Raw genomic sequence first — 230,686 nt, 5'->3', positions numbered from 1 at the left:
GGGTGCTACCCGGCAGCCGGTAGTTGCTGGCGGCCTGGGCCGCCGCGCGAATGGCCACCATTTCGGCATGGGCGCTGGGGTCGCTGTCGACGATCGGCCGGTTGAACCCCTGGCCGATCACCTGGCCATGCTGCACCAGCACCGCCCCCACCGGCACCTCGCCCATGGCTGCACCCTCGGCAGCCAGGCCCAGGGCCAGGCGCATGAATTCCTGATCGCGGCTGCGGTCGATGATCTGCGGACGCATCAAACCACCGCGATCGCGGCCATCAGGCCGGTTTCCATGTGGTCGATGACGTGGCAGTGAAACATCCACGTACCGGGGTTATCCGCGACCAGCGCCACCTGGGCTCGCTCGTTCTTGCCCAACAGGTAGGTGTCGGTAAAGTAAGGCTCGGCGATCTGGCGGCGATTGGAGCCGATCACCTTGAAGCTCATGCCATGCAGGTGAATCGGGTGCTGGTACTGGGTCATGTTCTTCAGCTCGAAGATGTAGCTGTTGCCCTTCTTCAGCGTGGCGATCGGCCTGTCGGCGCAAGTCTTGTCGGTAATGTCCCACGCCTGGCCGTTGATCTGCCACATGCTCGACGGTTTGTCCGGGTCGCTGGTGACCGAGACGCTCGCCGCCCATTCGAAATTGAAGTTGAGCTTTTCGGCATTCTCCAGGTCCGGCTCGGCGATGGGGTTCGCCGGCAAGGCCTTGGGCCACTCGCCTGGCGCTTCGCCGCTGGCCACCGAGCGCAGCGTGCCCAGGCGCACAAAACCGTCGCGCAGGGAAATTTCTTCACCCACCTCAGGAATGCGAATGGCCAGACAGATGCGCATGCCAGGCCCAAGCCAGTATTCATCATCGAGTGGCCGTGGGGTCACGGGGTTGCCGTCGAGGGCATAGATTTTCGCCTCGCAGTTGCCTTTGAGGTTGAGACGGTACGTCCAGGTGTTGTCCAGGTTCAGCAGGCGCACGCGCACCACCTGACCGGCCGGCAGTTCGGTTACCGAGTCGGCCTGGCCGTTGATTGTGATCAGCCGCCCGGCGGTGCCGTTACGCGCAGCCTCGCGGGGGATGCTGAACGGCAGCCACGCGCCCTGCTCGTCCACGTGCCAGTTCTTCAGGCTCAGGGTGCGCTCGTGCTTGAACCCGGTGGGTTCGCGCTCCTCGACGATCAGCGGGCCGACCAGCCCACGCCCAAGCTCCTCGGAGCTGCTGACATGGGGGTGATACCAGTAGCTGCCTGCATCCGGCACGCGAAACTTGTAGTCGAAGTACTCGCCTGGCTTTACCGGCAACTGCGAGACGTAAGGCACGCCGTCCATTTCCAGCGGCAGGCGAATGCCATGCCAGTGGATGGTGGTTTCCACCGGCAGGTGGTTGATGAAGCGCACCCGCAACCAGGTACCCTGACGCACACGCAGCTCGGTGCCCGGCGCCGAGGGGCCAAAGGCCCAGGCCTCGGTCTTGAAGCCCGGCACCAACTCGACGTCCAGGGGCGCGGCAATCAGCTCGTAGTCATGCCCGGCATTGTCGTCTTCTACCTTGCCCAGCCAGTAACGCGCCGCGCCACCGGCGCCCAGGCCAACCACAACCAGGCCGGTGAGGCCCTTGAGCATTTGTCGACGGGTGAAAGACATCGGTGCGGGTACCTCGTGTTCTGCGCAATCAAGCTGCCAGCACGGCTGGCGGTGAAGGCGAATACGATACACCTGCAATTGAGAAATATTAAGTAAAGAGTGCGCTGCCTGCGCGCCCTGCACAGCGATATCTAACACCAGCATCGTGCCGAACTGCCCATCCTGCGTGCTCCCTCATCGACCGCAGGAGAGGCTCATGACTACGCCTGAACAGCAGCACGCCGATCAACAGCAATTGAGAGCTCTCGCCGAACCGTTGGTCGGCGCATGCCCTGACATGCGTCAGATGGCGAGAGAAACGGCACAGACCATCCTGAACAAATATGACCAGGGCACGCTCGACCCCGACCACGTCTATTTCAACCGTTTCACCCGAGCCGTGAGCGCCGCGACGTACAGCGGCTGGGCACACTACGAGCGCCCGACCCAGTCGCTGACCTTGCCGCAACTGGTCATGCAACGTTTCGACGTGAATGATCAGGACAGCGCCGACTTGCTGAGTGATTACACGGGTTTTTACAAGGACGGCCCCAACAATGATGTGTTTGATGCCTCCAACGAGATCCCAATCGCACCTGGGAAGGTACTTGAAGACTTCTGGGCCATCGACTTCAGCAACGTATTTCAACAGCGCCTGGAGGCGTTCTGGAGCCAACACGCCGATGATTTCAGGGTGCTGGCCAAAACAAATTTCATGGCCAAGGTGATGGAGGTTTGCGCCGACAATCCAGGCAGCGAGCTGGCAAAAAGCAGCTTGCGGGCGGCTGCCGCACTGGGCGGGGAAATCACCTGGCCAGTAACGCTCGAGCAGCTGCGCCGCTCCAGCCCTCTACATGAAGGCTACGCATTGCGCACCTTGGACATCGGTGGCTATGTCGCCAGCGATATCCTGCGCATCGTGATGGCCGATGGCGCAGAGCTTGTCTACATGCCGGGTGAAGTAGAAGCCCTGCAGTTATTTGCCAACCGCGACGAACTCTATTGGTGGGTACTCAATCAAACCAACGAGCGAGCGAATCGCGCACGCTTCATGAGCCACTTCGCGATGTCATGCCACGCGGAACACGGCAGCAATGTAGGCCTCAACCACCAGATCGACCTCATGTTCTATCACTGGGGCCGCGACAATGGGCAGTACCTCAACCAACTTGATCAGAAGATACAGGGCGATGCTTTTGCCCACATGCGGGACGCGACACGCCAACGCATGCAAGACGATGCGCACTTCGCCCTACGTTCGAACAGTGATCTGCGTAAACAACTGTGGATTGGTTACCTGAAAGCATTCGGGCAAGTCTTCGGCCCCATGGCCGCTGTGGATTGGCCCGTTGCACTGGCCGTGGTAGGCGCAGGGCTGGCAGACACTGGCTTGAACATCGACCAGGCAGTCACTGGCCACACCACCGCCCAGCGCAAGGCCGGCGTGCTGGGTGCTGTGTTCGCCGCCATCGATACGCTGTTCAACGCAACGCTGCTTGCCGGTGTCGAAGGCACGGTGGGTGAGGAATTTGCCGAGACAGGCTCTGCCAGTGAAGCAGCAGAGGTCGAGCCCGGCGAAGCACCGACCGAAAGCGAACCCCAAACGCCGTTAAGCAGCAGCGAGCTGGAAGCGCGCTTGCCCGAGGCTTTCCGGTCCAAACCACAAGATCAATTGCTAACGTCTTTCGAATCCAATGAAATCCTCAGCGGCGAGCCCGGCAGCGGCGCGCTCGAAGGGGTCTACACCCAGCAAGGCCAGTTCTATGTTTTGATTGACGACCTGCCCTACCAGGTTCGATATGTTGGGGAGTCGGCGAGTTGGGTGGTCGTCGATCCTGAATCGCCCTTCTCGTTCTCTCGCCACGTGCCTTTGCAACGCACGGCCGAGGGCACCTGGAAACCCATAGCACGCACCGGGCTCAAAGGCGGAAAACCGCCGAAATTGGTGCAGAAACTACTCGGCTTGACGCCCACCCGGCCCGCCGTGCAGCCCCTTGAATTAACACCGTACGAAGTGCCAACCGCTCGACGCGCAATCTTCAGCAAATACGATATTTCCTCAGAAAACAGGGTCATTACCGGTGACCACTTCACTTTTGATCAAGAAGCCAATCAAGTCTACGAAGAATACGGAGCAATCCGTGACCGGTTGGCCGCCGACGCTGAGGCATTCATCCGCTCCAGCACCTTGCCAGAACGCCCCCGCATTCCGGACCTTCCCAGCCAGGCCAGCCCTAAACAGATCATTCGAAGCATTTATGAAAACAGCGAGGGACTGGTCATTGGCGAGCCACATTCCGCATTGGGCAGTAAACGCTTTCTGATCGACAATATGGCCGAGCTGAAGAAGCAGAATGTAAAAGTGCTGTACATGGAGCACTACACCACCGATTTCCAACAGGCTGATCTGGATGAATTCAACCGAACCGGCACACTGTCAGCAGAGCTGAAACGCTATATAAAGGCCCAAGATTTCGGGCATGTCACAGATCGCGCGGGCCAATATACCTTTGAAAATGTCATGCTCAAGGCTCAACAGCATGGCATACGCATTCAGGCCATCGATTGCCTGGCCAGTTATGCGCAGGCGTGGGCCAGAGCACCTGCGGCAACGGTACGCCAACAGATGATGAATTTTTTCGCGCACCTGATCATCGACGCAGACCAGCTGGTACGTGGCAAAAGCAGATGGATAGCATTAGTGGGCAACACCCACGCCAATACCTATGAAGGCGTGCCCGGCCTGGGTGAAATGCAAAAAGCCATTGGCCTGCGCGTGGTGGATGTCGATTTCGGTCAACCTGGAGGCATTGGTGCTGACCCTGGGTTTCCCTATATTCACAAGGACGCCTCGACCAGCCGAATAAAGAGTGACCTGTTGCTGCGCGCCCCACTGACAGTCGCCGAAGCGCGTACCAGCAGCCTGGACGAACTCTTGCAATCCGCTATTTCAGAAGATCAACTTGAGCAACGCCTGACGGCAACCGGCGACTTCATGTTCATCACAAAGGGCAATAAACCTACCCTGGTGCACCGCAGCCGTTCCGGCCAGCTGGTGTTTACACCCATTCTGCAGGACAACCATTTCTTCTATATCGATAACAGCCGCTGGCCTTGGGCGCATCAGTACCGCACACCAGAGCTGAAGCGATTGAGGGACGTGCTTGAACGTAATGGCATGCATTACAAGCCGGCCAATTAAGCATAAAAAAAGGGTGAAACCTCACGGTCTCACCCTTTTTTACCAATCGACCGTGCCGATTATTCCCACTCAATTATCAATTATCATTTTTAATCATTAAAATTCAATGAGATAAAAACTCATCACTTCACCAAAACCATGAAAAATACCATTACTGAATCATATGGATGGCTTAGATTCTGCACAGGAATCGTGTCCAAACGCTCTGTTTATCTGCCTCAACAGGATAGCCAGCTCGGAGTGATGCCCGTCGCGAATAACCTCATCTAAGAGTTGAAGTGAATAGATTGGATCGGCTCGAAAATTCTGAGCCACAACCTCATCATGCTCACGGTCTTTCATTCCAAATAACCATTATCTAATTAAACCGAGCAGCTAATTCATCAGAAGTTAGGTCAGCAGCTCTTTTAGATAAAGAGTGCTGGCATTGAATACTTCACGCTTGTAAGGCTTATCTGGCAGCGTTTTCCCAATCTTCTCAATTTTAGGTACAGTTGGTTTTTTTTGCAAAAGGGCCGGTTTTCCACCATAAAGAACCACAAAACGCTCTTGCAACGAAAATTTATGCCCATAAAAATCTTCCAACAAACCCAATGCATAACGAACAAACTGCCGCGTACTCTTGAATTGACCGCAGTACCCAACCGGATTACCCGACTTCAAATCTATGTAGAGCGCAGTTAACTCCCTTTCCTTTGCGATCAGTACAACACAATCACAAGCCCGGTGATGGTCATGCCCATTGCCAGCCGTCAACAGTGGCGACATTAGTGCGTTCCTCCCGCGCCCTTTATCAGGATTAAAACTGAACCATTCCCCATTCGGAGCCAGTAGTTTCACTAGTTTTAACTTAGCGAGGGCGTCGTCCTCTTTAATCAATATGTTCGTGTGTTGATCACCACGGTATGTACAGCATGAAAGCGATAATCGTAACGCCTCAAGCTCCGCAACTAAAGGCATCAGAGGTCACCCCCATACAAAATTTCACCTTGTATGGCATTCATGACCTCAATAGTGTCATCAAAAGTTTCTACCTCAATTCCGCGATCAGGGTAGATATTAGCCAGCTTCAGCGTCCTTACTTTACCGCGCCGACCAGCACCAGTTGAGGGCTTTGCTATTGTTGCCGTCATGTAAAGTCGAACAACTGCCGGATCAAGAAGTTCCTCATCTACATACTTGTATTGCTGCTGAACAGATCTCGTATGTTCTGTTCTTTGATGCAGCATGATCAGTGTATTTAACTCTTTGACCAAGTAGTCGCTGTGAGTCGTAATGAATACTTTGATACCTGCGTTGACCATACGCGCCACAAGCCGAGCAAAAGCTCGCTGATTCTTGGGATGAAGATTCAGTTCCGGCTCATCAATGATAAAAATATCACCGGAGCGCGCTCGGCATCGCAAGTAGAAACCAACATCCAGCAGGGCGCGAATACAACTCGACGCCTCATTCATCGTAAAGCGCTGTTTACCTGCACCTTTCGCCTGATAGACAAGCTCTTGTTTTACAACCTTATAACTGCCACCGATGATGGCGTCGAAAGCGACTAATAATTCAGGATTATCCGCTGCCAGCTCCCCGGTTCTCTTGTCAATATCCTCAAGCTGTCTGACAAAATCAACGTTATCTTCAACTGGCCACGCATAATCAGTCTCAATTTCTTGAAGTATCTTAAAAGGATTTCTTCTGAGTTCTTTTGAATCAATCTGATTTATGGCCTTAAGCATACGAGTGCGAGCCATATCTAGCTCTTTACGGAAAATTGCTGCTCCCGTTCTTTCGGCACTGGATATGTGAACTCTAGGCAAATGCTGCGCGAAGACAATCTCAGCAATAGCGTCTACGATGAAATCGGTTAGCCCTCCGAAAGGGCGCATGATAACTTCTTCATCCGCCACCAACACTTCAAGCATAACGCTATCGGATTCTTTGGTTAAGGTGGCAAGAACTTTCCCCCCCGTGCCAGCCTTCACGGTTCGTTGAAACGCCTTACTTGAAATATCAGTTTCAAGGCAAGCACTTGGTATGAATACTGTTTTTTCAAATATCTCAGCTTGGGTAGCGAACGCTCTCGGCAATCCGCCGACATAAATTTTACCCATTCTTTTCAAGTAGTCGTCGATCTTTCCATCGAACATCGCCCCAAGATCGATACGATATTGATTAGAATCTTTTAAAAGGGTGTCAATTTCGTCTTCTATAACTACACGAAGTATTTGCCTCCAACTGCGCAAAAAACCATACACTGCATAAGTTGCGTAAGTTTTACCCGTGTTATTTTCTCCGCATATAAGCGTGAGATTAGCTAGCTCCAGGTCAACCTGATCTAGTAAGCCGAGATTTTCAAATTGAAAGTGCATCAGCGCTACGCTCCGTTTTATCATTGATCCTTCGCAATCAGTGCGCGAGTTTTGCGTGTAGCGTTAACCGAACACACATGCATAATTATTTGCAGGATTAGCACTCATCTAAACGGGCCGACTGAAACAGGATCCCCAAGCCATAACATCGCCCCTCGTTCCACACCCGAAAAGTGGTTTAATCAAACGCCATTTTAACCAGCAAATAGCAAAAAAAACACCAAAACAGAACCACTCGCGTGGCTATTTACGCGCGAAAACAACTTGGCTCATTTTGGCTCTGATTTCTGACTGCATAACGCTGAACTCAATCATCAGATTCTCCACGTCTATGGATGTGCGCCTTCCCCTCGGCGCGGCAACAACCACAATTTTAGCAGTCCAGCTACCCGCCCGAGATTTCCATTCAGCTTCACAAGCACGCATACCGCTTCAAGGTCAGCCCGAGACCATATCTGCCGATTCAGCCCTACCGCTCTCAGAAATGCAGAGCAGGACAACCCCTTGGACGATCCGCTTCTCCCTTTGGTGCTTTGTCCTCTTTTATCCCAAACTCCAAGCGCGATTGGTGAGACGCGGCAGCGACCGTCAGCCTCGCAGAGCAGGATGCCATCGAGCCGCAGGCGAGTAAGGGGCGGTGGTGGAGGCCTTAGCTGCGTAGCAGCGTAGGCCTACAACACACATCTTGCCTGCTACCTCTCTGCGATTCTATGCGACTGGAGCAGAATCGCCAGTAAAATATGGCGTAATCGCGTACATTCGCGCTAATTCGCATACACTCGCGTAGCATCGCATTAATCAATTCTTCTAATCGCATAGAATCGCATACATTCGCATAAAAACGCGTTTCCGACTGAGTTCATGAGCATCAAGGACGGACTGACACCAAAAGGAGGGGGCTTTGAGAGGCCATCAGCTAGGCCAGCCAAATCTAAGTCTTGTAAATTGCTCGACCCGGGTGAGAACATAGCCTCCGTTTACGCGCTTTTTTCGAAACTCGATCATCAAGAAACAACGGAGTAATCATGGCACGAAAAACCCTCGCAGAGCGCCGTTCTGATGCCCTTTCGGAGCTTGAAATGGCGAAAGCCAGATTGGCAAAACTCGACAATGAGGCAGCCGAAAGAATCGGAAGAATTGCAATAAAGTCAGGATTGGTTAATCTTGAGCTTACGGACGATCAAGTCCGAGAAGAATTCGACAAAATCGTGGAAAGGATTAGCAAGGGGAATTGATCATGAAGACAGCTCACCGCATCAGCGCATTGGCCAATCAACTCAACGAACTGCAAGCCTGCCTCGGTCGAGCCAGTGGACGGCCTAGCAAGAGCGTTATGGAAGCCCAGCGCATAGCGGCCGAGCTGGCTTCTTCACTCGAAGATTGGCACCTTGAAACGCTACACATCCCTGAACCGGAGCGTGACCTTTATCGCGCACAGAATCCCTATTACGCTGCCCACTGACGCCGCGCACCGCCTTATCAAAAGCTCACTTCGGTGGGCTTTTTTTGTCCGCAAAACGTATCAAACCGGACAGCCGAGCCCCTTTCACGCGTCAAGAAAAACGCGATCAAAATCATAGCGTTGAGAAACAATCTCGTGAAGATTGACGGACAGTTTACGGACATAAATCATTGAATTCTATGCGGATACAAGATTATCCGCATATTTAAAACCGCTCCATATCGGTCAATAATCAAACCTCGGACGATGACAAAATGAGGTATTCGGTATGGAAATGGAATCGCAAAAAACGTCGGCTTATGCCGCCCGAAAACTCGGTCGAGGCGCGGCGCTCGCTCTAGCAATGGCGAGCGCAGGCCTTGGTGTAAGTCTCTACATGGCACCGGCTCCGGCCTATGCCATCTACTGCTCGAACTGCTCTACGTTCTATCAGCAGATGTACGAATACGCCGAAGCGGTGAATACGCAACTGAACACCGCGCAGCAGTTGCAGACGCAGATCCAGCAGTACGACAACATGATTAAGCAGGGCATGTCACTGCCCAGCCGCATGTTCAACACCATCACTGGCGACCTCCAGCGCGTGGCCAGCGTCTACAACTCGGCGCAGTCGCTCGGCCGCAACATCAGCAATCTGGACGAACAGTTTCGCCAGCAGTTCAAGGGCTATGACAGCTATCTGAACTCGATTGGCCAAGGGCAAAACAACATGCCGCAGCGCTATCGGGACTGGGCACAATCCGGCTTCGATAACGCCCGCACGGCCATGCAGGCCGCTGGCGTGAATACCAGCACATTCGAGGATGAGAACGCGATGCTGGACCAGTTGGTAAGCCGTTCACAGTCGGCCGTTGGTCGCCAGCAGGCCATTCAAGCAGGGAACGAGATTGCGGCGCAGAACGTGCAGCAGCTCCAGAAGCTGCGCGATCTGGTGGCCACACAGATCACCCTGCAAGGCAACTACATGGCGCAGCAAAACGAACGACAGTCCGTTAGCGATGCCTCCGAACAGCAATTCCGCAGCCGTGAAAATACACGCGGCCCGTCTGAGGGGTTCTAACCATGATGATTTCTAAGGCGCTGATTGCCGCCCTCTGTCTCGTCTCGGCCCTTGGTGGGTCGGCACTGACGGCCGTGGTCGTCACGAACGCCGCCGCGCCGGAATGCGCAGCGGTCGGCAATGGCCATCAGGATGACCAATTCCGCAGCCGCCCAAACACTCGCGGCCCGTCTGAGGGGTTCTGACTATGCGACGTTCAACCGTTTACGCACTTGTCGGCGCGGTGCTCTTGCTATCCGCAACTAGTGCGATGGCTGCCGGGGTCGATTTGGCGCAGAGCAACACGTCTATGAACAGCCTTCTGCGGCTGATTCAGAACGCTTCAAACCAATGGGCACCGCGCCTGCATGATTACGCCTTGTGGCTCTTGGGATGCCTTGCCGTCATCCAGTTAGTTTGGACTTTTGCTCCTTTGGTCATGCGCGGGGCTGAACTGGGCGACATCCTCCATGAACTGGTGAAATTCATCCTCGTGATAGGGTTCTTCTATGCGATGCTCGATCACGCGACCGAGTGGGGCGGGGCCATCGTCAACAGCTTCCGGCAGGCCGGGGCGCACGCGGCAGGGTTGGGTAGTGCGGAGCTGATGCCGGGGGATATGTTCTCAACTGCTGTGGACTTTTCACGGCAGGTGCTGACGGCCGGTGTTTCGATGTTCAGCCCAATCACATCGGTTGTGGTGGCCGTATCTGCATTGATCGTCCTGATGTGTTTTACGTTTATAGCGGCTCTGGTGTTCGTGACGCTGGTAGAGGCCTACGTCATCATCAATGCCGCCGTCCTGTTTATGGGTTTCGGTGGCTCTCAATGGACACGCGAATATGCACTGGCTCCCATTCGCTATGCCGTTGCGGTAGGTGCCAAGCTGTTTGTCCTGACTCTGATTGTGGGTCTGATCATGCAGGTTTCCGCAGAATGGTCGGCAGCCTACACCAACGACGAAGCGTCGTTGATGACCTTGGTCGGCCTGTCTTTGGTGTGCGCCTACCTGACCAAAACCATCCCTGAACTGATCGGCGGCATGATTAGCGGCACGTCGATGGGCGGCGGCTCTGCAATTGGGGGCATGGCCGCAGCCGGTGCAGCCGGTGCGGCGGCCGCAGTCGCTACTGTTGCAACAGCAGGGGCAGCAGCCCCGGCCGCAGGAGCACTAGGGGCCGCAGGAACTGGCGGAGGCGCTGCCAGTGCCGCGGGTGGTGGACTGGCCTCCGCACTGAACGCCAGCATGGCAGGCGGCAGTACCGCAGGGGGCATCGGTGGTGCGACGGGCGTCAGCAGCGCTGGAATTGGCGCAAGCACAGGAGGGGGCACCGGTGCGGCCGCAAAGGCCGCAGGTTCTCGCGTCGGGGGTGGTGCCGCGTCAGGATCGGCGAATCCAGTGTCGGCGGCCGCTTCGCCAGCTAGCCAAAAAGCAGGCAGCGGCTTGAAACAAGCCGCCAAACAGGCCGGAAGAGCGGCCAAGGGCGGTGACGACGATACGGATCAGCAGGCCGTCGCTCAGCAACGGCAGATGACACCAAAAGAAGGGACCGGCGGCAACGGCAAGGTTGTTGCGCAGGGCGCCGAGGTGGCCACACGGGCGCTTGGCGTGCTGGGCGCTATCAGCGTACCCGGTATGGAAAGCTCCCACGGGCTTTCGCTCGGGGGCACCGGGTCTCCCCCTCCCGTCCCCGGCGGCGACAGTCCAACGCCTGATGACGGCGCAGAGCCGACTACACAAGCGGAATCCAACATTATTCGTCCGACATCGGACACAGCTAGGACCGGAAATGTCGGCGCGCTCAATGTGCCCGGCATGGATTCTGGCGTTAACTCTCAATCGGAGGCGTAATCATGATGAACGATGTATTTTTTGGCCTGATGATGCTCGGCGGCTTTTTTGTTCTCGGTATTGGTATGTGGGCGCTTGGCCAATGGCTCCGACGCAAAGGCTTTGGCCCGCAGCTCGATGCACTGGATAAGCAGTACACGGCACTACAGCATCGGGTGAACCGATTGGCTCTGCCTGCCGCTGCGCATTTCTACGGCGGCATGGGTATGCTTAATCGCATGCCACTTTTCGGCAGCAAGAATCAGGTGGTATTGGTAGAGCGTGTGAGAATGGCCATCCTTCAGATGGAAGAGGAAGAACGGCAGCGACGCAGGGTCATCAATCGCTGACGCGCACAGCCAGTTCCATCACCCACAACCCCGCCTGAGTGCGGGGTTTTGTTTTCCTGCCGCAGCATCTCCGTCTATTACACACCGCAAAAACGGCCTGTATCGCTCTGTGAGAAGTTTTCACACATGACAGTCACAACAACATTCCGACACTGAAAAAACGCCGCCACGGCCCATACAGCAGGGATTTTGGACGCTTTCGCAGGCCGTAAGAGGCCTTATGTCGATTTTGGCCCTGCCCTTCCCTTTTTGGTGCCTGATCGTCTTTTTGCCGGTTTCAACGGCTCGACCAGGTGCTGCGACCGGTGGGTAATCCACGGAACTAGCCGCGTCGGCGACGGCAGGCCCGCCCTACTTTTTTGGTGCCCAACGGCCGTAGGCCGACCAAGAGCAGCAAGCTAGGAGCTGCGCCATCAAGGCGCGGCACTTAGCGCGCATGCTGGAGATTCTTAGAGAATCTTAGATGGAATTTGCGAACGGCCCGCAAACGCCCGCCGTTGCTGGGTTTTCAGAAACCGGCCGGGCGCCGTTAAACAGGGGGTGGGGTGCCGTTAAACAGGGGGGGAGCGGCGTTACGGTCGGATGCCTTGGGTCGCCCGTTTCTCCTTTGCCCTTAGCGTACTCGTCCAGCCTCCAACCCACGGCAGCAAGCTCGGCCAGCGCCTTGGGGCGGAGCGAACGCCTTTCATGAGGGAGGGGAGCTGCCGCGAAGCGGTGGGAACCCCGCAAGGGGCCACGCTTTTGGATCGTGGCGCGATTTCGCACGAATAGGAGTTCCGAACTAACGGATGGGGGCCATCGACTTATGCACAGGCAAAAGGGTTTTAAACAGTTTTATATATAGTTTTAAAAGATTTAGCGTAAAAAGAAGGAAATTTAATCTTTTAATTCAATGGATTACGCGCGATGCCGGTTCCTAATAGACGGATACCGGTTCCTAATAGACGGCGAAACGGTTCCTAATAGACGGTTTCAGGTTCCTAATAGACACTCTATCCACAGCGTGGCGGGTTGTTCCCACTTTGTCCGCCAACTGTCCGTCAATCAAAATGAAAAAAGCCCGCAACGGGGCTCTTTTGCGATCTCACTCACCGTCTATTAGGAACCGCCCAGCGGTTCCGACGAGGAATTGCGGTGCCTCATGACCAGTAGAGGGCCATCCTTCCCCGCTTCTTCGCACAAGGCATATTCAGGCAGGTCATCGGCTTTGATGATCCCGCGAAGGAAGAAACAGAATTTTTTGAACGAGCCACCGCTTCCACTGCGTTCGTAAAGGGTCTTGAAAGCCCATTTAGCGCTATCCCTGCCTGCGGCACGGCGAGCCAGTCGGTAGATAAAGCGTCCTATGCCCGGCTCGATCAGAAAGTAGTCCCGGTGTACTGTAAGTACCTCCGGCCGCTTGCCCTCGGTGACTTCTCGATAAATCCACTCCGGGGCTTCAATCTCGACAGAACTTATCTTCTTGGTGTCCGTGCGTGACAGAACACGATAGCGCGCGATCAGCCCCTCGGCTTCGGTTGTCCGGAACTTGCCGCTTTCGCGCACTGTCTTGATGGTAGTACCCCGCAACCGATCTAGCGCGGCTTCCACTCCCTTAACCTGACTACTACCGTTACCACGTCGGGCAAATCTGAGGATGTCGCTAACATGCAGCCGAAACACTCTCCCCGGCTTGCCACCCTTTCCTTCTCGATAGCGGTTCATAGCTTCGGTCAAGTGAGACACCATCATCAGCACAATGTCGTAGTCCCAAATGGAGGCCATTCCGTGCGCTCCTGCGGACACTTCCACGTATCCATCCGGCAGGTCGTAGCGGATCAGTTCTCCGGCTCGCTTGTCCTTCTTGGATAAACGGAACACGGCCACATCCATGACGCTGCGATTGTCGCGGCCGCCCACGTCATAAAGGCTGGGCGCAAAAAAATCTGGCTGAGCGTCGCCTTGTGGAGGCTTGCGGACAAGTGACAACGCTTTGTCCCGCTCTTTTGCCCTTTCCATCTGTTCATGCACGGTCGAGACGTTAGACGGTCTACCGCGTTCAGCAGCCGGAGTTCGGTCACTGTTCCGCTTCCTGATATTTTCAAGGCGTTCCAGTAGCCCGCCAGAGTCGCCTATTACCGCGCCTATGGGCTTAAGACCGCTGTTTCGGCTACTCATGCACGGCCCAACCGGAGCTGTATTAAGCCCAGTACAAGCGGTCTACTCGTAAATGTCGCCTGCAAGTTGGCCGCCACAATTCAGGCCCCCATTCCGGGACGAGGGGCCGGGCTGGAATGTTTGCACGCATCAATCCATGCCTCGACCTCCGCCAAATCCCACACGACCTTGCGGCTACTGAGCGCAATGCGCTGAGGAAATTTCCCCTGCTTTTCAAAGTTGTAGATCGTGCGCTCGCACAGCGGAATCATCTCCAGCAGCTGCTTTTTGCTAATGAGAACTTTACTTGCTCTCCTTAATTCTTTTTCCACACCGAATACCTCGTTTTGTCATCATCCGAGGTTTAATTATTGCTACACAATTCCGGAAAACTCCAGCATCTACGATCATATTTTTTCAATTAAATCAATCACTTAGTGTCCGTAAATTCAACGTTTGACGGACAATCTTGATAACGCAAACCGCTGTTTTAATTAGGTTTGCAATAGGCACTTAAACCCAATTTATCGCGTCCGGAAATTCATCGTTTTTCGGACAAAAAAAAGCCCACCGAAGTGGGCATTTCGCTACAGAATGCAGGTCTCTAGGCTCCGAATCAGTCCTTGAGGCGGGTCTTCCTGATTGTCCACTCGTCGATCATGTCGGCCCAATCTTGGAGCATCGCCCGGCGCTGATCGCGGTACTCGGCCTTGTTGTAGATGGCACGAACGCCCTTCTGTTCGTGCGCAAGGCACTTCTCGATCCAGTCGGTGTTATAGCCCGCCTCATGCAACAGCGTGCTGGCTGTGCGCCGCAAGTCGTGCGGTCCAAACTTGCCAAGTGACTGCCCTTCCTTCTGGGCCAGCCGATAGGTAAGGGTAAGCACCTGATTGAGCGTTGCGCTGCTCATCGGCAAGTCTGAGTCATAACGTGATGGCAGAATGTATTCCGAACCGCCGGCGAAGGTCTTCAGCGCGATGAAAATATCCAGCGCCTGCCTCGACAGGAACACCAAATGGGGATTGCGACGCTTCATCCGCTCCTTGGGGATTGTCCAGAGCGCGTCGGTGAAATTGATTTCGTTCCACGTTGCGTTGGTCAGTTCGCTTTTGCGAACCATCGTTAGCAACAGCAGCTTGGCAGCCGCTCGAATTGAAGGTGTGGTGCCGATACGCTCCATGTACTGGTACATCAAGCCAATTTCCTCGGGCGTCAGTGCTCGATCTCGCGGCTCAAACTTGGCGATAGTTGACGGGCGCACCAAATCGGCCGGGTTCTCAACCTTCTGTCCGCGTTCGATAGCCCAGCGGAAGACCTGCATCATAATTTCGCGGCAAAGCACGGCCGTTGATGGCCTGCCTTGTTCCACGATGGCATCAGTCAGCGCCCGCAAGTCCTCGTGGGTAATTTCTATCAGTTTCCTGTTGCTGAATTTCGGCTTTAGCTCTCGCTCGTATGTTCCACGGCGCATGTCGCGGGTGGAATCTGCCATTTGATAGCCGCGCAACCACTTCTCGGCCCACGCGCCGAATGTCTCAGCATCCTTGACGCGGGCTTTGTCCCGCGCTTTCTCCTTGGCTGGAGATTTCCCTGCGGCGATCATCTTCTTGGCTTCGCCCAGCCGTTCGCGAGCTTCCGCTAGCGTGATCCCTCCGACACCATAGCGGCCGAAGGTGATGGTCTCTTGCCTGCCGTGGATCGAGTAGTTGTAGCGGAACGAAATCGAACCCGCAGGGGTGATGGCCACGTAGAGGCCGTCACGGTCATTCACTTTGTACAGCTTGTCCTTTGGCTTGAGGTTGCGCAGCTTGGTATCAGTCAGCATGGTCGGGTTGGGTTTCCTCTCAAAAATACCATGCTCAAAAAGCCCCACAAATCCTCAAAAAACTTCTTTAAGGACAATGCGTTACCTAAATTCGATACCATGAACACCCCATCAGAGGCGGCATGGTATCGAGTGCCGAACATGGCATCAGGTTCAAATCGTACCATCTACCATGCCATAGAAACGGTGTGCTTGGCGATGCGAAAATTTGCCAGACAGTGCTACGCCAAGAACGAAAAAAGCCCGCAATTACGCGGGCTTAGGGGTGTTTTAATGCTTCTTGGTGCCAGTCTGTGCCGGACGCGGGATCACTCCCACTCGATGGTGGCAGGCGGCTTGCTCGACACGTCGTAGGTAACGCGCGAGATGCCGTCGATTTCGTTGATGATGCGGCCGCTGACGGTTTCCAGCAGCTCGTACGGCAGGTGTGCCCAGCGCGCGGTCATGAAGTCCACGGTCTCGACGGCACGCAGGGCCACGACCCAGGCGTAGCGACGGCCGTCGCCAACGACGCCAACCGACTTGACCGGCTGGAACACCACGAATGCCTGGCTGGTCTTGTGGTACCAGTCGGCCTTGCGCAGCTCTTCGATGAAGATGTGGTCGGCGCGACGCAGGATGTCGGCGTATTCCTTCTTCACTTCACCCAGGATACGCACGCCCAGGCCCGGGCCTGGGAACGGGTGGCGGTAGACCATGTCGTACGGCAGGCCCAGCTCCAGGCCGATCTTGCGCACTTCGTCCTTGAACAATTCACGCAGCGGCTCGACCAGCTTGAGGTTCATTTCCTCTGGCAGGCCACCGACGTTGTGGTGCGACTTGATCACGTGGGCCTTGCCGCTCTTGGCGCCAGCCGACTCGATCACGTCCGGGTAGATGGTGCCCTGGGCGAGGAACTGGATGTTCTCCAGCTTGCTGGCTTCGGCATCGAACACGTCGATGAAGGTGCGGCCGATGATCTTGCGCTTCTTCTCCGGGTCGGCTTCGCCTTCCAGGTTGTCGAGGAACTGCTTTTCAGCGTCGGCGCGGATCACCTTGACGCCCATGTTCTCCTTGAACATGGCCATTACCTGGTCGCCTTCGTGCAGGCGCAGCAGGCCGTTGTCGACGAATACGCAGGTCAGCTGGTCGCCGATGGCGCGGTGCAGCAGTGCGGCAACCACGGAGCTGTCAACGCCGCCGGACAGGCCCAGCAGGACGTTGGCCGAACCGACTTGCTCACGCACCTGGGCGATGGCGTCTTCGACGATGTTGGATGGGGTCCACAGGGCTTCACAGCCGCAGATGTCCTGGACGAAGCGGGACAGGATGCGACCACCTTGCTTGGTGTGGGTCACTTCCGGGTGGAACTGCACGCCGTAGTAGCCGCGCGAGTCGTCGAACATGCCGGCGATCGGGCAGCTTGGGGTGCTGGCCAGCACGTGGAAGTTGCCCGGCATCTGGGTGACCTTGTCGCCGTGGCTCATCCACACGTCCAGGCCCAGCACGCCGTCATCGTCCACGTGGTCTTCGATGCCGTCGAGCAGGCGGCTCTTGCCAACCACGTCAACGCGGGCATAACCGAACTCGCGCAGGTCGGAACCTTCAACCTTGCCGCCCATCTGCTCGGCCATGGTCTGCATGCCGTAGCAGATGCCCAGCACCGGCACGTTCAGGTCGAACACCGCCTGCGGGGCGCGTGGGCTGTTGGCTTCGTGGACCGACTCGGGGCCGCCAGCGAGGATGATGCCGCGCGGGTTGAATTCGCGGATCGCTTCGTCGTCCATGTCGAACGGGTGCAGTTCGCAGTACACGCCGATTTCACGCACGCGGCGGGCGATCAGCTGGGTGTACTGGGAACCGAAATCGAGGATCAGGATACGGTGAGCGTGAATGTCGAGGGCCATGACTCAATCTCGTCAGTGGAAATCGGAAACGACGCGGGGCTGTTCGTGACAGCCCCGTTCGGTTATTGCTTGAAGCCTTAGCCTACGCGGTAGTTAGGGGCTTCTTTGGTGATCTGCACGTCATGCACGTGGGACTCGGCCATGCCGGCACCGGTGATACGCACGAATTCCGGCTTGGTGCGCATCTCTTCGATGGTTGCGCTGCCGGTGTAGCCCATGGACGAACGCAAGCCGCCCATCAGCTGGTGGATGATCGCAGCCAGGGCGCCCTTGTAAGGAACGCGACCTTCGATGCCTTCCGGTACCAGCTTCTCGGCGCCGGCCGAGGAGTCCTGGAAGTACCGGTCGGACGAGCCCTGCGCCTGTGCCATGGCACCCAGCGAGCCCATGCCACGGTAGGCCTTGTAGGAACGCCCCTGGAACAGCTCGACTTCACCCGGTGCTTCTTCGGTACCGGCGAACATCGAACCCATCATCACGCAAGAGGCGCCGGCAACGATGGCCTTGGACAGGTCACCCGAGAAACGGATGCCGCCGTCGGCGATCAGTGGCACGCCAGTGCCTTCCAGTGCAGCGGCGACGTTGGCGATGGCGCTGATCTGCGGCACGCCGACACCGGCAACGATACGGGTGGTGCAGATCGAGCCTGGGCCGATACCGACCTTGACGGCGTCGGCGCCGGCTTCAGCCAGGGCCTTGGCCGCGGCGCCGGTGGCGATGTTGCCGCCGATCACCTGCACGTGCGGGTAGGTTTCTTTCACCCAGCGAACGCGGTCGATAACACCTTTGGAGTGACCATGAGCGGTGTCGACCACAACCACGTCAACGCCGGCGGCAACCAGGGCGGCAACGCGCTCGCCGGTGTCCTTGCCGGTGCCGACCGCAGCGCCGACGCGCAGGCGGCCCTGGTCGTCCTTGCTGGCCAGCGGGTAGGCCTTGGCCTTTTCGATGTCCTTGACGGTCATCATGCCCTTGAGGTTGAACTTGTCGTCGACGATCAGGACTTTTTCCAGGCGGTGCTTGTGCAGCAGCTCGCGGACTTCGTTCTTGTCGGCGCCTTCACGGACAGTGACCAGACGCTCTTTCGGCGTCATCACGTCGCGGACCTTGGCGTCCAGACGGGTTTCGAAGCGCACGTCACGGGAAGTGACGATGCCGACCAGGTCGCCGTTCGCCAGTACCGGAACGCCGGAGATGTTGTTCAGGCGGGTCAGGTCGAACAGGTCACGCACGGTGGCGTCAGCCTCGATGGTGATCGGGTCCTTGACCACGCCAGCCTCGAACTTCTTGACCTTGCGTACTTCGCCGGCCTGCTGTTCGATGGTCATGTTCTTGTGGATGATGCCGATGCCGCCTTCCTGGGCCATGGCGATGGCCAGGCGCGCTTCGGTCACGGTATCCATGGCAGCGGAAACCAGCGGAATGTTCAGCTCGATGCCACGAGTCAAACGGGTCTTGAGACTGACTTCATTGGGCAGTACCTCGGAGTAGCCAGGTACAAGGAGGATATCGTCGAAGGTCAGGGCTTCTTGGCTGATACGCAGCATCGCGGGGGCTCCCGGGCGGGAAAAATGGAAGCGCGCCATTATACTCATCCACGGCGCGCCGCTCAATGCAAAATAAGGGCCTTCGGTCAGCCTTGTGGCAGTTTTACCTGCACCACCGCCACTGGCTGGTCGAGCCAGTCGGCGAAGCTGTCGAGAAAGGCCTGGGTAAACCCGGCCTCGCCCCAGTTGTTGAAGATGAACCCCAGGTTGGAAAAGGCACATGGCTGCAGGTAAATGAAGCCATTGATGTCGTCTTCATGGCCGCACAGCGGACAGGTGAAGTTGTCGCTCACCGCCGGCATCCACTCTTCCAGGCTCTCGAACAGCGGCTCGCCCACCTCGCGCCGGCACTCCGGGCAGCCGGCCTCCTCGAGGAAGCCCTCGGTCGGGGTATAGATGCAGCGCTTGAGCATCACTTCCAGGCCATTGACCTGTTCGCCGAACGGCAGTTTATCCGGGTGCAGGGCGACCTTGCGCGCGCCCTCGGCCAGGGCATGGCCCATGCGGTTGCCGGTGCGCCCGCAGGTGGTCAGTTGTTCTTCGACGATCTTCTCGCGCACCAGCCAGCGCAGGATGGCCCGGGAACGGGCTTCATGCGAGGGGACGGTGGATAGCTTGGGGACGATGATGCTCTGGGTGTTCATGAAAGAAGCGGCCTGCGGACTGCGGTAATCCTGCAATTCTACCGCTCAGCCGCTCAGGTAGCGACCGATCAGCGCCAGGCCGCTGGCCAGCACCAGCCAGGTGACCAGGCGCACGAAGGCTTCGCGGGACAGTTTCAGGGTCAGCCGGCGCCCGGCCCAGAGGCCGATGAACATCACCGGCAGTAGGCAGGCGGCGAGCAGCAACAGGCTGGTGTCGGCGTAGACGCCGGCAATCAGGAACAGCGACAGGCGCACGAGAGTGCTGCAGCTGATCAACGCGCTCTGGGTTGCACGTACCTGCTCCTTCACATCGAGGCGTGCGTTGAGGTAGATCGCATAAAGAAAACCGCCACTGCCGAACAAAGCGCCAAACAGCCCGCCAATCGTCCCCATCGGCACCGCCCAGAGGCCTGCCAATCTGGCCGGCCGCACTTTCACTGCCAATCCATAGATTGCATAGGCGGTGACGAACAGGCCCATCAGCAGCAACAGCAGGTCGGACTTCAGGTGCAGCAGGAACACCACGCCCAGGGTGCAGCCCACGGCCATGCACGGCAACAGGCGCAGCAGCTCGCCGCGCACTACGTCGCGACGTGACGGCAGCAGGTTGCCGAAGGCGGCGACGAAGTCCAGCAGCACCAGCAAGGGGATGATGCGTGACAAGGGCATGAAGTGGATCAGTACTGGGCCAGCCACCAGCGCGGTGCCGAAGCCGGCGATGCCGAAGACGACGTAGGCAGCGCCGACACCAAGCAAAAGGGGCAGCCAGTCAAGGCCGGAAAAAGACAGCTGGGCGAGCATGGCAACCGTTCCTGGGAAGACAGGCAAAGGTTAGCCAGCCGTAAGCCATGCCGACTAATATACCTTTAGCGCCATACCCATCTCGAAAAGGCATGACATGACGTCGATCCGCCAGTTGCGTTACTTCGTGGAAATCGCCGAATGCGGCAGCTTCAGCGGTGCCGCCGAGCGGCTGTACATCGCCCAGTCGGCGCTGAGCCGACAGATCAAGGAGCTGGAACTGCAACTGGGCACCCCCCTGTTCGAGCGCACCGCACGCCTGCCGCGCCTGACGCTGGCCGGCCAGGCTTTCCTGGAACGTGCACGGCGCTTGCTGGCCGACCTGGCGCAGGCTGAGCAGGTGACTCGCGACATTGGCGAAGGGCTGCAAGGCAGCCTGCGCCTGAACCACTCCAGCACGGTACCGCTGACCGGACCGTTGCTGGCCCGGTTGGGCGATTACCTGCGGGGTAACCCAGGGATTGCGCTGGAGATTGCCCAGCAATCGTCAGAGGCGCAGCTGGAGGATATCGCCGCCGGGCGGCTGGATATCGGCCTGTTGCGCCTGCCGGTGTTGCGCCAGCATGAAAGCGTGGTGCTGCATCAATTGTTCAGCGAGCCATTGTTGCTGGCGGTTGCCGCTGGACATCCACTGGCTGACGCTGCTCAGGTGAAGCTTGAGCAGTTGCGTGAAGAGCGCTTTACTTCGATTCCACACCGGGACCGTGGCGGGCTGAGTTACCTGTCGGCCTCGTTGTGCATGGCGGCGGGCTTTTTCCCTCGGGCGGCGCAGGTGCTGTCGCGCAAGACCACGCAGTTGCAGTTGATCCAGGCCGGATTCGGGGTGGCGCTGTTGCCGGCGTGCATGAGGGAAATTGCCCCGGCGTCGATCCGCTTCGTGGCACTGGAGGGGACATGCGAAAGCACCGTGGCACTGGCCTGCCGGCGCGATGCAGGGCAGAGGGTGCACCAGTTCGTGGCGGCGATGCAGGGTTGATGGCCCCGCCAACGGCAACCCAGCCCACGGTTACTGCGCTGGGCTGAGCCTTCACGCGGTCATTGTGGGAGCGATAACCCTGGCTACAGAGCCGGGACAGACAACCGGGGCCGATGTCCTTTATGATGCCCGCCATGATCAGAGACCCCTTCGAACGACTCGGCCTGGACCGCGAGGTCCTCACCGTCAGCCAGCTCAACGGCCGCGCCCGCGTGCTGCTGGAAGACGTGTTCCGCAGCGTCTGGGTGGAAGGCGAGATATCCAACCTCGCCCGCCCGGCCTCCGGCCACATGTACTTCACCCTAAAGGACAGCGGCGCCCAGGTGCGCTGCGCGCTGTTCCGCCAAAACGCCACCCGGGTCCGCCAGGCCCTGCGTGACGGCCTGGCGGTGCGCGTGCGCGGCAAGGTCTCGCTGTTCGAGGGGCGTGGCGACTATCAGCTGATCCTCGACACGGTCGAGCCTGCCGGTGATGGCGCCCTGCGCCTGGCCTTCGAGGCACTGAAGGAAAAGCTTGGTGCCGAAGGGCTGTTCAGCGCCGAACGCAAGAAGCCGCTGCCGGCCCATCCGCAACGCATCGGCATCATCACCTCCCCCACCGGCGCAGTGATTCGCGACATCATCAGCGTGTTCGGCCGCCGTGCCCCACAGGTTGAACTGAATCTGATTCCCACTGCCGTGCAGGGCCGCGAAGCGATCAACCAGATCGTGCGCGCCTTGCAGCAGGCCGACCGGCTGGGCTTCGACGCGCTGATCCTGGCCCGCGGTGGTGGCTCGCTGGAAGACCTCTGGTGCTTCAACGAAGAAGCCGTTGCGCGTGCCATGGCCGCCTGTGTGACGCCGATCGTCAGCGCCGTGGGCCACGAGACCGATGTATCGATCAGCGACTTCGTCGCCGACGTGCGCGCCCCTACACCCTCGGCGGCGGCCGAACTGCTGGCCCCCGACAACAGCGGCCTGCAGCAGCGCCTGGACGGCCTGCAACGGCGCCTGCTGCTGCGCATGCAGAACCGCCTGACCCACGACCGCTTGCGCCTGGAGTCACTGACCCGACGCCTGCGCCACCCCGGCGAGCGGCTGCGCCAGCAGGCGCAACGCCTGGACGACCTGGACATGCGCCTGCGCCGCGCGTTCATGCTCAACCTCAATCAGCGCCGCGAACGCCTGGCGCGCCTGGATACACGCCTGGCGGCTCAGCACCCGGGGCGCACGCTGAAACTGCTGGAGCAACGCTTGAACAGCCTCTCCGAGCGCCTGCCACGGGCCATGCGCGAAGTGCTCAAGGACCGCCGCCAGCGCTTCCAGGCACAACTGCAGACACTGCAAGTGGTCAGCCCGCTGGCGACCCTGGCGCGTGGCTATAGCATCCTCCTCGACGAGCATGGCCAGGCCATCCGCAGCGCCGAGCAGACCCGCAATGGCCAGCGCCTGACTGCCCGCCTGAACCAGGGCGAGCTGCAGGTACGCGTCGAAGACAATCACCTGACCCCGGTCACCCTCTCTTTACTGGACTGACACATGCCCCGCCTGTTTGCGCCCCTGTTCGCCCTCTCTCTCATGCTGCTGGCCGCAGGCGCCCAGGCCAGCTACATCACCCGCACCCTGAACAAACCTGTGCCGGGTGGTGTGGCGGTGGTCGACCTTGGCCCGGCGGCAACGGCGCCGAGCGCGCGCTTCGATGGCAAGCCGGTGCTGGTGGTCAAGGAACAGGACAGCTGGCTGGCCATCGTCGGCATCCCGCTGACCCAGAAGCCTGGCACCGCCATGCTGACCCAGGGCGGCCGCAGCCTGCCCTTCAGTGTCGGCAGCAAGCAGTACCCTGAACAGCACATCACCTTGAAGAACACCCGCCAGGTCAACCCGACCCCGGACGACCTCAAGCGCATCGACCGCGAGCTGGCCGAGCAGATCCAGGCGTATCGCAGCTTCAGCCCGGTATTGCCAAGCAACCTGATCCTCGACAAACCCGTCAACGGGCCGCTGTCGAGCAAGTTCGGGGTGCGTCGCTTTTTCAATGGCGAGGAGCGCAACCCGCACGCAGGGCTGGACTTCGCCGTGCCGGCCGGCACCCCGATCAAGACCCCGGCCAACGGCAAGGTGATCCTGGTGGGTGATTACTTCTTCAACGGCCGCACGGTGTTCGTCGACCATGGCCAGGGCTTTATCAGCATGTTCTGCCACATGTCGAAGATCGACGTGCAGGTCGGCCAGCAACTGCGCCGCGGCGATGTGGTCGGGCGCGTGGGCTCGACCGGGCGGGCGACCGGGCCGCACATGCACTGGAATGTCAGCCTGAATGATGCTCGGGTGGATCCGGCGATCTTCATTGGCGCGTTCCAACCCTGAGATCGGCAGCGCCTGCTTCGCGGGTAAACCCGCTCCTACAGGGATCGCGAAACCCTGTGGGAGCGGGTTTACCCGCGAAGAGGCCAGCACAGTCGACATCACTTCCACTCTGTTGCGCCATCGAAATATACCGCGCAACAATTCAAAGACCTGAATTAATTTTCAGCGATAAAATCTCGCCACTCAGCTTTTTTTGAGCATTCCTCTCAATTTTTTCCGAACACTTGCCATCCCCCACCTCACTGGTTAGGGTTGAGGGCATGAAAACCTTCAGCACCCTCATTTTGCTCCGACAACATCGCAGCCTCTGCCTGGTCAGCGCCCGACTACCAGGCTGATTCGCGTCGCCTCGCCTCTTCATCTCGTTATTGCCCGGCAGGCCCGATCTCGGCCGCACACAAAAGGATTGCTTCCATGACCATGCTCAAAGACCCATCGAAGAAATACCGCGCCTTCCCGACCATCGACCTGCCTGACCGTACCTGGCCGTCGAAGACCATCACCGCCGCGCCGATCTGGTGCAGCTCCGACCTGCGTGATGGCAACCAGTCGCTGATCGAGCCGATGGATTCGGAGAAGAAGCTGCGTTTCTGGAAGACCTTGGTGCAGGTTGGCGTGAAGGAAATCGAAGCCTCGTTCCCATCGGCCTCGCAGACCGACTTCGACTTCGTGCGCACCTTGATCGAAGACGGCCACATCCCGGATGACACCACCATCCAGGTGCTCACCCAGGCCCGTGAAGACCTCATCGCCCGCACCTTCGAGTCGCTGCGCGGCGCGAAGAAGGCCATCGTTCACCTGTACAACGCCACCAGCCCATCGTTCCGCCGCATCGTCTTCAATCAGGACAAGCAAGGCGTGAAGGACATCGCGGTGAACGCGGCCAAGCTGTTCGTCAAATATGCCGCCCAGCAGCCGGAAACCCAGTGGACCTTCCAGTACTCGCCAGAAACCTTCAGCGCCACCGAGATGGAGTTCGCCAAGGAAGTCTGTGACGCGGTCATCGAGGTGTGGAACCCGACCCCCGAGCACAAGGTCATCCTCAACCTGCCTGCCACCGTGGAAGTGTCCACGCCGAACATCTACGCCGACCAGATCGAGTGGTTCTGCCGCAACGTCAGCCGTCGCGACAGCGTGATCATAAGCCTGCACTGCCACAACGACCGTGGCACCGGCATCGCGGCCACCGAGCTGGGCCTGATGGCTGGCGCCGACCGCGCCGAAGGCTGCCTGTTCGGCAACGGCGAGCGCACCGGCAACGTCGACCTGGTGACCCTCGCCTTGAACCTCTACACCCAAGGCATCGACCCGCTGCTGGACTTCTCCGACATCGACGGCGTGCGCAAGGTGGTTGAAGAGTGCAACCAGTTGCCGGTGCACCCACGTCACCCGTACGTCGGCGACCTGGTCCACACCGCCTTCTCCGGCTCGCACCAGGACGCCATCCGCAAAGGCTTCGCCAAGCAGCAGGAAGGCGAGCGGTGGGAAGTGCCGTACCTGCCGATCGACCCGGCCGACATCGGCCGCAGCTACGAGGCGGTAATCCGCGTCAACAGCCAGTCGGGCAAAGGCGGCATCACCTACCTGCTCGAGCAGGAATACGGCATCAGCCTGCCACGCCGCATGCAGATCGAATTCAGCCAGGTGGTACAGGGTGAAACCGACCGCCTGGGCCTGGAAATGACCGCCCAGCAGATCTACAGCCTGCTGCACAAGGAATACCTCCAGGCCAACGCCCCGTATGCGCTGGTCAGCCACCGCCTGCAGGAAGAAAACGGCCACAGCGCCGTGGAAGTGGAAGTCGCCGGTGAAGGCGAAACCACCCTGCACTGGCGCGGCAAGGGCAACGGCGCCCTGGAAGCTCTGGTAGCCGGCCTGCCGGTATCGGTCGAGATCATGGACTACAACGAGCACGCCATCGGTGCCGGCACCAATGCCAAGGCGGCAGCCTACATCGAGTTGCGCGTGGCAGGCAGTCGCCCAGTGCACGGCGTGGGTATCGACGAGAACATCACCACGGCCAGCTTCAAGGCACTGTTCAGCGCGCTGAACCGCTCGCTGAGCCAGCAGGAAGCCAAAGCGGCTTAAGCATCACCGCGATGAATGAAAAGCCCGCATCCTTGGATGCGGGCTTTTTTGTTTTTCTGTGCCGGCCCTTTCGCGGGTGAACCCGCTCCCACAGGGACCACACAGCTTTTGAATACTGTGCAGTACCTGTGGGAGCGGGTTTACCCGCGAAAGGGCCGGCACAGGCAATATACAAATCCAAGGCAAAAAAAAGGGCGCCGACCAAGCGCCCCATAAGCCGTACAGCACACAACAGATTCAGTTGGCGTCCAGCAGCGCTATCGCCTCGGCACTGCACGCCTCGATCCGCGCCCAGTCGCCGTTCTTGATCCAGCTGCTGTCGAGCATCCAGGTACCGCCCACGCACATCACATTAGCCAGGGCCATGTAGTTACGCACGTTGGCCGGGTTGACGCCGCCAGTGGGGCAGAAGCGGATATCGCCGAACGGGCCGGCAAAAGCCTTGATCGCTGCCACGCCGCCGCTGATTTCCGCCGGGAACAGCTTGAAGCGGCGGTAGCCCAAGGCGTAGCCCATCATGATTTCGGACGGCGTGCTGATCCCCGGCAGCAGCGGGATCTCGCTGTCCACGCCCGCTTCCAGGATGTCCTGGGTGATGCCCGGCGTGACGACGAACTGCGCGCCAGCAGCCTCGACCGCAGCGAACATGCTGCGATCGAGCACGGTACCGGCACCGACGCACAGCTCCGGGCGCTGCTCACGCAGTACCTGGATGGCCTTCAGGCCATGCTGCGAGCGCAGGGTCACTTCCAAGGTGCGGATTCCGCCAGCAGCCAGGGCATCGGCCAGCGGCAGAATGTCTTGCTCACGGGCGATGGTGATTACCGGCAGGATGCGCGCCTTTTTGCAGATGGCATCGATCCGGGCGGCTTTATCCGCCATCGAAAGCTTTGGCTGTGGGCGTTCAAGGGTGGTCATGACAGTGGATCCTTGGCTCATGGGCACCAGTAGATGTCCAGGGGGTCGTGAAGAAAGGCGCGAATCGGCATTTCGGAAAGGTCGTTGCCCGCCAGCGCGGCGCGCAGGGTAGCGAGTTTGCCCGGGCCTTGCACGGACAGCGCGATGAACGCCGCACTGGCCAGGACAGAGCGGGTCAGCGACAGGCGCTGGTGCGGCACGCTCGGAGCCAGCATCGGCAGGCAACGACGCTTGCTGTCAGGGTCCAGGCCTTCAGCGAGGTTGGGGCTATTGGGGAACAGCGAGGCGGTATGGCCATCGTCGCCCATGCCCAGCACCAGTACGTCGATGGCGGGTAGCTCTGCCAAGGCCTGATCCGCGCTGGCTGCTGCCGCGTCGAGGTTTTCGGCCTGCTGATAGAGCCCGACGAAACGCGCCTTGGCCGCAGCGCCCTTGAGCAGATGGCGAGCCAGCAAGCCGGCGTTGCTGTCGGCGTGTTCCACTGGCACCCAGCGCTCGTCGGCCAGGCTGACGGTGACCTTGGCCCAGTCCAGCTGCTCGCTGGCCAGCTGTTCGAGAAACGGCACCGGGCTGCGGCCGCCGGACAGCACGACGCAGGCCTGGCCCTTGCTGGCAATGGCTGCGCGCAGGCGCTCGGCCACGTCGTGGGCCAAGGTTGCGGCCAGTGCCTGGGCATCTGCCAGATCGTGCACCTGCACGGTCGCTGGCAGCTTCAGTTCAGATATCGCCATACCACGCCCTCCCATCACGGGTGATCAATGCAATCGAGCTCATCGGCCCCCAGGAGCCCGCTGCGTAAGGCTTGGGCGCATCGCCCGCGTTACGCCAGCCGGCGATCAACTGGTCACACCACTTCCAGGCGTACTCGATCTCGTCCTTGCGCACGAACAGGTTCTGGTTGCCGCGCATCACTTCCAGCAGCAAGCGCTCGTAGGCATCCGGAATCCGCGTACTGCGCCAAGTGTCGGAAAAATTCAGCTGCAACGGGCCACTGCGCAGTTGCATGCCCTTGTCCAGGCCCTGCTCTTTGGTCATCACCCGCAAGGATATGCCTTCGTCCGGTTGCAGGCGGATGATCAGCTTGTTACCGACCTGCAAACGCTGCTCCGGGGCGAAGATGTAGTGCGGCGTTTCCTTGAAGTGGATGACGATCTGCGACAGTTTCTGCGGCATGCGTTTACCGGTACGCAGGTAGAACGGCACGCCCGACCAGCGCCAGTTGCGAATGTCGGCGCGCAGGGCAACGAAGGTTTCGGTGTCGCTCTGGGCGTTGGAATTGTCTTCTTCCAGGTAGCCAGGCACTGGCTTGCCGTCGCTGTAACCGGCGATGTACTGGCCACGCACCACGCTGGTGCTCAAAGCCTCACCGGTGATCGGCGCCAGCGCCTTGAGCACCTTTACCTTCTCGTCACGGATGCTGTCGGCCGACAGCTCGCTGGGCGGGTCCATGGCGATCAGGCAAAGCAGTTGCAGCAGGTGGTTCTGAATCATGTCGCGCAGCTGGCCGGCCTTGTCGAAGTAGCCCCAGCGGCCCTCGATGCCGACCTTCTCTGCCACGGTGATTTCCACGTGGGAGATGGAATTCTGGTTCCACTGGGTTTCGAACAGGCTGTTGGCAAAACGCAGGGCGATCAGGTTTTGCACCGTTTCCTTGCCCAGGTAGTGGTCGATGCGATAAACCCGGCTTTCCGGGAAGAAGCGCGCCACGGCATCGTTGACCCGCCGCGACGACTCCAGGTCATGGCCGATGGGTTTTTCCAGCACCACCCGGGTGCGCGCCGCCAGGCCAGCCTTGTCGAGGTTTTCGCAGATGGCACCGTAAACAGCCGCGGCCGTGGCAAAGTAGGCGATCAGCGGCTGCTCACCCGTCAGCTGCCCGGCCAACGCCACATAGCCCTCGGGCTGCAGGAAGTCCAGGTGCTGGTAGCGCAGGCGGCCAAGAAAACGCCCCAGCGCGGCAGGCTCGATATCGGCCTCGGCCACATGCCGGCGCAAGTGCGCTTCGATGGTGTTCAGGTGATCCTCGGCGCTGCCGGCCTCGCGGGCCAACGCCAGCAGGCGGGTGTCCGCGTGCAGGAGGTTGGCACGGTCGAGCTGGTAGAGCGCAGGAAACAGCTTGCGCAATGCCAGGTCGCCCAAGGCGCCAAACAGGGCAAAAGTGCAAGGTTCAACACTGATCGCAGCCATGATGTTGGTTCTTTCCTAAAGTTGGACTAGGAATACCGCTTTCACACACGGTTTTCAAGGGATAATGTAGTAAAAACCATAACATTACACACAAGCGTTACAGACAAGTGGTACGCCAATCACACCGACAGTACGATAGACGACCGTGCAAAAAGCCTGCTGCTCCCACAGCCGGCTGTCTTCCCGACCCAAGGACACACCCATGGACCGCGTGCGAAACCTCCTGGAACAGATCCAGGGCCGCCTCGACGAGCTGAACAAGGCCGAACGCAAAGTCGCCGAAGTCATCCTGCTCAACCCGCAACAAGCCACACGCTTCAGCATCGCCGCGCTGGCCCAGGCAGCCAAGGTCAGCGAACCGACCGTCAACCGCTTCTGCCGCTCGTTCGGCGTCAGCGGTTACCCAGAGCTCAAGCTGCAGCTGGCGCAGAGCCTGGCCAGCGGCGCGGCTTACGTGAGCCGTGCGGTGGAAGCCGACGACGACCCGGCAGCCTACACCCAGAAGATCTTTGGCAGCGCCATCGCCTCGCTCGACAGCGCCTGCCAGCAACTGGACCCGCAACAGGTCAGCCGCGCCGTGGACATGATGATCCAGGCCCGGCAGATCCACTTCTTCGGCCTCGGCGCCTCGGCCCCGGTAGCCCTCGATGCCCAGCACAAGTTCTTCCGCTTCAACCTCGCGGTATCGGCCCATGCCGACGTGCTGATGCAACGCATGCTGGCCTCGGTGGCACACACTGGCGACCTGTTCGTGATCATCTCTTACACCGGGCGCACCCGCGAACTGGTCGAAGTGGCGCGCCTGGCCCGGGAAAACGGCGCTTCGGTACTCGGCCTGACCGCCGCCGGTTCGCCGTTGGCCCAGGCTTGCAGCCTGAGCCTGCACATCCCGCTGCCGGAGGACACCGACATCTACATGCCGATGACCTCGCGAATCATCCAGCTGACCGTGCTCGACGTGCTGGCCACCGGCATGACCCTGCGCCGCGGCGTGGACTTCCAGCCGCACCTGCGCAAGATCAAGGAAAGCCTCAACGCCAGCCGCTACCCGATCGAAGACGACGAACTCAACTGAGCCGGTGTGCCTGCAACCGCAGGTGCGCACGCTGCCCCGGCGCCAGGCTCAGGCCCTCGCCACTGCCGCTGGCCGCCTCGACACAGACGAAGCCCTGGCACTCACGGCCGCTGACGCCCATCAGCGGCCGATTGCCCGGGTGCCAGACCACGGTGTCATCGCTGTCGCCGGTGTCGATGCACAGTTCCCGCTCCCAGGCCGGGTCCTGCAACTGCACGCGTGGCGTGCCTGGGTAGACTTTCTGGCACCCCCCCTTGAGCTTGAGTGCGCCCTCCTCACGACAGGCCTGGCGGTTCAGGCGGTCGTAACCTTCGATATCCTCGAGCCCAGACAGCGCTATCTCGGACACGTCACTGATACGCCAATAGGCCAGCAGCGCATGGCTCAGCTGGCACGGCTCGCTGTCCTGATGCTCGGTGCTCAGGCTCAGTTCCATGCGGTTGCCAAGCCTGGCGTGCAGGTCTACCTGCCAGTCGCACAGGTCCAGCCGCCACTTCAGGCTTACGCCCTCCTCGTCTTCACGGCTATCCACCAGCTTCCAGTCCAGCAAGCGTGCCCAGCCATGGGCCGGCCACAGATCTTCGCTAGGGTGGCGCCCATACCAGGGCCAGCAAACCGGCACACCACCACGAATGGCGCCCACTTGCGGCCATTGCTCGGCGCACCACAGCCACGGCCGCTCACCGGCTGGCTGGAAGTGCAGCAGTTGTGCACCCTGGCGGCTGAACACCGCCTGGCAACGGGGATGATCGATGATCAGCACATCGCGCTGCTGGTAACGCTCCCACTCGAACGTCGGCCGGGGCCGCTGCGAGGAAAAGAAGCGATGTAGCGGATGTTCGGGCATGGTTCCAAGCTCTTGTTGTTTGAGATAGCGCTATCTCGGCTTATTCCCGACAACCACTGCAAGCCAGTGGGTGCCGGGAGCCGAATTTGGATTGGCGTAAATTTACAACAAGTAGGCTTAGAAAGACGACTGAATCTTCAAACCTGCGACCAGCGCGTTGTCCACTTCGTCCACTGCGCCCGGGCTCTTGATGTACTGCAGGTTGGGCCGCACGGTCAGCCAGTTGGTGACGTGGAAGCCGTAGTAGAGCTCGGCGTTGTACTCGGTGCGCTGCAGCGGCACGAAGCCCAGGTTGTCGTAGTCATCGATACCACTTTGCGCATTGAGCAGCTCGGCGCGTTTCTTCACGTCGTCATTCACATGAATACGCGCCACGCCAAAGCCGATGTCGTCCTTGGGACGAGCGTCGAAGGCGCCTTTGTAGACCAGGCCGACCTGCTGGTAGTTGTCGACCACGTTGGTGGCCTTGTCGTGCACGGTGAAGTTGGCGAACAGGCTCAGGCCGCGATTGATGTCACCGCCGTGGGCAGTCACCTGCTGCTGCGCCACTACCCACCAGCCGTGCTTGCTCGAGTGCGACTTGAAGTCCTGCCCGGTGACCGCCTGCGGGTTGCCGTTGACGTCTTCGAACACGTCATCGGCCTTGGCCGTGCTGTAGTAGTAACCCAGGCGGTATTCGCCCGGCAGGTCATTGACCTTGGGCGACCAGACCATTTCCACCGGCAGGATCGCGCCCTTGGTGCCGCTGCCGCTGAGCTTGAAGCCGTTGCCGGTCTCCAGGTTCGACGGGTTCTGCTCGAAGGCACCGACCTGGACGAAGAATTCCGGGGTGATGTTGTACTTGACCCGCAGCGCCCATTGGCTGACCGGCCAGTTGTACCAGATGCCGCCGACCCAGTTGCCCACCTGCGAGCCGCAGAAGGCCAGGTTCTGGAAGTCGCAGGGGAAACTGTTGAAGTCCTCGCCCTCACCGAAGCGGCCGACTTTCACGTCCAGCGCGCCGTCGAAATACTTCTGCTTGACCCACATCTGCGTCAGGCGCCAGGTCTGGCCGCGGCCCCACACTTCCTGCACCGAACTGAACTGCCCGGCGCGCGGGTCACTGATGCGGTCATTGGACAGGTTGCGGCCACTGCGCTCGGTGATCGCCAGCTTGAACTCGGCATCGTGCCAGCCAAGGATCTTTTGCAGGTCCAGGTGCGCGCCGAGGGCGAACTGGTCACTGTAGCGCGCGGTCTTGTCGTCGTTGTAGCCGCCATGCAGGTTGCCAGCCACCTCGCCAACGTAGTCGAGGGTGAGGTCGTAGCCCTTGTCCAGCAGCGCGGTGCGGGTGCCGCCCCAATCACCGGTCATCCATTTCGATTCGCTGGAAAATGCCTCGGCAGCCTGCACGCCACTGCTGCCGACCACAGCGAGCAGGGCCAGTGAACCCAAGGTCCTGATGCGATTGCGCTGTTCCATCCCTTTGCGTCCTCTTTTTTCTTATTGATGGTGTAGACGAGTTAGCGGCCTTTGAAGTGAGCCACGTTGTCCTTTACGGCGGTGTTGCTGCTGGCCAGGTGCAAACGTTCACCGCTGCCGGCGTCGAACAGCAGCACCCGGGCCGGGTCGAACTGCAGGTTCAGGCTGTCGCCCACACGGCAGGCAATGTCCGGCGCCAGGCGACAGCAGACCTTGGTCTGGTTGAGCGTGACGAACACCAACAGGTCTGGCCCAGTGGGCTCGGTCACCTGCACTTCGGCGCGGATACCCGGCAGGCTGTTGCCCTCGCTTGCACCCAGGGCGATCTGTTCGGGACGGATGCCGAGCATGATCTGGCGACCATCAAGGTCATCGCTGGCCGGCCCCAACGGCAGTTCGCAGCGCGCCTGGCCACTGTCGAGCACCGCCAGCAGGCGCCCTTCCTGCTTGCTCAGGCGCACTGGAATGAAATTCATCGGCGGCGAACCGATGAAGCTGGCGACGAACTGGTTGGCCGGGTCGCTGTAGATCTGCTGCGGCGTGCCGAATTGCTGGATGATGCCGTCCTTCATCACCGCCACCTTGTCGCCCAGGGTCATGGCCTCGATCTGATCGTGGGTGACATACACCGTGGTGGTTTTCAGGCGCTGGTGCATCAGTTTCATTTCAGTGCGCATCTCGACCCGCAGCTTCGCGTCGAGGTTGGACAGCGGCTCGTCGAACAGGTAGATCTTCGGCCGCCGCGCCAGCGCCCGGCCCATGGCCACACGTTGCTGCTGGCCACCGGAAAGCTGTGCCGGCTTGCGCGCGAGCAGGTGCTCGATCTGCAGCAGCTTGGCCACCCGCGCCACCTCTTCGTCGATGGCTGCCTGGGGCATCTTGCGGATCTTCAGGCCAAATTCGATGTTCTCGCGCACGCTCATGGTCGGGTACAGCGCATAGGACTGGAACACCATGGCGATGTCGCGATCCTTGGGGCTCATGCCGCTGACGTCCTGATCATCGATGAGGATCGCGCCGCCGGTGATGTGCTCAAGGCCGGCGATGCAGTTCATCAGGGTCGACTTGCCGCAGCCCGAAGGGCCGACCAGGATCAGGAACTCGCCATCCTTGATCGACAGCTGAATATCCTTGAGGGTGTCCGGCAAGCCGCTGCCGTAGGTCTTGTTCACATTGCGAAGTTCGAGCGTTGCCATGACTTACCCCTTGACCGCGCCAGCCGTGAGCCCGCGGACGAAATATTTGCCTGCCACCACGTAGACCAGCAGGGTTGGCAGGCCGGCGATCATCGCCGCTGCCATGTCGACGTTGTATTCCTTGGCCCCGGTGCTGGTGTTGACCAGGTTGTTCAAGGCCACGGTGATCGGTTGCGAGTCGCCGCTGGAGAACACCACGCCAAACAGGAAGTCGTTCCAGATCTGGGTGAACTGCCAGATCAGGCAGACCATGATGATCGGCGTCGACATCGGCAGGATGATGCGGCGGAAGATGGTGAAGAAACCGGCGCCATCCAGGCGCGCGGCCTTCACCAGAGCATCGGGAATGCTCACGTAGAAATTGCGGAAGAACAGCGTGGTGAATGCCAGGCCGTAGACCACGTGCACCAGCACCAGGCCGGTGGTGGTGCTGGCCAGCCCCAGCTTGCCGAGGGTGAACGACGCCGGCAGCAACACGGTCTGGAATGGCAGGAAGCAACCGAACAGCAACAGGCCGAAGAACAGCTGCGAGCCGCGGAAACGCCACATCGACAGCACATAGCCGTTCAGTGCGCCGAGGGTGGTTGAGATCAGCACCGCCGGCACGGTGATCATGATCGAGTTCCAGAAGTAACCACTGACCGTGCCCCAGGCCTTGACCCAGCCGATGCCGGTGACCACGGTGGGCCAGCTGAGCAGGTTGCCGGTGCTGATGTCTTCCGGGGACTTGAAGCTGGTCAGCAGCATCACCACCAGCGGCACCAGGTACAGCAGCACGGCAAGCAGCAGCACGGCATGGATGGCGATGCGGCTCAGGGTCAGCGCCGGCCTGTCGGCAGGAGCCTGTGATGAACTATGCATGGCGCTTGCTCCGCAGTTCCGAGTACAGGTACGGCACGAGGATCGCCAGGATCGCCCCGAGCATGAGGATGGCGCTGGCCGAGCCCATGCCCATCTGGCCGCGGCTGAAGGTGAAGGAGTACATGAACATGGCTGGCAGGTCGGACGAATAACCCGGCCCACCGGCAGTCATCGCCGCCACCAGGTCGAAGCTCTTGATGGCGATGTGCGCAAGGATCATCAACGAGCTGAAGAACACCGGGCGCAGGCTGGGCAGCACCACGGTCCAGTAAATGCGCGGCAGGCTGGCACCGTCGATCTGCGCGGCGCGGATGATCGACTGGTCGACCCCGCGCAGTCCGGCGAGGAACATCGCCATGATGAAGCCCGATGCCTGCCACACGGCGGCGATCACCAGGCAGTACACAACCCGGTCAGGGTCGATCAGCCAGTCCAGGCGAAAGCCCTCCCAACCCCAGTCGCGCAGCAGCTTGTCCAGGCCCATGCCGGGGTTGAGCAGCCATTTCCAGGCGGTACCGGTGACGATCATCGACAGCGCCATGGGGTACAGGTAGATGGTGCGGATGAAGCCTTCGCGGCGGATGCGCTGGTCCAGCAGTACTGCCAGCAGCACACCGATGACCAGGCTGATGGCGATGAACAGGCCGCCGAACAGCATCAGGTTCTTGCTCGCCACCCACCAGCGGTCGTTGTCGAACAGCCGGGCGTATTGCGCCAGGCCCGCCCACTTGTAGGTCGGCAGGAAGGTCGAGGTGGTGAAGGACAGGACGAAGGTCCACAGGATGTAACCGTAGAAGCCCACCAGGACGATGAACATGCTCGGTGCCAGTACCAGTTTCGGTAGCCAGCGCTGCAGCGCGTCCAGGGGAGAGGCCCGCAGTTGGGCGGTTGCTGTTGTCATGGGTCACCTTTCAGGCGCTGCAACACTCTGTAGGGGCGGCCTTGCCGGGGCGCCGGACCGGTCGGAAAGGGCTGCGCAGCAGCCCCAATTCGGTGCGCTCGATCTGCCAGGTAGGTGGTGGACTTGAGTCCTTGGGGCTGCTGCGCAGCCCTTTCCGACCGGTCCGGCGCCCCGGCAAGGCCGCTCCTACAACGGGGATCGCTCGACCTTTACTGCGCAGCCTTGATCGCCGCCGCCAGCTTCTTCGCCGCATCGGCCGGGTCGGCCTTGGGGTCGTTGATGTAGTTGGTCACCACATCGAAGAATGCGCCCTGCACGGCCAGCGTGGTGGCCATGTTGTGCGCCATGCTCGGCTGCAGGCCGCCGGTCTTGGCGTCGGCGAGGAAGTCCTTGGCGGAGGTCTGGGCGCAGGCGTCGAAGCCGTACTTGCTCATGTCGGCGAGCATGTCGTTACGCACCGGGATCGAGCCCTTGTTGATGCTGAAGACCTTCTGGAAGTCCTGGCCCAGGACCTTGCGGGCGATGTCCTGCTGGCCAGCAGCAGTGCCCTTGTCGTTCTGCTTGAATACCACCAGCGAGTCGATGTTGTAGAGGAAGGCCTTTTCGGTGCCAGGGAACGGCACGCACTGGTAATCCTTGCCGGCGGTCTTCTTGGCCAGGGTCCATTCGCTCTTGGCCCAGTCGCCCATGATCTGCATGCCGGCCTTGCCGTTGATGACCTTGGCCGCCTCCAGGTTCCAGTCCTGGCCCTTGCCATCAGGGTCCATGTAGGTAGCGACCTTCTTCAGTTCGCTGAGCGCCTTGACCATCTCGGGGCCGGTGAGCGCCGCTTCGTCCAGATCGACCATGGCCTTCTTGTAGCCCTCTGGCCCCATCACGGCCAGCACCACGCTTTCGAACACGGTGCTGTCCTGCCAAGGCTGGCCGCCGTGGGCGAGCGGGATGAAACCGGCACCCTTGAGCTTGTCGGCGGCGGCATAGAATTCGTCGAGGGTAGTCGGCGCCTTGTCGATGCCGGCCTTCTTGAATACCTCAGGGTTGATCCACAGCCAGTTGATGCGGTGGATATTGACCGGCACAGCGACATAGTTACCGTCAAACTTCACGGTGTCGGCGACCTTTTTGTCGAGCAGCGCGTCCCACTTTTCTTCCTTGGCAACGTCCTTGAGCACGTCTTCATCGAGCAGGCCGGTGGCAGCCCAGTCCTGGATGTCCGGCCCCTTGATCTGCGCGACGCCAGGCGGATTGCCGGCTACTGCGCGGCTCTTGAGCACGGTCATGGCCGTGGCACCACCGCCACCTGCAACCGCGCCGTCCTTCCAGGTGAAGCCATCTTTCTCGACTTGGGCCTTGAGTACATCCACAGCGGCTTTTTCACCACCGGAGGTCCACCAGTGCACCACTTCGACGCTGCCTTTGGATTCGGCGGCGAACGCACTGAGTGGCAGGAACGAGGCGAGGGAGATCGCGGCGGCGAGGCGGAGGGTCGAATTCATCGGAGTACCTTTCTTGTTGTTATGCGGGGCAAGTCGGTCGCTTGCATTGCATGAAGTCTAATCAGCGCGCCCGCCTCGTCAGGTAACGAAGCGATGCGCGAATGTCATCGTTTGGTTACATAACGCGAAATGGCCGTCGCCAGGCTGGGTGCCAATGGCAAGCCCGGCAGCAGCACCGCCTGATAAGCGTGATACAGGTCCGGCTTGCCCGGCCAGAGGGTGCCGGCAGGGTGGTTGTACGCGTCGAGTTCGTGGTGCCAGCTGCCGCCGGCACGGTCTATGAAATGGTTGTCGATGAACCCCCAGAAACATTGATACCACTGCTCGTAACGGGCTTCACCGGTTCTGCGCAACAGCGCGGCGGCTGCGGCGCACGCCTCGGCATGCACCCAGTGCAGGCGCTGCCTGACGACCGGGCGGTTGTCCCAGTCCAACGTGTAGACGAAGCCAGGCTCACCATCGACGCTCCAGCCGTGGCGACAGGCGCTGTCGAACAAGCCATGGGCGCAGGCTAGCAGCCATTCGGGTGCGGGCAGCCCGGCAAGCTGGAGGCTGGCCTCCAGGTGCAGCAGCAGGCGCGCCCATTCCAGCGCGTGCCCGGGCGTTGTGCCATAAGGGCGGAAGTGGTCGGCGGGATGCTCCAGGTTGTAGTGCGGCACTGGCTGCCAGAATGCGTCGAAATGCTCGATGACCCGATAGCCGTTGGCGGCGGCATGGGTGTGGATGATGCGCTCGGCAATGCGCAACGCCCTTTGCAGCCACAGCGTGTTGCCGGTGGCATCGGCCAGGGCCAGGAACGCCTCGGTGGCGTGCATGTTGCTGTTGGCGCCACGGTAGGCTTCAGGCATCTGCCAGGCGCGCGAGAAGGTTTCACGCAGGGCGCCCTCCTGCTCGCACCAGAAGTGGCCTTCGATGACTCGCACAGCGTCCGCCAGCAACTGCGCGGCACCGGCCGTGCCGGCCACTTTGGCGGAACTGGCAGCCAGCGCGACGAAAGCATGCAGGTAAGCGGCCTTGCCACTGTCTTGGCGGCCTTCGGGGTGCGCGAACCAGCCATCGTAGGTGGCATCGTGCAACACCCCGCGCAAGGCCGCGACACCATGCTCGGCGTAAGCCAGGCACCCTGGCATACCCTGGATGTGCGCGACAGCGAAGCAATGTGTCATGCGCGCGGTGCTCATGGTTTCGGCGGCGGCATCAGGCGCCAGGTTGCCAGAGGCTTCGAGGTTGCCGAAGCCGCCTGGCAACTTCGACGCCTTGGCGAAGGCCAGCAGGCGCCGCCCTTCGGCCATGAGCCAGGCAGCATGGACAGGCGAGTCCAGCCAACTGCCAAAGGGGAGGTCGTTATGCTTCATGGGCCAGCGCGTTCCTTGCCAGTCGTCTGCGAAGTCTAGCCAGCCGTCCTGGTCGGCATGTCACGAAGGACAGCTGTTGTGTCACCAGTCTGTGACACGCCTCAATCCATGCCTCTGGGCAGGTACAGCGTCACCCGCAAACCGCCTTCGCGCAGGTTGAGCAGACTCACCTCGCCGCCATGGCTATGGGCAATGTTGCGCGCGATACCCAGGCCCAGACCGTAGCCCTGCTGCTTCCCGGCCAGGCGAAAATGCGGCTCGAACACTTGCTCCATCTGCTGCTGGGGCACGCCGGGCCCTTGGTCATCCACCTGCAAGACGAAGCCCTCGGCACTGTCGATGATACGCAGGCGCGCCCGCTCGCCATACTTGATGGCATTGTCGATCAGGTTGCCGATACAGCGGCGCAGGGCCAGCGGTTTGCCCGGGTACGGCGCCATGGCTCGCCCTTCGACGGTGATACGGCCGTCACCCAGATACGGCTCTACGAGAATCTCCAGCACCTGGTTGAGGTCGATCGGCTCGATGTTCTCGTGGATGTCGGTGTCCTTCACGCACTGCAGCGCCCCCTTGACCAGCAGCTCCAGCTCATCCAAGTCGTGGCTGAACTTGGCCTGCAGGCGTTCGTCCTCGAGCAGCTCCACGCGCAGGCGCAAGCGCGTGATCGGTGTGCGCAGGTCGTGGGAAATCGCGCTGAACAACTGGGAACGCTCGGTCAGGTAACGGCTGATGCGCTCACGCATGCTGTTGAACGCCCGCCCCACTTCCACCACCTCGCTGCCGCCGCCTTCGGCCACCGGTGCCACATCGGCGCCCAGTGACAGTTCACGGGCGGCACGCGCCAGCCGCTTGAGCGGCCAGCTCTGCCAGTGCACCAGCAAGCCGATGAACAGCAGCAGCAAAGCGGTGGTCAGCACGATGAAACCGATCTGCTGGCGTGGCAGGCGTTCGGCCTCAAGGCTGGTATAGGGCTCGGGCAGCAAGGATGCGATGTAAAGCCATTCGCCTTGGTCAAGACGGATCTGGGTCACCAGCACTGGCGGGTTGAGGGGCTCTAGGGTCAGCGAGTAATGCGCCCACGAACGCGGCAGCTCATCAAGCTTCAGGCCACTGTTGAAGATGCGCAGGTCATCGGGGGCGACGAACTCGACGCAGACCTCCATCTGCTCGCCCAGGCGCTCGTGCAGTACCTGCTGGAACACGTCGATCACCGCCTGCTTGCGCGGGGTGATGGCTAACACCGGCATGTCCAGCGGCTTGTCGTTGAGCGACACGAAGAAGCGCGTGCCACCCATGCTGCGCAACTGGTCGAGTACCATCGGCCGATAGGCCACCGGCAGCGAGCGGAAGTAGCTGACGCTGGCGCTCATGGAATGGGCCAGGCTCCCGGCACTGGCACGCAGGCCCTGCAATTGGCTGGCGCGCAACTGGGCGACCCAGATGAGGCTCGACAGGCCCTGAGCCAGCAGTACCACCAGCAAGGTCAGCAGCAGCATGCGCCCCAGCAGCGAGCGCGGCAGCAGGCGCCAGCGCCGCTCAGGAAGCGCAGCAGACATGGGCAGCCAGCAGGTAACCACTGCCACGCACGGTGCGGATCAGCCGCGGCGGCTTGTCGGTGTCGCGCAGGCGCTGGCGCAGGCGGCTGACCGCCATGTCGACAATACGGTCCAGCGGCATCGGCTCGCGGCCGCGGGTGGCGTTGCCGATGGTGTCGCGGTCGAGAATCTGCTGCGGGTGATCGAGAAACAGTTTGAGCAGGGCAAAGTCGGCACCGGACAGAATCACCTCTTCGCCATCGCGATGGAACAGGCGGTGGCTGATGGTATCCAGGCGCCAGTCATCGAAGGCCAGCACGGAGCTGGCTGGCGCGGCCTGGCCGAACTCGCTGCGGCGCAACAGGGCCTTGATGCGCGCCTGTAATTCACGCGGGCTGAATGGCTTGCCCAGGTAGTCGTCGGCGCCCAGCTCCAGGCCGATGACGCGGTCGGCCTCGTCGGAGCTGGCCGTCAGCATGATGATCGGCACCCGCGACTGGCGAGGATGCTGGCGCACCCAGCGGCACAGGCTGAAACCGTCTTCGTCGGGCAGCATGACGTCGAGGATCACCAGGTCGCAGGGGGTGCTTTCCAGGGCCCGGCGAAAGCCCTGACCATCGGCCTCGGCAAGGACCTGGAAGCCGGCGCGGCTCAGGTAGGTTTGCAGCAGTTCACGAATTTCCTGATCGTCGTCGACCATCAGGATGGATTTTCCGGCAGTGCTCAAGGTATCCCGCCCTCTTGTTAATCACAGGTCTTCATCGCCTGCTCTCGGGTATTGCAGTCGGGGGCCGCAGCGCAGCCCTATCGCGACACAAGGCCGCTCCTACAGGGATCGCGCCATTCTGTAGGAGCGGCCATGTGTCGCGAAAGGGGCGCAGAGCGGCCCCCGTCAGTGATCCAATGATTGCTGTAATGCCACTCCGGCCCCCAGCAGTCCAGAGAATTCCGCTGTCACCAGCCACACCGGTACCCCGGCGAAGTAGCCACTCATGCAGCCCTTGTCGGCAAAACTCTGGGCAAAGCCACTGCGCAGGAACAGTTCGGCAAAGCGCGGGATCACCCCGCCGACAATATAAACCCCGCCGCGCGCGCCCAAGGTAAGCACATTGTTACCAGCCACGCGCCCGAGGAATCGGCAGAACTGCTCGACCACCGCCAGCGCCCGTGGCTCGCCACCCAGCGCCGCATCAGTGACCTGCGCCGGGGATGTGTGTCGCGGCGTGTCGCCATCCAGCGCACACATAGCCTGGTACAGGCGTACCAGGCCTCCGCCACTGAGTACCGTCTCGGCACTGACGTGGCCGATCTGGCTGTGCATCTGCTGATGGATCGCTGCTTCGCGGGCGTTACCCACCGGCAGGTCGACATGCCCGCCTTCACCTGGCAACGCCTGCCAGTGCTGCTCGCCCAGGCGCAACAGGCTGCCGACGCCCAGGCCGGTGCCCGGGCCGATCACCAGCGCGGGCCGCGCAGGGTCCGCCTTGCCTGGGCAGACCTCGCGGTACTCACCAGGTTGCAGGCGGGTCATGCCCAGGGCCTGGGCAGAAAAGTCGTTGATCAGCAGCAGCCGCTCGACCTGCAAGGCCTGGCAAAACGCCTTGTGACTGAGCCGCCAGTGGTTGTTGGTGAAGCGGAATTCATCACCATCGACTGGCCCCGCCACCGCCAGGCATACCGCCGCCAGGCCACCACGGGCAATACCCTGACCCTGCAGGTAGGCCTCGATGGCTTGCTCCGGGCTGGTGTAGTCCGCCGTAGCGAAAACCTTCACCTGGTACAGCTGGTTGTCACGCCACAACGCAAAACGGGCATTGGTGCCACCGATGTCGCCAACCAGCAGGTCCTTCATTTGAGGTTCTCCAGGGCCGAGGTGAAGGCGCTCGCACCCTGCTCTGCCGGGCTGAACGCCATACGCATGAAGCCGAACAGCTCACGGCCGCAGCCCAGGTCGTTGCCCTGGGGCGCGGGCGGCAGGTCACGGCTGGCCAGCTCTTCTGCCGACACCATGACCCGCAGCGTGCCTTCGACGCCATCGACCCGCACGATATCACCATCACGCACGCGTGCCAGCGGGCCACCATCGAACGCTTCGGGGCAGACGTGGATGGCCGCCGGGATCTTGCCAGAGGCGCCCGACATTCGCCCGTCGGTCACCAGTGCGACCTTGTAGCCGCGGTCCTGCAACACACCGAGGAACGGCGTCAACTTGTGCAGCTCGGGCATGCCATTGCAACGCGGGCCCTGGAAGCGCACCACGGCAACGAAATCGCGCTCCAGCTCACCGGCCTTGAAAGCATCGGCCAGCGACTGCTGGTCTTGGAACACCCGCGCCGGCGCCTCGACCACCTGGTGCTCAGGGGCTACCGCAGAAACCTTCATCACGCCACGGCCCAGGTTGCCTTCCATCACCCGCAGGCCGCCTTCGGCCGAGAATGGCCGCGCCACCGGGCGCAGGATGCTCTCATCCAGGCTCTGCCTTGGCCCTTCGCGCCATACCAGTTTGCCGTCGTCGAGGAACGGCTCCTGGGTGTAGCGGCGCAGGCCGTGCCCGGCCACGGTGTTGACGTCTTCATGCAGCAGGCCGGCATCGAGCAGTTCACGGATCAGGAAGGCCATGCCGCCAGCGGCCTGGAAATGGTTGATGTCGGCCTTGCCGTTGGGGTAGACGTGGGACAGGGTCGGCACCACCTCGGACAGGTCGGCCATGTCCTGCCAGGTCAGCTGGATGCCGGCTGCCTGGGCGATCGCCGGGATGTGCAGGGTGTGGTTGGTCGAGCCGCCGGTGGCGTGCAGGGCCACGATGGAGTTGACCAGCGCCTTCTCGTCGACGATCTCGCCCAGCGGCATGAAGCTGCCGCTGGCCTTGGTCATGCGCGTGACCTGCTGCGCCGCCTCGGCGGTAAGGGCATCGCGCAGCGGGGTGTACGGATTGACGAACGAGGCGCCGGGCAGGTGCAGGCCCATGACTTCCATCACCAACTGGTTGGTGTTGGCAGTGCCGTAGAAGGTACAGGTGCCAGGGCTGTGGTAGGAGTTCATTTCCGATTCAAGCAGTTCCTCGCGCGTGGCCTTGCCCTCGGCATAGCGCTGGCGCACGTCGGCTTTCTGCTTGTTGGAAATGCCGGAAACCATCGGCCCGCCCGGGACGAAAATGGTCGGCAGGTGACCGAAGCGCAGCGCACCCATCATCAGGCCGGGGACGATCTTGTCGCAGATGCCGAGCATCAACGCGGCGTCGAACATGTTGTGCGACAGCGCGACCGCAGTGGACATGGCGATCACTTCGCGGCTGGCGATGGCCAGCTCCATGCCCGGCTCGCCCTGTGTCACACCATCGCACATGGCTGGCACCCCCCCGGCGAACTGGCCGACCGAACCGACCTCGCGCAAGGCCTGCTTGATCTGGTCAGGGAAATGCAAGTACGGCTGGTGCGCCGAGAGCATGTCGTTGTAGGCCGAAACGATGGCGACGTTGGCCGCGTTCATCAGCCGCAGGGTCTGCTTGTCCTCGGCGCCACAACCGGCCACACCGTGGGCGAAGTTGGCGCATTGCAGGCTGGCACGCATGGGGCCGTCACTGGCCGCGCCACGAATCAGCTGCAGGTAGCGCTCGCGGGTGGCACGGCTACGTTCGATCAGCCGCTGGGTGACCTCAAGGATGCGCGGGTGCATGTACTGGACTCCAGGCTAATTGTAAGGGCGGTTTACCGGGCATTTCCCCTCCAAACGATTGCGGCCTAGGCTCAAGGTAGAGGGGCTCGCAACATCGGGGAGGCACTGCGCCCAACCACTCGTTGTATGTTTAAACAAAATACTGCCATCAAAAAGGCTTGTTTTCTATCGGCCAGTGAATAATCTTGTAATTCCAACAACAAAACCGTTTCAGTGAAGCGTCTTTGTGCCACAGCTTTCACTCGGACCGCCAGAGGTACTGCCATGACCCTACGTATCGCCATCAATGGATTCGGCCGCATCGGGCGCAATGTCCTGCGCGCACTGTATACCCAAGGCTACCGCCAGGACCTGCAGGTCGTCGCCATCAATGATCTGGGTGACAGCGCGATGAACGCCCACCTTCTCAAATATGACAGCGTGCACGGCACGTTCGATGCCGTGGTCGAAGCCGACCATGAGAGCCTGACGGTCAATGGTGACCGTATCGCGGTCAGCGCCATCCGCAACCCGGCCGAGCTGCCCTGGAAGGCCGAAGCGATCGATGTGGTGTTCGAATGCACCGGGCTGTTTACCGACCGCGCCAAGGCCGCCGCGCACCTGGCTGCCGGGGCCTCCAAGGTGATCGTCTCAGCGCCGGGCAAGGGTGTCGATGCCACCGTGGTGTACGGGGTCAACCACGATATTTTGCGGGCTTCGCACCAGGTCATTTCCAACGCTTCGTGCACCACCAACTGCCTGGCGCCGATCGCCCAGGTGCTGCACCGCGAGTTCGGCATCGAACAGGGGCTGATGACCACGATCCACGCCTACACCAACGACCAGGTGCTGACCGACGTCTACCACAGCGACCCGTACCGCGCCCGCTCGGCCACCCAGTCGATGATTCCAAGCAAGACTGGCGCCGCCGAGGCCGTGGGCCTGGTGCTGCCGGAGCTGGCCGGCAAGCTCACCGGTATGGCCGTGCGGGTACCGGTGATCAACGTCTCACTGGTCGACCTTACCGTCAACCTCAAGCGCGAGGCCAGCGCCGAGCAGGTCAACCAGTTGTTCCTCGAAGCCAGCCGGCACTCCAAGGTGCTCGGCTACAACGCCCTGCCGCTGGTGTCGTGCGACTTCAACCACAACCCGTTGTCGTCGATCTTCGATGCCAACCATACCCGCGCCAACGGGCGGATGCTCAAGGTGCTGGCCTGGTATGACAACGAGTGGGGGTTCTCCAACCGCATGCTGGACAACTGCCTGGCATTGGCCAGCGCTCGCTGAACCTGGCGGGTTTATGCGGCCTTTGTGGCAGCGGCCTTGTGTCGCGAAAGGGCCGCAAAGCGGCCCCCGGGCATGAGCGCTGTTGCACATTTCAGGGGGCTGCTTTGCAGCCCTTTCGCGACACAAGGCCGCTCCTGCACGGGACCGCACAAGGCTGAAGAACTCACAATCTTTACCTTTCCCTAACAATTCCAAGCTTGACCTGACGGCAAGATGATAAGCATTATCATTCAACTTTCGTCGGCTAGGTCCCCCCGTGAGTCAGTCCCGGTTCAACTCCGTCTTCCTCGTTCAGCGCCTTTCCCTGCTGCGCACCCTGCAACGCATGGTGGGCAACCCCAGCACGGCCGAGGACCTGTTGCAGGAAACCTACCTGCGGGTGTCCCGTGCCTTGGGCGAGCGGCCCATCGAACACCTCGAACCCTTCGTGTTCCAGACCGCCCGCAACCTCGCCCTGGATCACCTGCGTACACGCCGGGTGCAGGCGCGCATGCTGGTCGACGATGTACCCGACGAGGTGCTGCACAATGTCGCCTCCCCGCTCGGCAGCAGCGAGGACGCCGCCCACGCCGAACAACTGCTCAAGCACCTGAGCGTCAGCCTCAATCAGTTGACCGAGCGCCAGCAGCGCATTTTCATCCTCAGCCGACTGCACGGCGCCAGCTACCTGGAAATTGCCGAGCAACTGCAGGTCTCGGCCAGCACCGTACAGAAGGAACTGAAACTGATCATGGCGATCTGCATGGGCGTGGCCGACCGCCTCAAATGAGCCGACCGCCGGCGTGCCGAATGCGTCGTGGCCCTTGCCATGCTTTGCCCGAGCCTTGATCATTCGCAAAAATACCTGCAAGGACCCACTGTGACCGACAGCCCCGTCACTCGCCCGCCAGCCACCGGGCCCGACGCCCGCGCCCGTGCGCTGGACGAGGCGTTGGACTGGCTCGTGCGCCTGCAGTGCGCCAGCGAGGCAGACACCCTCGCCTTCGAGCAATGGCTCAGCGCATCCCCTGAAAACGCCGAGGCCTACGTTGAGGCCGAAGCCTTGTGGAACGGCACCCCGCTACGCCAGGCGGCCATGCACATGCACCAGCATCAGCGCCGCTCGCTGCGCGGCCGCCTGCGTGCGCACTGGAAGCCACTGGCTACCGCCGCCGTGCTGCTGGTCGGGCTGTTCACGTTCGGCAACCTGCCGGTGCGCCTGCAGGCAGACCACCTGACCGTGGTCGGTGAGCGCCAGCGCCTGGAGCTGGATGGCGGCGCCAAGATTCTGCTCAACACCAATTCCGCCTTCGCCAGCGACCTGCAGGGCGGCCGCCAGGTTGCGCGCCTGCTGCAAGGCGAGGCGTATTTCCAGGTACCCGGTGGCGCCCAGCTACCGCTGGAGGTGCAGGCCGGGCCAGTGCGCGCGCAGGTACGCGACACCGATTTCGCCGTACGCTACCTCAACGGCGAGGCACAGGTGCGCGTACAGCGAGGCGACGTCGACCTGCAGGGGGCCCGCGACCAACGCATTCGCCTCAGTGCCGGCGACAGCATCAGTGTTGGCCCACAGGGCTTTGGCCAGCGCCAGCGCCCGGACATGCACAAGGACCTGGCCTGGGTCGACGGCCGCCTGGTGTTCGAGAACTGCCCGTTGAGCCAGGTACTGGCGGAAGTACGGCGCTATTACCCCGGCTGGATCATCAACCGCAACGGCCGCCTCGACGACATGGCCGTGACCGGCAACTACCGCCTGGATCAGCCGCTGGAAACCCTGCGCGCCCTGGCCCACATCACCTCGGCGCAGCTGCACGAGTTCCCTGCCGTGGTGATCATCAACTGACCTGAAATTTTTTTTACGCGATCGCGCAACCCCGCCCGTCTCGTTATAGCCAATGCAACTGATTCTTGTTTGAAAACAAGAACGGTCATCACCTATAACAGTTCGCGCGTCTGGGAGCGCTTTCGATGTCCACAGGTCCAACTCGCTCGTCCACCCTTCCCCGCCGTACCGGTCAGCTGTCCCTGCTGACGCTGGCCCTGCTCGCCAGCGGTGCCTGCAGCCTACCGGCGCTGGCCGCCGAACCGGCCCAGGCCAGCAGCCCGCGCATGGGTGACTACCGCTTCAGCATTGCGCAACAGCCGCTGGTCGAGGCAATCAATGCCTTCAGCAAGGTTACCGGCTGGCAGGTCGGTTTCAGCGCCGAACTGGCCGACGGCGTGGCATCGCCTGGCGTGCAAGGTTCGCTGCCACCTGAAGCTGCGCTCAAGCGCCTGCTCCAGGGCACCGGCCTGGTCTTGCGCAAGATCAGCAACGGCAACGTGGTGCTCGAGCGCCAGTCGGCGGGTAATGCCATTGCCCTGCAGCAGATGACCGTCAGCGCCACCCGTAGCGCCCAGGACGTGAGCCAGGTACCGAGCACCGTGACCGTGCAGACCCGCGAGCAGCTGGACCGGCGGAACGTCAACAATATCCAGGAACTGGTCCGTTACGAACCGGGTGTGTCGGTGGGTGGCACCGGCCAGCGCAGTGGCCTGAACGGCTACAACATCCGCGGCATCGACGGCGAGCGCGTCCTTACCCAAGTCGATGGCGTGTCGATCCCCGACAGCTTCTTCTATGGCCCCTACGCCCAGACCCAGCGCAACTACGTCGACCCTGAAATCGTCAAACGCGTGGAAATCCTCCGCGGCCCGGCCTCGGTGCTGTACGGCAGCAACGCCATCGGCGGTGCGGTGAGCTACTTCACCCTGGACCCGGACGACATCATCAAGCCCGGCAAAGACGCCGGTGCGCGCCTGAAGACCGGCTACAGCTCGGCCGATGACAGCTGGCTGACCTCGGCTACCGTGGCGGGCCGCACGGGCGATTTCGACGGCCTGCTGCACTTGAGCCAGCGCAATGGCCATGAGACCGAATCCTACGGCAGCCACGGCGGCACGGGCCTTGCGCGCACCGAGGCCAACCCGGAAGACGTGCGGACCACCAACGTGCTGGCCAAACTGGGCTGGAACTACGCCGACGATGCTCGCCTGGGTTTAACCTACGAGCGCTACAAGGACGACCGCGACCAGGACATCCTCAGTGCTGTCGGCGGGCCGTTCACCAACGGCGCCGGCATGGGCATGTACAAAAGCCGCAATGGCAATGACACCATCACCCGCGAGCGTTTTGGCATCAACCACGAGTTCGGCCTTGATTCGCGGGTAGCCGACCACGTCAAGTGGAGCCTGAACTACCAGATCGCCAAGACCGACCAGCACACCGAGGAAGTCTACTTCCCGTTCAACCGCACCGTGCTGCGCACCCGCGATACCACTTACAAAGACCGCCAGTGGGTGTTCGACGCCCAGTTGGACAAGGCCTTCAGCATCGGCGCCACCGATCACCTGCTGACCTACGGCACTACCCTCAAGCACGAGAAGGTCACCGGTTCGCGCAGCGGCACCGGCACCTGCCTGACGGTCGGTGGCACCTGCCGCAGCATCGGCCAGGTCAGCACCAGCGATGCCCAGGCGCTGATCAGTGACTTCCCGGACCCGACCGTGAATACCTACAGCCTGTTCGTGCAGGATGAGATCCGCTGGAACAACTGGACCTTCATGCCCGGCGCCCGCTACGACTACACGCGCATGGAGCCGAAGTTCACCGAGGAGTTCCTGCGCGGCATCCAGGGTTCGGGTACCGCACCTAGCAGCCTCGACGACTCGGACAAGAAGTGGCACCGCGTTTCGCCCAAGTTCGGCCTGACCTACGCCTTCAATGACAACTACACCTGGTACGGCCAGTACGCCGAGGGCTTCCGCACGCCGACGGCCAAATCGATGTACGGGCGCTTTGACAACCCCACCCTGGGTTACAGCGTGCAGGGCAACCCCGGGCTCGAGCCGGAAAAGAGCAAGAGCTACGAAACCGGCCTGCGCGGCAACTTCGACGCCGGCAACTTCGACGTGGCGGTGTTCTATAACAAGTACCGCGACTTCATCGACGAAGATGCCGTGCAGTCGGCCAACCTGGAAACCACGTTCCAGGCCAACAACATCAAGCATGCCACCATCAAGGGCGCCGAGATCAAGGGCCGCCTGTACCTTGACCACTTCGGTGCACCGCAGGGCCTGTACACCCAGGGGTCGATCGCCTACGCCTATGGTCGCAATGACGACAACGGCCAGCCGCTGAACAGCGTCAACCCGCTGACCGGCGTGTTCGGCCTGGGTTACGAGCAGCCGAACTATGGCGGCCTGCTGAGCTGGACCCTGGTCAAGCGCAAGACCCGCGTCGACGACACCACCTTCTTCGCACCGGACGGCCAGAGCTCGCAGTTCCGCACACCTGGCTATGGTGTGCTGGACCTGAGCGGCTTCTACAAACTGACCGACGACGTCACCGTCAACGCCGGGCTGTACAACCTGACCGACAAGAAATACTGGCAGTGGGACTCGGTGCGCGGCTACGACGGCCAGGGTGAAGCTGGCGTGACCCAACCGGCCAACCTCGACCGCCTGACCATGCCGGGGCGCAACTTCGCCATCAATGTGGTGTGGGATATCTGATGTAGGGCTTGAGAGGTTTTGCGCCCATGAGATCGGGCGCCGCCCACGCGTCGCATCGCGGATAAATCCGCTCCTACAGTTGTTCCCTCACAGGCATGGCCACGTTGCAACAACTGTAGGAGCGGATTTATCCGCGATGCGACGCGTGGGCGGCGCTCGATCTCTATCGCGCTGCAAAAACATCAAAAAACCCTGTTTTTTTACTGTTCCCGCACCGCTGTTTCGTCTTGTCACTAGACGCCCTCATTTTCCAAGGACACCCCCATGACCGATCGCCCAGCCCTGCGCTCGCAACGCCTGAACCAGGTCACCCACGCTCCGCACAGCGAGCTCGATGCCCTGGTCAAATCCCACGCGCCATTCGACAGCCGCGAAAGTTTCGCCCGCTTCGTCGTCGCCCAGTACCTGTTTCAGGCCGAACTGCAGGCCCTGTACAACGACCCGCAACTGATCGCCATCGTCCCCGACCTGGCCGAGCGCTGCCGCGCCGCACAAGCCCGCCTGGACCTCGCCGACCTCGGCACTGAAGTACCGTCTGCCGTGCCTGGCGCGCTGCAGAACCCGAGCCTGGGTGAGGCAATGGGCTGGATCTTCGTCTCGGAAGGCTCCAAACTTGGCGCTGCGTTTCTGATCAAGCGTGCCGTGGCCCTGGAATTGTCAGACAGTTTCGGTGCCCGTCATCTCGGCGAGCCGGCCGGTGGCCGTGCCGAAGGCTGGAAGCAGTTCACCCGCATCCTCGATGGCCTGGCGCTGTCGCCCGAGGAAGACGCCGCCGCCGAGCGCGGAGCGGTTGCCGCCTTCGAGCGCTTCACTGAACTGCTCAAGCATGCCTACGCCGCGGATGCCGCGCTGGCCTGATACGCATCAACCGGCCACCTTTCCGGTGGCCGGACGTTTTTTGCAGTGAGACCATGACCCGACCCGCCCGCTCGAAACTGTCCCGCCTGCTGTATGGCATCCTGGCTTACGTAAGCCTGGGGATAGGCCTGGTCGCCATCGTCATCCCCGGCCTGCCGACCACCGAGTTCATCCTGCTGGCGGCCTGGGCCGCCACGCGCAGCTCACCGCGCCTGTCCGCCTGGCTGGAAAACCATCGCTTGTTCGGGCCGATCCTGTACAACTGGCGCAACGGCAAGGTGATCCAGCGCCGCGCCAAAGTCAGCGCCACCATCAGCATGTTGCTGTGCGCCGCCCTGATGCTGATTTTCCTCGAACACCACTGGCCAGTGTTCCTGGCGATTGCCGGCATGACCCTGGGCAACCTGTGGATCTGGTCGCGCCCTGAACAACCCTGCCCCGCTGCCTCACAGGCTCAGCAGCCCTGAATACAGCAGGTAGGCAGCCAGTGCCGCGCCAGCCAGCACTGCCGCGAAAATCAGCTTCTCCCAGGTGGTGAACAGCGTCTGCCCTTGTTCGTGCTTGGCCCGGGCGAACAGGATGACCCCGGGGGCGTAGAGCAAGGCCGACAGCAGCAAGTACTTGAGGCCACCTGCGTACAACAACCACACCGCATAGACCAGCGCCAGTACCGCCACCAGCAGGTCCTTGCGCCGCAACCCCGGCTGCCCTTGGTAACTCTCCCCGCGCCACGCCAGCAGCACCGCATAAGCCGCCGACCACAGGTACGGCACCAGAATCATCGACGATGCCAGGTAGATCAGGCTGGTATAGGTGCCTGCCGAAACCAGCGTGATCAGCAGGAAGCCCTGGATCATGCAGTTGGTCAGCCACAAGGCATTGGCCGGCACGTGGTTGGCGTTTTCCTTGGCCAGAAAGCGCGGCATGGTCTTGTCACGTGCCGTGGCGAAAAGAATCTCTGCACACAGCAGTGCCCATGACAGCAAGGCACCGAGCAGCGACACCGCCAGGCCGATGCTGATCAGCAAGGCGCCCCAAGGGCCGACGATATGCTCCAGCACCGAGGCCAGCGACGGGTTCTGCAACCCGGCCAGCTCCGGCTGGGTCATCACCCCCAACGACAGCACGTTGACCAGCACCAACAGTGCCAGTACGCCAAGAAAGCCGATCACCGTGGCCTTGCCCACGTCGGAACGGCGCTGCGCCCGCCCGGAGTACACACTGGCGCCCTCGATACCGATGAACACGAACACCGTGACCAGCATCATGTTGCGCACCTGGTCCAGCACATTGCCGAACTGCGGGTTGCTCAGGCCCCAGATATCGCGGGTGAAGATATCGGCGCGGAAGGCAAAAGCGGCGATGACGACGAAGATCAGCAGCGGCACCACCTTGGCAACAGTGGTCACCTGGTTGATGAACGCCGCTTCCTTGATGCCACGTAGTACCAGAAAGTGCACCGCCCACAGCAGCATCGAGGCGCAGCCGATGGCAATTGGCGTGTTGCCTTCGCCAAATACCGGGAAGTAGAAGCCGAGGGTACTGAACAGCAGCACGAAGTAGCCGACGTTGCCCAGCCACGCACTGATCCAGTAGCCCCAGGCCGAAGAGAAGCCCATATAGTCGCCGAAGCCGGCCTTGGCGTAGGCGTACACCCCCGAATCCAGTTCAGGCTTGCGGTTGGCCAGGGTCTGGAACACGAAGGCCAATGCCAGCATGCCCACTGCGGTGATCGCCCAACCGATCAGTACCGCGCCAACGTCCGCACGGGCGGCCATGTTCTGCGGCAGCGAGAAGATCCCACCACCAATCATCGAACCGACCACCAGCGCGATCAGTGCGCCCAGACGCAGCTTTTGTCCCGGTTCGCTCATGGGGCTCCCTTTTTTCCATGCTGTCATGCGTTTGAAACAGCCATGGGCGCCATAAAAATGCTGTTACTTATATGGCTAAACCCATTGAACCTATAGCATTAATAACCACATTGTCTATCGCCGTGCCTCTGTAAAAACTAGCAGCTGCCCAGCAACTAGAAAAGAATCTGATAAAACTCGAAATTCTTGTGAAAAATTTGCGAAAGCGGCAAAAGCGGCTAGTTTCAGACATCGCAGGCCAAACGGGGCGTTTGCTCTAGAAGGACATGGAGATGCCAGTGCACAGGGCCTGCAGCTGAGCAGTCGGCACTCTCCAGGAGTCGCGCGTAGGAAATTTCCTACCATCGCGTTGCCATGAACTGATCCAAGTCAGGTCATGGTTCAGGCGTCGGATTTAATCTGTCGTCAACTTTCTCCTGGCAGGAGTTGTTAAATGTCTGATTCATCCGGAAAACTAAAACTCGGCGCGTTAGTTGCACTCGTGGTCGGCTCGATGATTGGCGGCGGGATTTTCTCCCTGCCGCAAAACATGGCCGCCAGTGCCGGCGTTGGCGCGGTACTGATTGGCTGGGCGATCACGGCAGTGGGCATGCTGACCCTGGCCTTCGTGTTCCAGACCCTGGCCAACCGCAAGCCTGACCTGGATGGCGGTGTATACGCCTATGCCAAGGCCGGCTTCGGCGACTACATGGGCTTCTCCTCGGCCTGGGGCTACTGGATCAGCGCATGGCTGGGTAACGTCGGCTACTTCGTGCTGCTGTTCAGCACCCTCGGCTACTTCTTCCCGATCTTCGGCGAGGGCAACACCCCGGCAGCGATCATCGGTGCCTCGATTCTGCTCTGGGCGGTGCACTTCCTGGTGCTGCGTGGCATCAAGGAAGCGGCGTTCATCAACCTGGTCACCACCGTGGCCAAGGTCGTACCGCTGGTGCTGTTCGCACTGATCTGCCTGTTCGCCTTCAAGCTCGACATTTTCACCGCCGACATCTGGGCGGTGGGCACACCTGACCTGGGCAGCGTGATGAACCAGGTGCGCAACATGATGCTGGTCACCGTATGGGTGTTCATCGGTATCGAAGGCGCGAGCATCTTCTCGTCACGGGCGGAAAAACGCTCCGACGTAGGCAAGGCCACGGTCATCGGCTTCGTCACCGTGCTGCTGTTCCTGGTACTGGTCAACGTGCTGTCGCTGGGCATCATGACCCAACCGGAACTGGCCAAGCTGCAGAACCCGTCGATGGCTGCCGTGCTCGAGCACGTGGTCGGCCACTGGGGTGCGGTGCTGATCAGCGTCGGCCTGATCATCTCGCTGCTCGGCGCCCTGCTGTCGTGGGTGCTGCTGTGCGCCGAGATCATGTTCGCCGCCGCCAAGGACCACACCATGCCGGAGTTCCTGCGCCGCGAGAACGCCAACCAGGTGCCGGCCAACGCCCTGTGGCTGACCAACGCCATGGTGCAGATCTTCCTGGTCATCACCCTGTTCTCCAGCAGTACCTACCTGTCGCTGATCTACCTCGCCACCTCGATGATCCTGGTGCCCTACCTGTGGTCGGCGGCTTATGCCTTCCTGCTGGCACTGCGCAGCGAAACCTACGAACAGGCCCTGGCCGAGCGGAAGAAAGACCTGTTCATCGGTGCCATCGCGCTGATCTACGCCATCTGGCTGCTGTACGCCGGCGGCGTGAAATACCTGCTGCTCTCGGCCCTGCTCTATGCCCCTGGCGCGATCCTGTTCGCCAAGGCCAAGCGCGAAGTGGGCCAACCTATCTTCACCAACGTGGAAAAACTGATCTTCGCAGCCGTGGTCATTGGCGCCTTGGTAGCAGCCTTTGGCCTGTATGACGGCTTCCTGACCCTTTGACCCACGTCTTCGTTCAATTGGAGGAATGAAACCATGTCCGCTGAAAAACAGAAGTACGGTGTCCACTCCGAAGCCGGCAAACTGCGCAAAGTGATGGTTTGCTCTCCGGGCCTGGCGCACAAGCGCCTGACGCCGAGCAACTGTGACGAGCTGCTGTTCGACGATGTGATCTGGGTCGACCAGGCCAAGCGCGACCATTTCGACTTCGTCACCAAGATGCGCGAGCGCGGCGTGGATGTGCTGGAGATGCACAATCTGCTGACCGACATCGTGCAGGACAAGGAAGCACTCAAGTGGATCCTCGACCGCAAGATCACCGATGACACCGTCGGTGTCGGCCTGAACAACGAAGTGCGCAGCTGGCTCGAAGGCCTCGAACCACGCCACCTGGCCGAGTTCCTGATCGGTGGTGTGGCTGGCCAGGACCTGCCACAGAGCGAAGGCGCCGATGTGGTCAAGATGTACAACGACTACCTGGGCCACTCCAGCTTCATCCTGCCACCGCTGCCCAACACCCAGTTCACCCGCGACACTACTTGCTGGATCTACGGTGGCGTGACGCTGAACCCGATGTACTGGCCGGCGCGCCGTCAGGAAACCCTGCTGACCACCGCCATCTACAAGTTCCACAAAGAGTTCACCAACGCCGACTTCGAAGTCTGGTACGGCGACCCGGACAAGGAACACGGCCAGTCCACCCTCGAAGGCGGTGACGTGATGCCGATTGGCAAAGGCATCGTGCTGATCGGCATGGGCGAGCGCACCTCGCGCCAGGCCATTGGCCAGCTGGCACGCAACCTGTTCGCCAAGGGCGCAGCGAAGGAAGTCATCGTTGCCGGCCTGCCAAAATCCCGCGCTGCCATGCACCTGGACACTGTGTTCAGCTTCTGCGACCGCGACCTGGTCACGGTCTTCCCGGAAGTGGTCAACGAGATCGTGCCGTTCATCATCCGCCCGGACGAGAAAAAGCCTTACGGCATGGACGTACGCCGCATCAACAAGTCGTTCATCGAGGTGGTCGGCGAGCAACTGGGCGTCAAGCTGCGCGTGGTCGAAACCGGCGGCAACAGCTTCGCCGCCGAACGCGAGCAGTGGGATGACGGCAACAACGTGGTGGCCATCGAGCCAGGCGTGGTCATCGGCTACGACCGCAACACCTACACCAATACCCTGCTGCGCAAGGCCGGCGTCGAGGTCATCACCATCAGCGCCGGCGAACTGGGCCGGGGCCGGGGCGGCGGCCACTGCATGACCTGCCCGATCGTGCGCGACCCAATCGACTACTAACGACCATACACCCGGCCGCGCCCACAAAGCAGCGGCCGGGACCCTCACCGAATTCAAGGAGATACAGTCATGGCGTTCAACATTCACAACCGCAACCTGCTCAGCCTCGAACACCACACCACTCGCGAGCTGAAGTACCTGCTCGACCTGTCGCGCGACCTCAAGCGCGCCAAGTACACCGGCACCGAGCAGCAGCACCTGAAGGGCAACAACATCGCCCTGATCTTCGAAAAGACCTCGACCCGCACCCGCTGCGCCTTCGAAGTCGCCGCCTATGACCAGGGCGCCAACGTCACCTACATCGACCCCAACTCCTCGCAGATCGGCCACAAGGAGAGCATGAAGGACACCGCCCGCGTGCTCGGGCGCATGTACGACGCCATCGAGTACCGCGGCTTCAAGCAGGAAATCGTCGAAGAGCTGGCCAAGTTCGCCGGCGTGCCCGTGTTCAACGGCCTGACCGATGAATACCACCCGACGCAGATGATCGCCGACGTGCTGACCATGCGTGAGCACAGCGACAAGCCGCTGCACGATATCAGCTACGCCTACCTGGGCGACGCCCGCAACAACATGGGCAACTCGCTGCTGCTGATCGGCGCCAAGCTTGGCATGGACGTGCGCATCGCTGCGCCCAAGGCGCTGTGGCCACATGACGACCTGGTCGAGCGTTGCCACAAGTACGCCGAAGAAAGCGGTGCGCGCATCACCCTGACTGAAGACCCCAAGGCCGCGGTCAAAGGCGTCGACTTCATCCACACCGACGTCTGGGTCTCGATGGGCGAGCCGATCGAGGCCTGGGGTGAGCGCATCAAGCAGCTCAAGCCTTACCAGGTGAACAAGGAGCTGATGAAAGCCAGCGGCAACCCACGCACCAAGTTCATGCACTGCCTGCCGGCCTTCCACAACTCCGAAACCAAAGTCGGCAAGCAGATTGCCGAGCAGTATCCGGACCTGGCCAACGGCATCGAAGTGACCGATGACGTGTTCGAGTCGCCGGCGTGTATTGCCTTCGAGCAGGCGGAAAACCGCATGCACACCATCAAGGCGATCCTGGTTTCGACCCTGGCTGACCTGTAAGGCTGACTCGTCAGGCCGGGCAACCCGCCCCCCTGTGGGAGCGGGTTTACCCGCGAAAGCGTCAGCCCAGGTATTACCGCTGGGGCTGCTGACGCATTCGCGGGTGAACCCGCTCCCACAGGGGCGGTGTCCCGCCCCGAGCAGCGTTCATTTCTTTCGCTTAAAGGACATTCCCCATGCGTATCGTTGTTGCATTGGGCGGCAACGCCCTGCTGCGCCGTGGCGAGCCCATGACCGCTGACAACCAGCGCGCCAATATCCGCACGGCCACCGAACAGATCGCCAAGATTCATCCCGGCAACGAACTGGTCATCGCCCACGGCAACGGCCCGCAAGTTGGCCTGCTGGCCCTGCAAGGGCTGTCATACAAGCCCGACGAGGCTTACCCCCTGGACGTGCTCGGTGCCGAAACCGAAGGCATGATCGGTTACATGATCGAACAGGAACTGGGCAACCTGCTGGACTTCGAAGTGCCGTTCGCCACCCTGCTCACCCAGGTGGAAGTGGACGCCAACGACCCTGCCTTCAAGGACCCGAGCAAGTTCATCGGCCCGGTCTACAGCAAGGAAGAGGCCGAGCGCCTGGCCAAGGAAAAAGGCTGGGTGGTCAAGGCCGACGGCGACAAGTACCGGCGTGTGGTCGCCAGCCCGAAACCCAAGCGCATCTTTGAAATCCGCCCGATCACATGGCTGCTGGAAAAGAAAAGCATCGTCATCTGCGCCGGCGGTGGTGGCATCCCCACCATGTACGATGAAAACCGCAAACTCAAAGGCATCGAGGCGGTAATCGACAAGGACCTGTGCTCGGCGCTGCTGGCCGAACAGCTGAAAGCCGACCTTCTGGTAATCGCCACGGACGTCGATGGCGCCTACATTGACTGGGGCAAGCCAACGCAAAAAGCCATTGCCCAGGCCCACCCCGATGAGCTCGAACGCCTCGGCTTCGCGGCCGGCTCCATGGGGCCGAAGGTACAGGCGGCCTGCGACTTTGCCCGGCACACTGGCAAAGTGGCGGTGATCAGCTCGCTGGAGAACATCGAGGGCATTGTCAAAGGCATCGCCGGCACCCGCGTAAGTACCGAAAAGCCTGGTATCAGCTACCGTTGATTGCAGTGGGCGGGCTTACGGGCCCGCCATTTTCATCTTTCGGAGGAGTTTGCCATGGCCCAGTTCCACCCCGGTCACGTGCACATCGAGCGCACTGCGCTCAACAGTGCCGACCACAGCTACGACCTCAACATCGAGTACGAAGCGTTTTCAGACCCCAAGGAAGGCAGAGGCATCCAGTTCCGCATGCATGGCAGCATCGAGGGCAAGACCGTCGATGAAAATTTCTTCCTGGCCAAAGACCAGGTGCTGCCGAGTTTCCTCAGTGTGGCTTCGCGCAAAGCCCAATCCTATCTCGCGCCGCACCAGAAGTTCGAAACGCTGGGTTCGCCGCATAAGCTATACGATGCCATGTTCGAAGACATTCGCCAGAAGCTGGATGTGAAATCAGGCGACCCGATCAAGCCTGAACATCTGGAGTGATTCGAGAACCTGGGGCTGCTTCGCAGCCCTTTCCGACCGGTCCGGCGCCCCGGCAAGGCCGCTCCTACAAACGATCGCGCTCCCCTGTAGGAGCGGCCTTGCCGGGGCGCCGGACCGGTCGGAAAGGGCCGCAAAGCGGCCCCGACGATGTTAAGGCATACTACCGCCCTCCCAGGCCACCACTTTCACCGTTCCCATGCGCATCCACGTCAGCTTCATCGACCGCGTCGGCATCACCCAGGAAGTCCTCGCCCTGCTCGGTGCCCGCAACCTCAACCTGGACGCCGTGGAAATGGTCCCGCCCAACGTCTACATCGATGCCCCGACCCTCAGCCCGGCGGTACTCGAAGAACTCCACGACGCCCTGTTCGAAGTGCGTGGCGTGCAGTCGGTGGACGTGGTCGACATCCTCCCCGGCCAGCGCCGCCACCTGCAGCTCGACGCCCTGCTGGCGGCCATGAGCGACCCGGTGCTAGCAGTCGACAGCGCCGGCAAGGTGCTGCTGGCAAACCCGGCGCTGATCGCCCTGTGCGGCCGCGAATCCGCAGGGCGCACGGTGGGCGAACTGTTCAATGACCCCGACCTGCTGCAGGCCTTGCTGGACAACAACTTCCACCTGCCGATGCGCGAGATGCAGCTCAACGGCCAGAGCCTGCTGCTGGACGCTTCACCCATCACCAACGCCGGCGGCCTGCTGACGCTGTATGCGCCGAACCGCATGGGCGAGCGCCTGTCCGCCCTGCACCACGACCACGCTGAAGGTTTCGATGCGTTGCTCGGCGAATCACCGGCGATCCGCACCCTCAAGGCCCGCGCCCTGCGTGTGGCGGCCCTCGATGCGCCGCTGCTGGTGCACGGCGAAACCGGCACCGGCAAGGAACTGGTGGCCCGCGCCTGCCATGCCATCAGCAGCCGCCATACCGCGCCGTTCCTCGCCCTCAACTGCGCCGCACTGCCCGAAAGCCTGGCCGAGAGCGAGCTGTTCGGCTATGCACCCGGTGCCTTCACCGGCGCCCAGCGCGGTGGCAAGCCGGGGCTGATGGAGCTGGCCAACCAGGGCACTGTGTTTCTCGATGAGATCGGCGAAATGTCGCCGTACCTGCAGGCCAAGCTGCTGCGTTTTCTCAGCGACGGCAGCTTCCGCCGAGTCGGTGGCGATCGCGAGGTGAAAGTGGATGTGCGCATCATCAGCGCCACCCACCGTGACCTGGAACGCATGGTCGCCGAAGGCACCTTCCGTGAAGACCTGTTCTACCGCCTCAACGTGCTCAACCTGCAAGTGCCGCCGCTGCGTGACCGAGGCCAGGACATCCTCATGCTGGCGCACTACTTCATGCAGCAGGCCTGCACGCAGATCCAGCGGCCACCCTGCAGGCTCACACCGGCTACCCACTCGGCGTTGCTTGCCAACCCTTGGCCAGGCAACGTGCGCCAGCTGCAGAACGTGATTTTCCGTGCGGCAGCCATCTGCGAGGGCAACCTGGTGGATATCGGTGACCTGGATATCGCTGGCACCTCCGTGGCCCGCGGGCAGGATGGCGAAGTAGCCAGCCTGGAACAGGCGGTAGGCGAGTTTGAGCGCGAACTGCTGCAGCGCCTGTATGCCAGCTACCCCTCCACCCGGCAGCTGGCGGGGCGCCTGCAGACCTCTCACACGGCGATTGCACAACGCCTGCGCAAGTACGGCATTCCTGGCAAATTCTGACCTTTTCTCAGCTACATAACAGATTTTTCCTACAAGTTCGGTCATTACTTCATCAGACCGGTGAGTAAAATGGCTTTCTTCCTCGTTTACAAGAAGAATGCCTCCCATGCTGGAACTCGACTTCTACGGCACGCTGGTTGCCGCCTCCCTGGTCCTGCTGCTGGGGCATGGCCTGGTGAAACGCGTCGCCATCCTGCGTACCTACAACATTCCTGAGCCAGTGGCCGGCGGCCTGGTCGTTGCGCTGATATTGCTGGGCTTGCGCAGTTTCGACCTGAAAGTTCAATTCGACAGCTCTTTGCAGGCACCGTTGATGCTGGCCTTCTTTGCCACCATCGGCCTGAACGCGGACTTCGCCAGCCTGAAAAAAGGTGGCCGCGTGGTGGGTATATTCCTGCTCGCAGTCACCGGGCTGTTACTGGTGCAGAACGCCATGGGCATCGGCCTGGCCACAGCGCTGGGGCTGGACCCGCTGATGGGCCTGCTGACCGGTTCCATCACCTTGTCCGGCGGCCATGGCACCGGCGCGGCCTGGGGGAGCACTTTCAGCGAAAAGTACGGCCTTGCCTCGGCCTCGGAACTCGCCCTGGCCTCCGCCACCTTTGGCCTGGTGCTCGGCGGCCTGATCGGTGGGCCGGTTGCCCGCCTGCTGATCAAGCGCGTGCAGGCGCCCGGCGTCGAACATGCGATGTCGCGCCTGCCCAAGGGGTTCGAAGAACCGCAAAAGGAGCGCCTGATCACACCGTTTTCATTCATCGAAACCCTGGCGCTGATCTCGGTCAGCCTGCTCGGTGGCACACTCCTCAATGCCCAGCTACAAGGCACGGTGTTCGAACTACCCACCTTCGTCTGCGTCCTGTTCGTGGGTGTGTTGCTACGCAACGGGCTCTCAGCGCTGGGCCTGTACCAGGTGTTCGAACGGGAGGTATCGGTACTGGGCAATGTCAGCCTGTCACTGTTCCTGGCAATCGCGCTGATGTCGCTCAAGCTGTGGGACCTCGCTGCTCTGGCCCTGCCATTCCTGATCATCCTGGCCGCGCAGACATTGCTGATGGCGCTGTTCGCGGTCTTTGTGACGTTCCGGGTCATGGGTAGCAATTACGACGCGGCAGTACTGGCTGCAGGGCACTGCGGGTTCGGTCTGGGCGCCACGCCGACCGCCATCGCCAACATGCAAGCGGTAACCCACCGCTTCGGGCCTTCGCAAATGGCGTTTCTGGTGGTACCGATGGTGGGCGCGTTCTTCATCGACATCATCAATGTGATCGTGATCAAGCTGTACCTGGCACTGCCCATGTTCACTGTGGGTTAAGCCTTCACCCTACGATGTATTGATTTCAATACACCGTATTGAAATCAATACATCGCTTCCCCCCCGCGCTGAGCAAGGGTTTGATCCCCAAACCCTTTTCCCGCCCGCCTCGACTGTAGCGATTTCGCTACAGCTGAACGAAAAAACCGTTGAGAAAAATATACAACTCATTGTTTTATAACGTTTTTTTACGTATGGCCGCATTATTGCAAAGGGAATCCCAACCCCAAGAGCGCGGACGCACCGCGCCCAACGCCCTGCTTCCCGAGGATTCCCCATGAGCGAGTTGCGTTTCACTGAAGATCACGAATGGCTGCGCGTCGAAGCCGATGGCAGCGTCACCGTGGGCATCACCGCCTACGCCCAGAACGCCCTTGGCGATGTGGTCTATGTGCAACTGCCTGAGCTGCAGGCGTACGACAAAGGCGCCGAAGCCTCCACCGTCGAATCGGTGAAAGCCGCCAGCGGCGTGTACATGCCCCTGACCGGTGAAGTGGTCGCCGTCAACGACGGCCTCAACGACAGCCCAGAGCGGGTCAACGAAGACCCGCTGGGCGAAGGCTGGTTCTTCCGCTTCATCCCTGCCGACATGAGCGAAGTCACCGCCCTGCTCGACCAGGACGCCTATGACCGCCTGATCAAAGCCAACGACGACGCCTGAGGAATTCGACCATGACCATCAACCTCGGCACCGCCAACGAATTCATCGCCCGTCACATCGGCCCCCGCGCCGCCGACGAGCAAGCCATGCTCGCCACCCTGGGCTTCGACTCGCTGGACGCCATGACCGCTGCGGTCATCCCTGACAGCATCAAAGGCACCAGCGTGCTTGGCTCGGAAGATGGCCAGAGCGAAGCCTATGCCCTTGCTGCACTCAAGGCCATCGCCAGCAAGAACGCTCTGTTCAAGAGCTTCATCGGCCAGGGCTACTACAACACCCACACTCCGGCGCCGATCCTGCGCAACCTGCTGGAAAACCCGGCCTGGTACACCGCCTACACCCCGTACCAGCCAGAAATTTCCCAGGGTCGCCTGGAAGCGCTGCTGAACTTCCAGACCCTGATCAGCGACCTCACCGGCCTGCCCATCGCCAACGCATCCTTGCTCGACGAAGCCACAGCCGCTGCCGAAGCCATGACCTTCTGCAAGCGCCTGTCGAAGAACAAGGCCAGCCACGCCTTCTTCGCCTCCGTGCACTGCCACCCGCAAACCCTCGACGTGCTGCGCACCCGTGCCGAACCGCTGGGCATCGAGATCGTGGTGGGCGACGAGCGTGAACTGGGCGATGTCAGCGCCTTCTTCGGCGCCCTGCTGCAGTACCCGGCCAGCAATGGCGAAGTGTTCGACTACCGTGAAGTCGTCGCGCGCTTCCACGCAGCCAACGCCCTGGTCGCCGTTGCCGCCGACCTGCTGGCCCTGACCCTGCTGACCCCGCCGGGCGAGTTCGACGCCGATGTGGCCATCGGCAGCGCCCAGCGCTTCGGCGTGCCACTGGGCTTTGGTGGCCCGCACGCGGCCTATTTCGCTACCCGCGATGCCTTCAAGCGCGACATGCCGGGCCGCCTGGTCGGCGTGTCGATCGACCGCTTCGGCAAGACCGCCCTGCGCCTGGCCATGCAGACCCGCGAACAGCACATTCGCCGCGAGAAGGCCACCAGCAACATCTGCACCGCCCAGGTGCTGCTGGCCAACATCGCCAGCATGTTCGCCGTGTACCACGGCCCGGCAGGCCTCAAGCGCATTGCCGAACGCACCCACGCGCTGACCGCGATTCTGGCTGCCGGCCTGAAAACCCTGGGGCTCGAAGTGGTTGGCGAAACCGCCTTCGACACCCTGACCCTGGCCACCGGCGGCGCCACTGCAAGCCTGCATGACAAGGCCCGCACCCTGCGCATCAACCTGCGCCAGATCGACGCCGCTCACCTGGGCATGTCGCTCGACGAAACCAGCACCCAGGCCGACGTCGAAGCCCTCTGGCAACTGCTCGGCGCTGGCCAGGCCCAGCCTGACTTCGCTGCCCTGGCCGCCAGCACCGGCTCGCGCCTGCCAGCCGCCCTGCTGCGCCAGTCGGCCATCCTCGAACACCCGGTGTTCAACCGCTACCACAGCGAAACCGAGCTGATGCGCTACCTGCGCCGCCTGGCCGACAAGGACCTGGCGCTGGACCGCAGCATGATTCCGCTGGGCTCGTGCACCATGAAGCTCAACGCTGCCAGCGAAATGATCCCGGTGACCTGGGCCGAGTTCGGCAACCTGCACCCGTTCGCTCCGGCCGAACAAAGCCAGGGCTACCTGCAGATGACCACCGAGCTGGAGGCCATGCTCTGCGCCGCCACCGGCTACGACGCCGTGTCGCTGCAACCCAACGCCGGCTCCCAGGGTGAATACGCAGGCCTCTTGGCCATTCGTGCCTACCACCGCAGCCGTGGCGAAGGCCACCGCGACATCTGCCTGATCCCGTCTTCGGCCCACGGCACCAACCCGGCGACCGCACACATGGCCGGCATGCGCGTGGTGGTCACTGCGTGCGACGCCCGCGGCAACGTCGATGTCGAGGACCTGCGCGCCAAGGCCATCGAACACCGCGAGCGCCTGGCCGCGATCATGATCACCTACCCGTCGACCCACGGCGTGTTCGAGGAAGCGATCGGCGAGATCTGCGCGATCATCCATGACAACGGCGGCCAGGTGTACATCGATGGCGCCAACATGAATGCCATGGTCGGTCTCTGTGCACCGGGCAAGTTCGGTGGCGACGTGTCGCACCTGAACCTGCACAAGACATTCTGCATCCCGCATGGCGGTGGCGGCCCGGGCGTCGGCCCGATCGGCGTCAAGTCGCACCTGGCGCCGTTCCTGCCGGGCCATGCTGCGCTCGAAAACACCGAGGGCGCGGTGTGCGCCGCACCGTTCGGCAGCGCCAGCATTCTGCCGATCACCTGGATGTACATTCGCATGATGGGTGGCGCCGGCCTCAAGCGTGCTTCGCAGATGGCAATCCTCAACGCCAACTACATCGCCCGCCGCCTGGAAGAGCACTATCCTGTCCTGTACACCGGTGGCAATGGCCTGGTCGCCCACGAATGCATCCTCGACCTGCGCCCGCTCAAGGACACCAGCGGCATCAGCGTCGATGACGTGGCCAAGCGCCTGATCGACTTCGGTTTCCATGCGCCGACCATGTCGTTCCCGGTGGCCGGCACGCTGATGATCGAACCGACCGAAAGCGAGTCAAAGGAAGAACTGGACCGCTTCTGCGACGCGATGATCCAGATCCGCGAAGAGATTCGCGCGGTGGAGAACGGCAGCCTGGACAAGGACGACAACCCGCTGAAGAACGCCCCGCACACTGCGGCCGAGCTGGTTGGCGAATGGGCCCATGGCTATAGCCGCGAGCAGGCGGTGTACCCGCTGCCGAGCCTGGTGGAGAGCAAGTACTGGCCGCCGGTCGGCCGGGTCGACAACGTGTTCGGCGACCGCAACCTGGTGTGCGCCTGCCCGTCGATCGAGAGCTATCAGGACGCCTGATAGCCCCAGGATTGACACATAACCTGTGGGAGCGGGTTTACCCGCGAATGCGACAGTGGCTTCACCTCCGCCTTCGCGGGTGAACCCGCTCCCACAGGGACAAGTGTCCGCCCAAACAACCTGGTAGGAGGTCACCATGTCACTGAGCGTCTTCGACCTGTTCAAGATCGGCATCGGCCCCTCCAGCTCCCACACAGTCGGCCCGATGCGCGCCGCCGCGCGCTTCGCCGAAGGGCTGCGCCGCGATGGCCTGCTGGCCAGCACCGTTTGCGTCAAGGCCGAGCTGTACGGCTCGCTCGGCGCCACCGGAAAAGGCCACGGCAGCGACAAGGCGGTATTGCTCGGCCTGGAAGGCGAGCACCCTGATACCGTCGATACCGAATCCATTCCCGCCCGCCTGCAGGCCATCCGCACTAGCGGCCAGCTCAGCCTGCTCGGTGAGCAGACCATTGCCTTCAACGAAAAGCAGCACCTGGCGATGATCCGCAAGCCCTTGGCCTATCACCCCAACGGCATGATCTTTCGTGCGTTCGATGCAGCCGGATTGCAAATCCGCAGCAGGGAATACTACTCGGTGGGTGGCGGTTTCGTGGTGGACGAGGACGCCGCCGGCCAGGACCGCATCGTCGAGGACAGCACCGTGCTGACCTACCCGTTCAAAACCGCCAAGGAACTGCTCGGCCACTGCACCGCGCAGCACCTGCCGGTCAGCCAGGTGATGCTGGCCAACGAGGCCGCCTGGCGCCCGGAAAGCGAAACACGCAGCGGGTTGCTGCACATCTGGCAGGTGATGCAAGACTGCGTCGAAGCCGGCTACCGGCACGAAGGCATCCTGCCCGGCGGGCTCAAGGTCAAGCGCCGCGCCCCGGCGCTGTACCGTCAACTCAGCCGCCATCCGGAGGCCAGCCTGCGCGACGCACTGTCGGTGCTCGACTGGGTCAACCTCTACGCCCTGGCAGTAAACGAGGAAAACGCCTACGGCGGGCGCGTGGTCACCGCGCCCACCAATGGCGCGGCGGGCATCGTTCCGGCGGTGTTGCATTACTACATGCGCTTCGTCCCGGGTGCCAGCGAAGACGGGGTGGTGCGTTTTCTGCTCACCGCTGCCGCCATCGGCATCCTGTACAAGGAAAACGCCTCGATTTCCGGGGCTGAAGTCGGCTGCCAGGGCGAGGTCGGCGTGGCCTGCTCGATGGCCGCGGGGGCGCTTTGCGAAGTGATGGGCGGCACCCCGCAGCAAGTGGAAAACGCCGCTGAAATCGGCATGGAACACAACCTCGGCCTGACCTGCGACCCGATTGGTGGCCTGGTTCAGGTGCCCTGCATCGAACGCAACGCCATGGGCTCGGTGAAAGCCATCAACGCCGTACGCATGGCGTTGCGCGGTGACGGGCAACACTACGTGTCGCTCGACAAGGTGATCCGCACCATGCGCCAGACCGGCGCCGACATGAAAAGTAAATACAAGGAGACCGCCCGCGGCGGTCTGGCCGTCAACATCATCGAATGTTGACCCGATAACAAACCAAGGAGTCATCGATGTCCGAAACACTGCAAAAGACCCCGCTGCACGCCCTGCACCTTGAACTGGGCGCGCGCATGGTGCCGTTCGCCGGCTTCGACATGCCGGTGCAGTACCCGCTGGGCGTGCTCAAGGAGCACCTGCACACCCGCGAACAGGCTGGCCTGTTCGACGTCTCGCACATGGGCCAGATCGTCCTGCGTGGCGCCGATGCAGCCAAGGCCCTGGAGTCCCTGGTGCCCGTGGACATCATCGACCTGCCAGTCGGCATGCAGCGTTACGCCATGTTCACCAACGAGCAAGGCGGCATCCTCGACGACCTGATGGTCGCCAACCTCGGTGACGACACCCTGTTCCTGGTGGTCAACGCGGCCTGCAAGGACCAGGACCTGGCCCACCTGCAGGCACACATCGGCAGCCGTTGTGAAGTGCAGCCCTTGTTCGAGGCACGTGCCCTGCTCGCCCTGCAAGGCCCGGCTGCAGTCAAGGTGCTGGAGCGCCTGGCACCAGAAGTGGCAAGCATGACTTTCATGCAGTTCCGCCCGGTCAAACTGCTGGGTGAAGACTGCTTCGTCAGCCGCTCGGGCTATACCGGCGAAGACGGCTATGAGATCTCGGTGCCGACTGGCGCAGCCGAAGCCCTGGCCCGTCGCCTGCTTGCCGAGCCTGAGGTGCAGCCTATCGGCCTGGGTGCGCGCGACTCCTTGCGCCTGGAAGCCGGCCTGTGCCTGTATGGCCACGACATGGACACCAGCACCACGCCAATCGAAGCCAGCCTGCTCTGGGCAGTGTCCAAGGTTCGTCGCGCCGACGGTAGCCGCGCCGGTGGCTTCCCGGGCGCCGAGGCGGTATTCGCTCAACAGCAACAAGGTGTAGCGCGCAAACGAGTGGGTTTGTTGCCGCAAGAGCGTACCCCCGTGCGCGAAGGTGCGGATATTGTTGATGCGTTCGATAAAACTGTTGGCAAAGTGTGCAGTGGCGGTTTCGGCCCGACACTCGGCGCCCCTGTTGCAATGGGCTATGTCGATATCGAACACAGTGCACTCGACACTGCACTGTTTGCCTTGGTGCGTGGCAAGAAGGTTGCCTTGAAAGTCAGCAAAATGCCTTTCGTTCCACAGCGTTACTATCGTGGTTGAAGGTAGGGTCTGAGGTTTGCGGGCAGGTTGCAGATATTCGATTTCGAACCTGCCCAATAACTTTTGAACATGGCGCCAGGCCAGGCACCATGCCGTTTCCGACAAATCTGTCGGTTCTCGGCAAAACGCCAATTTTCCATACGACCAAGGGCTTGTTTTTTTCTCGGGAGTTGGCGTAGAGTCACTGCACTGTGTTTGCATGGGTCGCAACAGTTCGTGACCTGGGCCAGTAGCCGAAATTTGCTACAACCCGTTCGACGTCTCTTACTTTCCTGCAACCCAGCCCAGTACTCTTTCACACTTATATAACGTGAAAGAAACTGTCATCAAAATTCAAGCTTCATAGGAAATAAGACAATGGCTGAGCGTCAGAACGGTACCGTCAAGTGGTTCAATGACGAAAAAGGTTACGGTTTCATCACCCCAGAAAGCGGTCCGGATCTGTTCGTACACTTCCGTGCCATCGAAGGTAACGGCTTCAAGAGCCTGAAAGAAGGCCAGAAGGTCACCTTCGAAGCAGTCCAAGGCCAAAAAGGCATGCAGGCTGACAAAGTCCAGCCTGTCTAAGCACAAGCCCGACTCCCCAAAGCCCCTGCCATGTGCAGGGGCTTTTTTTTGCACGTAGAATAGCGGCTTCGCCATTCGGAGCTGTTCTGCATGCCCAAGCCTCTGCTCTCCCCCCAGGGTGATTTCCCACCAGTCGGCCTGGGCCGACGCCTGGCGGCGATGTTCTACGACTTCCTGTTGTGTACCGCACTGCTGATCGTCACCGCAGGGGCCTACAAGATGATCCAGATGGCGATCATCGGCGAAGCCCGCATGCGTGAACTGACCGAGGCCGGGGCGCTGGATGGCGACCCGCTGCTCTCGACCATTCTGCTGTTCGCCCTGTTCGGCTTCTTTGCCAAATTCTGGACCCATGGCGGCCAGACCCTTGGCATGCAGGTGTGGGGCGTGCGCGTGCAGAACGCTGATGGCAGCGCGATCAGCCTGTGGCAGGCACTGTTGCGTTTCGTGGTGTCGATTGCCTCCTGGCTGTGCCTGGGGCTTGGGTTCTTCTGGTCGCTGATCGACAAACGCCAACGCGGCTGGCATGACATCTATTCGGAAACCCAGCTGGTGCGGGTGCCCAAGCAGAAAAAGTAGGCACAAAAAAGCCGACCCCGGGGTCGGCTTTTTCTTTTGCGTCAGCTCATCATCCAGCCCGGCGCAACAACCAAAGGCCGGCCACGGCACAGATACCCGCCGGGATCACCACCGCCAGCAGCGGCGGGAACCCGAACACCTGGCTCGACGGGCCCAGCAGGTCCTGGCCAATGCGGAACACGAAGCCCACCAGCACACCGGTGAACACGCGCTGGCCAAGGGTTACCGAACGCAGGGGGCCGAAGATGAAGGAAATCGCCATCAGTACCAGGGCGGCGGTCACCATCGGCTGCAGCACCTTGGTCCAGAACGCCAGCCAGTAGCGCGCGTTGTTCAGGCCCTGGTCGGACAGGTAGTGGATGTAGTCCCACAGCCCGGTGATCGACAGCGACTCGGGGGCCATGATCACCGTATTGAGCAGTTGCGGTGTCAGCGAAACGTCCCAGAGCTCGCTCGGCGCCGTCACCACTTCGGTATGGTCACCGCGGAAGTGAGTGGTGCTGATATCGCTGAGTGTCCAGTGGTCATCGGTGTACTGGGCGCGACGGGCAAAGCTCGAAGTCTGGATCTTGCGCTCGTTGTCGAAGCGGTAGCGAGTCACGCCCAGCAGCAAGCCATTGGGCTGCACGGAGTTGATGTGCACGAACTCCTCGCCCTGGCGGTGCCACATGCCATGCTTGGAGCTTTGCGCTTCACCACCACCCTGGGCCAGCGAACGGTCGGCCTGGGCCTTGTTCTCGGTGACCGGGGCGACGTATTCACCAATCAGCAGGCCGACCACCATCAGCACCAGCATCGGTTTCATCACCGCCCAGACGATGCGGCCGATGGAGACACCGGCGGCACGCATGATGGTCAGCTCACTGTTGCTGGCCAGGCTGCCGAGACCGATCAGGCAGCCGATCAGCGCCGCCATCGGCAGCATTTCGTACAGGCGCCGAGGCGCAGTCAGCAGGACGAAATTACCCGCATCCAGCAAGGTGTAGGTGTCGCTCAGTTCGCCCATCTCGTCGATGAAGGCGAACAGCGAGGCCAGGCCGAGAATGATCCCCAGCACGGCCAGAATGGCCAGCAGCACGCTCTGGCCGATATAGCGGTCGAGCTTAGCCATGGGCCACCTCCGCACGACGGGCAGCCATTTTCAGGCGCAGCGGTTCCCAGTACATCAGGGCCAGGCCGATCAGCAGGAACAGGCCGTGCACCCACCAGATGCCCAGGCCAATCGGCAACTTGCCCTTCTCAAGGGCGCCGCGTACGGAAATCAGCATTGTCAGGTAAGCCATGTACAGAAGAATCGCCGGCAGCAGCTTGAGGAAGCGGCCCTGGCGTGGATTGACCCTGGCCAGCGGCACCGCCATCAAGGTCACGATGAACACCAGGATCGGCAGCGACAGGCGCCATTGCAACTCGGCACGCTCGCGCAGGTCGGTCTTGCTGAACAGCTCAAGGGTCGGGATCGCTTCGCGATCGGTCACTTCCTCGGCGACTTCCGGCTTTGGCAGCAATACACCGTAGGTGTCGTACTTGATGGCACGGTAGTCCGCCTGGCCCGGGTTACCGTCGTAGCGGTAGCCGTTCTCCAGCACCAGATAGCGATTGCCATCGGCCTGTATTTCCTGATGGCCTTTCTCGGCGACCAGTACCGAAGGAGCACGGTCCTTGGTCTTGTCCTGATTGAAGCGCTTCTCGGAAATGAACACCCCGGCCAGCTTGACGCGGTCGTCGGACAGCTGCTCGGTGTAGGTGACCCGTGAACCGTCGCGCAAAGTCTGGAAGCGGCCCGGCACCAAGGTGTCGAACTCCGTCATGGCATCCTGTTGGGCAATGATCTTCTGCACCTGAGCTACGCCCAAGGGTGACAGGCTCAGGCTCAGCCAGGCGACCAGCAATGCGACCAGCGCAGCTGGCGCCATGGTCAGCCCCAGCAGACGCTGCTGGCTCATGCCGGTCGCCGAAAGGACGGTCATTTCGCTTTCCAGGTACAGCCGGCCATATGCCAGGAGAATCCCGAGGAACAGACCTAGCGGCAGAATCAGCTGCAGGAAACCTGGCATGCGGAAACCCATGATCAGGAACAGCACGCCCGGATCGAGGATGCCCTGGGCCGCCTGGGCCAGGTATTTGATGAAACGCCCGCTCATGATGATTACCAACAGCACGGCGCTGACGGCGCTCAAGGTCACCAGGACCTCGCGGGACAGATAACGAAAGACGATCAAACCAGACACTCCTGGGTTGTCAGGGGCGGACTGCCAAACATTGGCCTGTGACAGCCAGGACCAAAGCTGGTTCGCCAAAGGCGAACCTCCATATAAAGTGCGCGCATTATCCTGTGATTGGTGGCGCCTGTCACTTGGCTGCGCATGAAGGCCCACATCGGGCTTGTCAGCACGCTTGCCAGAGGCTCAAACTGGCAGCTTTTCCACTGGTGCGCGACATCGCGGCCAGGCCCGTCCAGAGCGCGAAAACGCATAGCGCCAACTGCATAGATCATTCGGGGACCCTGACATGGAACTGGTTGTAAAAAGCGTAGCTGCTGCATCCGTAAAAACCGCCACACTGGTCGTGGCGGTCGGTGAAGGGCGCAAGCTCGGTACTGTCGCCAAGGCCATCGACCAAGCCTGCGAAGGCGCTATCAGTGCGGTGCTCAAGCGCGGCGACCTGGCCGGAAAACCAGGCCAGACCCTGTTGCTGCAGAGCCTGACGGGCCTGAAGGCCGAGCGCGTGCTGCTGGTCGGCAGCGGCAAGGACGAAGCCCTCGGTGACCGCGCATGGCGCAAACTGGTCGCCAGCGTGGCCGGCGTGCTCAAGGGCCTGAACGGCAGCGATGCCGTGCTGGCACTGGACGATATCGCCGTCAGCAACCGCGACGCTCATTACGGCAAGTACCGCCTGCTGGCCGAGACCTTGCTCGACGGCGAATACGTGTTCGACCGTTTCAAGAGCCAGAAGGCCGAGCCGCGCGCCCTGAAGAAAGTCACCCTGCTGGCCGACAAGGCCGGCCTGGCCGAGGTCGAACGCGCCGTCAAGCACGCCAGCGCCATCGCCACCGGCATGGCCTTCACCCGCGACCTCGGCAACCTGCCGCCCAACCTGTGCCACCCGAGCTACCTGGCCGAGCAGGCCAAGGACATGGGCAAGGCCCACAAGGGCCTGAAGGTCGAAGTCCTGGATGAGAAGAAGATCAAGGACCTGGGCATGGGCGCGTTCTATGCCGTGGGCCAGGGCAGCGACCAGCCACCGCGCCTGATCGTGCTCAACTACCAGGGGGGCAAGAAGGCCGACAAGCCGTTCGTACTGGTGGGCAAGGGCATCACCTTCGATACCGGCGGCATCAGCCTCAAGCCAGGCGCTGGCATGGATGAAATGAAATACGACATGTGCGGCGCCGCCAGCGTGTTCGGCACCCTGCGTGCGGTCCTCGAGCTGCAACTGCCAATCAACCTGGTATGCCTGCTGGCTTGCGCCGAGAACATGCCGAGCGGCGGTGCCACACGCCCAGGAGACATCGTCACCACCCTGAGTGGCCAGACCGTCGAAATCCTCAACACCGACGCCGAAGGCCGCCTGGTGCTGTGCGACACCCTGACCTACGCCGAGCGCTTCAAGCCGCAGGCGGTGATCGACATCGCCACCCTGACCGGCGCCTGCATCGTCGCCCTGGGCAGCCACACTTCAGGCCTGATGGGCAACAATGACGAACTGGTCGGCCAACTGCTCGACGCCGGCAAGCGCGCCGACGACCGCGCCTGGCAGCTGCCGCTGTTCGACGAGTACCAGGAGCAACTGGACAGCCCGTTCGCCGACATGGGCAACATCGGCGGGCCGAAAGCCGGCACCATCACCGCAGGCTGCTTCCTGTCGCGTTTCGCCAAGGCTTACAACTGGGCGCACATGGACATCGCCGGCACGGCCTGGATCAGCGGCGGCAAGGACAAGGGCGCCACCGGTCGCCCGGTCCCGCTGCTGACCCAGTACCTGCTGGACCGCGCTGGCGCCTGATGCCGTGAGGCCTGTGGCGCCCCGGGCGCCGCAGGCTGGCAGAGCACACCATGAGCAAAGTCGATTTCTATATCCTGCCCACCGACTCGCTGTCAGCGCGGCTGGATTTCGCCTGCAAGCTGTGTGAGAAGGCCTGGCGCCTCGGCCACCGGGTCTACCTGCACTGCCAGGACGCCGAGCAGCGCAACGAGCTGGATCAACGCCTGTGGCGCTTCAAGGGCGAAGCCTTCGTGCCCCATGACCTGGCGGAAGAGCACGCGCACGCCTCAGTGGCCCTGGGCCTGGCGGACGATGCCGGCGAGCACCGTGACCTGCTGATCAACCTGGGTGCCGATGTACCGGGCTTCGTTGGCCAGTTCGAGCGGGTTGCCGAGATCGTTGTCGAGGCGCCCGGCATTCGCCAATCGGCCCGCGAGCGGTTCCGTTTCTACCGCGAACAGGGCTATGCTCTGCAAGACCACCGCTTACAGCGACTTTAACGACGATGGACAAGCCTTCCGCCCTACCCGATTCCTCCCATCTGCTGGACGACCTGGAGTCGATTCGCCAGTTGCTCGGCGATGCCGACCTGCAGCCGCCGCTGCTGACCGAAACGGTCGAGCAGATTCCGCTGTTGCTCGACGTGCCTGCAGGCAACGCGGCGCCGGCACCTGATGCCGAGCCCGCAGCAACTGAGCCCGAGGATGATCCGCAAACCCGCCGCCAGGACACCCTGCTGCACCTGGAGAGCGAGTTGCGCGCCGCGGCGCAGATGATCATGCAAGACGTGATCAACGACTTTACCCCGCATATCGAGAACGAAATCAAGCGCCGCCTGGATGCGCGGATCGAGCGCCTGATCAAACGTTCCGAGTAAGCCTGAAAATCGGCGGCGTCTGCTTCGCGGGCAAGCCCGCTCCCACAGGATCACCACCATTCTGAAGACTGTGCTGCACCTGTGGGAGCGGGCTTGCCCGCGAAGCAGGCGCCACTGTTCCGACAGTTGTCAGCAGCTTGTCGCCTGCGGCCCCCAGCTTGGTTATACTTCCCGGCTTTCCCGAATAAATGCACAGGGTCCCGCCGCGCATGGATAAGACCTACCAGCCGCACGCCATCGAAACTTCCTGGTACAACACCTGGGAGTCCGAGAACTATTTCGCTCCACAAGGTGCAGGTGAGTCCTACACCATCATGATCCCGCCACCGAACGTGACCGGCAGCCTGCACATGGGCCACGGCTTCAACAACGCGATCATGGACGCCCTGATCCGTTTCCGCCGCATGCAAGGCCGCGACACCCTGTGGCAGCCAGGTACCGACCACGCCGGTATCGCCACGCAGATGCTGGTCGAGCGCCAGCTCGAGGCCAAGGGCCAGAACCGTCACGACCTGGGCCGTGAAGCGTTCCTGGAAAAGGTCTGGGAATGGAAGGATCAATCCGGTGGCAACATCAGCCGCCAGATCCGTCGCCTGGGCTCGTCGGTAGACTGGAGCCGCGAGCGCTTCACCATGGACGACGGCCTGTCCGAGGCGGTCAAGGAAGCCTTCGTGCGCCTGCACGAGGATGGCCTGATCTACCGCGGCAAGCGCCTGGTCAACTGGGACACCAAACTGCACACGGCCATCTCCGACCTCGAAGTGGAAAACCACGACGAGAAGGGCCACCTGTGGAACCTGCGCTACCCGCTGGCCGACGGCGCCAAGACCGCCGAGGGCAAGGGCTACCTGGTGGTTGCCACCACCCGCCCGGAAACCCTGCTGGGTGACGCCGCCGTTGCCGTCAACCCGACCGACGAGCGCTACCAGGCACTGATCGGCAAGTTCGTCGAGCTGCCGTTGGTCGGCCGTCGCATCCCGATCATCGCCGACGACTACTGCGATCCGGAATTCGGCACTGGCTGTGTGAAGATCACCCCGGCCCACGACTTCAACGACTACGAAGTCGGCAAGCGCCACAACCTGCCGCTACTGAACATCTTCGACAAGAATGCGCTGGTGCTGTCTGCCGCCCAGGCCTTCAACCTCGACGGCAGTGTCAACGAGCAGTTCGACACCAGCCTGCCCGCCCAGTACGCCGGCCTCGACCGCTTTGTCGCGCGCAAGCAGATCGTCGCCGACCTGGACGCCCAGGGCCTGCTGGTCAGCATCGACGACCACGCCCTGAAGGTGCCGAAGGGCGACCGCTCTGGCACCGTCATCGAGCCGTGGCTGACCGATCAGTGGTACGTCTCTACCAAGCCGCTGGCAGAACCCGCCATCGAAGCCGTGGAAGATGGCCGCATCCAGTTCGTGCCCAAGCAGTACGAGAACATGTACTTCTCCTGGATGCGTGACATCCAGGACTGGTGCATCAGCCGCCAGCTGTGGTGGGGCCACCGCATCCCGGCCTGGTACGACGAGGCTGGCCAGGTCTATGTCGGCCGCAATGAAGAAGAAGTGCGCGCCAAGCACAACCTCGGCAGCGATGTGAACCTGCGCCAGGACGACGACGTGCTCGACACCTGGTTCAGCTCGGGCCTGTGGACCTTCTCCACCCTGGGCTGGCCGGAGCAGACCGAGTTCCTCAAGAAGTTCCACTCCACCGATGTGCTGGTGACCGGCTTCGACATCATCTTCTTCTGGGTTGCGCGCATGATCATGCTGACCATGCACCTGATCAAGAACGAAGACGGCACCCCGCAGGTACCGTTCAAGACCGTTTACGTGCACGGCCTGGTGCGCGATGGCCAGGGCCAGAAAATGTCCAAGTCCAAGGGCAACGTCCTGGACCCGCTGGACATCGTCGACGGTATCACCCTCGATGCCCTGCTGGAAAAACGCACCAGCGGCATGATGCAGCCCAAGCTTGCCGAGAAAATCGCCAAGCAGACCAAGGCCGAGTTCCCTGAAGGTATCGCCAGCTACGGCACCGACGCCCTGCGCTTCACCTTCTGCTCGCTGGCCTCCACCGGCCGCGACATCAAGTTCGACATGGGCCGCGTCGAAGGCTACCGCAACTTCTGCAACAAGATCTGGAACGCCGCCCGCTACGTGCTGGACAAGGGCGAGGACTGCGGCCAGAACGGCGAAGCCTACGAGCTGTCGCTGGCCGACCGCTGGATCATCTCGCAGCTGCAGCGCACCGAAGCCGAAGTGACCCGCCAGCTCGAGCAGTTCCGTTTCGACCTGGCCAGCCAGGCGCTGTACGAGTTCATCTGGAACCAGTACTGCGACTGGTACCTGGAGCTCTCCAAGCCTGTGCTGTGGGACGAGAACGCCCCGGTCGAGCGCGCCCGTGGCACCCGTCGCACCCTGGTGCGCGTGCTGGAAGTGGCGCTGCGCCTGGCACACCCGTTCATGCCGTTCATCACCGAAGAAATCTGGCAGCGCATCGCGCCGCTGGCCGGCATCGAAGGCAAGACCATCATGCTGCAGCCATGGCCAGTGGCCAATGAAAGCCGCATCGATGCCGCCGCCGAAGGTGATATCGAGTGGCTGAAAGAGCTGATGGTCGGCCTGCGCAACATCCGCGCCGAGATGAACATCGGCCCGGGCAAGCCACTGCCGCTGTTCCTGAAGAACGCCAACGCCGACGACCAGCGTCGCCTGCAGGAAAACGAAGCCCTGCTGAAGAAGCTGGCCAAGGTCGAATCGTTCACGGTGCTCGGCGACGCCGACGAAGCACCGCTGTCGGCTACCGCCCTGGTTGGCGACTTGCAGGTACTGGTGCCAATGGCCGGCCTGATCGACAAGGACGCCGAACTGGCTCGCCTGAACAAGGAAATCCAGCGTCTGCAGGGTGAAGTCCAGCGCGTGGGTGGCAAGTTGTCCAACGCTGCCTTCGTCGACAAGGCACCGCCTGCGGTGATCGAGAAGGAGCGCGCCAAGCTGGCCGAGTCCGAGCAGGCCCTGGCCAACTTCACCGAGCAGCATGCGCGGATTGCAGCGCTGTAATTTCTAGAGAGACCGATGGGGCCGCTGTGCGGCCCTTTCGCGACACAAGGCCGCTCCTACAGGGACGGTGCCGGTTTTAGAGGCGCCGCTATCCTGTAGGAGCGGCCTTGTGTCGCGAAAGGGCTGCTAAGCAGCACCACGGCTGCAACACCGGATCCGACCATGACCGACAAACCCACCCTGCACCCGCGCAACCGCCACCAGGGCCGCTACGACTTCCCCAGCCTGATCAAGGCCCACCCTGACCTGGCCCGCTTCACCCTCACCAACCCCCACGGCAAACCCAGCATCGACTTCGCCAACCCAGAAGCCGTGCGGGTGTTCAACCGCGCGTTGCTCAAGGCGCAATACGGCATCCAGCACTGGGATATCCCTGCCGATTACCTGTGCCCACCGATCCCAGGCCGCGCCGACTACATCCACGTGGCCGCCGACCTGTTGGCCGAGGACAATGCCGGCGAGGTGCCCAGGGGCGCCCAGGTTCGGGCACTGGACATTGGCGTAGGCGCCAACTGCATTTATCCGTTGCTCGGTCATAGCGATTACCGGTGGCGCTTCCTCGGCTCTGACATCGACCCGGTTGCACTGGCCTCGGCCAAGGCCATCGTCCAGGCCAACGGTTTGAGCAAGGGCATCAGCCTGCGCCAGCAAGCCAACCGCAAGCACATCCTCAGCGGCCTGCTGCAAGAAGATGAACGCTTCGACCTGACCCTCTGCAACCCGCCCTTCCATGCCTCACGCGAGGAAGCCACCCGTGGCAGCCAGCGCAAGTGGAAGAACCTCGGCAAGCAAGACCCCAAACGCAAGCTGCCAGTGCTCAACTTTGGCGGGCAGAACAACGAACTTTGGTGTGAAGGCGGCGAGATCCGCTTCGTCACCCAACTGGTCGACGAAAGCGCGCAATACGCACGGCAAGTGCTGTGGTTCACCAGCCTGGTGTCCAAGGCCAGCAACCTGCCCGGCATCGAGGCGGCGCTGAAGAAGGCCGGCGCCAAGGCCGTGCGCATCGCCGAGATGGGCCAGGGCCAGAAGCAGAGCCGCATGGTCGCCTGGAGCTTCCAGGACACCGCGGCTCGCCAGGCCTGGCACGCCCAGCGTAAATCGCAGGCATGAAAAAACCGCGCCCCGGCAAGCCGGGCGCGGTTTCGTCAATGCGTCAACGAATTACTTGTTGACTGCGTCGGTCAGGCCCTTGGCCGGAACGAACTTGACGACTTTCTTGGCAGCGATTTCGATGGCAGCGCCAGTCGAAGGGTTGCGGCCGGTACGGGCAGGACGCTCGGAGACTTTCAGCTTGCCGATGCCTGGCAGGGTGATTTCAGCGCCGTTTTCCAGTTGGTCGGCAACGATCTGGCCCAGTTGCTCCAGCGCGTTGCGAGCGGTGGTTTTTGGCGCGTCGATGGCTTCAGCGATGTCGGCAATCAGTTGGTCTTTGGTCAATGCCATGGTGGTGTTCCTTCCCTATCTAATTCAGTGGTTATGCAGCGTTCTACGACGTTATCGGGCCAGCCCCTGAGAACTGGAGGGCCGCGCCAATCGCGCATGTAGATGCGTAAATCGACGTTTGGTTCGACACGGCATGAACACGCTGCCAGCAATGCGCCACACAGGGTGCGCAAGACCGCGCAAAGCTACCACAGGAATGGATAAATATCCGCTACCCGCTTCGATTTAGTGCAGGTTTTTCGGGGGTTCTAGCCGAAAACCCACAAATTTGAACAAAAAACGAACAACCGGCATTTCTGCCAACATCCGGCCACTGCAGCGCCTGTTGTCTGGGGTAAACTGGACGACTTTTGCAGCGCGGCTTGCGGCCGCCCCAGACTCACCGAGAATTCCATGCCAATCCGTCATTGCATCGTTCACCTGATCGACAAGAAGCCCGATGGCAGCCCCGCCGTGCTCCATGCACGGGATACCGAGCTGGGCGCATCGGACGCCATCGAAAACCTCCTGGCCGACCTCAACGACAGCTACAACGCCAAGCAAGGCAAGGCCTGGGGCTTCTTCCACGGCGAGTCCGGTGCCTACCCGCTCAGTGGCTGGCTGAAGCAGTATCTGGAAGACGAGAAAGACTTCGCCGGGTTCAGCCGGGTGGCGGTCGAGCACCTGCAAAAGCTGATGGAAGAGTCCAACCTCTCGACTGGCGGCCACATCCTGTTCGCGCACTACCAGCAAGGCATGACCGACTACCTGGCCATCGCCCTGCTGCACCACAGCGAAGGCGTGGCAGTGAACGCCGAACTGGACGTGACGCCGTCGCGCCACCTCGACCTCGGCCAGCTGCACCTGGCAGCGCGCATCAACCTGTCGGAGTGGAAGAACAACCAGAACTCCAAGCAGTACATCTCGTTCATCAAGGGCAAGAACGGCAAGAAGGTGTCGGACTACTTCCGCGACTTCATCGGCTGCCAGGAAGGCGTCGACGGCCCGGGCGAGACACGCACCCTGCTCAAGGCCTTCAGTGACTTCGTCGAAAGCGAGGACCTGCCGGAAGAAGCCGCCCGCGAGAAGACCCAGACCCTGGTGGAGTACGCCACCACTCAGACCAAGCTCGGTGAACCGGTAACCCTGGAAGAGCTTTCGAGCCTGATCGACGAGGACCGCCCAAAGGCCTTCTACGACCATATCCGTAACAAGGACTACGGCCTGTCGCCGGAAATCCCTGCGGACAAACGCACCCTCAACCAGTTCCGCCGCTTCACCGGGCGTGCCGAAGGCCTGTCGATCAGCTTCGAGGCGCACCTGCTGGGTGATAAGGTGGAGTATGACGAAGCCGCCGGCACCCTGATCATCAAAGGCCTGCCGACCACGCTGGTGGATCAGCTCAAGCGCCGCAAGGACTGATCAGACGGCCACATAGGAGGCGACCAGCGCCTCCTTGGCCGACTTGCGCAACTTCTTCACAAGCCGTTCCTGGCGCAGCGCTTCGCCCTTGTCCGGCCACTGCTCCACATAGACCAGCGCCTGGGCCGGGCTGGTCTTGAAATAGCGGGCGCCCTGGCCTTTCTGGTGGGCAGCGAAACGCCGCTGCGGGTCGTCGCTGATACCGCAGTACAGCGAGCCATTGGCAGCCCTTACCAGATACACGTACCAAGGTTTGCACAGCGGGGTTTGGGCGACTTCGTTGACGATGCTCATGGCCGACAGCTTAACCGCTCAACTCGCTTGCTGGAACGCTCGCAGGCCTTTGAAAGCCTGCTGGCGCACCTTGTTCTGCAGCATTGGCGACCAGCCCAGCAACAGCCCTGGCGTTCCCAGTGCCTGACGTGACCAGCGCCACAGGTCGAAGCTGTCGTCATGCTGGCAGATCAGCCCGTCGCGCATGACGAAGCGCGCCTGGATATCGTTGACCACGGTGCGGCCAGTCTGGCTGAACAGGTAGGTGGCAACCCAGTGGGCACAGCCGCTGCGCTGGTCGGCTTGGACCTGGTCGAACGTCAGCGAAAAATCCTTGGCACGGGTGGTGAGCATGCGCCACATGTCGCCGGCATCGCGGCCGCGCAGGGTGCCGAATACCGGGTCGCTGAAGACGATGTCGTCGCTGTAGCAGGCCACCATGGCCTCGGCGTCCAGGCGCTGAAAGGCCTGATAGAAGCGGGTGATCAGGTCACGGTTGGCGTCGCTCATGGGGGCTGGTCCGTCCTGGGAATGGGAAGTTGCACGATAATCTGCCCCGCCTGCATACGCCAGTACCGGCCTCTTCGTGGGCAAGACCGCTCCCACGGTCGTCGCGATCCCTGTGGGAGCGGGCTTGCCCGCGAAGAGGCCTGTAAGGCCACCCTCAATGTCAGAGCTTTTCGCTGGTCACCTGCACATGCATAGCCCGCCCAGCACCCAGCCCAAACACGATCGCCCCGACGCCAAGCACAGCGAAAATCCAGCCCACCGCCGCCCAGCCCCCGGTCACGTCATGCACCAGGCCGACCGCAAACGGGCCCATGGACGCCAGGGTATAACCCACACCCTGGGCCATGCTCGACAGGTTCGCCGCCACATGGGCATCCTTCGAGCGCAGCACGATCAGTGTCAACGCCAGGGCAAAGGTACCGCCCTGCCCCAGCCCCAACAGCACCGCCCAGCCCCACAGCCCGTCGACAGGTGCATACAGGCAACCGAACAGGCCCGCCAAGGTCACCAGCATCACGATCACGATGGCCAGGCGCTGGTCCTTGCCGCGGGTGGCAAGCCAGGGGGCACTCAGCGAGCTGACCAGCTGCACGATCACCGACCCGGACAGCACCAGGCCGGCCTCGGTCGGGCTCAGGCCACGGCCGATGAGAATCGACGGCAACCAGCCAAAGACGATGTACGCCAGTGACGACTGCAACCCCATGTACAGCGTTACCTGCCACGCCAGCGGATCACGCCAAAGCCCGCGCACCCGGTAGGCGACCTTGTGCATGCCGTGGCCCTGGCGCGCTTGCGGCAACCAGATGAGCATGGCCAGCAGCGCCGGTATCATCCAGAAGCCCAGGCCAAGGGCCCAGTTGTCATCGAAATGCTGGGTCAGCGGCACGGTGGCCCCGGCCGCCATGGCCGCCCCCAGGCACAGGGCCATGGTATAGACGCCGGTCAGGGTACCCGCATGCTGCGGGAAGTCGCGCTTGACGATACCCGGCAACAGCACGCCGATGATGCCGATGCTGGCCCCGGCCATCACGCTGCCGATGAATACGCCGGCAGCCCCCAGGGCGCTGCGCACCACGATACCCAACGCCAGGGTAAGCAAGATGCCAAGGATCACCCGCTCGCTGCCAAAGCGGCGCGCCAGGACCGGCGCCAGCGGTGCGAACAGCCCCAGGCAGAGCACCGGCAAGGTGGTCAGCAGGCCAGCCTCGGAGGCATTCAGGCCGAGCCCCGCAGCGACCTGGCCAAGCACAGGCGCCATGCTCGACAACGCCGGGCGCAGGTTCAACGCCACCAGCACAAGGCCCAGCAGCAACAGCCAAGGCCGCCGCAGAGCCGGCGGTTGTTGTTGCACCTGGGCATCGTCGGCTTCGGCGTCGATCAGCAGTTCTTCCAGGTCTCGCTCGCGGGCAGGCGCGTCTCGGGTCATTGGTTCAGCCATGGCCTTCTCGTCTTCAGGATTCGATGAGGGTCCGGCTCAGGGCCTTGGCCCGCTCCGGATCGCGTTGTTCGATGGCGTCGAGGATCTGCCCGTGCAGGTCGAAAGTCGCCTGGCTGCGCGGCACGGTCGCCATGTTGTGTTGCAGCGCGGCGGCCACCACACCGGAAAAGTAACGGTACAGCTCGCTCAGAGCCGGGTTGTGCGCGGCGTCGATCAACCGCTGGTGGAACACCAGGTCGCAACTGACATAGGCATCGACATCACCGTGAAAGTGCTCGGCACTGCCGGTCAGTGCCGCACGCAAGCCTTGCAGGTCTTCGTCGGTACGGCGCAATGCCGCAAGGCCGATCGCCTCGGTTTCGAGGATGTGCCGAGTCTCGCGGGCCTGCTCCAGGGTGCAGCGCGACATCGCCTGCACGGCCTGCAGCGGGTCCTGGCATGTACGCAAGTAACTGCCGTCACCCTGGCGGATTTCCACCAGGCCACTGAATGCGAGCACACGCATGGCCTCGCGCACAGTGTTGCGGCTAATGCCCAACTCCAGTGCCAGCACCGGCTCGGTCGGTAGCCGCTGCCCGACTTGCCAGTCGCCTTGCACAATCCGCTCACGCATGCGCTCCACGGCCAACTCGACCAATGAACGCTTGGTCAATTCACTGTTCATTTCATTCAACCAATCATCCGATGAATTGCCCGAGCATAATGGAACGCGTTCCGGACATCAATTCAACTGGCATTGCTACCAGTTGCCAGTTCAATGCCTTGTTGCAACGCTTGGCTCCACTCCATCAAGGCCCCGTTCATGCTCACTTCCAACGTGCTGCGGTTGGTTGCACGGGTTGCAGCCATACTGCTGCTCGGCCTGTCTTCCAAAGGCTGCGACCAGAGACCACCGCCAACGCAACCCAAGACACTGATCATCGGCATAGTTGCAGCACTATGAAAAACTGGGCGGCGACACAAACCTGCAGAAGCACCTGTTTTACGGCAAGGCCTATGCGGGCGGTATTACCGGCCGGGCCAGCGAGCAGGCCACTGTCAGCACTGAACCAACCGAGCATTCCGCAGGACAATCCTGGGCCCAACAACTTGTATGGCTACGCGGCGCAAATGTCGGTGGCCTCGACTGTGCTCAGGCACATGGGGCTCGACCTGCTGCCGGAATGGAAACTGGATGGCACGCCGCTGCTGGGCACCACCGGCGTACGGAAAGCACGGGCTATTGAAGGTGACGCCAAGCTGTTGTGGAACAGCGACTCACAAGGCACTGTGATCATTCACAAAAATGACCAGATAGTCGCAAACGTCCCGGCTTACCTGCAGCAATGGACTAATCCACAGGGCATGCGCCAGGCCAGCGACTATGTGCTCGAGCTTGATGACACACCGATAGCCGTGCGAACCCGGCCGGTCAGCAAGCCATTCATCATCGAGCAAAGCCGCTAGTGATATACGCGGCATGGTCTGCAGGAGCGAGCTCGCCCGCCCCTGCGGTACGCCATGCTCAGTTCAGCGCATCGATCAACGCCTGGTTCATCTCTGGCGTGCCAATGGTAATACGCAGGAACTGGGCAATCCGCTCCTGTTTGAAGTGACGCACGATCACCCCTTGCTCACGCAGACGCGCCGCCAGCTGCGCGGCATCCTGTTGCGGATGGCGGGCGAAGATGAAGTTGGCCGCCGATGGCAGCACTTCGAAGCCCTTCGCCACCAGTTGCTCGACCAGCGCTTCACGGCTGTCGATTACCTTGCGGCAGGTTTCCTCGAAGTAGGCCTGATCTTCGAACGCCGCCGCTGCACCCACGATGGCCATACGGTCCAACGGATAGGAGTTGAAGCTGTTCTTGATCCGCTCCAGCGCTTCGATCAGGTCCGGGTGGCCGACAGCCAGACCAACCCGCAGCCCGGCCAGCGAGCGCGATTTCGACAGGGTCTGGGTCACCAGCAGGTTGTCGTAGCGGTCCACCAGGCTGATAGCCGTCTCACCACCGAAGTCGATGTAGGCTTCATCCACCACCACGACCGAATCACGGTTGGCCTGCAGCAACTGCTCTATCGCTTGCAGCGGCAGCAGGCAGCCGGTTGGCGCGTTAGGGTTGGGGAAGATGATCCCGGCGTTGGCCCTGGCGTAGTCGGCGATGCGGATCTGGAACTGCTCGTCCAGTGCCACCTGCTCGAATGGAATGCCGTACAGGCCGCAGTAGACCGGATAGAAGCTGTAGCTGACATCCGGGAACAGCAGCGGACCACGGTCGTGCTGGAACAAGCCGTGGAATATGTGTGCCAGCACCTCGTCCGAGCCGTTGCCGACGAATACCTGAGCCGGGGTGACATTGTAGTACTCGGCCACCGCCTGCTTGAGCCGGTCACTGTTCGGGTCCGGATAAAGGCGCAGGTTGTCGTTCAGTTCCGCGCGCATGGCCTCCAGCGCCTTGGGCGACGGGCCATACGGGTTCTCGTTGGTGTTCAGCTTCACCAGGCGGGCCATTTTGGGCTGCTCGCCCGGCACGTAAGGTACCAACGCCTTGACGAAGGGGCTCCAGAATCGACTCATGCTCAGTTCCCCTTGTCTTGGGTCAGGATACGGTATTCAGCGCTACGGGCGTGGGCGGTCAGCGACTCGCCACGGGCCAGGACCGAGGCAGTATGGCCGAGCTCGGACGCGCCTTGCTCGGAGCAGAAGATGATCGACGAGCGCTTCTGGAAGTCATACACCCCCAGCGGCGACGAGAAACGCGCGGTACCGGAAGTCGGCAGCACGTGGTTGGGGCCGGCGCAGTAGTCGCCCAGCGCTTCGCTGGTGTGGCGGCCCATGAAGATCGCGCCGGCGTGGCGGATCTGCGGCAACCAGGCTTGCGGGTCGGCGACCGACAGCTCCAGGTGCTCAGGGGCAATGCGGTTCGCCACCTCGATGGCCTGCTGCATGTCACGCACCTGGATCAGCGCACCACGGCCATTGATCGATTTCTCGATGATCTCGGCACGCTCCATGGTCGGCAGCAGCTTGTCGATGCTCGCGGCCACGCGGTCGAGGAACGCAGCATCCGGGCTGATCAGGATGGCCTGGGCGTCTTCATCGTGCTCGGCCTGGGAGAACAGGTCCATGGCGATCCAGTCCGGGTCAGTCTGGCCGTCGCACACCACGAGGATTTCCGAAGGGCCAGCGATCATGTCGATGCCGACCTGGCCGAACACGTGGCGCTTGGCGGTGGCCACGTAGATATTGCCCGGGCCGACAATCTTGTCCACCTGCGGCACACTTTCAGTGCCATAAGCCAGGGCCGCAACGGCCTGGGCACCACCAACAGTGAACACCCGGTCGACACCGGCAATGCAGGCGGCGGCCAGCACCAGTTCATTGACCTCGCCACGTGGGGTCGGCACCACCATCACCACTTCGGTAACGCCAGCGACCTTGGCCGGAATGGCGTTCATCAGCACCGACGACGGGTACGACGCCTTGCCACCCGGCACGTACAGGCCGGCCCGGTCCAGCGGGGTGACTTTCTGGCCGAGCACGGTGCCGTCAGCTTCGGTGTACTGCCAGGAGTCCTGCTTCTGCCGCTCGTGGTACAGGCGCACGCGATTGGCGGCGTTCTCCAGCGCTTCACGCTGGGCGTCGGTGATGCGAGTCAGGGCCAGCTCCAGGCGCTCGCGGCCGAGGATCAAGTCGTCGATGGACGTGGTGTCAACGCCATCGAAACGCTGGGTGAATTCCACCAGCGCGGCATCACCGCGCTCACGCACGGCCTTGATGATGTCGAGCACGCGCTGGTTGACCGCGTCATCGGACACACTTTCCCAGCTCAGCAGATGATCCAGATGTCGGGCGAAATCCGGATCAGCAGCGTTGAGACGGGCAATTGCAGTGGACACGGTCATGGCGAGGGCCTCGATTATTAGCGAATGCTCAGGCGCCCTAGGCTACCAGTCCATCCGCGCGGGCACCCGAGAAAAGTGGCTATGACGCGGATAGACGGGCGCGACAGCGAAGGCCGCGCGCAGGAGGTAGAGAGTCTTAGCCGCGGTGTCGCGATTCGACTGCTTTGCGCAGCGTGTCGATCAGGCTTTGGATGCGGGCGTGCTGCATCTTCATGGAGGCCTTGTTGACCACCAGGCGCGAACTGATCGTGGCGATCAGTTCCTGGGGCTCCAGGCCGTTGGCACGCAGGGTATTACCGGTGTCGACCACGTCGATGATCTTGTCGGCGAGGTTGATCAGGGGCGCCAGCTCCATCGAACCATACAGCTTGATGATGTCGACCTGGCGGCCTTGTTCGGCGTAATAACGCTTGGCCACGTTGACGAACTTGGTGGCGACGCGCAGGCGACCCTTGGGCTCGGGCGCACCAACCACACCAGCGGTCATCAGCTTGCAGCGGGCAATCTGCAGGTCCAGCGGTTCATACAGACCCTGGCCGCCGTACTCCATCAGCACGTCCTTGCCAGCCACACCGAGGTCGGCAGCACCATGCTCGACATAGGTCGGCACGTCGGTGGCACGCACGATCAGCAGGCGCACGTCGTCCTGCGTGGTGGGGATGATCAGCTTGCGGCTCTTGTCCGGGTTCTCGGTCGGCACGATGCCGGCCTCGGCCAGCAATGGCAGGGTATCGTCGAGAATACGGCCTTTGGAAAGCGCGATGGTCAACATTGGAACGTCGGTCCTTAAGCGGCTACTGCCGGCCGGGCTATTATCGCCCGACCGCATTCAATTCGAATGGCACGTCCCTGTGCCAGCGGGCGACTAGCCCGGTACGCGGCGGATTTTCGCGCCGAGCATCTGCAGTTTTTCCTCGATGCACTCGTAACCACGGTCGATGTGGTAGATGCGGTCGATCAGGGTGTCGCCTTCGGCGACCAGCGCCGACAGCACCAGGCTGGCGGATGCACGCAGGTCGGTGGCCATGACCGGAGCCCCTTTGAGGGCCGGTACGCCAGTGACGATCGCGGTGTTGCCTTCGACCTGGATCTGCGCGCCCATGCGGTGCATTTCGTACACATGCATGAAGCGGTTTTCGAAGATCGTCTCGATGACTGCGCCAGTGCCTTCGGCGATGGCGTTCAGCGAGATGAACTGCGCCTGCATGTCGGTCGGGAACGCCGGATACGGGGCGGTGCGCAGGTTGACGGCTTTCGGCCGCTTGCCGTGCATGTCCAGTTCGATCCAGTCCTCACCGGTAGTGAGGTCGGCGCCCGCTTCCTTCAGTTTTTCCAGAACCGCCTCGAGGATGGTCGGATCGGTGTCCTTGACCTTGACGCGACCGCCGGTCACGGCAGCGGCGACCAGGTAGGTACCCGTCTCGATACGGTCAGGCATTACACGGTAGCTGGCCGAGTGCAGGCGCTCGACGCCATCGATGGTGATGGTATCGGTACCGGCGCCCTGGACCTTGCCGCCCATGGCGTTGATGAAGTTGGCCAGGTCGACCACTTCAGGCTCGCGCGCAGCGTTCTGCAGCACGCTGCGGCCTTTGGCCAGGGCAGCGGCCATCATGATGTTCTCGGTACCGGTCACGCTGACGGTGTCGAAGAAGAAGTGCGCGCCGCGCAGGCCGCCCTCAGGCGCCTTGGCCTTGATGTAGCCGCCTTCGACCTCGATATGCGCGCCCATGGCCTCGAGGCCACGGATGTGCAGGTCGACCGGGCGCGAACCGATTGCGCAGCCACCTGGCAGTGCCACTTCGGCTTCACCGAAGCGCGCGACCATAGGGCCGAGCACCAGGATCGAGGCGCGCATGGTCTTGACCAGCTCGTAAGGGGCTACCAGGGTCTTGATGGTGCGCGGATCGATTTCCACCGCCAGCTTTTCGTCGATCACAGGCTCGATGCCCATGCGCCCGAACAGCTCGATCATGGTGGTGATGTCGTGCAGGTGCGGCAGGTTGCCCACGGTGACCGGGCCATCGGCCAGCAAGGTCGCCGCCAGGATCGGCAGAGCCGCGTTCTTCGCGCCGGAAATACGGATCTCGCCGTCAAGACGAGCGCCGCCAGTAATAATCAGTTTGTCCATTGGTGTCTCGCCGCCAAGTTGGCTCAGGTGCGCTCAGCCCAGGCTGCGCTGCTGAAAAATTTCATGGTTACCGCATGGATGCTGCCATTGGCAATCCACGGATTCAGGTGAGCATAGATCGCCTGCTGACGTTTGACCGGGCTCAGGCCAGCCAACTCGTCGCTGATCACGTTCAACTGGAAGTTGCAGCCTTCGCCTTCAACTTCGACCCGGGATCCCGGCAATTTCTCTTCAAGGAAGCTCTTAACTTCTACGGCCTGCATGCTCAACCTCAATCGGCGCCCGATGCGCACGGGTCGGCCATCATACAAAAAAGCCCCTCGCCTGCGAAGCCCAACGAAGGGGCTCGCGACCGAGGGGCCTCTCGTCACTGCCAAGCCATCAGCTTGCCAGCACCTCGTCGAGGTCATAAACCCCGGCAATCTCCCGCATGTCGTCGGGCATGCCGCGCACCTCGAAAGCCTTGCCGGCTGCCTGGGCATCACGGATGAACGCCAGCAGCAGCGACAGGCCGACACTGGTGGAGCGCCCCACAGCCGAACAGTCCAGCACCAGGCGCGCCTCACGGCAGGCGCCGATCAGCGCCTTGCCCTGCGTGCGCAGGGCCGGCCCGCTGCGGTAATCCAGTTCGCCGGCCAGGCACAGCACGCCCGGCTCGGCCATGGTTACAGCGGCTTCGCTCATTTGACGGTCTTCTCTGGCGAGTTGTCGGCAGCTTCCTTGGCCTTGGCCACTTCGCCGGCCCAGCCGTCAATGGTCTTGTCCAGGTCATTGCCGTTGCGCTGCATGGCGTCGGCGAACTGGTCGCGGAACAGCTTGCCAACGTTGATGCCGTTGACGATGACGTTACGCACCTTCCACTCGCCACCCAGGTTTTCCAGGGTGTACTGCACCGGGTACACGGCACCGTTGTTGCCGGTGACCTTCATGCCGACACTGGCGCGCTTGCCGTCATCAGCCTTGGCCGGGTCGACGGTGATGCCCTGGTTGTTGTACTCGAGCAGCGCATTGCCATAGAACTGCATCAGGCTGCGCTTGAAGTTTTCCTGGAAGCGCTGCATCTGCGCAGGGGTCGCCTTGCGCGAGTACTTGACGGTCATGATGCTCTTGGAAATACCGTCGGCGTCCACCACCGGGCCAAGGATGCGGTTGAGCGCATCGTAGAAGGCGTTGGGGTTGGCCTTGTACTGCTCCTTGTTGGCCTTGAGATCGCCAAGCAGTTCGGTGGTGGTGCTCTGCACCACGTCGTGCGGCGACTGCGCGGCCAAGGCCATCAGAGGGAAGGCCGCCAGCAACACCAGCAGGCCACGTCGCAGGATCGAAATCATGGAAACTCCTTAATTAGCCGGTTGCGCTTCTTTTGGTTCCTTGCCAACGGAGTTGAGCAGGAACTTGCCAATCAGATCTTCCAGCACCAGCGCCGACTGCGTGTCATGGATGGTGGCACCATCCTTGAGCACATCTTCTTCGCCGCCCACGCTGATACCGATGTACTTCTCGCCAAGCAAGCCGGCGGTCAGGATCGAAGCAGTGGAGTCGGTCGGCAGGTTGTTGACCGCCTTGTCCAATTGCAGCGTCACCCGGCCGGTGTAGGAATCACGGTCCAGATCGATGGCGGTGACCTTGCCGATCGTTACACCGGCCATGGTCACTTTAGCTCTGACCGTCAAACCGGCGATATTGTCGAAGTACGCATAAACTTTATAGGTATCGCTGCTCGGGCTGGCCGACAGCCCGCTGACACGCAGGGCCAGCAGCAGCAGTGCCAGGATCCCGGCCAGGAGGAACAGGCCGACACCGATTTCCAGGGTGCGGTTTTGCATCAGAAATCTCCAAACATCAAGGCGGTCAGAATAAAGTCCAGACCCAGTACTGCCAACGAGGCATAGACCACGGTCTTGGTGGTGGCGCGGCTGATCCCCTCTGAGGTGGGTTCGCAGTCGTACCCTTGGAATACGGCAATCCAGGTCGTGACGAAGGCAAATACCAGGCTCTTGATCAGCCCGTTGAGCACGTCGTCGGTAAAGGAAACGCTGTTCTGCATGTTGCCCCAGAACGAACCTTCGTAAACGCCCAGCCAGTCAACTGCGACCCACGAACCCCCCCAGATACCGACCACGCTGAAGATCAGCGCCAGCAGCGGCAGCGAGATGAAACCGGCCCACAGGCGTGGCGCGACGATGTACTTGAGCGGGTCGACGCCGATCATTTCCAGGCTCGACAACTGCTCGGTGGACTTCATGTTGCCGATTTCGGCGGTAAGCGCAGAACCGGCGCGGCCGGCGAACAACAGCGCGGTGACCACCGGACCGAGCTCACGCAGCAGGGTCAGGGCGACCATTTGCCCGACCGCCTGCTCGGAGCCGTACTTGGTCAGGATGCTGTAGCCCTGCAGGGCCAGCACCATGCCGATGAAAACGCCGGAAACGACGATGATCGCCAGCGACAGCACGCCCACCGAGTACAATTGCTTGGTCAGCAACTGGAAACCGCCGCCAATGCCGCCGCGACCGATCAGTGCATGGAACAGGAACAGGCACGAACGCCCGAGCACCGCCACCACGTCGATCGCCGAGCGCCCCAGCAGGCGGATACGTTCGAGTAAGGATTTTCTGCGCATCACCGCGCCCCCAGCAGATCGGCGCGGTAGTCAGGCGCGGGAAAGTGGAATGGCACCGGGCCGTCCGGGTCGCCTTTCATGAACTGGCGAATGCGCGGGTTGTCCGACCCCATCAGCTCGTCTGGCGTACCCTGGCCCAACACCTGGCCGTCACCGACCACATAGAGGTAGTCGGCGATACTGGCGGTTTCGGCCAGGTCGTGGGAAACCACGATACTGGTGATACCCAGGGCATCGTTGAGCAGGCGGATCAGCCGCACGAGCACGCCCATGGCAATTGGGTCCTGGCCGACGAACGGTTCATCGTACATGAGGATCTGCGGATCCAGGGCAATCGCCCGAGCCAGCGCCACCCGACGCTTCATGCCGCCGGACAGCTCGTCAGGCATCAGGTCGATGGCACCGCGCAGGCCAACGGCCTGCAGTTTCATCAAGACGATGTCCCGGATCATTTCGTCTGAAAGCTGGGTATGCACGCGCAAAGGAAATGCCACGTTCTCGAACACGTCGAGATCGGTAAACAGCGCACCGCTCTGGAACAACACGCCCATGTGCTTGCGTGCGTCGAACAGGTCGCTGCGCGACAGGCTCGGCAGGTTTTGCCCCGCCACCCACACTTCACCGCTCGACGGCCGTAGCTGCGCGCCCATAAGGCGTAGCAGCGTGGTCTTGCCGCAACCCGACGGCCCCATGATCCCGGTTACCTTGCCGCGCGGGATACGGATGTCGACATTGCTGAAAATGCTGCGCGAACCGCGCTTGAAGGTGACTCCCTTCAACTCGACCGCGTAGGCGCTATCCACACTCATCTAGACTCCTTGCTAGTGCAGCCTCGCACTAATGGACGCCGGCCTTCATCGTGAAGGCACACGCACCCTTGGCAGGCCGAATAGCGGCGAACTATAGCACCGCTGACCGTGCGCCCCCAAGGGTGTGGAACAGGTCGTTCAGGGCAACGACAGGGTTTCATGACAATTGTTCAGGCAAACCAATGGATGAGGCTTTCCTCCATTGCAGCTATAATCGCCGCCTTTTAATCAGGCATTGCTTTTCGACATGAGCCAATCCAGCGAGCTTATCCAATCCGCCCAACGCACCTTGCGCCTTGAGCTGGAGGCCGTACAGGGCCTGACAGCCAGCATCGACGCGAATTTCGTCAAGGCCTGCGAGCTGATCCTCGCCAGCACAGGGCGGGTGGTGGTGGTCGGCATGGGCAAGTCTGGGCATATCGGCAACAAGATCGCCGCCACCCTGGCCAGCACCGGCACCCCGGCATTTTTCGTGCACCCGGCCGAAGCCAGCCACGGCGACATGGGCATGATCACCCGGGATGATGTGATCCTGGCGCTGTCAAACTCCGGCAGCACAGCCGAAATCGTTACTTTGCTGCCATTGATCAAGCGCCTTGGTATCCAGCTGATCAGCCTGACCGGCAACCCGGACTCGCCACTGGCCCAGGCCGCCGAGGTCAACCTCGACGCACGCGTTGCCCAGGAAGCCTGCCCGCTGAATCTGGCGCCGACCTCCTCCACCACTGCCGCGCTGGTGCTGGGCGACGCGCTCGCCATCGCACTGCTCGAGGCGCGCGGTTTCACCGCAGAAGACTTCGCCTTCTCGCACCCCGGCGGTGCACTGGGCCGCCGCCTGCTGCTCAAGGTCGAGAACGTCATGCATGCCGGCGACGAGCTACCACAGGTTCAGCGCGGTACACTGCTCAAGGATGCCCTGCTCGAAATGTCGCGCAAGGGCCTGGGCATGACCGTGGTCCTGGAGCAGGACGGCACCCTCGCCGGTATCTTCACCGATGGCGACCTGCGCCGTAGCCTGGACCGCAACATCGATGTTCACACCACCCTGATCGACCAGGTGATGACCGTACACGGCAGGACCGCTCGCGCCGAGATGCTCGCCGCCGAAGCGCTGAAAATCATGGAAGACCACAAGATCAGCGCCCTGGTGGTTGTGGACAAGGACGACCGGCCGACCGGCGCCCTGAACATGCACGACCTGCTGCGCGCTGGCGTGATGTAAAGGAGAACGAACAGATGACTCTAGATCTCATGCAACGCGGCAAGGCGATCAAGCTCGCCGTTTTCGACGTAGACGGCGTACTCACCGATGGCCGCCTGTACTTCCTCGAAGATGGCAGCGAATTCAAGACCTTCAACACCCTCGATGGCCAGGGCATCAAAATGCTCATGACCTCGGGCGTGACCACGGCAATCATCAGTGGGCGCAAGACTCCAGTGGTAGAGCGCCGGGCGAAAAACCTCGGCATTCCTCATCTTTATCAGGGCCGCGAGGACAAATTGACAGTGCTCGACGGCCTGCTCGCCGAACTGGGCCTAAGCTATGAACAAGTCGCCTACCTGGGCGACGACCTGCCTGACCTGCCGGTGATTCGCCGGGTAGGCCTGGGCATTGCCGTCGCCAACGCCGCACCGTTCGTCCGCCAGCACGCCCACGGAGTAACCCAGGCTCGCGGCGGCGAAGGCGCTGCACGCGAATTCTGCGAACTGATCATGCAGGCCCAGGGTACCCTGGACGCTGCCAACGCCAACTACCTTTAAGGCTGCCCATGTTCAGCAAGAAAGCCCGCAATTTTGCGCTGCTGGCGGTGATCGCCGCCCTGCTGGTAGCAGTCGGCTACTGGAATGTCAGCCCCGAGAGCTTCCTCGAAAAGCCGGCGGCCCAAGTTGATGAAAGCGCCATCGACTATTACGCGATCAACGCGCACAGCGTGCAGTTCCTGCCCGACGGCAAGCTGCAGTACGAAATGACTGCCGACAAGGTCGAGCATCTCAGGGCCAGCGAAGTCACCCTCCTGACCACGCCCGACCTGCACATGTACCGGGGCACCGAGTACCCTTGGCATGTGCAGAGCGAACGCGCCGAAGTCAACCCGGATGGCACCGAGGTCGAACTGATCGACAACGTCCGCGTGCAACGCACCGACGAAAAGCAGCGTGAACTCGTCGTTACCAGCTCACGCATGACCGTATTCCCGCAGAAGCAATATGCGCAGACCGAGCAAGCCGTTAGAATCGACGGCGCCGGTGGCACAACTACGGGCAAAGGAATGAAAGCGTATTTGAAAGAAGGCAAGATTGACTTGCTCTCTAACGTAAGAGGACAGTATGAGGCTCGTTAAAACCCTCCCCCTTTTGCTCAGCCTGAGCGCAGCACTGGGAAGCGCGAGCGCCTTCGCCCTGCCGACCGACCGTGACCAGCCTATTCGCATCCAGGCCGACAACGCGCACCTGGACGACAAGCAAGGCGTGGCCACCTACACCGGCGATGTGATCATCACCCAGGGCTCGATGATGATCAAAGGCAACACCGTGACCATGACCCGTGCCGCCAACGGCGACATCGACGTGGTGACTTCGGTGGGCAACCTGGCCTACTTCGAGCAGCAGCAGAGCACGGCCAAGCCTGACAAGATGAAAGGCTGGGCCGTGACCATCCAGTACCAGGCCCAGAAAGACACGGTGATTCTCACCGATCGCGCCAAGGTCGAGAACGAAGGCAACACCACCGAAGGCGAGAAGATCGTCTACAACACCAAGACCCAGGTTGCGACCGCCGGTCGTGGTGGCAACGTGACTCAGCCACGTCAGCGCATCGACATGGTGATCCAGCCGAAGAAGAAGGCCGAGTAAATGGCAACCCTCAAAGCCCAGCACCTGGCCAAGAGCTACAAGGGGCGGCAAGTCGTGCGCGATGTCAGCCTGTCGATCGACAGCGGGCAGATCGTCGGCCTGCTCGGCCCCAATGGCGCCGGCAAGACCACCTGCTTCTACATGATCGTAGGCCTGGTCCAGGCCGACCAGGGGCGCGTGCTGATCGATAACCTCGATGTCAGCCACCAGCCCATGCACGGGCGCGCCCGCGCCGGTATCGGCTACCTGCCGCAGGAAGCCTCGATCTTCCGCAAGCTGTCGGTGGCCGACAACATCATGGCCATTCTCGAGACCCGCAAGGACATCGACCGCGAAGGCCGGCGCAAAGAACTGGAAAGCCTGCTGCAGGAATTCCACATCAGCCACATCCGCGACAACCTCGGCATGAGCCTTTCCGGTGGTGAACGCCGCCGGGTCGAAATTGCCCGCGCCCTGGCCACTGCACCGAAGTTCATCCTGCTGGACGAACCGTTTGCCGGTGTCGACCCGATCTCCGTGGGCGACATCAAGCAGATCATCCATCACCTCAAGGCCAAGGGCATCGGTGTACTGATCACCGACCACAACGTCCGTGAAACCTTGGATATCTGCGAAACCGCCTACATCGTGAACGATGGTCAGCTGATCGCCGAAGGTGACGCCGAGACCATCCTGGCCAATGACCTGGTCAAGGAAGTCTACCTGGGCCACGAGTTCCGACTCTGACCCCGGGATCTGCCTGGAGCGCTGGCAATAACGCCCTGTCGGGGCTTAAGTTGTTACAGCGCTCTAGGCAAACGCTACAATTTGAGGCATAAAACTTGCTTGAATTTGGCGCTCCGGCGCCCTCGTGTAGTGGATGGCGCATGCGCGCCGGCGAACAAGGTATTAAGCCCCAGCCATGAAACCATCGCTCGTCCTAAAAATGGGCCAGCAACTGACGATGACTCCTCAGTTGCAACAGGCCATCCGCCTACTTCAGCTCTCCACCCTGGACCTCCAGCAGGAAATCCAGGAAGCGCTGGAGTCCAATCCGATGCTCGAACGTCAGGAAGACGGCGACGACTTCGACAATAGCGACCCGATGGCGGACAACGCCGAGAACAAGCCGGCCGCCGAAGTCCAGGACAACAGCTTCCAGGAAAGCACCAGCAGTGCCGAAACCCTGGAAGACGGTGAGTGGAACGAGCGAATCCCCAACGAGCTGCCAGTCGACACCGCCTGGGAAGACATCTACCAGACCAGCGCCAGCAGCCTGCCGAGCAACGATGACGACGAGTGGGACTTCACCACCCGCACATCGGCCGGCGAAAGCCTGCAGAGCCACCTGCTGTGGCAGCTGAACCTGGCACCGATGTCCGATACCGACCGCCTGATCGCCGTCACCCTGATCGACAGCATCAACGGCCAGGGCTACCTGGAAGACACCCTCGAAGAAATCTGTGCAGGCTTCGACCCGGAGCTGGACATCGAGCTCGACGAGGTCGAGGCAGTGCTGCACCGAATTCAACAGTTCGAGCCAGCCGGCGTCGGCGCACGCACCCTGGGCGAGTGCCTGCTGCTGCAACTGCGCCAGCTGCCTGCCAGCACCCCGTGGATCAGCGAAGCCCAGCGCCTGGTCACCGACTTCATCGACCTGCTCGGCAGCCGCGACTACAGCCAGCTGATGCGCCGCATGAAGCTCAAGGAAGATGAGTTGCGCCAGGTGATCGAGCTGGTGCAAAGCCTCAACCCGCGGCCAGGTTCGCAGATCGAGTCGAGCGAGCCGGAATACGTTGTACCTGATGTGATCGTGCGCAAGGACAGCGACCGCTGGCTGGTCGAGCTGAACCAGGAAGCGATCCCGCGCCTGCGGGTCAACCCGCAGTACGCAGGCTTCGTCCGCCGCGCCGATACCAGCGCCGACAACACCTTCATGCGCAATCAGCTGCAAGAGGCACGCTGGTTCATCAAGAGCCTGCAAAGCCGCAACGAAACGCTGATGAAGGTCGCCACGCAGATTGTCGAGCACCAGCGCGGCTTCCTCGACCACGGCGACGAAGCGATGAAGCCATTGGTTTTGCATGACATCGCCGAAGCTGTGGGCATGCATGAGTCGACCATTTCGCGTGTGACCACGCAGAAATACATGCACACCCCACGTGGCATCTATGAACTGAAATACTTTTTCTCCAGCCACGTCAGCACTGCCGAAGGCGGAGAATGCTCGTCTACAGCGATCCGCGCGATCATCAAGAAACTGGTTGCGGCGGAAAATCAGAAAAAGCCATTGAGTGACAGCAAGATCGCTGGTTTACTGGAGGCACAAGGCATCCAGGTAGCCCGTCGCACCGTCGCCAAGTACCGCGAGTCTCTCGGCATCGCACCGTCGAGCGAGCGCAAGCGACTGATGTAGCCCCTGGATGTGCCACAGCGTTTGTGGGGCAGGTGCAAGACCTGCCTCTTTATGCACGGGCAACAAAGGAGAAGCTGTATGCAAGTCAATATCAGTGGACAGCATGTAGAAGTCACCCAGCCACTGCGCGATTATGTGCTCGAAAAGCTCGCTCGCGTGGAAAGTCACTTCGACAAGATCACCAACGTGCAGGTCATCATGAAAGTCGAGAAACTGCAGCAGAAGGTCGAGGCGACCCTGCAGATTCCAGGCGGCGAAGTGGTTGCCAACGCGGAACACGAAGACATGTATGCAGCGATCGACGCCTTGGCCGACAAGCTCGACCGCCAACTGAAAAAACACAAGGAAAAACAGCAAAGCTTGCTGCAAGGTGCAGCCGCCCGCTGATCCCTCTCATCCATGATCCGACTTGAAACCATCCTGACCCCCGGCCGTTCCCTGGTGAACGTGCCGGGCGTCAGCAGTAAAAAACGCGCGCTGGAAACGATCGCCACTGCGGTCCACCGCGAAGTCCCCGAGCTTGATGAGCAAGATCTCTTCGAGAAGCTGATCGCCCGCGAAAAACTGGGCTCCACTGGATTTGGCAATGGCATCGCAATCCCGCATTGCCGCCTCAAGGGTTGCGAGAGCCCGGTAAGTGCCCTGCTCCACCTCGCCGCCCCCATTGATTTCGACGCCATCGACGGCGCGCCAGTGGACTTGCTGTTCGTCCTGCTGGTGCCAGAAGCCGCCACCGATGCGCACCTCGAACTGCTCCGCCAGATCGCCAGCATGCTCGATCGCAAGGAAGTCCGTGATCGCCTGCGTGCAGCCAGCAGCAGCGAAGCTTTGTATCAAGTCGTCCTGGACGTACAGAACGGGAGCTGAACATGCGCCTGATCATCGTTAGCGGCCGGTCCGGCTCCGGCAAGAGCACCGCCCTCGATGTACTGGAAGACAACGGCTATTACGTCATCGACAACCTGCCAGCCGGGCTGCTGCCGCAGCTGGCGGAAAACGCGTTGATCAATACCGAGCTCTTGCAACCCAAGGTGGCAGTGAGCATCGATGCACGCAACCTGCCTAGCCACCTGTCACGCTTCCCCGAACTGCTCGAAGAAGCCCGCGCACGCCACATCAAGTGTGACGTGCTGTACCTCGACGCCGACGAGGACACGCTGCTCAAGCGCTTCTCGGAAACGCGCCGACGGCACCCGTTAACCAACGCCGACCGCTCGTTGGCCGAGGCCATACGCGTGGAAAGCGAACTGCTGGGGCCGATTGCTGATCTTGCCGACCTGAAGATCGACACCACCCGCCTCAACCTGTATCAGTTGCGCGATACGATCAAGTTGCGCCTGCTCAACCAGCCCGAACCAGGCACCGCATTCCTGGTCGAATCGTTCGGCTTCAAGCGCGGCATGCCTGTCGACGCCGACCTGGTGTTCGATGTTCGCTGCCTGCCGAATCCCTATTGGAAGCCTGAGCTGCGGGAGCATTCCGGCCTGGAGCAACCGGTCATCGATTACCTGGCTGCACAGCCGGACGTCGAGGAAATGTTTAACGACATTTCCAGCTACTTGCTCAAATGGCTGCCGCGCTTTGCTGCCAGCAACCGCGCCTATGTCACCATCGCCATTGGCTGCACGGGTGGGCACCACCGCTCGGTCTACATCACCGAACGCTTGGGCCAACTGCTGCAGCAATCCCTGAAAAACGTCCAGGTTCGCCATCGCGACCTCTAGCCCACAGGATCCACCGCACGATGCCCGCCCGCGAAATCACCATCATCAACAAGCTGGGCCTGCATGCCCGGGCGGCAGCCAAGTTCGTCGGCGTGGCCGGCAAGTACCCTTGCCAGGTCCGCGTAGGTCGTGCGCCCGACAAACTGGTGGACGGCAAGAGCATCATGGCGGTGATGATGTTGGCTGCGGGCAAAGGCACCCAGGTGCACCTGCTGACCGAGGGTGAGCAGGATAACGACGCCCTGGAAGCCCTGGTAGCACTGATCAACAACTACTTCGACGAAGGCGAGTAAGTCACCTGGTGCTTACCGCGGTACTTTCAATGCCTGTAAGATCGAGCGCCGCCCGCGCGGCGCATCGCGGATAAATCCGCTCCTACATTTGTTGCAACGTGCCGAACCTGTTGCGCCATAGTTGCCAGCCCTTGCGCATGACTTGAGCCTCGCAAACCGGCTGACAACCATGGCCTGTCAGGCATGGCTACGTTGCAACACATGTAGGAGCGGATTTATCCGCGATGCGCCGCGCGGGCGGCGCTCGATCTCACAGGCGCAAAAAAATATCCCGGTGAACATCAAGACATTGCCGTATCCATCACCATCATCAGGCAGAAGCCGATGCACAGCCCCAGGCTGGCCAAGCGGTGATGCCCATTGCTGCGCGACTCGGGAATGATCTCCTGGGTCACCACCAGCAACATCGCCCCTGCCGCACAGGCCAGGCCCACCGGCAACAGCAACGCTGCCATGTTCACCAGCCAGGCACAGATTACTGCAGCCAGCGGCTCGACCAGGCCAGAGGCGGCGCCAATCAGAAACGCCTGGAAGCGCGGCATCCCCGCCCCTGCCAGCACCAGTGCTATCACCAACCCCTCAGGTACATCCTGCAAGGCAATACCCATCGCCAGGCTGTCGGCATCGGCCATGCCGCCTCCGGCAGACACCCCGATGGCCATGCCCTCGGGTATGTTATGGGCAATGATGGCGATCACGAACAACCAGATCCGCGCGGCGATCACTGGTTGATTCTCGGTGCCAACCAACGCCTCCGGCGAAGCACCGCAGACCTTGAGATCGACCAGGAACAGGCACAGAGCACCGAGCATCAGGCCGAAGCTGATCAGGCCTCCGGCGCCCCAGGGGCTAAAACCAATGGCCTGGGCAGCCTCCAGCCCGGGGATAATCAGTGAGAACGCCGTGGCCGCCAGCATCACCCCAGCTCCAAAGCCCAGCAAGGTATCGGCCAAAGCCACCGGCATGTTGCGAATCACCAGCACCGGTACTGCGCCCAATGCCGTACCCAGCGCGCACAGTGCGCCACCTTCCAGGGCACGCAGCATGCGCGGCTCCAGGTCCAGCCAGGCAATGCCACGGGCCAGCAGCAACGCGGTGCCGGCCAGTAACAGCAAAGTTCCCAACGCCAACCGGAACAGGCGCACACTGCTGACAGACATCACCTCGGAGCGCATACCGGGCCGACTCACTTCAAGGCTTCGTGATAGCGGCGATCCACTTCCGCCCAGTCAATCACGTTGTAAAAGGCACCAATGTATTCCGGGCGACGGTTCTGGTATTTCAGGTAATAAGCATGCTCCCAGACGTCCAGGCCAAGAATCGGCGTATTCCCGTGCATCAGCGGGCTGTCCTGGTTGCCGCTGCTTTCCACCACCAGTTGTTTTTGCGGGGTAACACTGAGCCAGGCCCAGCCGCTGCCGAAGCGAGTCAGCGCGGCCTTGGTGAAGGCGTCCTTGAACACCTCGAAACCACCCAGCTCGGCATTGATGGCCTTGGCCAGCTGACCGCGTGGCAAGCCACCGCCCTGGGGTGACATGACTGTCCAGAACAGGCTGTGGTTGGCATGGCCACCACCGTGATTGGTAACCGCACCGCGCAGGTTTTCGGGCAGTTGCTTGACCGCCCCGACCAGCTTCTCGACTGGCCATTCGGCCCACTCGGTGCCCTCAATGGCCGTGTTCAGGCCATTGACGTAGGTCTGGTGGTGCTTGGTGTGGTGGATTTCCATGGTTTGCGCATCGATGTGCGGTTCCAGTGCATCGTAGGCGTAAGTCAGTGCAGGCAAGGTATGCGGCATATCAATGGATTCCGTAGGCATGTGTACTGGGCGCCACGTCTGGCTGGCCAGCAAGTTCGCTGACCCCGGCGCCGTGGCGGTTGAGCAGGCGCTCGGTACGTGGGTACTGGCCGTACTCGGCGATGAAACTCAGCAGTTCGGTGTAGGTGCGCCCGCTGTGGCGCAGCGCTGCGTCACGCAGCGTCTGTGGCAAACGTGCTTCCTGGCTGGCCTGAAGCAATCGCTGATGAGCGGCACACAGGTAGTCGGCGCTCTCATGCGGCTGGTTCAGACGCAGGTGCAGGTCGGCCAGGTTGTGATGGGCGATGACCAGCGCAGCCACCGCTTCATCGACGTCATGCCAGCGCTCGAACAGCACCTGGGCCAAGGCCAGGGCTTGCAGATAGTGTTCCCGGGCATCGACCAGCTCGCCCTGCTCGAACAGGCGGTTGGCCGCCTCGGTTGTGCGTTTCCAGTGCTGCATGACGTTGCTCCCTCTGGGCGCTACGGCTTGTCAGATGCCGCCGGCAGTGAGTTTTTCCGGATTCAGCAGCACCTCGAGCTGATCACGTGACAGGTCGGTGTGCTCCAGTGCCACATCGATGATCGGGCGTCCCTGCTGGTAAGCGGTCTTGGCGATTTCAGCGGCCTTGAGGTAGCCGATGATCGGGTTCAGCGCGGTGACCAGGATCGGGTTGCGGGCCAAGGCTTCCTTGAGCTTGCCTTCGTTGACCTTGAAGCTGGCAATGGCCTTGTCGGCCAGCAGGCGGCTGACATTGGCCATCAGCTCGATGCTCTCCAGCAGGTTGCGGGCGATCACCGGCAGCATCACGTTCAGTTCGAAGTTGCCCGACTGGCCGGCCACCGCGATGGTGGCGTCGTTGCCGATCACCTGGGCGGCGACCATGGCGGTGGCTTCCGGAATCACCGGGTTGACCTTGCCCGGCATGATCGACGACCCCGGTTGCAGGCCCTGCAGCTCGATTTCGCCCAGGCCGGCCAAGGGGCCCGAGTTCATCCAGCGCAGGTCGTTGGCAATCTTCATCAGCGCCACGGCGGTGGTCTTGAGCTGACCAGACAGTGCCACGGCAGTGTCCTGGGAACCGATCAGGGCGAACAGGTTATGGCCAGGGGTAAACTCGACCTTGGTAAGGCCGCTCAACTGGCGCGCGAAACCCGCAGCGAACTGGGGATGGGCGTTGATCCCGGTACCTACGGCGGTTCCACCCTGGGCCAGCGCCTGCAGGCTCGGCAGGGTTGCCTGGATATGCGCCTTGGCGCCGTTGACCTGCGCGGCCCAGCCATCGAGCACCTGGCTCATGCGTACCGGCATGGCATCCATCAGGTGGGTGCGGCCGGTTTTCACATGGTGATGCACCTGCGCCGACTTGGCCTCGATCACCTGCACCAGATGGCTCAGCGCCGGTAACAGTTGCTCATGCAGGGCCAGGGCGGCACTCACGTGGATGGTGGTCGGGATGATGTCGTTGCTGCTCTGGCCACAGTTGACGTGGTCGTTGGCATTGACCGGCTCGCCAAGGATGCGGCTGGCCAGGGTGGCGATCACTTCGTTGGCGTTCATGTTCGAACTGGTGCCAGAACCGGTCTGGAACACATCCACCGGGAAATGCTCGATGAAATCTTCGGCCAACAGCTGCTCGACTGCCTTGACGATCGCCTGGCCCTGCCCTGCCGACAGTTGCTCCAGTTCGATGTTGGCCTTCGCCGCAGCGGCCTTGGCCAGCAACAGGGCGCGGATGAACTGGACCGGCATGCGCTGACCGCTGATCGGGAAGTTGTCGACCGCGCGCTGGGTCTGGGCGCCATACAGGGCCTTGGCCGGCACCTGCAGCTCGCCCATGCTGTCACGCTCGATACGGGTATCACTCATCTTCAAATCCTTGCATCAGTTCATCGGGAGAAATCGACGGCAGCAGCCGGCAGTTGGCCAGCTGCAAGGCATAAGGCTGCCAGCGCTGGTTCTGCTCGCGGCGATCGAGGTTGCGCAGGTCGAGCAGTGGGCGCCAGGCCTGATCCAGGCACAGGCAGCGCCAGTGCCACGGCAACATGCGGTCGCAGGCGGTATCCAGCAGCAGGCGGAAGGAAGTCAGCGCCACAGTCCATGGCGAGGTTTCAGTGCAGCACACCAGGTAACGGCCTTCGGCCAGGTAGTGCTCGATCAGACGCGGCTCTTCGGGCTCGAGGGCGCAGCGAATGCGCCGGCTGAGCCAGCGCCAGTTTTCCAGGTAGGGAAGTTCGCGGAGGACGGGTTTCATGAACATCATCGCCGGGTTACTGGATAATGATATTCATTATTAAGTGATAAACAGAATCACTTCAAGTGTTCAACGATGAAAGAAAAACCCGGCGCGATGGCCGGGTTTCAATGTCACGGAGCAATTTTGGCGGCTATCAACTGCCAGCGACAGTCATCCGCTCGATCAGAACCGAGCCCGTGTGGATATTGCTTCGGGTCTCAAGATCACTGCCAATCGCGACAATTTGCTGGAACATATCCTTCATGTTGCCGGCAATGGTCACTTCCTGCACTGCATGCTGGATCTCGCCATTCTCGACCCAGAAGCCCGCCGCACCGCGCGAGTAATCGCCGGTCACCATGTTCAGGCCATGGCCCATCAACTCGGTTACCAGCAGACCACGGCCCATGCGCCGGATCAGCGCCGCCTGGTCTTCGACGCCATGGGTGACATACAAGTTGTGCACACCGCCAGCGTTGGCGGTGCTCGGCAGGCCCAGCTTGCGCCCGGAATAGGTGCCCAGCAGGTATGACACCAGCTCGCCTTTGTCGACGAACGGCTTGGCGTAGGTCGCCAGGCCGTCACCGTCGAATGCAGCGCTGCCCAGTGCTCGCGGAATGTGCGGGCGCTCGTCGAGGGTCAACCAGGACGGGAACAGACGCTGGCCGATGGCACCGTCGAGGAACGACGATTTACGGTACAGGTTGCCCCCCGAGATAGCCGACAGGAAGCTGCCGAACAGGCCACCGGCCAGCTCGGCGGAGAACAGTACTGGCACTTCGCAGGTCGGTACCGGCCGCGCACCCAGTCGGCTGGCGGCACGCTGCGCGGCGCGCACGCCAATGCTGCGCGGGTCGGCCAGCAGGTTGCCCTGGCGGTTCACGTCATACCAGTAGTCACGCTGCATCTGGCCATCGCCTTCGGCGATCATCACGCAGCTCAGGCTATGCCGGGTCGAGGCGTAGCCACCGATGAAGCCGTGGCTGTTACCGTACACGCGGCAACCTTGGTGAGTATTCAGGGTGGTGCCATCGGCATTGAGGATGCGCTTGTCGGCGTCGAACGCCGCCGCCTCACAGGCCAGCGCCATCTCGATGGCTTTCTCCGGCTCGATGTCCCAGTCGTGATACAGGTCGAGGTCGGGGATCTCGCGGGCCATCAGCGCGGCGTCAGCCAGGCCCGAGCATTCGTCCTCGGACGTGTGCTTGGCAATCGCCAAAGCGGCGGCCACGGTTTCGCGGATAGCCTCAGGGCCACTGGCCGAGGTACTGGCCGAACCCTTGCGCTGGCCGACATAGAGGGTGATGCCAAAGCCTTGGTCGCGGTTGAACTCGACCGTCTCGACCTCGCGCTGACGCACCGTGGTGGACAGGCCCTGCTCCAGCGATACCGCCACTTCGCAGGCACTGGCGCCTTGCTTGCGGGCTTCTGCAATGATCGCTTCGACCTGCTCCTGCAACGCTGGCAGGTCCTTGGGGCCTACGCTCTGGACTGCACTCATGGTTTTCTCCACTCAAATTCTGCGTACGGCGAGGGTCATTCTACGACCGGGCCGGACAAGCGGCCCCCGACTGGTTATCATGGCGGCGATTTCTAGCGGACTGCCACCATGGTTGATTCATACGACGACGCCTTCGACGGCGAAAAAAGCAAAACCCAGATCAAGCGCGAGCTGCATGCGCTGGTCGAACTTGGCGAGCGCCTGACCACGGTCAAGGCCGACACCCTGGCGCGCCTGCCGCTCACCGACGAGCTGCGCAAGGCCCTGGCCGACGCCAGCAAGCACACCGCCCATGGCGCACGCAAACGCCACATGTCGTTCGTCGGCAAGCTGATGCGCGACCAGGACCTGGACGCCATCCACGCCGTGCTTGAGCAGATCGACAGCTCCAGCCGCCAGTACAACGAGCGCTTCCACAACCTGGAGCGCTGGCGCGACCGCCTGATCGACGGTAACGACGAAGACCTCGAGCGTTTCGTCAACGAATACCCCGAGACCGATCGCCAGCAGCTGCGCTCGCTGATCCGTCATGCCCAGCACGAAAAGGCGCGGAACAAACCACCTGCCGCTGCGCGCAAGGTGTTCAAGTACATCCGCGACCTCGACGAGATGCAGCGCGGCCTGCGCTGAAGCCTGGCGCGGTGCTCTTGTAGGAGCGCCCTTGCGTCGCGATTGGGCTGCGTAGCAGCCCCAGCTATTTCTGCAGGATCGCTGAAACCCTGGGGCCGCTTGGCGGCCCCTTCGCGACACGAGGCCGCTCCTACAGGCAGCGCGCATCATCAAGCGCCAGTACCGCCCACGGTAATCGCGTCCAGCTTCAAGGTCGGCTGCCCAACGCCTACCGGCACCGATTGCCCATCCTTGCCGCACGTTCCCACACCACTGTCCAGCGCCAGGTCGTTACCGACCATCGACACCCGGCTCATTGCCTCAGGCCCGTTGCCGATCAAGGTCGCGCCTTTGACGGGGGCCGTGATCTTGCCGTCTTCGATCAAGTAGGCTTCGCTGGTCGAAAACACGAACTTGCCACTGGTGATATCGACCTGGCCACCGCCGAGGTTGGCGCAATAGATGCCCTTCTTCACCGAGGCGATGATTTCTTGTGGGTCGCTTTCGCCGGCAAGCATGTAGGTGTTGGTCATGCGCGGCATCGGCAGGTGCGCATAAGACTCGCGACGACCATTGCCGGTAACCGCCATGCCCATCAGGCGCGCATTGAGCTTGTCCTGCATGTAGCCCTTGAGGATGCCGTTCTCGATCAGCGTGGTGCATTCGGTCGGCGTACCTTCGTCATCGACACTCAACGAGCCGCGGCGACCTTCAAGGGTACCGTCATCGACGATGGTGCACAGGCTGGAGGCAACCTTCTGGCCGATCCGGCCACTGAACGCCGAGCTGCCCTTGCGGTTGAAGTCGCCTTCCAGGCCATGGCCCACCGCTTCGTGCAGCAACACACCCGACCAGCCGGAACCCAGCACCACCGGTAAAGTGCCGGCCGGAGCGGGGATAGCTTCGAGGTTGACCAGCGCCTGGCGCAACGCTTCGCGGGCATAGCCCATGACGCGTTCTTCAGTGAAGAAGCGGTAGTCGGTACGCCCGCCACCGCCCTGCCCGCCGCGCTCGCGACGGCCATTGTGTTCGACGATGACGCTGACGTTGAAACGCACCAGCGGGCGCACATCGGCGGCCAGGCTACCGTCGGCGGCGGCAATCAGGATGCGCTCCCAGACCCCGGCCATGCTTACGCTGACCTGCTGGATACGTGGGTCGAGGGCACGGGTGGCTGCATCGACACGCTTGAGCAGCTCGACCTTCTCGGCACGGCTGAGCACGTCCAGCGGGTTGTCCGGCGCGTACAGCGCCGTCACGTCCTGGCTGCGGAAGGCCTGCACCGTGCCGTTCTGGCCGGCGCGGGAAATCGAGCGGGCCGCACGGGCCGCCGAGGTCAGCGCCTCGAGGTTGATCGCATTGCTGTAGGCGAAGCCCGTCTTCTCGCCGGACTGGGCACGCACACCCACGCCCTGGTCAAGGTTGAAGCTGCCCTCTTTGACGATGCCGTCCTCCAGCGCCCAGGTTTCCGAAATCTGGCCCTGGAAATACAGGTCGGCGGCGTCGATGCCAGGGCCGGCCAGTTCGCCCAGCACGCTCTGCAGGCTGTCGAGGGTGAGTCCGCCCGGGGCCAGGAGCTGCTCGCTGACGGTGGATAACATCTGGCTCATAGTCACTCCGAGGTGTGCGCAGGCCGCAAGGCGTCCTGCGAGAAAAAGCGCCGGTGCGTGGTGACCGGCATGCGCGCCCGGATGGACGCCTGTTCATCAATGTCGCGCTCGGCAAGCAATACCGCTTCGCCTTGCGCCTGTTCAGCGACGATCCGCCCCCAAGGGTCGATGATCGCCGCATGCCCGTGGGTTTCCCGCGGGCCTGGATGTGTTCCGCCCTGAGCCGCTGCCAGTACGTAGCACTGGGTCTCGATGGCCCGGGCACGGATCAGCACTTCCCAATGCGCTGCTCCTGTGACCGCAGTAAAGGCGGCCGGTGCCGTGATCAGTTCCGCGCCTGCGCTGCGCAAGGCGCTGTACAGCTCGGGGAAGCGCAGGTCGTAACACACGCTGAGCCCCAGGCGCCCCACTGGCGTATCGGCCACCACCACCTGGGCACCATGGGCATAGTCATCAGACTCGCGATAGCGGCCACGGTTGTCGGCCACATCCACGTCGAACAGATGCAGCTTGTCGTAGCGCGCTACCACTTCGCCGTGTTCGTCGACGAGCAGCGAACAGGCATGCGCCTTGGCTTCAGGCTGGCCTTGCGGTGGCAAGGGCAAGGTACCGGCAACCATCCATAACCTGAGGTCGCGTGCAGTACGTTTCAACCATGGCAGGATCGGGCCGTCGCCCAAGGCTTCGGCGCGGCCGATGGCGGCGGCATCCTTGCGCCCCATTGCCGCGAAGTTTTCCGGCAACACCGCCAGCCGCGCACCGCCCAAGGCCGCCTGTTCGAGCAGGGCGCCGGCACGGTGCAGGTTGGCCAGCACATCGTCCTGGCTGACCATCTGGATGACCGCTGCCTTCATGGGCACTCCCGAAGTTACTTATCGAATGGTTTCACAAAGGTGATTTTAGGCTCTTTCACCGGCCCCTCGACGCGATAGTGGACGCTGGCGAAACGCGACACCCGGTCACCAATCAACCGGTCGACCAGGAACAGCGCACCACCGACCGCTGGCGCACCGACGATCAGCGCAGCCAGTGGCAGGTTGTTGGTGACCGGCAGGGTCACCTGGAGGTTGGCAGCGACCCGATCGCGCACCAGGTCCAGGGTGCCGTCGAGTTCGAAGTTGCTCGACGGCCCGGTCACTGTGATCGGCTCGCGGGTTACGTATACGCCATTGCTGGCCACCAGCAGGCCCTTGACCCGGTCGTAGGCCAGCCCCTTGTCGAACAGGTCGGAGAAGTCCAGGCGCAGGCGCCGGCCGATCGAGTTGAAGTTGAGCAGGCCAAATACACGCAGGGCCTGGGCGCCACCCTCCACTTCGACAAACTGGCCGCTGCGCAAGGCAGCATCCATGCTGCCAGAGAAGTGCTTGAGGCCGACCCAGGCGGGCGAACCAGGCCAACGGCCGTCGACATCCAGGCGGAAATCGCGACTGGTCACCGTCGGGGCGAAGCCCCAGGCCTTGAGCACATCGGCGAGGTTCTTGCCATCGAGCCGGCCTTTGTACCAACTGCTGGTAGCCCCGGTTTCGCCTTCCCAACCGCCACTGCCATCGACATGCAGGCCTTTGAAATCGAGGTCGATGTCCTGTGCTGCCACACCCCGTGCGGTCGGGCGAAGTTTCAGCGCGGCGTTTCCGAACAGCTCGTCGCCGCGGTACAGCTTGTCAATGCTCAGGTCCAGGGCCGGCACCTTGCGCGGGTCGAAGGAGGCCAACGGATCGGGACCTTCTTCCGATTGTGTTTCAGCCGGGTCGGCAGGCGGCAGGCGCAGGGTCTGCAGGCGCACCGTCATTGGCGCAGCCTTGGCATCGGGCACGCGTGCGTTGCCGATGACTTCCCTGCTGTCCAGGCGCAGATCCCAGGCCGAGCCGCCACGGGCCAGGCGCACCACGGCCTGGTTCAGGGCCATGCCGAAGGCTTTCAGCTGGCCGATGCTCAAGTCGACACTCTGCAGGTTCTGCCGGGCATTGCCACCGGGGTCGTCACCGGCAAAACGTGCGGCCTGCTCCTGCCAAGGCCCCAGGTCCAGGCTTTCCAGCCGCCCTTTCACCCGCAACCCCTGGCCCGCTGGCAATTGTGCCTGGCCAGGGCCGAGCAGCAACTCGCCGCGGCCCTGGCCCAGCTTGTCGGCCGGCGCGGCGTAGGCGAAACGGGCCAAATCAGCGTAAGACGCATCAAAACGCCGCTCAGGCCCTTGCAGGCTCATGCTGAAACGGCTGTCACGGGTTTCCCCCGCCGCCTTGCCGAATGGCGCCGGCAGGTCGATGGCCAGGCCCTTGAGCGTAGAGCTGACATTCAAGCTGTTATCGCGGCTGCCCAGATTGACCTGCAACTGGTACGGGATATCGCCAACGGCGGGCAAGGTCTGCTTGAACTGCAGCCAGTCGGTCAGGGACTTCAGCGAAGCCTGGCCGCTGGCATTGATGCGCGTCTGCATCTGCCCCGGCTGGCCGTCGGCGCTGATCTGCGCAGTGACCGGTTTGCCGAACACCTGCAGGCTGATGTTCTTGCCGCTCAGCCCCTTGTCGAGATCGAAGCTGAAGTCGCCCTTCAGGCGCGTCAGGTCCAGGCTAGGCGGAGCTATCTTCAGGTGTGCATCGGCAGTGGCGAAGTCCACCAGCACTTTCGGCTGCTCGCCGTGGGCCAGGGGGACGTCGAGCTTTAATTTGCCCTTGAGGGGCCCCTCGCCGTCCCAGCCGGCAAAGATCTCGCCAGTGCCGATCGGTGCTTCCTTGAGAATTTTCAGACCATCGCCAAGGCTGCCGTCGAAATCACCGTCCAGGTACAGGTGACTGTGCTGGCCGTTGTCGACATGGGGAATGTTCACACTGACGTCGCTGACCTTGGTGTCGAGCAGCAGGCCCGTGCGTGCCTTGATGCGTACGCCGCTGTCCTCGATCAGTACATCGCCATCCACTTGCTGCACTTGCGGCCAGCCTGGCTGGAAGTCCAGCGCGGCATCGTGAACCTTGAAGAACAGGCTGATGCTGCGAGCCTCCGGCGTGGCGTTGTGGTTCAACGAGCCCTGGTACTGGAAGTAGCCCTGGTCGACGTTACCTTTGACGATAGCGCTGCGCAGCCACTCGTCGAGTGCCGGGCTCAGCACTTCGGGCAGGTACTTGGCGGTGTAGCGGCCATCGCCTTCGGTCAGGCCGACGCGTAGGTCCATGTAGCTTTCGGCGCCTTCGTCGAACAGCAGGCGAATCAGGAAATCGCCAGCAATCTTGCCTTCTTCGCCCAGCACCTTGAGGTAGGGGGCGATGAGGGTGAAGCCGTGTTGGTCGAGCGTCCAGGTCAGCCGCGCATTGGCCTTCTGGTACTGCCAGGGTTTGGCGAAGATCGGATACAGATGCAGCATGAACGCGTCCGTATCCAGGCGCAATTCGCCATGCCCGAGGTCGCCACTGATACTGCCACTCACATTGCCGGCCGCCGGTGCGCCGTGATAGGCGTCGAAACCGACCTTCTCCAGGTTGGCGGCGAACTGCAGTCGCTGGTCGCCCTCGGCTTTTGGCCGTGCTTCCAGGCGAACGTTGCGCAGCGCCCCGGTGACCTTCAGCGCATCGACCACGGTCATGAGCTTGTCCGGCAAGGGGGCCAGTGCGTTGATCACTGGGGTCAACGGGGTGAGGTCAAGGCGGTCGGCCTGAACTTGCCAGGTTTCACCCGCCGGGTCATCACCCTGGCGCTGCTTCACTTGCAGGTGCGATTCCCAGCGTGCCTTGCCGATGCTCGCGGCGAGTGAGTCCACCACCACATCGAAGCCCTCATCGCGGCGCTGGAACCACGCAGCCAGGGCGAGATTATCCAAAGCCGCAGCCTTGCGCTCAGCGTAGGCTCCTCGCAATTGTGGGGCATTGAGGCGGACTACCGCCTGCTGCAACTGGCCTTTGCGCCAGTCGACCCAGAATTCACCACCGGCCTTCAGCGCTTCAGCCCGCCACTGGCCCAGCACCCGAGGCGGCAACCATCGCGCCCAGTCGCTTTGTGGCAGGCTCAGGTAGGCCTCGACTTCACCGTCGCGCCAGTCCTTGGCGGTTGCCCGACTGCGCAGGCTGACCGCCAGCGGCTGGCCGTCGGGCAAGGTCGCATGCAGGTCCAGGGCCTGACGCGATGCACCCGCCTGCAAACCGACGCTGACATAGGTGAGGGTCAGCGGGTCACGCTGCCAGGGCTGCAGGGTTACCTGGCTGTCGAACACATCGATGCGGCCCAATTGGCGCAGACGCTGCAACACTTCGGCGGGGTCCAGCGGCGCATCGTCCTTTTTCGGCAGCCCTTCAAGGGCCCAGCCACCCTGCTCGTCTTCCCGCAAAATCAGCTGCAGGCCGCTGAGCTCGATGCGCGCCAGGCGAACTTCACGGGCGGTCAAGCTGGCCCAGAGGTCGGGCACCACCTTGACCTCATCCAGGCGCAAGGCCGATGCGCCTTCACCCAGTTGCAGGTCGCGTACGCGCAATAACGGCGCCAAGCCACTCCAACGTCCTTCCAGGGCCCCAACATGCACAGGCAGGCCCAGTGCCTGTTCAGCTTTGCTTTCGACGTCGGCACGGTATTCGGCCACCAGTGGCACCAGTTCGCGGCCAAGGCTGACGTACAACGCCACCAGCACAGCGAGCAAGGCGCAGATGCCCAGCCCCCAGCGGGTCAAGGCAACAAGAACGCGGTTCAGACGTCCCATGGCCATGGCCCTCCAGGTCGTTTATCCATGATGGCCCGACGTGCCGAATTTGCCAGCCAGTACCTTCTTGGGTGGGTATCAGAATGCCTCAGAGCAGCACCACATCATATTGTTCCTGCGAATACATCGACTCGACCTGGAAGCGAATGGTTCGGCCAATGAAGGCCTCCAGTTCGGCAACGTTGCCGGACTCCTCGTCCAGCAGGCGATCGACCACTTTCTGGTTGGCCAGCACACGGTAACCTTCAGCTTGGTAGGCACGGGCCTCGCGGAGGATTTCGCGGAAGATCTCGTAACAGATGGTTTCCGGGGTTTTCAGCTTGCCGCGGCCCTGGCAGGCGACGCAGGGTTCGCAGAGCACTTGTTCAAGGCTTTCACGGGTGCGTTTGCGGGTCATCTGCACCAGGCCCAGCTCAGTGATGCCAATGATGTTGGTCTTGGCGTGATCGCGTTCCAGCTGCTTTTCCAGGGTCCGCAGCACCTGGCGCTGGTGTTCTTCGTCTTCCATGTCGATGAAGTCGATGATGATGATCCCGCCGATGTTGCGAAGGCGCAGCTGCCGGGCGATTGCCGTGGCGGCTTCGAGGTTGGTCTTGAAGATGGTTTCTTCGAGGTTGCGGTGGCCGACAAATGCCCCCGTGTTGACGTCGATGGTGGTCATCGCCTCGGCCGGGTCGACCACCAGGTAGCCACCGGACTTGAGCGGCACCTTGCGCTCCAGGGCGCGCTGGATTTCGTCCTCGACCCCATAAAGGTCGAAAATTGGCCTCTCCCCAGGGTAGTGCTCCAGGCGATCGGCGATTTCCGGCATCAGTTCGGCGACAAACTGCGTGGTTTTCTGGAAGGTTTCCCGCGAGTCGATGCGGATCTTCTCGATCTTCGGGTTGACCAGGTCGCGCAGCGTACGCAGGGCCAGGCCAAGGTCTTCATAAATGACTGTCGGCGCGCCGCAGGTCTGGATCTGGCTGCCGATCTGCTCCCACAGGCGTCGCAGGTAGCGGATGTCCTGGAGGATTTCTTCGGCCCGCGCGCCCTCGGCAGCGGTACGCAGAATGAAGCCACCGGCGTCCTTGATGTTCTCGCTGTCCATGCAGTCGCTGACCACCTGCTTGAGGCGTTCGCGTTCGGCTTCGTCTTCGATCTTCAGCGAGATGCCGACATGGCTGCTGCGTGGCATGTACACCAGGTAACGGGAGGGAATCGACAGCTGCGTGGTAAGGCGTGCGCCCTTGGTTCCGATCGGGTCCTTGGTCACCTGCACCACCAGGGCCTGGCCCTCATGCACCAGTGCGGTGATGTTCTCCACTGCCGAGCCTTCGCGCTGGGAGATTTCCGACGCATGGATGAACGCCGCGCGCTCCAGGCCGATGTCGACAAACGCCGCCTGCATGCCCGGCAGCACTCGCACCACCTTGCCCTTGTAGATATTGCCGACGATGCCGCGGCGTTGGGTGCGCTCCACATGCACTTCCTGCAGCACCCCGTTTTCCACCACCGCCACACGCGACTCCATCGGCGTGATGTTGATCAGGATCTCTTCACTCATGGCAGGCTCTCGTCAAAGGTCTTCGGTAATGATGGATCGCGCGTGTCAGGCTGGCTACCGCTGGTTTGTTACCTCAGGCAAAAGCGCCGGTACCTGCCAGCAGGCGATACCGAACCGGGTGAGCAGGGTGGCCGTTTCGCACAATGGCAGGCCGACCACGGCCGAGTAACTGCCTTCGAGGCCGGTGACGAACACCGCACCCAGGCCCTGAATGGCGTAGCCGCCCGCCTTGTCCAGGGGTTCGCCACTGGCCCAATAGCGCTCGGCTTCTGCGGCATCGACAGGACGAAAATGCACGGTGCTACTGACACACAGGCTTTCACAACGCTGGCCATCGCTCAAAGCCACGGCCGTCAGCACCTGGTGCGCGCGCCCGGCCAGGTCCGCCAGCATGGTCAGTGCATGTTCACGGTTTTCTGGCTTGCCGAGAATACGACCATCGAGCACCACCGCCGTATCGGCGCCAAGCGCCACGGCAGGGCCTTGAAGCGTGGCCAGGCCGGCTTCGGCCTTGGCCCGGGCCAGGCGCTCGACGTAGGCTTCGGCGCTTTCACCCGCTAACGGGGTTTCATCGATGGGCGCACTGACAACCGTGAACGGCACGCCGATCTGGGCGAGCAGTTCACGCCGGCGTGGCGAGCCGGAGGCGAGGTAGAGGGGTTTCATTCAGACATCTCCCTGTCAGTGATGGCAGCGCCGTCAGTTGATATGCAAACGTCGGCGCAGGTCGCGCAGGGCGAAACTGATCCATGGCCAGAGCAAGGCACTGATCACGGCTGACCAGACCAGCGCCAGGGTTGGCAGGCGATTGCCAGTGAGCGCGCTGAGCCACAGCTGGATCAGCTGGGCGATACCGAAGATCACCAGGATCACCAAGCTCTGCTGCCACAGCGGGAACATGCGCAGGCGCTGCTGTAGCGACAGCACAAGGAACGTGATCAGGGTCAGGATGAATGCGTTCTGCCCCAGCAAGGTGCCGTACAGCACATCCTCGGCCAGGCCAAGTACGAAGGCGGTGGTCATGCCCACCTTGCTGGGCACGTTCAAGGTCCAGAACGACACCAGCATTGCCAGCCACATGGGCCGGAACACTTCGAGGAACTGCGGCATGGGAGAAACGCTGAGCAGCAGGCCAATGGCAAACGTCAGCCAGATGACCCAACCGTGATTACGGCGCGACTTGGCCATCATTGCCTCCGTGAATGGGCAGGTGCCGCAGGCGCGGCGGCTGGGCTGGCAGGGGTTGCAGCCGGGGCCGCAGGTGCCTGACCCGCAGCTGCCGGAGCAGCCGGCTGCGCCGGGGTCGGGGCCGCGGCCGGGTGCTCGGCATTGGCAGCGGGTTGGCCAGTACCTTTGCGATCGGCTTCTTCCTGGGCAATCGCTGCGTCGGTGGCGCGCTGTTCCGGGCTTCGACGGTCACTGAACACCAGCAGCATGTAACGGCTGCGGTTGAGCGCGGCAGTAGGTATGGCGCGGACGATGGCGAACGGCTGGCCAGAATCGTGGATCACTTCATTGACCGTGGCCACCGGGTAACCGGCAGGGAAGCGTTGACCCATGCCGGAACTCACCAGCAGGTCGCCTTCCTTGATGTCGGCGGTGTCGGCGACGTGGCGCAGTTCAAGGCGTTCCGGGTTGCCGGTGCCGCTGGCGATGGCACGCAGGCCATTGCGGTTGACCTGCACCGGAATGCTGTGGGTCGTGTCGGTCAGCAGCAGGACGCGCGAGGTATACGGCATCAGCTCGACCACCTGCCCCATCAGGCCGCGGGCATCGAGCACCGGCTGGCCGAGGAACACGCCATCACGCTCGCCCTTGTTGATCAGGATGCGGTGGGTGAAAGGGTTGGGGTCGACACCGATCAGCTCGGCCACCTCGACCTTTTCGTTGACCAGCGCCGAGGAATTGAGCAGCTCGCGCAGGCGCACGTTCTGCTCGGTCAGGGCCGCCAGCTTCTGCAGGCGCCCCTGCAGCAGCAGGGCTTCGGTCTTGAGTTTTTCGTTTTCGGCGATCAGCTCGGTGCGGCTGCCGAACTGGCCGGCCACGCCCTGCCACATGCGCTGCGGCAGGTCGGTGATCCAGTACGATTCCATGAGCACCAGGCCCATCTGGCTACGCACCGGCTTGAGCACGTCGAAACGCGCGTCGACAACCATCAACGCGACCGACAGCACCACCAGTACCAGCAGGCGAACGCCCAGCGAAGGGCCCTTGGAGAAAAGCGGTTTAATGGGCCGTTCCTCGTGGACGACTCAGGAAGTCATTGGACATGGGACAACGCACCAGCCTGGTTGCGGGTTGACGGAAACGACGCCCGAATGGACGCCAGCCCTGCGCATACAGGTAGCACTGCGCGTGCTACCTGTAAACCGGGCGCTCTATCGCTGCGGGGATCACTCGCTGGAGAGCAGGTCCATCGCGTGCTTGTCCATCATCTCCAGGGCGCGACCGCCGCCACGGGCGACGCAGGTCAGCGGGTCTTCGGCGACGATCACCGGCAGGCCGGTTTCCTGGGCCAGCAGCTTGTCGAGGTCACGCAGCAATGCGCCACCACCGGTCAGCACCAGGCCGCGCTCGGCGATGTCGGAGGCCAGCTCCGGCGGCGACTGCTCCAGGGCGCTCTTGACCGCCTGGACGATGGTGGCCAGGGATTCCTGCAGGGCTTCCAGGACTTCGTTGGAGTTCAGGGTGAAGGCGCGAGGCACGCCCTCGGCCAGGTTACGGCCGCGCACGTCGACTTCGCGTACTTCGCCACCCGGGTAGGCGGTGCCGATTTCCTGTTTGATGCGCTCGGCGGTGGATTCGCCGATCAGGCTGCCGTAGTTGCGGCGCACGTAGGTGACGATGGCTTCGTCGAAGCGGTCGCCGCCAACACGAACGGACTCGGCATACACCACACCGTTCAGCGAGATCAGTGCGATTTCGGTGGTACCACCACCGATATCGACAACCATCGAGCCACGGGCTTCTTCGACCGGCAGGCCGGCGCCGATGGCAGCGGCCATTGGCTCTTCGATCAGGAACACTTCGCGGGCACCGGCGCCCAGGGCCGACTCGCGAATGGCGCGGCGCTCTACCTGGGTCGACTTGCACGGCACGCAGATCAGCACGCGAGGGCTGGGCTGCAGGAAGCTGTTTTCGTGAACCTTGTTGATGAAGTACTGCAACATTTTTTCACAAACGCTGAAGTCGGCGATGACGCCGTCCTTCATCGGACGAATGGCAGCAATGTTACCTGGCGTACGGCCCAGCATGCGCTTGGCTTCGGTACCGACGGCGACGACGCTTTTCTGGTTGCCGTGGGTACGGATGGCAACAACCGAGGGCTCATTCAGGACGATACCGCGCTCACGCACGTAAATAAGGGTGTTGGCAGTCCCCAGGTCGATGGAAAGATCGCTGGAAAACATGCCACGCAGTTTCTTGAACATGGGAAAGTGACCCTGGGGAAAGCGTGGGTAAAAAAGTGCGGCAAACTCTAACAATGGCAGGGATTTTGGGCAAGGAGCCAATATGTTAAATTGGCTGTTTTTCCGAGCACGCCAGCAGATGATCGCGGCCGTTAGACCGCCAAAATGCTGACATGTTCCTCACCGCGGACCCTATTCCGTTCTTTGTTTCCCCTGGAGATCACCATGGCGCTTGAACGCAGCGACGTGGAAAAGATCGCCCATCTGGCCCGCCTGGGCCTGAATGACGGCGAACTGCCACGCATTACTGACGCCCTGAACAGCATTCTCGGCCTGGTCGACCAGATGCAAGCGGTCGATACCAACGGCATCGAGCCCCTGGCCCACCCCCTGGAGGCCAGCCAGCGCCTGCGTCCCGACCAGGTCACCGAAAGCAACCAGCGCGAGGCTTACCAGGCCATCGCACCATCGACCGAAAGCGGTCTGTACCTGGTTCCGAAAGTCATCGAGTAAGGGATAGAGCCTGCCATGCATGAATTGACCCTGGCCGAGATCGCTCGCGGACTCGCCGACAAGTCGTTTTCCTCCGAAGAGCTGACCGGCGCCTTGCTGGCGCGCGTCAAGCAGATCGACCCACAGATCAACAGCTTCATCAGCGTCACCGAAGCGCTGGCCCTGGGCCAGGCGCGTGCCGCCGACGCCCGTCGCGCCGCTGGCGAGACCGGTGCGCTGCTGGGTGCGCCGATCGCCCACAAGGACCTGTTCTGCACCCTCGGCGTACGCACCAGCTGCGGCTCCAAGATGCTCGACAACTTCAAGGCGCCGTATGACGCCACCGTGGTCGCCAAGCTGGCCGAAGCCGGCATGGTCACCCTGGGCAAGACCAACATGGACGAATTCGCCATGGGTTCGGCCAACGAATCCAGCCACTACGGCGCGGTGAAGAACCCGTGGAACCTCGAGCACGTCCCAGGCGGCTCGTCCGGTGGTTCGGCCGCGGCCGTTGCCGCGCGCCTGCTGCCGGCCACCACCGGCACCGACACCGGCGGCTCGATCCGCCAGCCGGCGGCACTGACCAACCTCACCGGCCTCAAGCCGACGTACGGTCGCGTGTCGCGCTGGGGCATGATCGCCTACGCCTCCAGCCTCGACCAGGGTGGCCCGCTGGCGCGTACCGCCGAAGACTGCGCCCTGCTGCTGCAAGGCATGGCCGGCTTCGACGCCAAGGACTCCACCAGCATCGATGAGCCGGTTCCGGACTACAGCGCCGGCCTCAATGGCTCCCTGCAGGGCCTGCGCATCGGCCTGCCGAAGGAGTACTTCGGTGCCGGCCTCGACCCGCGCATCGCCGAACTGGTCCAGGCCAGCGTCAAGGAACTGGAAAAGCTCGGCGCGGTGGTCAAGGAAATCAGCCTGCCGAACATGCAGCACGCCATTCCGGCGTACTACGTGATCGCCCCGGCCGAAGCCTCGTCCAACCTGTCGCGTTTCGACGGCGTGCGCTTCGGCTACCGCTGCGAAGCGCCGAAAGACCTGACCGACCTGTACAAGCGCTCCCGTGGCGAAGGCTTCGGCGCAGAAGTGCAGCGCCGCATCATGGTCGGCACCTACGCCCTGTCGGCCGGCTACTATGATGCCTACTACGTCAAGGCGCAGCAGATTCGCCGCCTGATCAAGAACGACTTCATGGCCGCCTTCAACGATGTCGACCTGATTCTCGGCCCGACCACGCCGAACCCGGCCTGGAAACTTGGCGCTAAGAGCAGCGACCCGGTCGCCGCCTACCTGGAAGACGTCTACACCATCACCGCCAACCTGGCGGGCCTGCCGGGCCTGTCGATGCCAGCCGGCTTCGTCGATGGCCTGCCGGTCGGCGTGCAGCTGCTGGCCCCGTATTTCCAGGAAGGCCGCCTGCTCAACGTCGCGCACCGTTACCAGCAAGTCACCGACTGGCACACCCGCGCCCCTAACGGCTTCTGAGGAATTCACACATGCAATGGGAAGTTGTGATCGGGCTGGAGATTCATACCCAGCTGGCCACCCAGTCGAAGATCTTCTCCGGCAGCGCCACCACCTTCGGCTCCGAGCCGAACACCCAGGCCAGCCTGGTTGACCTGGGGATGCCCGGCGTCCTGCCGGTGCTGAACCAGGAAGCCGTGCGCATGGCCTGCATGTTCGGCCTGGCAATCGATGCCGAGATCGGCAAGCGCAACGTGTTCGCGCGCAAGAACTACTTCTACCCCGACCTGCCCAAGGGTTACCAGATCAGCCAGATGGACCTGCCGATCGTCGGCAAGGGCCACCTGGACATCGCCCTCGAAGACGGCACCATCAAGCGCATTGGCGTCACCCGCGCGCACCTGGAAGAAGATGCTGGCAAGAGCCTGCACGAAGACTTCAGCGGCTCCACCGGCATCGACCTGAACCGTGCCGGCACGCCACTGCTGGAAATCGTCTCCGAGCCGGACATGCGCAGCGCCAAGGAAGCCGTGGCGTACGTCAAGGCGATCCACGCACTGGTGCGCTACCTGGGTATCTGTGACGGCAACATGGCCGAAGGCTCGCTGCGCTGCGACTGCAACGTGTCGATCCGCCCGAAAGGCCAGGCCGAGTTCGGCACCCGCTGCGAGATCAAGAACGTCAACTCGTTCCGTTTCATCGAGCGCGCGATCAACAGCGAAATCCAGCGCCAGATCGACCTGATCGAGGACGGCGGCAAGGTGGTGCAGGAAACTCGCCTGTACGACCCGAACAAGGACGAGACCCGCTCCATGCGCAGCAAGGAGGAAGCCAACGACTACCGTTACTTCCCCGACCCGGACCTGCTGCCGGTGGTGATCGAGGACAGCTTCCTCGAAACCGTCCGCGCCGGCCTGCCGGAGCTGCCGCCACAGAAAGTCGAGCGCTTCCAGAGCCAGTACGGTCTGTCGGCCTACGACGCCAACGTGCTGGCTTCCAGCCGCGAGCAGGCGGACTACTTCGAAGAAGTGGTCAAGATCGGTGGCGACGCCAAACTGGCCGCCAACTGGGTAATGGTCGAGCTGGGCAGCCTGCTGAACAAGCTGGGCATCGAGATCGACCAGGCGCCGGTCAGCGCCGCGCACCTGGGCGGCATGCTGCTGCGCATTCGCGACAACACCATCAGCGGCAAGATCGCCAAGACCGTGTTCGAGGCCATGGCCGCCGGTGAAGGCGATGCCGACAGCATCATCTCCAGCCGCGGCCTCAAGCAGGTCACCGACACCGGTGCGATCGACAAGATGCTCGACGAGATGCTCGCCGCCAATGCCGAGCAGGTCGAACAGTACCGCGCCGCCGACGAGGCCAAGCGCGGCAAGATGTTCGGCTTCTTCGTTGGCCAGGCGATGAAGGCCTCCAAAGGCAAGGCCAACCCGGGGCAGGTGAACCAATTGCTCAAGGCCAAGCTCGAAGGGTGAGCTGAAAACGCGGCGAGGGCTTTGCCCTCGATCGCGGATGAATCCGCTCCTACAAGGCATCGCGACACGCGTGTAGGAGCGGATTCATCCGCGATGGGCCGCACAGCGGCCCCACTAGCAGCACCGGAGCATCCGAATTGCTAAAACGATCCCTGACCACCCTCGCCCTCTTCTCTGCCTTGGCCGGCTGCGCCAGCCATGACATCGACCCCCGCGGTTACAATGAAACCGGAACCGCGTCCTACTACGGCTCACGCCACCACGGCAAACGCACCGCCAGCGGCGAACCGTTCAACCAGCACGGCCTCACCGCCGCCCACCGCAGCCTGCCTTTTGGCAGCCGGGTGCTGGTCACCAACCTGGCAAACGACCGCAGCGTGGTAGTGCGCATCAACGACCGAGGCCCGCATACCCGCGGCCGGCTGATCGACCTGTCACGTGCCGCAGCAGAAAAAATCGGCATGCTCCGTAGCGGAACGGCGCGCGTCCGGGTACAAGGTCTGAGCGACTGAGCTGACACCCGTCCTGACTGGAGCCCCACCATTTTCGACCTCGCCACCCTCCCAACCTTCAGCCTGCTGCAAATGGGCGTCGCCCTGCTGCTGCTGATCGCCGGCGCCGAACTGCTGGTGCGCGCGGCGCTGCGCCTGGCCGGGCGGCTGCGCGTACGGCCATTGATCATCGGTCTGAGCCTGGTGGCCTTCGGCAGTACTGCACCGCAGCTGACCGTGAGCCTGCAGGCCGCCTACCAGGGTGCGCCCGACGTGGCCGTGGGCAGCGTAATCGGTAGCAACATCTTCAATGTGCTGGTCATCCTCGGCCTGGCGGCACTGATCATCCCGTTGCGGGTTTCACGCCAGCTGGTGCGCCTGGACATCCCGCTGATGATTGCCGCCAGCGGCCTGGTCTATGCGCTCTGTGCCAACGGCCACCTGGGCCGGGCCGAAGGGTTGCTGCTGTTGCTTGCCCTGGCGGGCTACCTGGCCATGTTGTGGCATCAATCGCGCAACTATGCCCGCACCTATCCGGCGCCGGATGCCGGGGCGGCCAGTGCCGGGCGCTTCTGGTCCGGGACGCTGCTGCAGGTGCTGTTCGGCCTCGGCCTGCTGAGCCTGGCTGGGCACCTGCTGCTGGAAGCAGCCATCGAAGTGGCGACCGACCTGGGCCTGTCCGAACGGGTCATCGGCCTGACCGTGGTCGCGGTGTGTACATCCCTGCCTGAGCTTGCCGCCGCGCTGATCGCCGCCATTCGAGGTGAGCGGGAGATTGCAGTCGGCACAGTGGTTGGCAGCAACCTGTTCAACCTGCTCGCAGTACTCGGCCTGACCGCGCTGATTACCCCCGAGCCACTGACCATCTCACCCAATGCACTGGCCTTCGACTTGCCAGTGATGCTTGGCGTCGCCGCGCTGAGCTTGCCGGTGTTCTATTCCGGTTATCGCATCACCCGCGCCGAGGGGCTGATGTTCCTCTGCCTGTACCTGGTCTACGCCCTGCATGTGGCGGCCTTTACCATGGGCATGCCACTGGCTGGCCGCCTGGAGCGGTTGATGCTGTTCTACGTTCTGCCGGTGCTGGGTGTGGTGTTGCTCTATACCACTGTGCGTGCCTGGCGGCGGCAGCATTGATGGAGTGATACCCGCAGGTGCATGCCTTGGGCCTTGTGTCGCCTGTGAGACCGAGCGCCGCCCGCGCGGCGCATCGCGGATGAATCCGCTCCCACATCTGTTGCAACGTGGCCATGCCTGTGAGGCCATGGTTGTCAGCCTGCTTGCAAGACTCAAGACATGCGCCAAGGCGGGCAACCATGGCGTAACAGGTTCGGTACGTTGCAACAGATGTAGGAGCGGATTCATCCGCGATGCGCCGCGCGGGCGGCGCTCGATCTCACAGGCAATACAAATCTAACGACGAACCTGGCGAGATTTCTTAAGTTTGAAGGCCACCCACAACACCGCAATCCACCCCGGAATCAGCATCACCGAGATGCGAATCGGCGGAGTCAGGTACATCACCACCAGAATCAGCACGATGAACGCAAGGCACAGGTAGTTGGTCAGCGGGTGCCCCCAGCTCTGGTAGAACGGGGTAATCCCCGCCGCCAGTTTGGCCTTGCGGAACTTAAGATGGGTGATGCTGATACTGGCCCAGTTGATCACCAACGCCGACACCGCCAGGGCCATCAGCAGGCCGAACGCTTCACCGGGCATCAGGTAGTTGATCAGCACGCACATGCCGGTCGCAAAGGCCGAAACGCCCAACGCCGTCAGTGGCACGCCGCTGCGGCTGACCTTGAGCAACTGACGCGGTGCATCACCTTGGCTGGCCAGGCCGAACAGCATGCGGCTGTTGGCGTACACGCAGCTGTTGTACACCGACAGCGCCGCGGTCAGCACCACGATGTTGAGGATGGTCGCCACCAGGTCGCTGTCCAGTTCGTGGAAGATCATCACGAACGGGCTGCCGCCCTGCACCACTTTCTGCCAGGGGTACAGCGACAGCAGCACGGCCAGGGCGCCGATGTAGAAGATCAGGATGCGGTAGACCACCTGGTTGGTCGCCTTGGGGATGCTCTGGCGCGGATTGTCGGCTTCGGCAGCGGTGATACCGACCAGCTCCAGGCCACCGAACGAGAACATGATCACCGCCAGCGCCATCACCAGCCCGGTCACGCCATTGGGGAAGAACCCGCCGTATTGCCACAGGTTCGCCACGCTGGCATCCGGGCCACCGTGACCGCTGGCCAGCAGCCAGGCACCGAAGCCGATCATGCTGACGATTGCCACCACCTTGACCAGGGCGAACCAGAACTCCATCTCGCCGTAGACTCTCACCTGGGTCAGGTTGATCAGGTTGATCGCCACGAAGAAGATCGCCGCGGTGGCCCAGGTCGGAAACTCTGGCCACCAGTACTGCACATAGATACCCACGGCGGTGAGTTCGGCCATGCCGACCAGCACGTACACCACCCAGTAGTTCCAGCCCGAGACGAACCCGGCGAACTCGCTCCAGTATTGGTGGGCGAAGTGGCTGAAGCTGCCGGCGACCGGTTCCTCGACCACCATCTCACCCAATTGGCGCATGATGAAGAAGGCCATCAGGCCGGCGATGGCGTAGCCCAGCAAAACGGAGGGGCCGGCCAGCTGGATGGTCTGGGCAATGCCCAGAAACAGCCCGGTGCCAACGGCACCACCCAGCGCGATCAGCTGGATATGGCGATTCTTCAGCCCGCGCTTCAACTGCTCGGGCGTGCTCTGGTCTTGCATGAAGTGTCCTTTGGCTCAGTGAGGCAGTGTTGTTGCTGTTGTTTTGCAGTCAAGGATCTAGATCCATCCGCCCCACTGCAAGATGAAAATACCAATATTGGTGGTGATCGCAGCCATTAGCGTGGTGATCACGATGATCGACGCCGCCAATTCATGGTTGCCGTTGGCTGCACGAGCCATGACATAACTGGCTGCCGCCGTCGGGCTGCCGATGTACAGGAACAGGATACCCAGTTCGGCACCACGGAAGCCGCACAGCCAGGCACCCAGCGTGCCGATCAGCGGCAGCCAGACCATCTTCACCAGGCTGGCATCGACGGCCAGCTTGCCGCTGTCGCGCAGCGCCGCCAGTGACAGGGTGCCGCCAATGCAGATCAGCGCCAGCGGCAGGGTCATCTGCGCCAGGTAGTCGCCCGAGGTCAGCAGCCAGTTGGGCAGCGGTACCTGGCCGTAGGCCATCGGCGTGGCCACCAGCACGCTGATGATCAGCGGGTTGCTGAAGATGCTCTTGCAAATGCTCCAGGGGTCGGACTTCAGGTCCGGGCTGTACACCGCCAGCACCACCGACGACAGCGAGTTGTACATGAGGATCACCAGGCCGGCGAGCACCGCCCCCAGGGAAATGCCGTAATCGCCATAGAGGCTGGCGGCCAGGGCCAGGCCGATCACACCGTTGTTGCCGCGAAACGCACCCTGGGTGTAGATGCCCCGGTCGGCCAACGGGCTTCGCCAGATGGCCATGCCCCAGGAGACTGCGAAGCCGACCAGGGTGGCGGCAACGAAGTAGAGGATGACCTTGGGCTGCACCGCCGTGGCCAGGTCGGCATGGTAGATGCCGAGGAACAGCAACGCGGGCATGCAGACGTTGAACACCAACTGCGAGGCGACGCGGTTGAAATTGTCGTCGATCAGGTGGATGCGTTTGAGCAGCACGCCCATGAACAGCATGGCGAAGACGGGCGCCGTGATGTTCAGCGTCTGGATGAGAAGGGCGAGCATGCGCAAGCGGTCCTGATGGGGGTTGCCGTTAGGCGGCTAATGATACGCCAACGCGTCAGGAAATGCGGGGATCGTGGTGGACTACAAAGAACTTTCTAACTGTGCCGGCCTCTTCGCGGGCAAACCCGCTCCCACAGGTTCTGAGCTGCTCACAAGGGCAGCACATCACCTGTGGGAGCGGGTTTACCCGCGAAGAAGCCCACGCTGAGTCAGCGGCGAACGGGGCGCTTCTGCAATTTGCGCTGCAAGGTCCGGCGGTGCATGCCCAGCGCCCGCGCGGTGGCGGAGATATTGCCCTCGTGCTCGTTCAGCACACGCTGGATGTGTTCCCACTGCAGGCGGTCCACCGACATCGGGTTTTCCGGCACCAGGGAGTCCAGGTCGGCATGCTCCGAGAGCAGCGCCGCCAGCACGTCGTCGGCGTCAGCCGGCTTGCACAGGTAGTTGCAGGCGCCACGCTTGACCGCCTCGACGGCGGTCGCGATGCTCGAGTAACCGGTCAGGATCACCACGCGCATCTCTGGGTCCAGCTCCAGCAGCTTGGGCAGCAGCACCAGGCCCGAGTCGCCTTCCATCTTCAGGTCGAGCGTGGCGTAGTCCGGCAGGTCCTGCTGGGCCAGGAGCAGGCCTTCCTCGGCGGAACCGGCAGTGCTCACGCGGAAACCGCGGCGGCTCATGGCGCGGGCCATGACCCGGGTAAAGGTGGCGTCATCGTCCACCAGCAGCAGGTGCGGCAGCTCTTCGCCTTCGACCTGGTTTTCTTCGCTCATCATTCATCTCCTCGCTTGCCATGGGGCAGGCGCAATTCGGTCAGGGTGCCACCCTGTTCATGACTATAGAGTTTCACCGAACCGCCCGCACGGGTCACGCTGGCTTTGCTCAAGAACAGGCCCAGGCCGAAGCCTTTGCCTTTGGTAGTAATGAAGGGTTTGCCAATCGCTTCGGCGATGGCCGGCGGCACCCCAGGGCCATGGTCGCGGATACTGATCAGAATATCCTGGGCGTCCCAGTCAAGGGTCACCTGCAGGTCATCGGGGCAGGCATCGGCTGCATTGTTCAGCAGGTTCAGCAGCGCCTGGGTCAGGTCCGGTGGCGGCGTCAGGCGCGGCACCTGGCCGTCACGCAGGCGCTGGAAGCGATAGCTGGCCTCCGGGCGCATCAGGTGCCAGCGGTTCAGCGCCTCGTCGAGCCAGGCGGTAACGTCCTGTTCGACCACTGCCAGGCGGCGGTTGGCCTCAGCGGCGCGCACCAGTTGCTGCAGGGTTTCCTTGCACAGCTTGACCTGGTCCTGAAGGATCTGCAGGTCTTCCTGCAAAAGCGGGTCGGTGTGGTCCTGGCGCATTTCGTTAAGCAGCACGCTCATGGTCGCCAAGGGTGTGCCCAGTTCGTGAGCCGCACCAGCAGCCTGAGTGGCGACGGCCAGCAGCTGCTCATCACGCAGGCTTTCTTCGCGGCGCTCGGAGCGCAGCTGCTCCTGGCGGCGAAGCTCTTCGGCCATGCGCGCGGCGAAGAAGGTGATCACTGCAGCGGCCAGGGCGATACTCAGCCACATGCCGTAGACCTGCATCTTGTCCCGTGCCATCGGCAGCCCTTCGAGCGGGTAGAACTGCACCAGCAACAAGCTGTAGGCGGTCAGGGCGATCCCCGAGAGGATCAGCGAATACAGCCACGGCAAGGTCACCGCGGCGATTGCCAGCGGCACCAGGTAATAGGAAACGAACGGGTTGGTCGAGCCACCCGAGTAGTACAACAAGGCGCTGTGAATCAGCAGGTCGCAAGCCAGCTGCAAGGCATATTCAGTCTCGGTGACCGGCAGCGACAGGCGCAGGCGCAGGGCGGTGAAGGCGCAAAGCAGCGACGACAAAGCCAAGGTCGCGGCCAACGACAGCCACGGCAGCGGCAGCAGGTCGGTCCAATAGGCGACGCCCACGGAGCCTGCCTGGGCGGCCAGGACCAGAACGCGAATGACGGTCAGGCGCCAGAGGTTCTGGCGTGTTGCGGACAACGGTTGTGCGGCGGCGAGCATGCGCTCTCCCGATGAGTGCTCCAGGAAAATCGGCTGGAGTATACCGAAGCCAGGCCCCCCGCTGCAGCGATGCGGCAAAGCGCCACACTTTGTCACACGTTCATAGTGGCACTTTTGAACCCACTACACTGCTCCGGGTCTGATGGGCCATGCGTGGAATGGATGGCCAGACCCCACGCCCACTATTGCCAAGGAGTAACACATGCACATCTCACGTCGCGGCGCGGCCCTGATCCTGTCTTGCGGCCTGCTTGCCAGCCTGCCGGCACTGGCGGCCGACGAGCCGCGCTACAACCAGGTATCGCTGCGCGCCGAAGTCAGCAAGGAAGTGGCACGCGACCTGATGGTCGTGACCCTCTACAGCGAAGCGCAGAATACCGACCCGGGCAAGCTCGCCAAGCAGATCACCGAAACCATGAACAAGGCCGTGCAGCAGGCACGCCAGGTCAAGGACGTGAAGATCAGCCAAGGCAGCCGCAACAGCTACCCGGTGTACGACAGCAAGGGCCAGAAGATCACCGGCTGGCGCGAACGCGCCGAGCTGCGCCTGGAAGGTGCCGACTTCCCCGCCCTGTCCCAGCTCACCGCCGACCTGCTGCAGGACCTGAAAATGGGCGGCATGGACTTCTCCATTGCCCCGGCCACGCGCAAGGCCAGCGAGGATGAGCTGCTCAAGGATGCGGTAACTGCGTTCAAGGCCCGTGCGCAACTGGCCACCGAGGCACTGGGGGGCAAGGGCTATAAAGTGGTCAGCCTGAACCTGAACAGCTCCGGGTACCCGCGCCCTTACCTGCGCAGCGCGCCAATGGCGATGAAAGCCATGGCGGCCGATGAGGCGGCACCGGCGCCGGATATCGAGGCGGGTACCAGTGAAGTCAGCATGAATGCTGATGGCCTGATCGAAGTGCAGATGCCCTAAAGATCGCTGGGGGCGCTTTTCGCCCCTTTCGCGACACAAGGCCCCTCCTACAGGAATACGCGGTCCCTTGTAGGAGCGGCCTTGTGTCGCGAAAGGGCTGCAACGCAGCCTTATCTACCAAAATCAGATATTTCCTACGCACTATAGAGGTGCATCCCACACACTCTCCTGCCCCGAAACATCCAGCAAAAAGCCATCATTTCACCTGCGCAAACGTTCAACTTCGCCGAAAGTTATACTAATGCGACATCCATGTACGCTCGTACTACTTTTCTGACGCCAACTATCCTTATGCCTGTTGCATTGGGAATAGCCCCTGCATAAGTATCCTCAGGTCGGCTCACGAGGCCACCTCGAACCAAAAATGACAACAATGAGGCCACCATGCTCAAACACGCAGTCATTCCGTTCCTGCTAGGTGCAGGTTTGCTCGCTGGCGCTCCGCTGGCCCACGCCGCGTCCAACCTGGTGTTCTGCTCCGAGGGCAGCCCGGCCGGCTTCGACCCGGGGCAATACACCACCGGAACCGACTTCGACGCCTCGGCCGAGACCGTGTTCAACCGCCTGACCCAGTTCGAGCGCGGGGGCACCGCGGTCATCCCCGGCCTGGCAACCAAATGGGACGTGGCCGATGACGGCAAGGCCTACACCTTCCACCTGCGCGAAGGGGTCAAGTTCCACACCACCGACTACTTCAAGCCGACCCGCGAATTCGACGCCGACGACGTGCTGTTCACCTTCAACCGCATGCTCGACAAGAACCACCCCTTCCGTAAGGCCTACCCCACCGAATTCCCCTACTTCACCGACATGGGCATGGACAAGAACATCGCCAAGGTGGAGAAGCTTGACGATCACACCGTGAAGTTCACCCTGAATGAAGTGGACGCCGCATTCATCCAGAACCTGGCCATGAGCTTCGCCTCCATCCAGTCCGCCGAATACGCCGACCAGTTGCTCAAGGACGGCAAGGCCGCCGACATCAACCAGAAGCCGATCGGTACCGGTCCGTTCGTGTTCAGCAAGTACCAGAAAGACGCGCAGATCCGCTTCAAGGGCAACAAGGACTACTGGAAGCCTGAGGACGTGAAGATCGACAACCTGATCTTCGCCATCACCACCGACGCCTCGGTGCGCATGCAGAAGCTGAAGAAGAACGAGTGCCAGGTCACCCTGTTCCCGCGGCCGGCCGACATCGAGCCGCTGAAGGCCGACAAGAACCTGCAGATGCCGCAGCAGGCCGGCTTCAACCTCGGCTACATCGCCTACAACGTGATGGACAAGATCAAGGGCAGCAACGAGCCCAACCCGATGGCCCAGCTGAAGGTCCGCGAAGCGCTGGACATGGCCGTGGACAAGAAGAAGATCATCGAATCGGTCTACCAGGGCGCCGGCCAGCTGGCGGTCAACGCCATGCCGCCCACCCAGTGGTCCTACGACACCACCATCAAGGATGCCAAGTACGACCCCGAAAAGGCCAAGCAACTGCTCAAGGAAGCCGGCATCAAGGAAGGCACCGAGATCACCCTCTGGGCCATGCCCGTGCAGCGCCCGTACAACCCCAACGCCAAGCTGATGGCCGAGATGCTGCAGTCCGACTGGGCCAAGATCGGCATCAAGGCCAAGATCGTCAGCTATGAATGGGGCGAGTACATCAAACGTTCCAAAGCCGGCGAACAGGGCGCCATGCTGATCGGCTGGAGCGGCGACAACGGTGACCCGGACAACTGGCTCGGCACCCTCTACGGCTGCGACGCCATCGATGGCAACAACTTCTCCAAGTGGTGCTACAAGCCCTACGACGACCTGATCAAGCAGGCCAAGGCCACCTCCGACCAGGCCAAGCGCACCGAGCTGTACCAGAAGGCCCAGCACATCCTCAAGGAACAGGTGCCGATCACCCCGATCGCCCATTCCACGGTGTACCAGCCGATGAGTGCCAAGGTGAAGGACTTCAAGATCAGCCCGTTTGCATTGAACGCCTTCTATGGCGTCAGCGTAGACAAGTAGGCCAGGTCCCGGCACTCGCCAATCGGCGGCGGGTGCCGCCTCACCACTAGCAAGCCTCTCGAGCCCACTCCGACGCTACCCGCGACGGAGTCGGCAAACTGTTGCCGCCATTCGTACCGCGAGGCGGCGTAAACAGCCGGAAAAGGAACCGCCATGCGCCACGTCACCGCCCTTTCGACCCTGCTCGCCCTCGGCCTGCTGAGCCAGGCCCCTGCCCTCCAGGCCAAGAACCTGGTGTTCTGCTCCGAAGGCAGCCCGGCCGGTTTCGACACCGCCCAGTACACCAGCGCCACCGACAACGACGCCGCCGAGCCGATCTACAACCGCCTGGTGGAGTTCGAACGCGGCGGCACGGCGGTGCACCCGGCGCTGGCAACGAAATGGGAGGTCTCCGACGATGGCCTGCGCTACACCTTCCACCTGCGCCCGGGGGTAAAGTTCCACACCAACAAGGCCTTCACGCCGAGCCGTGATTTCAACGCCGACGACGTGCTCTTCACGTTCAACCGCATGCTCGACAAGCACCAGCCATTCCGAAAGGCCTACCCCACCGAATTCCCGTACTTCGTCAGCATGGGCCTGGACAAAAACATCGCCCAGGTCGAGAAGTCCGGCCCGCTGACGGTGGTGTTCACCCTGAACAAGGTCGATGCCGCATTCATCCAGAACCTGGCGATGAGCTTTGCCTCGATACTGTCTGCTGAATACGCCGAGCAACTGCTGGCCAGCGGTCGCCCCAGCGACATCAACCAGCAACCGATCGGCACCGGGCCGTTTGTGTTCCAGCGGTATCAGAAGGACTCGCAGATCCGCTTCAAGGGCAACAAGGATTACTGGGCCCCGGAAGAAGTGAAAATCGACAACCTGGTGTTCTCGATCAACACCGACCCCTCGGTACGCATCCAGAAGCTGCGCCGCAACGAATGCCAGGTCACCTTGCACCCGCGCCCGGCCGACCTGCCGGCGCTCAAGGCCGATGGCAAGCTGCAGGTCATGCAGCAGCCCGGTTTCAACCTCGGCTACATCGCCTACAACACCCATCACCCACCGTTCGACCGCCTGGACGTGCGCCAGGCCATGGACATGGCAGTGAACAAGCAGGCCATCCTCCAGGCGGTATATCAGGACTCCGGCCAGCTGGCGGTCAATGCCATGCCGCCGACCCAGTGGTCCTATGACAACAGCCTCAAGGACGCCCCATTCGACCCGGAAAAGGCCAAGCAGCTGCTCCAGCAAGCCGGGGTCAAGCCGGGCACCGAGATCACCCTGTGGGCCATGCCCGTGCAGCGCCCCTACAACCCCAATGCCAAGCTGATGGCTGAAATGCTCCAGGCCGACTGGAACAAACTCGGCTTCAAAGTGCGCATCGTCAGCTACGAATGGGGCGAATACCTCAAGCGCATGAAAAACGGCGAGCACGACATCGCCCTGATCGGCTGGACCGGCGACAACGGCGACCCGGACAACTGGCTTGGCACCCTCTACAACTGCGACGCCATCGGCAGCAACAACTACTCGCTGTGGTGCGACCCGCAATACGACAGCCTGGTCAAGCAGGCCAAACAGGTCACCGACCGCGAACAGCGAACAGCGCTGTACCAGCAGGCCCAGCAGCGCCTGAAGCAACAGGTGCCGATCACGCCGGTGGCGCACTCCACGGTCAACCAGCCGCTGAGCATCAAGGTGGCCGACTTCAAGGTAAGCCCGTTCGGGCGCAATGATTTTTCCGGTGTGAGTGTTGATTAAGCGATAGCCAATGCCGGCCTCATCGCCGGCAAGCCAGCTTCCACAGGATCACCTGAGGTCTCGGCATCTGCGCCGTACCTGCGGGAGCCGGCTTGCCGGCGATGAGGCCCGGACAGCCAACACAACGCCCCCCATTTTTGCCCGGCGACCCCGGGCAACCCTGGCAACACCGCAGCAAGCAACCCGGCCCACAAGGCCAGGTGATAACTAAAAGAACAGAAAGGGAGCTTTAACCTTGAGACTATTCACCTTGACCGCTTTGGCCTTATCCATCGGCACCTTTTGCGCCGAGGCCCAGGCCGATACCCAGAGCCAGGACTACGTCCCGTTCAGCCTGAAATCCAGCAGTGAACAGGACGAAGCCAAGGGCTTCATCGACGGCCAGAGCCTGTCCGGCAGCACCCGCAACTGGTACGCCCGCGAACGCGCCACGCGCGCGCCACTGTGGAAGTACTACAAGAGCGATGGCAGCCGCCACGACACCCACAGCCGCGACAACTGGGTGCAAGGCAGCATCCTCAACTACAGCTCAGGCTTTACCCAAGGCACTGTCGGCTTTGCCGTCGAGGCCGCCGGCTACAACGCCATCGCCCTGGAACAGGGCCGTGCCGCGATCGCCGGGCCGAACAACCGGACGCTGACCCATAGCGACGGCGACCCGGTCGGCCAGTGGAGCAAGTTGGGCCTGGGTAACGTCAAAGCGCGCATGTCCAACACCACCCTCACCGTCGGCCGCCAGTCGGTGGACACCCCGATGATCGCCTACATTGGCAACCGTGCGTTGCCATCGAGCTTCCAGGGCGCCTTCCTGCACAGTGCCGAGTTCGACAACCTGTCGATCGACCTGGGCACCTTCGACCGCGTTTCGCCACGTACCGAACAGAGCCTGAGCAAGTTCCGCAGCGAATACAGCGCCACTGGCGTCGAGACCGACCGCGCCAGCACCGCCGGGGTCACTTACCAGCCGTTCAAGAGCCTGACCACCAGCCTGTACGCCACCAAGGTCGACGACTTCTGGAACCAGTACTACTTCGGCGCCAACCACGTGCTCGGCGACAACGCCGTGCTCGCCCTGACCACCGGCCTGAATTACTACAAGACCGTGGACACCGGCAGCAAGAAGATGGGTGAGATCGACAACGACACCTACAGCCTGTCGCTGGGCCTGACTCATCAGGCGCACACCCTCACCGCGTCGTGGCAGCAGGTCAACGGCAACGAATACTTCGACTACCTGCACGAAACCAACGGCATCTACCTGGCCAACTCGCTGCTTTCGGACTTCAACGGTCCCAACGAGAAATCCCTGCAGATTTCCTACGTGCTGAACATGGCGCCGTACGGCGTGCCGGGCCTCAAGTTCAACCTGTACAACGCCCGCGGCTGGGGCATCGACGGTACCCACTACCGTGGCACCGCCTATGACGTCAACGGCATGGACGGCGAGACCCACTACGAGTGGGGCATCGGCACCAGCTATGCCGTGCAGAGCGGGCCGCTGAAAGACACCAGCATCCGCGCCACCTACACCGCGCACCGCGCCAGCAAGGCCCAGGCCGATGGCAGCCTGGACGAGTTGCGCGTGGTCACCACCATTCCATTCAACATTCTCTGACCGCTGGCGCCACGGCCCGCTTCAACCCGGGCCGTGGCGGCTACGCTGGAATCAATGCAAGCAGGGAGTTTCCATGACATCGCTACCGCTCCGCGCTGCCCTGGCAGCGGTCATCCTGGGCGCCGCCGGCAACCTTGCGGCCAAGCCGCTGGTGGTGTGCACCGAAGCCAGCCCGGAAGGCTTCGACGTGGTCCAGTACACGACCGCGGTTACCTTCGACGCCTCGGCCGAAACGGTGTTCAACCGCCTGGTCGACTTCAAGCCCGGCACCACCGACATCCAGCCGGCCCTGGCCGAACGTTGGGAGATTTCGCCTGATGGACTGACCTACACCTTCCACCTGCGCCAAGGCGTGAAGTTCCACACCACCGACTACTTCACGCCGACCCGCGACTTCAACGCCGACGATGTGCTGTGGAGCCTGAATCGCCAGCTCGACCCGAACCACCCGTGGCACGACAAGACCAGCGTGGGTTACCCGTACTTCGAAAGCATGGCCTTCAAGGACTTGCTCAAGTCGGTGGAGAAAACCGATGACCACACTGTGGTCATAACCCTCACCCGCCCGGAAGCCCCTTTCCTTCGGGACATGGCCATGGGCTTCACCTCGATCTACTCCGCCGAATACGGTGACCAGCTGCTCAAGGCCGGCAAGACCGGTGATCTCAACAGCAAGCCGATCGGTACCGGCGCCTTCATCTTCCAGCGCTACAACAAGGATGCCCAGGTCCGCTTCAAGGCCAACCCGGACTACTTCCGCGGCAAGCCACCCGCCGACACGCTGGTGTTCGCCATCGCCACCGACAGCAACGTGCGCCTGCAGAAGCTGCGCGCCAACGAATGCCAGGTGGCGCTGTACCCCAAACCCGATGACGTCCCGCTGATCAAAAAAGATCCGACGCTCAAGGTCGACGAAATCGAAGCGCTGGTCACCGGCTACATCGCGATGAACACCCAGCACAAGTACCTGAGCGACGTTCGCGTGCGCAAAGCCATCAACATGGCCTTCGACCGCCAGACCCACGTCGACCAGCTGTTCGGCAAAGGCAACGCGCTGGTGGGCGTGAACCCCTACCCGCCGACCATGATCGGCTACAACACCGAGAACAGAAACCCACCCCGCGACCTGGCCAAGGCCCGGGAACTGCTCAAGGAAGCCGGCGTACCCGAAGGTACGGTGGTCACCCTGTTCACCCGCAACGGCGGCGGCGCGACCAACCCCAATCCACGCCTGTCCGCCGAAATGCTCCAGTCCGACCTCAAGCAGATCGGCCTGAAGCTGGATATCCGCGTGATGGAGTGGGCCGAAATGCTGCGCCGCGCCAAGAACGGCGAGGCCGACCTGGTGTCCACCGGCTGGGCCGGCGACAACGGCGACCCAGACAACTTCCTCAGCCCGCTGCTCAGTTGCGATGCCGCAAAAACCGGCGAGAACTATGCACGCTGGTGCAACCCTAACTTCCAGGAGCTGATCACCCGCGCCCGCGAAGTGATCGACAACGACGAACGCGCCAGGCTCTATGCCGAGGCTTTGAAGGTGTACGATGACGATCAACCCTGGATCAGCATGGCCCATCCGAAGATGTTCACTGCCATGCGTGACAACGTGGAGGGCTACGTGATCAACCCTCTGACCAACAACAACTTCGCCACCACCAAGGTGAAGTAGAACAACAACGATCGCCGGGACCCCACACGGGCACCGGCGGCACTGCCCTGACCGGCTGATGAGGTAACCCCGACAATGTTGAGTTTTATTGCCCGGCGCCTGGGCCTGCTGATACCGACCTTCTTCGGTATCACCTTGCTGACCTTCGCGCTCATACGCCTGATCCCCGGCGACCCGGTGGAAGTGATGATGGGTGAGCGCAGGGTCGACCCCGAGATGCACGCCCAGGCCATGGAGCGCCTGGGCCTGAACAAGCCACTGCCAGTCCAGTACCTGGACTACGTCGGCAAGCTGGCCCACGGTGACCTCGGTGAATCGCTGCGCACCCGCGAGAGCGTGTGGACCGAGTTCCTCACCCTGTTCCCCGCCACCCTGGAGCTGGCCCTCGCCGCCTTGCTGTTCGCTGGCGTCGTCGGCCTGCTGGCCGGGGTGATCGCCGCGCTCAAGCGCGGTTCGCTGTTCGACCACGGGGTGATGGGGATATCCCTGGCCGGCTATTCCATGCCGATCTTCTGGTGGGGCCTGATCCTGATCATGTTCTTCTCGGTCAGCCTGGGCTGGACCCCGGTGTCCGGGCGCATCGACCTGCTTTATGACATCGAGCCGAAAACCGGTTTCATGCTCATCGACACCCTGCTCAGCGACGAGGAAGGCGCGTTCAAGGACGCGGTGATGCACCTGATCCTGCCGGCCATCGTGCTCGGTACCATCCCGCTGGCGGTGATCGCCCGCATGACCCGTTCGTCGATGCTCGAAGTGCTGCGCGAGGACTACATCCGCACCGCCCGCGCCAAAGGCCTGTCACCAGCCCGCGTGGTGTTCGTGCATGGCCTGCGCAACGCGCTGATCCCGGTGCTGACGGTGTTCGGCCTGCAGGTCGGCACACTGCTGGCCGGCGCCGTGCTGACCGAAACCATCTTCTCCTGGCCGGGCATCGGCAAATGGCTGATCGAAGCCATCGGCGCCCGTGACTACCCCGTGGTCCAGAACGGCATCCTGTTGATCGCCTGCCTGGTGATCCTGGTCAACTTCGTCGTGGATATCCTCTACGGCCTGGCCAACCCACGCATCCGTCATCAGCGCTGAGGCCTTCGCCATGACTAGCCCGATTCCGAAATCCGTCACACCGGCCAACCCGGTGGACCAGAGCCTGCTCTACCCATCACCGTACAAAGAATTCTGGCACGCCTTCTCGCGCAACAAGGGCGCGGTAATGGGCCTGGCCTTCATGTGCCTGGTGGTGTTCTGCGCGTTGTTCGCGCCGTGGGTCGCCCCGCATGACCCGAGCGAGCAATACCGCGACTTCCTGCTGACCCCGCCGGTGTGGCTCGAAGGCGGCAACTGGCAGTTCATCCTCGGCACCGACGAACTTGGCCGCGACCTGCTGTCGCGCTTGATCCAGGGCGCGCGGCTGTCGCTGCTGATCGGCCTGTCGTCGGTGGTGATGTCGCTGATCCCGGGGGTCCTGCTGGGCCTGCTGGCCGGCTTCTTCCCGCAGGTGCTTGGCCCCTCGATCATGCGCCTGATGGACGTGATGCTGGCCCTGCCGTCACTGCTGCTGGCCGTGGCCATCGTCGCCATTCTCGGCCCAGGCCTGATCAACACAGTGATCGCCATCGCCATCGTCTCCTTGCCGTCTTACGTGCGCCTGACCCGCGCCGCGGTGATGGGCGAGCTCAACCGCGACTACGTCACCGCCGCACGCCTGGCCGGTGCCGGGCTGCCACGGCTGATGTTCGTCACCGTGCTGCCCAACTGCATGGCGCCGCTGATCGTGCAGGCAACCTTGAGCTTCTCCTCGGCGATTCTCGACGCCGCCGCCCTGGGCTTCCTCGGCCTTGGCGTGCAACCACCAACCCCCGAGTGGGGCACCATGCTGGCCTCGGCCCGTGACTACATCGAGCGTGCCTGGTGGGTGGTGAGCCTGCCCGGCCTGACCATTTTGCTCAGTGTGCTGGCAATCAACCTGATGGGCGACGGCCTGCGCGATGCGCTGGACCCGAAACTCAAGAACGCCGCCTGAGGAGAACGCCATGTCACTGTTGCAGATCAACAACCTGAACGTGCGCTTCGGCGACGCCAATGCAGTCCCCGTGGTCGACGGCCTGGACCTCGCGGTAGATGCCGGTGAGATCCTGGCCATCGTCGGCGAATCCGGTTCGGGCAAATCCGTGACCATGATGGCCCTGATGGGCCTGATCGACGCCCCCGGTCGGATCACCGCCGACGCGCTCACCTTCGACGGCACCGACATGCTCAAGCTCAGCGGCCGACAACGGCGCAAGGTGGTGGGCAAGGACATCGCCATGGTCTTCCAGGACCCGATGACCGCGCTCAACCCTAGCTACACCGTGGGCTACCAGATCGAGGAAGTGCTGCGTCAGCACCTGGGCCTGAAGGGCAAGGCTGCACGCCAGCGTGCCCTGGCGCTGCTGAAAAAAGTCGAAATCCCGGCTGCGGAAAGCCGCCTGGACGCCTATCCGCACCAGCTGTCCGGCGGCATGAGCCAGCGCGTGGCGATCGCCATGGCCATCGCTGGCGAACCCAAGCTGCTGATCGCCGACGAACCGACCACCGCGTTGGACGTGACCATCCAGGCACAGATCATGGAGCTGCTGGTCAACCTGCAGAAGGAGCGCAACATGGCGCTCATCCTGATCACCCATGACCTGGCCGTGGTTGCCGAAACCGCCAGGCGCGTGTGCGTGATGTACGCCGGCCAGGCCGTGGAAGTGGGCCAGGTACCGGAGCTGTTCGACGTGCCGGCGCACCCCTACAGCGAGGCGCTGCTGGCGGCGATCCCGGAACACAGCATCGGCGCTGAGCGCCTGGCTACCCTGCCCGGCATCGTCCCTGGCCGCTACGACCGCCCGGCCGGCTGCCTGCTGTCGCCGCGCTGCCCGTACGTTCAGGACAACTGCCGGCACCAGCGCCCGCCCCTCGACCCGCAGGCACACAGCCTGGTGCGCTGCTTCTATCCGCTGAACCAGGAGGTGGCGTGATGGCCGTCGTTCTCACTGCCCGGGAGCTGACCCGGCATTACGAAGTCTCTCGCGGGCTGTTCAAGGGCCACGCCCTGGTGCGCGCGCTCAATGGCGTGTCGTTCGAACTGGAGGCCGGCAAGACCCTGGCGGTGGTCGGTGAGTCCGGCTGTGGCAAGTCGACCCTGGCCCGCGCCCTGACACTGATCGAAGAACCCTCCTCCGGCTCGCTGCAGATCGATGGCACCGAGGTGAAGGGCGCCAGCAAGTCCGAGCGCAAGCAACTGCGTCGCGATGTGCAGATGGTGTTCCAGAGCCCCTACGCCTCGCTGAACCCACGGCAGAAGATCGGTGATCAACTGGCCGAACCGCTGCTGATCAACACCTCGCTGAGCAAGGCTGAACGGCGCGAGAAAGTGCAGAAGATGATGGAGCAGGTCGGCTTGCGCCCCGAGCATTACCAGCGCTACCCGCACATGTTCTCTGGCGGTCAGCGCCAGCGCATTGCCCTGGCTCGGGCGATGATGCTGCAACCGAAGGTACTGGTGGCCGATGAGCCGACTTCGGCGCTGGACGTGTCGATCCAGGCCCAGGTGCTGAACCTGTTCATGGACTTGCAGAAGGAGTTCAACACTGCCTACGTGTTCATCTCGCACAACCTGGCGGTGGTGCGGCATGTGGCCGATCAGGTACTGGTGATGTACCTGGGGCGGCCGGCTGAAATGGGGCCTAAGGAGGATATCTACGAGAAGCCGTTGCACCCGTACACCCAGGCGCTGCTGTCGGCGACACCGGCGATCCACCCAGACCCGCTGAAGCCGAAGATTCGCATTGCAGGGGAGCTGCCCAACCCGCTGAATCCACCGGATGGTTGCGCATTCCACAAGCGTTGCCCGTATGCGACCGAGCGCTGTGCCAAGGAAGTGCCGGCGTTGCGGCAGGTGAGCACCCGGCAGGTGGCCTGCCACTATGCCGAGCAGTTCCTCTAGGTCTGTGTGAGCATCTTCGCGGGCAAGCCCGCTCCCGCAGGGAAAGTGCGATTGTCCCTGTGAGAGCGGGCTTGCCCGCGAAGGGCCGCAACGCGGCCCAGTCAGTCAATGCATGAATATCGCGATCAGGATGATCACAGGAATCGGAACCCCAAGCATCCACAGCAGTATTGAGCGCATGTCAGTTCTCCTTGCTTATCGTTGAACAGTGCGATGAGCGACGTATTCGCCTTCCACCCACTGCACGTGATCACGGCGACGACCGCCATAGAGCGCCGCCAGGCTGGCGAAGAAGGCGCCACACAGCAGCGCGACGAAGGTCCACAGCGCCATCCAGGCCGCAACCTTGGCAGCGGTATCAGCGGCTTGCTTGGCCTGCAGCTTGAGCTGTTGCACCTGAGCGATGACTTGATCCACCCGAGCTTCGGCTTCCGCCTGGGTCAGGCGGGTACGTTGCGCCACCAGTTGTGCAAGGTAGGTACGGTCTTCAGGCGCAAGGGTACCGTCGCCGGCCAGGCCTTTGGCCAGGATACGGGCGGCTACACCATTGGCAGCGTCATCGCTCACTGGCGCCGGGCCGTCACCACGGAACAGGCTGTCGACGAAATATCCCATCGAATTCTTGTCAGCATTGGCAGCGGCTGCGCCGCCTGCGGCGACGGTCATGCCCACCGTTTGTGTGGCCGCACTGGCCCCGGCACCGACCAGGTTACCGGCCGTGCCCAGCACCAGCATGGCCGCCACCAGCGTCGACACGGCCCACGACAGGAAGCCATGGGCCGTATCGCGGAAGTACACCTCATCGCCATGCAGGTTGGCCCACTTCACACGCAACCGGCCGGCGAGGTAGCCACCCAGGCCAGAGGCGATGATCTGGGTCAGAAGCAACCAGATAATCGTCGAGACGCCGAGGGCTTTGGCACTCGCGCCTTCGTTAGCCCAAGGTGAGGTGGCGGCAAAACCCAAGCCCGCGCCTAATACCACCAGGATCATGGACAAGGCAGCAGCTGCAGCCGCACCAGCGAAAATGGCCGCCCAGGAAACACCTGAGCGGCTTTGAGTATCGATTACGGGGTAGTCGGCAGAGGGGATCATGATAGGGTCGCCTATGTATGTTGTTAGCGAGAATTCCATTCGCGCAGTAAACATTGCAGGCCCTGTGCCAGCCGTTTCAAAAAATTACATTCAGAAAAATCAATAAGTTAGAAATCTCATTAACTTATCCACCGTGCAAATTGCGCGAGTGGGCGCCTGGCATCAGGTGTTCTGCAATATTGTGAGCTTTAGACAGGCCAGGCATGATCTGCCGATGACTCTCGACGATGGCCCTAACCAGACGCCCATCACTGCCGATACGGTGCTGCGCTACCACCTGTGCTGGAAGCACCGCGACCTCGACGGCGTGATCGCGCTGTACCACCCCGATATCCAGTATCACGACTTCTTCCAGAACCGCGTGCTCGGCTACGCCGAGCTGCGCGACTACGTGCGCGCCTGCCTGCCCCATGAAGCTGGCGAAGACATCGTTCATAGCGACCGCATCCGCGTCGACGGTTGCACCGCCTTCATTCAGTACCAGGTCACGGTGCAAGGCGGCGACGGCCTGGTAGCGTTCCAGTCCAGTGAAGCGATCACCGTCAAGGACGGCCTGATCTGGCAAGTCAACGAATACGCCACCCTGGTGCGGCAGAACGGCCGGGGCCAGGCCAGCAGTGGCCCGCGCCCGGCCACCAGCCGCCTGGGCCTGTCGCCACGGCAACTGTCGACCATGGCCCAGGACCTGGAGCATTATTTCCAGCGCCAGCGCCCCTATCTCGACCCGGAGCTGGACCTGCAGCAGGTGGCCGATGCCAGCGGCTACAGCCGTAACCAGATCTCCTACCTGCTCAACCAGGTGCTTGGGCAAAGCTTCTATCGCTACGTCAACCAGGCGCGCCTGCAGCACCTGATGGCCAGCCTCGACGACGCCAGCGTCGAGGCGCCGATCGACGACCTGGCGTTCAACGCCGGTTTCAACTCGCTCTCGGCGTTCTACAAGTGTTTCCGCGAGCACACCGGCCTCACCCCCAAGGCCTATCTGAAGCAAATTTCCCTGCGTGCACGCACGTAAGACAGGCACTGGCCGACACCACTAGCATCGCCCACAGACCTTGACGGATGTGGAGCAAAACCCGATGCAACCCCTGCGCACGCTCAGCCTGTGGATGGACCAGCTCGACGAGCCACTGTGCGCGCGCCCGGCCCTGCGCCAGGACCTGGAAGTCGACGTGTGCATCATCGGCGCCGGCTACACCGGCCTGTGGACCGCCTACTACCTCAAGCGCCAGGCGCCGCAACTGAACATCGCGGTGGTCGAGGCCAACATCGCCGGCTTCGGCGCCTCGGGGCGCAATGGCGGCTGGCTGATGGGCAACCTGCTCGGCGAAGACCGCCTGCTCGCCACCCTGTCGCCGCAGCAGCGCCGCGCCAGCATCGACCTGCTGCACGGCATCCCCGATGAAGTGCACAGCGTGCTGCAACGCGAAGGTATCGACTGCGACTACCGCAAAGGCGGCGTGCTTTATTGCGCCGCACGCTACCCGGAGCAGGAACGCAGCCTGCGTGCCTACCTCGATGACCTGTACCGCCAGGGCATGACCGAAGACGATTACCGCTGGCTGCGCCCAGAGCAGCTGGACGCGCAACTGCGGGTCAGCAATGCCTACGGCGCCATCTACAGCCCGCACACCGCGACCATCCACCCGGCCAAGCTGGCTCGCGGCCTGGCCCGAGCGGTGGAAGCGCTGGGGGTGACGATCTACGAGAACACCCCGGCCATCGACTGGCAACCTGGCGAAGTCCGTTCGCCCCTGGCGCGCATCCGCTGCCAGTGGACGGTACCTGCAGTTGAAGGGTACGCCGCCAGCCTGCCGCCGCTGGGCAAGCACCAGCTGCCGGTGCAGAGCCTGCTGGTGGCCACCGAACCATTACCCGAATCCACCTGGGAGCAGATCGGCCTCACCCAAGGCCAGGCCTTCAGCGAAAGCAGCCGTCAGGTCACCTATGGCCAGCGCACCGCCGACAACCGCCTGGTTTTCGGCGCCCGAGGTGGCTACCGCTTCGGCGGGCGCCTGCGCGAAAACTTCAACCTCGACGAGCACGAAATCGAGCTGCGTCGCTACCTGTTCAGCGAACTGTTCCCGCAGCTCAAGCACGTGCGCATCACGCATTCCTGGGGCGGCAACCTGGGCATGGCGCGGCGCTTCCGCCCGCACATGCTGTGCGACCGCCAGCGTGGCATCGCCCTGGCCGGCGGCTACGGCGGCGAAGGTGTCGGCGCAACCAACCTGGGTGGCCGAACCCTGGCGGCGCTGATCCTCAACCAGCACAACGAACTGACCGCGCAACCTTGGGTACTGGACAACCGCCCGGTTTCAAGCCTGGCCAGCTGGCCGCCCGAGCCGTGCCGCTGGCTCGGCTACAACGCGATCATCAAGAGCTTCGTCCACGAGGACCGGACCCTCGCCAACCCCGCCAGCGCGCCTTGGAGGCGGCGCCTGGCCAGCTCCCTTGCGGACTTCATGGAAGGCTTCATGCACTGACTTCCCTTTCACCGACACAGGATCCACCGGTCATGAGCATCACCCAGTTCAAACACACAGGCACCGCCGTGCTCGACAGCTGCAACCCGGTCGCGGTGCCACTTGGCGAACCCGTGGCAGTCACTTCGGTCACCTGCGTGGAGCGCAGCGATGGCGTCGAAACCGGCATCTGGGAGTGCACCCCCGGGCGCTGGCGGCGGCAGATCGTGCAGCAGGAGTTCTGCCATTTCATCAAGGGCCGCTGCACCTTCACCCCCGACGGTGGCGAGACCCTGGTCATAGAAGCCGGAGACGCACTGATGCTACCGGCCAACAGCACCGGCATCTGGGACATCCAGGAGACCGTGCGCAAGACCTACGTTCTGATCTTCTGATCCGCTGATCGCCTGCCTTCGATAACAACAGACAAAGCAAGGTAAACCCGACATGCGCACGCGCCTTCTCGCTCCCCTGATGCTGGCCGCAAGCTTCGCCAGCGCCGCCGAAACGGTGAAGATCTACAACTGGTCCAGCTACGTCGCGCCCGACACGCTGAAGAACTTCCAGCAGGCCAGCGGCATCGTGCCGACCTATGACGTGTACGACAGCAACGAGACCCTCGACGGCAAGCTGATGACCGGCAACTCCGGCTACGACGTGGTGTTCCCGTCCAACCACTTCATGGCCCGGCAGATCCAGGGCAAAGCCCTGAAGCCGCTGGACAAGTCACAGCTGCCCAACTGGCACAACCTTAACCCAGTGCTGATGAAAGCGCTGGAGGTCAACGACCCCGGCAACCAGTACGGCTTCCCGTACCTGTGGGGCAGCACCGGCATCGGCTACAACATCGACAAGGTCAAGGCAGTGCTCGGCGACAATGCGCCGGTGGACTCCTGGGACCTGATCTTCAAGCCCGAATACATGAGCAAGCTCAAGAGCTGCGGCGTGGCGGTGCTGGACAACGGCCCCGAACTGCTGCCGATTGCTCTGCACTACCTGGGCCTGCCGCACCACAGCCAAGACCCGAAGGACTACGAAAAGGCCAAGGACTTGTTGATGAAGGTGCGGCCATATATCAGCTACTTCCATTCGTCCAAGTACACAGGAGACCTGGCCAATGGCGATATCTGCGTGGTGGTCGGCTTCTCGGGTGACGTCTTGCAGGCGAAGAACCGTGCCGATGAAGCGAAGAATGGGGTGAAGGTGGGGTATTCGATCCCCAAGGAAGGCGCGCCGATGTGGTTCGACATGGTAGCCATGCCAGCCGATGCGCCGGACGAAAAGGCCGGGTATGCCTACATGAACTACCTGCTGCAGCCGGAGGTGATGGCCAACATCAGCAACCATGTGCAGTACGCCAACGGCAACCTCAAGGCTGACGCACTGGTGGACCCTGCGATGAAGGGCAATACGATGATCTACCCCAGTGACGAGGTGATGGGCAAGTTGTATGCGCTGGAGGCGATGCCGGCCAAGATCGACCGCATTCGTACGCGGATCTGGACCAGTATCAAGGCAGGAAACTGAGTGCCGCCGTAACGCGGTCACTGTGGGTGCGGGTTCACCCGCGAATGCGTCGGTGAATTCAACATCGCATTCGCGGCTAAACCCGCTCCCGCAGGGGTCAGATGCAAGCTTTCCGAATCAGTGATGCTCGCGGGTGGCGCGGAACTTGATGTCCGGCCAGCGCTCTTCCATCAGCGCCAGGTTGACCCGGGTCGGCGCCAGGTAGGTCAGGTGACCGCCACCGTCGATGGCAAGGTTTTCCATGGCCTTGTTCTGGAATTCCTCGAGCTTCTTCTTGTCGTCGCAAGCGATCCAGCGGGCCGACCACACGGTGATCGGCTCGTAGGCGCACTCCACCTTGTACTCTTCCTTCAGGCGGCTGGCGACCACGTCGAACTGCAGCACACCGACCGCACCGAGGATGATGTCGTTGCTGCGCTCCGGGAAGAACACCTGGGTCGCGCCTTCTTCGGCCAGCTGCTGCAGGCCCTGACGCAGCTGCTTGGATTTCAGCGGGTCCTTGAGGCGCACGCGGCGGAACAGCTCCGGAGCGAAGTGCGGGATACCGGTGAAGCCCAGCGCCTCGCCTTCGGTGAAAGTGTCGCCGATCTGGATGGTGCCGTGGTTGTGCAGACCGATGATGTCGCCGGCATAGGCCTCTTCCAGCTGCTCGCGCTCGGAGGAGAAGAAGGTCAGCGCATCGCCGATGCGCAGGTCCTTGTTCAGGCGTACGTGGCGCATCTTCATGCCCTTCTCGTACTTGCCCGAGCAGATACGCATGAAGGCGATGCGGTCACGGTGTTTAGGGTCCATGTTCGCCTGGATCTTGAACACGAAACCGCTGAACTTCTCTTCCACAGGCTCGACGGTCCGCTCGTGGGCCACGCGGCTCAGCGGGCGAGGTGCCCAGTCGACGACGGCATCGAGCACGTGATCGACACCAAAATTGCCCAGCGCGGTACCGAAGAACACCGGGGTCAGCTGGCCATTGATGAACTCGTCCTGGTCGAACTCGTGGCAAGCGCCCTGCACCAGCTCCAGCTGCTCGACGAACGAGTCGTACTGGTCGCCGAGGTGCGCGCGGGCCTCATCGGAGTCCAGCTTCTGGATGATCTTGGCTTCGGTGCGCTCGTGGCCGTGGCCCGGGGTGTAGACGATGATGTAGTCGCCGGTCAGGTGATACACACCCTTGAAGTCGCGGTAGCAACCGATTGGCCAGGTGATCGGCGCGGCCTTGATCTTCAGCACCGCTTCGATCTCGTCGAGCAGTTCGATCGGGTCGCGGATGTCACGGTCGAGTTTGTTGATGAAGCTGACGATCGGCGTGTCGCGCAGGCGGCACACGTCCATCAGGGCGATGGTCCGTGGCTCTACACCTTTACCGCCGTCGAGCACCATCAGCGCCGAGTCCACCGCGGTCAGGGTGCGGTAGGTGTCTTCCGAGAAGTCTTCGTGGCCGGGGGTGTCGAGCAGGTTGATCATGTGCTCGCGGTACGGGAACTGCATCACCGAGGTGGTGATGGAGATGCCGCGCTGCTTCTCCATTTCCATCCAGTCGGAGGTGGCGTGGCGGTCGGACTTGCGCGACTTCACGGTACCGGCGACGGCAATGGCCTTGCCCATCAGCAGGAGCTTCTCGGTGATGGTGGTCTTACCGGCGTCGGGGTGGGAAATGATTGCGAAAGTGCGGCGCTTCGCGACTTCGGCGGCCTGGTTGGTCATGGGAAATCGCCTGACTGGGGGATTCAAAAAGGGGCGATATCATACCTGAAGTTCGGCCTGGACCAAAACTGGAGGAATCAGTGGTGCCTGTGGCGGCCTCTTCGCGGGTACACCCGCTCCCACACGATGGACTGCCTCTCCAGCCTTGTGCAGTACCCGTGGGAGCGGGTTTACCCGCGAAGAGACCAGCACAGGCAAACATTTTCGGCAGACAATCGCTTTATCACGACAAAATGCCACAGGGCAGTTATTTCAACGCCTGCAGCGCATTAACCCGCTGTTTTTTGTCGCCATGTTTCGACTCAGCCAGTGATTAACACTGGCCAAATGCCGCATCAGATGGGAACCTTTACGCCCACGGAGACGTCCACTCCCCTGCAACCCGCTTCGGTTGGGGACTGGTTTCATCAGCATTTTCGGGCCCGACGGGGTTCGGCTCATGGCCTGAACGCAGCCTTCAGCTGCCTCACGCCGCTACTCGCGAACACACCACCCGCCGCCAGGATTGGCCGGCTACCAAGAAGTGTGCTCGCCGACAACACAAGGAGTCCGCCTGTGGCTACACGCTACGGAAAAGGGCTGTTGGGATGCGCCACCGTGCTCGTCATCCTGGCCCTGCTGATCCACTGGATCGGCATCGACACGATCGCGCGTTATCGCGACGATCTTGGGTTCTACCTGCAAGCGCACCTAGTGCTGGTGCTGGCTTCGATGGCGGCGGCGCTGGCCGTGGGCATCCCCGCCGGCATTGCCTTGAGTCGACCGCACCGGGTCGACAAAGCCGAGCGCTTCATGCAGTTCTTCAACGTTGGCAACACCATTCCCCCCCTGGCCGTTCTGGCCATCGCCCTGAGTATCCTGGGCATCGGCGCCGGGCCTGCGATCTTCGCGCTGTTCCTCGCCTCCCTCCTGCCCATCGTGCGCAACACCTACGAGGGCCTGAAAAACGTCCCCGCCTCGCTCAAGGAAGCCGCCACCGGCATCGGCATGACCCCGCGCCAGCAACTCTGGCAGGTGGAGTTGCCCAACGCCGTGCCGATCATCGTCGGCGGTGTGCGCGTGGCCCTGGCGCTTAACGTCGGCACCGCACCGCTGGCCTTCCTGATCGGCGCCAACAGCCTGGGTAGCCTGATCTTCCCCGGCATCGCCCTGAACAACCAGCCACAGCTGCTGCTCGGTGCCGCCTGCACCGCCCTGCTGGCGCTGGTACTCGACGCGGCGGTGAGTTTCTCCAGCAAGCGCTGGCTGGAACGCGGCCTGGTTGGATAACGAGAGGGAACGTATGAGCAAGAGATTTGCCTTGCTGCTGGGCGCGGCCCTGCTGTTCGCAGGATTTGCCCAGGCAGCGGAAAAACCGCTGATCCGCATCGGCGCGCGGGTGTTCACCGAACAGACCGTGCTCGCCGAAATCACCGCGCAATACCTGCGTGCCAATGGCTTCGACGTGCGCGTCACCAGCGGCCTTGGCAGCAGCATCGCGCGCCAGGCCCAGGAAACCGGGCAGCTCGACCTGATGTGGGAATACACCGGCGTGTCGTTGGTGTCGTACAACCATATCGACGAACGCATGCCCAGTGCCGAAGCTACCTACGCCAAGGTCAAGGAGCTGGACGCGAAGAAGGGCCTGATCTGGCTGACCCCGTCGAAATTCAGCAACACCTACGCGCTTGGCCTGCCCAAGCAGGTCGCCGAAGCTTATCCACAGATCAATACGATCAGCGACCTCAACCAGGTGCTGCGTGACGAAAGCCAGCGCAACCACCTGGTGGCACTGGACACCGAGTTCGCCAACCGCCCGGATGGCCTGGTCGGCCTGAAGGAGATGTACGACCTGCAAGCGGGCCGCGCCAACATCCGCCAGATGGACGCCGGCCTGGTCTACACCGCCATGCACAACAACCAGGTGTTCGCGGGCCTTGTGTACACCACTGACGGCCGCCTGAGCGCGTTCAACCTCAAGCTGCTGGAAGACGACAAGCACTACTTCCCCGACTACACCGCCGCCCCGGTGGTGCGCAAGCAGGTGCTCGACGCCCACCCGAAACTGGTCGGCCTGCTCAAGCCACTGGCCGAGCAGCTCGATGACGAAACCATGCGCCAGCTCAATGCCAAGGTCGACGTCGAACACCAGAACCCGACCACGGTGGCCGCCGCCTTCCTGCGTGAGCACCCAATGCCTAGCGAGGTACAGCCATGAGCCTGCTCGACACATTCGCACACCTCGACTGGGCCCAGGTGCTGCAGCTGACCTGGCAGCACATCATGCTGGTCGGCGTGGCCGTGAGCCTGGCGATCATCGTCGGCGTGCCGCTGGGCATCCTGATGACCCGCTTCCCGGCCGTCGCAGGCCCATTGCAGGCCAGCGCCACGGTACTGCTGACCATCCCTTCCATCGCCCTGTTCGGCCTGCTGCTGCCGTTCTACTCCAAGTTCGGCCAGGGCCTCGGCCCGCTGCCGGCCATCACCGCCGTGTTCCTTTATTCACTGCTGCCGATCCTGCGCAACACCTACCTGGCCCTGACCAACGTCGAGCCCGGCATCCGTGAAGCGGCGCGCGGCATCGGCATGACGTTCGGCCAGCGCCTGCGCATGGTCGAGCTGCCCATTGCAGTGCCGGTGATCCTTGCCGGCGTGCGTACCGCCGTGGTGATGAACATCGGCGTCATGACCATTGCCGCCACCATCGGCGCTGGCGGCCTGGGCGTGCTCATCCTCACCTCCATCAGCCGCAGCGACATGTCGATGCTGCTGGTCGGCGCCGTACTGGTCAGCCTGCTGGCGATCATCGCCGACCTGCTCCTGCAAACCCTGCAACGTGCCCTGACTCCAGAAGGACTGCGCTCATGATCGAATTGAAGAACCTCAGCAAAACCTTCAACGTCAACGGCAAGGACGTCAAAGCCGTCGACTCGGTAAGCCTCACCGTCAATGAAGGTGAAATCTGCGTGTTTCTCGGCCCATCGGGCTGCGGCAAGAGCACCACGCTGAAGATGATCAACCGCCTGATCACGCCTACCTCCGGCCAGGTGTTCATCAATGGCGAAGACACCAGCGCGCTGGACGAAGTGACCCTGCGCCGGCACATCGGCTACGTGATCCAGCAGATCGGCCTGTTCCCCAACATGACCATCGAAGAGAACATCACCGTGGTCCCGCGGCTGCTCGGCTGGGACAAGCAGAAGTGCCACGAGCGCGCCCGTGAGCTGATGCACATGATCAAGCTCGAACCCAAGCAGTACCTGCAGCGCTACCCGCGGGAACTGTCTGGTGGCCAGCAACAACGCATCGGGGTGATCCGCGCGCTGGCGGCGGAAGCACCGGTGCTGCTGATGGACGAGCCGTTCGGCGCGGTCGACCCGATCAACCGCGAGATGATCCAGAACGAGTTCTTCGAGATGCAGCGGGCGCTGAACAAGACCGTGATCATGGTCAGCCACGACATCGACGAGGCGATCAAGCTGGGCGACAAGATCGCCATCTTCCGCGCTGGCAAGCTGCTGCAGCTGGACCACCCGGATACCTTGCTGGCGCACCCGGTGGATGACTTCGTGAGCAACTTCGTCGGCCAGGACAGCACGCTCAAGCGCCTGCTGCTGGTGCGCGCCGAGGATGCGGCGGACAACGCGCCGTCGGTGAGCCCCGAGACGCCGGTGAGCGATGCACTGGAGCTGCTCGATGAGCACGACCGCCGCTATGTGGTGGTGACCGACGGGCAGAACAAGGCGCTGGGTTATGTGCGCCGGCGCGACATGCACCGCCAGCAAGGCACCTGCGGCGACTTCCTGCGGCCGTTCAATGCCACGGCGTCGCATGATGAGCATCTGCGCATCCTGCTGTCGCGGATGTACGAGTTCAACCGGGCGTGGTTGCCGGTGCTGGATGCCGAGCAGGTGTTCCTGGGTGAGGTCACCCAGGAGTCGATTGCGGCCTACCTGAGCTCGGGGCGTTCGCGCGGGGCCAAGACCAGCATTGTTTCGCCGGCTGAGGCGGTGGCCTCCTAGAAAGCTGGGGGCGCTTTGCGCCCCTTTCGCGACACAAGGCCGCTCCTACAGAGAAACGCGATCCCCCGTAGGAGCGGCCTTGCGTCGCGATGGGCCGCAAAGCGGCCGCAACAATCTCCAGTCAGAACCCTATGCTGGCCTGTACATAGAAGGTCCGCGGCTCACCCACATAGAGGCCGGCATTGTTATCGCTGGAGCGCGTGAAGTACTGCTTGTCGAACAGGTTCTTCACCCCCGCCGCCAGCTTCAGGTTGGACATGTCCGCCCCAAACGCATACCCGCCACGGGCATGCCAGGTCACGTAGCCCGGAATGTCGCCATACTGCCCATCAGCACTTGGCTCGGTGATGTAATCGCCGTTGAAACTGCCATCGGCATTGATCCCGGTCCCTGGCGCACGCTGCTTGGACTGGGCGTAAGCATCCAGATTCCAGGTCCAGCGGTTGATCGCATAGCGCACCCCGGCGGTGGCCACCTGGCGCGAATAGAACGGCAGGTCACGGCCCTTGAAACCCGGGATATCCCCTTCATACGTCGCGCGGGTGTAGGTATAGCCACCGCTCACCGACAGCCCCTCCAGGCGCGGGTCCAGCCCGGCCAGGTCATAACGCACGGAGGCCTCGATACCTTGGTGCTGGGTCGCACCGAGGTTGGTCCAGCCCACATCGTTGCTGATGTACTGCAACTCGTCATCGAAGTCGATGTAGAACGCCGTCAGTTCACCGGCGAAACCGCCGTTGTCATAGCGCGTACCCAGCTCGTAGGTCTTGGCCTTCTCCGGCTCAAGGCCGTTGGCCGTGCTGTTGCCGGTGCCGCCCTGGCCCAGCTGGAAGTACTGCAGGCTGCCGAACGAGGTCTCATAGTTGGCGAACACTTTCCAGGCATCGGAGATGTGGTACATCACGCTCAGCGCCGGCAGCGGCTCGTTGCTGGTGATGCTGCGGTTCTTTTCCGGTACCGGCTGGCCATTGGTGCCAAGCACCGGGCGGTCGCGCCAGTCGGTATTGATGTGCTCGAAGCGAATGCCCGGGGTGATGGTCCAGTTGCCGACATCGATCTTGTCGTCGATGTAGTAGGCGCTGGCTTCGGTGCCGCCGCTGCGGTCCTGGAACACGTGGCCGTCGGAAGTCGGCGTGGGCGTCGGTACGTTGTCGATCAGCGCCAGGCGGGTCGACTGCTCGCGCATGGCTTCTTTCAGGTAGCGATAACCGACGCTGACTTCCTGGGTGGTGGGGCCGGCGAAGAAGATCCGCGACACCCGTGGCTCGATGGCGAAGGTGTGGTAGTTGCGCGGGTAAGTCGACAGGGTCTTCATGTCACGGGCGGCGATGGCGCTGCCACGGAAGCTGTCGGTGTAATAGGTCAGCACTTCGAACTGGGTGGCATCATCGAGCTGGCGCTGCCACTTGAACGACACGTCCTTGCGCCGGCCGGCGAAGTAGTCGTAGTCGCGCAGCGACTGGTACGGGTTGCTGTCGTACTGGGCCTGGGTCAGGCCGCCGGGCATGTCGGCACGGCCATCGTAGTAATGGAAATTGAGCCAGAACTCATCAACGTCGGTCGGCGCCCAGTGAGTCTTGAGGATGACGTCGTCGATGTCGTTGCCGTTGTTGCTTTCCCGGTAGCCATTGCCATTCACGCCGGTGTACAGCAAGGCCACGCCCATGCCGTTGTCGGCAGTACCGCCGACGAAGGCAGACTCGGTGTGTTTCCAGCCGCCGTGCTGGGAGGTTTCCAGCGTGGTGGACAGTTCAGCCGAGGCTTTTTCGGGGATCGCGCGGGTGACGAAGTTGATCACCCCGCCGACGTTCTGCGGGCCATAGCGCACCGAGCCTGCACCGCGCACCACGTCGATGCTGTCGAGGTTACCCGAGGAAATCGGTGCCATCGACAGCTGCGGCTGGCCATAGGGCGCAAAGGCCGCCGGAATGCCGTCGATCAGCACGGTCGAGCGCGGCGACAGGCGCGAGGTCAGGCCACGCACGCCAACGTTCAGCGACAGGTCACTGCCACCGGTACCGTTGCTGTCCTGCACCTGCACGCCAGGGATACCGCGCAGCACGTCGCGCACGTTCATCGCCCCCTTCTCCACCATCGCTTCGCGGCGCACCACGGTGCGCGCGCCAGGGTGGTTCTGCACCACGGCCTGGTCGGCATCGCCAAGCCAGTCACCGACCACCTTCACGTCGGTGGGCGCCAGCTCCAGGCTGCCGGGGGTGAGCGTGCCGGCCGGCTGGGCCGGCTTCACCACCACCGTGTCTTCGGACTTCTCATAGGTCAGCCCGCTGCCCTGCAGCAATTGCTGCAGGGCCTGCTCGGGAGCCACGTTGCCGGACACGGCCGGGGCCTGCTTGCCGGCTACCTGTTCAGGGCTGAAGAACAGTTGCAGATTGGTCTGCTGGCCCAGTTGGCTCAGCGCCGAGGCCAGTGGTTGCGCCTGGATCTGGATCGCACGGCCGGCCTGCTCGGCCTGGGCGTTGACGGCTGCGGTGCTGACCGCCAGGGCCAGCGCCAGGGCGCTCAGGCGTGGAAAGGGTTTGTTGTTGTTCACGTCGTCGAAACATCCTGAAGAAGGAGTAAACGCCAACTGCATGCAAATCGAAATGCTTGGCAGTTGCAGCTGGCGGGGAAGACGAACGAGCGGAAAAAAACCTGAATCTATTTCGCGATTATTTCGCGGGAGCCGTCTTCGTGGGCTTTGATCGCCACCGGCAGGATGCTCGGCAAGGCGCGCAGCAGAGCGTCTGTGTCGTCGATGCTGAAGGTGCTGGACAGGCGCATCTGGGCAACCTTGCCAGGTGCCACGCGCAGTGGCTGGGCGCGGTAGCGCGACACTTCGGCCACCACGTCGGCAAGGCTGGCGTTGTCGAACACCAGCTTGCCCTGGCGCCAGGCAGTCAGTGTGGCGGCGTCGACCGCATAAGGTGCGGCAACCTGGCCGTGTGCATCAATGTAAGCGCCCTGGCCCGCGCCCAGCTGTGCCAATGAAGCATTGCTGCCCTGAACGCGCACCGATCCCTGCTCGACCGCCACCCGGGTAGCGGCCGGGTCCAGGCGCACATCGAAGCGGGTGCCGGTCACGGTCACGTTGCCTTGGGCGGTCTGGACCACGAACGGGCGGCTGCTGTCGTGGGCGACGATGAACATCGCCTCACCTGCGTTCAACCGAATGTGTCGGTGGCCTGGGCTGAAATCGACTTGCAGCTGGGTGGCCCCATTGAGCTCAAGGTGCGAACCATCTGGCAGCTCGACCTGGCGACGCTCGCCGAGGGCAGTCTGCAGGCTGCCCTGGTGATTGAGTTGCTGGTAGTGCCAGCCCGTCCAGCCCAGCCCCAGCGCCACCAGCGCCACACAAGCCGCCAGCGCCTGGCGCAGCAGGCGCCGCCGCGGCAACTGGCGCACCGGGGCCGGCTCGCACAGCGCTTCGAGGCGCTGGCGCGGGATCAACTCTGCCGCACTCCACACCGTGGCCAGGGCATCGTACTCGGCACGATGGCTGGGGTCGGCGGCAAGCCACAGACGTAACTGCTTTTGCAGCGCGGCATCGCGCGGCGCGTCCTGCAGGCGGACGAACCATGCGGCCGCCTGCTCGCGGACGGTCTCGGAACCGTGCTGTTTCATGGAAAAGGTCTCCTGACTCATCATGCCGACACATCCAGGTGCTCACGCAGATGCCGGAGCGTGCGAATCATATACTTTTCGACCATGTTCTTGGTCAAACCCATGCGCTCGGCGATCTCGGCCTGGCTCAGCCCTTCGAGCTTCTGCCAGACGAACACCCGGCGGCAGTTCAGCGGCAACTCGGCCAGCGCCCGCTCGACGCTGTCGGCCAGCTCCAGGGCATGCACGTAGGCTTCCGGATCGTCGCTGGCGGCCACGCCTTCGTCGAAGGCTTGCAGCGCCAGCGCCTGGCGCCGGTCCTCGCGGCGGAAACCGTCCACGGCGATGTTGCGGGCGGTCTGGTGAAGGTAGGCGCGTGGCTGCTCGACCTGCTCGCGCGGGTTTTCCAGCACCCTTACAAAGGCATCGTGGGTGAGGTCCTCGGCCTGCTGACGACTGCGCAACTTGCGCGTCCAGGTGCCGATCAGCTCATGGTAGTGGTCGAGGAAGCCTTTGTGTCCGGACACGTTCGGGGTCGTCAGGGAGGCGGATGAGGGTGCGAATAGTAATGTTTCTCATCAAAACCAGCAAATCCGCCAGTCGGTAACAAAAAATTTATTGTCATTTTCATGTACGCCAGTGCCAGGCAAATGTGGCCATAAATATGAACACCACAGCCCCTTTCGCGGGCAAGCCCGCTTCTACAGCGATCGTGCGATGCCTGTAAAAAGGGGCTCGCCTGCCAAGCGGTCAAAACGCTCCATTCCACAATTTTTTACGCTTGAAACACTGCGGGGAACATCAGGTGGTCACGTGAGTCGGTTATTCAACGGGTAGGGTGCCGATCCACGACGATCGCACCCGGATTGCCTGTTGATTCTGCATTCTTCACGCCCTAAAGTGCGCGCCGAACGTCCATGCTGGAAACGATCCATCCGGCTCAAGTACTGAGTAGGCGAACCAAAGTGGGGATACGGAGGACGTTCAGTTTGCAGCCACTTAATCTTTCAGTTTGCCCATGGAGTCCCTGAGCATGTCGATCCAGGTCGAAGACTATTTCGCGCGTGACACCTTCCAGAAAATGAAGGCGTTCGCCGACAAGCAGGAAACCCCGTTCGTACTTATCGACACCCAGATGATCAGCCAGGCCTATGACGACCTGCGCGCTGGTTTCGAGTTCGCCAAGGTGTACTACGCGGTCAAGGCCAACCCGGCCGTCGAGATCATCGACCTGCTCAAAGAGAAAGGTTCGAGCTTCGACATCGCCTCGATCTACGAACTGGACAAGGTCCTGGGTCGTGGTGTCAGCGCCGACCGCATCAGCTACGGCAACACCATCAAGAAGTCCAAGGACATCCGCTACTTCTACGAGAAGGGCGTGCGCCTGTATGCCACCGACTCGGAAGCCGACCTGCGCAACATCGCCAAGGCCGCGCCGGGCTCGAAGGTCTACGTGCGTATCCTCACCGAAGGCTCGACCACTGCCGACTGGCCCCTGTCGCGCAAGTTCGGTTGCCAGACCGACATGGCCATGGACCTGCTGATCCTTGCCCGTGACCTGGGCCTGGTGCCTTACGGCATCTCCTTCCACGTTGGCTCCCAGCAGCGCGACATCAGCGTATGGGACGCGGCCATCGCCAAGGTCAAGGTGATCTTCGAGCGCCTGAAAGAAGAAGACGGCATCGAACTGAAGCTGATCAACATGGGTGGTGGCTTCCCGGCCAACTACATCACCCGCACCAACAGCCTCGAGACCTACGCCGAAGAGATCATCCGCTTCCTCAAGGAAGACTTCGGTGACGACCTGCCGGAAATCATCCTCGAACCAGGCCGTTCGCTGATCGCCAACGCCGGTATCCTGGTCAGTGAAGTGGTACTGGTCGCGCGCAAGTCGCGCACCGCTGTCGAGCGCTGGATCTACACCGACGTGGGCAAGTTCTCCGGCCTGATCGAAACCATGGACGAAGCCATCAAGTTCCCGATCTGGACCGAGAAGAAAGGCGAAGCCGAAGAAGTGGTCATCGCCGGCCCGACCTGTGACAGCGCCGACATCATGTACGAGAACTACAAGTACGGCCTGCCGCTGAACCTGGCCATCGGTGACCGCCTGTACTGGCTGTCTACCGGCGCCTACACCACCAGCTACAGCGCAGTGGAATTCAACGGCTTCCCGCCGCTGAAGGCTTACTACCTGTAACGCAAAACGGGGCCGAAAGGCCCCGTTTTCGTTTGTGCTTTCCTGTGCCGGCCTCTTCGCGGGTAAACCCGCTCCCACAAGCCCCCCCACAGTTCTCAAGGCCTGTGCAGAACCTGTGGGAGCGGGTTTACCCGCGAAGAGGCCGGCACAGGCGACATCAATCTTCGCGCCGAGCCAGCTCTTCAGCATAGCTTCCGGCAAAGGCCATCAACACCGGCCCGCCCCCCTGCAAGGTCACCAAAGCACTGCGCAGGAAGTTCAGGTTGCCCTCAACCTTGGCTTTCTCCAGCCAGGTCCCGGCCTCCAGCATCTCGCCTCGCTCGGTCAATACCATCGCCAGGCTGAACATCCCGCGAAAATCCCCCGCCTCGGCCGAACGCCTGTACCAACGTACCGCCCGCACTGGGCTCGGCGCGGTGGCGATGCCATGCTCCAGGTAACGCCCATACAGGTTCATCGACTTGGCATGGCCCATTTGCGCGGCCTTCTCGTAACAGGTCAGCGCCTGCGCCTGATTGGCCGGCAGCCCGCGCCCGGTGGCCAGCAGGTTGCCCAGGTTGTACAGCCCCCAATCCAGCCCGGCATCAGCTGCCCGAGCATAATGAATGGCCGACTGCGCCAGGTTCACCTCGCCACCCCAGCCATGCTCCAGGCAACGACCGAGCATGTTGTGCGCCATGGCACTGCCGCCCTGTGCGGCAATACCGAACCAGCGCCGGGCAACACCGGCATCCTGCTCGATGCCACGGCCATCGAGCAAAATCTGCCCGAGCAGCAATTGCGCCTCGACCATGCCCTCCCCCGCGGCCGCCAGAATCGCCTGGGCCGCCTTGCCGGGGCTGTGTTCCAGCATGGCCTGCAGGCCGGCAGCATCCACCACTTCTTCACGACGCAGTTGATAAGACATGGCTCAGACCTCGGCCCAGCGGCGCAGCAGGTTATGGTAGGTACCGGTCAGTTGCAGCAACGACGGATGGTCCGGCACGTCGGCAGTGAGTTGCTGGATGGCATTGTCCATTTCGAACAGCAGCGCCCGCTGGCTGTCCTCGCGCACCAGGCTCTGGGTCCAGAAGAACGCGGCGTAACGCACGCCACGGGTCACCGGGTTGACCTTGTGCAGGCTGGTGCCGGGGTACAGCACCAGGTCACCGGCTGCCAGCTTGACCTGTTGCACCCCGTAGGTGTCCTGGATCACCAGCTCGCCGCCGTCGTAGCTATCCGGGTCGCTGAGGAACAGCGTCGAAGACAGGTCGGTGCGCACCCGCTCCGCACTGCCCTTGGGCTGGCGCAGGGCATTGTCGATGTGGAAACCGAAATTGCCGCCCTCGCGGTAGCAGTTGATCAGCGGCGGGAACACCTTGTGCGGCAAAGCCGCCGACATGAACCGCGGGGTTTGCCACAAGCGGTCGATCAACGCGCTGCCAATTTCCTTGGCCAGCGGGTGCCCTTCCGGCAGCTGCAGGTTGTGCTTGGCCTTCGCCGACTGGTAACCGGCAGTGACCTTGCCGTCGGCCCAGTCGGCCTGCTCCAGCGCTTCGCGGATACGGGCCAGCTCATCGGCGTCGAACAACCCTGGAATATGAAGCAGCATGGCGGCGGCACCGTTAAGATCTGTAAAGGCGTCAATGATATTGATTCCCTTTTACGCTACACAAGCCCTGGTTGTGCCTTAGACGATTCAGCGTCAGTAAAACGTAAAGAGAATTTGTAAAGATTGTAAATTCTTAGCGAATGGTAACGAGTCTCAATTGTGCCTTACAAACCCTTACATTAACATCCGCGGCCTTAACACCCTTGGGGAAGGCCTACAACAATGCGTCACGTACCATCTGCAGTGAGCTCACCACGCCTGATCGTCTCGGCCATCGGGGTCGCCCTGAGCGCTTCCGGCGCCTACGCCGCCGACCCGGCCACCCGCAATGCCGTTACCCTCGACGCCACCAGCGTCAATGGCAAGGCAGAGCAGGCCAGCACCGATTACAAGGTCGAGAAGGCCTCCTCGCAGAAGTACACCGCCCCGTTGGTAGACACCCCGCGTTCGGTCACCGTAATCCCGCAGCAAGTGATCAAGGACACCAATGCCCTGACCCTGCAGGACGCCCTGCGCACCGTACCGGGCATCACCTTCGGTGCCGGTGAAGGCGGCAACCCGCAAGGCGACCGCCCATTCATCCGCGGCTTCGACGCCCAGGGTGACACCTACCTGGACGGCGTGCGCGACACCGGCGCCCAGACCCGCGAGATCTTCGCCATCGAATCCGTTGAAGTGGCCAAAGGCCCGAACTCGGCCATCGGTGGCCGTGGCGCCGCCGGCGGTACCATCAACCTGGTGAGCAAGCGTGCACACCTGGGCAACTCGCTCGACGGCGCCTGGACCTGGGGCAGCGACCAGACCCAGCGCTACACCTTCGACGGTAACTACCAGTTCAGCGACACCGTTGCCGGCCGCCTGAACCTGATGACCCACGAAAGCAACGTCGCTGGCCGCGACAAGGTCAACTACGACCGCTGGGGTATCGCCCCATCGCTGGCTTTCGGCCTGGGCACCGCGACCCGCGTCAACCTCGACTACTACCACCTGGAAAGTGACGACCTGCCAGATTCGGGCATTCCGTACACCATCCCGACCGCAGGTAGCGCAGCGCGCACCTCTGCTCACCCGAGCAAGCCAAACGACGGTGGCGACAGCGACAACTTCTACGGCCTGACCGACCGCGACTTCCGCAAGAGCCGCGTCGATATCGCCACCTTCGCCATCGAGCACGACCTGACCGACGCGCTGACCATCAAGAACACCTTCCGTCACGGCAACAGCATGCAGGACTACATCCTGACCCAGCCCGACGACAGCAAGGGTAACGTCAACAATGGCAGCGTCTGGCGCCGTGCCAACACGCGTGTGGGCAACACCTCCACCACCACCAACCAGACCGACCTGTTCGGTGAGTTCTACCTGGGTGGCATGAAGAACAGCTTCTCCACCGGTATCGAATTGAGCCGTGAAGAAAGCGACCGCGAAACCTACAACGTCGACACCGATACCGTCCCCGGCGGCGCAGCGAACACCAACTGCACCCCAGGCATGATCGGCGCCACCAGCGGCTACAACTGCACCTCGCTGAGCAACCCGAACCCTGACGACCCATGGAACGGTGCGATCTCGCGCAACTACGCTGGCACCAACACCAAGAGCAACACGCGGGCCATCTACGTGTTCGATACCCTCGAACTGTCGCCACAGTGGCTGCTGAACATGGGCCTGCGTTACGACCACTTCGACACACAGTACCGTGGCTACAACGCCAACGGCAGCACTGCGGTAAGTACCAAGGGCATCGTCTCCAAGGGCAAAGACACCAGTGAGTTCGTCACCGGCCAGCTGGGCCTGGTGTGGAAGCCGGCCGACAACGGCAGCATCTACGTGTCCTACGCCACCTCCGCAACCCCACCCGGTGCGCTGCTCGGTGAAGGCACTGAAGGTAACCCGCTGGGCAACACCACCGATCGCAGCGGCAACTTGCTGAGCAGCGACATGGAGCCGGAAGAAACCACCAACTACGAAATCGGTACCAAGTGGGACCTGCTCGACGAGCGCCTGTCCCTGGCCGCCGCGCTGTTCCGCACCGAGAAGGAAAATGCCCGCGTCCAGGTGAACACCAACACCTACGAAAACGTCGGCGAAACCCGCGTGCAGGGCATCGAGCTGTCGGCCAGCGGCAAGATCACCGACAAGTGGCAGGTATTTGCCGGCTACACCTACATGGAAGCGCGCCAGATCGACGGCGGCCCGCTGGGCAAGGCCAACGATGGCAACCAGCTGCCGAACACGCCGAACAACAGCGCCAGCCTGTGGACAACCTACTCGATCACGCCGAAGCTGACCGTCGGTGGCGGCGCCTTCTATGTGGATGACGTGTACGGCAGCGTGGCCAACACCACCATGGTCGACAGCTACGTACGCTACGACGCCATGGCCGCCTACAAGCTGACCAAGAACGTCGACCTGCAGCTGAACGTGCAGAACCTGACCAACGAGGTGTACTACGACAAGGCGTTCTCCACCCATTTCGCCAACCAGGCGGCGGGCCGGACCGCATTGCTGACCACCAGCGTCCACTTCTAAAGCAGCACCCCCAAGCCCCGTTCATTCCAGTGAGCGGGGCTTTTGCGTATCAAGGCATAATGCACGCCGCGCAGGTTGCGGCAGCAAGACAAGGTGATCGATGTGGTGAAGAAGACACTGTTTCAATTGCACTGGTTCTTTGGCATCACCGCCGGCCTGGTGCTGGCCTTGATGGGCATTACCGGCGCGCTCTACTCGTTCCAGGAAGAGCTGCTGCGCGCCTTCAACGCCGATGTGCTCAAGGTCGAGGTCCGCGCCGAGGGCGTGCTGCCACCGGCCGAGCTGGTGCGTCGGGTCGAGGCCGAGCAAGGCGACAAGGTGTCGATGCTGTGGGTGGACGTGCGCGAAGGCAACGCCGCGCGGGTGTTCTTCACCCCGCCACCGGGTGAGCGCCGCGGCGCGCTGCGCTATGCCGACCCCTACACCGGCGAGCTCAAGGGCGAGGCAGCCGGCCAAGGCTTCTTCAGCCTGATGCTGACCCTGCACCGCTTTCTCGCCATGGGCGACACCGGCCGGCAGATCACCGGTGCCTGTACCCTGATGCTGGTGTTCTTCTGCCTCTCCGGTCTGTACCTGCGCTGGCCGCGCAAGGCGCTGAACTGGCGCACCTGGCTGACCCTCGACTGGGCCAAGAAAGGCCGCGCCTTCAACTGGGACCTGCACGCCGTGGCCGGCACCTGGTGCCTGCTGTTCTACCTCCTGTTCGCGCTGACCGGGCTGTTCTGGTCCTACGAATGGTACCGCTCGGGCCTGAACACACTGCTGGCTGACGAACCTGCTGCCGGCCAGCAGCAGAAGCGCGGTGAAGGCCGTGGCCGCCATGGGCCACCCAAGGTCGACAAGAACGCACCGCCGCTGGTGGTCGACTACGACGCCATCTGGGCCAACCTCAAGTACGCTGCCGGCCCGGGCCTGGCCATGTACAACCTGCGCCTGCCCCCGGCGGGCGGGCAGCCGGCCAACCTGTTCTACCTGCTTGAAGACGCGGCCCACCCGCGCGCGTTCAACACCCTGGTGCTCGACCCGGCCACTGGCCAGGTCAAGCGCCAGGACCGCTACACCGACAAGTCTTTCAAGGCGCAGTTGCTGCAGAGCGTCTACGCCCTGCACGTCGGCGAATACTTCGGCCTGCCGGGGCGCATCATCGTCACCATCGCCAGCCTGACCATGCCGCTGTTCTTCGTCACCGGCTGGCTGCTGTACCTCGACCGCCGGCGCAAGAAGCGCCAGGTACGCACCGCACGCAACAACGTCGACGGCAACCAGGCCAGCGGCGAGAGCTGGCTGATCGGCTTCGCCAGCCAAAGCGGCCTTGCCGAACAACTGGCCTGGCAGAGCGCCGGGCAGTTACAGGCCGCCGGCTTGCCAGTACAAGTACGCGCCCTGGCCGACCTGGATGAAGAAGCCTTGCGCCAGACCCGCCGCGCCCTGTTCGTGGTCAGCACCTTCGGCGACGGCGAGGCGCCGGACAGTGCCCGTGGCTTCGAGCGCAAGGTCCTCGGCCAGCCGTGGGCGCTGAACAACCTCAGCTACGCCCTGCTCGCCCTGGGCGACCGCCAGTACCCGCACTTCTGTGGTTTTGCCCGGCGCCTGCAGGCCTGGCTGGGTGATCGTGGTGCCAGCAGCGCGTTCAGCCCGGTGGAAGTGGACAATGCCGACCAGGCCGCACTGCAGCAGTGGCAGCAGGAGCTGGCGCAACTGACCGGGGCTCAACCGGTAAGCGCCTGGCAGCCGCCGCGTTTCGGCAACTGGACGCTGGTGCAACGCGAGCTGCTCAACCCAGGCAGCCAAGGTCAACCGGTCTACCTGCTGGGCCTGCGGCCTGAGCAACCGGCCAGCTGGGAGGCCGGTGACCTGGTGGAAATCCTGCCACTCAATGGCCAGGCACGGATTGATGCGTTTCTCCAAGGCATGGCACTGGACGCCAAGGCCAGCGTGCACGTCGACGGCCTGCAGGAAAGCTTGAGCCAGGCACTGGCTGGCCGCCAGCTGCCGAGCCGTCGCGATCATCTGCTTGGCTTGCAGCCGCAGGCATTGGTCGATGCTTTGGTGCCCATCGGCAGCCGCGAATACTCGATTGCCTCGATCGCCAGCGATGGCGTACTGGAACTGATCGTGCGCCAGGCGCGCCATGCCGATGGCAACCTCGGCCTGGGGTCCGGCTGGTTGACCGAGTACCTGCCGCTCAATGGCACCTTGAACCTGCGCGTGCGCCGCAACAGTGGCTTCCACCTGCCCGAGGCCGCCGCACCGATGATCCTGATCGGCAATGGCACCGGCCTGGCTGGCCTGCGCAGCCTGATCCGGGCCCGCATCAATGCGGGCGAGCAGCGCAACTGGTTGCTGTTCGGCGAGCGTAACCGGGCACATGACCTGCTGTGTGGCGCCGAGCTGCAAGGCTGGCTCGACAGCGGCGACCTGGCGCGGCTGGACCTGGCGTTCTCGCGGGATCAGGCCGAAAAAGTGTATGTGCAGGATGTGTTGCTGCAGCACGCCGAGGCATTCAAGGGCTGGGTGGCGGACGGGGCTTGTGTGCATGTCTGCGGCAGCCTGCAAGGCATGGCTGCGGGGGTAGATGCAGCGCTCAACGGCATGCTGGGGGAAGACGCTGTGCAGCAGCTGATCGAGGATGGGCGGTATCGGCGGGATGTGTACTGACTAGCCATGCCGCCGCTTGTAGGAGCGGCCTTGTGTCGCGAAAGGGCCGCGAAGCGGCCCCAGCAGTCTTCGCATCACGGCTGAGATCCTGGGGCCGCTTCGCGGCCCTTTCGCGACACAAGGCCGCTCCTACAAAGGGCCGGGCGCGCCTTAGTGCAGCTCGAAGGTGTCGGCATCCAGGTTGGCCGGGAACTTGGTGCGGTAGGCCGCCAGTTCCACCGCACTCAACACCGCAGTAAACACCCCGTCCGCCTCGCCTGCACTGAGCAGGCTCTCACCCTGGAAATCCAGCACCTGGCTGTCCCCGGAATAGGCAAAGCCCTTGCCATCGGTGCCCACCCGGTTCACTGCAGCCACATAGCACAGGTTCTCGATACCCCGCGCCGGCAGCAGCCGGTTCCAGTGCTGGCGGCGTGCCGCTGGCCAGTTGGCGGTGTACAGCAGCAGGTCGGTATCCTGGGCATCACAACTCCACACCGGGAAGCGCAGGTCGTAGCAGATCAACGGGCGCACCCGCCACCCCTTGACCTCGAACTGCACCTGGCGCTCACCCGGGGTGTAGTGCTTGTGCTCACCGGCCATGCGGAACAGGTGACGCTTGTCGTAATGCAGGATCTCGCCATCCGGCCGCGCCCACAGCAAGCGGTTGCGGTGGCTGCCGTCGGCGGCCTGGATGATCACGCTGCCGGTAATCACGGCATCGATGCGCTTGGCCTGGGCCTTCAGCCATTTGTACGTCGGGCCGTTCTCGGGCTCGCAGAGGGTTTCCGACTGCATGGAAAAACCCGTGGTGAACATCTCCGGCAGGACCACCAGGTCGGCGCCACGGGCCTGGTCAAGCAGCACCTCGAAATGCGCGTAGTTGGCCTCACGGTCATGCCACGCCAAGGTGGTCTGGACCAAGGCGACTTTCAGGTTGGGCAGTGCACTCAGATCGCGCATAGTTTTTCCGCTGCCTGACGCAGCGTCTCCTCACGTTTGGCAAAGCACAGGCGTACCAGGCGTTGCTCGGGGATGGGTTGCTGGTAGAACACCGAGACCGGAATGGTCGCCACACCGTGCTCGCGGGTGAGCCACAGGGCCATGTCGACATCGTTCAGGTCCGGGCGGATCTGCGAGTAGTCCACCAACTGGAAATAGGTACCCGCCGTGCGGGTAAAGCTGAAACGCGAGCCCTCCAGCAGGTCGCAGAACAGGTCGCGCTTGGCCTGGTAGAACGCCGGCAGCTCATCGATGTGCTCCGGGTGCTCGGCCATGAAATCGGCCAATGCGCACTGCAGGGGCGTCACGCCACAGAAGTTGACGTACTGGTGCACCTTGCGCAGTTCGGCGCTCAAGGCCGGTGGGGCGATCACGTAGCCGGTTTTCCAGCCGGTGACGTGGTAGGTCTTGCCGAACGAGCTGATGACGAACGCCCGCTGGTAGAGCTGCTCATGGGCCAGCACGCTGGCATGGCGCACGCCGTCATAGACCAGATGCTCATAGACTTCGTCGCTGATCAGGTAGATCTCGCGGTCGGCGATCAGCCGGGCCAGCTGCTCGAGGTCTTCACGGGTGATCAGCGCGCCACTGGGGTTGTGCGGTGAATTGAGAATGACCATGCGCGTGCGCGGGCTCAGGGCATCGCTGAACTTCTGCCAGTCGATGCGGAAGTCACCGTCGCTCAGTTGCACATGCACGCAGCGCCCGCCCGCCAGCTCCACGGAGGGCTCGTAACTGTCGTAGCAGGGATCGAAGACGATCACCTCGTCACCGGGGTGGATCACCGCCTGGATGGCACAGAAGATCGCTTCGGTGGCGCCTGGGGTGATGGTCACTTCCTGGTCGGCATCGACCTGGGCGCCATACAGCCTTGCGACCTTGGCTGCCACCTGCTGGCGCAGGGCCGGCAGGCCGGTCATCGGCGAGTACTGGTTATGCCCGGCGGCCACGTGCCGGCCGACGGCATCGAGCAGCGCCTGTGGGCCGTTGAAGTCGGGGAAACCCTGGGACAGGTTGAGCGCGCCGGTCTGCACGGCGAGCTGGGACATGGTGGTGAAGATGGTCGTGCCGACATTCGGCAGTTTGCTGCGGATCATGGAGCCCTCTTTCCTGGGGTGTATCCGGCACGGGGTGGAGTCCGAGCATAGCGGATCGAGCGGTCAGGAAAAAGGTTGAAACAATAGGGGGATTGCGCTGGATCAAGAGGCCCATTCGCGGGTAAACCCGCGCCCACAGGTACTGCACTGAGCTCAGGAGCAGCGCTATCCCTGTGGGAGCGGGTTTACCCGCGAAGAAGTCGACTCGGAATCAGCGCTTGTCGCGGCGCTTCTTCTCGGCCTTCTTGTGGTGCGACATCAGGCGGCGCTTCTTGTTGACCTGGCGATCGGTGAGGGTGTTCTTCTTGCCCTCGTACGGGTTTTCACCGCCCTTGTACTCGATGCGGATCGGCGTACCGACCAGCTTCAGCACACGGCGGTAGGTGTTCTCCAGGTAACGCGAATAAGATTTCGGAATCTTCTCGGTCTGGTTGCCATGGATCACGATCAGCGGTGGGTTGGCACCACCGAGGTGGGCATAGCGCAGTTTGATACGGCGGCCATTGACCAGCGGTGGCTGGTGCTCGCTGACGGCATCTTCGAGGATTTGCGTCAGGCGGCTGGTCGGCCAGCGGGTGACCGCCGACGTGAACGCAGCCTGTACCGACTTGTACAGGTGGCCAACGCCAGTGCCGTGCAGGGCGGAGATGAAGTGGATGTCGGCGAAGTCGACGAAGAACAGCCGGCGCTCCAGCTCGGTCTTCACATAGTCACGCTCGCCCGGCTCCATGCCATCCCACTTGTTCAGGGCGATGACGATGGCGCGGCCGGCTTCCAGGGCGAAGCCCAGCAGGTTGAGGTCGTGGTCGACCACACCTTCGCGGGCGTCCATGACAAAGATCACCACGTTGGCGTCCTTGATCGCCTGCAGGGTCTTCACCACCGAGAACTTTTCGACTTCCTCGTGGATCTTGCCGCGCTTGCGCACACCAGCGGTGTCGATGAAGGTGTACTTCTCGCCATCACGCTCGAACGGGATGTAGATACTGTCACGGGTAGTACCCGGCTGGTCGTACACCACCACGCGCTCTTCGCCGAGCATGCGGTTGACCAGGGTCGACTTGCCCACGTTCGGGCGGCCGATGATGGCGATCTTGATGCCATCCTTCTCGCTCGGGCCTGGGATACGTAGCGCTTCCTCGCCTTCGGCGACTTCGGCGTCCAGCGCTTCCTCGACCTGATCACGCGGGATGTGGCCGAGTACCGACTCCATCAACGCGTTGATGCCACGGCCCTGGGAACCGGCTACCGGAATGGCATTGCCCATGCCCAGCGGCGAGAACTCGGCGCGAGCAACGTCGGCGTCGATGTTGTCGATCTTGTTGGCCACCAGGATCGCCGACTTGTTGCGTTTGCGCAGGTGCTCGGCAATCATCTGGTCGGCAGCGGTCATGCCGGCGCGGGCGTCGACCAGGAACAGCACATAGTCGGCTTCTTCGATGGCCATGAGCGACTGCTCGGCCATCTTCTCGTCCATGCCCACCTCGTCACCGGTGATACCGCCGGTGTCGATGAGGATGAAGGAGCGACCCTGCCAGCTGGCATCACCATACTGGCGGTCACGGGTCAAACCCGACAAGTCACCGACGATGGCATCGCGGGTCTTGGTCAGGCGGTTGAACATGGTGGATTTGCCGACGTTCGGGCGGCCCACCAGGGCGATTACGGGAACCATGCGGCTCTCCACTCTTGAATTCTTGAAAATGCAAAGGCCGCTGCAAGGCAGCGGCCGGAGTTCGGGCGGCGTGTCCTACGCCGCGGCCTGAAGCCGCCAAGGCTTCAAGCATAGCTTCAGCGGATGGTCAGTGCCTCGAGCTTGCCGCTGTTGCCAAAGACGTAGATGGTGTCGCCGACCACAAGTGGGCGGGCACGCAGGCCATCGCTGTCGATACGCTCACGGCCGACGAAGCGGCCATCGACCTGGCTGAGCAGGTGCAGGTAACCCTCGAAGTCACCTACAGCCACGTAGCTGGAGAACACTTCAGGTGCAGTCAGCTGACGGCGGGCCATCGAATCGTTGCTCCACAGGGCGCTGGAAGAGCGCTCGTCGACGCTTTCAACGGTACCGGTGGCTTCACTGACATAGACGTTGCCGTAACCCTGGGCGACACCCACGTAGCTGGAGGCATCACGCTGCCACAGCACACGGCCGCTTTCCAGGTCCAGGCCCGCGACGCGGCCCTGGTAGGTGCTGACGTACAGGGTACCACCGGACAGCAGCAGGCCGCCGTCGATATCGACCACGCGGTCCAGCTCGGAACGGCCCTGCGGGATGGCCACGCGGCTCTCCCACACCGGTACGCCGTTGTTGATATCCACCGCGACCACCTTGCCGGTGGACAGGCCGGCGACAGCCAGGCGGTTGGTGGCGATCGGCGCGCCGGTGCCACGCAGGGTCAGCACGGCCGGGGTGTTTTCGTAGATCCAGCGGCGGTCGCCAGTGGCGGCATCCAGGCCGATAAGGCGGTCGTCCTGGGTCTGCACCACCACAACGTCACCGTTGTTGGCAGGCGGAGCCAGCACTTCGCTGGTGACGCGCGCCTTCCAGCGCTCCTCACCGGTGCTGGAATCCAGGGCGATCACTTCACCCTTGAGGGTGCCGAGCATGACCAGGCCGTAGCCGACACCGACCGCGCCGGAAACCGGCTTGTCCAGGTCCTTTTTCCACACCACGTCACCGGTGATGCGGTCGAGGGCGAAGACTTCGCCGTTAACGTCGGAGGCGTAGATACGGTCGTTCTCGATCGCCGGAACCAGGGTGTTGTAGGTTTCGCCCTGGCCGTCACCGATCGAACGGCTCCACTGCTTTTTCAGCACTACTTCTTCGGTGAACTTGGTCAGCTCGGCCGGAGGCAGTTCCTTCTTGCTGTTGCTGCTGCAACCTGCGGCCAGCACGGCCAGGGTCAGCACTGCTGCTTGTTTCCAACCGATCACTTACGCGTCCCCTTTGGCCAGGTCATCCAGCTTCAGTTGCAGGCCACCGACCGCTGCTTCATCAGACAGCGCGGCCTTGGCTTTTTCGTAGGCACTGTGGGCATCGTCGCCGCGACCCAGTTGCACCAGCAGGTCGCCCTTCAATTCTTCACGGCTGGCCAGGAACGCCTTGTCAGCGTCGCCGTCGAGCAGTTTGAGGGCCTCTTCGGCCTTGTTCTGGGCGGCGAGCACGCGCGCCAGGCGCTGGCGCGAGATTTCGCCCAGGGTGACGTCGGCCGGCTTGTCCAGCACGCTTTTCAGCTCGGCAGCGGCGTCGTCGAGCTTGCCGCTCTCGACCGCGACCTTGGCCACGAACAGGCTGCCGTACTGGGCGTACGCAGTGCCGCCGAACTCGCTCTTGAGCTTGCCGGCCAATTCCGCGACCTTGGTCGCGTCTGGCTGGCCGCTCGGCGTCAGGCTGGTCTCAAGCAAAGCCTGATACAGCTGCGAGGCACCTTGCGACTGGTTGCTCTGGTACTTGTGCCAGGTGTTCCAACCCAGCACCACCACGCCCGCCAGCAGCGCGCCAGTCAGCAGCGGCTTGCCGTTGCGGTTCCACCAGTCCTTGACCCCTGCCAGGTCATCATCATCGGTACTCGACACCCCAATACTCCTTTTCGCCTATTCGCTTGTTGAACCGCGTTACGCCTGAGCGATCACGGTTTCCAGGTGCTCAGCCAGAGCATCCCAGGCAATGTTCTGTTGTTCGCCCTGACCACGCAGGGGCTTCACGCCGATCTCTTGCTTGGCCAGTTCGTCGTCGCCAAGAATCAGGGCGAACAGCGCGCCGCTCTTGTCGGCTTTCTTGAACTGGCTCTTGAAGCTGCCGCCACCGGCGTTGACCGCCAGGCGCAGGCCCGGCAGGCGATCACGCAGGCCTTCGGACAGGCGCAGGCCGGCCAGTTCTGCCTGCTCGCCAAAGGCGCACAGGTAGACGTCGATGGTGCGGTTGATCGACTCGGGGACCTTGCCGAGGGTTTCCAGCAGCAGGATCAGGCGCTCGATACCCATGGCGAAACCGACACCAGTGGTCGGCTTGCCGCCCATCTGCTCGACCAGGCCGTCATAACGGCCACCGGCACAGACGGTGCCTTGGGCGCCGAGCTTGTCGGTGACCCACTCGAACACGGTCTTGCTGTAGTAATCCAGGCCACGGACCAGCTTGGTGTTGATCACGAACGGGATGCCGGCTGCGTCCAGTCGAGCCTTGAGTCCCTCGAAGTGCACGCGGGAATCTTCGTCCAGGTAGTCTTCCAGCTTCGGCGCGCCGACCAGCACCGCCTGGGTGCCCTGGTCCTTGCTGTCGAGGATGCGCAGCGGGTTGCTCTTGAGGCGGCGCTGACTGTCTTCGTCGAGCTGCTCCAGGCGCACCGAGAGGAACTCGACCAGCGCGTCACGGTAGCGGGCACGGGCTTCGCTGGTGCCCAGGCTGTTGAGCTCGAGCTTGACCGCGTCCTGGATGCCCAGCAGGCCCCACAGGCGCCAGGTCAGCATGATCAGCTCGGCGTCGATGTCCGGACCGTCCAGGTTGAACACTTCCACGCCAATCTGGTGGAACTGGCGATAGCGGCCCTTCTGCGGGCGTTCGTGGCGGAACATCTGGCCGATGTACCAGAGTTTCTGCACCTGGCCGTTGCCGGTGATGCCATGTTCCAGCACGGCGCGCACGCAGGCAGCAGTGCCTTCAGGGCGCAAGGTGAGCGAATCGCCGTTGCGGTCCTCGAAGGTGTACATCTCTTTTTCGACGATGTCGGTGACTTCACCAATCGAGCGCTTGAACAGCTCGGTGAACTCGACGATCGGCGTGCGGATCTGGCTGTACCCGTAGGTGTCCAGCAGGCCGGCGACGGTGCCTTCGAAGTAGCGCCAGAGCGGCGACTGCTCTGGCAGGATGTCGTTCATGCCACGGATGGCTTGCAGCGATTTGCTCACGAAAAGTCCTTACGAATCTGTGTGTCAGCTGCGGGCGATCAGCGCCGCGTCAGCCTCGACCTTTTCGGCCGCTTTCTGGCGGATGAGCTTTTCCAGCTCATCGACCAGGTTGTCATTGGTCAGTTTCTGCGCCGGCTTGCCGTCGATGTAGACCAGGTTCGGCGTGCCGCCGGTAAGCCCCACGTGGGACTCCTTGGCTTCACCAGGGCCGTTGACCACGCAACCGATCACCGCCACGTCCAGCGGCACCAGCAGGTCTTCCAGGCGCCCTTCCAGCTCGTTCATGGTCTTGACCACATCGAAGTTCTGCCGCGAGCAGCTCGGGCAGGCGATGAAGTTGATGCCACGCGAACGCAGGTGCAGCGACTTGAGGATGTCGTAGCCGACCTTCACTTCCTCGACCGGGTCGGCCGCCAGCGAGATACGGATGGTATCGCCAATGCCTTCGGCCAGCAGCATACCGAGGCCGACCGCGGATTTCACCGTCCCCGAGCGCAGGCCACCGGCTTCGGTGATGCCCAGGTGCAACGGCTGGATGATCTGCTTGGCCAGCAGGCGGTAGGCTTCGACGGCCATGAACACGTCGGAGGCCTTGACGCTGACCTTGAAGTCCTGGAAGTCCAGGCGGTCGAGGTGCTCGACGTGACGCAGGGCCGATTCGACCAGCGCGGCCGGTGTCGGCTCGCCGTACTTCTTCTGCAGGTCCTTTTCCAGCGAGCCGGCGTTGACGCCGATGCGGATCGGGATACCACGGTCGCGAGCCGCATCGACCACCGCGCGCACACGGTCTTCACGGCCGATGTTGCCCGGGTTGATGCGCAGGCAATCGACGCCAAGCTCAGCCACACGCAGGGCGATCTTGTAGTCGAAATGGATATCGGCAACCAGCGGCACGCTGACCAGTTGCTTGATCTTGCCGAACGCCTCGGCGGCGTCCATGTCTGGTACCGAGACACGCACGATGTCGACGCCGGCATCGACCAGGCGCTGGATCTGCGCCACGGTGGCCATCACATCGTTGGTGTCGGTGTTGGTCATGCTCTGCACAGCGATGGGGGCATCCCCCCCCACCGGCACATTGCCGACCCAGATTTTGCGGGATTCGCGACGTTTGATCGGAGATTCGCCGTGCATGACTTACTGTCCCAACTTCAGGCGAGCGGTCTCGCCACTGGTGAACGGGGCAACATCGACGGCCTGGCCGTTGTAGCTGACCTGGGCGCCACGGGCAAAGCCCAGACGGACCGCGAATGGCGGCTTGCCGGTCAACTCGAGGTTGTCCCCCTTGCGCTTGATGGCGCTGAACAGCACCTTGCCGTTGCCGTCGGACACCTGGGTCCAGCAATCGGCGGTGAACTGGATTGCAACCTTGGCGCTGCCAGCCGGCACGGCCGCAGGGGCGGCAGGCTCGGTGGCGGCAACGGCCGGCACGCTGGCAACGGGTGCAGCCGGTGCTACCGGTGCGGCAGGGGCCGGGGCTGGCGCGGCAGCATGAGCCGGTGCCTGCTGAACCGGAGCAGGAGCAGGAGCAGTGGCGGCCGGAGCGGCTTCGCTGGTGGTTTCGGCAGCCGCCTCGGCGGGGGCCTGCTCCAGCGGCAGCGGCGCGCTTTCCGGCTGCTCGCCTGCCGTTACGGCCTGGTCTTCAGGCTCGTCCAGCGGGTGGATCTGGGTGGTGCCATCGGCGCTTTCGACTTCCACATGCTCGAGGGCGATCTTGGCCAGGTCCTTGCCTTTCATGCTGCCCTGGTCCTGCCACCAGATGAAGCTGCCACCGACGACGGCGACCAGCAGCAGCAGGGTGACACCACGCATGATGTTGTGCGACAGCCGCACCGGCTCTTCGATACGCCCCAGCGAATGCACTTCGCTACCTTTGGCGTGGGTGCCGGTGTACTGGTCGAAGGCTTCGACCAGCGGTGCCTGGTCCATGTCCATCAATTTGGCGTAGGCGCGGATATACCCGCGAGCGAAAGTGTGCCCGGGCAGCTTGTCGAAGGCGCCGGTTTCCACGTGGTTCAGCGAACTTACGGTGAGGTTGAGCTTGCGGGCCACCTCGGCTTGCGACCACTCGCGTTTCTCGCGGGCCTGGCGCAACAGCTCACCGGGGTTCTGGCCAGTCGCTGCTGCTACTTCGGGATGCGCGGCTTTCATCGTTGCTCCGACAGGTATTGCTGATATTCCGGCGTACCGGGATAAAGTCGTTGTAATTGCTGGCCCAGATCGGCCAGGGTGCCCTGCTCGTCGAATACCCGGGCAAGGCGGCTGCCCAACAGAAGGCTACGGGCGTTGTGATCGCTCAACTGGCTGAAACGATCGTAGTAGTCACGGGCCGGCACATAATGCCTGTTTTCGTAGGACAACTCAGCCATTTCAAGCAACGCTCTGGGCTGGCGCCGGTCAAGTTGCAAGGCCTTGGTGAGGTACGCCTGTGCCTGGTCGCGGTCGTCGAGCCTCAGGGCGGTCAGGCCAAGGTTCTCGTATACCCGCGAACGTTCAGGATACAGGGTATCGGCACTGGCAAGGCGAAACATCTGCTCGGCTTCGGCAAAACGTTGCTGAGCATATAGGAAACTGCCGTAATTGTTGCGAATTCGCGTGTCGCCCGGGCGGGAAGCCAGCGCTTTCTTGAAGTGCGCCTCGGCAAGGGCAGGCTCACCTTCGGCCTGGAACACCAGAGCCAGAGCCGTGTGGGCGTCGGCATCCCCGGCATCCAGCGCCAGGGCCTTGCCCAACGGGACCTTGGCGTGTTGGGTCAAACCTTGTTGCAAATAACCCAGGCCAAGCTGCGTGTAGGCACGCCCTGCCTCCGTTCGCCCCTGGCGGTTGGCCAGGGGGTCGCTCGCGCCGCCCGACACGCAGCCGGCCAGCAGCGAAAGCGCAAGGATCGACAGCGCGGCGCGCAGGCTCATGGCAAGGCCGGACTCAGTGGCGCACGGCGCTGTCTTGCAGCTCGGCGTCAGCGGACAGCTGGCGGACGGCGATGTAGCGCTCGCTGCGGCGGGTACGGTCGTTGACCTGACCGACCAGCTGACCACAGGCGGCATCGATGTCGTCGCCACGGGTGGTACGGGTGGTGACGTTGAAACCACCGTGGTGCAGCAGGTCCTGGAAGCGGCGGATCGCGTTGTTGCTCGGCCGCTCGTAGCCCGAATGCGGGAACGGGTTGAACGGGATCAGGTTGATCTTGCACGGTACGTCGCGCAGCAGTTCGATCATCTGTGCCGCGTGCTCAGGCTGGTCGTTGACGTCCTTGAGCAGGGTGTATTCGATGGTCAGCACACGCTTGCCACCGAGGGTCGACATGTAACCCATGCACGACTCGAGCAGCATCTTCAGCGGGTACTTCTTGTTGATCGGTACCAGCTGGTTGCGCAGTTCGTCGTTCGGCGCATGCAGCGACAGCGCCAGGGACACGTCGATGTGCTTGGCCAGTTCGTCGATCATCGGCACCACGCCCGAGGTGGACAGGGTGACGCGGCGCTTGGAAATGCCATAGCCAAGATCTTCCATCATGATCTTCATCGCGGCGATGACATTGTCGAAATTCAGCAGGGGTTCGCCCATGCCCATCATCACCACGTTGGTAATCGCGCGGTCGATCTTGGCAGGGACAGTCCCGAAGGATTTGTTCGCAAGCCACACCTGGCCGATCACTTCGGCGGCGGTGAGGTTGCTGTTGAAGCCTTGCTTGCCGGTGGAGCAGAAACTGCAATCCAGGGCGCAGCCGGCTTGCGACGAGACGCAGAGCGTGCCGCGGTCGTCGGTGGGGATGTAGACGGTCTCGACGCAGCTGCCGGAGGCAACGCGGACCACCCACTTGCGGGTACCGTCGGCGGAAATGTCTTCACTGACCACTTCCGGGCCCCGAATTTCGGCGACGGCCTCGAGCTTCTCGCGCAAGACTTTGCCGACGTTGGTCATGGCAGCGAAATCGTCGACGCCAAAATGGTGAATCCACTTCATCACCTGGCCAGCACGAAAGCGCTTCTCCCCGATCGAGTCGAAGAACTGTTCCATTTCCTGCAGGGTCAGCCCCAACAGGTTGATTTTGCCGGTAGATGTCGTCATGGATTCACCTTCACCCTTAAGCTTTCGCTTAGCGAGTGGTTACCTCGGTAGCAGCGAAGAAGTAAGCGATTTCGCGAGCAGCAGCAGCTTCGGAGTCCGAACCGTGAACGGCGTTGGCGTCGATCGACTCGGCGAAGTCAGCGCGGATGGTGCCTGGAGCAGCTTCTTTAGGGTTGGTAGCGCCCATCAGCTCACGGTTCAGAGCGATGGCGTTTTCGCCTTCCAGAACCTGAACAACGACCGGGCCGGAAGTCATGAAGGCAACCAGGTCACCGAAGAAGCCACGAGCGCTGTGCTCGGCGTAGAAGCCTTCAGCTTCGGCTTTGGACAGTTGCTTGATTTTCGAGGCAACGATTTTCAGGCCAGCTTCTTCGAAGCGGGTGGTGATCTTGCCGATTACGTTCTTGGCAACGGCGTCAGGCTTGATGATCGAGAAAGTACGTTGAACAGCCATGGAAAACTCCAGAATATTGAGTGTTACGAAAAATTAAACCCGCGAATTATACGCGGGTTCCAGGGGATTGCCTAACCTGCAGCGTCACGCTTAGTCGGCTTCTTCGATCCAGGCCGCCTGGATGGCCTCGAGCACTTTCTCACCGCCACGTGACGGATCGTCGCTGAACTCTGGCAAGGCCAGCACCCAACGGTGCAGATCGACGAAATTCACATATTTAGGATCGACGTCCGGCTTGCTTTCTGCAAGCTGGATGGCGATCTCAAGTACATCAATCCATTTCAGGCTCATGGGCAAACCTCAGTGCGGCGCTTCGGCAGCGTGGTTGAGCGTATATTTGGGCAGCTCGATGGTGAGATCGTCTTCACCGACGATCACCTGGCAAGCCAGGCGCGATTGCGCCTCCAGGCCCCAGGCCTTGTCCAGCATGTCCTCTTCCAGCTCATCGGCTTCCTCGAGCGAGTCGAAGCCTTCGCGCACGATGCAGTGGCAGGTGGTGCAGGCACACACACCACCGCACGCGCTTTCCATCTCGATGTGGTGCTCGTGGGCCAGCTCCAGGATATTGGTCCCTGGCTCCACCTCTACCACCAGCCCGTCCGGGCAGAACTTCTCGTGCGGCAGGAAAATCACCTGGGGCATCGGTTACTCCTCGATCTCATTCAGGTTGCGCCCGGCCAGTGCGGCTTTGACCGTCGAATCAAGGCGACGGGCGGCAAAAGCATCGGTCACCTGCGACAGACGCTTGGTCTGTTGCTCGATGGCCGCGCCATCGGTGCCGCTAAGCAAATCACGCAATTCTTGCATCTGGTACTCGATGGCCACCCGCTCATCGTCGCTGAGCAGGCGCTCACCGTCGGCGTCAAGGGCACCCTGCACCGCTTCGAGCAGGCGTTCACCGTCAACCTGGTGCTCACGTAGCTGGCGCGCCTGCTTGTCGGAGCCTGCGTGCTCGAAGGAATCCTTGAGCATGCGAGCGATCTCGCCATCGGTCAGACCGTAGGATGGCTTGACCTGGATGCTGGCTTCAACGCCCGAACCCAGCTCGCGGGCGGCAACACTGAGCAAGCCATCGGCATCGACCTGGAAGGTCACGCGAATCTTGGCGGCGCCGGCAACCATGGCAGGAATGCCGCGCAGTTCAAAGCGCGCCAAGGAGCGGCAGTCGCTGATCAGCTCGCGCTCACCCTGCAGGACGTGGATCATCATGGCCGACTGGCCATCTTTGTAAGTGGTGAACTCCTGGGCGCGAGCCACCGGAATGGTGGTGTTGCGCGGAATCACCTTCTCCATCAGCCCGCCCATGGTTTCAAGGCCCAAGGACAGCGGGATGACGTCGAGCAGCAACAATTCGCCACCTTCGCGACGGTTGCCGGCCAAGGTATCGGCCTGGATCGCAGCGCCAATGGCCACGACCTGGTCCGGGTCGATCGAGGTCAGCGGGGTGCGGCCAAACAGCGCACCTACGGCTTCACGCACACGAGGCACGCGGGTCGAACCACCGACCATCACGACTGCCCCCACCTCTTCCAGCTCGACACCGCTATCGCGTACGGCGCGACGGCAAGCTTTCAAGCTGCGGGCAACCAGGGGCTCGATCATGGCCTCAAAAGCGGCGCGGCTCAGCTCGCCCTGCCAGGCGCCATGGCTGACACTGACGCTATCAGCATCAGTCAGGGCCTCTTTGGCGGCACAGGCGGCCTGCAGCAACTGGCGCTGGGTGGCCGGGTCGAGATCAGCGGACAGGCCGGCCTGCTCGATGATCCAGCCCGCGATGGCGTGGTCGAAATCATCGCCGCCCAAGGCAGTATCGCCACCGGTAGCCAACACTTCGAATACACCGGCGGTCAGGCGCAGGATGGAAATGTCGAAGGTACCGCCACCCAGGTCATAGATGGCCACCAGGCCTTCAGCGTTCTGATCCAGGCCATAAGCCACGGCAGCGGCGGTCGGTTCGTTGAGCAGGCGCAGCACGCTCAGGCCGGCCAGGCGCGCGGCGTCTTTGGTGGCCTGACGCTGTGCGTCGTCGAAATAGGCCGGCACGGTGATTACCGCGCCTACCAATTCACCACCGAGGGTGGCTTCGGCGCGCTCGCGCAGCACCTTGAGGATGTCGGCGGACACTTCCACCGGGCTTTTCGGCCCTTGGATGGTGTCGATGAATGGCATGTGCGACTCGCCGCCGATGAAGCGGTACGGCAGTTGCTCACCGAGCTGCTTGACGTCTGCCAGGCCACGCCCCATCAGGCGCTTGACCGAAAGAACGGTGTTCAGCGGGTCGCTGGAGGCCGCTTCACGCGCGGCCAGGCCGACTTCGTTGTGGCCAGCCAGGTAACGCACCGCCGACGGCAGAATGACGTTGCCCTGCGCATCGGGCAGGGGTTCGCTGCGACCGCTGCGCACGGCAGCGACCAGAGAATTGGTGGTACCCAGGTCGATCCCCACCGCCAGACGACGCTGGTGCGGCTGAGGGCTTTGACCGGGTTCGGCGATCTGCAGTAGGGCCATGCTTATCTGAATACCTTAGGCGTCATCACGGGCGACACCGGGTTAATCGTCGAGGCGCTCTTCGAGTTGGCGCACTTCTTGGGCGAGCTTGTCGAGGAACTGCATGCGGCGCATCAGGCGCTCGGCCTTGTCGCGCTCGGCAGGCACATCCCAGCAGGCGGCGAAATCCTCGTTCAGCGTGTCCTGAGCGGCCTTCAGGCGCTTCTTGAACACGGCCACGCCATCGAGGTCGGCTTCGTCCTGCAGCTCTTCCAGCTCTTCGCGCCACTGCATCTGCTGCAACAGGAAGTCAGGGTCATGCACCGTGACCTCCTGGGGCACTTCGTGGCCACCGATTGCCAGCAGGTAGCGGGCACGGCGCGGCGCACTGCGCAGGGTCTGGTAGGCGTCGTTGAGGGCCGCGGACTTTTCCAGCGCTACCCGCTGCTCGCGCTCGGAAGCGTCAGCGAAGCGGTCCGGATGGACCTCACGGGCCAGCTCGCGATAGCGAGTGGCCAGTTTATCGAGATCCAGGCGGAAACAGGGCTGGAGGTCAAACAGAGCGAAATGACAAGGAGTACCCACGGCCAGCCTCAGACGTTGAAGCTTTCGCCGCAGCCACACTCACCGCGCACGTTGGGGTTGTTGAACTTGAAGCCTTCGTTCAACCCTTCCTTGACGAAGTCCAGCTCGGTGCCATCGAGGTAGACCAGGCTCTTGGGATCGATGATCACCTTGACGCCATGGTTCTCGAATACCTCGTCTTCTTCGGCCAGCTCGTCGACGAACTCCAGCACGTAGGCCAGGCCCGAGCAGCCGGTGGTGCGCACGCCCAGGCGAATGCCCTCACCCTTGCCGCGCCCGTCGAGGGAACGGCGAATGTGGTTGGCGGCGGCTTCTGTCATGCTGATAGCCATCGGAACTCCTTGACTCTTACCTTGCAACGGGCGGCTTAGATCAAGCCTTTCTTCTGCTTGTAGTCGCGAACGGCTGCCTTGATGGCATCTTCGGCGAGTACCGAGCAGTGGATTTTCACTGGCGGCAACGCCAGTTCTTCCGCCAGCTGGGTGTTCTTGATGGTTTCGGCTTCGTCCAGGGTCTTGCCCTTCATCCACTCGGTGGCGAGGGAGCTGGAGGCGATGGCCGAACCGCAGCCATAGGTCTTGAACTTGGCGTCTTCGATGATGCCTTGCTCGTTGACCTTGATCTGCAGACGCATCACGTCACCGCACGCAGGGGCGCCGACCATGCCGGTACCGACATCCGGGTCTTCGGCGTTCATCTTGCCGACGTTGCGTGGGTTTTCGTAGTGGTCGATGACCTTTTCACTGTATGCCATGGTGCAATTCCTTCCTCATCAGGGAGCCGCTCTTGCCGGCGACTGCTTAGTGGGCGGCCCACTCGATCTTGGAGATGTCAACGCCGTCTTTGTACATGTCCCACAGCGGCGACAGCTCACGCAGTTTGTTAACGGCCATGCAGACTTGCTGCGCGGCATAGTCGACTTCTTCTTCAGTGGTAAAGCGGCCGAAGGAGAAGCGGATCGAGCTGTGCGCCAGCTCGTCGTTGCGGCCCAGAGCGCGCAGTACATACGACGGCTCGAGCGAAGCGGAGGTACAGGCCGAACCGGACGATACGGCGATGTCTTTCAGGGACATCAGCAGCGACTCGCCTTCGACGTAGTTGAAGCTCAAGTTCAGGTTGTGTGGCACGCGGGCAGTCTTGCTGCCGTTGACGTACAGCTCTTCGAGGTCCGAAACCTGCTTGAAGAAGCGGTCGCTCAGTGCCTTGATGCGCACGTTCTCGGCGGCCATTTCCTGCTTGGCGATGGCGAAGGCTTCGCCCATGCCGACGATCTGGTGGGTCGGCAGGGTGCCCGAACGCATGCCGCGCTCATGGCCACCGCCGTGAATGATGGCTTCCAGGCGCACACGCGGCTTGCGGCTGACGTACAGCGCGCCGATACCTTTAGGGCCGTAGACCTTGTGCGCAGAGAACGACATCAGGTCGACTTTCAGCTTCTGCAGGTCGATTTCGACCTTGCCGGCCGACTGGGCGGCGTCGACGTGGAACAGTACGCCGCGCGAACGGGTCAGTTCACCGATGGCGGCGATGTCGTTGATCGAGCCGACTTCGTTGTTCACGTGCATCAGCGAGACCAGGATGGTGTCGTCACGCAGGGCGGCTTCGACCATGGCCGGGGTGACGATGCCGTCTTCGCCCGGTTCCAGGTAGGTGACTTCGAAACCTTCACGCTCGAGCTGGCGAGCGGTATCCAGGACCGCCTTGTGCTCGATCTTGGAGGTGATGATGTGCTTGCCCTTGGTCTGATAGAAGTGCGCCACGCCTTTCAGGGCGAGGTTGTCGGACTCGGTGGCACCGCTGGTCCAGACGATTTCGCGCGGGTCGGCGTTGATCAGCTCGGCAACCTGGCGGCGGCCGTTCTCGACCGCTTCTTCGGCCTTCCAGCCGAACACGTGGGAACGCGAGGCCGGGTTACCGAAGTTGCCGTCGACCAGCAGGCAGTCGGCCATCTTCTGGGCGACACGAGGGTCGACCGGCGTGGTAGCGGAGTAATCGAGGTAGATCGGCAACTTCATGGGTATCTCCTATCAGGCGGTGGCGTCGCTCGTCACTGCAAAAGGTCAGTCGACGGCGGACGTCTCAATCTTGTCCAGCTGGGCGGTACGGCCTGCGACACGCCGCAGGTCCTGGCGCTGGGCGACTTCCTGCACCTCACGGCGCATGACGAGGTCAGCCAGGCTGATGCCGCTGAGGAATTCGTGGATCTGCTGGCTGAGGTCGCACCACAAGTGGTGAGTCAGGCAGGTGTCACCGGCATGGCAATCCCCGAGGCCCTGGCAACGGGTGGCATCGACCGATTCGTTGACCGCGTCGATGACCTGGGCCACCTGGATGGTTTCCATGCCGCGCGACAGCTGGTAGCCACCGCCCGGACCGCGCACGCTGGAGACCAGACTGCTGCGGCGCAGCTTGGCGAACAGCTGTTCCAGATAAGAGAGGGAAATGCCCTGGCGCTCGGAAATGTCGGCCAAAGACACCGGCCCATGCTGCGCGTGCAGTGCCAGGTCGAGCATGGCAGTGACGGCGTATCGGCCTTTGGTAGTCAGTCGCATGGCTAATGGGTACCACGGGAGTTACGGGATGTGTGCGAGTATGCGATTCCCGAGCATTTAAGTCAACTATTAGACCTACTGCTTTAGTCGGGTTTGCATCAGGGAGGCGGGCGCGATTGTAGCAGCAAAGGGGCGTGAGCACACGCCCCATATGTCAGTAGGGCTTCAGCACGGCGCAATCAATGCGACTGAGTGTCGCGCTGGGCAGCCTGGGTTTCGACCGCGAAGTCATCCTCCGGCAGCTTCGGCAGCTCCTTGGCACAGTAGTCACTGCCCATCTTGGTCAGCGCTCCGCACATGCCCTCCAGGCGCTCGTCGACAGCCTGCAGGTGGTCGAGCATCTGGCCGATGGCACGAGCCACCGGATCCGGCATGTCGCCGCTGACGCCGTAGGCATCGAAGCCGATCTTTTCGGCCATGGCCTTGCGCTTGGCCTCGACTTCGCTGTCTTCGCTCTTGACGATGATCCGCCCCGGAATACCCACTGCAGTGGCACCCGCCGGTACCGCCTTGGTCACCACCGCATTGGAGCCAATCTTGGCCCCGGCACCGACAGTGAACGGGCCGAGCACTTTGGCGCCCGCCCCTACCACTACACCGTTTTCCAAAGTCGGGTGACGCTTGCCTTTGTTCCAGCTGGTGCCACCCAGGGTCACGCCCTGATAAAGGGTGACATCGTCGCCGATCTCGGCGGTCTCGCCGATGACGATACCCATGCCGTGGTCGATGAAGAAGCGCCGCCCAATGGTCGCACCGGGGTGGATCTCGATACCGGTCAGCCAGCGACCGAAGTTCGACACCAACCGTGCCAGCCACTTGAAATCGCGCTTCCACAGGGCATTGCCCAGGCGGTGCAACCAGATGGCGTGCATGCCGGGGTAGCAGGTCAGCACCTCGAAGGCGTTGCGCGCCGCCGGGTCTCGATGGAACACGCTCTGGATATCTTCACGCAGACGTTCGAACATCTGTCAGTCCTTCCTTTTATGCGGCTCGCCCCGGACGACCTTTTGGGTCTCGGTGAGGATGCCGCGCAAAATGCTCATTTCCGAACGATTGACCGAGCTGCGCCCATACAGCCGGCGCAGGCGCGGCATCAGGTGCTTGGGCTTTTCAGGGTCGAGGAAGCCGATGTCCACGAGGGTTTTCTCCAGGTGTTCATAGAACAGCTCCATTTCGTCCATGGTCGCCAGCTCGTTGCTGCGCAGCGAGTTGGCGTCGAACTTCTCGACTTTCGAAGGCGTACCTTCGGCTGCCAGCCAGGCCATGCGCACCTCGTAGGAGAGCACTTGGACTGCAGCAGCAAGGTTCAGCGAGCTGAAGTCGGGGTTCGAGGGAATGTGCACGTGGAAGTGACATCGCTGCAGTTCTTCGTTGGTCAGGCCGGCGTGTTCGCGCCCGAACACCAGGGCGATCTCTTCACCGCCACCGGCATGCTCCACGGCCTTGGCCCCGCACTCGCGCGGGTCGATCAACGGCCAAGGGATGCTGCGCTCACGGGCACTGGTGCCCATGACCAGGTTGCAGCCGACCAGCGCCTCTTCAAGGCTGTCGACCACCTGGGCACTGGCCAGGATGTCGTCGGCACCCGAGGCGCGGGCGGTGGCGTCGCCGGAAGGGAACTCTTTTGGCTGCACCAGCACCAGACGCGACAAGCCCATGTTTTTCATGGCACGCGCAGCGCCGCCGATGTTGCCGGGGTGGCTGGTATTGACCAGAACAACACGAATATTTTGCAGCAAGGTGTTGTGCTCACAGATGCAGGTTTGGGGGAAATCGATCTTACAGAACCGACCAGCGTAACGCCACGAAAGCAAATGTGACACTTCTGCCGCCAAACTTTTCTGCTAGAATGTCCGGCTTTCTTCTTTAACATCTCCAGGTGACCCGCCCATGCAGCCTATGCTGAATATCGCCCTGCGCGCCGCTCGCAGCGCCAGTGAACTGATTTTCCGCTCCATCGAACGCCTGGATAGCATCAAGGTCGACGAGAAAGAGGCCAAGGACTACGTCTCCGAAGTGGATCGCGCCGCCGAGCAGAGCATCGTCAACGCCCTGCGCAAGGCCTACCCGAACCACTCCATTCAAGGTGAAGAAACCGGCCTGCACGCCGGCACCGGCGAAGAAGGCAAGGACTACCTGTGGATCATCGATCCGCTGGACGGCACCACCAACTTCCTGCGTGGCATCCCGCACTTCGCTGTCAGCATCGCCTGCAAATACCGTGGCCGCCTCGAGCACGCCGTGATCGTCGACCCGGTTCGCCAGGAAGAATTCACCGCCAGCCGTGGCCGTGGCGCCCAGCTCAATGGCCGCCGCCTGCGCGTCAGCTCGCGCACCAGCCTGGACGGCGCCCTGCTGGGTACCGGCTTCCCGTTCCGTGACAACCAGATGGCTGACATGGACAACTACCTGGGCATGTTCCGCGCCCTGACTGGCCAAACCGCCGGCATCCGCCGCGCCGGCTCCGCCAGCCTGGACCTGGCCTACGTGGCCGCCGGCCGTTTCGACGCTTTCTGGGAGTCGGGCCTGTCGGAGTGGGACATGGCTGCGGGCGTACTGCTGATCCAGGAAGCTGGTGGCCTGGTGAGCGACTTCAACGGTGGCCACGACTTCCTCGACAAGGGCCACATCGTTGCAGGCAACATCAAGTGCTTCAAGGCCGTATTGACCGCTATCCAGCCGCACCTGCCAGAGCACATGAAGCGCTAAGCGCGGATTGCAGGCAAAAAAAAGCACCCCACGGGGTGCTTTTTTTATGCCTGTGCTTACCGCCCGGCTTCGCCCCCTGTAGGAGCGGCCTTGTGTCGCGAAAGGGGTGCGAAGCAGCCCCGGCAATCTCTACCTTTGCAAAGATCTGGGGCCGCTACGCGCCCCTTTCGCGACACAAGGCCGCTCCTACAAAGAGCAGACCGCAACGGGTTCTACTGACCGGCTTCGCTGAGGATCAGCTTGCCATTCTTGTCCAACGGAATGGTCGAACCTGGCTCGCGGTCCATCTTCACCTGGCCGACCTGGTCGCCAATGGTGTATTTGACGTTGTAGCCCACCACCTTCTCGCTGATGTCGTTGACCGTGTTGCAGCGGGTTTGCGTGGTGGTGTAGGTGTCACGCTGCTGCATGCCCTCCTGCACCTTGTTACCGGCATAACCACCACCGACCGCACCGGCCACGGTAGCGATTTTCTTGCCAGTACCGCCGCCAATCTGGTTACCCAACAGGCCGCCAGCCAGAGCGCCCACGACGGTGCCGGCGATCTGGTGCTGGTCCTTGACCGGCGCCTGACGCGTGACGGCAACGTCCTTGCAGACCTCGCGCGGCGTTTTGACCTGTTGCTTGATCGGTTGCACGTCGGTGACCTGGGCATATTCAGGCCCCTTGTTCACCAAGCTGTAGGTGGCGACAGCACCTCCGGCAGTAACACCGACAGCACCCAGCACAGCGCCTACGAGCATTGATTTGTTCACATGAACCTCCTGTTTTACCTGCAGGAGCTAACCTGCTTTCTCCCAGCCTTGGAGCAAAAAAAAAGGCGCGAGTTCAACACTCGCGCCTTTTATGCCGCCGAACGGCGTAGGACTAATCCTTAAGGACGGTCATCCACACCTTCGTTTTTCACCGGCGGGATCAGGTCTTCGCTGTTCAGGTTCAGCCAGATCAGCACCACGTTGGCGATGTAGATCGACGAATAGGTACCGGCCATGACACCGATGAACAATGCCAGGGAGAAGCCGAACAGGTTGTCACCACCGAAGAACAGCAGCGCGGCGATCGCCAGCAAGGTCGAAACCGAGGTGGCAATCGTGCGCAACAGGGTCTGGGTGGTCGAGACGTTGATGTTCTCGATCAGCGAGGCCTTGCGCATCACGCGGAAGTTCTCACGTACCCGGTCGAAAACGACGATGGTGTCGTTCAGCGAGTAGCCGATGATCGCCAGCACCGCCGCCAGCACCGTCAGGTCGAAGGTGATCTGGAAGAACGACAGGATACCCAAGGTCACCACTACGTCGTGGATCAGCGAGACGATCGCACCCACGGCGAACTTCCACTGGAAGCGGAACGCCAGGTAGATGAGGATGCCGCCCAGCGCCAGGAGCATGCCGAGGCCACCCTGGTCGCGCAGCTCTTCACCCACCTGCGGGCCGACGAACTCGACACGCTTGAGCGTGGCCGGGTTGTCGCCGCCGGCCTTCTGCAGGGCCGCGCCAACCTTGGCACCCAACTGCGGGTCATCGCCCGGCATACGCACCAGCAGGTCGGTGGTGGCGCCGAAGCTCTGCACCACAGCCTCGTGGAAGCCGGACTCGACCAGCTCGGCGCGGACCGCCTTGAGGTCGGCCGGCCGTTCGTAGGTCAGCTCGATCAGCGTACCGCCGGTGAAGTCCAGGCCGAAGTTCAGGCCCTTTTGCCACCAGCTGAACAGCGCCAGCACAGTGAGGAGCACGGTAATGGCGAACGCAACATTGCGCACGCCCATGAAGTTGATGGTTTTCATCGCAGCTCCCTCAAACCCACAGCTTCTTGATGTCACGCCCGCCGCAGGTCAGGTTGACCATTGCACGGGTCACCATGACGGCGGTGAACATCGAGGTGAAAATCCCGAGGGACATGGTTACCGCGAAGCCCTTGACCGGGCCGGTTCCCATGGCGAACAGGATGCCGCCGACCAGCAGGCTGGTCAGGTTGGCGTCGATGATCGCGGTATAGGCGCGGTTGAAGCCTTCGTGAATGGCGCGCTGCACCGACATGCCGGCATTCAGCTCCTCGCGGATACGCGAGAAGATCAGCACGTTGGCGTCCACCGCCATACCCATGGTCAGCACGATACCGGCAATACCAGGCAGGGTCAGGGTGGCGCCCAGCAGCGACATCAGCGCCAGCAGCAGCACCATGTTGCCCGCCAGGGCGATGGTGGCGATCACGCCGAAGGCGCGGTAGATGGCGATGATGAACAGCGAGACGAACAGCATGCCCCACAGCGACGCATCGATACCCTTGGTGATGTTGTCGGCACCCAGGCTTGGGCCAATGGTACGTTCTTCAGCGAAGTACATCGGCGCGGCCAGACCACCGGCACGCAGCAGCAGGGCCAGTTCCGAGGACTCACCCTGGCCGTTCAGGCCGGTGATACGGAACTGGCTGCCCAGTGGCGACTGGATGGTCGCCAGGCTGATGATCTTCTTCTCTTCCTGGAAGCTCTGTACGGCAACGTCCTTCTCGACACCGTCGACCGTCTGCTTGACGTAGCGAGTGACCGGCTTCTGTTCGATGAAGATCACCGCCATGCTGCGGCCGACGTTGCTGCGGGTCGCGCGGCTCATCAGCTCACCACCGTGGCCATCCAGGCGGATGTTCACCTGCGGGCGGCCATGCTCGTCGAAGCTGGCCTGGGCGTCGGTAACCTGGTCACCGGTGATGATCAGGCCACGCTCGACGGCAGCGGAACGGTTGCCTTCACGGAACTCGAAGACCTCCGTAGTGGCCTTGGAAGCACCCGGCTCGGCGCCGAAGCGGAACTCCAGGTTGGCGGTCTTGCCGAGGATACGCTTGGCTTCGGCAGTGTCCTGCACGCCTGGCAGCTCGACCACGATGCGGTTGGCGCCCTGGCGCTGTACCAGCGGCTCGGCCACGCCCAGCTCGTTCACACGGTTGCGAACGGTGGTCAGGTTCTGCTTGATCGAGTATTCGCGGATCTCGGCGACTTTCGCCTGGGTCAGCGCCAGACGCAGCACGGCAAGCTCGTTGCGCTCGGTGGTGGTCAGGTCGAAATCATTGAAATTCTTGCGGATCAGGGCACGTGCCTGTTCGCGGGTAGCATCGTCAGCGAAGCCCAGCATCACACCGCCATCCTGCTGCGGCAGGCTGCGATAGCGGATGCGCTCTTTGCGCAGCAAGGTCTTGACCTCGCCTTCGTAGACTTTCATGCGGGCGCTCATGGCCTTGTCCATGTCCACTTCCAGCAGGAAGTGCACACCACCGGACAGGTCCAGGCCCAGCTTCATCGGGCTTGCACCCAGGTTACGCAGCCATTGCGGGGTAGTCTGGGCCAGGTTCAGGGCCACGACGTAATCATCGCCCAGTGCCTTGCGCACTACATCCTTGGCTGGCAGTTGATCTTCCTGGTTGGTCAGGCGAATCAGCCCACTGCCCTTCTCACCCAGGCTCGCGCCCTTGACGGTGATGCCGGCATCGACCAGCGCCTTGCTGACGCGATCGAGGTCGGCCTGCTTGACCTGCAGCGCCGAGCTGGCACCGCTGATCTGCACCGCCGGATCATCCGGGTAGAGGTTGGGAGCGGAATAAATGAAACCGATCGCCAGTACCACCAGGATCAGTGCGTATTTCCACAGAGGGTATTTGTTCAGCATCACGCCGCCCGTTCAAGACGCGGGGCGCTTTGCGCGCCCCGACTGGAAAAATGAAACCGGTAACTCAGATAGCCTTGAGCGTACCTTTTGGCAGGGTTGCCGCGATGGCACCCTTCTGGAACTTCAGTTCGACGGTGTCGGAAACTTCCAGAACAACGAAGTCATCGGAAACCTTGACGATCTTGCCGGCGATACCGCCGTTGGTGACAACTTCGTCACCTTTCTGCAAGTTGCTCAGCAGGTTCTTCTGCTCTTTGGCACGCTTGGACTGCGGGCGCCAGATCATCAGGTAGAAGATGACCAGGAAACCGACCAGGAAAATCCACTCAAAGCCGGTGCCGGCTGGGCCAGCGGCAGGTGCTGCAGCGTCCGCGTATGCGGCGGGGATCAAGAAGCTCATTGGGCACTCCTAATGTAATTTTCTAATAATGGATGCGAACAGTCAGTCCAAAGGCGGCACAGGCAGCCCGCGCTTGGCGTAGAAGGCGTCGACAAAGGCGGCCAATTTACCCTGTTGAATAGCCTCGCGTAAACCGGCCATCAAGCGCTGGTAATGGCGCAAGTTGTGGATGGTATTCAGCATGCTGCTCAGCATTTCGCCGCACTTGTCCAGATGATGGAGATAAGCGCGGGAGAAGTTGGTGCAGGTGTAGCAGTCACAGGTCGGATCCAGCGGCGAATCATCATGGCGATGGAACGCGTTGCGGATCTTGATCACCCCTGTATCGACGAACAGGTGGCCGTTGCGCGCGTTGCGCGTGGGCATCACGCAGTCGAACATGTCGACGCCGCGGCGCACACCCTCAACCAGATCTTCCGGTTTGCCTACCCCCATAAGGTAACGAGGTTTGTCAGCCGGCATCTGGGCCGGCAGGTAGTCGAGCACCTTGATCATCTCGTGCTTCGGCTCACCCACCGACAGGCCACCGATGGCCAGGCCGTCGAAGTCGATGTTGACCAGCGCTTCCAGCGAGCGCATGCGCAGGTCCTGGTACATGCCGCCCTGAACGATGCCGAACAGCGCTGCGGTGTTGTCACCGTGGGCATTCTTCGAACGCTGGGCCCAGCGCAGCGACAGTTCCATGGAGGTGCGCGCCACATCGTGCTCGGCCGGGTACGGCGTGCATTCGTCGAAGATCATGACGATGTCCGAGCCCAGGTCGCGCTGCACCTGCATGGACTCTTCCGGGCCCATGAACACCTTGGACCCGTCGACTGGCGAGGCGAAGGTCACCCCCTCCTCCTTGATCTTGCGCATGGCGCCCAGGCTGAACACCTGGAAACCACCGGAATCGGTGAGGATTGGGCCTTTCCACTGCATGAAGTCGTGCAGGCCGTTGTGCTTCTTGATGACCTCGGTACCCGGGCGCAGCCACAGGTGGAAGGTGTTGCCGAGGATGATCTCGGCGCCGATGGCCTCGATGTCACGCGGCAGCATGCCCTTGACCGTGCCATAGGTACCCACCGGCATGAACGCCGGGGTCTCGACCGTGCCACGGGGGAAGGTCAACCGGCCACGACGGGCCTTGCCGTCGGTGGCCAGCAGTTCGAACGACATTCGACAGGTGCGACTCATGCTTGATCCTCTGGGCCGCGTGGCGCCGGATTGCGGGTGATGAACATGGCATCACCGTAACTGAAGAAGCGGTAACCGTTGTCGACCGCCGCCGCGTAGGCAGCCATGGTCTCGGGGTAACCGGCGAAGGCCGAGACCAGCATCAGCAGCGTGGACTCCGGCAGGTGGAAGTTGGTGACCAGGCAATCGACCACATGGAAAGGCCGGCCCGGGAAGATGAAGATGTCGGTGTCACCGCTGAAAGCCTTGAGCACGCCATCGCGCGCCGCGCTCTCCAGCGAGCGCACGCTGGTGGTCCCGACCGCGATCACCCGGCCGCCACGTGCGCGGCAGGCCTCGATGGCGTCGACCACATCCTGGCTCACTTCGAGCCACTCTTTGTGCATGTGGTGGTCTTCGATCTTGTCGACCCGTACCGGCTGGAAGGTGCCAGCACCCACGTGCAGGGTGACGAAGGCGCGCTCGACGCCCTTGGCGGCGATCTTCTCCAGCAGCGCTTCGTCGAAGTGCAGGCCGGCAGTTGGCGCGGCCACGGCACCGGCACGCTCGGCGTACACGGTCTGGTAACGCTCACGGTCTGCGCCCTCGTCCGGGCGGTCGATGTAGGGCGGCAGCGGCATATGGCCGACGCGCTCGAGCAGCGGCAGCACCTCTTCGGTGAAGCGCAGCTCGAACAGCGTGTCGTGGCGGGCGACCATCTCGGCCTCGCCACCGCCATCGATGAGGATCACCGCGCCTTCTTTAGGCGCCTTGCTGGCACGTACATGGGCCAGCACGCGGTGGCTGTCGAGCACACGCTCGACCAGCACTTCCAGCTTGCCGCCGGAGGCTTTCTGGCCAAACAGCCGCGCCGGAATCACCCGGGTGTTGTTGAACACCATCAGGTCGCCCGGCTGCAGATAGTCGAGCAGATCCGGGAATTGCTTGTGCGCCAGCGCCCCGCTCGGCCCATCGAGGACCAGCAGACGGCTGCCATGGCGCTCGGCCAGAGGGTGGCGGGCGATCAGGGAATCGGGGAGTTCGAAGGAAAAATCGGCGACGCGCATGATGATGTTCGGGTTCGACAGGGCCGGGAAGTTTAGCCCAATGTGTGAAAATTGACCATGAAAGCCGATTGACCGACCACGGGCACCTCTCTATACTGCGCGCCACAGCCCTGATGGCGGAATTGGTAGACGCGGCGGATTCAAAATCCGTTTTCGAAAGGAGTGGGAGTTCGAGTCTCCCTCGGGGCACCAAAATCCAAAAAAAACCGACCACATGGTCGGTTTTTTTGTGCGCGCTATTCAGCGCTGAACAGGCCCCTGCCGAGTGGGTTTGCTGCGACCAGTTCCAGGGACTTCATCCACACCAGTCGTTCAGGCTGCGATTTTTGACGCCAACCCGATGGCCTGGAACGAGCCAGACATCCACGCATTCAATTGGCAACTGACCGGATAATGGCCATAAGCTGTCATTCGTCGGTTATAAGCCGAAAGTATTGATAGCGTAATATCAATTCGCCATATTTGCGCTCCCGTTATCAATGACCACTGCGTGACCCATGAACAAAACCGCGCCCTGTCTGGCAGCAATGATGCTGCTGAGTGGGTGCAATGGAATGCCAACCGCATACGTTTCAAACCCCGTCTACGACCAGGCTTTTGTCGTCACCTCCGGTGCCCCCCTGCCGATGCTGCTGATGGCCACCGCCATCCAGTGGAACGAAGACTACGCCGTCACCGCCAAGCACACGCCGTTCCTGCCCAATGTGGTGCATGAAGGGCTGGGTGACGTGGTGTTCTTCAAGCACAAGGCCAGCAAGGTGCCGCAGTGGCGTCAGTTCGTGCCGGGCGAGTCGGTGACGGCGGTCGGCTTCAACAGTTTCATGATGCCGGTGCAAGGCAAGGGCCGTACGCTCGACTCGCTGGTGCGCCTCGAAGGTACACCGGGCAGCGTCTTCTACTCGGTGCATGACGGCCCGATCACCAAAGGCATGTCCGGCGGCCCCGTGTTCGCCGACGACGGCAAGGTGGTCGGCATGAACGTCGCCTTCATTTCCAAGGACGGGATCAATGCCCGCAACCGCCCGGACCTGGCCGACAAGGCGCGGGTCAGCGTGTTCATGTCGTATAGCGAAATCGACAAGGAATGGCGCCGCTTCCAGTATCTGGCACACAAGGGCAAGCCGCACAGCGCGCCTGCTGCGATCAAGGGCTATGTGGCGGTAGCCAGCAAGCCTTGATCCAACGTGCGGGCGATCATGATACGGTGGGGGCCGGCACTGATGATCTGGCCAGCCCATTCACGCAAAGGACCTGCCATGCACCTTGGTCACCGCCCCGTCCAACCCAGCGACATCCCGGCCATCTGCAGCTTCGCGCAAAGCCCGGATGAGCTGTTCTATATGTTTCCCAAAGCCACCTACCCGCTCACCCCCGCGCAATTGAGCGACGCCATCGCCCAGCGCAGCGGTTCGACCGTGGTCGAGGGCGATGGCCTTGTGCTCGGTTTCGCCAACTTCTACAAGGCTGAGCACGGCGGTATCTGTGCCCTCGGCAACGTGGTGGTGGCACCCGTCGCTCGCGGCCAGGGCGTGGCGCGTTACCTGGTGCAATGCATGGTCGACCTCGCCCGTGAACAGTTCGCGGCGCGGGAAGTCTGGGTGTCTTGTTTCAACCACAACACCGCGGGCCTGCTGCTTTATCCACAGCTTGGCTTCATACCTTTCGGCATCGAGGAGCGACAGGCTCAGGATGGCAAGCGGGTGGCCTTGGTGCAGATGAAGCAACACGTTCAGTAACATCCCAGGACGAGCAGCGCCGAACCATCCACGCCCCTCGACGTCCCATCATGCATCCCCGGCTTTTCGAGGCAGCTCGCGTGAAAGACGTCATCGCCCGTAAATACCGCCTGATCGTCAAGACCTTCGGCTACATCGGCTGGTCGCTGTTCTGGCTGCTGTTGTGGGACGTACTGGTCACCATCGACTTCATGCTGTTCTTCAACAGCAAGTTCACCCTGCCGCTGATTCCGCTGACCTTGCTGGGTTCGGCGCTGGTGGTGCTGGTGAGCTTTCGCAACAGCAGCGCCTACAACCGCTGGTGGGAAGCGCGAACCTTGTGGGGAGCACTGGTGAACAGTTCGCGCAGCTTCGCCCGGCAGACGCTGACGCTGATCGATGACCCGCAGGACGAACTGAACCCGGTCAAGGCGACCTTGCTGCGCCGGCACATCGCCTATGTGAACTGCCTGGCAGCACACTTGAAGGGTGAGGCTTGCCCGGACGAACTGATGGCGTTCATCCCGCCGGGGGAGTTCGAGCGGCGTAACCGTTCGAACAACTTTGCCAATGACATACTCAGTGGCTCGGCGGCATTGCTGGCGCGGGAATACCAAGCCGGCCGGCTGGACAGCATTCGCCTGGCGCGGCTGGAGTCGACGCTGGTGGACCTTTCCAATGCCCAAGGCGGCATGGAGCGGATTGCCAATACGCCGCTGCCCTACCCTTACGTGTATTTCCCACGGCTGTTCATCACGCTGTTCTGCCTGATCGTGCCGGTGGGGCTGGTGGAGTCGCTGGGCTGGTTCACACCGCTGGCGTCGACGGTGGTGGGCTTCATGCTGCTGGCGATCGAGCGGATCGGGACTGATCTGCAAAGTCCGTTTCGCTTCAGTGAGCATCAGATTCAGATGGATACCATCTGCGAGACGATCGAACGGAATCTGGAATCGATGCAGCGGGAAGCGCAGTGTGGGGAGCTGGCTTCGTAAAGGGGGCTGCTTTGCAGCCCTTTCGCGACACAAGGCCGCTCCACAGGGGGACGCGATCTTCTGTAGGAGCGGCCTTGCGTCGCGAAAGGGCCGCAGAGCGGCCCCGGCTATCTGTCAGGCCCGCACAAACCGCTGGCGCAGCACATCACTGAAGGCATCCACCAGCAGCACCAATAACAACATCGCCATGATCACCGTGCTGGCCTGCGCCTCCTGGAACAGGCTCAAGGTGGTATAGAGCATCTGCCCCAGCCCCCCGGCTCCGACGAAGCCCAGCACACTGGCCATGCGAATGTTGTTCTCCCAGCGGTACAGGCTGTACGCCAGCAATTGCGGCCACAAATTCGGCAAGGTCCCGAAACAGAACGCCGCCACCTGCCCCCCGCCCTGCAGGCGAATCGCTGCGGCGGGTTCTGCCGGCGCATTCTCCAGCGCCTCGGCAAACAAACGCCCTAACACTCCAGACGTATGAAGCGCCAAGGCCAAAGTACCGGCATTGGGCCCCAGGCCCGCCGCCAGCACCGTCAATGCGGCCCATACCAACTCTGGAATGGCACGCAGGGCATTGAGCAGCAAGCGTGCCAGAGATTGCAGCGGCCAACCGAAGCGCCCCGCCGCCGGCAACGCCAACAGCATGCCGAGGGCCATGGCCAGCAGCGTGCCCAGGCCCGACATGGCCAGCGTTTCCAGTGCGCCGCGCCCCACCGCTTGCAGGTGTTCGCCGGACAGGTCCGGATGCAGGAAGCGCGCAGCATACTCACCCATCTGCCCCAGCCCGCCATCGCCCACCAAGGCGTGCAGGTCCAGCTGCAGATAACCGAACGACGCCACCACCGCCGCCATGATTGCTACGATCACCAGCAGATTGACCACCCGGTTCATGCCAGCCTCCCGCGCAGGAAGCGGCTAAGCAGGTCAGCCAGCAGCACCAGGCCGAGGAACGCCAGTAGCATGCTCGCCACTTCGCCCCCGGCAAACATACGCATCGACAGGTCGATCTGCTGCCCAAGCCCGCCGGCACCGACAAAGCCCATCACCACAGAAGCGCGCACGGCGCATTCCCAGCGGTAGACGGTATAGGACACCACCTCCGCCGACGCGCTGGGCAGGATACCGTAGAAGAATGCCGCCAACCGCCCGCTGCCGGCCTGTAGCAAGGCATGCGCCGGACGCTGGTCGACCGATTCGAAGATCTCCGCGTAGACCTTGCCGAGCATGCCGCTGTAGGTAATGGCGATGGCCAGTACCCCGGCCGTTGGCCCCAGGCCCACGGCCCGCACGAACAGCAGCGCCCAGACGATCTCCGGCACGCTGCGCAGAAAAATAAGCAAGCCGCGAACGGGCAGGCGCAACAAGCGCGACCACGGCCCTGCCCGGCCTCCACGGGAAGCGGCGCGCAGTGACAGCGCACGGCTCGCCAGCAGGCTGGTCGGGACCGCCAGCAACAGCGCCAAGGCCATGCCCGCTGTCGCCACGGCCAAGGTCTGCAAGGTGGACTCATACAACAACCGGAGGAATTCGGCACTGTGCGTTGGCGGCCAGAAGGCACTGGTAAAGCTGGCGATCTGCTGACGGTTTTCTGCCTGCAGCAAAACGCCAGGGTTCAGCTCGCTCAACTGCAGCCCCGGCCACAGCACGGCCAACGCCAGCACGGTCAACAGCAACCGCGGCAACGCGGCCGGGTCGCGGACGTCGGCCTTCAGCATCGCGGAATCTGCACAGTCAGGGTCGGCCCTTGGGCTTGCGCTGGCGAACCCAGTTGCTCGTTGGCGTACAGCGCATCCAGCATTGGCCCGGTCACCGCCTCTGCAGGGCAGTCGAACACCACCTGCCCCTCACGAATACCGATCACCCGCGGAAAGTGCGCCAGCGCCAGGTCCACCGCATGCAGGCTGGCCACCAGGGTCACGCCATTGGCCTGGGCATGGCGATTGAGCAGTGCCAGGCTGTGGTCGGCCAGCACCGGGTCCATGGCCGACACCGGTTCGTCGGTCAATAGCACTTCCGGGCGCTGGTACAACGCCCTGGCAATGCCCACCCGCTGCAACTGGCCACCGGACAACTGCCCGCACTGAACGAACAGCTTGTCGGCCAGGCCCAGCTCGGCCAAGGCCTGGCGCGCCCCCGGCACATCGGTCGGATACACCAGGTTGAGCAGGCCACGCAAGATGCCCCACTGCCCCAGGCGGCCCGCCAGGACTGCTGTTACCACACGCTGACGGGGAGGCAATGGCGGTGCCTGGTGCACCAGGCCGATGCGCGCGCGCAGGCGTTGGCGCGCCCCGGCAGACAGCGCCCAAGGTTGCTCACCGAACAGTTCCAGGTACCCGCTGCTGGGCTGCACGGCGGTGGCCATCAGGTGCAGCAAGCTGGACTTGCCGGCCCCCGAGGGGCCGATGATCGCTACCCGCTCACCCTTGGCGATGCTCAGGCTGATCGAATCGAGCGCGCGGACCTGGCCGTGGCGCAGGCCGGCGCCGTTTACATGGATCGTCACTTGAGCAGGCCGGCCTCACGTGCGGCTTGCTCGGTGCCCACATAGTTTTCGGGCTTGGTCTCGATGAAGCGGCTGGCCGCCTGCAGGTCGAGAATCGCCTTGTGCTCCGGGTTGGCCGGGTCGAGGTCAAGGAAGGCCTGCTTGATTTTCTCTTTCAGCGCCGGGTCCATGTTGCCGCGCACGGTCCAGTTGTAGTCGTAGTAGGTCGGTGTGGTGGCAAATACCTTCACCTTGCTGGTATCGACCTTGCCGGCATCGACCAGCTTCTGCCAGACACTGGCATTGAGCACGCCGCCATCGACCTTGCCGGCCTGCACCCAGGCGACGGTGGCGTCATGGGCACCGGAATAGGCCACACGGCTGAAGTAGCTTTCAGGCTTGATGTTGTCTTCCTTGAGCATGAAGTAACGGGGCATCAGGCTGCCCGAGGTGGACGAGATCGAACCGAAGGCGAACGACTTGCCCTTGAGGTCGGCCAGGCTCTTCACGGCCGGGTTGGCGGTGATGAACTTGGAGGTGAACTGGGCGTCCTGCTCACGCTGCACCAGCGGCGTGGCGGTCGGGTCTTTCAGGTGCACCTGGACGAAGGTGAAGCCACCCAACCAGGCCATGTCCAGGCGGTTGCTGGCCAGCGACTCGACCACCGCCGGGTAGTCGGCCACCGGCACGAACTTCACCTCCATGCCCAGTTGCTTGGACAGGTACTTGCCCAGCGGCTCGAACTTGCGCAGCAGTTCGGTCGGCGCTTCGTCGGGGATGGCACTGACCCGCAAGATGTCGGCAGCCTGGGCAACTACGGCACAGCAGGACAGCACGAGGCCGGCGGCGAGCGCCAGGGGGCGTTTGAGCATGGGAGTTCTCCGGTTCAATAGCGGGGAAAGTGCCGGCAACGCGCCGACGGTGGGAATTATAAGAGCCACAGGCGCAAAGGCCAGCTTTGCTACAATCGCGCAACAAATTGATCCCCTGAGGTACGTATGAGCGAGCCGATTCGCCTGACCCAGTACAGCCACGGTGCCGGCTGTGGCTGCAAGATCTCCCCCAAGGTGCTGGATGTGATCCTTGCCGAAAGCGGCGCCCAGGCCCTGGACCCGAAGTTGTGGGTCGGCAATGCCTCGCGTGACGATGCCGCCGTGTATGCCCTGGACGACGAGCGCGGGGTGGTTTCGACCACTGATTTCTTCATGCCGATCGTCGACGACCCTTACGATTTCGGTCGCATCGCCGCGACCAACGCCATCAGCGACATCTACGCCATGGGCGGTGACCCGCTGATGGCCATCGCCATCCTCGGCTGGCCGGTCAACGTGCTGCCGCCAGAAGTCGCCCGCGAAGTGATCCGCGGCGGCCGTGCCGTGTGTGCCGAGGCCGGTATCCCGCTGGCCGGCGGCCACTCCATCGACGCCCCCGAGCCGATCTTCGGCCTGGCCGTCACCGGTGTGGTGAACAAACGCCACCTCAAGCGCAACGACACCGCCACCGCCGGTTGCCGCCTGTACCTGACCAAGCCACTGGGCATCGGCATCCTCACCACCGCCGAGAAGAAAGCCAAGCTGCGCGAGCAGGACCAGGGCCTGGCACGCGACTGGATGTGCACGCTGAACACCCCGGGCAGCCGCTTTGGCAAGCTCGATGGGGTCAAGGCGATGACCGACGTGACCGGTTTTGGCCTGCTCGGCCACCTGGTCGAGCTGGCCGAAGGCAGTGGCCTGACAGCACAGCTGGACTACGCCGCCGTGCCGCGCCTGCCAAGTGTCGACCATTACCTGGCCGAGGGCTGCATCCCTGGCGGTACCCTGCGCAACTTCGACAGCTACGGGCACAAGCTCGGCACGCTGACCGACGAGCAGAAGCACCTGCTGTGCGACCCACAGACCAGCGGCGGCCTGCTGGTTGCCGTCACTGCCGAAGGTGAGGCCGAGTTCCTCGCGCTGGCCGCCGAACTGGGCCTTAACCTGGCGCCGATCGGCCAGTTGGTCGAGCGACAGAGCCACGCAGTTGAGGTGAACTGATGCGCCCCGACTGCACCGACTTCCGCCAGCTGTTCCTCGACGATGCGCCGATGATGGACATGCGCGCGCCGATCGAATTTGCCAAGGGTGCCTTCCCCGGTACCGTCAACCTGCCACTGATGACTGACCAGGAGCGGCAGAAGGTCGGCACCTGCTACAAACAGCAGGGCCAGGCCGCCGCCATCACCCTCGGCCACCAACTGGTCAGCGGCGCGACCAAGCGCGAACGCCTGCAGGCCTGGGCCAGCTTTGCCAAGGCCCACCCTGATGGTTACCTGTACTGTGCCCGTGGCGGCCTGCGCTCGCTGATCGTGCAGCAATGGCTGCGCGACGAGGCCGGCATCGCCTACCCGCGCATCAAGGGTGGCTACAAGGCCATGCGTACCTTCCTGCTGGAAACCACCCAGCAGGCGGTCGAGCAATGCGATTTCGTCCTGGTCGGCGGCCTCACCGGCACCGGCAAGACCGATGTGCTGCACCAGTTGAACAACGTGCTCGACCTCGAAGGCCACGCCAATCATCGCGGCTCCAGCTTCGGCAAGCGCGCCACCGGCCAACCGGCGCAGATCGACTTCGAGAACAAGCTGGCCATCGATGTGCTGAAGAAGCGCGCCCGAGGCATCGAACAGTTCGTGCTGGAAGATGAAGGCCGCATCGTCGGCAGTTGCTCGGTGCCGCTGGAGCTGTATCAGGGCATGCAGCAGTACCCGATGGTGTGGCTGGAGGACAGTTTCGAGAACCGCGTGGAGCGCATCCTGCGCGATTACGTGATCAACCTGTGCGCCGAGTTCGTCGATGTGCATGGCGAGGAAAATGGCCGCAGGCTGTTTGCCGAGCGCTTGCTGCAGAGCATGGCCAATATCCACAAGCGCCTGGGTGGCGAGCGCTTCCATCGCTTGTCCACAATCCTGGGCGAAGCGCTGGACGAGCAGTTGCGCAGCGGTGCGGTGGACCTGCACCGGGGCTGGATCGAAGGGCTGCTCAAGGAATATTACGACCCGATGTATGCCTACCAGCGTGAAGCCAAGGCCGAGCGGATCGAGTTTGCCGGAGATGGCGTGGAAGTGCGCGAGTACCTCAAGGCCCGCGCTCTGTAGGAGCGTCAACCCCATCACTGCCCGGGGCTGAGTATCCGCTCCAGCTCCGCCGCCCGTTCGCGGGTCATGTCCAGCACGCACATGCCGCCTTCCAGCTGCGCCAGGGTGCCGCCACTGGCCTGTACATGGAACTTGCAGTTGGCGTCGCGGTAGGTGATCCACTTGCGCTGCACGTCGCGCAGGCTCTTCTGCGGCCCGGGCGCAAGCTTGGTCGTCAGCTGCTGGTAGACCCGGTTCAGGCGCTGGTCCTGAAGTTGGGTCTCAGTCTGGATGCAACTGCTCATGGCCACCGTGCTGGAGGCGCTGTCCATACATTGGTTATAGGCCTGAGAGGCTCCTTCCGCTTGCGCTTGGCCAATTACTAAAAAGGCGGTCGCCAGACCGGCGATTAATTTCAAGTTGTACATCATGGGTCCTTTCGGGTGATGAAATGTCATGCCTGACAGTATCGGGCAACTGGTATTTCTGACAGTTGTAGCGGTAGTCAAAGGCGACGACAGTAGCGAAAGACCTCAAGAGGTGAGGGAACATGAGCATTAGCGTGACACCCGCTTGGCAAGGCTCGCCGCGGATACAAGCAACGACGAAGGCCTATTGTGTATACGGCCACGCCTCTGCCGCACCGGTGCACCTGCTCGCCTTCAAAGCAGAGTATTTCGATACAGCCATCGACAGCTACATGCTCGGGCAAGGTTACAGAAGCTACAGCCCTACGTTGATGAGGTTCAGGTCAGTGGACGGCTGTAGCCCGTTTGGACGAGGTGGGATCCATGCTTACGCCTATTGCACTGGCGACCCAGTAAACCGAACAGACCCCGATGGACACGCCGACATGACAGGTATGTCTGTCAAAAAAGTCAAGTTTCAGCCAGTCCCATCACGCGGCGGCCGAGGTGGCCAGATGATCCGGGCACTTGCCAACCAAGTGCTGCGAACAGCACATGCCGTGCCGCGTGCTGCGGATGCAACGAACATGACACCTCATGAACAAGTGCGAAGCTTCAACCAAAGGGCTACCGAAATACTGCAACAGGCTCGGCCTGTCGTAACGCAACAGCAGCAAGCCACTCACCAGGTGAATCTGACAATACAAGCGAGGACAGGACCAATTGCGCGATTACGCGCCGAACTCGACAGACTAACAATACAAGAGCAGCCACGTACACAAATCGAAAGCTCTACCCCACGTGTTAGTCGCATACGTCAGGCTCAGGATCACCGTAGTGACAACCCGAGGCAGCCATGAAACAAGAGCAATCACGTTTGGCAAACTCGCAAATCTATACGCCGTATGGTTTGCTTCACCCAAAGACGGCAGCATCGAGTTTAGGTTTTAACGGGCAAAGAAAGGACCCTGTGACGGATGGCTATCCACTAGGTAACGGTTATCGAATTTACAGCCCTTCTCTGATGCGGTTCCACTCGCCTGACTGGCTCAGTCCCTTCGGAGCAGGCGGCAATAATAGCTATGCCTATTGCGAGAATGATCCACTTAACCATGTGGATCCGTCGGGGCAGGCGAAATTCGTCGTTAGAAGTGGATCAAGGTATCAGACTAAGTTCAGCCTCCCTGTGCGGAATCCAAACTCGATATTTGACCTACCCAGTAAGTTGCATTCCACAAAAAAGGCGTATCAGAAGCAAAGTAACAACCCGTTTCTCGTTGAACTGCTCGCTACCGACCAGCGGCGTGCAAAACACGCTCTGAAACACATGAGGCAACGCATAGAGCGAATGCATCTGGAACTTGACGAGATGGATGCCCGAATCAATTCCGCATTCAAGATCGTGGAGGCACCTGCGGATGCGCCATCGTCTCCTCAAGTGCCCCCCTCGCACCAATCTCCCACAATCATTAGCTCTCAAACTTCCCAAGACGTAAACATACGACCCAATCAGGGCATTTGGCTGGATAATTTCCGAACGGCTGTACGCAACGGAGACGCATACAAAATCTTTCTTCTCGCGCGCCAAAAGTTACAGATGTGAGTGCTATAGCACCTGACCATGCTCCGGCGGCATCAGCACCTTGCCCGGTTCGAATTGCAGCGCTGGCATCTGGGTCGCCGCATAAGCGGTCACGGCCAATGCCGCGATCAGGGCGACATCCAGCCAGTTCCAGGACGGCACATCGTCACGGCTGCGTGCGACCCAGCACTGCCAGGCCTGACCAGCACAGAACACCGCGATCGCCGCCAGCCACAGGTAGAAGCCCACGCCGAAGCCGGTGCGGTGGGAGAATTCATAGCTGATGTTGTCCGGCAGGCGTTCGATACCAAAGCTGCTGGCAGCCAGGTACAACGCTCCCAGCGCAAGCAGCAGCGCCAGCCGGCGAAAGCGCCGATGGCAAAGGATGGCTACCGCCAGCAGCGGGTTGGCGAACCACTGGAACATGCCGAAGGGGATGCCCCAGGGACCGTACAGGAACATCTGCAGCGCCGGCATGTGCCGGCCGGCGCTCATCAGGGCGCCGTCGAAGGCCAGGCTGAGCAGATACAGGGCAAGGCTCAGGGTCAGGTAGAAGGCCGGTAAACGGGCGCCCAGGGTCATGCGACTGGCGGTTCCAGCAGCAGGCCGTATATGCCTGAGTCGGTCAGCTCGCCCGCCACGCACCAGCGCGCCCGCAACGTGCCTTCGAGGACGAAGCCCTGGCGTTCGAGGGTTCGGGCCGAGCCCTGGTTGCGCGGGTCGATCTCGCCTTCCAGGCGGCGCATATGCAGGGTGTGGGCAATGTAGTCGATGAAGCAGGTCAGCGCTTCGTCCATGTAGCCCCTGCCCTGCACCGCGCTGGCCAGGCAATAGCCAATTTCGCCACGGCGTGAGACATCGTCGATGTTGAACAGCTGGACCATGCCGATCAATTCGCCGTTGTCTCGGCGGTACATGCCGAGCTTGAGCTGGTCGCCATTGGCATAGGCTTCGCGGTCGGCGGCCAGGGCGCTTTCCGCTTCGGCCAGGTCTTGCCAGGGGGCATGGTGCCAGTAACGCATGACCTCGGGGTCGGCCATGATCTTCAGCCACTGCGCAGCGTCGGCGTGGCGCATCGGGCGCAACTGCAGGCGCGGGCTGTCGAGGCAGAGGTCAGTCGGGAAACTGCGGGGTGGGGTCACGCCGGATCTCCTGTCCATTGCTGGGGAGATGACAGTTTAACGTTATGTGACCGGTTCGAGCATCCCGGGGCTGCTTTGCAGCCCATCGCGGGCAAGCGCGGCTCCCACAGGGTGGATTGCCCCCTGGTAAAAATGACAGTTGCACCCTGTCAGTAGTCAAGCAATCTTTGACTTCACTACCACGTCAAAGCGGCCTGCCTATCATGAAAGCTAGACTTTTCTACCAAATGAACCATCTGCAGCAGGTACTGCGTGACGGCCAGAGTTGCTGCATCTTGCGGGTTAAAAATTCCGCCATCGCAGAATTACACGAAACTACGGTTCCAATCAGACGATTGCTCCTCGCAATCGACTCAATGAGATCGATTGTACGAACACAAGATGCAAGCATCAGACAAGTATTGAGTTACAGCCCCTACGGCCATCTTCCTCGTTCCGGGCAAGATATACCCATCCTTGCTTTTAACGGGGAAAAACTGGACAAATCGACCGAGCGATACTTCCTTGGCATCGGACACCGCACCTATAGCCCTGGAGTCATGAGATTTTGCTCTCCCGATGCAGCGAGCCCCTTTTTGCAAGGTGGGCTGAACAGTTACAGTTATTGTTCGGGAGATCCCATCAATTATCAGGATCCTTCCGCTCAATACCGAATCCCGTTGCAACGCATCGCCTCGCATCAACCACCTCGCTACTCAGGCAATCCGACGCTGAACCAGTCTCGCAGGCTTCTTCACCGTGCCAAAGTGCGCCAGCTGAGAGCAGAACAAGCGAGAGCGCTTGCTACAGATGCGTATGTGGCCTCGTTAAGACTCGAACAAAGTGCCGAACAGTACCAGCGTAGAGCCTCCGTATCGACAAACCCGCAACGTCAAATGAGGCACGTGGAGTCAGCTAGCCAAGACATGGCCCGCGCCGCGAGATTTCATCAAGTAGCGGAACAGCATTTAAGCAGAGAACAACACCACCTCGAACATGTAAACAGGTTAAATAACGAGAATTATCAGCTACTGACTAGCCAAGCAGAAAATGTTCCGCCAGCCCTTGCTCAGCCCCCACAACCGCAACCGTTTCAAACGAATAACACTCCGCCTCTGCAAGCTCAAAACATCCGAATTCGCAGGCCACACGTTACTTAGAGAAGAAATAATTGAACCTGTACCAAGGGATACGCGTTCTCACTGATTTCTCGTCGATTAAGCAGAGGGCCGAAAAGCGGCCCCCATCAGCTCAGACGTTGCGATTCAAGCCCATCTCCATGTCATTGATCAGCGCCTTGGCCATGGCACTGAGAATCCGCGTGGCGCTCCCCGCAATAAGGTTGCTCTCCATCTCGGCCTCTTCGCTCAGGTGGCGAATACACCCCAGCAACACCGACAACTCATCAAAGGCATGATCGAGCGGGATGCCGGGCTGGATGGTGTACAGGTCGAGAAAGGTCTCCTTGCCTGCCGTGGTTCGCGACTTCAGTTCGTCAGCCATGGGCCACCTCTAGACTCGCCATGTGGGTGGATAGCGCCCGGAGCAGTTCGGTGATGATGGCCATGTCTTCGAGCACGGTTTGGCGCTGTTCGGTGTCTTGTGTAGCCAGGCAAAGCTGAATGGAGTTGGAAAGGGCGTCCATGAGCGCGGCGGCGTGAGGCTTGGCGTCTTCAATGGACAGGCCGGCGATTATCGTGATGTAGGGAATGGGAAATGAAGGCGGTGGATCAGGTACCAACTTTTTCATGGTTGTCTCCAATGGCTTGAATGGAAGCAACCGCCTCAATCCTTCTCACAGATTAGGGTGGCAGTCGTGCGCGAGGTGAGAAGCCCGTGTTGGAGACATCACGGTCAGACCGAAGCCTGCACGCGCACAACTGCCATAAAATGGCCGTCTACCAACAACGAGTTCTCACACTCGCTCGCCAATGTGGGCGAGCCATGAAGGTATCGCTGAAGCAGTTCCCTGGCTATCAGACGGCATCCGACGGAGGTTGCAGGATAATTCACACCCCCTGCCCCGCTGAAGCATTTGGTTTCAGATTCAGAATTTTCTTACAGCTGATGGCCCTTTCGCGGGTGAACCCGCTCCCACAGGGACATCACCGCCAGCGAGACTTGTGCAGTACCTGTGGGAGCGGGTTTACCCGCGAAAGGGCCGGCACAGGCCGGCGAAAATGGCTCAGGCCACCTCGGCTCCATCATCCGGCCAATGCGGCTCGTTGGCCCCCGGCGGGGTCAGTGGCGGCAGCCCATACGCTGCCCGCGCATCGTCACAGCTCGGGTTATGCACCCCACCCTCCCAAGACGCCTCAAACTCGCGGCACGGGCTTGAACGGTTGGCGTAGATGGTACACGCCACCTCGGTACCGATCTCGCCCTGCAGGCTCACGCAGCGGCAAGGCTTGGCGTCGGTGCCGATCATGGCAACACGGCTGGGGTTGATCTGTACCACCAGGTCGTCCGGCACAAGGCCGCCGGCAGACTGGCATTCGCCCCAGAAGAAGGACACACGGAAATACCCGCAGCAGGCGCCGCAGTCAAGGCAAGGGTTGTTTTCGGACATGATGGCACGGAAGGAGGGTTGTTGTTATCGGGGCTGGGCCCGCGCGCCATTTGTAATCGAAGCCAGGTCGGCTGAGAAGAGGGGCAATGCAAAAATAGTTTGCCGTTGATCCGGCAGGCCCGAGCCCGCCGAAGCGGGCTCGGGTGACGCGTTACTTCTGGGTCAGGCCATCGGCGCGGAACATCTGGCGAATACCGCGAATCGCCTGACGAATCCGATCCTGGTTCTCGATCAGGGCGAAGCGCACATGGTCGTCGCCGTAGTCACCAAAACCGATGCCCGGCGACACGCACACCTTGGCCTCGGCCAGCAGTTTCTTGGCGAACTCCAGCGACCCCAGGTGCGCGTACTGTTCCGGGATTTTCGCCCACACGTACATCGACGCCTTGGGGTTCTCGACCATCCAGCCCAGCTCGTGCAGGCCCTTGACCAGCAGGTTGCGGCGCTGACGGTACTGCTCGGCAATATCGCGTACACATTGCTGGTCGCCTTCCAGCGCGGCGATGGCAGCCACCTGCAGCGGGGTGAAGGTGCCGTAGTCGTGGTAGCTCTTGATCCGCGCCAGGGCACTGACCAGCTCGGGATTGCCGACCATGAAGCCGATCCGCCAACCGGCCATGTTGTAGCTCTTGGACAGGGTGAAGAACTCCACCGCGATGTCCTTGGCGCCCGGTACCTGCATGATCGACGGGGCCTTCCAGCCGTCGTAGACGATGTCGGCGTAGGCCAGGTCGTGCACCACCAGTACGTCGTACTGCTTGGCCAGGGCCACCACGCGCTCGAAGAAGTCCAGCTCCACGCATTGGGCTGTGGGGTTGGACGGGAAACCGAGGATCATCATCTTCGGCTTGGGGATCGATTCGCGGATCGCCCGTTCCAGCTCGTTGAAGAAGTCCACGCCCGGTACCAGCGGTACGGAACGCACCTGGGCGCCGGCAATCACTGCGCCGTAGATGTGGATCGGGTAGCTGGGGTTGGGCACCAGCACCGTGTCGCCCTGGTCGAGGGTGGCGAGCATCAGGTGCGCCAGGCCCTCTTTCGAGCCGATGGTAACGATGGCTTCGCTTTCCGGGTCGATGTCGACCTCGTAGCGCTCCTTGTACCAGTTGGAGATGGCCCGGCGCAGGCGCGGGATGCCGCGTGAGGTGGAGTAGCCATGGGTGTCTTCGCGCTGGGCAACCTGCACCAGCTTCTCGACGATGTGCGGCGGCGTCGCGCCATCGGGGTTGCCCATGCTCAGGTCGATGATGTCCTCGCCACGGCGGCGGGCAGCCATCTTGAGTTCGGCGGTGATGTTGAAGACGTAAGGGGGGAGACGATCGATGCGCGCGAAGCGGCGCGGCGAACCTGGATTGGCCATGGTTTCCTCTGCAGACGTAAGCGCCCGGAACCGTCCGAGCGACGCTGGCCGCTGCGGCGGCCTGGATCAGAAGATAGTGCCGAAAGAGGATGCTTGTAAAGGATAATTTCCTGTTTAGTTAAACATTTTCAGATTTATTTATTGAAAATCAAGGATCTATGTTTTCAGGCCTGGCCTCTTCGCGGGCAAGCCCGCTCCCACAGGGACCACGCCACATTCAATGCTTGCACTTCACCTGTAGCAGCGGGCTTGCCCGCGAAGAAGCCATCCCAGAAATCACAGGCATAAAAAAACCCGGCGCAATGGCCGGGTTTTTTAGTGAAGCACTCGCCTCGATCAGCGCGCGTAGGTCATCAGCACGTCTGCAGCGGTCTGGCTGTCCACCGACATCATCACGCTCAGGGCAGTGACGGTCAGGATGGAGAAGCCAAACACCTTGCGGGCCCACTTGCTGTCGTCCTCAGCCTTGTAGCCACCCCAGGCCATGTACAGCCAGTACAGGCCCATGGCTGCTGCCACGGCCAGGTAGCCGAGGCCGGCGTAACCGCCGAGGGTGAGCATCAAGGTAGCCAGCAGGAAGGCCAGCACGTACAGCACGATCTGCTTCTTCGCCGCCAGGATGCCACGTGCCACCGGCAGGACCGGAATGTTGGCAGCGCTGTAATCCTTGAAGCGGAAGATGGCGATAGCAAAGCTGTGCGGCATCTGCCACAGGCTGAACATCACCAGCAGGGTCACTGCAGCCAGGTCGAAGCTGTTGCTCACGGCGCAGTAGCCGATCACCGGAGGCATGGCACCGGACAGGCTGCCAACCAAGGTGCCGTGCACCGATTTGCGCTTGAGCCAGAGGCTGTAGAAACCGACGTAGACCACGAAGCCTACAGCTGCGCAGAACGCCGACAGCGGGTTGGCCTGGACATACAGCAGGCTGAAGCCCGCCACCCCGAGCAGGGTGGCGTAGACCAGCGCGAGGGTCAGCGACATGCCGCCCTGCACCATGACGCGGTTCTTGGTGCGCTCCATCTTGTGGTCGATGTCACGGTCGATGCAGTTGTTGAACACGCATCCGGACGCCACCACCAGCGAAGTACCGATCACCACCGCCAGGAACAGGGCGAAATCCACATGGCCCTTCGAGGCAAGGAAGAAACCGCCTGCCACGGAAAGCACGTTACCGAAAATGATCCCCGGTTTGGTGATTTGGATAAAGTGCTTAACGGACATGCAGTCTTACCTCACTTGGCCATCATTTCGAAGTGGATGCTGAACATGATCCACAGCGACAGGCCGACCAGCAGAGCGATTACCAGCGCGGTGAACAGGAACGTCGACACATTGGAGCGCTGCTCTTTCGAGCGGTCCATGTGCAGGAAGTACACGAGGTGTACCACTACCTGAATCACAGCCATGGCCACGATGATCAGAACGGTCAGGTTCTTCGGCAGGCTTGGCGACATGGCCAGGCCGAACGGGATCGCGGTCAGGATGATCGACAGGATGAAGCCGATCATGTACGACTTGACGCTGCCGTGGTTACCTTCGTGATGAGTGTCGTGTGCGTTAGCCATTACAGAACTCCCAGCAGGTAGACGACGGTGAATACGCAGATCCAGACCACGTCCAGGAAGTGCCAGAACAGGCTCAGGCAGCTCATGCGGGTCTTGGCGGTCGGCGTGATGCCGTGCTTGTTGATCTGGTACATCATGATTGCCATCCAGATCAGGCCGGCGGTCACGTGCAGACCGTGGGTACCTACCAGGGCGAAGAAGCCCGACAGGAAACCACTGCGGGTCGGGCCGAAGCCCTCGCCGATCAGGTGATGGAATTCATAGATTTCCATCGCGATGAAGCCTGCACCGAACAGGAAGGTCACAGCCAACCAGCCCAGTACGCCAGCTTTCTTGCCGTCGAACATCTTCAGCATGGCGAAGCCGAAGGTGATCGAGGACAGCAGCAGGAACAGCGTTTCAACAGCTACGAAATCGAGCTGGAAGATGTCGTGACCCGACGGGCCGCCGGCAAAACTGCCGGACAGCACCGCGTAGGTGGCGAAGAGCGACGCAAACAGGATGCAGTCGGTCATCAGGTACAGCCAGAAACCGAGGACGGTCATCTGGCCCGAGTCGTGGTGGTGGTCATCGTGAGCATGGTCATGACCATGCGCGCCACCGTGGATTACTTGACTGGACATTGATTACACCCGTTCAAACGATTCGACACGTGCGCCGGCAGGCAGAGCACCTGCTTTGGCCAGCGCTTTGAGACGCTCGCCTTCGATGCGCGCCACTTCTTCGGCCGGAACCATGTAGCCCTGGTCGTCACGCGCAGCGTGGCGAACGAAGACCGCGATGGTTGCCAGCAGGCTCGCGCCAACCAGCCACCAGATGTGCCAGATGAAAGCGAAGCCGAAGACAGTCAGGAACATACCCATGAACAGACCGGTAGCGGTGTTGTTCGGCATGTGGATCGCTTCGTACTTGCCCGGCACCTTGTAGGCAACACCGGCTTCTTTGGCTTCGTTCCAGCAGTCCAGGCCAACTTTCTCAGGCATGTGGGCGAAGTTGTAGAACGGAGGTGGCGACGAAGTCGACCATTCCAGGGTACGGCCGCCCCACGGGTCGCCGGTCACGTCCAGGTTCTGCTCGCGATCGCGGATCGAAACGACGATCTGGATCAGCTGGCAGGCGATACCGAACAGGATCAGCACGGCGCCGACAACGGCGACATACAGGTAGGGTTCCCACAGTGGGTTGTCGGAGTGGTTCAGACGACGGGTCATGCCCATGAAGCCCAGGGCGTACAGCGGCATGAACGCTACGTAGAAGCCAGAGATCCAGAACCAGAATGCAGCTTTGCCCCACTTCTCGTTCAGCTTGAAGCCGAACGCTTTTGGCCACCAGTAGGCGAAGCCGGCGATGTAGCCGAATACCGCACCACCAATGATCACGTTGTGGAAGTGAGCAATTACGAACAGGCTGTTGTGCAGCACGAAGTCAGCACCTGGAACAGCCAGCAGAACGCCAGTCATGCCACCGATCGAGAAGGTGATCATGAAGCCCAGGGTCCACAGCATCGGTGCGGTGAAGCGCACACGGCCCTGGTACATGGTGAACAGCCAGTTGAACAGTTTCACACCGGTCGGAATGGAGATCAGCATCGTCGCCAGGCCGAAGAAGGTGTTGACGCTGGCGCCGGCACCCATGGTGAAGAAGTGGTGCAGCCATACAGCGAAGCCCAGAACGGCAATGGCGCCCGATGCGTAGATCATCGAGTGGTGGCCGAATAGACGCTTGCCGGAGAAGGTCGAAGTCACTTCCGAGAACACGCCGAATGCCGGCAGGATCAGGATGTAAACCTCAGGGTGACCCCACGCCCAGAACAGGTTGACGTACATCATCGGGTTCCCACCAAGCTCGTTGGTGAAAATGTGGAAGTCCAGATAACGGTCAACAGTCAGCAGAGCGAGTGCAGCGGTCAGGATCGGGAACGAAGCCACGATCAGCACGTTGGCCCAGGTGCAGGTCCAGGTGAAGATCGGCATGTCCATCAGCTTCATGCCAGGTGCGCGCATCTTCATCACGGTGACGAGGAAGTTCACGCCGGTCAGTGTCGTACCCAAGCCTGAGAGCTGTAGCGCCCAGATGTAGTAGTCGACACCCACCCCAGGACTGTACTGAATGCCCGCGAGCGGCGGATAGGCAACCCAGCCGGTCTTGGCGAATTCACCAACGCCCAGCGAGATGTTGACCAGCAGCACGCCTGCCAGCAGCAGGTAGAAGCTCAGGGAGTTCAGGAACGGGAAGGCAACGTCACGTGCACCGATCTGCAGAGGAACCGCGAGGTTCATCAGGCCGGTGAAGAACGGCATCGCCATGAAGATGATCATGATCACACCGTGAGCGGTGAAGATCTGGTCATAGTGTTCAGGCGGCAGGTAGCCTTCGGAGCCGCCGGTAGCGGCAGCCAGCTGGGTACGCATCATGATGGCGTCGGCAAAGCCGCGCAGCAGCATGACCATCGCGACGACGATGTACATCACCCCGATTTTCTTGTGGTCGACGGTGGTCAACCACTCGGTCCACAAGTAGGTCCACTTGCGGAAATAGGTGATAGCACCAACGACAGCGATACCCCCGAGCGCGATCATGGCAAGCGTCACCATGACTATCGGCTCGTGGAAGGGTATCGCCTCCAGGGTTAATTTACCGAACATCTCTTACTCCTCTGCACCGGCAGCTGGTTGCATACTCGATTCCACACCCTTGGTTGTGGCCAGATCTTTGCTGCCTGCTTCTTCGTGGACCGGCTTGCCGCGGTTCATGCCTTCGTACTTGTCGACGATGGTCTGGAACAGCTCTGCTGGTGCCTCGCTGTACAGCGCGACTGGGTTGTATTCGCTAGGCTTGGCCAGAGCTTCGTACTCGGCTTTGCCCAGTTTCAGTGGCGACTGCTTGACCTCGGCGACCCACTTGTCGAAGTCTTCCTGGGAGGTTGCAGTGGCCTTGAATTTCATGCCGGTAAAGCCAGCGCCGCTGTAGTTGGCACTGATACCGTCGAATTCGCCGTTTTCGTTGGCGATCAGGTGCAGCTTGGTGGTCATGCCGGCCATGGCGTAGATCTGGCCACCCAGGCCCGGGATGAAGAACGAGTTCATCACGGCGTCGGAGGTGACGCGGAAGTTGACCGGGGTGTTAGCCGGGAAGTTGATCTTGTTGACCGTGGCAATGCCCTGTTCCGGGTAGATGAACAGCCATTTCCAGTCCAGTGCGACCACGTCGATCTGAATCGGCTTCACGTCCGAATCAAGCGGACGGTACGGGTCCAGCTTGTGGGTCGACTTGTAGGTGACGTAACCCAGGGCGATGATGATGATGATCGGGATGATCCACACCGCGGCTTCGATCTTGGTCGAGTGCGACCAGTCTGGGGTGTAGGTGGCAGCCTTGTTGGAAGCACGGTACTTCCAGGCGAACGCCACGGTCATGATGATGACCGGAATGACCACCAGCAGCATCAGGCCGGTAGCGATCAGGATCAGGTTCTTTTGCTCAATGCCGACCTGACCTTTCGGGTCGAGCAGGGTCCAGTTGCACCCACTGAGTAAAAGCATGCCTAAAAAGGGCAATATGCCAAACAGTCTGGGGTAACGCTTTTTACTCATCTCACGACCTCTAGATCAGCTTGCTTCAATGCAATTTGTGTTTTGGTAGCCAACACTTCGTCCTGCCAAGTGCGGCATGTCGCGCCCGTACTCGCTCCTGCCCTGGTCTGACTGCAGGACCTTGGCGAAAAGCGGGTTAGCGGTGCTTATGGTTTCGTAGGCAACAGGCCTGTACTTCAGACCAAGTCCATTTGGTGCGGGAAAACGCGGAGGGGGGTCCGCCCGGTATCGCCGTTGGGCGAAACTTGACGAAGTCAGCAAAAAGGAGCGCTGGGGCTTCCTTCAATCCTGCGACTCGCAAGCAGTGCCGAACGGAAATTGGGGGCGATTGTAGATAGGTCGCAAACCCTTGACTATGACTTATTGAGCAACAGTCCTTTACAGAATCTGTAACAATAGCGCTCTACAAATCAACTTCGCGACAGTTTGTCGCACCCCGCTTGTTAGCCCTCAAACCCGCATTTCGCAAGGCTTTGAGGTTGATCTGGATCAAGCGGGAGAGGACTTTTCGCTCTTCTCATCCGGTGCAAAAGACCACACCGAAATCGGGACTTATGTCTAAGACTGGCGCCGGTTGCGGTAGATGCCGAACGGTACCAGGATGGCGGTCAGGACGAACGCCACCAGTGCCCACTGCGCCAGCGACAAACCGAGGATCGGCGGGTACGGCGTGCTGCAGAAGCCGTCGACCTGGAACGCAAGCGGCCAGAGCTTGGCCAGGGGCAGGTCGTCGACGATCGGCTGCAAGGTATCGATGCCGCAACTGACCATGGGGTTGGCGAGTATATACACATGGTTGCCAGCCGCAATGATTCCGCCAATTGCGCTGAGCACCACCAGGCCCTCGAACAGGGTCAGGGTGCGACGCCCGGGCATGGCGGCGGCAATGAACGCGAAGATGGCTATAAAGAGCAAGGCGTAGCGTTGCAGGATGCACAGCGGGCAAGGTGCCTCGCCCAGTACCACCTGCATGTACAGCGCACCGCCGATCAGGGCGAGGCAAATCACCCCCAGCAGCACCAGAAAGCGCCGTTCGCGGTTCAGGCGCAAGGATTGTTCGTTCATTGCCGATTCCTTCGATGGATAGATGGCAGCGTGGTCCGCCCGCCTGCGTGCAATTCTACACGCAGGCATGGCCCATTAGCGTGTCGAGGTGGCGGCGAGACAGCTCTGCGCAGGGCTATCCGGAGATGCTGAGACCGGCTGCTGTAACGTCGGTTCAACGTCGGCCGGTAAAAAAGCGGCTGCCCGGGCGCCGCGCAGGGGCAAGCCCCTCGACACCCGGGAGTGAAGGATACAGTGATTAAAGGAGGATTAAAGATGAAAGGTGCCGTGGCACCCTTCATCTTTCCTTATATATACGCCGCGCCGACAACAGTCATTCCAGGGCAGCCGCCGGCCCGAAGAACTCGTAACGGCTCTGCTGCTCTGGTACACCCAGGCCCTTCAGCTGGCGCTTGACCGTTGCCATGAAGCCTTTTGGCCCGAGGAAGTAGGCGTCCAGATCACGCTCGCGCGGCAGCCACTCACCCAGTAAGTCCTGGCTCAGCAGGCCAACCGCATCGGCCTTCTGCGCCCCCTCCTGCTCGGCATAGCAGTAGAAGCGCGTGAGCTGCGGGTGGCGCTCGGCCAGGCCATCGACCCAGTCGCGGAACGCGTGCACCGCACCGTTACGTGCGCAGTGGATGAAATGCACCGGGCGCTGGGTCTGCAGGGCCGCTTCGAGCATCGCCAGGGTCGGGGTGATACCAACACCACCGCTGATCAGCACCAACGGCTTGTCGCTGGCCGCCAGGGTGAAGTCACCCGCTGGCGGGAACAGCTGCAGGGAGTCGCCAACCACAAGCTCATCATGCAGGTAGTTGGAGACCTTGCCGCCCTCCTCGCGCTTGACGCTGATGCGGTACCCCTGGCCGTTGCACAGGGCCGACAGCGAGTAGTTGCGGCGCTGCTCGGCACCGTCGATGAACAGCTTCAGGCCGATGTACTGGCCAGGTTCGGCCTTGAGTACTGGCTGGCCATCCACCGGGGCAAAGTAGAACGAGGTGATCTCGCTGCTTTCCTGCTCACGACGGACCAAGCGGAACTCGCGGGTTCCGCGCCAGCCGCCGGCGGCCTCTTCCTTCTGTTTATAGAGGTTTTCTTCGGCACCGATGAGGATGTCGGCCAACTGGCCATAGGCAGCGGCCCAGGCGGCGATGACCTCAGGCGTGGCGATTTCCTTGCCCAGCACTTCTTCGATGGCTCGCAGCAGGCAGCTGCCGACGATCGGGTAGTGTTCCGGCAGGATCTGCAGGGCAACGTGTTTGTTGATGATCTGGCCGACCAGGCCACCGAGCTGTTCAAGCTGGTCGATGTGCCGGGCATACATCAGTACGCCATTGGCCAGCGCCCGCGGCTGGTCGCCACTGGCCTGGTGGGCCTGGTTGAACAGCGGGCGTACCTCTGGGTACTCGCTGAGCATCATCTTGTAGAAATGGGTGGTCAGGGTTTCACCACCGGTTTCCAGCAGGGGGACAGTGGCTTTGATGATTGCACGTTGTTCGGCATTAAGCATTTGCGACAACTCCTGAGCCTGAGGCTTGAAAAGGTTGCCCTTGTAATTACAGCAATCGTGCCAACTATTTCGCCAATGAAATCAGGGTGTTGGCGAATACCATGTCAAATTGACCTGACCAAGCGTATAGTCAAATTGACCTACAGGAGTCCATATGACTACAAAGCCATTGCTCACTACCTTGCTGCCGCTGGTCAGTGACCTGTCCCGCGATCTGCCCGACCAGGAGCGCTACCGCCGCTTGCTGCAGGCCATGCGCGGGCTGCTGCCCTGCGATGCCGCCGCGCTGCTGCGCCTGGATGGCGAATGGCTGGTGCCGTTGGCCGTCGATGGGCTGTCGCCCGACACCTTGGGCCGTCGCTTCAAGGTCAGTGAGCACCCGCGTTTCCAGATCCTGCTCAGCCGCCGGGAACCGACACGCTTTGCCAGCGACTCCGAGTTGCCCGACCCTTACGATGGCCTGGTCAACGCCCCTGACGCCGACCTTGAAGTGCACGACTGCATGGGCTGCCCACTGATGGTTGATGAGCGCCCGTGGGGCCTGGTAACCCTCGACGCCCTCACCCCCGGCCAGTTCCAGACCCTGGAGCTGGACGCCTTGCAGGCCTTCGCCAGCCTGGCCGCCGCCACCGTGACCGTGGCCGAGCGCATCGAGCACCTGGCCCTGCGCGCAGAGGACGAGCATCAGCGCGCCGAGGTGTACCGCCAGGCCAGCGGCCAGGACAAGGAACTGATCGGCCAGAGCCCGGCGCACAAACGGCTGCTGGAGGAAATCCGCCTGGTTGGCGGTAGCGACCTGACGGTATTGATCACCGGCGAGACCGGCGTCGGCAAGGAGCTGGTGGCCATGGCCCTGCACCAGGCCAGCAACCGCGCAAACAAGCCATTGGTCAGCCTCAACTGCGCCGCCCTCCCCGAAACCCTGGTGGAAAGCGAACTGTTCGGCCATGTGCGTGGTGCATTCACTGGCGCTCACGGCGAACGCCGCGGCAAGTTCGAGCTGGCCAATGGCGGCACGCTGTTCCTCGATGAAGTGGGCGAATTGCCGTTGACCGTTCAAGCCAAGCTGCTACGTGTACTGCAGAGCGGCCAGCTGCAACGCCTGGGCTCTGACCGCGAACACCGTGTCGATGTACGCCTGATCGCTGCCACCAACCGCGACCTGGCCGCCGAGGTACGCGAAGGCAACTACCGCGCCGACTTTTACCATCGCCTGAGCGTATACCCGCTACAGGTACCGCCATTACGCGAGCGTGGGCGTGATGTGGTGCTTCTTGCCGGTTACTTCCTCGAACAGAACCGATCACGCCTTGGCTTGAACAGCCTTAGGCTGAGCAGCGACGCGCAGGCAGCACTGCTGGCATATGACTGGCCGGGTAACGTGCGCGAGCTCGAACACTTGATCGGTCGCTCGGCCCTCAAGGCCATGGGCCAGCACCCGGAGCGCCCACGGATCCTGACCCTGGAAGCCAGCGACCTCGACCTGCGCGCCGCCCAGCCTGCAACAGTTGCCACCCAGGCTGATGCCACACTGGCCACAGCGCCCATGCCCGCGGGCGGCCTGCGCGAAGCCGTGGACGATTACCAGCGCCAGGTAATCGATGCCTGCCTGCATCGCCATCAGGAAAACTGGGCCGCAGCGGCCCGCGAGCTGGGCCTGGACCGTGCCAACCTGAGCCGCCTGGCTCGTCGCCTGGGGCTTCGCTGAGCCACATTTACTAAAGGACTATCCGTAAAGCCATCTGGTGGCAATCTGCTGGGCTGCTATATCTCCCTAATCTCCAGTTACGCGGCTGTTTCACGGCCACGCTGCGCGCGACACGTTCCGTCAGACGGCCGAGTTGCGCCAGCCAAAGATCACGAAAGTCGATCCCGCGTAGCGAAAACCAGCAGGGAGCACACATGGACAACATCGTCGTCGCCGACAAGCAATCCGCCGTAGCCACCCAGAATGCCTGGGGCAACATCACCCTCAACAGCCCAGGCGTCGTGCAGATGCCCGTCGCCCCCGACCAGGTGGCGACCGTCACCCGGCGTGGCCAGGACCTGATCGTCACGCTCAAATCCGGAGAAAAGGTCACCGTCGGCAACTTCTTTGCCGTGGACCAGGCAGGTGTTGGCAGCGACATGGTTTTCGTCGGCGAAGACGGCACCCTGTGGCACGCCAACTATGACACGGCGGCGTTCACCGGCTTCACCTTCGACGAAGTGGCCTCGCTTGACGAGCTGGTGGCCGGAATCGGTGTCGCCGGCGCCGAGACCTCGACCTTTGCAATCGCCGGCCTCAGCCTGTTGGGCGTCGGCGGCGTGGCAGCAGCGGCAAACAGCAGTGGCGGCGGCGGCGGTGGTGGTGGTGGCAGCGAACCTGGCGACACCACAGCGCCAGCCACGCCCATCGACCTGCTGGTCTCGCCTGACGGCTTGCGCCTGAGTGGGCGCGGTGAAGCGGGCGCCAGGGTGAATGTGTTCGATTCCGCAGGCAACCTGATCGGCACCGGCACGGTGAATGCCGACGGCAGCTTCGATGTCGCCCTCAACACCCCACAGGCCAATGGCGAAAACCTCGGCGTCTCGCTGACCGATGCGGCAGGCAACACCTCGCAACCTGGTGCAGTCACCGCACCGGACATCACTGCGCCGACAGCACCGACGGATCTGGCGATCAACGAGCAAGGCAACACCCTCACCGGCCGCGCCGAGCCGGGCTCGACCGTGCAGGTGCGCGGTGCCGGAGGCGCCGTTGTGGGCAGTGCCGTGGTCGGTGCCGACGGCCAGTTCAGCGTCACCTTGCAGCCGCCGCAGACCGACGGCCAGGCCTTGCAAGTAACAGCCACCGACGCGGCCGGCAACGCCTCCGGTGCCACTGCCATCACCGCTCCGGATGACGGTGTCGGCAACCCGCCCGATACCACGCCACCGGATGCCCCGACCGACCTGGCGATCGGCCAGGCTGGCCAGCAACTCACAGGCCGCGGCGAACCCGGCACCACCGTGCAAGTGCGCGATGCAGCCGGCAACCTGATCGGTAGCGGCGTAGTCGGTGCCGATGGTAACTTCGACGTCACCCTGACCCCGCCCCAGGCCAACGGTGAAGTACTGGATGTTCGCCTGGTCGACGCCGCTGGCAACATCTCCCCGCCCCTGCAGTTCGACGCCCCGGACATCACCCCACCGGCCGCACCGTCCAACCTTGCCGTCAGCTCCGACGGTAGCGTGGTCACAGGCCGTGCCGAGCCTGGCAGTACCGTGCGCGTGCTGGCGGCCGATGGCACCACGGTGCTCGGCAGCGTCGTGGTCGGCACGTCGGGTGAGTTCAGCATCAACCTCGCTCCACCTCAAGTTGACGGGGAGCAGCTGCAGGTCACAGCTACCGATGCTGCCGGAAACACCTCCAGCGTGGGCAGCGTCACCGCCCCGGATGTCGACACCGGCGGCGGTGACACAACCCCACCGCTGCCCGCCAGCGGCCTGGTCATCAGTGGCGATGGCCGTACCGTTTCGGGCCGTGGCGAGGTTGGCGCCACGGTCACTGTGCTCAACGATCAAGGCCAGGTGGTAGGCACCGGCACCGTCCAGCCGGACGGCAGTTTCACCCTGCAACTGACCTCGCCAGTGACCGATGGCTCGGCGCTGCAGGTCACCCTGACCGATGCAGCTGGCAACGTCTCGACGTCAAGCCCGCTGACAGCCCCTGACCTGCAGGCCCCGGGGCAACCCACCGAGCTCTCCCTGAGCAATGGCGTAACGCTCACCGGCAGGGGCGAGCCCGGCGCCCGGGTCGAAGTGCGCGACACCGACGGCAACCTGATCGGCAGGGGCATCGTCGGCCCGGATGGCAGCTTCAGCCTCACCCTCAACCCGGCGCAGGCCGATGGCGAACACCTGGCCATCAGCGTCACCGATGCCGCCGGCAATACCTCTGCGCCGCTTGAGTTCACCGTACCGGACACCACTGCGCCGGCGCTCATCAGCAACGTGATAGTGGGCGATGGCAGCCTGGTCATCAGTGGCCGCGGCGAACCGGGCGCCACGGTGGAAGTACAGGGTGCGAACGGTGCCGTCATCGGCACTGGCGTGGTATCAGCCAACGGCACCTTCCTGATCAACCTCGACGGCCCGGTCAGCGCCGGTGAGTCCATCGTACTGGTGCAAACCGACCCCGCCGGCAACCCTTCGCTACCACTCACCGTCATCATCCCCAACGCTGCCGTACCGGAAGGCCCTGCCGGGCTGGTGCTGGCCGTCGACGGCGCGTCCATCAGCGGCACCGCCCCGGTGGGCAGCCGGGTGGAAGTGCACGATGCCAACGGCACGGTGATCGGCAGCGTGCAGGTGGGCAACGATGGCACCTTCACCATCCCCCTCAACCCGGCCCAGGCCAATGGCGAACTGCTCGACGTGGTGGCCATCGACGCCAATGGCAACAGTTCATTGCCAGCTCAGATCCTTGCCCCGGACATCACCCCGCCGAACCAAGCCAGCGACCTGCAACTGGGTGCCGACGGCCTGACCTTGACCGGTCGTGGCGAGGCCGGTGCCACGGTGCAGGTCACCAACGCGCAGGGTGACGTACTGGGCACTGGCGTGGTCGGTGCCAATGGCACCTTCACCGTTACCCTCAATTCGCCACAAACCGATGGCCAGCAACTTGACGTGGTACTGCGTGACGCTGCCGGCAATAGTTCTACCGCCACCCTCACTGCGCCCGACCTGGACGGCCCGCTGCAACCTGCCGGGCTGGCCGTCGACAGCACGGGCCTGCACCTGACCGGCCAGGGCCAGGCCGGGTCGATCATCACCGTGCGCGCGGCGGACGGCACCGTGCTGGGCACCACCACCGTCAGCGCCGACGGGCGTTTCGACGTCACCCTCAACCAGCCGCAGCGCAATGGTGAAAGCCTGTCGGTCGAGGCCGCCGACAGCCAAGGCAACAGCGCCGGGCCGGTCACGTTCACCGCACCAGACACCACCCCACCGCAAACCGTCGGCACACCGATCATCGACGGCACTGGCACCACGGTCAGCGGCACCGGCGAACCTGGCGCCACCGTGACCGTACGCGCCCCCGATGGCAGCGTCCTCGGCACTGCCGTTGTGGGCGGCAATGGCAACTTCGAAGTTACCCTCGCCACACCGCAGAACAACGGCCAGGCGCTTACCGTCGAGCAACGCGACCCAACCGGCAACGTGTCGGCTGCCGTCGATCTGCCAGCGCCCGACAGCACACCGCCGGCCATCACCAGCGGCCTGGCGCTGTCCAGCAACGGTACGCAACTCACCGGTAATGGCGAGCCCGGCGCGCAGGTGCAAGTCACCGGCGCCGGCGGTGTCGTCCTCGGCACCGCCACGGTGGAAGCCGATGGCAGCTTCCGCGTGACCATCGACCCACCGCAACTCAACGGCCAGACCCTGACCGTGATCCAGACCGACGGTGGTGGCAACCCTTCCCCGGCCAACACCGTGACCGCCAGCGACTTCGAAGCCCCCGCGCCAGCCCAAAACCTGGGCTTGAGCGCCAATGGCATCACACTCACGGGCGAGGGTGAGCCTGGCGCTACCGTGCAAGTGCTTGATACGGCCGGGCAACTGCTCGGCAGCGGCGTCGTTGATCAGGACGGCACGTTCAGCATCACCCTGACGCCCGCGCAGACCAGCGGCGAAACCGTGTCGGTCCTGCTTATCGACGCCGCCGGCAACATCTCGCCTTCGGCGCCCTTCACCGCTGACGATACCAGCGGCCCGGCCGCCCCGGGCAACGTGCAGGTGAGCGCCAACGGCACGCTTGTGCAAGGTACCGGCGAAGCCGGCGCGACCGTGGAGGTGCGCAACGCTGCAGGCGATCTGCTGGGCAGCGTGGTGGTGCCGGCCAGCGGCAACTTCAGTGTGGCGTTGAACCCACCGCAACTGGACGGCCAGACCCTCGACATCACCCAGACCGACACGCACGGGGTCGCTTCCGGCGCCGCCCAGGCTACCGCACCGGACCTGACTGCGCCCGCGCAGCCTACGGACCTGGCAATCACCCCCGATGGCCTCGCGCTCACAGGCAACGCACCCGGCGCAGCTTCGGTCACCGTGATCAGCGCGACTGGCGTCGAAACCACTGTGGCGGTCAACCCCGACGGCAGTTTCAGCGTGCCACTGGCGCCCGCCCTGCTCAACGGCGAGACGGTGACCGTGGTGGTTACCGATGCTGCGGGCAACGGCACCGAGCCCACCAGCGTCAGCGCAATAGACAGCACTCCGCCCGCACCGGCCACGGGCATCGCCGTCAGCCCCGATGGCGGCACCATCAGCGGCACCGCCGAACCTGGCACCACGGTCATCGTGCGCGATGGCAGTAACGAGCTGGGTACTGCCACGGTCGGCCCGGACGGGACCTTCGTGGTCCAGGTCACCCCGCCGCTGGCTTCTGGCGACAGCGTGCAGCTGGTGGTCCATGACAGCGGCAACAACGAAACCGCCATCACCGTGAACGGGCCCAGTGGCAGCGAGCTCGCTGCTCCGAGCAACCTTGCCATCAGTGCCGACGGTTTCCTGCTGACAGGTCAAGGCACCGTTGGCTCACTGATCACTGTCACTTCCGGCGGCACCACGCTGGGCACTGGCACGGTCGGCAGCGACGGCTTCTTCCGCATCTTCTTCGCCAATGCCCAGCTCAACGCACAGACCCTGAGCGTCAGTGCCCGCGCTTCGGCCGGCGGCAACCCGTCGGTGCCTGCCACCATCGTGGCGCCGGACACCACCCCACCCGACGCGCCAACCCAGCCTGTCATCAACCGCAGCGGCAGCACGGTCTCCGGCCATGGCGAAGTGGGCGCGACCGTGACCGTGACCGATGCCAGTGGCACCGTGGTGGGCACAGGCATCGTGGGCAGCAATGGCCTGTTCAACGTTACCCTGGTACCCGCGCAGACCAACGCACAGAACCTCACCATCACCCAGGCCGACGCTGCCGGTAACGTCTCGCTGGCCGCCACGGTGCAGGCCCCCGACCTGCAAGCCCCGGATGCCGCCACCGGCCTGAGCCTGAACAGCGCCGCCACCGTGGTCAGCGGCCAAGGCGAAGTAGGCGCGCTGGTGACCGTACGTGATGCCAGTGGCGCAATCCTGGCCACCGGCACGGTCAACCAGAGCGGCCAGTTCCAGATCACTCTGCCCAGCGCGCAAACCACCGGCAGTGCGCTGCAGGTCACCCTCAGCGACGCTGCCGGCAACGTGTCCGGCCCGGCCAGCCTGGCAACCCCGGACCGCACACCACCAGCAGCAGTGAGCAACCTGCTGCTCAGTTCTGACGGCCGGCAACTGTCTGGCAGCGGTGAAGTCGGCGCCACGGTGCAGGTACGCAACGCCGCCGGCACGGTGCTAGGCACCGCCGTCGTAGGCGCCGATGGCCGCTTCACCGTCACCTTCGACACCCCGCAAACCACTGGCCAAGCCATTGGCGTCAGCCAGCTGGATGCCGCTGGCAATGTTTCGCCGGCCGTGGACGTCGCCACACCAGACCTCACCCCGCCTGACGCATTGACCAATGTCGTGCTCAACAACAATGGCGTGACCTTGACCGGCCTTGGCGAAGCCGGCGCCACCGTCACCGTGCGCGGCCCGGACGGCACCATCATCGGCACCGGCCTGGTGGCTGCCAATGGCAGCTTTACCCTCTCGCTCACCAGCGCGCAGATCAATGCACAGCACCTGAGCGTGACCCAGACAGACGCCAGCAACAACACGTCGACCGCCGTCGCTGTCATCGCACCGGATCACACCCCACCGGCAGCGCCCACCACGCTGGCGTTGGCGGCTACTGGCCTGCAACTGAACGGCAGTGCCGAGGCCGGTAGTACAGTCACCGTGCGCGACGCAGCAGGCACTGTACTCGGCACCGCCGTGGCCAACGCCAATGGCACCTTCCAGGTCACCCTGAGCAGTGCCCAGACCAACGGCCAGACCTTGCAGGTGACGGCCACCGATGCGGCAGGCAACGTATCGCCAGCCGCGCCCTATACCGCTGCCGATACCACACCACCAGCGGCCGTCGCCAACCTGGCGGTGTCGCCCGATGGCACCACCCTGACGGGCACTGGCGAAGCGGGTGCCACCGTCACCGTACGCGCACCAGGCGGCTCTTCGCTGGGCACCGCCACGGTGGGCAGCGACGGGCGTTTCACCGTGACGCTTGCACCGGCTGCCACCACCGGCGAAAACCTCAGCGTGGTGCAGACCGACGCGGCACAAAATGCCTCGCCGGCCCAAACCGTCACCGCGCCGGGTGAGTTGGCGCCTGATGCACCCGATAATCTGGTGCTTTCCGCCAATGGCCTGGTCGTCACCGGTAGCGCCGCGCCGGGCAACACAGTCAACGTCTACGGCCCGGGTGGCGTGTTACTGGGCTCCGCGCCGGTCGGCAACGACGGCAACTTCACCGTCAACCTGGGCAGCGCCCAGGCCAACGGTGAGCTGCTGCAAGTCACTGCGGTAGGGACCGATGGCAGCGCTTCGCTGCCAGCCGACCTGCAGGCACCGGACACCACTGCGCCACAACCGCTGAGCAACCTGGCGTTGTCCAACGACGGCCTGGTGCTTACCGGCCGCGGCGAGCCAGGTGCCACCGTGACCGTGCTCGGCAGTGGTGGGGCCGAACTGGGCACCGCCGTGGTCGGCGCCGATGGCAACTTCAGCCTCAACCTCGCCGCCGCGCAGGTCAACGGTGAACGACTCAGCGCCGCGCAAACTGACGCTGCCGGCAACGAATCCAACAGCGTCACCCTCACCGCGCCAGACATCACTGCACCGGATGCGCCGGGCAACCTGGCGTTTGCCGCTGGCGGCAGCCTGCTCAACGGGACCGGCGAAGCCAATGCCACCGTAAAAGTCGTCGCTGCCGACGGCACCGTGCTAGGCACCGCCACGGTGATGAGCAACGGCAGTTTCCAGGTCACCCTCAACCCACCACAGGCCAACGGCCAGGCCTTGCAAGTGGTGCTGACCGATGCCGCCGGCAACCAGTCCAATGCCACCAGCATCGCCGCGCCTGACACCACGCCACCGGCTGCGCCCACCGAACTGGCCATTGCCAGCGACGGTGCGACCATTACCGGGCGTGGCGAGGCCGGTGCCACGGTGACCGTGACCAACCCGGCCGGCCAGCAGATCGGCACGGCCCTCGTCGACGCCAGCGGCCACTTCACCCTGACCCTCAACCCAGCCCTGGGTAACGCCGAGCAGCTCAGCCTCACCCAGACCGACGTTGCCGGCAACGTGTCGGCAACAGCCACGCTGCAAACCCCGGACTTCACACCGCCAGACATCCTCACCAATGTGGTCATCAACGCCGACGGCAGTGTGGTCAGTGGCCGCGGTGAGCCCGGTGCGACAGTCACCGTGAACAACGCTGCCGGTGTGCAGCTGGGCACCACCACGGTGCTCGCCGACGGCAGCTTCCGCGTCGAGCTCACCCCTGCGCAGATCAACCAGCAGGTGCTGTCGGTTCAACAGGCCGACCCACCCGGCAACATCAGCCAACCCGTCACGGTCAATGCTCCAGACCTGACGCCGCCCGATGCGGCACTCGGCCTGCGGCTCAACGCCGCCGGCGACCAGCTCGGCGGTACCGGTGAAGCCGGCAGCACCGTGCGCGTGTTCGCCGGCACTACCGAAATCGGCACGGCCACGGTGGGAGCGAACGGTACCTTCGTGGTCAACCTGAGCCCGGCACAGCTCAACGGTCAGCTCCTGCACGTGACCCTGACCGATGCCAGTGGCAACGTCTCGCCGATCAGCTCGGTGACCGCCATCGACATCACACCGCCGGCCACCGTGGTCGCCAGCCTCAACGGCAGCGGTACGCAACTGATCGGTACCGGTGAGGCTGGCGCGCAGGTCACCGTGATGGACAGCCAGGGCAACCTGGTCGGCCAAGGCACCATCGACCCCGACGGTGCCTTCGTGCTCAACCTGAACGCCGCGCAGATCAACGGCCAGGTGCTGACCGTGATCGCCCAGGACGCCACCGGCAACCCGTCCGCGCCTCTGCAACTGACCGCGCCCGACCTGACCCCGCCGGTGCAGCCCGGCAACCTTACCCTGACCGGGAACGGCACGCTGCTCACCGGCAGTGGTGAAGTGGGCTCCACCATCACCGTACGCAACCCTGCCGGCACCGTGGTCGGCACCGTCACGGTACCGGCAGGCGGCGAGTTCACCGTCACCCTGAGCCCGGCGCAGAACAATGGCCAGCTGCTGACCGTGACGTCCACAGACAGCGCCGGAAACATCTCACTGCCGGCCGAGTACCAGACCGCCGACACCTCACCGCCCGCTGCTGTCACCAACCTCGCCATCAGCAACACCTACGACATCCTTACCGGGCGTGGTGAAGCTGGCGCGACCGTAACGGTCAGCTTCGGCGGCCAGGTCATCGGCACCGGCCAGGTCGACAGTGGCGGCAACTTCTCGATCAGCCTCTTACCTGCACCCGGTTCGGCGGCCACCCTGGCGGTGACCCAGACCGATGCCGCCAACAACACCTCGGCAGTGGCCAGCTATGTCACGCCGCTGGTGCCACCGCCAGAGCCACCGGTCAACGTTACGCTGGCCGCCAATGGCCTGACCCTCACAGGCACCGCCGCCGCCGGCACCTCGATCCGCGTCTACGATGCCGCCGGCAACCTGATCGGCAGCGGCTCGGCCAACATCGGCAATGGTGGTTTCAGCATTACCCTGAGCGCCGCCCAGCTCAATGGGCAACACCTCTCGGTGACATCGGTGTCGCTGCTCGGGGGTGAATCGCAACCGGTGTTCGTCACCGCTGCCGATATCACTCCACCGGCAAACCCGGTGGTCACCGGGCTGTCGGCCAACGGCCTGGTGCTGACCGGTACCGGTGAAGCCGGGGCCACGGTGACCGTGCGCGATGCGGGCGGCAATGTGCTCGGCAGCGGCTTGGTCAACGGCGCTGGCGCATTCAGCATCAACCTCAACGGTGCCCAGCTCAACGGCCAGGTGCTGAGCCTGAGCCAGGCCGATGCCGCACTGAATGTGTCTGGAACCACCAACTACACGGCGCCGGACACCCAGGCCCCGCTGGCGCCGACCAACCTGGTCATCAACGGCGCTGGCACCGTGCTCACCGGTAGCGGCGAGCCGGGGGCGACCGTAACCGTGCAAGGCCCCGGCGGCGCCCTCGGCAGCGCCATCGTCCAGCCCAACGGCACCTTCAGTATCACCCTGACCAGCGCACAGAACGATGGCCAGGCACTGGTGGTGCGCCAGTCCGACGCGGCTGGCAACCAGTCTGGCAGCACCGGCATCACCGCACCGGACACCACCCCGCCGACCGCGCCAGTGGCCGCCATCAACGCCAACGGCACTTCGGTCAGCGGCTCGGGCCAGATCGGCAGCACGGTGACCGTACGCAACAGTGCCGGCACCGTCCTTGGCACTGCCACGGTAGGCAGCAACGGCCAGTACGTGGTCAGCCTGAGCACAGCGCAAATCAACTTCCAGGCGCTGACCGTCACCCTCACCGATGCCGCCGGCAACACCTCCACCGCCACGGCGCTGACCGCCCCAGACCTGACCCCGCCGGCCAACGCCAGCAACCTGGTGATCAGCAGCGACGGCACCACCCTCACCGGCACCGGCGAGGTCGGCGCCACGGTGACCGTGCGCAGTGCCGCCGGCACTGTGCTGCAAACCGCCGTGGTGCAGCCGAACGGCACCTTTACCGTCACCCTGAGCCCGGCCCAGGACAACGGCCAGGTGCTGTCGGTGACCCTGACCGACCCACGCAACAATGTCTCCGGCAACGTCAACATCACTGCGCCGGACATCGACGCCAATGCTCCGGTCATCGCCAGCAACAACCTGGCTACCGCCACCGTCAACCTGGCACCGGTCACCGCCACCACCACCTACACCGACAGCTTTACCACCCTGTTGTCGGGCTTCAGCAAGACCTACACCTGGACGGTGGCGGCCGGCACCACGGTCGACCCGACCCTGACACTGACCACCAACAGCGTGCTGGCGCTGCTCAACAACTCCACATTCACCCTGCAGGTGAAGAACGCTGCCGGCGCCTGGGTGACGATCGCCACCGGCAACACCCAAGGGCTGCTCGACCTGATCGTGTTGCCGCTGGGCCTGCAGGTGGACATCGGCAAGCTGCAGGCCGGCGACTACCGACTGACCGTAGCCAGCGGCGGCATCGGCCTGGTGACCCAGGTCACCACCAGCCTGGACATCGAGGCCAGCAGCCTTACCCAGTTCACCGGCAGCGGCACCGCCACCTCGGGTAACGTCATCACCGACCCCGGCACCAATGGCGTGGTCGACGCCCTTGGCCCGGACAGCGGCGCCGTGTTGAAGGTGCTGATCAACGGTACCTACGTGACGGCGGCCAGCGGTGCAGGGACCACGGTGCAGGGCCAGTACGGCACTTTGGTTATCCATGCCGACGGCAGTTACACGTACACGCCAAGCGGCAGCCCGTCGAGCGTCGGCAAGGTCGATGTGTTCAGTTATGAGCTGGTGCACCCGAACGGGCTGACTGCCACCGCCAATCTCTACGTGCGCATCGACAGCCCGCAGGCCACGGAGATCTGGAACGACAGCAACCTGGGCGCACCGGCCACCGTGGTGGATGCGGTCAATGACATCGACAGCAGCCACATCACCCTGGCCAACCGGGTCGATAGCAGCAGCGCCACCCTTGGCTCGCTGAGTTTGCCGCTGATCGGCTCGCGCTCGGCCACCTACACCACCACGGTGGCCGCCGACACCACGGCCAACCTGCAAGTGGTGCTCAACTCCACCAACCTGCTGGGCCTGCTCAACGGCACCACCATCCAGCTGCTCAAGCTCAACCCGGCCACCGGCCAATACGTGCTGGTGGAGACGGTCAACGGCGGCTCGCTGATCAGCCTGCTTGGAGGCGGTGCGGGTTATACCTTCCAGAATCAGGGCGCCGGCACTTACCACATCGTGGTCAGCGCCGGCGGCATCGGCCTGGCCAGCTCGATCACCACCAGCCTCAACACCACCACCACGCACCTCACCGAGTTCGTGGTCAGCAGTGCCACGGTGGCCAGCGGCAACCTGATCACCGACCCTGCCGGTACCGACAACCTGGGCTCGGCACTGACCGTACTGAGTGTGCTGACGGCCGCCAACACCTTCACCATCCCTGGCTACAACGGGGTCAGCGTGGCCGGTACCTATGGCACGCTGCTGGTGCACGCGGACGGCAGCTATACCTACACCCTCAACAGCGGGCTGACCTCCGCGGTGATCGGCCAGCACGATACCTTCACCTACGAACTGACCCACCCCAACGGCACCACCGACACCGCCACGCTCACCGTCAACCTGGACAACGCCGCCAGCATCACCAGCTTCTCCGCGCTGGTGGCCGACACCGCTGACGACAGCGTGGCGCTGGCCAGTGTCGCCGCTACCGCGTCCAGCGAAGTGCTCGCCGGCACCGATGGCAACGACCACCTGGTCGGCAGCCACGGTGGGCACATCACCCTGGAGGGCGGCGCTGGCAACGACATCCTCGAAGTGGTCGACCAGAACTTCGCCAGCGTCGATGGCGGCACCGGTACCGACACCCTGCTGTGGGGCGGCGGCGATGCCAGCATCGACCTGGGCACCCTGGCCGAACGTATCCACAACATCGAAGTGATCGACCTCAACCACACCAGTGCGGTGGCGCTGACCCTCAACCTGGCGGACGTGGTGGCAATCACCGAAACCGGCAACGACACGCTGATCATCAAGGGGGATGACAAAGACTCAGTGCACATGACAGACAACTGGACCCTGGTCGGAAACCAAACTGTCGAAGGTATCGACTATAACCAATACACGGCCCAGGAAGATCCAAGTCACCACCTCTGGGTGCAGAACAGCATCCATGTCGTCTGAGGCCGCTGCACTCCGCCGGGCACTCCGCCCGGCGGCAAGGGAGAACAGCAGTAAGGGAATTACGTGAAGCGAAGCAGTCCGCTGTCACCGCTGTGGCTGGGAGCCTTCGGGCTCCTGGTGTTGAACCTCACCCCGGTTGCCCAGGCAGCCGATGACATAGATCCCAGGCTGCGTACCATCGGGCCGTCTTTGATGCGCGACGCGCCCGAAGCCATTCCCGCCCGCCCACCTTCCGGCCAGGCCGCCAGCAATAGCGACCGGCTGGGGCTGGCCGAGGCGGTGCTCACCGCCGCGCAGTGGCATCCAAGCATCGCAGAAGCAGTCGGCAACCTGTACAAACAGGGCGAAGGCATCAACGTCGCCCGTGCCGGCTACTACCCACAGATTTCCGGCGGTATCCGCACCGGCTATGACACCGGCTACGGCGGCGACCGCAGCAGCCAGGCGCTGAACCTGTCGCTGAAGCAGATGCTCTACGACTTCGGCAAGGTCGACAATGCCGTCAGTGCCGCCCAGGCCGCCGCTACCCGAGCCCAGGCCAATATCCTGCTGGTGGTCGACGACCTCGCCCGTGACACCGCCTACGCCTGGATCGAAACCCGCCGCTATGAACAGCTGATGGTGATTGCCCGCGACCAGATCCGTGGCGTCGGTGACATTGCCAGCATGGCTCGCCAGCGCAGCGACATGGGCGCCAGCACCCGCTCCGATGTGGTCCAGGCCGAGTCACGGGTGGAGGGCGCCCGCGCCACCCTCGAGGAATACCAGTCGCAGTACGAACGCTGGCGTTCGACCCTGGCCGAATTGCTTGGCCGGGTGGCACCGCCGGCCCTGGCCGAAGAGTCGCCACCGGAGTTGAACCAGGCCTGCAAACGCTCCACAGGCGGTAGCGACCGGTTGCCGGCCGTGCTGATGGCCCTGGCCTTGCGCGCCCAGTCCCAGGCTGAACTGGCCCAGGCCAAGGCCGAAGCCTACCCCACGCTGTCGCTGCAACCGCAGGTCAATCACTACCTGGACAACGACTACAACCGCGACAACCGAAGCCTGGACCGCACCCAGGCCGGCATCTACCTGAACGTCGAAGTGCCCATCTACCAAGGCGGTGCCATCAGCGCCCGCAGCCGCGCCGCTGGCCATGCCCTGAGCGCCGCGGACTCCGCCGAAGACGCCGCACGCCTGCAGGCCCGCCGCGGCCTGGCCGAAGCCATGGCGCAAACATCCGGGCTAGGTCGGCGCCTGAACGCGCTGGAAGCGCGCCAGACCAGCATCCAGGAAGCACGTGAACTGTACGGCCGGCAGTACCTGGACCTGGGCACCCGCCCCTTGCTCGACCTGCTCAACGCCGAGCAGGAGATCTACCAGTCACGCTTCGAACTCGCCGGCACCCGTTCTGACCTGCTGCGCCTGGATGTCGACTGCCTGTACAACTCCGGCGCCCTGCGTACCGCCTTCGGGCTGGAAGGGCGCAACCTGCAAGGGGTGGAAATCGAGCCATGAACGATACCGTCAAGCTGACCCAGGCCGGTCAGGAGCAGAACCCGGAGCAGGCGGTGGTGCACCGGCCCGACCTGGGGCCCTGGCTGGAAGTGATGTTGCAGGTCGCCCATCACTATCGCCTTGATGTCTCGCCCCAGCGCATTCGCCTGGCAGCGGTCGAGGATGCACGCCCGCTGGATGAAATCCTCCGGCACATGGCGCGCCAGGCCGGCCTGACCTTGCGCTTCGTGCGCTATGACGCCAAGGCCCTGCGCCAGTGGCGCACGCCACTGGTGCTGGAACTGGACGACGGCCAACTGGCCACGGTCGAAGCGGTGACCGAGGAGAACGAACTGGCCGTGGTCTTCGCCGGCGACCAGCGCCTGACCTCGCGCCTGCCCCGCGATGCGCTCGAAGGGCGCATCAACCGCGTCGCACTGATGCGCCCGGCACGGCCGCTGCGCGATGTGCGCACCGACGACTACACCGCGCCCTACGATCGCCACTGGTTCACCCGCATCGTGCTGCGCGACCTGCGCCCGTACGGTCAAGTGATGGTCGCCTCGCTGGTGGCCAACGTGCTGGCCCTGGCCGGGGTGCTGTTTTCGATGCAGGTATATGACCGGGTGATCCCCGCCGAGTCATTGCCAACCCTGTACGTGCTGTTCGGTGGCGTGGTGCTGGCGCTGGTTTTCGACTTCAGCATGCGCCTGCTGAGGTTGAAGGTCACCGACCTGCTGGGCAAGCGTGCAGACCTGCGGGTGTCTGACCTGGTCTACGGCCATGCGCTGCGCCTGCGCAACTCGGCACGGCCGAAATCCACCGGCTCGTTCATCTCCCAGTTGCGCGAGCTTGAATCGATCCGCGACCTGATCACTTCGAGCACCGCAACGGCATTGGCCGACTTGCCGTTCTTCCTGTTGTTCCTGCTGGTGTTCTGGCTGATCGGTGGGGTACTGGTGTTCATTCCGCTGGTGGCGCTGCTGGCCATGGTCATCCCGGGGCTGCTCGCGCAACGGCGCCTGGCGGTGCTGGCCAATGCCTCGATGCGCGAGTCATCGCTGCGCAACGCCATGCTGGTGGAAAGCATCCAGGGCCTGGACGAGATCAAGGCGCTGCAGGCCGAGGCGCGCTTCGAGCGCCAGTGGAACCAGTACAACGCCGCCTGCGCGCACACCAACCTGCGCTTGCGTACCCTGACCAACGGCCTGGTAACCTGGACCCAGAACGTACAGGGCGCGGTATTTGCCGTGGTCATCGTGATCGGTGCGCCGATGGTGATTGCCGGTGACCTCACCACCGGTAGCCTGGTGGCGGCCTCGATGCTGTCGTCGCGGATGATGGCGCCGCTGGCGCAGCTGACCCATGTGCTGACCCGCTGGCAGCAAGCCAAGGTGGCCCTGCAGGGGCTGGACAAGCTGATGCAGTCACCGGTCGATCACCCTGAAGGCGAAGCCCGCGTGCATTTGCCGGCGATCCGTGGCGAATATGCGCTGCGCCAGGCCAACTTCCGCTACAGCCCCGAAGCCCCACCGGTGCTGAATATCGGTCAGCTCGACATCCAGCCCGGCGAACGCATCGCCGTGCTCGGGCGCAACGGCGCCGGCAAATCGACACTGCTGCAGGCGTTGGGCGGTGCCATGGACCTGAGCCAGGGCGAAGTCAGCCTCGATGGCATCGCCATGAACCACCTCGACCCGGCCGACCTGCGCCGTGACGTCGGCCTGCTGGCCCAGTATGCCCGGCTGTTCCACGGCACCCTGCGGGAAAACCTCACCCTCGGTGCCGGCCAGGCCAGCGACCAGGAACTGGTGGCTGCACTGGCCGCCACCGGTGCGCTGGACTTCGTCCGCCACTTGCCCAAGGGCCTCGACCACCTGATCCTCGAAGGCGGCCAGGGCCTGTCCGGCGGGCAACGCCAGGCCCTGGTGCTCTCGCGCCTGCTGGTGCGCCAACCGCAGGTGCTGCTGCTCGACGAACCCACCGCCTCGCTCGACGACGTCACCGAGCGCAAGCTGCTGGATAACCTCGAACGCTTCTGCCAGGGCCGCACCCTGGTGATCGCCACCCATCGCCTCAGCGTGCTGCAGCGCGTGGACCGCATCATCGTGCTGGACGGCGGGCGCATCGTCATCGACGACAAACGCGACGCCGCCCTGGCCAAGCTGCAAGGAGCGCATGCATGAGCAACCACGAACTCCCCGCGTCCTACCTGGATGGCCAGGACGACCAGGCTGTGCTGCGCGCCGGCCGCGTCATCATGACTTGCGCAATCATGCTTGCTGCGTTTCTGGCCTGGGCAGCCTGGTTCGAGGTGACTGAGGTGTCCACCGGCACCGGCAAGGTGATCCCCAGTTCACGCGAGCAGGTGATCCAGTCGTTCGAAGGCGGCATCGTCGCCGAGATGAACGTGGCCGAAGGCGACCTGGTCGAACGCGGCCAGGTCCTTGCCCAGCTCGACCCGACCAAGACCGCCTCCAGCGTTGGCGAAAGCGAAGCCAAGTACCGTGCGGCCAAGGCCAGCGTGGCGCGCCTGCGTGCCGAGGTCACTGGCAAGCCGCTGAGCTTCCCGGAGAGCCTGCGTGACTCGCCCGAGCTGATCGATGCCGAGACAGCGCTGTACGAAACCCGCCGCCGCGGCCTGGAGCAGACCTTGGCCGGTATCGAGGACTCGCTGCGGCTGGTGCGCGCAGAGCTGAAGATCACCGAGAACCTGGCCAAGATGGGTGCCTCCAGCCGGGTCGAAGTGATCCGCCTGAACCGCCAGCGCTCGGAGCTGGAACTCAAAGCCAACGAGGCACGCTCCGAGTACCTGGTGCGGGCGCGCGAAGAGCTGGCCAAGGCCAGTGCCGAAGCCGACAGCCTGTCGGAGGTGATCCGCGGGCGCAGTGACTCGCTGACACGCCTGACCTTGCGCTCGCCGGTGCGCGGCATCGTCAAGGACATCGAGGTCAACACCCTGGGCGGCGTGGTGCAACCCGGCGGGCAAGTGATGAAGATCGTGCCGATGGACGAGCGCCTGCTGATCGAGACACGCATCGCCCCGCGGGACATCGCCTTCATCCACCCCGACCAGGCAGCCAAGGTCAAGATCAGTGCCTATGACTACTCGGTGTATGGCGGGCTGGACGGCAAGGTGGTCGGGATATCGCCAGATACCCTGCAGGATGAGGTGAAACCGGAGATCTACTACTACCGGGTGTTCATCCGCACCGAGCAGGACAGCCTGACCAACAAGGCTGGCAAGCACTTCGCGATCGTGCCCGGGATGATTGCCACCGTGGACATCCGCACCGGTGAGAAGACCATCCTCGATTACCTGATCAAGCCCCTGAACCGGGCCCGGGAAGCCCTGCGCGAACGGTAATACAGGCCTGTAGGAGCGGCCTTGTGTCGCGAAAGGGCTGCGTAGCAGCCCCCGGATTTCAGCAATCACGCTTCGATTGCTGGGGCTGCTACGCAGCCCTTTCGCGACACAAGGCCGCTCCTACAAGGCCTTGCGTCGCATGCATGATCAATACGTTGATGCGGGCACTAAAGCGCAGCCAGATCAAGCCGATAACCCGGCATCCCCTGTTTCCCCACGAAGGTCACCATGGCCACGCAAAATGCCCGCGCGGACTCGCTGTCGCTGCTGCTGTTCACCCTGCGCAGCGGCAAGCTGATGGCAATCAACCTGCTCAAGGTCAGCGAGATCATCCCCTGTCCGCCGCTGACCAAGCTGCCCGAATCGCACCCGCACGTGAAAGGCGTGGCGACCTTGCGCGGCAACTCGCTGTCGGTGATCGACCTGTCCCGTGCCATCGGCGAACGCCCGCTGGCGGACCCGGACGGCGGCTGCCTGATCGTCACCGAGATCAGCCGCTCGCGCCAGGGCCTGCACGTGCAGGCGGTGAGCCGCATCGTCCACTGCCTGAGCACCGACATCAAGCCGCCGCCGTTCGGCTCGGGCAACCGTTCGTTCATCACCGGCGTGACCCGGGTCGACAACACCCTGGTGCAGGTGCTGGACATCGAAAAGGTCATCCACGGCATCGCCCCGCCTGAGCCGGAGCCACAACCAGGCGAGCTGAGCGAGGAAGACGCCAGCCTGCTGGCCGCCGCCAACATCCTGGTGGTCGACGACAGCCAGGTTGCGCTGCAGCAATCGGTGCACACCCTGCGCAACCTCGGCATCGACTGCCACACCGCACGCAGCGCCAAGGATGCGATCAACGTGCTGCTGGAACTGCAGGGCACCGCGCAGGAGATCAACATCATCGTATCGGACATCGAAATGTCCGAGATGGACGGCTATGCCTTCACCCGCACCCTGCGTGAGACACCGGACTTCCAGCACCTCTACGTCCTGCTGCACACCTCGCTGGACAGCGCCATGAGCAGCGAGAAGGCAAAGCTTGCCGGGGCCAATGCGATCCTCACCAAATTCTCCTCGCCCGACCTGACCGACTGCCTGGTGACGGCGGCGCGTACCGTGGTGTTTGCCGAACGCTGAAGCACATGTTGTTATATTCAGCGACAAACTCCCTGGCGTGCTGCCAGGGATGACTCGGGCATAATTCGCGCCCCTCGGATGATTTGCCGGAACCGCGTATGAAGTATTTCAGCTCTCTCCTGATCGCCTGCGCCCTGTTCAGCGGTGTCGCCCAGGCCTCCAGCAACCAGGCCTGGAACGAGCAGCGCCAGCAGATGCTCAAGGCCTGCCTGAAGGCCAGCCAGTTCAAAGATGCCCACGCCCGTGGCAAACCAGCGGAATTCGATGACCAGGTCGGTATCAGTGCGTTGCTGATCGAAGGGGTTTATCCGCAGAAGCACATGCAGCAACGCAGCGGCACCGAGCTCTGCCTGTACGACCGCAAGCAGCAGCAGGCCTACATCAGCGAATGGAACCCTGACGCGAAGTGAACGACAGCCTGCGTTTTGCCTGTACCGGTTGTGGCAAGTGCTGCACCGGCCACCACGTGCCGCTGACCTTGAACGAGGCACGGCAGTGGGCGACGGCCGGTGGCCAGGTGATCGTGCTGATCGAAGCCTTCGTGACCGATGGGCCAGGCATGGCTGTGGAGCAGCGCGAACATGTGTTACGCCGCTCTTTTCCGGTGCCTTGTGGCAGCAGCGAAGCACGCGTTTCGGTGACCTTTGCCGCGTTCAACCCGGGGCGCTGTCGCAACCTCGACGACAACGACCTGTGCACCATCTATGAAAGCCGACCGCTGGTCTGCCGCATCTATCCGGTAGAGATCAACCCGCATATTCCGCTGCGCCCGGAGAACAAGGACTGCCCGCCCGAAGCCTGGGAGCAAGGGCCCGAGCTGATCCATGGCGCACTGCCGGTGGACCCGGCGTTACTGGCGCTGGTGCAGGCTTCACGGCAGGCGGATCGCGATGATATCTCGGCCAAGGTGGCCATCTGCGAGGCGTTGGGGATGACCACCAGCGCGCTCAAGGGCAATGGGTTTACCGCTTATCTGCCTGAGATGGCGGCCTTTGTCGGGGCGCTGACGCAGCAGCCAGCTGAGACCGGGACCCGGTGGACGTTGCACGTGGAGCAGCCTGAGCTGGTGGATGACTTGCAGGCGCTGGGATTGCAAACCACTGCCGAGGCGCCGGTCTACTACGCATTTATCGGGTTTTAGGTAAGCAGGCTTGGCCATTGGGTTGGATGGCATCAGGGCTACCAGATGCCTGCCACAACATCTTCAGCGCCTGTGAGATCGAGCGCCGCCCGCGCGGCGCATCGCGGATAAATCCGCTCCTACAT

203 protein-coding genes, 1 tRNA gene and 1 pseudogene (1 of these 205 cut by a window edge) are annotated in these 230,686 nt (G+C 62.5%); 91 read left to right on the top strand and 114 right to left on the bottom strand.

What is annotated here, in order from left to right:
* On the bottom strand, positions 1-247 hold the 5' portion of the coding sequence (gene tadA / locus H040_RS03255; RefSeq protein ID WP_027920140.1) for a tRNA adenosine(34) deaminase TadA. The gene continues 233 nt to the left of window position 1, outside the view; the window shows 247 of its 480 coding nt (coding positions 1-247); it begins with the start codon at positions 245-247; the stop codon falls past the left edge of the window.
* On the bottom strand, positions 247-1,629 hold the full coding sequence (locus tag H040_RS03250) for a multicopper oxidase family protein (protein ID WP_027920141.1): 1,383 nt from the start codon (positions 1,627-1,629) through the stop codon (positions 247-249). The genes tadA and H040_RS03250 overlap by 1 nt, the downstream gene beginning before the upstream one ends.
* 196 nt (positions 1,630-1,825) lie before the next feature.
* Between H040_RS03250 and H040_RS03245 the strand changes: the two genes are divergently transcribed.
* The gene (locus H040_RS03245; protein WP_050437251.1) at positions 1,826-4,810 is read left to right on the top strand and encodes a membrane-targeted effector domain-containing toxin; all 2,985 of its coding nucleotides are present in this window, start codon (positions 1,826-1,828) and stop codon (positions 4,808-4,810) included.
* 390 nt (positions 4,811-5,200) lie between these two features.
* On the opposite strand, the gene H040_RS27220 is transcribed toward H040_RS03245, so the two are convergent.
* From H040_RS27220 to H040_RS28025, 3 genes are all read right to left on the bottom strand, one after another.
* Positions 5,201-5,578, bottom strand: coding sequence for a hypothetical protein (locus H040_RS27220; RefSeq protein ID WP_128572591.1), 378 nt, complete (start codon positions 5,576-5,578; stop codon positions 5,201-5,203).
* Positions 5,579-5,769: 191 nt separating this feature from the next.
* Positions 5,770-7,173: an AAA family ATPase gene (locus H040_RS03235; protein WP_027920142.1), complete on the bottom strand. Its 1,404-nt coding sequence runs from the start codon at positions 7,171-7,173 to the stop codon at positions 5,770-5,772.
* Between the two features lie 329 nt (positions 7,174-7,502).
* Entirely contained in the window at positions 7,503-7,673 is a 171-nt protein-coding gene (locus tag H040_RS28025; protein ID WP_371260264.1) for a plasmid mobilization protein, read from the bottom strand.
* A gap of 525 nt (positions 7,674-8,198) precedes the next feature.
* Between H040_RS28025 and H040_RS03225 the strand changes: the two genes are divergently transcribed.
* From H040_RS03225 to H040_RS03200, 5 genes are all read left to right on the top strand, one after another.
* Entirely contained in the window at positions 8,199-8,408 is a 210-nt protein-coding gene (locus tag H040_RS03225) for a TraC family protein (protein ID WP_000101767.1), read from the top strand.
* Positions 8,409-8,410: 2 nt separating this feature from the next.
* Positions 8,411-8,635: a hypothetical protein gene (locus tag H040_RS03220; RefSeq protein ID WP_016943284.1), complete on the top strand. Its 225-nt coding sequence runs from the start codon at positions 8,411-8,413 to the stop codon at positions 8,633-8,635.
* 268 nt (positions 8,636-8,903) lie between these two features.
* Positions 8,904-9,695, top strand: coding sequence for a P-type conjugative transfer protein TrbJ (gene trbJ / locus H040_RS03215; protein ID WP_027920143.1), 792 nt, complete (start codon positions 8,904-8,906; stop codon positions 9,693-9,695).
* A gap of 187 nt (positions 9,696-9,882) precedes the next feature.
* A complete protein-coding gene (gene trbL, locus H040_RS03205) occupies positions 9,883-11,526 on the top strand; it encodes a P-type conjugative transfer protein TrbL (protein ID WP_027920144.1) in 1,644 nt (547 codons plus the stop codon).
* Between the two features lie 2 nt (positions 11,527-11,528).
* Positions 11,529-11,855 (top strand): hypothetical protein, encoded by a 327-nt coding sequence (locus H040_RS03200; RefSeq protein WP_027920145.1) that lies wholly within the window; start codon positions 11,529-11,531, stop codon positions 11,853-11,855.
* 1,098 nt (positions 11,856-12,953) lie between these two features.
* Here H040_RS03200 and H040_RS03190 read toward each other — a convergent pair.
* The 7 genes from H040_RS03190 to H040_RS03160 form a co-directional block, all read right to left on the bottom strand.
* Positions 12,954-14,012, bottom strand: coding sequence for a replication initiator protein A (locus tag H040_RS03190; RefSeq protein ID WP_021577798.1), 1,059 nt, complete (start codon positions 14,010-14,012; stop codon positions 12,954-12,956).
* Between the two features lie 80 nt (positions 14,013-14,092).
* Complete coding sequence (locus tag H040_RS03185) at positions 14,093-14,323, bottom strand: helix-turn-helix transcriptional regulator (protein WP_000410046.1); 231 nt, start codon at positions 14,321-14,323, stop codon at positions 14,093-14,095.
* Positions 14,324-14,607: 284 nt separating this feature from the next.
* Positions 14,608-15,816 (bottom strand): tyrosine-type recombinase/integrase, encoded by a 1,209-nt coding sequence (locus H040_RS03180; protein ID WP_024248387.1) that lies wholly within the window; start codon positions 15,814-15,816, stop codon positions 14,608-14,610.
* A 308-nt stretch (positions 15,817-16,124) separates the two neighbouring features.
* Positions 16,125-17,702: a glutamine-hydrolyzing GMP synthase gene (gene guaA, locus H040_RS03175; protein ID WP_027920146.1), complete on the bottom strand. Its 1,578-nt coding sequence runs from the start codon at positions 17,700-17,702 to the stop codon at positions 16,125-16,127.
* 77 nt (positions 17,703-17,779) lie between these two features.
* Positions 17,780-19,249, bottom strand: a complete 1,470-nt coding sequence (gene guaB, locus H040_RS03170) for an IMP dehydrogenase (protein WP_027920147.1) — start codon at positions 19,247-19,249, stop codon at positions 17,780-17,782.
* 86 nt (positions 19,250-19,335) lie between these two features.
* A complete protein-coding gene (locus H040_RS03165) occupies positions 19,336-19,893 on the bottom strand; it encodes a sugar ABC transporter ATPase (RefSeq protein ID WP_027920148.1) in 558 nt (185 codons plus the stop codon).
* 45 nt (positions 19,894-19,938) lie between these two features.
* Positions 19,939-20,694, bottom strand: a complete 756-nt coding sequence (locus H040_RS03160; protein ID WP_027920149.1) for a sulfite exporter TauE/SafE family protein — start codon at positions 20,692-20,694, stop codon at positions 19,939-19,941.
* A gap of 97 nt (positions 20,695-20,791) precedes the next feature.
* Between H040_RS03160 and H040_RS03155 the strand changes: the two genes are divergently transcribed.
* From H040_RS03155 to leuA, 4 genes are all read left to right on the top strand, one after another.
* Entirely contained in the window at positions 20,792-21,670 is an 879-nt protein-coding gene (locus tag H040_RS03155) for a LysR family transcriptional regulator (RefSeq protein WP_027920150.1), read from the top strand.
* Between the two features lie 134 nt (positions 21,671-21,804).
* Positions 21,805-23,184, top strand: a complete 1,380-nt coding sequence (gene xseA, locus H040_RS03150) for an exodeoxyribonuclease VII large subunit (RefSeq protein WP_033696503.1) — start codon at positions 21,805-21,807, stop codon at positions 23,182-23,184.
* Between the two features lie 3 nt (positions 23,185-23,187).
* The gene (locus tag H040_RS03145; RefSeq protein ID WP_027920152.1) at positions 23,188-24,015 is read left to right on the top strand and encodes a M23 family metallopeptidase; all 828 of its coding nucleotides are present in this window, start codon (positions 23,188-23,190) and stop codon (positions 24,013-24,015) included.
* A gap of 414 nt (positions 24,016-24,429) precedes the next feature.
* A complete protein-coding gene (gene leuA, locus H040_RS03140) occupies positions 24,430-26,103 on the top strand; it encodes a 2-isopropylmalate synthase (protein ID WP_027920153.1) in 1,674 nt (557 codons plus the stop codon).
* Positions 26,104-26,340: 237 nt separating this feature from the next.
* On the opposite strand, the gene H040_RS03130 is transcribed toward leuA, so the two are convergent.
* The 3 genes from H040_RS03130 to zwf are packed head-to-tail and all read right to left on the bottom strand — an operon-like array spanning position 26,341 to position 29,208.
* Entirely contained in the window at positions 26,341-27,021 is a 681-nt protein-coding gene (locus H040_RS03130; protein ID WP_027920154.1) for a bifunctional 4-hydroxy-2-oxoglutarate aldolase/2-dehydro-3-deoxy-phosphogluconate aldolase, read from the bottom strand.
* 17 nt (positions 27,022-27,038) lie between these two features.
* Entirely contained in the window at positions 27,039-27,752 is a 714-nt protein-coding gene (gene pgl, locus H040_RS03125; RefSeq protein WP_027920155.1) for a 6-phosphogluconolactonase, read from the bottom strand.
* A complete protein-coding gene (zwf, locus tag H040_RS03120; protein WP_027920156.1) occupies positions 27,739-29,208 on the bottom strand; it encodes a glucose-6-phosphate dehydrogenase in 1,470 nt (489 codons plus the stop codon). Before zwf ends, pgl begins: the two co-directional genes overlap by 14 nt.
* Before the next feature lie 211 nt (positions 29,209-29,419).
* Here zwf and hexR point away from each other — a divergent pair, with 211 nt between their 5' ends.
* Entirely contained in the window at positions 29,420-30,283 is an 864-nt protein-coding gene (gene hexR, locus H040_RS03115) for a DNA-binding transcriptional regulator HexR (protein ID WP_177326722.1), read from the top strand.
* Here the strand turns inward: hexR and H040_RS03110 are convergent.
* The 11 genes from H040_RS03110 to edd form a co-directional block, all read right to left on the bottom strand.
* Entirely contained in the window at positions 30,276-31,130 is an 855-nt protein-coding gene (locus tag H040_RS03110; RefSeq protein ID WP_027920158.1) for a D-hexose-6-phosphate mutarotase, read from the bottom strand. The two genes, hexR and H040_RS03110, sit on opposite strands and share 8 nt — an antisense overlap.
* A 117-nt stretch (positions 31,131-31,247) precedes the next feature.
* Complete coding sequence (locus tag H040_RS03105) at positions 31,248-32,591, bottom strand: carbohydrate porin (protein ID WP_027920159.1); 1,344 nt, start codon at positions 32,589-32,591, stop codon at positions 31,248-31,250.
* Positions 32,592-32,632: 41 nt separating this feature from the next.
* Positions 32,633-33,787: an ABC transporter ATP-binding protein gene (locus H040_RS03100; protein WP_027920160.1), complete on the bottom strand. Its 1,155-nt coding sequence runs from the start codon at positions 33,785-33,787 to the stop codon at positions 32,633-32,635.
* A gap of 3 nt (positions 33,788-33,790) precedes the next feature.
* Entirely contained in the window at positions 33,791-34,648 is an 858-nt protein-coding gene (locus H040_RS03095) for a carbohydrate ABC transporter permease (protein ID WP_027920161.1), read from the bottom strand.
* Positions 34,641-35,549: a carbohydrate ABC transporter permease gene (locus H040_RS03090; protein WP_027920162.1), complete on the bottom strand. Its 909-nt coding sequence runs from the start codon at positions 35,547-35,549 to the stop codon at positions 34,641-34,643. Before H040_RS03090 ends, H040_RS03095 begins: the two co-directional genes overlap by 8 nt.
* A 209-nt stretch (positions 35,550-35,758) precedes the next feature.
* Positions 35,759-37,045, bottom strand: coding sequence for an ABC transporter substrate-binding protein (locus tag H040_RS03085; RefSeq protein ID WP_027920163.1), 1,287 nt, complete (start codon positions 37,043-37,045; stop codon positions 35,759-35,761).
* Positions 37,046-37,149: 104 nt separating this feature from the next.
* Positions 37,150-38,400 carry a D-mannose isomerase gene (locus H040_RS03080; protein WP_027920164.1) on the bottom strand — a complete coding sequence of 417 codons (1,251 nt, stop codon included), beginning with the start codon at positions 38,398-38,400 and terminating at the stop codon, positions 37,150-37,152.
* A 101-nt stretch (positions 38,401-38,501) separates the two neighbouring features.
* Complete coding sequence (locus H040_RS03075; RefSeq protein WP_027920165.1) at positions 38,502-39,956, bottom strand: ATP-binding protein; 1,455 nt, start codon at positions 39,954-39,956, stop codon at positions 38,502-38,504.
* The gene (gene gltR, locus H040_RS03070; protein ID WP_027920166.1) at positions 39,937-40,662 is read right to left on the bottom strand and encodes a two-component system response regulator GltR; all 726 of its coding nucleotides are present in this window, start codon (positions 40,660-40,662) and stop codon (positions 39,937-39,939) included. Before gltR ends, H040_RS03075 begins: the two co-directional genes overlap by 20 nt.
* Before the next feature lie 165 nt (positions 40,663-40,827).
* Entirely contained in the window at positions 40,828-41,787 is a 960-nt protein-coding gene (locus H040_RS03065) for a glucokinase (protein ID WP_027920167.1), read from the bottom strand.
* Entirely contained in the window at positions 41,784-43,610 is a 1,827-nt protein-coding gene (gene edd, locus H040_RS03060) for a phosphogluconate dehydratase (protein WP_027920168.1), read from the bottom strand. Before edd ends, H040_RS03065 begins: the two co-directional genes overlap by 4 nt.
* Before the next feature lie 264 nt (positions 43,611-43,874).
* Between edd and gap the strand changes: the two genes are divergently transcribed.
* From gap to H040_RS03025, 6 genes are all read left to right on the top strand, one after another.
* Complete coding sequence (gene gap, locus H040_RS03055) at positions 43,875-44,876, top strand: type I glyceraldehyde-3-phosphate dehydrogenase (RefSeq protein WP_027920169.1); 1,002 nt, start codon at positions 43,875-43,877, stop codon at positions 44,874-44,876.
* Between the two features lie 256 nt (positions 44,877-45,132).
* Positions 45,133-45,645, top strand: a complete 513-nt coding sequence (locus tag H040_RS03045; protein ID WP_027920170.1) for an RNA polymerase sigma factor — start codon at positions 45,133-45,135, stop codon at positions 45,643-45,645.
* Between the two features lie 90 nt (positions 45,646-45,735).
* Positions 45,736-46,698, top strand: coding sequence for a FecR family protein (locus H040_RS03040; RefSeq protein ID WP_027920171.1), 963 nt, complete (start codon positions 45,736-45,738; stop codon positions 46,696-46,698).
* Between the two features lie 125 nt (positions 46,699-46,823).
* Positions 46,824-49,409, top strand: coding sequence for a TonB-dependent receptor (locus tag H040_RS03035; RefSeq protein ID WP_027920172.1), 2,586 nt, complete (start codon positions 46,824-46,826; stop codon positions 49,407-49,409).
* A 264-nt stretch (positions 49,410-49,673) separates the two neighbouring features.
* Complete coding sequence (locus H040_RS03030) at positions 49,674-50,267, top strand: biliverdin-producing heme oxygenase (RefSeq protein ID WP_027920173.1); 594 nt, start codon at positions 49,674-49,676, stop codon at positions 50,265-50,267.
* A gap of 53 nt (positions 50,268-50,320) precedes the next feature.
* Positions 50,321-50,734: a YbaN family protein gene (locus tag H040_RS03025; RefSeq protein ID WP_027920174.1), complete on the top strand. Its 414-nt coding sequence runs from the start codon at positions 50,321-50,323 to the stop codon at positions 50,732-50,734.
* Here the strand turns inward: H040_RS03025 and arcD (H040_RS03020) are convergent.
* A complete protein-coding gene (gene arcD / locus H040_RS03020) occupies positions 50,714-52,141 on the bottom strand; it encodes an arginine-ornithine antiporter (protein ID WP_027920175.1) in 1,428 nt (475 codons plus the stop codon). The two genes, H040_RS03025 and arcD (H040_RS03020), sit on opposite strands and share 21 nt — an antisense overlap.
* Positions 52,142-52,574: 433 nt before the next feature.
* On the opposite strand from arcD (H040_RS03020), the gene arcD (H040_RS03015) reads away from it, so the two are divergent.
* From arcD (H040_RS03015) to H040_RS02950, 13 genes are all read left to right on the top strand, one after another.
* Positions 52,575-54,002 (top strand): arginine-ornithine antiporter, encoded by a 1,428-nt coding sequence (gene arcD, locus H040_RS03015; protein WP_027920176.1) that lies wholly within the window; start codon positions 52,575-52,577, stop codon positions 54,000-54,002.
* 33 nt (positions 54,003-54,035) lie between these two features.
* The gene (gene arcA, locus H040_RS03010) at positions 54,036-55,289 is read left to right on the top strand and encodes an arginine deiminase (RefSeq protein WP_027920177.1); all 1,254 of its coding nucleotides are present in this window, start codon (positions 54,036-54,038) and stop codon (positions 55,287-55,289) included.
* Between the two features lie 69 nt (positions 55,290-55,358).
* Positions 55,359-56,369: an ornithine carbamoyltransferase gene (locus tag H040_RS03005; RefSeq protein ID WP_027920178.1), complete on the top strand. Its 1,011-nt coding sequence runs from the start codon at positions 55,359-55,361 to the stop codon at positions 56,367-56,369.
* A 176-nt stretch (positions 56,370-56,545) separates the two neighbouring features.
* On the top strand, positions 56,546-57,475 hold the full coding sequence (gene arcC, locus H040_RS02995) for a carbamate kinase (protein ID WP_027920179.1): 930 nt from the start codon (positions 56,546-56,548) through the stop codon (positions 57,473-57,475).
* Between the two features lie 54 nt (positions 57,476-57,529).
* Positions 57,530-57,898, top strand: a complete 369-nt coding sequence (locus tag H040_RS02990; protein ID WP_027920180.1) for a DUF5064 family protein — start codon at positions 57,530-57,532, stop codon at positions 57,896-57,898.
* A gap of 196 nt (positions 57,899-58,094) precedes the next feature.
* On the top strand, positions 58,095-59,603 hold the full coding sequence (locus H040_RS02985) for a sigma-54-dependent transcriptional regulator (protein ID WP_027920181.1): 1,509 nt from the start codon (positions 58,095-58,097) through the stop codon (positions 59,601-59,603).
* Positions 59,604-59,709: 106 nt separating this feature from the next.
* On the top strand, positions 59,710-60,915 hold the full coding sequence (gene gltS, locus H040_RS02980) for a sodium/glutamate symporter (protein ID WP_027920182.1): 1,206 nt from the start codon (positions 59,710-59,712) through the stop codon (positions 60,913-60,915).
* A 277-nt stretch (positions 60,916-61,192) separates the two neighbouring features.
* Positions 61,193-61,576, top strand: a complete 384-nt coding sequence (gene gcvH / locus H040_RS02975) for a glycine cleavage system protein GcvH (protein ID WP_027920183.1) — start codon at positions 61,193-61,195, stop codon at positions 61,574-61,576.
* 11 nt (positions 61,577-61,587) lie between these two features.
* Positions 61,588-64,443 (top strand): aminomethyl-transferring glycine dehydrogenase, encoded by a 2,856-nt coding sequence (gene gcvP, locus H040_RS02970; RefSeq protein ID WP_027920184.1) that lies wholly within the window; start codon positions 61,588-61,590, stop codon positions 64,441-64,443.
* 136 nt (positions 64,444-64,579) lie between these two features.
* Positions 64,580-65,956, top strand: coding sequence for an L-serine ammonia-lyase (locus tag H040_RS02965; protein WP_027920185.1), 1,377 nt, complete (start codon positions 64,580-64,582; stop codon positions 65,954-65,956).
* A gap of 26 nt (positions 65,957-65,982) precedes the next feature.
* Positions 65,983-67,104 (top strand): glycine cleavage system aminomethyltransferase GcvT, encoded by a 1,122-nt coding sequence (gene gcvT, locus H040_RS02960; protein ID WP_027920186.1) that lies wholly within the window; start codon positions 65,983-65,985, stop codon positions 67,102-67,104.
* A gap of 357 nt (positions 67,105-67,461) precedes the next feature.
* Positions 67,462-67,671, top strand: coding sequence for a cold-shock protein (locus H040_RS02955; RefSeq protein ID WP_016392187.1), 210 nt, complete (start codon positions 67,462-67,464; stop codon positions 67,669-67,671).
* A 90-nt stretch (positions 67,672-67,761) separates the two neighbouring features.
* The gene (locus H040_RS02950; protein WP_027920187.1) at positions 67,762-68,250 is read left to right on the top strand and encodes an RDD family protein; all 489 of its coding nucleotides are present in this window, start codon (positions 67,762-67,764) and stop codon (positions 68,248-68,250) included.
* A 49-nt stretch (positions 68,251-68,299) separates the two neighbouring features.
* Here H040_RS02950 and lptG read toward each other — a convergent pair whose 3' ends face one another.
* The gene (gene lptG, locus H040_RS02945; protein WP_027920188.1) at positions 68,300-69,361 is read right to left on the bottom strand and encodes an LPS export ABC transporter permease LptG; all 1,062 of its coding nucleotides are present in this window, start codon (positions 69,359-69,361) and stop codon (positions 68,300-68,302) included.
* A complete protein-coding gene (gene lptF, locus H040_RS02940; RefSeq protein WP_027920189.1) occupies positions 69,354-70,469 on the bottom strand; it encodes an LPS export ABC transporter permease LptF in 1,116 nt (371 codons plus the stop codon). The genes lptG and lptF overlap by 8 nt, the downstream gene beginning before the upstream one ends.
* 289 nt (positions 70,470-70,758) lie before the next feature.
* Between lptF and H040_RS02930 the strand changes: the two genes are divergently transcribed.
* From H040_RS02930 to rlmF, 5 genes are all read left to right on the top strand, one after another.
* Positions 70,759-72,252 carry a leucyl aminopeptidase gene (locus tag H040_RS02930; RefSeq protein WP_027920190.1) on the top strand — a complete coding sequence of 498 codons (1,494 nt, stop codon included), beginning with the start codon at positions 70,759-70,761 and terminating at the stop codon, positions 72,250-72,252.
* 50 nt (positions 72,253-72,302) lie between these two features.
* Positions 72,303-72,731 carry a DNA polymerase III subunit chi gene (locus H040_RS02925; protein ID WP_027920191.1) on the top strand — a complete coding sequence of 143 codons (429 nt, stop codon included), beginning with the start codon at positions 72,303-72,305 and terminating at the stop codon, positions 72,729-72,731.
* A 5-nt stretch (positions 72,732-72,736) separates the two neighbouring features.
* Positions 72,737-73,108, top strand: a complete 372-nt coding sequence (locus H040_RS02920; protein WP_027920192.1) for a hypothetical protein — start codon at positions 72,737-72,739, stop codon at positions 73,106-73,108.
* A gap of 209 nt (positions 73,109-73,317) precedes the next feature.
* Positions 73,318-76,164: a valine--tRNA ligase gene (locus tag H040_RS02915; protein WP_027920193.1), complete on the top strand. Its 2,847-nt coding sequence runs from the start codon at positions 73,318-73,320 to the stop codon at positions 76,162-76,164.
* 162 nt (positions 76,165-76,326) lie between these two features.
* Positions 76,327-77,277, top strand: coding sequence for a 23S rRNA (adenine(1618)-N(6))-methyltransferase RlmF (gene rlmF / locus H040_RS02910; RefSeq protein ID WP_027920194.1), 951 nt, complete (start codon positions 76,327-76,329; stop codon positions 77,275-77,277).
* 51 nt (positions 77,278-77,328) lie between these two features.
* Here rlmF and H040_RS02905 read toward each other — a convergent pair whose 3' ends face one another.
* Entirely contained in the window at positions 77,329-77,610 is a 282-nt protein-coding gene (locus tag H040_RS02905; protein WP_027920195.1) for an HU family DNA-binding protein, read from the bottom strand.
* Positions 77,611-78,003: 393 nt separating this feature from the next.
* Here H040_RS02905 and yejK point away from each other — a divergent pair, with 393 nt between their 5' ends.
* Positions 78,004-79,011 (top strand): nucleoid-associated protein YejK, encoded by a 1,008-nt coding sequence (yejK, locus tag H040_RS02900; RefSeq protein ID WP_027920196.1) that lies wholly within the window; start codon positions 78,004-78,006, stop codon positions 79,009-79,011.
* Here yejK and H040_RS02895 read toward each other — a convergent pair whose 3' ends face one another.
* From H040_RS02895 to H040_RS02880, 4 genes are all read right to left on the bottom strand, one after another.
* Positions 79,012-79,305 carry a GIY-YIG nuclease family protein gene (locus tag H040_RS02895; RefSeq protein WP_033696509.1) on the bottom strand — a complete coding sequence of 98 codons (294 nt, stop codon included), beginning with the start codon at positions 79,303-79,305 and terminating at the stop codon, positions 79,012-79,014.
* 18 nt (positions 79,306-79,323) lie between these two features.
* The gene (locus H040_RS02890) at positions 79,324-79,794 is read right to left on the bottom strand and encodes a nuclear transport factor 2 family protein (protein WP_027920198.1); all 471 of its coding nucleotides are present in this window, start codon (positions 79,792-79,794) and stop codon (positions 79,324-79,326) included.
* A gap of 160 nt (positions 79,795-79,954) precedes the next feature.
* Positions 79,955-81,235, bottom strand: a complete 1,281-nt coding sequence (locus H040_RS02885; RefSeq protein ID WP_027920199.1) for a CynX/NimT family MFS transporter — start codon at positions 81,233-81,235, stop codon at positions 79,955-79,957.
* A 13-nt stretch (positions 81,236-81,248) separates the two neighbouring features.
* The gene (locus tag H040_RS02880; protein WP_027920200.1) at positions 81,249-81,899 is read right to left on the bottom strand and encodes a FadR/GntR family transcriptional regulator; all 651 of its coding nucleotides are present in this window, start codon (positions 81,897-81,899) and stop codon (positions 81,249-81,251) included.
* 275 nt (positions 81,900-82,174) lie between these two features.
* On the opposite strand from H040_RS02880, the gene H040_RS02875 reads away from it, so the two are divergent.
* A complete protein-coding gene (locus H040_RS02875; protein WP_146746752.1) occupies positions 82,175-82,681 on the top strand; it encodes a hypothetical protein in 507 nt (168 codons plus the stop codon).
* Positions 82,682-82,739: 58 nt separating this feature from the next.
* Here H040_RS02875 and hisC read toward each other — a convergent pair whose 3' ends face one another.
* The 10 genes from hisC to H040_RS02825 form a co-directional block, all read right to left on the bottom strand.
* Positions 82,740-83,789, bottom strand: a complete 1,050-nt coding sequence (gene hisC, locus H040_RS02870; RefSeq protein WP_027920202.1) for a histidinol-phosphate transaminase — start codon at positions 83,787-83,789, stop codon at positions 82,740-82,742.
* Positions 83,790-83,791: 2 nt separating this feature from the next.
* Complete coding sequence (gene hisD, locus H040_RS02865) at positions 83,792-85,117, bottom strand: histidinol dehydrogenase (protein WP_027920203.1); 1,326 nt, start codon at positions 85,115-85,117, stop codon at positions 83,792-83,794.
* Between the two features lie 136 nt (positions 85,118-85,253).
* On the bottom strand, positions 85,254-85,889 hold the full coding sequence (hisG, locus tag H040_RS02860; protein ID WP_027920204.1) for an ATP phosphoribosyltransferase: 636 nt from the start codon (positions 85,887-85,889) through the stop codon (positions 85,254-85,256).
* A gap of 93 nt (positions 85,890-85,982) precedes the next feature.
* Positions 85,983-87,248 (bottom strand): UDP-N-acetylglucosamine 1-carboxyvinyltransferase, encoded by a 1,266-nt coding sequence (gene murA / locus H040_RS02855; RefSeq protein WP_027920205.1) that lies wholly within the window; start codon positions 87,246-87,248, stop codon positions 85,983-85,985.
* A 23-nt stretch (positions 87,249-87,271) separates the two neighbouring features.
* The gene (locus H040_RS02850; RefSeq protein ID WP_003255121.1) at positions 87,272-87,511 is read right to left on the bottom strand and encodes a BolA family protein; all 240 of its coding nucleotides are present in this window, start codon (positions 87,509-87,511) and stop codon (positions 87,272-87,274) included.
* A gap of 118 nt (positions 87,512-87,629) precedes the next feature.
* On the bottom strand, positions 87,630-87,932 hold the full coding sequence (locus H040_RS02845; protein WP_027920206.1) for an STAS domain-containing protein: 303 nt from the start codon (positions 87,930-87,932) through the stop codon (positions 87,630-87,632).
* Complete coding sequence (locus tag H040_RS02840; protein WP_027920207.1) at positions 87,929-88,576, bottom strand: MlaC/ttg2D family ABC transporter substrate-binding protein; 648 nt, start codon at positions 88,574-88,576, stop codon at positions 87,929-87,931. The genes H040_RS02845 and H040_RS02840 overlap by 4 nt, the downstream gene beginning before the upstream one ends.
* Positions 88,577-88,585: 9 nt before the next feature.
* The gene (mlaD, locus tag H040_RS02835) at positions 88,586-89,071 is read right to left on the bottom strand and encodes an outer membrane lipid asymmetry maintenance protein MlaD (RefSeq protein ID WP_027920208.1); all 486 of its coding nucleotides are present in this window, start codon (positions 89,069-89,071) and stop codon (positions 88,586-88,588) included.
* Complete coding sequence (gene mlaE / locus H040_RS02830; protein ID WP_027920209.1) at positions 89,071-89,868, bottom strand: lipid asymmetry maintenance ABC transporter permease subunit MlaE; 798 nt, start codon at positions 89,866-89,868, stop codon at positions 89,071-89,073. Before mlaE ends, mlaD begins: the two co-directional genes overlap by 1 nt.
* Positions 89,868-90,677 carry an ATP-binding cassette domain-containing protein gene (locus tag H040_RS02825; protein ID WP_027920210.1) on the bottom strand — a complete coding sequence of 270 codons (810 nt, stop codon included), beginning with the start codon at positions 90,675-90,677 and terminating at the stop codon, positions 89,868-89,870. The genes mlaE and H040_RS02825 overlap by 1 nt, the downstream gene beginning before the upstream one ends.
* A 247-nt stretch (positions 90,678-90,924) precedes the next feature.
* On the opposite strand from H040_RS02825, the gene H040_RS02820 reads away from it, so the two are divergent.
* The 10 genes from H040_RS02820 (at position 90,925) to H040_RS02775 (ending at position 97,942) form a co-directional block, all read left to right on the top strand.
* On the top strand, positions 90,925-91,899 hold the full coding sequence (locus H040_RS02820; RefSeq protein WP_027920211.1) for a KpsF/GutQ family sugar-phosphate isomerase: 975 nt from the start codon (positions 90,925-90,927) through the stop codon (positions 91,897-91,899).
* A gap of 14 nt (positions 91,900-91,913) precedes the next feature.
* Complete coding sequence (locus H040_RS02815; protein WP_027920212.1) at positions 91,914-92,438, top strand: KdsC family phosphatase; 525 nt, start codon at positions 91,914-91,916, stop codon at positions 92,436-92,438.
* 8 nt (positions 92,439-92,446) lie between these two features.
* The gene (gene lptC, locus H040_RS02810) at positions 92,447-93,019 is read left to right on the top strand and encodes an LPS export ABC transporter periplasmic protein LptC (protein ID WP_027920213.1); all 573 of its coding nucleotides are present in this window, start codon (positions 92,447-92,449) and stop codon (positions 93,017-93,019) included.
* A complete protein-coding gene (gene lptA, locus H040_RS02805) occupies positions 93,006-93,530 on the top strand; it encodes a lipopolysaccharide transport periplasmic protein LptA (protein WP_027595608.1) in 525 nt (174 codons plus the stop codon). Before lptC ends, lptA begins: the two co-directional genes overlap by 14 nt.
* Positions 93,531-94,256: an LPS export ABC transporter ATP-binding protein gene (gene lptB, locus H040_RS02800; RefSeq protein ID WP_027920214.1), complete on the top strand. Its 726-nt coding sequence runs from the start codon at positions 93,531-93,533 to the stop codon at positions 94,254-94,256.
* Positions 94,257-94,431: 175 nt separating this feature from the next.
* Positions 94,432-95,925 carry an RNA polymerase factor sigma-54 gene (locus H040_RS02795; RefSeq protein ID WP_027920215.1) on the top strand — a complete coding sequence of 498 codons (1,494 nt, stop codon included), beginning with the start codon at positions 94,432-94,434 and terminating at the stop codon, positions 95,923-95,925.
* Positions 95,926-96,003: 78 nt separating this feature from the next.
* Positions 96,004-96,312, top strand: coding sequence for a ribosome hibernation-promoting factor, HPF/YfiA family (gene hpf / locus H040_RS02790; RefSeq protein ID WP_003255135.1), 309 nt, complete (start codon positions 96,004-96,006; stop codon positions 96,310-96,312).
* A gap of 12 nt (positions 96,313-96,324) precedes the next feature.
* Positions 96,325-96,792: a PTS IIA-like nitrogen regulatory protein PtsN gene (ptsN, locus tag H040_RS02785; protein WP_027920216.1), complete on the top strand. Its 468-nt coding sequence runs from the start codon at positions 96,325-96,327 to the stop codon at positions 96,790-96,792.
* A gap of 2 nt (positions 96,793-96,794) precedes the next feature.
* Positions 96,795-97,649 carry an RNase adapter RapZ gene (gene rapZ, locus H040_RS02780; RefSeq protein WP_027920217.1) on the top strand — a complete coding sequence of 285 codons (855 nt, stop codon included), beginning with the start codon at positions 96,795-96,797 and terminating at the stop codon, positions 97,647-97,649.
* Between the two features lie 20 nt (positions 97,650-97,669).
* On the top strand, positions 97,670-97,942 hold the full coding sequence (locus H040_RS02775; protein WP_027920218.1) for an HPr family phosphocarrier protein: 273 nt from the start codon (positions 97,670-97,672) through the stop codon (positions 97,940-97,942).
* 281 nt (positions 97,943-98,223) lie between these two features.
* Here H040_RS02775 and H040_RS02770 read toward each other — a convergent pair whose 3' ends face one another.
* The 6 genes from H040_RS02770 to pmbA all read right to left on the bottom strand — a co-directional run bounded on the left by H040_RS02770 (position 98,224) and on the right by pmbA (position 103,478).
* Entirely contained in the window at positions 98,224-99,117 is an 894-nt protein-coding gene (locus H040_RS02770; protein ID WP_027920219.1) for a ZIP family metal transporter, read from the bottom strand.
* 11 nt (positions 99,118-99,128) lie between these two features.
* Positions 99,129-99,740, bottom strand: coding sequence for a superoxide dismutase (locus tag H040_RS02765; protein ID WP_027920220.1), 612 nt, complete (start codon positions 99,738-99,740; stop codon positions 99,129-99,131).
* Between the two features lies 1 nt (position 99,741).
* A complete protein-coding gene (locus H040_RS02760) occupies positions 99,742-100,203 on the bottom strand; it encodes a hypothetical protein (RefSeq protein WP_027920221.1) in 462 nt (153 codons plus the stop codon).
* A 30-nt stretch (positions 100,204-100,233) separates the two neighbouring features.
* Complete coding sequence (locus H040_RS02755; RefSeq protein WP_027920222.1) at positions 100,234-101,610, bottom strand: class II fumarate hydratase; 1,377 nt, start codon at positions 101,608-101,610, stop codon at positions 100,234-100,236.
* Positions 101,603-102,004 carry a hypothetical protein gene (locus H040_RS02750; RefSeq protein WP_027920223.1) on the bottom strand — a complete coding sequence of 134 codons (402 nt, stop codon included), beginning with the start codon at positions 102,002-102,004 and terminating at the stop codon, positions 101,603-101,605. The genes H040_RS02755 and H040_RS02750 overlap by 8 nt, the downstream gene beginning before the upstream one ends.
* A gap of 127 nt (positions 102,005-102,131) precedes the next feature.
* Complete coding sequence (gene pmbA / locus H040_RS02745; RefSeq protein ID WP_027920224.1) at positions 102,132-103,478, bottom strand: metalloprotease PmbA; 1,347 nt, start codon at positions 103,476-103,478, stop codon at positions 102,132-102,134.
* 108 nt (positions 103,479-103,586) lie between these two features.
* On the opposite strand from pmbA, the gene yjgA reads away from it, so the two are divergent.
* A complete protein-coding gene (gene yjgA / locus H040_RS02740; protein WP_027920225.1) occupies positions 103,587-104,108 on the top strand; it encodes a ribosome biogenesis factor YjgA in 522 nt (173 codons plus the stop codon).
* Between the two features lie 149 nt (positions 104,109-104,257).
* Here the strand turns inward: yjgA and tldD are convergent, their stop codons facing one another.
* The 8 genes from tldD to mreB form a co-directional block, all read right to left on the bottom strand.
* Complete coding sequence (tldD, locus tag H040_RS02735) at positions 104,258-105,697, bottom strand: metalloprotease TldD (protein WP_027920226.1); 1,440 nt, start codon at positions 105,695-105,697, stop codon at positions 104,258-104,260.
* A gap of 2 nt (positions 105,698-105,699) precedes the next feature.
* Positions 105,700-106,551, bottom strand: a complete 852-nt coding sequence (locus H040_RS02730) for a carbon-nitrogen hydrolase family protein (protein ID WP_027920227.1) — start codon at positions 106,549-106,551, stop codon at positions 105,700-105,702.
* Between the two features lie 14 nt (positions 106,552-106,565).
* Positions 106,566-110,381 carry a YhdP family protein gene (locus tag H040_RS02725; RefSeq protein WP_033696513.1) on the bottom strand — a complete coding sequence of 1,272 codons (3,816 nt, stop codon included), beginning with the start codon at positions 110,379-110,381 and terminating at the stop codon, positions 106,566-106,568.
* Between the two features lie 82 nt (positions 110,382-110,463).
* Positions 110,464-111,921 carry a ribonuclease G gene (gene rng, locus H040_RS02720; protein WP_027920229.1) on the bottom strand — a complete coding sequence of 486 codons (1,458 nt, stop codon included), beginning with the start codon at positions 111,919-111,921 and terminating at the stop codon, positions 110,464-110,466.
* 54 nt (positions 111,922-111,975) lie between these two features.
* Complete coding sequence (locus H040_RS02715; RefSeq protein ID WP_027920230.1) at positions 111,976-112,587, bottom strand: Maf family protein; 612 nt, start codon at positions 112,585-112,587, stop codon at positions 111,976-111,978.
* Positions 112,588-112,620: 33 nt separating this feature from the next.
* A complete protein-coding gene (gene mreD, locus H040_RS02710; protein ID WP_027920231.1) occupies positions 112,621-113,109 on the bottom strand; it encodes a rod shape-determining protein MreD in 489 nt (162 codons plus the stop codon).
* Positions 113,109-114,152 carry a rod shape-determining protein MreC gene (gene mreC, locus H040_RS02705; RefSeq protein WP_081784329.1) on the bottom strand — a complete coding sequence of 348 codons (1,044 nt, stop codon included), beginning with the start codon at positions 114,150-114,152 and terminating at the stop codon, positions 113,109-113,111. The genes mreD and mreC overlap by 1 nt, the downstream gene beginning before the upstream one ends.
* A 162-nt stretch (positions 114,153-114,314) precedes the next feature.
* The gene (gene mreB / locus H040_RS02700; protein WP_003255163.1) at positions 114,315-115,352 is read right to left on the bottom strand and encodes a rod shape-determining protein MreB; all 1,038 of its coding nucleotides are present in this window, start codon (positions 115,350-115,352) and stop codon (positions 114,315-114,317) included.
* 204 nt (positions 115,353-115,556) lie between these two features.
* Here mreB and gatC point away from each other — a divergent pair, with 204 nt between their 5' ends.
* From gatC to H040_RS02675, 5 genes are all read left to right on the top strand, one after another.
* The gene (gene gatC / locus H040_RS02695; RefSeq protein WP_027920233.1) at positions 115,557-115,844 is read left to right on the top strand and encodes an Asp-tRNA(Asn)/Glu-tRNA(Gln) amidotransferase subunit GatC; all 288 of its coding nucleotides are present in this window, start codon (positions 115,557-115,559) and stop codon (positions 115,842-115,844) included.
* A 15-nt stretch (positions 115,845-115,859) separates the two neighbouring features.
* Complete coding sequence (gatA, locus tag H040_RS02690) at positions 115,860-117,311, top strand: Asp-tRNA(Asn)/Glu-tRNA(Gln) amidotransferase subunit GatA (RefSeq protein WP_027920234.1); 1,452 nt, start codon at positions 115,860-115,862, stop codon at positions 117,309-117,311.
* An 11-nt stretch (positions 117,312-117,322) separates the two neighbouring features.
* A complete protein-coding gene (gene gatB, locus H040_RS02685; protein WP_027920235.1) occupies positions 117,323-118,768 on the top strand; it encodes an Asp-tRNA(Asn)/Glu-tRNA(Gln) amidotransferase subunit GatB in 1,446 nt (481 codons plus the stop codon).
* A 137-nt stretch (positions 118,769-118,905) separates the two neighbouring features.
* Positions 118,906-119,280 carry a septal ring lytic transglycosylase RlpA family protein gene (locus H040_RS02680; protein WP_027920236.1) on the top strand — a complete coding sequence of 125 codons (375 nt, stop codon included), beginning with the start codon at positions 118,906-118,908 and terminating at the stop codon, positions 119,278-119,280.
* 72 nt (positions 119,281-119,352) lie between these two features.
* Complete coding sequence (locus H040_RS02675) at positions 119,353-120,396, top strand: calcium/sodium antiporter (RefSeq protein WP_027920237.1); 1,044 nt, start codon at positions 119,353-119,355, stop codon at positions 120,394-120,396.
* A gap of 276 nt (positions 120,397-120,672) precedes the next feature.
* On the opposite strand, the gene H040_RS02670 is transcribed toward H040_RS02675, so the two are convergent.
* The 4 genes from H040_RS02670 to H040_RS02650 form a co-directional block, all read right to left on the bottom strand.
* Positions 120,673-122,034 carry an amino acid permease gene (locus H040_RS02670; RefSeq protein ID WP_027920238.1) on the bottom strand — a complete coding sequence of 454 codons (1,362 nt, stop codon included), beginning with the start codon at positions 122,032-122,034 and terminating at the stop codon, positions 120,673-120,675.
* A 57-nt stretch (positions 122,035-122,091) separates the two neighbouring features.
* Positions 122,092-123,033: an AEC family transporter gene (locus H040_RS02665; protein ID WP_027920239.1), complete on the bottom strand. Its 942-nt coding sequence runs from the start codon at positions 123,031-123,033 to the stop codon at positions 122,092-122,094.
* A 209-nt stretch (positions 123,034-123,242) separates the two neighbouring features.
* Positions 123,243-123,803: a response regulator transcription factor gene (locus H040_RS02655; protein WP_027920240.1), complete on the bottom strand. Its 561-nt coding sequence runs from the start codon at positions 123,801-123,803 to the stop codon at positions 123,243-123,245.
* Positions 123,803-125,059, bottom strand: a complete 1,257-nt coding sequence (locus tag H040_RS02650) for an ATP-binding protein (RefSeq protein ID WP_027920241.1) — start codon at positions 125,057-125,059, stop codon at positions 123,803-123,805. Before H040_RS02650 ends, H040_RS02655 begins: the two co-directional genes overlap by 1 nt.
* A 202-nt stretch (positions 125,060-125,261) precedes the next feature.
* Here H040_RS02650 and H040_RS02645 point away from each other — a divergent pair, with 202 nt between their 5' ends.
* The 9 genes from H040_RS02645 to H040_RS02605 all read left to right on the top strand — a co-directional run bounded on the left by H040_RS02645 (position 125,262) and on the right by H040_RS02605 (position 136,988).
* Complete coding sequence (locus H040_RS02645) at positions 125,262-125,978, top strand: SIMPL domain-containing protein (RefSeq protein WP_027920242.1); 717 nt, start codon at positions 125,262-125,264, stop codon at positions 125,976-125,978.
* Positions 125,979-126,362: 384 nt separating this feature from the next.
* A complete protein-coding gene (locus H040_RS02640; protein WP_027920243.1) occupies positions 126,363-127,988 on the top strand; it encodes an ABC transporter substrate-binding protein in 1,626 nt (541 codons plus the stop codon).
* Between the two features lie 153 nt (positions 127,989-128,141).
* The gene (locus tag H040_RS02635; protein WP_027920244.1) at positions 128,142-129,734 is read left to right on the top strand and encodes an ABC transporter substrate-binding protein; all 1,593 of its coding nucleotides are present in this window, start codon (positions 128,142-128,144) and stop codon (positions 129,732-129,734) included.
* A 235-nt stretch (positions 129,735-129,969) separates the two neighbouring features.
* Positions 129,970-131,349 carry an OprD family porin gene (locus H040_RS02630; protein ID WP_027920245.1) on the top strand — a complete coding sequence of 460 codons (1,380 nt, stop codon included), beginning with the start codon at positions 129,970-129,972 and terminating at the stop codon, positions 131,347-131,349.
* A 73-nt stretch (positions 131,350-131,422) separates the two neighbouring features.
* Positions 131,423-133,018 carry an ABC transporter substrate-binding protein gene (locus tag H040_RS02625; RefSeq protein WP_027920246.1) on the top strand — a complete coding sequence of 532 codons (1,596 nt, stop codon included), beginning with the start codon at positions 131,423-131,425 and terminating at the stop codon, positions 133,016-133,018.
* 75 nt (positions 133,019-133,093) lie between these two features.
* The gene (locus H040_RS02620; RefSeq protein ID WP_027920247.1) at positions 133,094-134,104 is read left to right on the top strand and encodes an ABC transporter permease subunit; all 1,011 of its coding nucleotides are present in this window, start codon (positions 133,094-133,096) and stop codon (positions 134,102-134,104) included.
* A 10-nt stretch (positions 134,105-134,114) separates the two neighbouring features.
* Entirely contained in the window at positions 134,115-135,041 is a 927-nt protein-coding gene (locus tag H040_RS02615) for an ABC transporter permease subunit (protein ID WP_027920248.1), read from the top strand.
* 10 nt (positions 135,042-135,051) lie between these two features.
* Positions 135,052-136,020: an ABC transporter ATP-binding protein gene (locus tag H040_RS02610; protein WP_027920249.1), complete on the top strand. Its 969-nt coding sequence runs from the start codon at positions 135,052-135,054 to the stop codon at positions 136,018-136,020.
* Positions 136,020-136,988 (top strand): peptide ABC transporter ATP-binding protein, encoded by a 969-nt coding sequence (locus tag H040_RS02605; protein WP_027920250.1) that lies wholly within the window; start codon positions 136,020-136,022, stop codon positions 136,986-136,988. The genes H040_RS02610 and H040_RS02605 overlap by 1 nt, the downstream gene beginning before the upstream one ends.
* Before the next feature lie 195 nt (positions 136,989-137,183).
* On the opposite strand, the gene H040_RS02600 is transcribed toward H040_RS02605, so the two are convergent.
* On the bottom strand, positions 137,184-138,083 hold the full coding sequence (locus H040_RS02600; RefSeq protein ID WP_027920251.1) for a hypothetical protein: 900 nt from the start codon (positions 138,081-138,083) through the stop codon (positions 137,184-137,186).
* A gap of 214 nt (positions 138,084-138,297) precedes the next feature.
* Here H040_RS02600 and H040_RS02595 point away from each other — a divergent pair, with 214 nt between their 5' ends.
* From H040_RS02595 to H040_RS02580, 4 genes are all read left to right on the top strand, one after another.
* Positions 138,298-139,098: an AraC family transcriptional regulator gene (locus H040_RS02595; protein WP_027920252.1), complete on the top strand. Its 801-nt coding sequence runs from the start codon at positions 138,298-138,300 to the stop codon at positions 139,096-139,098.
* Between the two features lie 64 nt (positions 139,099-139,162).
* Complete coding sequence (locus H040_RS02590; RefSeq protein ID WP_027920253.1) at positions 139,163-140,569, top strand: NAD(P)/FAD-dependent oxidoreductase; 1,407 nt, start codon at positions 139,163-139,165, stop codon at positions 140,567-140,569.
* A gap of 32 nt (positions 140,570-140,601) precedes the next feature.
* Positions 140,602-140,943, top strand: coding sequence for a cupin domain-containing protein (locus H040_RS02585; RefSeq protein ID WP_033696517.1), 342 nt, complete (start codon positions 140,602-140,604; stop codon positions 140,941-140,943).
* Between the two features lie 52 nt (positions 140,944-140,995).
* Positions 140,996-142,075 (top strand): polyamine ABC transporter substrate-binding protein, encoded by a 1,080-nt coding sequence (locus tag H040_RS02580; RefSeq protein WP_027920254.1) that lies wholly within the window; start codon positions 140,996-140,998, stop codon positions 142,073-142,075.
* 117 nt (positions 142,076-142,192) lie between these two features.
* Here H040_RS02580 and H040_RS02575 read toward each other — a convergent pair whose 3' ends face one another.
* A complete protein-coding gene (locus tag H040_RS02575; protein WP_027920255.1) occupies positions 142,193-143,776 on the bottom strand; it encodes a peptide chain release factor 3 in 1,584 nt (527 codons plus the stop codon).
* A gap of 555 nt (positions 143,777-144,331) precedes the next feature.
* Here H040_RS02575 and H040_RS02570 point away from each other — a divergent pair.
* The 4 genes from H040_RS02570 to H040_RS02555 are packed head-to-tail and all read left to right on the top strand — an operon-like array spanning position 144,332 to position 147,777.
* Positions 144,332-145,045, top strand: a complete 714-nt coding sequence (locus H040_RS02570) for an ABC transporter permease (RefSeq protein ID WP_027920256.1) — start codon at positions 144,332-144,334, stop codon at positions 145,043-145,045.
* Between the two features lie 13 nt (positions 145,046-145,058).
* Positions 145,059-145,973 (top strand): glycine betaine ABC transporter substrate-binding protein, encoded by a 915-nt coding sequence (locus H040_RS02565; RefSeq protein WP_027920257.1) that lies wholly within the window; start codon positions 145,059-145,061, stop codon positions 145,971-145,973.
* Entirely contained in the window at positions 145,970-146,623 is a 654-nt protein-coding gene (locus H040_RS02560) for an ABC transporter permease (RefSeq protein WP_027920258.1), read from the top strand. Before H040_RS02565 ends, H040_RS02560 begins: the two co-directional genes overlap by 4 nt.
* The gene (locus tag H040_RS02555) at positions 146,620-147,777 is read left to right on the top strand and encodes an osmoprotectant ABC transporter ATP-binding protein OsmV (protein ID WP_027920259.1); all 1,158 of its coding nucleotides are present in this window, start codon (positions 146,620-146,622) and stop codon (positions 147,775-147,777) included. The genes H040_RS02560 and H040_RS02555 overlap by 4 nt, the downstream gene beginning before the upstream one ends.
* A 121-nt stretch (positions 147,778-147,898) precedes the next feature.
* On the opposite strand, the gene H040_RS02550 is transcribed toward H040_RS02555, so the two are convergent.
* The 3 genes from H040_RS02550 to H040_RS02540 all read right to left on the bottom strand — a co-directional run bounded on the left by H040_RS02550 (position 147,899) and on the right by H040_RS02540 (position 151,904).
* Positions 147,899-150,328, bottom strand: coding sequence for a TonB-dependent siderophore receptor (locus H040_RS02550; protein ID WP_027920260.1), 2,430 nt, complete (start codon positions 150,326-150,328; stop codon positions 147,899-147,901).
* Positions 150,329-150,435: 107 nt separating this feature from the next.
* Positions 150,436-151,398 carry a FecR family protein gene (locus tag H040_RS02545; RefSeq protein WP_027920261.1) on the bottom strand — a complete coding sequence of 321 codons (963 nt, stop codon included), beginning with the start codon at positions 151,396-151,398 and terminating at the stop codon, positions 150,436-150,438.
* Positions 151,399-151,418: 20 nt separating this feature from the next.
* The gene (locus H040_RS02540; protein ID WP_027920262.1) at positions 151,419-151,904 is read right to left on the bottom strand and encodes a sigma-70 family RNA polymerase sigma factor; all 486 of its coding nucleotides are present in this window, start codon (positions 151,902-151,904) and stop codon (positions 151,419-151,421) included.
* Positions 151,905-152,410: 506 nt separating this feature from the next.
* Between H040_RS02540 and H040_RS02535 the strand changes: the two genes are divergently transcribed.
* Positions 152,411-153,574 carry a type III PLP-dependent enzyme gene (locus tag H040_RS02535; RefSeq protein WP_025337787.1) on the top strand — a complete coding sequence of 388 codons (1,164 nt, stop codon included), beginning with the start codon at positions 152,411-152,413 and terminating at the stop codon, positions 153,572-153,574.
* 157 nt (positions 153,575-153,731) lie between these two features.
* On the opposite strand, the gene H040_RS02530 is transcribed toward H040_RS02535, so the two are convergent.
* The gene (locus tag H040_RS02530; RefSeq protein ID WP_027920263.1) at positions 153,732-154,481 is read right to left on the bottom strand and encodes a tetratricopeptide repeat protein; all 750 of its coding nucleotides are present in this window, start codon (positions 154,479-154,481) and stop codon (positions 153,732-153,734) included.
* A 3-nt stretch (positions 154,482-154,484) separates the two neighbouring features.
* Complete coding sequence (locus H040_RS02525) at positions 154,485-155,165, bottom strand: Fe2+-dependent dioxygenase (protein WP_027920264.1); 681 nt, start codon at positions 155,163-155,165, stop codon at positions 154,485-154,487.
* A gap of 222 nt (positions 155,166-155,387) precedes the next feature.
* On the opposite strand from H040_RS02525, the gene H040_RS02520 reads away from it, so the two are divergent.
* The gene (locus H040_RS02520; protein WP_027920265.1) at positions 155,388-157,697 is read left to right on the top strand and encodes a TonB-dependent receptor; all 2,310 of its coding nucleotides are present in this window, start codon (positions 155,388-155,390) and stop codon (positions 157,695-157,697) included.
* Between the two features lie 102 nt (positions 157,698-157,799).
* The gene (locus tag H040_RS02515) at positions 157,800-160,355 is read left to right on the top strand and encodes a PepSY domain-containing protein (RefSeq protein WP_027920266.1); all 2,556 of its coding nucleotides are present in this window, start codon (positions 157,800-157,802) and stop codon (positions 160,353-160,355) included.
* 150 nt (positions 160,356-160,505) lie between these two features.
* Here the strand turns inward: H040_RS02515 and H040_RS02505 are convergent, their stop codons facing one another.
* The 21 genes from H040_RS02505 to trmJ form a co-directional block, all read right to left on the bottom strand.
* Positions 160,506-161,297, bottom strand: a complete 792-nt coding sequence (locus H040_RS02505) for an amidohydrolase (protein WP_027920267.1) — start codon at positions 161,295-161,297, stop codon at positions 160,506-160,508.
* Complete coding sequence (locus tag H040_RS02500; protein ID WP_027920268.1) at positions 161,285-162,433, bottom strand: pyridoxal phosphate-dependent aminotransferase; 1,149 nt, start codon at positions 162,431-162,433, stop codon at positions 161,285-161,287. Before H040_RS02500 ends, H040_RS02505 begins: the two co-directional genes overlap by 13 nt.
* A 211-nt stretch (positions 162,434-162,644) precedes the next feature.
* Entirely contained in the window at positions 162,645-164,108 is a 1,464-nt protein-coding gene (gene der / locus H040_RS02490) for a ribosome biogenesis GTPase Der (protein WP_027920269.1), read from the bottom strand.
* A gap of 116 nt (positions 164,109-164,224) precedes the next feature.
* Positions 164,225-165,367 (bottom strand): outer membrane protein assembly factor BamB, encoded by a 1,143-nt coding sequence (gene bamB, locus H040_RS02485; RefSeq protein ID WP_027920270.1) that lies wholly within the window; start codon positions 165,365-165,367, stop codon positions 164,225-164,227.
* Positions 165,368-166,009, bottom strand: coding sequence for a tetratricopeptide repeat protein (locus tag H040_RS02480; RefSeq protein ID WP_027920271.1), 642 nt, complete (start codon positions 166,007-166,009; stop codon positions 165,368-165,370). It lies immediately after the preceding gene.
* A 39-nt stretch (positions 166,010-166,048) separates the two neighbouring features.
* Positions 166,049-167,338 carry a histidine--tRNA ligase gene (gene hisS / locus H040_RS02475; RefSeq protein ID WP_027920272.1) on the bottom strand — a complete coding sequence of 430 codons (1,290 nt, stop codon included), beginning with the start codon at positions 167,336-167,338 and terminating at the stop codon, positions 166,049-166,051.
* A 24-nt stretch (positions 167,339-167,362) separates the two neighbouring features.
* The gene (gene ispG, locus H040_RS02470; protein ID WP_027920273.1) at positions 167,363-168,472 is read right to left on the bottom strand and encodes a flavodoxin-dependent (E)-4-hydroxy-3-methylbut-2-enyl-diphosphate synthase; all 1,110 of its coding nucleotides are present in this window, start codon (positions 168,470-168,472) and stop codon (positions 167,363-167,365) included.
* A gap of 3 nt (positions 168,473-168,475) precedes the next feature.
* A complete protein-coding gene (locus tag H040_RS02465) occupies positions 168,476-169,489 on the bottom strand; it encodes a RodZ domain-containing protein (protein WP_027920274.1) in 1,014 nt (337 codons plus the stop codon).
* Positions 169,486-170,247: a type IV pilus biogenesis/stability protein PilW gene (gene pilW, locus H040_RS02460; RefSeq protein ID WP_027920275.1), complete on the bottom strand. Its 762-nt coding sequence runs from the start codon at positions 170,245-170,247 to the stop codon at positions 169,486-169,488. Before pilW ends, H040_RS02465 begins: the two co-directional genes overlap by 4 nt.
* Positions 170,248-170,260: 13 nt before the next feature.
* Positions 170,261-171,406 carry a 23S rRNA (adenine(2503)-C(2))-methyltransferase RlmN gene (gene rlmN / locus H040_RS02455; protein ID WP_027920276.1) on the bottom strand — a complete coding sequence of 382 codons (1,146 nt, stop codon included), beginning with the start codon at positions 171,404-171,406 and terminating at the stop codon, positions 170,261-170,263.
* A gap of 28 nt (positions 171,407-171,434) precedes the next feature.
* Entirely contained in the window at positions 171,435-171,860 is a 426-nt protein-coding gene (gene ndk / locus H040_RS02450) for a nucleoside-diphosphate kinase (RefSeq protein ID WP_011532343.1), read from the bottom strand.
* 90 nt (positions 171,861-171,950) lie between these two features.
* A complete protein-coding gene (iscX, locus tag H040_RS02445) occupies positions 171,951-172,151 on the bottom strand; it encodes a Fe-S cluster assembly protein IscX (protein ID WP_027920277.1) in 201 nt (66 codons plus the stop codon).
* A gap of 9 nt (positions 172,152-172,160) precedes the next feature.
* Entirely contained in the window at positions 172,161-172,502 is a 342-nt protein-coding gene (fdx, locus tag H040_RS02440) for an ISC system 2Fe-2S type ferredoxin (protein WP_027920278.1), read from the bottom strand.
* A 3-nt stretch (positions 172,503-172,505) separates the two neighbouring features.
* The gene (gene hscA / locus H040_RS02435; protein WP_027920279.1) at positions 172,506-174,368 is read right to left on the bottom strand and encodes a Fe-S protein assembly chaperone HscA; all 1,863 of its coding nucleotides are present in this window, start codon (positions 174,366-174,368) and stop codon (positions 172,506-172,508) included.
* Positions 174,369-174,410: 42 nt separating this feature from the next.
* Positions 174,411-174,932 carry a co-chaperone HscB gene (hscB, locus tag H040_RS02430; protein ID WP_027920280.1) on the bottom strand — a complete coding sequence of 174 codons (522 nt, stop codon included), beginning with the start codon at positions 174,930-174,932 and terminating at the stop codon, positions 174,411-174,413.
* A gap of 8 nt (positions 174,933-174,940) precedes the next feature.
* The gene (gene iscA, locus H040_RS02425; protein WP_027920281.1) at positions 174,941-175,264 is read right to left on the bottom strand and encodes an iron-sulfur cluster assembly protein IscA; all 324 of its coding nucleotides are present in this window, start codon (positions 175,262-175,264) and stop codon (positions 174,941-174,943) included.
* A gap of 35 nt (positions 175,265-175,299) precedes the next feature.
* Positions 175,300-175,686 carry a Fe-S cluster assembly scaffold IscU gene (iscU, locus tag H040_RS02420; protein WP_007929523.1) on the bottom strand — a complete coding sequence of 129 codons (387 nt, stop codon included), beginning with the start codon at positions 175,684-175,686 and terminating at the stop codon, positions 175,300-175,302.
* A 46-nt stretch (positions 175,687-175,732) separates the two neighbouring features.
* Positions 175,733-176,947 carry an IscS subfamily cysteine desulfurase gene (locus H040_RS02415; RefSeq protein ID WP_027920282.1) on the bottom strand — a complete coding sequence of 405 codons (1,215 nt, stop codon included), beginning with the start codon at positions 176,945-176,947 and terminating at the stop codon, positions 175,733-175,735.
* Positions 176,948-176,992: 45 nt separating this feature from the next.
* A complete protein-coding gene (gene iscR / locus H040_RS02410; RefSeq protein WP_008092572.1) occupies positions 176,993-177,484 on the bottom strand; it encodes a Fe-S cluster assembly transcriptional regulator IscR in 492 nt (163 codons plus the stop codon).
* Positions 177,485-177,663: 179 nt separating this feature from the next.
* The gene (gene cysE, locus H040_RS02405) at positions 177,664-178,449 is read right to left on the bottom strand and encodes a serine O-acetyltransferase (RefSeq protein WP_027920283.1); all 786 of its coding nucleotides are present in this window, start codon (positions 178,447-178,449) and stop codon (positions 177,664-177,666) included.
* A 3-nt stretch (positions 178,450-178,452) separates the two neighbouring features.
* Positions 178,453-179,223 (bottom strand): tRNA (cytosine(32)/uridine(32)-2'-O)-methyltransferase TrmJ, encoded by a 771-nt coding sequence (gene trmJ / locus H040_RS02400; protein ID WP_027920284.1) that lies wholly within the window; start codon positions 179,221-179,223, stop codon positions 178,453-178,455.
* Positions 179,224-179,374: 151 nt separating this feature from the next.
* On the opposite strand from trmJ, the gene suhB reads away from it, so the two are divergent.
* Positions 179,375-180,193, top strand: a complete 819-nt coding sequence (gene suhB, locus H040_RS02395; RefSeq protein ID WP_016393981.1) for a type III secretion system regulator SuhB — start codon at positions 179,375-179,377, stop codon at positions 180,191-180,193.
* A 212-nt stretch (positions 180,194-180,405) separates the two neighbouring features.
* On the opposite strand, the gene H040_RS02390 is transcribed toward suhB, so the two are convergent.
* The 6 genes from H040_RS02390 to queA form a co-directional block, all read right to left on the bottom strand.
* The gene (locus H040_RS02390; RefSeq protein ID WP_027920285.1) at positions 180,406-180,948 is read right to left on the bottom strand and encodes a glycine zipper 2TM domain-containing protein; all 543 of its coding nucleotides are present in this window, start codon (positions 180,946-180,948) and stop codon (positions 180,406-180,408) included.
* A 119-nt stretch (positions 180,949-181,067) separates the two neighbouring features.
* Positions 181,068-181,976 (bottom strand): protein translocase subunit SecF, encoded by a 909-nt coding sequence (secF, locus tag H040_RS02385; protein WP_027920286.1) that lies wholly within the window; start codon positions 181,974-181,976, stop codon positions 181,068-181,070.
* 10 nt (positions 181,977-181,986) lie between these two features.
* Entirely contained in the window at positions 181,987-183,849 is a 1,863-nt protein-coding gene (secD, locus tag H040_RS02380; RefSeq protein WP_027920287.1) for a protein translocase subunit SecD, read from the bottom strand.
* Between the two features lie 64 nt (positions 183,850-183,913).
* The gene (gene yajC / locus H040_RS02375) at positions 183,914-184,249 is read right to left on the bottom strand and encodes a preprotein translocase subunit YajC (RefSeq protein ID WP_027920288.1); all 336 of its coding nucleotides are present in this window, start codon (positions 184,247-184,249) and stop codon (positions 183,914-183,916) included.
* A gap of 42 nt (positions 184,250-184,291) precedes the next feature.
* On the bottom strand, positions 184,292-185,407 hold the full coding sequence (gene tgt / locus H040_RS02370; protein WP_162144435.1) for a tRNA guanosine(34) transglycosylase Tgt: 1,116 nt from the start codon (positions 185,405-185,407) through the stop codon (positions 184,292-184,294).
* 14 nt (positions 185,408-185,421) lie between these two features.
* Complete coding sequence (gene queA / locus H040_RS02365; protein ID WP_027920289.1) at positions 185,422-186,471, bottom strand: tRNA preQ1(34) S-adenosylmethionine ribosyltransferase-isomerase QueA; 1,050 nt, start codon at positions 186,469-186,471, stop codon at positions 185,422-185,424.
* 107 nt (positions 186,472-186,578) lie between these two features.
* On the opposite strand from queA, the gene H040_RS02360 reads away from it, so the two are divergent.
* The 4 genes from H040_RS02360 to H040_RS02345 all read left to right on the top strand — a co-directional run bounded on the left by H040_RS02360 (position 186,579) and on the right by H040_RS02345 (position 189,178).
* Positions 186,579-186,663, top strand: a tRNA-Leu gene (locus tag H040_RS02360).
* Positions 186,664-187,001: 338 nt separating this feature from the next.
* On the top strand, positions 187,002-187,649 hold the full coding sequence (locus H040_RS02355; protein ID WP_027920290.1) for a trypsin-like peptidase domain-containing protein: 648 nt from the start codon (positions 187,002-187,004) through the stop codon (positions 187,647-187,649).
* Positions 187,650-187,727: 78 nt separating this feature from the next.
* Positions 187,728-188,207 carry a GNAT family N-acetyltransferase gene (locus tag H040_RS02350; protein ID WP_027920291.1) on the top strand — a complete coding sequence of 160 codons (480 nt, stop codon included), beginning with the start codon at positions 187,728-187,730 and terminating at the stop codon, positions 188,205-188,207.
* 80 nt (positions 188,208-188,287) lie between these two features.
* Positions 188,288-189,178 (top strand): bestrophin family protein, encoded by an 891-nt coding sequence (locus H040_RS02345; RefSeq protein WP_027920292.1) that lies wholly within the window; start codon positions 188,288-188,290, stop codon positions 189,176-189,178.
* Between the two features lie 114 nt (positions 189,179-189,292).
* Here the strand turns inward: H040_RS02345 and phnE are convergent, their stop codons facing one another.
* From phnE to H040_RS02325, 4 genes are read right to left on the bottom strand one after another with little or no spacing between them, the layout of a single operon-like run.
* Entirely contained in the window at positions 189,293-190,060 is a 768-nt protein-coding gene (gene phnE / locus H040_RS02340; RefSeq protein ID WP_027920293.1) for a phosphonate ABC transporter, permease protein PhnE, read from the bottom strand.
* Entirely contained in the window at positions 190,057-190,884 is an 828-nt protein-coding gene (locus H040_RS02335) for a PhnE/PtxC family ABC transporter permease (protein ID WP_027920294.1), read from the bottom strand. Before H040_RS02335 ends, phnE begins: the two co-directional genes overlap by 4 nt.
* On the bottom strand, positions 190,878-191,675 hold the full coding sequence (locus tag H040_RS02330; RefSeq protein ID WP_027920295.1) for a phosphonate ABC transporter ATP-binding protein: 798 nt from the start codon (positions 191,673-191,675) through the stop codon (positions 190,878-190,880). Before H040_RS02330 ends, H040_RS02335 begins: the two co-directional genes overlap by 7 nt.
* Positions 191,672-192,526, bottom strand: a complete 855-nt coding sequence (locus H040_RS02325; protein WP_027920296.1) for a putative selenate ABC transporter substrate-binding protein — start codon at positions 192,524-192,526, stop codon at positions 191,672-191,674. The genes H040_RS02330 and H040_RS02325 overlap by 4 nt, the downstream gene beginning before the upstream one ends.
* A gap of 126 nt (positions 192,527-192,652) precedes the next feature.
* On the opposite strand from H040_RS02325, the gene selD reads away from it, so the two are divergent.
* On the top strand, positions 192,653-193,687 hold the full coding sequence (gene selD, locus H040_RS02320) for a selenide, water dikinase SelD (RefSeq protein ID WP_027920297.1): 1,035 nt from the start codon (positions 192,653-192,655) through the stop codon (positions 193,685-193,687).
* Positions 193,687-194,784, top strand: coding sequence for a tRNA 2-selenouridine(34) synthase MnmH (mnmH, locus tag H040_RS02315; protein ID WP_027920298.1), 1,098 nt, complete (start codon positions 193,687-193,689; stop codon positions 194,782-194,784). Before selD ends, mnmH begins: the two co-directional genes overlap by 1 nt.
* 14 nt (positions 194,785-194,798) lie before the next feature.
* Here mnmH and H040_RS02310 read toward each other — a convergent pair whose 3' ends face one another.
* Positions 194,799-195,191: a lysozyme inhibitor LprI family protein gene (locus H040_RS02310; RefSeq protein WP_027920299.1), complete on the bottom strand. Its 393-nt coding sequence runs from the start codon at positions 195,189-195,191 to the stop codon at positions 194,799-194,801.
* 122 nt (positions 195,192-195,313) lie between these two features.
* Here H040_RS02310 and H040_RS27610 point away from each other — a divergent pair.
* Positions 195,314-195,611, top strand: a pseudogene (locus H040_RS27610) (RHS repeat-associated core domain-containing protein); the annotation flags it as partial.
* Positions 195,612-196,026: 415 nt separating this feature from the next.
* Entirely contained in the window at positions 196,027-196,773 is a 747-nt protein-coding gene (locus H040_RS28020; RefSeq protein ID WP_081784331.1) for an RHS repeat-associated core domain-containing protein, read from the top strand.
* Positions 196,774-196,776: 3 nt separating this feature from the next.
* Here H040_RS28020 and H040_RS02295 read toward each other — a convergent pair whose 3' ends face one another.
* Together H040_RS02295 and H040_RS02290 are read right to left on the bottom strand one after the other, a co-directional pair.
* Positions 196,777-197,334: a hypothetical protein gene (locus H040_RS02295; protein ID WP_027920300.1), complete on the bottom strand. Its 558-nt coding sequence runs from the start codon at positions 197,332-197,334 to the stop codon at positions 196,777-196,779.
* Positions 197,331-197,894, bottom strand: a complete 564-nt coding sequence (locus H040_RS02290; RefSeq protein WP_027920301.1) for a GNAT family N-acetyltransferase — start codon at positions 197,892-197,894, stop codon at positions 197,331-197,333. Before H040_RS02290 ends, H040_RS02295 begins: the two co-directional genes overlap by 4 nt.
* Before the next feature lie 203 nt (positions 197,895-198,097).
* On the opposite strand from H040_RS02290, the gene H040_RS28015 reads away from it, so the two are divergent.
* On the top strand, positions 198,098-199,033 hold the full coding sequence (locus tag H040_RS28015; RefSeq protein WP_081784332.1) for an RHS repeat-associated core domain-containing protein: 936 nt from the start codon (positions 198,098-198,100) through the stop codon (positions 199,031-199,033).
* A gap of 91 nt (positions 199,034-199,124) precedes the next feature.
* On the opposite strand, the gene H040_RS02280 is transcribed toward H040_RS28015, so the two are convergent.
* The 11 genes from H040_RS02280 to hmpA all read right to left on the bottom strand — a co-directional run bounded on the left by H040_RS02280 (position 199,125) and on the right by hmpA (position 209,520).
* Positions 199,125-199,376 (bottom strand): DUF3077 domain-containing protein, encoded by a 252-nt coding sequence (locus H040_RS02280; RefSeq protein ID WP_027920302.1) that lies wholly within the window; start codon positions 199,374-199,376, stop codon positions 199,125-199,127.
* Entirely contained in the window at positions 199,369-199,623 is a 255-nt protein-coding gene (locus H040_RS02275; RefSeq protein WP_027920303.1) for a hypothetical protein, read from the bottom strand. Before H040_RS02275 ends, H040_RS02280 begins: the two co-directional genes overlap by 8 nt.
* Positions 199,624-200,058: 435 nt before the next feature.
* Complete coding sequence (locus H040_RS02270) at positions 200,059-200,442, bottom strand: YkgJ family cysteine cluster protein (protein ID WP_027920304.1); 384 nt, start codon at positions 200,440-200,442, stop codon at positions 200,059-200,061.
* A gap of 151 nt (positions 200,443-200,593) precedes the next feature.
* The gene (gene alaC / locus H040_RS02265) at positions 200,594-201,802 is read right to left on the bottom strand and encodes an alanine transaminase (protein WP_027920305.1); all 1,209 of its coding nucleotides are present in this window, start codon (positions 201,800-201,802) and stop codon (positions 200,594-200,596) included.
* Positions 201,803-202,138: 336 nt separating this feature from the next.
* On the bottom strand, positions 202,139-203,026 hold the full coding sequence (gene cyoE, locus H040_RS02260) for a heme o synthase (RefSeq protein WP_027920306.1): 888 nt from the start codon (positions 203,024-203,026) through the stop codon (positions 202,139-202,141).
* An 11-nt stretch (positions 203,027-203,037) separates the two neighbouring features.
* Positions 203,038-203,370 carry a cytochrome o ubiquinol oxidase subunit IV gene (gene cyoD / locus H040_RS02255; RefSeq protein ID WP_027920307.1) on the bottom strand — a complete coding sequence of 111 codons (333 nt, stop codon included), beginning with the start codon at positions 203,368-203,370 and terminating at the stop codon, positions 203,038-203,040.
* Positions 203,370-203,993 carry a cytochrome o ubiquinol oxidase subunit III gene (gene cyoC / locus H040_RS02250; protein ID WP_027920308.1) on the bottom strand — a complete coding sequence of 208 codons (624 nt, stop codon included), beginning with the start codon at positions 203,991-203,993 and terminating at the stop codon, positions 203,370-203,372. The genes cyoD and cyoC overlap by 1 nt, the downstream gene beginning before the upstream one ends.
* 3 nt (positions 203,994-203,996) lie before the next feature.
* Positions 203,997-206,015 carry a cytochrome o ubiquinol oxidase subunit I gene (cyoB, locus tag H040_RS02245; RefSeq protein ID WP_027920309.1) on the bottom strand — a complete coding sequence of 673 codons (2,019 nt, stop codon included), beginning with the start codon at positions 206,013-206,015 and terminating at the stop codon, positions 203,997-203,999.
* A gap of 3 nt (positions 206,016-206,018) precedes the next feature.
* Positions 206,019-206,963, bottom strand: coding sequence for a ubiquinol oxidase subunit II (gene cyoA, locus H040_RS02240; RefSeq protein WP_027920310.1), 945 nt, complete (start codon positions 206,961-206,963; stop codon positions 206,019-206,021).
* Positions 206,964-207,521: 558 nt separating this feature from the next.
* Positions 207,522-208,028, bottom strand: a complete 507-nt coding sequence (locus H040_RS02230) for a disulfide bond formation protein B (protein WP_027920311.1) — start codon at positions 208,026-208,028, stop codon at positions 207,522-207,524.
* A gap of 313 nt (positions 208,029-208,341) precedes the next feature.
* Positions 208,342-209,520, bottom strand: coding sequence for an NO-inducible flavohemoprotein (hmpA, locus tag H040_RS02225; protein ID WP_027920312.1), 1,179 nt, complete (start codon positions 209,518-209,520; stop codon positions 208,342-208,344).
* Positions 209,521-209,674: 154 nt separating this feature from the next.
* Between hmpA and norR the strand changes: the two genes are divergently transcribed.
* The 8 genes from norR to H040_RS02185 all read left to right on the top strand — a co-directional run bounded on the left by norR (position 209,675) and on the right by H040_RS02185 (position 230,561).
* On the top strand, positions 209,675-211,228 hold the full coding sequence (gene norR, locus H040_RS02220) for a nitric oxide reductase transcriptional regulator NorR (RefSeq protein ID WP_027920313.1): 1,554 nt from the start codon (positions 209,675-209,677) through the stop codon (positions 211,226-211,228).
* 194 nt (positions 211,229-211,422) lie between these two features.
* Positions 211,423-223,449 (top strand): BapA/Bap/LapF family large adhesin, encoded by a 12,027-nt coding sequence (locus tag H040_RS02215; protein WP_027920314.1) that lies wholly within the window; start codon positions 211,423-211,425, stop codon positions 223,447-223,449.
* 63 nt (positions 223,450-223,512) lie between these two features.
* On the top strand, positions 223,513-224,946 hold the full coding sequence (locus H040_RS02210; RefSeq protein WP_027920315.1) for a TolC family outer membrane protein: 1,434 nt from the start codon (positions 223,513-223,515) through the stop codon (positions 224,944-224,946).
* A complete protein-coding gene (locus tag H040_RS02205; protein ID WP_027920316.1) occupies positions 224,943-227,111 on the top strand; it encodes a type I secretion system permease/ATPase in 2,169 nt (722 codons plus the stop codon). The genes H040_RS02210 and H040_RS02205 overlap by 4 nt, the downstream gene beginning before the upstream one ends.
* A complete protein-coding gene (locus H040_RS02200) occupies positions 227,108-228,292 on the top strand; it encodes an HlyD family type I secretion periplasmic adaptor subunit (RefSeq protein ID WP_027920317.1) in 1,185 nt (394 codons plus the stop codon). Before H040_RS02205 ends, H040_RS02200 begins: the two co-directional genes overlap by 4 nt.
* A 228-nt stretch (positions 228,293-228,520) precedes the next feature.
* Positions 228,521-229,420 carry a chemotaxis protein gene (locus H040_RS02195; protein ID WP_027920318.1) on the top strand — a complete coding sequence of 300 codons (900 nt, stop codon included), beginning with the start codon at positions 228,521-228,523 and terminating at the stop codon, positions 229,418-229,420.
* Between the two features lie 98 nt (positions 229,421-229,518).
* Positions 229,519-229,830 carry a hypothetical protein gene (locus H040_RS02190; RefSeq protein ID WP_027920319.1) on the top strand — a complete coding sequence of 104 codons (312 nt, stop codon included), beginning with the start codon at positions 229,519-229,521 and terminating at the stop codon, positions 229,828-229,830.
* Positions 229,827-230,561, top strand: a complete 735-nt coding sequence (locus tag H040_RS02185) for a YkgJ family cysteine cluster protein (RefSeq protein WP_027920320.1) — start codon at positions 229,827-229,829, stop codon at positions 230,559-230,561. The genes H040_RS02190 and H040_RS02185 overlap by 4 nt, the downstream gene beginning before the upstream one ends.
* Positions 230,562-230,686 lie beyond the last annotated feature (125 nt).

Origin of the sequence: Pseudomonas sp. URMO17WK12:I7 (assembly GCF_003269045.1) — a bacterium.
Taxonomy (GTDB): Bacteria; Pseudomonadota; Gammaproteobacteria; order Pseudomonadales; family Pseudomonadaceae; genus Aquipseudomonas; species Aquipseudomonas putida_J.
The sequence above is the reverse complement of the archived record's forward strand: the minus strand, read 5'-3'. Positions and strand labels throughout refer to the sequence as shown.

Excerpts from the sequence above, each read along its gene's own strand:
- gcvH (WP_027920183.1), top strand. The coding sequence starts at position 61,193 with ATGAGCGAGTTGCGTTTCACTGAAGATCACGAATGGCTGCGCGTCGAA.
- H040_RS02760 (WP_027920221.1), bottom strand. The coding sequence starts at position 100,203 with ATGCAGCACTGGAAACGCACAACCGAGGCGGCCAACCGCCTGTTCGAG.
- mnmH (WP_027920298.1), top strand. The coding sequence starts at position 193,687 with ATGCGCCCCGACTGCACCGACTTCCGCCAGCTGTTCCTCGACGATGCG.
- H040_RS02615 (WP_027920248.1), top strand. The coding sequence starts at position 134,115 with ATGACTAGCCCGATTCCGAAATCCGTCACACCGGCCAACCCGGTGGAC.
- H040_RS02815 (WP_027920212.1), top strand. The coding sequence starts at position 91,914 with ATGACTCTAGATCTCATGCAACGCGGCAAGGCGATCAAGCTCGCCGTT.
- selD (WP_027920297.1), top strand. The coding sequence starts at position 192,653 with ATGAGCGAGCCGATTCGCCTGACCCAGTACAGCCACGGTGCCGGCTGT.
- H040_RS02795 (WP_027920215.1), top strand. The coding sequence starts at position 94,432 with ATGAAACCATCGCTCGTCCTAAAAATGGGCCAGCAACTGACGATGACT.
- cyoC (WP_027920308.1), bottom strand. The coding sequence starts at position 203,993 with ATGTCCAGTCAAGTAATCCACGGTGGCGCGCATGGTCATGACCATGCT.
- H040_RS02535 (WP_025337787.1), top strand. The coding sequence starts at position 152,411 with ATGTCGATCCAGGTCGAAGACTATTTCGCGCGTGACACCTTCCAGAAA.
- H040_RS02875 (WP_146746752.1), top strand. The coding sequence starts at position 82,175 with ATGAAAAACTGGGCGGCGACACAAACCTGCAGAAGCACCTGTTTTACG.
- H040_RS02195 (WP_027920318.1), top strand. The coding sequence starts at position 228,521 with ATGGCCACGCAAAATGCCCGCGCGGACTCGCTGTCGCTGCTGCTGTTC.
- H040_RS02190 (WP_027920319.1), top strand. The coding sequence starts at position 229,519 with ATGAAGTATTTCAGCTCTCTCCTGATCGCCTGCGCCCTGTTCAGCGGT.
- H040_RS02525 (WP_027920264.1), bottom strand. The coding sequence starts at position 155,165 with ATGCTGCTTCATATTCCAGGGTTGTTCGACGCCGATGAGCTGGCCCGT.
- lptG (WP_027920188.1), bottom strand. The coding sequence starts at position 69,361 with ATGGCTAAGCTCGACCGCTATATCGGCCAGAGCGTGCTGCTGGCCATT.
- H040_RS02925 (WP_027920191.1), top strand. The coding sequence starts at position 72,303 with ATGAGCAAAGTCGATTTCTATATCCTGCCCACCGACTCGCTGTCAGCG.
- H040_RS02600 (WP_027920251.1), bottom strand. The coding sequence starts at position 138,083 with ATGATCCCCTCTGCCGACTACCCCGTAATCGATACTCAAAGCCGCTCA.
- guaB (WP_027920147.1), bottom strand. The coding sequence starts at position 19,249 with ATGCTGCGTATCAGCCAAGAAGCCCTGACCTTCGACGATATCCTCCTT.
- trbJ (WP_027920143.1), top strand. The coding sequence starts at position 8,904 with ATGGAAATGGAATCGCAAAAAACGTCGGCTTATGCCGCCCGAAAACTC.
- cyoA (WP_027920310.1), bottom strand. The coding sequence starts at position 206,963 with ATGAGTAAAAAGCGTTACCCCAGACTGTTTGGCATATTGCCCTTTTTA.
- H040_RS02675 (WP_027920237.1), top strand. The coding sequence starts at position 119,353 with ATGGGCGTCGCCCTGCTGCTGCTGATCGCCGGCGCCGAACTGCTGGTG.
- H040_RS02580 (WP_027920254.1), top strand. The coding sequence starts at position 140,996 with ATGCGCACGCGCCTTCTCGCTCCCCTGATGCTGGCCGCAAGCTTCGCC.
- cyoD (WP_027920307.1), bottom strand. The coding sequence starts at position 203,370 with ATGGCTAACGCACACGACACTCATCACGAAGGTAACCACGGCAGCGTC.
- H040_RS02350 (WP_027920291.1), top strand. The coding sequence starts at position 187,728 with ATGCACCTTGGTCACCGCCCCGTCCAACCCAGCGACATCCCGGCCATC.
- H040_RS02625 (WP_027920246.1), top strand. The coding sequence starts at position 131,423 with ATGACATCGCTACCGCTCCGCGCTGCCCTGGCAGCGGTCATCCTGGGC.
- H040_RS03085 (WP_027920163.1), bottom strand. The coding sequence starts at position 37,045 with ATGAATTCGACCCTCCGCCTCGCCGCCGCGATCTCCCTCGCCTCGTTC.
- rapZ (WP_027920217.1), top strand. The coding sequence starts at position 96,795 with ATGCGCCTGATCATCGTTAGCGGCCGGTCCGGCTCCGGCAAGAGCACC.
- tldD (WP_027920226.1), bottom strand. The coding sequence starts at position 105,697 with ATGAGCCAGATGTTATCCACCGTCAGCGAGCAGCTCCTGGCCCCGGGC.
- H040_RS28020 (WP_081784331.1), top strand. The coding sequence starts at position 196,027 with ATGAAACAAGAGCAATCACGTTTGGCAAACTCGCAAATCTATACGCCG.
- H040_RS02635 (WP_027920244.1), top strand. The coding sequence starts at position 128,142 with ATGCGCCACGTCACCGCCCTTTCGACCCTGCTCGCCCTCGGCCTGCTG.
- secF (WP_027920286.1), bottom strand. The coding sequence starts at position 181,976 with ATGAAAACCATCAACTTCATGGGCGTGCGCAATGTTGCGTTCGCCATT.
- H040_RS02845 (WP_027920206.1), bottom strand. The coding sequence starts at position 87,932 with ATGAGCGAAGCCGCTGTAACCATGGCCGAGCCGGGCGTGCTGTGCCTG.
- mreD (WP_027920231.1), bottom strand. The coding sequence starts at position 113,109 with ATGGCCAAGTCGCGCCGTAATCACGGTTGGGTCATCTGGCTGACGTTT.
- H040_RS02655 (WP_027920240.1), bottom strand. The coding sequence starts at position 123,803 with ATGAGCGAAGAAAACCAGGTCGAAGGCGAAGAGCTGCCGCACCTGCTG.
- gap (WP_027920169.1), top strand. The coding sequence starts at position 43,875 with ATGACCCTACGTATCGCCATCAATGGATTCGGCCGCATCGGGCGCAAT.
- H040_RS02415 (WP_027920282.1), bottom strand. The coding sequence starts at position 176,947 with ATGAAGTTGCCGATCTACCTCGATTACTCCGCTACCACGCCGGTCGAC.
- H040_RS02665 (WP_027920239.1), bottom strand. The coding sequence starts at position 123,033 with ATGCTCGCCCTTCTCATCCAGACGCTGAACATCACGGCGCCCGTCTTC.
- H040_RS02850 (WP_003255121.1), bottom strand. The coding sequence starts at position 87,511 with ATGCAGGCCGTAGAAGTTAAGAGCTTCCTTGAAGAGAAATTGCCGGGA.
- fdx (WP_027920278.1), bottom strand. The coding sequence starts at position 172,502 with ATGCCCCAGGTGATTTTCCTGCCGCACGAGAAGTTCTGCCCGGACGGG.
- trbL (WP_027920144.1), top strand. The coding sequence starts at position 9,883 with ATGCGACGTTCAACCGTTTACGCACTTGTCGGCGCGGTGCTCTTGCTA.
- H040_RS02595 (WP_027920252.1), top strand. The coding sequence starts at position 138,298 with ATGACTCTCGACGATGGCCCTAACCAGACGCCCATCACTGCCGATACG.
- H040_RS03095 (WP_027920161.1), bottom strand. The coding sequence starts at position 34,648 with ATGCATAGTTCATCACAGGCTCCTGCCGACAGGCCGGCGCTGACCCTG.
- H040_RS02840 (WP_027920207.1), bottom strand. The coding sequence starts at position 88,576 with ATGATTTCGATCCTGCGACGTGGCCTGCTGGTGTTGCTGGCGGCCTTC.
- suhB (WP_016393981.1), top strand. The coding sequence starts at position 179,375 with ATGCAGCCTATGCTGAATATCGCCCTGCGCGCCGCTCGCAGCGCCAGT.
- H040_RS02985 (WP_027920181.1), top strand. The coding sequence starts at position 58,095 with ATGCGCATCCACGTCAGCTTCATCGACCGCGTCGGCATCACCCAGGAA.
- arcA (WP_027920177.1), top strand. The coding sequence starts at position 54,036 with ATGTCCGCTGAAAAACAGAAGTACGGTGTCCACTCCGAAGCCGGCAAA.
- cyoE (WP_027920306.1), bottom strand. The coding sequence starts at position 203,026 with ATGTCCGTTAAGCACTTTATCCAAATCACCAAACCGGGGATCATTTTC.
- H040_RS02820 (WP_027920211.1), top strand. The coding sequence starts at position 90,925 with ATGAGCCAATCCAGCGAGCTTATCCAATCCGCCCAACGCACCTTGCGC.
- H040_RS03180 (WP_024248387.1), bottom strand. The coding sequence starts at position 15,816 with ATGCTGACTGATACCAAGCTGCGCAACCTCAAGCCAAAGGACAAGCTG.
- queA (WP_027920289.1), bottom strand. The coding sequence starts at position 186,471 with ATGCGCGTCGCCGATTTTTCCTTCGAACTCCCCGATTCCCTGATCGCC.
- H040_RS02230 (WP_027920311.1), bottom strand. The coding sequence starts at position 208,028 with ATGAACGAACAATCCTTGCGCCTGAACCGCGAACGGCGCTTTCTGGTG.
- H040_RS03245 (WP_050437251.1), top strand. The coding sequence starts at position 1,826 with ATGACTACGCCTGAACAGCAGCACGCCGATCAACAGCAATTGAGAGCT.
- H040_RS03165 (WP_027920148.1), bottom strand. The coding sequence starts at position 19,893 with ATGAACACCCAGAGCATCATCGTCCCCAAGCTATCCACCGTCCCCTCG.
- H040_RS02725 (WP_033696513.1), bottom strand. The coding sequence starts at position 110,381 with ATGGCCATGGGACGTCTGAACCGCGTTCTTGTTGCCTTGACCCGCTGG.
- zwf (WP_027920156.1), bottom strand. The coding sequence starts at position 29,208 with ATGGCTGCGATCAGTGTTGAACCTTGCACTTTTGCCCTGTTTGGCGCC.
- arcC (WP_027920179.1), top strand. The coding sequence starts at position 56,546 with ATGCGTATCGTTGTTGCATTGGGCGGCAACGCCCTGCTGCGCCGTGGC.
- H040_RS02325 (WP_027920296.1), bottom strand. The coding sequence starts at position 192,526 with ATGCTCAAACGCCCCCTGGCGCTCGCCGCCGGCCTCGTGCTGTCCTGC.
- H040_RS02545 (WP_027920261.1), bottom strand. The coding sequence starts at position 151,398 with ATGAAACAGCACGGTTCCGAGACCGTCCGCGAGCAGGCGGCCGCATGG.
- H040_RS02755 (WP_027920222.1), bottom strand. The coding sequence starts at position 101,610 with ATGAGTGATACCCGTATCGAGCGTGACAGCATGGGCGAGCTGCAGGTG.
- H040_RS02335 (WP_027920294.1), bottom strand. The coding sequence starts at position 190,884 with ATGCTGAAGGCCGACGTCCGCGACCCGGCCGCGTTGCCGCGGTTGCTG.
- hisC (WP_027920202.1), bottom strand. The coding sequence starts at position 83,789 with ATGAGTCGATTCTGGAGCCCCTTCGTCAAGGCGTTGGTACCTTACGTG.
- H040_RS02825 (WP_027920210.1), bottom strand. The coding sequence starts at position 90,677 with ATGAGTGTGGATAGCGCCTACGCGGTCGAGTTGAAGGGAGTCACCTTC.
- alaC (WP_027920305.1), bottom strand. The coding sequence starts at position 201,802 with ATGGCCAATCCAGGTTCGCCGCGCCGCTTCGCGCGCATCGATCGTCTC.
- rlmF (WP_027920194.1), top strand. The coding sequence starts at position 76,327 with ATGACCGACAAACCCACCCTGCACCCGCGCAACCGCCACCAGGGCCGC.
- hmpA (WP_027920312.1), bottom strand. The coding sequence starts at position 209,520 with ATGCTTAATGCCGAACAACGTGCAATCATCAAAGCCACTGTCCCCCTG.
- H040_RS02765 (WP_027920220.1), bottom strand. The coding sequence starts at position 99,740 with ATGCCGCATACCTTGCCTGCACTGACTTACGCCTACGATGCACTGGAA.
- cysE (WP_027920283.1), bottom strand. The coding sequence starts at position 178,449 with ATGTTCGAACGTCTGCGTGAAGATATCCAGAGCGTGTTCCATCGAGAC.
- H040_RS03030 (WP_027920173.1), top strand. The coding sequence starts at position 49,674 with ATGACCGATCGCCCAGCCCTGCGCTCGCAACGCCTGAACCAGGTCACC.
- iscU (WP_007929523.1), bottom strand. The coding sequence starts at position 175,686 with ATGGCATACAGTGAAAAGGTCATCGACCACTACGAAAACCCACGCAAC.
- H040_RS03250 (WP_027920141.1), bottom strand. The coding sequence starts at position 1,629 with ATGTCTTTCACCCGTCGACAAATGCTCAAGGGCCTCACCGGCCTGGTT.
- yejK (WP_027920196.1), top strand. The coding sequence starts at position 78,004 with ATGCCAATCCGTCATTGCATCGTTCACCTGATCGACAAGAAGCCCGAT.
- ptsN (WP_027920216.1), top strand. The coding sequence starts at position 96,325 with ATGATCCGACTTGAAACCATCCTGACCCCCGGCCGTTCCCTGGTGAAC.
- iscX (WP_027920277.1), bottom strand. The coding sequence starts at position 172,151 with ATGAGCCTGAAATGGATTGATGTACTTGAGATCGCCATCCAGCTTGCA.
- H040_RS03155 (WP_027920150.1), top strand. The coding sequence starts at position 20,792 with ATGACGTCGATCCGCCAGTTGCGTTACTTCGTGGAAATCGCCGAATGC.
- H040_RS03190 (WP_021577798.1), bottom strand. The coding sequence starts at position 14,012 with ATGAGTAGCCGAAACAGCGGTCTTAAGCCCATAGGCGCGGTAATAGGC.
- hisD (WP_027920203.1), bottom strand. The coding sequence starts at position 85,117 with ATGACCGTGTCCACTGCAATTGCCCGTCTCAACGCTGCTGATCCGGAT.
- H040_RS02950 (WP_027920187.1), top strand. The coding sequence starts at position 67,762 with ATGCCCAAGCCTCTGCTCTCCCCCCAGGGTGATTTCCCACCAGTCGGC.
- iscA (WP_027920281.1), bottom strand. The coding sequence starts at position 175,264 with ATGGCTATCAGCATGACAGAAGCCGCCGCCAACCACATTCGCCGTTCC.
- gcvT (WP_027920186.1), top strand. The coding sequence starts at position 65,983 with ATGTCCGAAACACTGCAAAAGACCCCGCTGCACGCCCTGCACCTTGAA.
- H040_RS02295 (WP_027920300.1), bottom strand. The coding sequence starts at position 197,334 with ATGACCCTGGGCGCCCGTTTACCGGCCTTCTACCTGACCCTGAGCCTT.
- H040_RS02965 (WP_027920185.1), top strand. The coding sequence starts at position 64,580 with ATGTCACTGAGCGTCTTCGACCTGTTCAAGATCGGCATCGGCCCCTCC.
- leuA (WP_027920153.1), top strand. The coding sequence starts at position 24,430 with ATGACCATGCTCAAAGACCCATCGAAGAAATACCGCGCCTTCCCGACC.
- H040_RS02775 (WP_027920218.1), top strand. The coding sequence starts at position 97,670 with ATGCCCGCCCGCGAAATCACCATCATCAACAAGCTGGGCCTGCATGCC.
- H040_RS02930 (WP_027920190.1), top strand. The coding sequence starts at position 70,759 with ATGGAACTGGTTGTAAAAAGCGTAGCTGCTGCATCCGTAAAAACCGCC.
- H040_RS02640 (WP_027920243.1), top strand. The coding sequence starts at position 126,363 with ATGCTCAAACACGCAGTCATTCCGTTCCTGCTAGGTGCAGGTTTGCTC.
- H040_RS02750 (WP_027920223.1), bottom strand. The coding sequence starts at position 102,004 with ATGATGTTCATGAAACCCGTCCTCCGCGAACTTCCCTACCTGGAAAAC.
- cyoB (WP_027920309.1), bottom strand. The coding sequence starts at position 206,015 with ATGTTCGGTAAATTAACCCTGGAGGCGATACCCTTCCACGAGCCGATA.
- H040_RS03200 (WP_027920145.1), top strand. The coding sequence starts at position 11,529 with ATGATGAACGATGTATTTTTTGGCCTGATGATGCTCGGCGGCTTTTTT.
- H040_RS03235 (WP_027920142.1), bottom strand. The coding sequence starts at position 7,173 with ATGCACTTTCAATTTGAAAATCTCGGCTTACTAGATCAGGTTGACCTG.
- yajC (WP_027920288.1), bottom strand. The coding sequence starts at position 184,249 with ATGAGCTTCTTGATCCCCGCCGCATACGCGGACGCTGCAGCACCTGCC.
- ispG (WP_027920273.1), bottom strand. The coding sequence starts at position 168,472 with ATGCACGGCGAATCTCCGATCAAACGTCGCGAATCCCGCAAAATCTGG.
- H040_RS02890 (WP_027920198.1), bottom strand. The coding sequence starts at position 79,794 with ATGAGCGACGCCAACCGTGACCTGATCACCCGCTTCTATCAGGCCTTT.
- murA (WP_027920205.1), bottom strand. The coding sequence starts at position 87,248 with ATGGACAAACTGATTATTACTGGCGGCGCTCGTCTTGACGGCGAGATC.
- H040_RS03090 (WP_027920162.1), bottom strand. The coding sequence starts at position 35,549 with ATGACAACAGCAACCGCCCAACTGCGGGCCTCTCCCCTGGACGCGCTG.
- norR (WP_027920313.1), top strand. The coding sequence starts at position 209,675 with ATGACTACAAAGCCATTGCTCACTACCTTGCTGCCGCTGGTCAGTGAC.
- H040_RS02505 (WP_027920267.1), bottom strand. The coding sequence starts at position 161,297 with ATGCGCGATCTGAGTGCACTGCCCAACCTGAAAGTCGCCTTGGTCCAG.
- H040_RS02610 (WP_027920249.1), top strand. The coding sequence starts at position 135,052 with ATGTCACTGTTGCAGATCAACAACCTGAACGTGCGCTTCGGCGACGCC.
- tgt (WP_162144435.1), bottom strand. The coding sequence starts at position 185,407 with ATGTCGTTCGAACTGCTGGCCACCGACGGCAAGGCCCGTCGTGGCCGG.
- H040_RS02895 (WP_033696509.1), bottom strand. The coding sequence starts at position 79,305 with ATGAGCATCGTCAACGAAGTCGCCCAAACCCCGCTGTGCAAACCTTGG.
- H040_RS02575 (WP_027920255.1), bottom strand. The coding sequence starts at position 143,776 with ATGACCAACCAGGCCGCCGAAGTCGCGAAGCGCCGCACTTTCGCAATC.
- mlaD (WP_027920208.1), bottom strand. The coding sequence starts at position 89,071 with ATGCAAAACCGCACCCTGGAAATCGGTGTCGGCCTGTTCCTCCTGGCC.
- rlmN (WP_027920276.1), bottom strand. The coding sequence starts at position 171,406 with ATGACGACATCTACCGGCAAAATCAACCTGTTGGGGCTGACCCTGCAG.
- H040_RS02205 (WP_027920316.1), top strand. The coding sequence starts at position 224,943 with ATGAACGATACCGTCAAGCTGACCCAGGCCGGTCAGGAGCAGAACCCG.
- gatC (WP_027920233.1), top strand. The coding sequence starts at position 115,557 with ATGGCGCTTGAACGCAGCGACGTGGAAAAGATCGCCCATCTGGCCCGC.
- H040_RS02670 (WP_027920238.1), bottom strand. The coding sequence starts at position 122,034 with ATGCAAGACCAGAGCACGCCCGAGCAGTTGAAGCGCGGGCTGAAGAAT.
- gcvP (WP_027920184.1), top strand. The coding sequence starts at position 61,588 with ATGACCATCAACCTCGGCACCGCCAACGAATTCATCGCCCGTCACATC.
- pilW (WP_027920275.1), bottom strand. The coding sequence starts at position 170,247 with ATGAGCCTGCGCGCCGCGCTGTCGATCCTTGCGCTTTCGCTGCTGGCC.
- H040_RS02590 (WP_027920253.1), top strand. The coding sequence starts at position 139,163 with ATGCAACCCCTGCGCACGCTCAGCCTGTGGATGGACCAGCTCGACGAG.
- H040_RS03105 (WP_027920159.1), bottom strand. The coding sequence starts at position 32,591 with ATGGAACAGCGCAATCGCATCAGGACCTTGGGTTCACTGGCCCTGCTC.
- iscR (WP_008092572.1), bottom strand. The coding sequence starts at position 177,484 with ATGCGACTGACTACCAAAGGCCGATACGCCGTCACTGCCATGCTCGAC.
- H040_RS02990 (WP_027920180.1), top strand. The coding sequence starts at position 57,530 with ATGGCCCAGTTCCACCCCGGTCACGTGCACATCGAGCGCACTGCGCTC.
- secD (WP_027920287.1), bottom strand. The coding sequence starts at position 183,849 with ATGCTGAACAAATACCCTCTGTGGAAATACGCACTGATCCTGGTGGTA.
- pmbA (WP_027920224.1), bottom strand. The coding sequence starts at position 103,478 with ATGAGTGCAGTCCAGAGCGTAGGCCCCAAGGACCTGCCAGCGTTGCAG.
- guaA (WP_027920146.1), bottom strand. The coding sequence starts at position 17,702 with ATGGCCCTCGACATTCACGCTCACCGTATCCTGATCCTCGATTTCGGT.
- H040_RS02605 (WP_027920250.1), top strand. The coding sequence starts at position 136,020 with ATGGCCGTCGTTCTCACTGCCCGGGAGCTGACCCGGCATTACGAAGTC.
- rng (WP_027920229.1), bottom strand. The coding sequence starts at position 111,921 with ATGAGTGAAGAGATCCTGATCAACATCACGCCGATGGAGTCGCGTGTG.
- edd (WP_027920168.1), bottom strand. The coding sequence starts at position 43,610 with ATGCACCCGCGCATCCTTGAGGTCACCCAGCGGCTGATCGAACGTAGC.
- H040_RS03100 (WP_027920160.1), bottom strand. The coding sequence starts at position 33,787 with ATGGCAACGCTCGAACTTCGCAATGTGAACAAGACCTACGGCAGCGGC.
- H040_RS02355 (WP_027920290.1), top strand. The coding sequence starts at position 187,002 with ATGCTGCTGAGTGGGTGCAATGGAATGCCAACCGCATACGTTTCAAAC.
- H040_RS02310 (WP_027920299.1), bottom strand. The coding sequence starts at position 195,191 with ATGTACAACTTGAAATTAATCGCCGGTCTGGCGACCGCCTTTTTAGTA.
- H040_RS03025 (WP_027920174.1), top strand. The coding sequence starts at position 50,321 with ATGACCCGACCCGCCCGCTCGAAACTGTCCCGCCTGCTGTATGGCATC.
- ndk (WP_011532343.1), bottom strand. The coding sequence starts at position 171,860 with ATGGCTGTTCAACGTACTTTCTCGATCATCAAGCCTGACGCCGTTGCC.
- H040_RS02565 (WP_027920257.1), top strand. The coding sequence starts at position 145,059 with ATGAGCAAGAGATTTGCCTTGCTGCTGGGCGCGGCCCTGCTGTTCGCA.
- xseA (WP_033696503.1), top strand. The coding sequence starts at position 21,805 with ATGATCAGAGACCCCTTCGAACGACTCGGCCTGGACCGCGAGGTCCTC.
- H040_RS02200 (WP_027920317.1), top strand. The coding sequence starts at position 227,108 with ATGAGCAACCACGAACTCCCCGCGTCCTACCTGGATGGCCAGGACGAC.
- H040_RS02215 (WP_027920314.1), top strand. The coding sequence starts at position 211,423 with ATGGACAACATCGTCGTCGCCGACAAGCAATCCGCCGTAGCCACCCAG.
- H040_RS02645 (WP_027920242.1), top strand. The coding sequence starts at position 125,262 with ATGCACATCTCACGTCGCGGCGCGGCCCTGATCCTGTCTTGCGGCCTG.
- H040_RS02500 (WP_027920268.1), bottom strand. The coding sequence starts at position 162,433 with ATGATCCGCAGCAAACTGCCGAATGTCGGCACGACCATCTTCACCACC.
- gatB (WP_027920235.1), top strand. The coding sequence starts at position 117,323 with ATGCAATGGGAAGTTGTGATCGGGCTGGAGATTCATACCCAGCTGGCC.
- H040_RS03130 (WP_027920154.1), bottom strand. The coding sequence starts at position 27,021 with ATGACCACCCTTGAACGCCCACAGCCAAAGCTTTCGATGGCGGATAAA.
- der (WP_027920269.1), bottom strand. The coding sequence starts at position 164,108 with ATGGTTCCCGTAATCGCCCTGGTGGGCCGCCCGAACGTCGGCAAATCC.
- H040_RS03080 (WP_027920164.1), bottom strand. The coding sequence starts at position 38,400 with ATGAAGCATAACGACCTCCCCTTTGGCAGTTGGCTGGACTCGCCTGTC.
- pgl (WP_027920155.1), bottom strand. The coding sequence starts at position 27,752 with ATGGCGATATCTGAACTGAAGCTGCCAGCGACCGTGCAGGTGCACGAT.
- H040_RS02730 (WP_027920227.1), bottom strand. The coding sequence starts at position 106,551 with ATGAAGGCAGCGGTCATCCAGATGGTCAGCCAGGACGATGTGCTGGCC.
- H040_RS02770 (WP_027920219.1), bottom strand. The coding sequence starts at position 99,117 with ATGCGCTCCGAGGTGATGTCTGTCAGCAGTGTGCGCCTGTTCCGGTTG.
- H040_RS02955 (WP_016392187.1), top strand. The coding sequence starts at position 67,462 with ATGGCTGAGCGTCAGAACGGTACCGTCAAGTGGTTCAATGACGAAAAA.
- H040_RS03225 (WP_000101767.1), top strand. The coding sequence starts at position 8,199 with ATGGCACGAAAAACCCTCGCAGAGCGCCGTTCTGATGCCCTTTCGGAG.
- H040_RS03005 (WP_027920178.1), top strand. The coding sequence starts at position 55,359 with ATGGCGTTCAACATTCACAACCGCAACCTGCTCAGCCTCGAACACCAC.
- H040_RS03065 (WP_027920167.1), bottom strand. The coding sequence starts at position 41,787 with ATGAAGGACCTGCTGGTTGGCGACATCGGTGGCACCAATGCCCGTTTT.
- yjgA (WP_027920225.1), top strand. The coding sequence starts at position 103,587 with ATGGTTGATTCATACGACGACGCCTTCGACGGCGAAAAAAGCAAAACC.
- H040_RS02275 (WP_027920303.1), bottom strand. The coding sequence starts at position 199,623 with ATGAAAAAGTTGGTACCTGATCCACCGCCTTCATTTCCCATTCCCTAC.
- H040_RS02465 (WP_027920274.1), bottom strand. The coding sequence starts at position 169,489 with ATGAAAGCCGCGCATCCCGAAGTAGCAGCAGCGACTGGCCAGAACCCC.
- H040_RS03035 (WP_027920172.1), top strand. The coding sequence starts at position 46,824 with ATGTCCACAGGTCCAACTCGCTCGTCCACCCTTCCCCGCCGTACCGGT.
- H040_RS03160 (WP_027920149.1), bottom strand. The coding sequence starts at position 20,694 with ATGCTCGCCCAGCTGTCTTTTTCCGGCCTTGACTGGCTGCCCCTTTTG.
- lptC (WP_027920213.1), top strand. The coding sequence starts at position 92,447 with ATGTTCAGCAAGAAAGCCCGCAATTTTGCGCTGCTGGCGGTGATCGCC.
- H040_RS02560 (WP_027920258.1), top strand. The coding sequence starts at position 145,970 with ATGAGCCTGCTCGACACATTCGCACACCTCGACTGGGCCCAGGTGCTG.
- arcD (WP_027920175.1), bottom strand. The coding sequence starts at position 52,141 with ATGAGCGAACCGGGACAAAAGCTGCGTCTGGGCGCACTGATCGCGCTG.
- hscA (WP_027920279.1), bottom strand. The coding sequence starts at position 174,368 with ATGGCCCTACTGCAGATCGCCGAACCCGGTCAAAGCCCTCAGCCGCAC.
- H040_RS02530 (WP_027920263.1), bottom strand. The coding sequence starts at position 154,481 with ATGTCTTATCAACTGCGTCGTGAAGAAGTGGTGGATGCTGCCGGCCTG.
- H040_RS02915 (WP_027920193.1), top strand. The coding sequence starts at position 73,318 with ATGGATAAGACCTACCAGCCGCACGCCATCGAAACTTCCTGGTACAAC.
- H040_RS02920 (WP_027920192.1), top strand. The coding sequence starts at position 72,737 with ATGGACAAGCCTTCCGCCCTACCCGATTCCTCCCATCTGCTGGACGAC.
- mreB (WP_003255163.1), bottom strand. The coding sequence starts at position 115,352 with ATGTTCAAGAAACTGCGTGGCATGTTTTCCAGCGATCTTTCCATCGAC.
- H040_RS02555 (WP_027920259.1), top strand. The coding sequence starts at position 146,620 with ATGATCGAATTGAAGAACCTCAGCAAAACCTTCAACGTCAACGGCAAG.
- H040_RS02905 (WP_027920195.1), bottom strand. The coding sequence starts at position 77,610 with ATGGCATTGACCAAAGACCAACTGATTGCCGACATCGCTGAAGCCATC.
- H040_RS03110 (WP_027920158.1), bottom strand. The coding sequence starts at position 31,130 with ATGCCCGAACATCCGCTACATCGCTTCTTTTCCTCGCAGCGGCCCCGG.
- H040_RS02280 (WP_027920302.1), bottom strand. The coding sequence starts at position 199,376 with ATGGCTGACGAACTGAAGTCGCGAACCACGGCAGGCAAGGAGACCTTT.
- lptA (WP_027595608.1), top strand. The coding sequence starts at position 93,006 with ATGAGGCTCGTTAAAACCCTCCCCCTTTTGCTCAGCCTGAGCGCAGCA.
- gltS (WP_027920182.1), top strand. The coding sequence starts at position 59,710 with ATGCTGGAACTCGACTTCTACGGCACGCTGGTTGCCGCCTCCCTGGTC.
- H040_RS03075 (WP_027920165.1), bottom strand. The coding sequence starts at position 39,956 with ATGTCTGCTGCGCTTCCTGAGCGGCGCTGGCGCCTGCTGCCGCGCTCG.
- H040_RS27220 (WP_128572591.1), bottom strand. The coding sequence starts at position 5,578 with ATGTCGCCACTGTTGACGGCTGGCAATGGGCATGACCATCACCGGGCT.
- H040_RS02885 (WP_027920199.1), bottom strand. The coding sequence starts at position 81,235 with ATGGCTGAACCAATGACCCGAGACGCGCCTGCCCGCGAGCGAGACCTG.
- H040_RS02270 (WP_027920304.1), bottom strand. The coding sequence starts at position 200,442 with ATGTCCGAAAACAACCCTTGCCTTGACTGCGGCGCCTGCTGCGGGTAT.
- arcD (WP_027920176.1), top strand. The coding sequence starts at position 52,575 with ATGTCTGATTCATCCGGAAAACTAAAACTCGGCGCGTTAGTTGCACTC.
- H040_RS02520 (WP_027920265.1), top strand. The coding sequence starts at position 155,388 with ATGCGTCACGTACCATCTGCAGTGAGCTCACCACGCCTGATCGTCTCG.
- H040_RS03145 (WP_027920152.1), top strand. The coding sequence starts at position 23,188 with ATGCCCCGCCTGTTTGCGCCCCTGTTCGCCCTCTCTCTCATGCTGCTG.
- H040_RS02620 (WP_027920247.1), top strand. The coding sequence starts at position 133,094 with ATGTTGAGTTTTATTGCCCGGCGCCTGGGCCTGCTGATACCGACCTTC.
- H040_RS03220 (WP_016943284.1), top strand. The coding sequence starts at position 8,411 with ATGAAGACAGCTCACCGCATCAGCGCATTGGCCAATCAACTCAACGAA.
- phnE (WP_027920293.1), bottom strand. The coding sequence starts at position 190,060 with ATGAACCGGGTGGTCAATCTGCTGGTGATCGTAGCAATCATGGCGGCG.
- mlaE (WP_027920209.1), bottom strand. The coding sequence starts at position 89,868 with ATGCGCAGAAAATCCTTACTCGAACGTATCCGCCTGCTGGGGCGCTCG.
- hisG (WP_027920204.1), bottom strand. The coding sequence starts at position 85,889 with ATGTTGACCATCGCGCTTTCCAAAGGCCGTATTCTCGACGATACCCTG.
- H040_RS02880 (WP_027920200.1), bottom strand. The coding sequence starts at position 81,899 with ATGAACAGTGAATTGACCAAGCGTTCATTGGTCGAGTTGGCCGTGGAG.
- hpf (WP_003255135.1), top strand. The coding sequence starts at position 96,004 with ATGCAAGTCAATATCAGTGGACAGCATGTAGAAGTCACCCAGCCACTG.
- H040_RS02585 (WP_033696517.1), top strand. The coding sequence starts at position 140,602 with ATGAGCATCACCCAGTTCAAACACACAGGCACCGCCGTGCTCGACAGC.
- H040_RS28015 (WP_081784332.1), top strand. The coding sequence starts at position 198,098 with ATGAAAGCTAGACTTTTCTACCAAATGAACCATCTGCAGCAGGTACTG.
- lptB (WP_027920214.1), top strand. The coding sequence starts at position 93,531 with ATGGCAACCCTCAAAGCCCAGCACCTGGCCAAGAGCTACAAGGGGCGG.
- gatA (WP_027920234.1), top strand. The coding sequence starts at position 115,860 with ATGCATGAATTGACCCTGGCCGAGATCGCTCGCGGACTCGCCGACAAG.
- H040_RS02715 (WP_027920230.1), bottom strand. The coding sequence starts at position 112,587 with ATGAAACCCCTCTACCTCGCCTCCGGCTCGCCACGCCGGCGTGAACTG.
- H040_RS02650 (WP_027920241.1), bottom strand. The coding sequence starts at position 125,059 with ATGCTCGCCGCCGCACAACCGTTGTCCGCAACACGCCAGAACCTCTGG.